179 protein-coding genes and 1 riboswitch (2 of these 180 cut by a window edge) are annotated in these 230,686 nt (G+C 40.4%); of the genes, 82 read left to right on the top strand and 97 right to left on the bottom strand.

What is annotated here, in order from left to right; genetic code table 11:
* From SLH46_RS13965 to SLH46_RS13950, 4 genes are all read left to right on the top strand, one after another.
* Window positions 1-1,318, top strand: the 3' portion of a protein-coding gene (locus SLH46_RS13965; RefSeq protein ID WP_320281821.1) for a LysM peptidoglycan-binding domain-containing protein. Its footprint begins 200 nt before the window's first position; 1,318 of the gene's 1,518 nt are visible here — the last part of the coding sequence; the start codon falls outside the window, past its left edge; its stop codon occupies window positions 1,316-1,318.
* Entirely contained in the window at window positions 1,315-2,781 is a 1,467-nt protein-coding gene (locus SLH46_RS13960; RefSeq protein ID WP_320281820.1) for a GDSL-type esterase/lipase family protein, read from the top strand. Before SLH46_RS13965 ends, SLH46_RS13960 begins: the two co-directional genes overlap by 4 nt.
* A 212-nt stretch (window positions 2,782-2,993) precedes the next feature.
* On the top strand, window positions 2,994-4,307 hold the full coding sequence (locus SLH46_RS13955; RefSeq protein WP_320281819.1) for a GDSL-type esterase/lipase family protein: 1,314 nt from the start codon (window positions 2,994-2,996) through the stop codon (window positions 4,305-4,307).
* 16 nt (window positions 4,308-4,323) lie between these two features.
* Window positions 4,324-6,012 carry an MBOAT family O-acyltransferase gene (locus SLH46_RS13950; protein WP_320281818.1) on the top strand — a complete coding sequence of 563 codons (1,689 nt, stop codon included), beginning with the start codon at window positions 4,324-4,326 and terminating at the stop codon, window positions 6,010-6,012.
* A gap of 24 nt (window positions 6,013-6,036) precedes the next feature.
* On the opposite strand, the gene SLH46_RS13945 is transcribed toward SLH46_RS13950, so the two are convergent.
* Window positions 6,037-7,881, bottom strand: a complete 1,845-nt coding sequence (locus SLH46_RS13945; RefSeq protein ID WP_320281817.1) for a hypothetical protein — start codon at window positions 7,879-7,881, stop codon at window positions 6,037-6,039.
* 477 nt (window positions 7,882-8,358) lie between these two features.
* Between SLH46_RS13945 and SLH46_RS13940 the strand changes: the two genes are divergently transcribed.
* The 3 genes from SLH46_RS13940 to SLH46_RS13930 are packed head-to-tail and all read left to right on the top strand — an operon-like array spanning window position 8,359 to window position 14,696.
* Window positions 8,359-9,585: an ROK family transcriptional regulator gene (locus SLH46_RS13940; protein ID WP_320281816.1), complete on the top strand. Its 1,227-nt coding sequence runs from the start codon at window positions 8,359-8,361 to the stop codon at window positions 9,583-9,585.
* Window positions 9,586-9,629: 44 nt separating this feature from the next.
* A complete protein-coding gene (locus SLH46_RS13935) occupies window positions 9,630-12,950 on the top strand; it encodes a SusC/RagA family TonB-linked outer membrane protein (protein ID WP_320281815.1) in 3,321 nt (1,106 codons plus the stop codon).
* A 24-nt stretch (window positions 12,951-12,974) separates the two neighbouring features.
* Window positions 12,975-14,696 carry a SusD/RagB family nutrient-binding outer membrane lipoprotein gene (locus tag SLH46_RS13930; protein WP_320281814.1) on the top strand — a complete coding sequence of 574 codons (1,722 nt, stop codon included), beginning with the start codon at window positions 12,975-12,977 and terminating at the stop codon, window positions 14,694-14,696.
* A 293-nt stretch (window positions 14,697-14,989) separates the two neighbouring features.
* Here the strand turns inward: SLH46_RS13930 and SLH46_RS13925 are convergent, their stop codons facing one another.
* Both SLH46_RS13925 and SLH46_RS13920 read right to left on the bottom strand, forming a co-directional pair.
* Complete coding sequence (locus tag SLH46_RS13925) at window positions 14,990-15,838, bottom strand: tetratricopeptide repeat protein (protein ID WP_320281813.1); 849 nt, start codon at window positions 15,836-15,838, stop codon at window positions 14,990-14,992.
* Window positions 15,839-15,939: 101 nt separating this feature from the next.
* Complete coding sequence (locus tag SLH46_RS13920) at window positions 15,940-17,997, bottom strand: T9SS type A sorting domain-containing protein (protein ID WP_320281812.1); 2,058 nt, start codon at window positions 17,995-17,997, stop codon at window positions 15,940-15,942.
* A 379-nt stretch (window positions 17,998-18,376) separates the two neighbouring features.
* Between SLH46_RS13920 and SLH46_RS13915 the strand changes: the two genes are divergently transcribed.
* The 12 genes from SLH46_RS13915 (at window position 18,377) to SLH46_RS13860 (ending at window position 37,611) form a co-directional block, all read left to right on the top strand.
* Window positions 18,377-18,940 (top strand): RNA polymerase sigma factor, encoded by a 564-nt coding sequence (locus SLH46_RS13915; RefSeq protein WP_320281811.1) that lies wholly within the window; start codon window positions 18,377-18,379, stop codon window positions 18,938-18,940.
* A 66-nt stretch (window positions 18,941-19,006) separates the two neighbouring features.
* Window positions 19,007-20,221: a FecR family protein gene (locus tag SLH46_RS13910; protein ID WP_320281810.1), complete on the top strand. Its 1,215-nt coding sequence runs from the start codon at window positions 19,007-19,009 to the stop codon at window positions 20,219-20,221.
* Window positions 20,222-20,311: 90 nt separating this feature from the next.
* Window positions 20,312-23,932 (top strand): SusC/RagA family TonB-linked outer membrane protein, encoded by a 3,621-nt coding sequence (locus SLH46_RS13905; RefSeq protein WP_320281809.1) that lies wholly within the window; start codon window positions 20,312-20,314, stop codon window positions 23,930-23,932.
* 9 nt (window positions 23,933-23,941) lie between these two features.
* A complete protein-coding gene (locus SLH46_RS13900; RefSeq protein ID WP_320281808.1) occupies window positions 23,942-25,381 on the top strand; it encodes a RagB/SusD family nutrient uptake outer membrane protein in 1,440 nt (479 codons plus the stop codon).
* 22 nt (window positions 25,382-25,403) lie between these two features.
* Entirely contained in the window at window positions 25,404-26,459 is a 1,056-nt protein-coding gene (locus SLH46_RS13895) for a hypothetical protein (RefSeq protein WP_320281807.1), read from the top strand.
* Window positions 26,460-26,471: 12 nt separating this feature from the next.
* The gene (locus SLH46_RS13890) at window positions 26,472-27,950 is read left to right on the top strand and encodes a hypothetical protein (RefSeq protein ID WP_320281806.1); all 1,479 of its coding nucleotides are present in this window, start codon (window positions 26,472-26,474) and stop codon (window positions 27,948-27,950) included.
* A gap of 59 nt (window positions 27,951-28,009) precedes the next feature.
* The gene (locus tag SLH46_RS13885) at window positions 28,010-29,467 is read left to right on the top strand and encodes a TlpA family protein disulfide reductase (RefSeq protein WP_320281805.1); all 1,458 of its coding nucleotides are present in this window, start codon (window positions 28,010-28,012) and stop codon (window positions 29,465-29,467) included.
* A gap of 617 nt (window positions 29,468-30,084) precedes the next feature.
* Entirely contained in the window at window positions 30,085-31,425 is a 1,341-nt protein-coding gene (locus SLH46_RS13880) for a thioredoxin family protein (RefSeq protein ID WP_320281804.1), read from the top strand.
* A 31-nt stretch (window positions 31,426-31,456) separates the two neighbouring features.
* The gene (locus SLH46_RS13875; RefSeq protein WP_320281803.1) at window positions 31,457-32,791 is read left to right on the top strand and encodes a thioredoxin family protein; all 1,335 of its coding nucleotides are present in this window, start codon (window positions 31,457-31,459) and stop codon (window positions 32,789-32,791) included.
* A 61-nt stretch (window positions 32,792-32,852) separates the two neighbouring features.
* A complete protein-coding gene (locus SLH46_RS13870) occupies window positions 32,853-34,217 on the top strand; it encodes a thioredoxin family protein (protein WP_320281802.1) in 1,365 nt (454 codons plus the stop codon).
* Window positions 34,218-34,264: 47 nt separating this feature from the next.
* A complete protein-coding gene (locus tag SLH46_RS13865) occupies window positions 34,265-37,087 on the top strand; it encodes a M16 family metallopeptidase (RefSeq protein ID WP_320281801.1) in 2,823 nt (940 codons plus the stop codon).
* Between the two features lie 71 nt (window positions 37,088-37,158).
* Window positions 37,159-37,611: a protein-disulfide reductase DsbD domain-containing protein gene (locus SLH46_RS13860; RefSeq protein ID WP_320281800.1), complete on the top strand. Its 453-nt coding sequence runs from the start codon at window positions 37,159-37,161 to the stop codon at window positions 37,609-37,611.
* Window positions 37,612-37,711: 100 nt separating this feature from the next.
* On the opposite strand, the gene SLH46_RS13855 is transcribed toward SLH46_RS13860, so the two are convergent.
* Window positions 37,712-37,957: a hypothetical protein gene (locus SLH46_RS13855; protein ID WP_320281799.1), complete on the bottom strand. Its 246-nt coding sequence runs from the start codon at window positions 37,955-37,957 to the stop codon at window positions 37,712-37,714.
* Window positions 37,958-38,076: 119 nt separating this feature from the next.
* Here SLH46_RS13855 and omp85 point away from each other — a divergent pair, with 119 nt between their 5' ends.
* The 4 genes from omp85 to SLH46_RS13835 all read left to right on the top strand — a co-directional run bounded on the left by omp85 (window position 38,077) and on the right by SLH46_RS13835 (window position 41,917).
* Complete coding sequence (gene omp85 / locus SLH46_RS13850) at window positions 38,077-39,414, top strand: Omp85 family outer membrane protein (RefSeq protein WP_320281798.1); 1,338 nt, start codon at window positions 38,077-38,079, stop codon at window positions 39,412-39,414.
* Between the two features lie 135 nt (window positions 39,415-39,549).
* Window positions 39,550-40,185: a hypothetical protein gene (locus SLH46_RS13845; RefSeq protein ID WP_320281797.1), complete on the top strand. Its 636-nt coding sequence runs from the start codon at window positions 39,550-39,552 to the stop codon at window positions 40,183-40,185.
* 89 nt (window positions 40,186-40,274) lie between these two features.
* Window positions 40,275-41,213 carry a sensor histidine kinase gene (locus SLH46_RS13840; protein ID WP_320281796.1) on the top strand — a complete coding sequence of 313 codons (939 nt, stop codon included), beginning with the start codon at window positions 40,275-40,277 and terminating at the stop codon, window positions 41,211-41,213.
* 8 nt (window positions 41,214-41,221) lie between these two features.
* Window positions 41,222-41,917: a LytR/AlgR family response regulator transcription factor gene (locus SLH46_RS13835; RefSeq protein WP_320281795.1), complete on the top strand. Its 696-nt coding sequence runs from the start codon at window positions 41,222-41,224 to the stop codon at window positions 41,915-41,917.
* Window positions 41,918-41,970: 53 nt separating this feature from the next.
* On the opposite strand, the gene SLH46_RS13830 is transcribed toward SLH46_RS13835, so the two are convergent.
* Window positions 41,971-43,524, bottom strand: a complete 1,554-nt coding sequence (locus SLH46_RS13830; RefSeq protein WP_320281794.1) for an OmpP1/FadL family transporter — start codon at window positions 43,522-43,524, stop codon at window positions 41,971-41,973.
* A 43-nt stretch (window positions 43,525-43,567) separates the two neighbouring features.
* Window positions 43,568-44,998 carry a hypothetical protein gene (locus SLH46_RS13825; protein ID WP_320281793.1) on the bottom strand — a complete coding sequence of 477 codons (1,431 nt, stop codon included), beginning with the start codon at window positions 44,996-44,998 and terminating at the stop codon, window positions 43,568-43,570.
* Window positions 44,999-45,095: 97 nt separating this feature from the next.
* On the opposite strand from SLH46_RS13825, the gene proS reads away from it, so the two are divergent.
* The 4 genes from proS to tilS all read left to right on the top strand — a co-directional run bounded on the left by proS (window position 45,096) and on the right by tilS (window position 50,079).
* Window positions 45,096-46,571 (top strand): proline--tRNA ligase, encoded by a 1,476-nt coding sequence (gene proS, locus SLH46_RS13820; RefSeq protein ID WP_320281792.1) that lies wholly within the window; start codon window positions 45,096-45,098, stop codon window positions 46,569-46,571.
* 132 nt (window positions 46,572-46,703) lie between these two features.
* Window positions 46,704-47,390, top strand: a complete 687-nt coding sequence (locus SLH46_RS13815; protein WP_320281791.1) for a hypothetical protein — start codon at window positions 46,704-46,706, stop codon at window positions 47,388-47,390.
* 86 nt (window positions 47,391-47,476) lie between these two features.
* Entirely contained in the window at window positions 47,477-48,703 is a 1,227-nt protein-coding gene (gene pepT / locus SLH46_RS13810; RefSeq protein WP_320281790.1) for a peptidase T, read from the top strand.
* A gap of 56 nt (window positions 48,704-48,759) precedes the next feature.
* Window positions 48,760-50,079: a tRNA lysidine(34) synthetase TilS gene (gene tilS, locus SLH46_RS13805; RefSeq protein ID WP_320281789.1), complete on the top strand. Its 1,320-nt coding sequence runs from the start codon at window positions 48,760-48,762 to the stop codon at window positions 50,077-50,079.
* A 29-nt stretch (window positions 50,080-50,108) separates the two neighbouring features.
* Here tilS and SLH46_RS13800 read toward each other — a convergent pair whose 3' ends face one another.
* From SLH46_RS13800 to SLH46_RS13785, 4 genes are all read right to left on the bottom strand, one after another.
* Window positions 50,109-50,492, bottom strand: coding sequence for a VOC family protein (locus SLH46_RS13800; protein WP_320281788.1), 384 nt, complete (start codon window positions 50,490-50,492; stop codon window positions 50,109-50,111).
* A 196-nt stretch (window positions 50,493-50,688) separates the two neighbouring features.
* A complete protein-coding gene (locus SLH46_RS13795) occupies window positions 50,689-52,233 on the bottom strand; it encodes a M61 family metallopeptidase (RefSeq protein ID WP_320281787.1) in 1,545 nt (514 codons plus the stop codon).
* Window positions 52,234-52,465: 232 nt separating this feature from the next.
* Window positions 52,466-54,766: a GH92 family glycosyl hydrolase gene (locus SLH46_RS13790; protein ID WP_320281786.1), complete on the bottom strand. Its 2,301-nt coding sequence runs from the start codon at window positions 54,764-54,766 to the stop codon at window positions 52,466-52,468.
* 74 nt (window positions 54,767-54,840) lie between these two features.
* Window positions 54,841-57,060, bottom strand: coding sequence for a GH92 family glycosyl hydrolase (locus SLH46_RS13785; protein WP_320281785.1), 2,220 nt, complete (start codon window positions 57,058-57,060; stop codon window positions 54,841-54,843).
* 360 nt (window positions 57,061-57,420) lie between these two features.
* On the opposite strand from SLH46_RS13785, the gene SLH46_RS13780 reads away from it, so the two are divergent.
* Entirely contained in the window at window positions 57,421-59,445 is a 2,025-nt protein-coding gene (locus tag SLH46_RS13780) for a DUF3857 domain-containing protein (protein WP_320281784.1), read from the top strand.
* 83 nt (window positions 59,446-59,528) lie between these two features.
* The gene (locus SLH46_RS13775) at window positions 59,529-61,436 is read left to right on the top strand and encodes a DUF3857 domain-containing protein (RefSeq protein ID WP_320281783.1); all 1,908 of its coding nucleotides are present in this window, start codon (window positions 59,529-59,531) and stop codon (window positions 61,434-61,436) included.
* Here SLH46_RS13775 and SLH46_RS13770 read toward each other — a convergent pair.
* Entirely contained in the window at window positions 61,431-63,842 is a 2,412-nt protein-coding gene (locus SLH46_RS13770) for an alpha-ketoacid dehydrogenase subunit alpha/beta (protein WP_320281782.1), read from the bottom strand. The two genes, SLH46_RS13775 and SLH46_RS13770, sit on opposite strands and share 6 nt — an antisense overlap.
* A gap of 466 nt (window positions 63,843-64,308) precedes the next feature.
* Here SLH46_RS13770 and SLH46_RS13765 point away from each other — a divergent pair, with 466 nt between their 5' ends.
* The 3 genes from SLH46_RS13765 (at window position 64,309) to SLH46_RS13755 (ending at window position 69,700) form a co-directional block, all read left to right on the top strand.
* Window positions 64,309-68,103 (top strand): glycoside hydrolase family 2 TIM barrel-domain containing protein, encoded by a 3,795-nt coding sequence (locus tag SLH46_RS13765; RefSeq protein ID WP_320281781.1) that lies wholly within the window; start codon window positions 64,309-64,311, stop codon window positions 68,101-68,103.
* 94 nt (window positions 68,104-68,197) lie between these two features.
* Window positions 68,198-68,680: a ribonuclease HI gene (locus tag SLH46_RS13760; RefSeq protein WP_320281780.1), complete on the top strand. Its 483-nt coding sequence runs from the start codon at window positions 68,198-68,200 to the stop codon at window positions 68,678-68,680.
* A 174-nt stretch (window positions 68,681-68,854) separates the two neighbouring features.
* Window positions 68,855-69,700, top strand: a complete 846-nt coding sequence (locus tag SLH46_RS13755) for a class I SAM-dependent methyltransferase (protein ID WP_320281779.1) — start codon at window positions 68,855-68,857, stop codon at window positions 69,698-69,700.
* Between the two features lie 48 nt (window positions 69,701-69,748).
* On the opposite strand, the gene SLH46_RS13750 is transcribed toward SLH46_RS13755, so the two are convergent.
* The gene (locus tag SLH46_RS13750) at window positions 69,749-72,055 is read right to left on the bottom strand and encodes a glycoside hydrolase family 20 protein (RefSeq protein ID WP_320281778.1); all 2,307 of its coding nucleotides are present in this window, start codon (window positions 72,053-72,055) and stop codon (window positions 69,749-69,751) included.
* Between the two features lie 29 nt (window positions 72,056-72,084).
* Window positions 72,085-75,267 (bottom strand): glycoside hydrolase family 2 TIM barrel-domain containing protein, encoded by a 3,183-nt coding sequence (locus SLH46_RS13745; protein WP_320281777.1) that lies wholly within the window; start codon window positions 75,265-75,267, stop codon window positions 72,085-72,087.
* Between the two features lie 323 nt (window positions 75,268-75,590).
* Here SLH46_RS13745 and SLH46_RS13740 point away from each other — a divergent pair, with 323 nt between their 5' ends.
* From SLH46_RS13740 to SLH46_RS13705, 8 genes are all read left to right on the top strand, one after another.
* Window positions 75,591-76,838 carry a tagaturonate epimerase family protein gene (locus SLH46_RS13740; RefSeq protein WP_320281776.1) on the top strand — a complete coding sequence of 416 codons (1,248 nt, stop codon included), beginning with the start codon at window positions 75,591-75,593 and terminating at the stop codon, window positions 76,836-76,838.
* 142 nt (window positions 76,839-76,980) lie between these two features.
* Window positions 76,981-78,381 carry a glucuronate isomerase gene (gene uxaC, locus SLH46_RS13735; protein WP_320281775.1) on the top strand — a complete coding sequence of 467 codons (1,401 nt, stop codon included), beginning with the start codon at window positions 76,981-76,983 and terminating at the stop codon, window positions 78,379-78,381.
* 90 nt (window positions 78,382-78,471) lie between these two features.
* Window positions 78,472-79,572 carry a sugar kinase gene (locus SLH46_RS13730; RefSeq protein WP_320281774.1) on the top strand — a complete coding sequence of 367 codons (1,101 nt, stop codon included), beginning with the start codon at window positions 78,472-78,474 and terminating at the stop codon, window positions 79,570-79,572.
* 398 nt (window positions 79,573-79,970) lie between these two features.
* Window positions 79,971-80,642: a bifunctional 4-hydroxy-2-oxoglutarate aldolase/2-dehydro-3-deoxy-phosphogluconate aldolase gene (locus SLH46_RS13725; RefSeq protein ID WP_320281773.1), complete on the top strand. Its 672-nt coding sequence runs from the start codon at window positions 79,971-79,973 to the stop codon at window positions 80,640-80,642.
* A 42-nt stretch (window positions 80,643-80,684) separates the two neighbouring features.
* A complete protein-coding gene (locus SLH46_RS13720; protein ID WP_320281772.1) occupies window positions 80,685-81,668 on the top strand; it encodes a TRAP transporter substrate-binding protein in 984 nt (327 codons plus the stop codon).
* A gap of 20 nt (window positions 81,669-81,688) precedes the next feature.
* Window positions 81,689-82,159 (top strand): TRAP transporter small permease, encoded by a 471-nt coding sequence (locus SLH46_RS13715; RefSeq protein WP_320281771.1) that lies wholly within the window; start codon window positions 81,689-81,691, stop codon window positions 82,157-82,159.
* A complete protein-coding gene (locus tag SLH46_RS13710) occupies window positions 82,159-83,622 on the top strand; it encodes a TRAP transporter large permease (protein WP_320281770.1) in 1,464 nt (487 codons plus the stop codon). Before SLH46_RS13715 ends, SLH46_RS13710 begins: the two co-directional genes overlap by 1 nt.
* An 82-nt stretch (window positions 83,623-83,704) precedes the next feature.
* Complete coding sequence (locus SLH46_RS13705) at window positions 83,705-84,163, top strand: magnesium-dependent phosphatase-1 (protein ID WP_320281769.1); 459 nt, start codon at window positions 83,705-83,707, stop codon at window positions 84,161-84,163.
* Window positions 84,164-84,459: 296 nt separating this feature from the next.
* On the opposite strand, the gene SLH46_RS13700 is transcribed toward SLH46_RS13705, so the two are convergent.
* Window positions 84,460-86,187, bottom strand: a complete 1,728-nt coding sequence (locus SLH46_RS13700) for a M14 family metallopeptidase (protein WP_320281768.1) — start codon at window positions 86,185-86,187, stop codon at window positions 84,460-84,462.
* A gap of 2 nt (window positions 86,188-86,189) precedes the next feature.
* Entirely contained in the window at window positions 86,190-88,031 is a 1,842-nt protein-coding gene (locus SLH46_RS13695) for a M14 family metallopeptidase (RefSeq protein WP_320281767.1), read from the bottom strand.
* A gap of 295 nt (window positions 88,032-88,326) precedes the next feature.
* Between SLH46_RS13695 and SLH46_RS13690 the strand changes: the two genes are divergently transcribed.
* From SLH46_RS13690 to SLH46_RS13665, 6 genes are all read left to right on the top strand, one after another.
* Window positions 88,327-91,053 carry a glycoside hydrolase family 78 protein gene (locus SLH46_RS13690; RefSeq protein ID WP_320281766.1) on the top strand — a complete coding sequence of 909 codons (2,727 nt, stop codon included), beginning with the start codon at window positions 88,327-88,329 and terminating at the stop codon, window positions 91,051-91,053.
* Between the two features lie 306 nt (window positions 91,054-91,359).
* On the top strand, window positions 91,360-91,767 hold the full coding sequence (locus tag SLH46_RS13685) for a Fur family transcriptional regulator (RefSeq protein ID WP_320281765.1): 408 nt from the start codon (window positions 91,360-91,362) through the stop codon (window positions 91,765-91,767).
* A 3-nt stretch (window positions 91,768-91,770) separates the two neighbouring features.
* Entirely contained in the window at window positions 91,771-92,124 is a 354-nt protein-coding gene (locus SLH46_RS13680) for a hypothetical protein (protein ID WP_320281764.1), read from the top strand.
* Window positions 92,125-92,175: 51 nt separating this feature from the next.
* Window positions 92,176-94,584 carry a TonB-dependent receptor gene (locus SLH46_RS13675; RefSeq protein ID WP_320281763.1) on the top strand — a complete coding sequence of 803 codons (2,409 nt, stop codon included), beginning with the start codon at window positions 92,176-92,178 and terminating at the stop codon, window positions 94,582-94,584.
* Between the two features lie 23 nt (window positions 94,585-94,607).
* Window positions 94,608-95,048, top strand: coding sequence for a DUF4625 domain-containing protein (locus SLH46_RS13670; RefSeq protein ID WP_320281762.1), 441 nt, complete (start codon window positions 94,608-94,610; stop codon window positions 95,046-95,048).
* Between the two features lie 54 nt (window positions 95,049-95,102).
* Window positions 95,103-95,594 carry a DUF4625 domain-containing protein gene (locus SLH46_RS13665; protein WP_320281761.1) on the top strand — a complete coding sequence of 164 codons (492 nt, stop codon included), beginning with the start codon at window positions 95,103-95,105 and terminating at the stop codon, window positions 95,592-95,594.
* Window positions 95,595-95,859: 265 nt separating this feature from the next.
* On the opposite strand, the gene SLH46_RS13660 is transcribed toward SLH46_RS13665, so the two are convergent.
* Entirely contained in the window at window positions 95,860-96,879 is a 1,020-nt protein-coding gene (locus SLH46_RS13660) for a pirin family protein (RefSeq protein ID WP_320281760.1), read from the bottom strand.
* A gap of 503 nt (window positions 96,880-97,382) precedes the next feature.
* On the opposite strand from SLH46_RS13660, the gene SLH46_RS13655 reads away from it, so the two are divergent.
* The 6 genes from SLH46_RS13655 (at window position 97,383) to SLH46_RS13630 (ending at window position 102,358) form a co-directional block, all read left to right on the top strand.
* Entirely contained in the window at window positions 97,383-98,315 is a 933-nt protein-coding gene (locus SLH46_RS13655; RefSeq protein WP_320281759.1) for an NAD(P)-dependent alcohol dehydrogenase, read from the top strand.
* A 34-nt stretch (window positions 98,316-98,349) separates the two neighbouring features.
* On the top strand, window positions 98,350-98,808 hold the full coding sequence (locus SLH46_RS13650; protein ID WP_320281758.1) for an MBOAT family O-acyltransferase: 459 nt from the start codon (window positions 98,350-98,352) through the stop codon (window positions 98,806-98,808).
* Window positions 98,809-98,885: 77 nt separating this feature from the next.
* Entirely contained in the window at window positions 98,886-99,743 is an 858-nt protein-coding gene (locus SLH46_RS13645; RefSeq protein ID WP_320281757.1) for a CPBP family intramembrane glutamic endopeptidase, read from the top strand.
* Between the two features lie 51 nt (window positions 99,744-99,794).
* Window positions 99,795-101,231 (top strand): serine hydrolase domain-containing protein, encoded by a 1,437-nt coding sequence (locus SLH46_RS13640; RefSeq protein WP_320281756.1) that lies wholly within the window; start codon window positions 99,795-99,797, stop codon window positions 101,229-101,231.
* Between the two features lie 9 nt (window positions 101,232-101,240).
* The gene (locus SLH46_RS13635; RefSeq protein WP_320281755.1) at window positions 101,241-101,744 is read left to right on the top strand and encodes a thioredoxin family protein; all 504 of its coding nucleotides are present in this window, start codon (window positions 101,241-101,243) and stop codon (window positions 101,742-101,744) included.
* A 20-nt stretch (window positions 101,745-101,764) separates the two neighbouring features.
* The gene (locus SLH46_RS13630) at window positions 101,765-102,358 is read left to right on the top strand and encodes a hypothetical protein (RefSeq protein ID WP_320281754.1); all 594 of its coding nucleotides are present in this window, start codon (window positions 101,765-101,767) and stop codon (window positions 102,356-102,358) included.
* Between the two features lie 20 nt (window positions 102,359-102,378).
* Here the strand turns inward: SLH46_RS13630 and SLH46_RS13625 are convergent, their stop codons facing one another.
* The 9 genes from SLH46_RS13625 to SLH46_RS13590 form a co-directional block, all read right to left on the bottom strand.
* A complete protein-coding gene (locus SLH46_RS13625; protein ID WP_320281753.1) occupies window positions 102,379-102,960 on the bottom strand; it encodes a Crp/Fnr family transcriptional regulator in 582 nt (193 codons plus the stop codon).
* Window positions 102,961-103,077: 117 nt separating this feature from the next.
* Complete coding sequence (locus tag SLH46_RS13620) at window positions 103,078-104,301, bottom strand: retropepsin-like aspartic protease (protein WP_320281752.1); 1,224 nt, start codon at window positions 104,299-104,301, stop codon at window positions 103,078-103,080.
* A complete protein-coding gene (locus SLH46_RS21705) occupies window positions 104,294-104,737 on the bottom strand; it encodes an RDD family protein (protein WP_442873566.1) in 444 nt (147 codons plus the stop codon). The genes SLH46_RS13620 and SLH46_RS21705 overlap by 8 nt, the downstream gene beginning before the upstream one ends.
* Window positions 104,738-104,804: 67 nt before the next feature.
* Window positions 104,805-105,707, bottom strand: coding sequence for an alpha/beta hydrolase (locus SLH46_RS13615; RefSeq protein WP_320281751.1), 903 nt, complete (start codon window positions 105,705-105,707; stop codon window positions 104,805-104,807).
* Between the two features lie 76 nt (window positions 105,708-105,783).
* Window positions 105,784-106,359: a Crp/Fnr family transcriptional regulator gene (locus tag SLH46_RS13610; protein ID WP_320281750.1), complete on the bottom strand. Its 576-nt coding sequence runs from the start codon at window positions 106,357-106,359 to the stop codon at window positions 105,784-105,786.
* Between the two features lie 193 nt (window positions 106,360-106,552).
* Window positions 106,553-107,704, bottom strand: a complete 1,152-nt coding sequence (locus tag SLH46_RS13605; protein WP_320281749.1) for a prolyl oligopeptidase family serine peptidase — start codon at window positions 107,702-107,704, stop codon at window positions 106,553-106,555.
* Window positions 107,705-107,841: 137 nt separating this feature from the next.
* Entirely contained in the window at window positions 107,842-108,912 is a 1,071-nt protein-coding gene (locus SLH46_RS13600; RefSeq protein WP_320281748.1) for a DUF2971 domain-containing protein, read from the bottom strand.
* Window positions 108,913-109,086: 174 nt separating this feature from the next.
* Window positions 109,087-113,973, bottom strand: coding sequence for an NACHT domain-containing protein (locus SLH46_RS13595; RefSeq protein WP_320281747.1), 4,887 nt, complete (start codon window positions 113,971-113,973; stop codon window positions 109,087-109,089).
* Between the two features lie 490 nt (window positions 113,974-114,463).
* Window positions 114,464-115,336, bottom strand: a complete 873-nt coding sequence (locus SLH46_RS13590) for a PIG-L deacetylase family protein (protein WP_320281746.1) — start codon at window positions 115,334-115,336, stop codon at window positions 114,464-114,466.
* 330 nt (window positions 115,337-115,666) lie between these two features.
* Between SLH46_RS13590 and SLH46_RS13585 the strand changes: the two genes are divergently transcribed.
* Window positions 115,667-116,803 carry a cellulase family glycosylhydrolase gene (locus tag SLH46_RS13585; RefSeq protein WP_320281745.1) on the top strand — a complete coding sequence of 379 codons (1,137 nt, stop codon included), beginning with the start codon at window positions 115,667-115,669 and terminating at the stop codon, window positions 116,801-116,803.
* A 231-nt stretch (window positions 116,804-117,034) separates the two neighbouring features.
* On the opposite strand, the gene SLH46_RS13580 is transcribed toward SLH46_RS13585, so the two are convergent.
* The 7 genes from SLH46_RS13580 to SLH46_RS13550 form a co-directional block, all read right to left on the bottom strand.
* Window positions 117,035-117,652, bottom strand: coding sequence for a hypothetical protein (locus SLH46_RS13580; protein ID WP_320281744.1), 618 nt, complete (start codon window positions 117,650-117,652; stop codon window positions 117,035-117,037).
* Between the two features lie 255 nt (window positions 117,653-117,907).
* Window positions 117,908-118,660, bottom strand: a complete 753-nt coding sequence (locus SLH46_RS13575; RefSeq protein WP_320281743.1) for a hypothetical protein — start codon at window positions 118,658-118,660, stop codon at window positions 117,908-117,910.
* Between the two features lie 180 nt (window positions 118,661-118,840).
* Window positions 118,841-120,526, bottom strand: coding sequence for an energy-dependent translational throttle protein EttA (gene ettA, locus SLH46_RS13570; protein ID WP_320281742.1), 1,686 nt, complete (start codon window positions 120,524-120,526; stop codon window positions 118,841-118,843).
* 175 nt (window positions 120,527-120,701) lie between these two features.
* Window positions 120,702-121,217: a DUF5362 family protein gene (locus SLH46_RS13565; RefSeq protein WP_320281741.1), complete on the bottom strand. Its 516-nt coding sequence runs from the start codon at window positions 121,215-121,217 to the stop codon at window positions 120,702-120,704.
* Window positions 121,218-121,320: 103 nt separating this feature from the next.
* Entirely contained in the window at window positions 121,321-122,247 is a 927-nt protein-coding gene (locus SLH46_RS13560; RefSeq protein ID WP_320281740.1) for a TolB family protein, read from the bottom strand.
* A gap of 75 nt (window positions 122,248-122,322) precedes the next feature.
* Window positions 122,323-123,603, bottom strand: a complete 1,281-nt coding sequence (locus SLH46_RS13555) for a cryptochrome/photolyase family protein (RefSeq protein ID WP_320281739.1) — start codon at window positions 123,601-123,603, stop codon at window positions 122,323-122,325.
* A gap of 27 nt (window positions 123,604-123,630) precedes the next feature.
* The gene (locus SLH46_RS13550; RefSeq protein WP_320281738.1) at window positions 123,631-124,101 is read right to left on the bottom strand and encodes a hypothetical protein; all 471 of its coding nucleotides are present in this window, start codon (window positions 124,099-124,101) and stop codon (window positions 123,631-123,633) included.
* A gap of 268 nt (window positions 124,102-124,369) precedes the next feature.
* On the opposite strand from SLH46_RS13550, the gene SLH46_RS13545 reads away from it, so the two are divergent.
* From SLH46_RS13545 to SLH46_RS13530, 4 genes are all read left to right on the top strand, one after another.
* Window positions 124,370-124,867: a hypothetical protein gene (locus SLH46_RS13545; protein ID WP_320281737.1), complete on the top strand. Its 498-nt coding sequence runs from the start codon at window positions 124,370-124,372 to the stop codon at window positions 124,865-124,867.
* A 364-nt stretch (window positions 124,868-125,231) separates the two neighbouring features.
* The gene (locus SLH46_RS13540) at window positions 125,232-126,251 is read left to right on the top strand and encodes a sensor histidine kinase (RefSeq protein ID WP_320281736.1); all 1,020 of its coding nucleotides are present in this window, start codon (window positions 125,232-125,234) and stop codon (window positions 126,249-126,251) included.
* Window positions 126,229-127,260 carry a histidine kinase gene (locus SLH46_RS13535; protein WP_320281735.1) on the top strand — a complete coding sequence of 344 codons (1,032 nt, stop codon included), beginning with the start codon at window positions 126,229-126,231 and terminating at the stop codon, window positions 127,258-127,260. Before SLH46_RS13540 ends, SLH46_RS13535 begins: the two co-directional genes overlap by 23 nt.
* A gap of 104 nt (window positions 127,261-127,364) precedes the next feature.
* Window positions 127,365-128,087 carry a LytR/AlgR family response regulator transcription factor gene (locus tag SLH46_RS13530; protein WP_320281734.1) on the top strand — a complete coding sequence of 241 codons (723 nt, stop codon included), beginning with the start codon at window positions 127,365-127,367 and terminating at the stop codon, window positions 128,085-128,087.
* Window positions 128,088-128,105: 18 nt separating this feature from the next.
* Here the strand turns inward: SLH46_RS13530 and SLH46_RS13525 are convergent, their stop codons facing one another.
* Window positions 128,106-128,678, bottom strand: coding sequence for a hypothetical protein (locus tag SLH46_RS13525; RefSeq protein WP_320281733.1), 573 nt, complete (start codon window positions 128,676-128,678; stop codon window positions 128,106-128,108).
* A gap of 47 nt (window positions 128,679-128,725) precedes the next feature.
* On the opposite strand from SLH46_RS13525, the gene SLH46_RS13520 reads away from it, so the two are divergent.
* Entirely contained in the window at window positions 128,726-129,541 is an 816-nt protein-coding gene (locus SLH46_RS13520) for an aminotransferase class IV (protein WP_320281732.1), read from the top strand.
* A 33-nt stretch (window positions 129,542-129,574) separates the two neighbouring features.
* Here SLH46_RS13520 and SLH46_RS13515 read toward each other — a convergent pair whose 3' ends face one another.
* Window positions 129,575-130,729 (bottom strand): iron-containing alcohol dehydrogenase, encoded by a 1,155-nt coding sequence (locus SLH46_RS13515; protein ID WP_320281731.1) that lies wholly within the window; start codon window positions 130,727-130,729, stop codon window positions 129,575-129,577.
* 72 nt (window positions 130,730-130,801) lie between these two features.
* On the opposite strand from SLH46_RS13515, the gene SLH46_RS13510 reads away from it, so the two are divergent.
* Together SLH46_RS13510 and SLH46_RS13505 are read left to right on the top strand one after the other, a co-directional pair.
* Window positions 130,802-131,389 (top strand): hypothetical protein, encoded by a 588-nt coding sequence (locus tag SLH46_RS13510; protein ID WP_320281730.1) that lies wholly within the window; start codon window positions 130,802-130,804, stop codon window positions 131,387-131,389.
* A gap of 131 nt (window positions 131,390-131,520) precedes the next feature.
* Window positions 131,521-132,213 (top strand): head GIN domain-containing protein, encoded by a 693-nt coding sequence (locus tag SLH46_RS13505; RefSeq protein ID WP_320281729.1) that lies wholly within the window; start codon window positions 131,521-131,523, stop codon window positions 132,211-132,213.
* A 160-nt stretch (window positions 132,214-132,373) separates the two neighbouring features.
* On the opposite strand, the gene SLH46_RS13500 is transcribed toward SLH46_RS13505, so the two are convergent.
* Window positions 132,374-133,792 (bottom strand): S41 family peptidase, encoded by a 1,419-nt coding sequence (locus SLH46_RS13500; RefSeq protein ID WP_320281728.1) that lies wholly within the window; start codon window positions 133,790-133,792, stop codon window positions 132,374-132,376.
* Window positions 133,793-133,874: 82 nt separating this feature from the next.
* Complete coding sequence (locus tag SLH46_RS13495) at window positions 133,875-135,953, bottom strand: HD family phosphohydrolase (RefSeq protein WP_320281727.1); 2,079 nt, start codon at window positions 135,951-135,953, stop codon at window positions 133,875-133,877.
* A 192-nt stretch (window positions 135,954-136,145) separates the two neighbouring features.
* Here SLH46_RS13495 and SLH46_RS13490 point away from each other — a divergent pair, with 192 nt between their 5' ends.
* The gene (locus SLH46_RS13490) at window positions 136,146-136,931 is read left to right on the top strand and encodes a C40 family peptidase (RefSeq protein ID WP_320281726.1); all 786 of its coding nucleotides are present in this window, start codon (window positions 136,146-136,148) and stop codon (window positions 136,929-136,931) included.
* A 203-nt stretch (window positions 136,932-137,134) separates the two neighbouring features.
* Window positions 137,135-137,557 (top strand): NUDIX hydrolase, encoded by a 423-nt coding sequence (locus SLH46_RS13485; RefSeq protein ID WP_320281725.1) that lies wholly within the window; start codon window positions 137,135-137,137, stop codon window positions 137,555-137,557.
* A 55-nt stretch (window positions 137,558-137,612) separates the two neighbouring features.
* Here SLH46_RS13485 and SLH46_RS13480 read toward each other — a convergent pair whose 3' ends face one another.
* From SLH46_RS13480 to SLH46_RS13455, 6 genes are all read right to left on the bottom strand, one after another.
* Window positions 137,613-139,223, bottom strand: a complete 1,611-nt coding sequence (locus tag SLH46_RS13480; RefSeq protein ID WP_320281724.1) for a dipeptidase — start codon at window positions 139,221-139,223, stop codon at window positions 137,613-137,615.
* A gap of 104 nt (window positions 139,224-139,327) precedes the next feature.
* Window positions 139,328-140,266 (bottom strand): molybdenum cofactor synthesis domain-containing protein, encoded by a 939-nt coding sequence (locus tag SLH46_RS13475; protein ID WP_320281723.1) that lies wholly within the window; start codon window positions 140,264-140,266, stop codon window positions 139,328-139,330.
* A gap of 8 nt (window positions 140,267-140,274) precedes the next feature.
* Window positions 140,275-140,721 (bottom strand): cyclic pyranopterin monophosphate synthase MoaC, encoded by a 447-nt coding sequence (moaC, locus tag SLH46_RS13470; protein WP_320281722.1) that lies wholly within the window; start codon window positions 140,719-140,721, stop codon window positions 140,275-140,277.
* 4 nt (window positions 140,722-140,725) lie between these two features.
* Window positions 140,726-141,526 carry a GTP 3',8-cyclase MoaA gene (locus SLH46_RS13465; RefSeq protein ID WP_320281721.1) on the bottom strand — a complete coding sequence of 267 codons (801 nt, stop codon included), beginning with the start codon at window positions 141,524-141,526 and terminating at the stop codon, window positions 140,726-140,728.
* The gene (locus tag SLH46_RS13460; protein WP_320281720.1) at window positions 141,510-142,685 is read right to left on the bottom strand and encodes a molybdopterin molybdotransferase MoeA; all 1,176 of its coding nucleotides are present in this window, start codon (window positions 142,683-142,685) and stop codon (window positions 141,510-141,512) included. Before SLH46_RS13460 ends, SLH46_RS13465 begins: the two co-directional genes overlap by 17 nt.
* Window positions 142,685-143,230, bottom strand: a complete 546-nt coding sequence (locus SLH46_RS13455; RefSeq protein ID WP_320281719.1) for a hypothetical protein — start codon at window positions 143,228-143,230, stop codon at window positions 142,685-142,687. The genes SLH46_RS13460 and SLH46_RS13455 overlap by 1 nt, the downstream gene beginning before the upstream one ends.
* 56 nt (window positions 143,231-143,286) lie before the next feature.
* Window positions 143,287-143,427: riboswitch (molybdenum cofactor riboswitch) on the bottom strand.
* A 154-nt stretch (window positions 143,428-143,581) separates the two neighbouring features.
* Between SLH46_RS13455 and SLH46_RS13450 the strand changes: the two genes are divergently transcribed.
* The gene (locus SLH46_RS13450; RefSeq protein ID WP_320281718.1) at window positions 143,582-145,075 is read left to right on the top strand and encodes a T9SS type A sorting domain-containing protein; all 1,494 of its coding nucleotides are present in this window, start codon (window positions 143,582-143,584) and stop codon (window positions 145,073-145,075) included.
* 16 nt (window positions 145,076-145,091) lie between these two features.
* Here SLH46_RS13450 and ccsA read toward each other — a convergent pair whose 3' ends face one another.
* The 20 genes from ccsA to hisG all read right to left on the bottom strand — a co-directional run bounded on the left by ccsA (window position 145,092) and on the right by hisG (window position 167,594).
* Window positions 145,092-148,181, bottom strand: coding sequence for a cytochrome c biogenesis protein CcsA (ccsA, locus tag SLH46_RS13445; RefSeq protein ID WP_320281717.1), 3,090 nt, complete (start codon window positions 148,179-148,181; stop codon window positions 145,092-145,094).
* 87 nt (window positions 148,182-148,268) lie between these two features.
* Complete coding sequence (locus tag SLH46_RS13440) at window positions 148,269-148,778, bottom strand: multiheme c-type cytochrome (RefSeq protein ID WP_320281716.1); 510 nt, start codon at window positions 148,776-148,778, stop codon at window positions 148,269-148,271.
* A 77-nt stretch (window positions 148,779-148,855) separates the two neighbouring features.
* A complete protein-coding gene (locus SLH46_RS13435; RefSeq protein WP_320281715.1) occupies window positions 148,856-150,358 on the bottom strand; it encodes a NapC/NirT family cytochrome c in 1,503 nt (500 codons plus the stop codon).
* Between the two features lie 253 nt (window positions 150,359-150,611).
* On the bottom strand, window positions 150,612-153,446 hold the full coding sequence (locus tag SLH46_RS13430) for a cytochrome c3 family protein (protein WP_320281714.1): 2,835 nt from the start codon (window positions 153,444-153,446) through the stop codon (window positions 150,612-150,614).
* A 141-nt stretch (window positions 153,447-153,587) separates the two neighbouring features.
* Window positions 153,588-154,205, bottom strand: coding sequence for a cytochrome b/b6 domain-containing protein (locus SLH46_RS13425; RefSeq protein WP_320281713.1), 618 nt, complete (start codon window positions 154,203-154,205; stop codon window positions 153,588-153,590).
* Between the two features lie 2 nt (window positions 154,206-154,207).
* On the bottom strand, window positions 154,208-155,146 hold the full coding sequence (locus tag SLH46_RS13420) for a cytochrome c3 family protein (RefSeq protein WP_320281712.1): 939 nt from the start codon (window positions 155,144-155,146) through the stop codon (window positions 154,208-154,210).
* Between the two features lie 112 nt (window positions 155,147-155,258).
* Window positions 155,259-156,152, bottom strand: a complete 894-nt coding sequence (locus SLH46_RS13415; protein ID WP_320281711.1) for a DUF5777 family beta-barrel protein — start codon at window positions 156,150-156,152, stop codon at window positions 155,259-155,261.
* A gap of 18 nt (window positions 156,153-156,170) precedes the next feature.
* The gene (locus tag SLH46_RS13410; protein WP_320281710.1) at window positions 156,171-156,548 is read right to left on the bottom strand and encodes a hypothetical protein; all 378 of its coding nucleotides are present in this window, start codon (window positions 156,546-156,548) and stop codon (window positions 156,171-156,173) included.
* Between the two features lie 62 nt (window positions 156,549-156,610).
* Complete coding sequence (locus tag SLH46_RS13405) at window positions 156,611-157,660, bottom strand: hypothetical protein (protein ID WP_320281709.1); 1,050 nt, start codon at window positions 157,658-157,660, stop codon at window positions 156,611-156,613.
* Between the two features lie 145 nt (window positions 157,661-157,805).
* A complete protein-coding gene (locus SLH46_RS13400; RefSeq protein ID WP_320281708.1) occupies window positions 157,806-158,537 on the bottom strand; it encodes a Crp/Fnr family transcriptional regulator in 732 nt (243 codons plus the stop codon).
* 309 nt (window positions 158,538-158,846) lie between these two features.
* A complete protein-coding gene (gene argB / locus SLH46_RS13395) occupies window positions 158,847-159,614 on the bottom strand; it encodes an acetylglutamate kinase (protein WP_320281707.1) in 768 nt (255 codons plus the stop codon).
* An 89-nt stretch (window positions 159,615-159,703) separates the two neighbouring features.
* On the bottom strand, window positions 159,704-160,303 hold the full coding sequence (hisH, locus tag SLH46_RS13390; RefSeq protein WP_320281706.1) for an imidazole glycerol phosphate synthase subunit HisH: 600 nt from the start codon (window positions 160,301-160,303) through the stop codon (window positions 159,704-159,706).
* A 9-nt stretch (window positions 160,304-160,312) separates the two neighbouring features.
* Complete coding sequence (locus tag SLH46_RS13385) at window positions 160,313-160,861, bottom strand: TlpA family protein disulfide reductase (protein ID WP_320281705.1); 549 nt, start codon at window positions 160,859-160,861, stop codon at window positions 160,313-160,315.
* A gap of 24 nt (window positions 160,862-160,885) precedes the next feature.
* The gene (gene purU, locus SLH46_RS13380; RefSeq protein ID WP_320281704.1) at window positions 160,886-161,770 is read right to left on the bottom strand and encodes a formyltetrahydrofolate deformylase; all 885 of its coding nucleotides are present in this window, start codon (window positions 161,768-161,770) and stop codon (window positions 160,886-160,888) included.
* Window positions 161,771-161,820: 50 nt separating this feature from the next.
* A complete protein-coding gene (locus tag SLH46_RS13375) occupies window positions 161,821-162,204 on the bottom strand; it encodes a GxxExxY protein (protein ID WP_320281703.1) in 384 nt (127 codons plus the stop codon).
* A 45-nt stretch (window positions 162,205-162,249) separates the two neighbouring features.
* Window positions 162,250-163,371 (bottom strand): bifunctional histidinol-phosphatase/imidazoleglycerol-phosphate dehydratase HisB, encoded by a 1,122-nt coding sequence (gene hisB / locus SLH46_RS13370; RefSeq protein WP_320281702.1) that lies wholly within the window; start codon window positions 163,369-163,371, stop codon window positions 162,250-162,252.
* A gap of 5 nt (window positions 163,372-163,376) precedes the next feature.
* Window positions 163,377-164,408, bottom strand: coding sequence for a histidinol-phosphate transaminase (hisC, locus tag SLH46_RS13365; RefSeq protein WP_320281701.1), 1,032 nt, complete (start codon window positions 164,406-164,408; stop codon window positions 163,377-163,379).
* Window positions 164,409-164,501: 93 nt separating this feature from the next.
* Window positions 164,502-165,788 carry a histidinol dehydrogenase gene (gene hisD / locus SLH46_RS13360; protein WP_320281700.1) on the bottom strand — a complete coding sequence of 429 codons (1,287 nt, stop codon included), beginning with the start codon at window positions 165,786-165,788 and terminating at the stop codon, window positions 164,502-164,504.
* On the bottom strand, window positions 165,785-166,678 hold the full coding sequence (locus tag SLH46_RS13355; RefSeq protein WP_320281699.1) for a DMT family transporter: 894 nt from the start codon (window positions 166,676-166,678) through the stop codon (window positions 165,785-165,787). The genes hisD and SLH46_RS13355 overlap by 4 nt, the downstream gene beginning before the upstream one ends.
* A gap of 58 nt (window positions 166,679-166,736) precedes the next feature.
* On the bottom strand, window positions 166,737-167,594 hold the full coding sequence (hisG, locus tag SLH46_RS13350) for an ATP phosphoribosyltransferase (RefSeq protein WP_320281698.1): 858 nt from the start codon (window positions 167,592-167,594) through the stop codon (window positions 166,737-166,739).
* A 442-nt stretch (window positions 167,595-168,036) separates the two neighbouring features.
* Between hisG and SLH46_RS13345 the strand changes: the two genes are divergently transcribed.
* The gene (locus tag SLH46_RS13345; RefSeq protein ID WP_320281697.1) at window positions 168,037-169,140 is read left to right on the top strand and encodes a glycoside hydrolase family 88/105 protein; all 1,104 of its coding nucleotides are present in this window, start codon (window positions 168,037-168,039) and stop codon (window positions 169,138-169,140) included.
* A gap of 74 nt (window positions 169,141-169,214) precedes the next feature.
* Here SLH46_RS13345 and SLH46_RS13340 read toward each other — a convergent pair whose 3' ends face one another.
* Window positions 169,215-169,586 carry a hypothetical protein gene (locus SLH46_RS13340; protein WP_320281696.1) on the bottom strand — a complete coding sequence of 124 codons (372 nt, stop codon included), beginning with the start codon at window positions 169,584-169,586 and terminating at the stop codon, window positions 169,215-169,217.
* 124 nt (window positions 169,587-169,710) lie between these two features.
* Window positions 169,711-170,523 (bottom strand): LytR/AlgR family response regulator transcription factor, encoded by an 813-nt coding sequence (locus tag SLH46_RS13335; protein WP_320281695.1) that lies wholly within the window; start codon window positions 170,521-170,523, stop codon window positions 169,711-169,713.
* A gap of 186 nt (window positions 170,524-170,709) precedes the next feature.
* Between SLH46_RS13335 and SLH46_RS13330 the strand changes: the two genes are divergently transcribed.
* Window positions 170,710-171,822, top strand: coding sequence for a 6-bladed beta-propeller (locus SLH46_RS13330; RefSeq protein WP_320281694.1), 1,113 nt, complete (start codon window positions 170,710-170,712; stop codon window positions 171,820-171,822).
* 230 nt (window positions 171,823-172,052) lie between these two features.
* On the opposite strand, the gene SLH46_RS13325 is transcribed toward SLH46_RS13330, so the two are convergent.
* Window positions 172,053-172,673, bottom strand: a complete 621-nt coding sequence (locus SLH46_RS13325) for an NUDIX hydrolase (RefSeq protein WP_320281693.1) — start codon at window positions 172,671-172,673, stop codon at window positions 172,053-172,055.
* A gap of 65 nt (window positions 172,674-172,738) precedes the next feature.
* Window positions 172,739-173,092 carry a hypothetical protein gene (locus SLH46_RS13320; RefSeq protein WP_320281692.1) on the bottom strand — a complete coding sequence of 118 codons (354 nt, stop codon included), beginning with the start codon at window positions 173,090-173,092 and terminating at the stop codon, window positions 172,739-172,741.
* Window positions 173,093-173,294: 202 nt separating this feature from the next.
* Here SLH46_RS13320 and SLH46_RS13315 point away from each other — a divergent pair, with 202 nt between their 5' ends.
* Complete coding sequence (locus tag SLH46_RS13315; RefSeq protein ID WP_320281691.1) at window positions 173,295-173,636, top strand: single-stranded DNA-binding protein; 342 nt, start codon at window positions 173,295-173,297, stop codon at window positions 173,634-173,636.
* Between the two features lie 81 nt (window positions 173,637-173,717).
* On the opposite strand, the gene SLH46_RS13310 is transcribed toward SLH46_RS13315, so the two are convergent.
* Complete coding sequence (locus SLH46_RS13310; protein WP_320281690.1) at window positions 173,718-174,104, bottom strand: group I truncated hemoglobin; 387 nt, start codon at window positions 174,102-174,104, stop codon at window positions 173,718-173,720.
* A gap of 344 nt (window positions 174,105-174,448) precedes the next feature.
* On the opposite strand from SLH46_RS13310, the gene SLH46_RS13305 reads away from it, so the two are divergent.
* The 3 genes from SLH46_RS13305 (at window position 174,449) to SLH46_RS13295 (ending at window position 176,550) form a co-directional block, all read left to right on the top strand.
* Complete coding sequence (locus SLH46_RS13305) at window positions 174,449-175,057, top strand: hypothetical protein (protein ID WP_320281689.1); 609 nt, start codon at window positions 174,449-174,451, stop codon at window positions 175,055-175,057.
* Window positions 175,058-175,292: 235 nt separating this feature from the next.
* Complete coding sequence (locus SLH46_RS13300) at window positions 175,293-175,736, top strand: hypothetical protein (RefSeq protein ID WP_320281688.1); 444 nt, start codon at window positions 175,293-175,295, stop codon at window positions 175,734-175,736.
* A 385-nt stretch (window positions 175,737-176,121) separates the two neighbouring features.
* Window positions 176,122-176,550, top strand: a complete 429-nt coding sequence (locus SLH46_RS13295) for a hypothetical protein (RefSeq protein ID WP_320281687.1) — start codon at window positions 176,122-176,124, stop codon at window positions 176,548-176,550.
* A gap of 83 nt (window positions 176,551-176,633) precedes the next feature.
* Here the strand turns inward: SLH46_RS13295 and SLH46_RS13290 are convergent, their stop codons facing one another.
* From SLH46_RS13290 to SLH46_RS13250, 9 genes are all read right to left on the bottom strand, one after another.
* Window positions 176,634-176,960, bottom strand: coding sequence for a hypothetical protein (locus tag SLH46_RS13290; RefSeq protein WP_320281686.1), 327 nt, complete (start codon window positions 176,958-176,960; stop codon window positions 176,634-176,636).
* Window positions 176,961-177,122: 162 nt separating this feature from the next.
* Complete coding sequence (locus SLH46_RS13285) at window positions 177,123-178,295, bottom strand: hypothetical protein (protein WP_320281685.1); 1,173 nt, start codon at window positions 178,293-178,295, stop codon at window positions 177,123-177,125.
* Between the two features lie 151 nt (window positions 178,296-178,446).
* Entirely contained in the window at window positions 178,447-179,109 is a 663-nt protein-coding gene (locus SLH46_RS13280) for a CAP domain-containing protein (protein WP_320281684.1), read from the bottom strand.
* 42 nt (window positions 179,110-179,151) lie between these two features.
* Window positions 179,152-179,835 (bottom strand): ABC transporter ATP-binding protein, encoded by a 684-nt coding sequence (locus SLH46_RS13275; RefSeq protein ID WP_320281683.1) that lies wholly within the window; start codon window positions 179,833-179,835, stop codon window positions 179,152-179,154.
* 55 nt (window positions 179,836-179,890) lie between these two features.
* The gene (locus SLH46_RS13270; RefSeq protein WP_320281682.1) at window positions 179,891-181,111 is read right to left on the bottom strand and encodes an ABC transporter permease; all 1,221 of its coding nucleotides are present in this window, start codon (window positions 181,109-181,111) and stop codon (window positions 179,891-179,893) included.
* A 36-nt stretch (window positions 181,112-181,147) separates the two neighbouring features.
* A complete protein-coding gene (locus SLH46_RS13265) occupies window positions 181,148-182,368 on the bottom strand; it encodes an ABC transporter permease (protein ID WP_320281681.1) in 1,221 nt (406 codons plus the stop codon).
* Window positions 182,369-182,437: 69 nt separating this feature from the next.
* The gene (locus SLH46_RS13260; RefSeq protein WP_320281680.1) at window positions 182,438-182,818 is read right to left on the bottom strand and encodes a four helix bundle protein; all 381 of its coding nucleotides are present in this window, start codon (window positions 182,816-182,818) and stop codon (window positions 182,438-182,440) included.
* A 62-nt stretch (window positions 182,819-182,880) separates the two neighbouring features.
* Complete coding sequence (locus SLH46_RS13255; RefSeq protein ID WP_320281679.1) at window positions 182,881-183,624, bottom strand: outer membrane lipoprotein-sorting protein; 744 nt, start codon at window positions 183,622-183,624, stop codon at window positions 182,881-182,883.
* Window positions 183,625-183,632: 8 nt separating this feature from the next.
* On the bottom strand, window positions 183,633-184,223 hold the full coding sequence (locus SLH46_RS13250; protein ID WP_320281678.1) for a TetR/AcrR family transcriptional regulator: 591 nt from the start codon (window positions 184,221-184,223) through the stop codon (window positions 183,633-183,635).
* 282 nt (window positions 184,224-184,505) lie between these two features.
* Here SLH46_RS13250 and SLH46_RS13245 point away from each other — a divergent pair, with 282 nt between their 5' ends.
* Window positions 184,506-186,278, top strand: coding sequence for a hypothetical protein (locus SLH46_RS13245; protein ID WP_320281677.1), 1,773 nt, complete (start codon window positions 184,506-184,508; stop codon window positions 186,276-186,278).
* A 215-nt stretch (window positions 186,279-186,493) separates the two neighbouring features.
* A complete protein-coding gene (locus SLH46_RS13240) occupies window positions 186,494-188,398 on the top strand; it encodes a CocE/NonD family hydrolase (protein ID WP_320281676.1) in 1,905 nt (634 codons plus the stop codon).
* Between the two features lie 25 nt (window positions 188,399-188,423).
* Here the strand turns inward: SLH46_RS13240 and SLH46_RS13235 are convergent, their stop codons facing one another.
* The 7 genes from SLH46_RS13235 to SLH46_RS13205 form a co-directional block, all read right to left on the bottom strand.
* Window positions 188,424-189,380 carry an L-threonylcarbamoyladenylate synthase gene (locus SLH46_RS13235; protein WP_320281675.1) on the bottom strand — a complete coding sequence of 319 codons (957 nt, stop codon included), beginning with the start codon at window positions 189,378-189,380 and terminating at the stop codon, window positions 188,424-188,426.
* Window positions 189,381-189,550: 170 nt separating this feature from the next.
* Window positions 189,551-190,024, bottom strand: a complete 474-nt coding sequence (locus tag SLH46_RS13230; protein WP_320281674.1) for an AIR carboxylase family protein — start codon at window positions 190,022-190,024, stop codon at window positions 189,551-189,553.
* Entirely contained in the window at window positions 189,993-191,954 is a 1,962-nt protein-coding gene (locus SLH46_RS13225; RefSeq protein ID WP_320281673.1) for a DUF4914 family protein, read from the bottom strand. Before SLH46_RS13225 ends, SLH46_RS13230 begins: the two co-directional genes overlap by 32 nt.
* 161 nt (window positions 191,955-192,115) lie before the next feature.
* Entirely contained in the window at window positions 192,116-192,667 is a 552-nt protein-coding gene (locus SLH46_RS13220; RefSeq protein WP_320281672.1) for a helix-turn-helix domain-containing protein, read from the bottom strand.
* A gap of 274 nt (window positions 192,668-192,941) precedes the next feature.
* Window positions 192,942-193,514 carry a DUF2179 domain-containing protein gene (locus SLH46_RS13215; RefSeq protein ID WP_320281671.1) on the bottom strand — a complete coding sequence of 191 codons (573 nt, stop codon included), beginning with the start codon at window positions 193,512-193,514 and terminating at the stop codon, window positions 192,942-192,944.
* Window positions 193,515-193,586: 72 nt separating this feature from the next.
* Window positions 193,587-195,161, bottom strand: a complete 1,575-nt coding sequence (locus tag SLH46_RS13210; RefSeq protein WP_320281670.1) for a peptide chain release factor 3 — start codon at window positions 195,159-195,161, stop codon at window positions 193,587-193,589.
* 148 nt (window positions 195,162-195,309) lie between these two features.
* Entirely contained in the window at window positions 195,310-196,428 is a 1,119-nt protein-coding gene (locus SLH46_RS13205; protein WP_320281669.1) for a gamma-glutamyl-gamma-aminobutyrate hydrolase family protein, read from the bottom strand.
* A 164-nt stretch (window positions 196,429-196,592) separates the two neighbouring features.
* On the opposite strand from SLH46_RS13205, the gene SLH46_RS13200 reads away from it, so the two are divergent.
* Together SLH46_RS13200 and SLH46_RS13195 are read left to right on the top strand one after the other, a co-directional pair.
* On the top strand, window positions 196,593-197,411 hold the full coding sequence (locus SLH46_RS13200; protein WP_320281668.1) for a prohibitin family protein: 819 nt from the start codon (window positions 196,593-196,595) through the stop codon (window positions 197,409-197,411).
* Between the two features lie 176 nt (window positions 197,412-197,587).
* Window positions 197,588-198,070 carry a PaaI family thioesterase gene (locus SLH46_RS13195; RefSeq protein ID WP_320281667.1) on the top strand — a complete coding sequence of 161 codons (483 nt, stop codon included), beginning with the start codon at window positions 197,588-197,590 and terminating at the stop codon, window positions 198,068-198,070.
* A gap of 50 nt (window positions 198,071-198,120) precedes the next feature.
* Here SLH46_RS13195 and SLH46_RS13190 read toward each other — a convergent pair whose 3' ends face one another.
* Window positions 198,121-198,300 carry a hypothetical protein gene (locus SLH46_RS13190; RefSeq protein WP_320281666.1) on the bottom strand — a complete coding sequence of 60 codons (180 nt, stop codon included), beginning with the start codon at window positions 198,298-198,300 and terminating at the stop codon, window positions 198,121-198,123.
* Window positions 198,301-198,452: 152 nt separating this feature from the next.
* Between SLH46_RS13190 and SLH46_RS13185 the strand changes: the two genes are divergently transcribed.
* Together SLH46_RS13185 and SLH46_RS13180 are read left to right on the top strand one after the other, a co-directional pair.
* Window positions 198,453-200,360 carry an OmpA family protein gene (locus SLH46_RS13185; protein ID WP_320281665.1) on the top strand — a complete coding sequence of 636 codons (1,908 nt, stop codon included), beginning with the start codon at window positions 198,453-198,455 and terminating at the stop codon, window positions 200,358-200,360.
* A gap of 73 nt (window positions 200,361-200,433) precedes the next feature.
* Window positions 200,434-201,783 (top strand): outer membrane protein assembly factor BamB family protein, encoded by a 1,350-nt coding sequence (locus SLH46_RS13180; protein WP_320281664.1) that lies wholly within the window; start codon window positions 200,434-200,436, stop codon window positions 201,781-201,783.
* Between the two features lie 24 nt (window positions 201,784-201,807).
* Here SLH46_RS13180 and SLH46_RS13175 read toward each other — a convergent pair whose 3' ends face one another.
* From SLH46_RS13175 to ilvD, 5 genes are all read right to left on the bottom strand, one after another.
* Window positions 201,808-203,892, bottom strand: a complete 2,085-nt coding sequence (locus tag SLH46_RS13175) for a TonB-dependent receptor domain-containing protein (RefSeq protein ID WP_320281663.1) — start codon at window positions 203,890-203,892, stop codon at window positions 201,808-201,810.
* A gap of 121 nt (window positions 203,893-204,013) precedes the next feature.
* On the bottom strand, window positions 204,014-205,123 hold the full coding sequence (locus SLH46_RS13170; protein WP_320281662.1) for a mandelate racemase/muconate lactonizing enzyme family protein: 1,110 nt from the start codon (window positions 205,121-205,123) through the stop codon (window positions 204,014-204,016).
* 777 nt (window positions 205,124-205,900) lie between these two features.
* A complete protein-coding gene (gene ilvN, locus SLH46_RS13165) occupies window positions 205,901-206,443 on the bottom strand; it encodes an acetolactate synthase small subunit (RefSeq protein ID WP_320281661.1) in 543 nt (180 codons plus the stop codon).
* 36 nt (window positions 206,444-206,479) lie between these two features.
* The gene (ilvB, locus tag SLH46_RS13160) at window positions 206,480-208,177 is read right to left on the bottom strand and encodes a biosynthetic-type acetolactate synthase large subunit (protein WP_320281660.1); all 1,698 of its coding nucleotides are present in this window, start codon (window positions 208,175-208,177) and stop codon (window positions 206,480-206,482) included.
* 82 nt (window positions 208,178-208,259) lie between these two features.
* A complete protein-coding gene (gene ilvD / locus SLH46_RS13155) occupies window positions 208,260-210,089 on the bottom strand; it encodes a dihydroxy-acid dehydratase (protein ID WP_320281659.1) in 1,830 nt (609 codons plus the stop codon).
* Window positions 210,090-210,430: 341 nt separating this feature from the next.
* On the opposite strand from ilvD, the gene SLH46_RS13150 reads away from it, so the two are divergent.
* Both SLH46_RS13150 and SLH46_RS13145 read left to right on the top strand, forming a co-directional pair.
* Complete coding sequence (locus SLH46_RS13150) at window positions 210,431-211,948, top strand: TolB family protein (protein ID WP_320281658.1); 1,518 nt, start codon at window positions 210,431-210,433, stop codon at window positions 211,946-211,948.
* Window positions 211,949-211,958: 10 nt separating this feature from the next.
* The gene (locus SLH46_RS13145) at window positions 211,959-213,719 is read left to right on the top strand and encodes a DUF6057 family protein (protein ID WP_320281657.1); all 1,761 of its coding nucleotides are present in this window, start codon (window positions 211,959-211,961) and stop codon (window positions 213,717-213,719) included.
* Window positions 213,720-213,728: 9 nt separating this feature from the next.
* On the opposite strand, the gene SLH46_RS13140 is transcribed toward SLH46_RS13145, so the two are convergent.
* From SLH46_RS13140 to SLH46_RS13115, 6 genes are all read right to left on the bottom strand, one after another.
* The gene (locus SLH46_RS13140) at window positions 213,729-214,925 is read right to left on the bottom strand and encodes an MFS transporter (RefSeq protein WP_320281656.1); all 1,197 of its coding nucleotides are present in this window, start codon (window positions 214,923-214,925) and stop codon (window positions 213,729-213,731) included.
* Window positions 214,926-215,174: 249 nt separating this feature from the next.
* Complete coding sequence (locus SLH46_RS13135) at window positions 215,175-217,037, bottom strand: RagB/SusD family nutrient uptake outer membrane protein (protein WP_320281655.1); 1,863 nt, start codon at window positions 217,035-217,037, stop codon at window positions 215,175-215,177.
* Between the two features lie 29 nt (window positions 217,038-217,066).
* Complete coding sequence (locus SLH46_RS13130) at window positions 217,067-220,498, bottom strand: TonB-dependent receptor (RefSeq protein ID WP_320281654.1); 3,432 nt, start codon at window positions 220,496-220,498, stop codon at window positions 217,067-217,069.
* A 114-nt stretch (window positions 220,499-220,612) separates the two neighbouring features.
* On the bottom strand, window positions 220,613-221,602 hold the full coding sequence (locus SLH46_RS13125) for a FecR family protein (RefSeq protein ID WP_320281653.1): 990 nt from the start codon (window positions 221,600-221,602) through the stop codon (window positions 220,613-220,615).
* A gap of 125 nt (window positions 221,603-221,727) precedes the next feature.
* Window positions 221,728-222,321 (bottom strand): RNA polymerase sigma factor, encoded by a 594-nt coding sequence (locus SLH46_RS13120; protein WP_320281652.1) that lies wholly within the window; start codon window positions 222,319-222,321, stop codon window positions 221,728-221,730.
* Between the two features lie 111 nt (window positions 222,322-222,432).
* The gene (locus SLH46_RS13115; RefSeq protein ID WP_320281651.1) at window positions 222,433-224,082 is read right to left on the bottom strand and encodes an alpha-L-fucosidase; all 1,650 of its coding nucleotides are present in this window, start codon (window positions 224,080-224,082) and stop codon (window positions 222,433-222,435) included.
* Window positions 224,083-224,319: 237 nt separating this feature from the next.
* Here SLH46_RS13115 and SLH46_RS13110 point away from each other — a divergent pair, with 237 nt between their 5' ends.
* The 4 genes from SLH46_RS13110 (at window position 224,320) to SLH46_RS13095 (ending at window position 228,801) form a co-directional block, all read left to right on the top strand.
* Window positions 224,320-225,045 (top strand): FadR/GntR family transcriptional regulator, encoded by a 726-nt coding sequence (locus SLH46_RS13110; protein ID WP_320281650.1) that lies wholly within the window; start codon window positions 224,320-224,322, stop codon window positions 225,043-225,045.
* A gap of 11 nt (window positions 225,046-225,056) precedes the next feature.
* The gene (locus SLH46_RS13105; protein WP_320281649.1) at window positions 225,057-226,484 is read left to right on the top strand and encodes a transglutaminase-like domain-containing protein; all 1,428 of its coding nucleotides are present in this window, start codon (window positions 225,057-225,059) and stop codon (window positions 226,482-226,484) included.
* A 101-nt stretch (window positions 226,485-226,585) separates the two neighbouring features.
* On the top strand, window positions 226,586-227,770 hold the full coding sequence (locus SLH46_RS13100; RefSeq protein ID WP_320281648.1) for a C40 family peptidase: 1,185 nt from the start codon (window positions 226,586-226,588) through the stop codon (window positions 227,768-227,770).
* Window positions 227,771-227,787: 17 nt separating this feature from the next.
* On the top strand, window positions 227,788-228,801 hold the full coding sequence (locus SLH46_RS13095; RefSeq protein WP_320281647.1) for a dipeptide epimerase: 1,014 nt from the start codon (window positions 227,788-227,790) through the stop codon (window positions 228,799-228,801).
* A 93-nt stretch (window positions 228,802-228,894) separates the two neighbouring features.
* Here the strand turns inward: SLH46_RS13095 and murQ are convergent, their stop codons facing one another.
* Entirely contained in the window at window positions 228,895-229,698 is an 804-nt protein-coding gene (gene murQ / locus SLH46_RS13090; protein ID WP_320281646.1) for an N-acetylmuramic acid 6-phosphate etherase, read from the bottom strand.
* A 4-nt stretch (window positions 229,699-229,702) separates the two neighbouring features.
* Window positions 229,703-230,539 (bottom strand): hypothetical protein, encoded by an 837-nt coding sequence (locus SLH46_RS13085; RefSeq protein ID WP_320281645.1) that lies wholly within the window; start codon window positions 230,537-230,539, stop codon window positions 229,703-229,705.
* 121 nt (window positions 230,540-230,660) lie between these two features.
* On the opposite strand from SLH46_RS13085, the gene SLH46_RS13080 reads away from it, so the two are divergent.
* On the top strand, window positions 230,661-230,686 hold the 5' end (the start) of the coding sequence (locus tag SLH46_RS13080; RefSeq protein WP_320281644.1) for a golvesin C-terminal-like domain-containing protein. It continues 2,947 nt past the right edge of the window; the window shows 26 of its 2,973 coding nt (coding positions 1-26); its start codon is at window positions 230,661-230,663; its stop codon lies beyond the right edge, outside the window.

The following is a 230,686-nucleotide window of genomic DNA, read 5'->3' as shown; positions in this document are numbered from 1 at the left end:
TGCAGATGGTGAACAAGAGTTGGATGAGGTGAAAGAATATGCACTCAATCAGCACCAGTTTGAAACCTGTTTCACTTCCCTGATGAACTTGAATTCAGCAGAAAAAGAGGTCTTTGTAAAATCATTTTATTATTACAATTCTTTTATAAAACAGGAATTAAAAAAGGCGGATTTGAGTGACGAATTACAATACCTGCCTGCAGTTCTTTCTGCGATGAATTTGCAATCAACAAGCAAGTACAAACGAGCAGGAGTGTGGCAGTTGTCGCATTTTCAGGGCGTGCTGAACGGCTTGACAGTGGATAAACTGGTGGATGAACGCCTTGATGTAGAAAAGGCAACTCATGCAGCGGTTCGGGAGTTTAAGAAGAATGAAAGATTATTCGATCACACTAAACTAGCGTTGCTGGCGTTTGTATTTGGAAAAACTGAGGTGAAGAATTTATGTCTTCGGGCCGGTGAAGATTTTTCGCTGAATGACTTTTTTGCAATCGCTCCGGATGAGATGGTAGATTTCATCTCGACTTATCAGGCGGTAGCCGGATTTTTGGAAGACAATAAATATGTAAGTTCATACGAACCGCAAAAAACAGCAGAGACCAAAGTTCGGTTTCAAACACATTTTGATCAGATAAGTGCAGTGCTGCCAATTTCGGTAGAGCATTTACGGTTTTTAAATCCGCAGTATCCTTATTCGATAATTCCGGAGCAGGCTTCGATTACTCTGCCTGAAAAAATAAAACAAGACTTTTTGTTTCTGCAGGACTCTATCTACAATGGCGTAGATTCAACCCTGTTTGAAGTGGTGGCGCAAAAGATTGAATATCCGCCGGCACCCAATCGTCAATATGTGGGTGAGCCGGTAAAAGATTTGCAGATTGAAGGAAAAACGAAAATCAAATACACCATTAAATCTGGAGATGTACTGGGTTTTATTGCAGAAGATTACGATGTTCGTGTAGCTGATTTAAAATACTGGAACAACATTTACAACGAACGCAAAATTCAGGCGGGTAAAACGCTTGATATTTTCGTAGACAATGAGAATGCGGACTATTATAGCGGACTTCAGCAACAGAAAGCTAAAAAAGAGGTGTCGAAAACGGCAGTTCCTTATTTTACTTCCGCGGCTTTACCCGGAATTTCAATTCCAGAGTCGGCCACAAAAGTGGAGCACGTTGTAAAAAGTGGCGAATCACCCTATGTTATCGCAAAAAAATACGATGGTGTAACGCCCGAGAAAATATTGGAATGGAACAGCATCAGCGATGCGCGTAAAATTCAAATTGGTCAGAAACTAATCATTTACGTACAATGAAGCCGCTACAAACATTAACATTTACATTGAGCGTAATTGCTTTGCTGGCCTGCGCCATGTGGCTGATGCCCAATGACGGGTTCGAGGTGGGGGAGATGACTTTTCATATGCCGACCTTCTCTGATATGATTGGAGCTGATGACGTGGAGTACGTTGATGTTTCAGAAATTATAGCACAGCAGTTTGAAATTGATTCGCTAGTGGATATTGAACGAGACACCATTGCCGGAGATACGGTGGTTGAAGTAATTCACCGTGCAGATTATGATACTTTGGTGCAATCGATCCATCGCATTGAAATGACACAATTGGGAAAAGAGAACCTTTACCGCTTTTTCGATCATCTGAACAACGATTCGCTGGTGCGCATTATGCATTACGGTGACAGTCAGATTGAAGGTGACCGTATCACTTCTTTCCTCCGAAACAAACTACAGGTGAAATTTGGCGGGACCGGAGTTGGTTTGCGCCCTGCGTTGCAACCTTACGATTATGTTTTTAGTGCCAATCAGCTGAACTCCGACAACTGGAAACGTTACCCGATCTACGGAAAGGTTGACTCAACGGTTGAGCACAGTCGTTATGGTGTTATGGGAGCTTTTTCGCGTTATGCACCTTTGGCCAGCGACACTATTCCGTTTAAAGATTCGATTATTTACGAGGCTGAAATGAATGTCTCGAAATCCAATATTTCATACAAACTTACCCGCGAATATGAAAATATGCGGCTGTTTTACGGGCACACCAAACGTCCGGTTGCCGTTCAGTTAATTGCGCGCGGCGATACCATTGTAAGCGACACACTTTTGCCTGATGTTGATTATGCAGTAATGGATTGCGAATTGCCTGATTCGACTTCAAGTGTCACGTTAAAATTCTCAGGCTACGATGGCCCTGATATTTATGGAATCGAACTGGCTTCGAAAAAAGGAGTGATTGTGGATAATATTGCTTTGCGTGGTAGCTCAGGAACGATCTTCACAAAAGCTGACTACGAGCACAGTATGAAAATGTACAAGGACCTTAATCCCAAATTTTTTATTCTGCAGTTTGGTGGTAATGTAATTCCATACATAAAAGATAAAAAAGCTATTGACCGTTACGGGCGCTGGTTTGCCAGTCAGATTAACCGAATATATTCAATGTGTCCTGATGCCGCCATTCTTGTTATCGGGCCAAGCGATATGTCGACAAAGAAAAAGGATAAGTACGTTACCTATAAACATTTGCCGGAAGTAGTTGAAATGCTAATGCAGGTGGCACTCGAAAATGACTGTGCTTATTGGGATATGTACCAGGCTATGGGCGGGCACAACAGTATGCCTTCGTGGGTGAATGCCCAGCCGGAACTGGCGCGCCCTGATTATGTGCATTTTTCGCCACGTGGAGCCCGGTTGGTGGCCAATATGTTCTACAATGCATTGATTCTGGAGTACAACAATTATTTGGAGGAGGAGATGTAATGGGGAAGAAAGTTAGGAGTAACCAGTTTCGAGTTTCGAGTTCCGAGTTTTCTGTCATCTCGATCCGTCAGCTGACGGAGAGAGATCTGTTACAGAAAAGCTTCAAGTTACAAGCTACAAGTTTCAAGAGCTTATTTGATTCCGTAATTCAATCTCTATTCAATCTAATTCAATCTCCATCAATCTTAGTGCAATCGGTAAAGGTTAGAGGCTTGTCTTTGCTGCTCCTTAGCTTCGTTATGCTGCTCTCTACTTCAGCTTCTGCTCAGCAAGACCGTTATTTCTACCATGTTAACCAGTACAATTTTGTACGTTACGATTTGAATGAAATGCATTATCCCGGAGACCGGACAAATGCCAATCGTTTTTATTCAAAACTGGAGCAACTGGTAACCACAGGCGAAGGAAGAGTAAATATAGTTCAAATTGGCGGTTCTCACATTCAGGCCGGTTCGTTTTCGGGGCAAATGCGCAACCGTTTTCAGCAACTTAACGGTGAAATGAATGCCGGTTGGGGCTATATGTTTCCTTATCGGATTTCGCGCACCAACTCGCCTTTTGGATACTACATTCGTTACAACGGTTACTGGCAAAGTTTCAGGAATGTGGAGCGCAAGAAAAGTGGAACGCTGGGAGTTGGAGGAATGTCGGCAACTACAAGTTCGCCAAAAGCTGAGCTGACGATTTTGCTGGAAGAAGAAAATGAACTGGATTACAGTTTTAACAAACTGAGGATCTGGTACGAAAATAAAGCAAAGAATTATTCGGTCGACATTGATTCAGCTTTGTTGAAAAACAAGGTGGTAACCGATGAATATGTCGATTTTGAACTCAATCAGTGGGTCGACAGCCTGAAAATTACGCTTGAAAAAGAATACAATTCGCAGGGTAATTTTACCTTGTTGGGAATGACCACCGAATCGAATCCAAACGGAGTGATGTATCACAGTATTGGCGTAAACGGGGCTCATGTTCCTGCATTTTTGCGTTGCCAGCTTTTTACTGAGCAATTAGCCGAGCTGAAACCTGATCTGGTAATTCTCGGATTGGGTATTAACGATGCCTATGGCCGTCGTTTCTCGCAAAGCCGTTTTGAAGATAATTACGGACAGCTTATCGATAATATTAAAGCAGCTGCTCCAAATGCGTTAATTGTTTTTACCACCAATAACGACAGTTATTTGTACCGCCGCTACGTGAACAAAAATGGTGAGAAGGTGCAAGACAGTATGTTCAGAATGGCCAAAAAATACAATGCCGGTGTTTGGGATATGTTTTCGGTAATGGGAGGATTGAATTCCATTGTGCTTTGGCAAAACAACGGACTGGCGCGAAGCGATAAAATTCATTTTACCCGCGAAGGATATTTAATGATCGCCGACCTGTTTTTCTCGGCAATGATTAAAGATTTTGAAACGTTTTTGACAGATAAAAAAGAGCTTACAACTAATAATAATTTTGAAGAAAATGACGTTGAAATAAGCCGGGATAGCCGTATTTCTCCGTCGTTTGATTCTTCGAAATAAAAGATATTGATATTACTTGGATTTACTAAAACAAATAGAACTTAACGACCTGCTAAGGAATATTTTCCTGTACGATAAAACAGCTCCACTAATTTTTACACGCTTCTTTTTCTGGGCGTTTTTTGCTTTTGTACTGGCAGGATATTCTTTGGTTTACAAAAACAAAAACCGAAGCGTTCGAGCCGGGTATTTGTTCCTGGTGAGTTTGTTTTTCTATTACAAATCCAGTGGTTTTTTCTTTTTTATTCTGTTGTTCAGTACACTTACCGACTTTTTTATTGGCAAAGGAATATACAAATCGAAGAGTGAGTTGATCCGGAAACTGTTGATTGCGGCAAGCGTGGTTGTTAACCTTACACTGCTGGCTTATTTTAAATATGCCTACTTTTTTGTGGACAGCATAAACCTGATGCTGGGAACCGACCTAAGCGTGATTAATCATTTGGCACTGTGGGCCAACGAAGCAACAGGAACACATTTCGAGGTGAATCAGATTTTGCTGCCGGTTGGTATTTCGTTCTTCACCTTTCAAACCATAAGTTACTCGGTTGATGTGTACCGAGGTGAAACAAAACCAGTAAATAACCTGGTGGATTTTGGTTTTTATGTATCGTTTTTTCCGCAGTTGGTAGCCGGACCGATTGTGCGTGCATCGGGATTTGTAAAACAGATATACGAAGATTACCGCCTTTCGAAGGAAGAATTTGGCTGGGCCATTTTTATCATTCTGAAAGGATTGATCAAGAAAATATTTATTGGCGATTATATTGCCGTAAACTTTGTAGACCGTGTTTTTTCCGATCCGGTTACACACTCGGGATTCGAAAACCTGATGGCGCTAATTGGCTACTCCTTGCAGGTTTATGTCGATTTTTCGGGGTACACCGATATTGCCATTGGAGTAGCGCTGTTGATGGGTTACCGTTTGCCGCAAAACTTTAATTCGCCCTATAAGGCAAAAAGTGTTGCCGAATTCTGGAAACGCTGGCATATGTCGCTTTCGTCGTGGTTAAAAGATTATTTGTATATCCCAATTGGCGGAAACCGCGAAGGTTCGGTGTTTAGTTACATCAGTCTTGGTATAATCCTGGCCATCATTGTTCTTCTGGCCGGGAAACTGATTCTGGTGCCAATATTTGCCGGAGCAGTGTTGGTTTTTGCATTGCTGGCACATTTCTTCCCGAATGTAAAACGCCATGTAAACACTAATATCAACCTGATGCTTACTATGTTGTTGGGGGGACTCTGGCACGGTGCATCGTGGCAGTTTATTATTTGGGGAGGATTGAATGGTGTTGGACTGGTGATCTATAAATTCTGGCGAAAAATTAGCCCGTGGGAGAAACGCAGCAACTGGTTGGTGAATATTTGGAAGATTGCTATCACTTTTAGTTTTATCACTTTTACGAGGGTTTTCTTCCGTTCGGAATCAATGGACGTGGTTCGCGGTATGCTGCACCAAATAGGTACCGACCTCAAACTTTCGATGATACCTGAAGTTTTAGTGGCATATAAATGGGTATTTCTTGTAATGTTATTTGGATTTATAACGCACTGGCTGAGTTACGATATTAAAGACCGTGCTAAAAACTGGTTTATTGAATCGCCAATGTGGGTGAAAGCCGGGATTTCTGCAATTGTTGTAATTATCGTTTACCAATCCGTATCGGCTGATATGCAACCGTTTATTTATTTCCAGTTCTAGACTTTCGGACGTAATATTTCAGAATTATTCGAAGCGCACAGGTTCCGGCCCGGTAGGTTGGAACGATATAAACTGTCGTTTCGACTGTTCGTCGAGTGCAAAGCCTATAAAACTCATATCGTCAGGATGGAATGGGTAGAAAGCCAAACGGAGGCGGAATGTTTCGAAAACAAGGTTCTCGTTGTGTAAACGAATACCAATGCCAACGCCACTGTAGTAGTCCTGCTTAAAAATAAGTTCCTGGTTGGTGCCAATAACACCAAAATCGGCAAAGCCAAAAATCGCCATATTAAACTTGTAGAATTGTGTGGGCAGAAATACAACGTGCTCCAGCTTTACGTTTAATCGTTGTTTTCCAATGGCAATGTCGCTGTCGAAACCCCGAATATGATCCCGTTCTCCAAGTGTCAGGTGTTCAATTTCAAAACGGCGTATGCCAAGTGTATAATTCATATCAACAAAGGTCCTAACCTGTTTTTTCCCGGCGGTATGCAGTTTCGAAATAAAGTTTAAGTCGGCATAAATCATACCTTCTTCAAAACGACCTTTTTTTAAATAACCGGCAATTCCTGCAGTGGTAAATAAATAGCCACTACGGCTAAGTAATAAATTACCGTTCGATGTAAAAAAATGCAGGTAGTGCCTGTCGCCAAACTCATTGGCATCGTAACCATAAATAAGCTCGTTTTTGAATCCTTCAGGAATATCCTCGGTAATTCCGTAACTGTATATCAATTGATCCTGGATATAACGACGTTGCGAAATGGTAAGTCCCGCCATATACAAGGTATGATTGGAAAAAAAGTGACTGTTTTCGGGAGCTACTACCGGATTTTCGAAATAGTTCCAGTTATTAATACCCGCAGATAATACCAGCTCGGTTATATTTTCATGTCGCGGGCTAATATTAAAACTGCGTCCTCCCCAAAGGTAATTTACAGAAAGATCAAGCGGTTCTTCCACTTTTACCGGATCGTTATTCGTAATTCGGTCGGTTCGGTACATACGGGCAGAATAACCACCGTAACCCCACTTAATATTTTGGGTTAAAAATGGTTTGTTCACCTCCGTTGCAAATCCCTCGCGCCGATAGGTATTTAAGTACCCCAGGCGAACGTCGAGAAAACTACCTGCAATGTTTTTTATATTGTAAAAGGTTTCAACTCCCAGATAGGGTTCCTTTTCAATGTGGCCAACAAACTTTACCGAAACCTCGTGTCCAACGCCAAAAATGTTGCGGTTGTATAACTCAATATCGCCTGAACTGGTGCCGTTAACCCCTCCCGAGACTCCAAACGAAAAACGATCTTTTGTTAAAACCAGCACATTAACCAAACCCGGATAGATTGGATCCAGTTCCACATAAATACGCACATCTTTAATATAGGGCAAATCCCTGATTATCCTTTCGTTCTCGTACATCAACTCCGGATCGAGCATGTCGCCTGTTTTAAAAAGTAATAGTTTGCGTATGGTTTTTAAATTCGATTTGGTGTGAATTGTATTCGCAGCCCGCTCGGCCCAATGATCGGCTTTTTTAGTCGTGTCGGTACAGGTAGGACCAAATACATCGAGCGCATTAATTTTTATTTCAGCAATTATTTTTCCTTCATATTCCCGGAAATAATCGAGTGCCAGTGCTTTTTTATCGACATAGGGGCGGGGAGGTGTTATAATTGCGTCGTAAAGCCAACCTGTTAATTTGCGTCGGTTAGCGCGGTTTTCAAGACTGTCGTAAAAATTGTCCTGCTTTTTATAAATATCATCCAATGCCGCAGCAGTATCAACTTGTGGTACCTGGGCACTTATCGATTGAACTCCCACAATTATCGATAGCGCAGCAATATATATTTTAAGCGCTTTTATCACAGCTATTTTCCCTTTTGCTTCTTTTCGTAAAGAATTCCTCTGTTTTTAAGCTTTCTGAATGTAACAATTTTATTATTTATTGTTTTTAAATCTTACTGTTAATTTACGTTAAACAGAAATGAGCATCAGTTATATCGGGTATTGTCTCCTTTTCTTTAATTGAAAGCTCTGGCAGAACAATACAATTAATAAGCACTAATCAATGTTATGTATATAATGCTGAATAAGATGAGGATGGCGATTTGGCTTAAGTTATTGTCAAGTAGAAATGTAGGTGAAAAATTGAATGCATTCTATTCGTTGCATTTTTATACCTTATTGTAAATAGTACTTGAATACTTAATTTATTGGTCCTTCTCGAGAAATTAATTAAGTAATATTAGCATACTTACTAAAAAAATTAACAAAGATTTGGTTTTGGTTTAAATATTTGCTTAAATTGCATGCGATTAATTAAACTAGACTGTTTCCAAAAATATGATTCTTCTTGAAAATATAAAGGGTCAGAAACTCACCGGCAATGCGCTAAAGAATTATCGAAGGAAGAAGAAGATCCTTAGTCTTTTGTATCAAAATGATACACTTTCAGCCACATTTTTATCCAAACAAATTGGTGTAAGTTTACCAACGGCCATTTCTTTGTTAAAAGAACTTGGTAACAGTAAGCTCGTTGAAGTCCGTGGAAGCGGTGAATCAAAAGGTGGGAGACGCCCAACATTATTTGGATTAAAACGCGACAGCATATTTGTTATCTCTTGCGAATTGGGTCGTTTCCGTGGCAAGATTGGTGTGTACAATACACATAACGAGCTGGTGGCACCGGTTACTATTGTGCAAACCTCAATCGATGATGACAACCTGGTTGATAAATTGTACGCAGAATCGCGTCAGATATTGACAGATAACTTTATTGATTACAGTAGTGTATTTGCGGTAGGAATTGCTATGCCCGGTTTGATCGACTCGAAACAGGGAGTAAACTATACCATTAAAAAGGAAGAATACCGAAATATTGCTGAACGTTTGAGTTCGAAATTCGACAAGATCGTTTATGTAAACAACGACGCCCGCATGGAAGCTTATGGCGAATTTATTTTTGGCGAAGCCAAAGGTTATAAAAATGCCATGATTATCAACTGGAACTGGGGTGTTGGTTTAGGAATGGTGCTTAATGGAAACCTGTACAATGGTGGAAGCGGTTTTGCAGGCGAATTGTCGCATATAAAATTTGTAGAAGACGGAGACTTGTGTATCTGTGGAAAACGGGGCTGTTTAGAAACCGAAATATCAGCATATGTGTTGATAAACAGAGCCCGCGAAGCAGTAGAAAATAATAGAATCTCGCAACTAACTGAAAAATTTAAAAACCATACAGAAGACATAACTGTACGGGATATAATATCAGCAGCAAAGTTAGGCGACGAGCTTTCTATATCTCTATTAAATAATGTTGGGCAGGCACTTGGAAAAGCGTTGTCCGACACAATTCAGCTACTAAATCCGGATGTTATCGTTTTAGGAGGATTGGTTTCTGAGGCCAATCAGTATGTGTTAAATCCTATTCAGCAATCGATAAATCAATACTGTTTGGAACAGATTTCCGGAAATACCAAAATCGTAATCTCAAATAACTGGCGACACTCCGGTTTATTGGGAATTACAGCCAAATTATTCCAAAAATTATTTAGCGATATGAATAAATAATCTAAGTATTAATCTATTTCTAGTTCATTTAAAATTCAAAATCTATGCGAAAGATTTTTTTGATTTTAGGGATGTGCTTTGCGCTACTAAGTAGTGCTTATGCGCAACAGAGGGTGACTGGTACAGTTACCGACGAAGAAGGACTTGGTATTCCGGGTGCTTCCGTTATTCAAAAAGGAACAAACAATGGAACAATTACCGACCTCGACGGTAATTACTCTATTTCGGTTCCTGAAGATGCTATTATTGTATACTCGTTTGTGGGAATGAAAACTGTTGAAGAACGGTTGAATTCACGTTCTGTTATTAATGTTGCTTTGGTGACTGATGCAGTGGGTATTGACGAGGTAGTTGTAACCGCTTTGGGTATCAAACGCGAGAAAAAAGCGCTTGGTTACTCAATGAGTTCGATTAAAGCCGACGACCTTGTAAAGAGTGGTAACCCAGTTAACCCGCTTACATCGCTTTACGGTAAAGCAGCAGGTGTACGCGTTTCGGGTACTGCCAACGGTCCAACCGGTGGTATGATCATCAACATTCGTAACTCAGTTTCGTTATCGTCTGAATCATCAACACGTCCACTGTTTGTTGTTGATGGTATTCCAATCTTTGACGAAAACTCGGGTACAGGAAGAGACACCAGAACAGGTGGTGATACCGGTACCGGTATTAACGATATTAACGCCGAAGATATCGAGTCGATCGAGATTCTGAAAGGTGCTAAAGCTTCTGTACTTTACGGTTATGCCGGTGCAAACGGTGTTGTACTGATCACAACTAAATCAGGAACAAAGAAAAAAGGACTTGGTGTTGAAGTAAACTCAAGTTATACCTGGGATCAGGTGGCTTTCTTCCCTGAATTGCAAAACGAATTCGGATCAGGTTCTAGTATTGGTGCAGCATTGCCAAATGCAGCCGATACTGATGCTGACGGTTTCAGATACCAGGACGTAAACGGTGTTAGAACTCCGGTTTATTACGGTAATGGTTCAGCTGGTTTCGGTCCAAAAATGGACGGACGTGAAATCCTTTGGTGGGATGGCGAAATGCGTCCTTACACTGCACAGGAAGATAACTTTAAAGAGTTATTCCAGACAGGACACTTACAAACCAACGGTTTCTCTATCTCCAATGCCGGCGATATGGGTAACGTTCGTGTGTCGTACACCAACAAAAAATTTACAAGTACTGCAGTTGGTGCTGATCAGGACAACCACATTTTCAGCTTCAACGGAAAGCTGGATATTTCGAAAAGAATTTCGATCAACTATATCAGTAACTACTACTACACTTTAAACCATAATGCACCATATCGTATGCAGGATGGTTTGGTAACTTACGGTATTAACCGTGATATGAAAACTGACTTGTGGGCGAATAACATTGTTGATGACACAGGTGTTTACTGGTATTTCAGAGACAAAGAACTTAGAGAAGCTGCCGGTGGTCTGACAGGCAAAATCAGTCAGGCTTACTACTGGCGTCAGAAACAAAACTCTTACGACGAAACAAGACATCACCTTATTCAGTCGTTAAACACCAATATCGACTTAACTGACTGGTTATCGATTACTTTACGTACTGGTTTCGATATGACCAGAAAGATGAATGAGAACAAAGAAAAAGTAATCAGACCATTAAGCGAAGATAATCAGCAGGGATGGTACTCGGTTGCAGAACGTAACATTTTCAACCTTTACAACAACGCTTACCTGAACTTCGATAAAGAAATTAACGAAGACTTCCGTATCAGCGGTTTAGTTGGTTTTGTTTACGAAAATTTCTCTGACCGTACTGTTTCAGCAAAAGCTTATAACTTCTTGGTTGAAAACTGGTTCTCGTTGGCTAACAGTAGTAACGACGTAAAAGCTGAAGGTGGTGGTTACCGTTCTTCAAGCGTTTTATACGGTGTGTTGGCATCTGCTCAGTTATCGTACAAAAATCAGTTATTTGTTGAAATCCAGGGAAGAAATGACTGGTCGTCAATTCTGCCTCCTGAAAACAACAGCTACTTCTATCCTGGTGCAAGTTTATCGTGGATTGCCAGCGAGACACTTGACTTACCTGAAGTTATTCAGTATGCAAAAGCCAGAGCTTCGTTTGCTGACGTAGGTCGTCCAGGTCCGATTTATTTTGGTAACCTTGCTTTCGATATTAACTCTTACGGTGGTATTGCTTATGCAACTGCATCAAGCGAAATGCCTCCTGCCGACTTTGAAGCAGGTATCGCAGAAGGAAAATTACCTCCTGAAAACCTGAAACCGGAAAGAAAAAGAGAATTGGAACTTGGTTTTGAATTGAACTTCTTCGAGCAAAACCGAATTGGAGTTGATTTCTCTTGGTTTACTGCAAATATCTACGACCAGATTCTTGCATTGGATGTACCTAAATCTTCAGGTGTAAACAAAATTCGTGTAAATACCGGTAACACTCAAAACTCGGGTGTTGAATTACAACTTACAGGTAAACCGGTTTTAACTCGCAATTTCCAGTGGAGCACAACTTTGAACTTAGCGCAGTATAACACTAAAATTAAAGAGTTATCTGACGGAGTTGAAGTTCTTCCATTGTGGGGTGTTACAGGTGCAAGCCGCGAAGCACACGTTGGTGGCGAATACGGTGAGTATTACATCAATCCTTGGTTGCGCGACGATAACGGTAACCTGGTTGTTGGATCGAATGGTGTTTACGCGTTCGACACCGAGCAACAAGTTAAAGTTGGTAAACAATTACCTGACCTTACCGGTGGTTTGAGCAACAGTTTCTCTTACAAGAATATTTATCTTGATTTTGACCTTGATTTCCAGTTTGGCGGAACTTTGATTTCGCAAACAAACATGTACCTGAAAGGTAACGGAACAGGAAAAGAATCATTAAAATATCGTGATGAAGAGCGTGGCGGTTTGGCTTACTACGTAAATACCGATAACCAAAAAATTCTTTTGGAATCGCACAGCGCAGCAACACCAGCCGATTCAAAATACGACTTTATCCTGCACGACGGTGTAATCCTTCCGGGTGTAAAATCTGACGGTTCTGAAAACGATATTCTTATTTCAGCACAGGAGTACTACGAAAATACTTACTGGCAAGGTTATATGGATATTACTGAAGATGCAATTTACAAGAGTGATTATATCTCATTCAGAAGAATCACACTTGGTTACGAGTTGCCTAAAAAGGTTATGGATAAAACATTTTTAACACGTGCGCGCATTTCGGTATTTGGTAACAACATTGCTTACCTGTACAAAGATGCTCCAAACGTTACTCCTGAGTCGTACGCAGGTACAAATGAATTCACTGAATACTCAGGTATGCCAGGCGTAAGAAGTTTTGGATGTGAAATTAAATTAGGATTTTAATACACGAAGATCATGAAGATTAAAATGAAAAATATAATAAACACCAGAAAAGCCCTTGTTGCTTTTGTCTCGATGTTTTTAGTCTTTTCGTCTTGTCAGGATACACTGGAAGATGAATTCTATAACCCGGAGAAACAAACCGAACCAAGTTTCGAGATGTTGTTTACCGGGGCACTTCAACCTACCGAGTTGTTCCGTCTGGAGTACGGTCCTGGCTACCACCAGTCGCGTGCTTTTAACCGCGTATTAGGTTTGGGAACTTTCCCTTATGCTTATTACAACACTGTACCTGATAACAGTGTAACAGCCTGGACTGGCTGGTCGGGTGCAACGCTTAGAAATACTCAGTTTAACAAAACTTATGTAGATTTTAACAAAAACATTCCTGTACTGAATTTGATGTTGAATGGTTTGTCGGAAGAAGAAAAACCAGACTACGAAATTTACGTGCACTGTATTAATGTGGTTAAAGCCTACATGTTTCAGCGTTTAACTGATATTTACGACGATGTACCGTATACAGAAGCTAACGGTGCTTACGAAAAGAAATTCTGGGCGAAATACGATACTCAGGAGTCTATTTATATGTCGTTGTTAGACGAATTGAAAACAATCGACGCAGCACTGGCTGCTACCGATCTTAATACTTCGTTGGCGCACGAAAAATTCCGTGTTCACGATATTTTGAATAACGGTGATGTTTTGAAGTGGCGTAAATTTGCCAACTCAATGCGTTTGCGTATGGCCATCCGAATTTCGGGTGTTGCACCTGAAAAATCGCAGGAAGTAATTGCTGACATTGTTGGTAACGATCTTCCTTTGGTTACTGAGGCTGCAGACTTTATCGGTATGGCCGAAAAAGATTACGCACACGTAATGGAGTGGTACTGGCCACGTGCTATGAAAGAAATGTGGTACAACTTCCACGCACCAAGATTTATGGTAAAAGATATCTTTGGTTACGATGGTCCTGATACTCCTGAAGATCAGATCGACCCACGTTTATACACTGTATTCCAGCCAAACCAGTGGGGCGATTACGTTGGTGTTGATGTTTGGGGCGACGATCAGTTCCCTGAAATCGAATCAGATATGCAGGCCTTGGGATATGACGAAGACCGTATTAACAATGCAAAAGATTGGGCATACGACGATCACCTGGAGCCATATTTCTCGTTCTATAATAAGGTAACTTATTATAACTTCGATATGAAATATCCTGCCTTCACACCAACAGAAACTCACTTGTTGTTGGCTGAGGCTGCAATTCGTTTCCCTGGTTCGGCAGGTAGTATCGATCCTGTTGAGGAATACAAAAAAGCGATTGCAGAATCAATCGACTGGTATTACCAGACCAACAAATCGAACACTTTTGATGTGACTTCGTCACCTGCAATTCCAGCTAACATTATGGATGGATCATACGCTGCACAACCAGCTCCTGACGCATTCCTGGAAGGTAAAGGTGATTCTTTCAGCCAGATGAGCGATGACGATAAAATTAAAGAGATTTTCTATCAGAAATTTGCTCACCTGAACATTCTTAACTATTGGGAGATTTGGAGCGAAACCAGACGTCTGCAAAAAGATTATGGTATTCTTGCACCAGTTTCTGATAAATGGGTTTGGATGGAAAGATTCTATTATCCTTCAAGCGAAGAAACCACTAACCCGGATAACTTCGCTGCAGTAGCAGGTAAAAACAACCACGATACACCAGTTTGGTGGACAGGTAGAACAAAATAGTGATCAATTTCATAGATTAATTTTGGTTAGGATTAACCGTCGTTCATTCATTTGAACGGCGGTTTTTTATTTCATAAAACCGTCAATCCGGGCTGATGAAGGATGGACATTATAACGACCATCTAATTGATGAAATTAGAGTGGGGGAAGAAGCTACGAAGAATATTAATACTTCTGTTTGCGGAAAGCTAATTGTTTGAATACAAGGTGTTCTTCCGTTCTGAACGGTATAAAGTGTGGGATTAACTTTATAGATAAAGTGTAAAAGGCTGGGGGCTTTAAATTGTAATGGACTATAAATTATTTAAATCCTCTATACGGCTTTTTGCTTCTTTAATAGCAGCTGTTACTGAGCTTTGGTTTTTTGCCGCATTATATTTTTCAAGCAAGGGCAAACACGCTTCGTAATACGGTTTTGCTTTCCCAATTTCTTTTTTGTAATCGTGGTATTCCTGGGCTGTTGGCGATTGCTTTTTCTCGTAGTTCTTATTCGCAGTGTCCCATAACGATCGTGCCTTGTTTAAGTTGATCATTCCGGCCTGAATATTCGCGTTCAGGTTGTCGGGAGAAATAGCAAGAACAGCCATAAAGTTTTCCAGTGCCTCTTCAGTATTTCCGTTGGCGTTTAATGCCAGTCCTTTATAGGTCATCGCATTTACATTGTCCGAATCAATACCTAAAATTTCATTTGCTGTTATCAGGGTTTCAGTATATTTTTTGTTTTTGTAATAAAAGTACATCAGTTTTAAACTGTATTTCTTGTACTTTCCATCCAGGTTTCTTGCAGCAAGTAGCACTTTTTCGGTAGTGTTTACGTCTTTAAATTTCTCTGCCAGTTCCAGTTGCTGGTCCATCATAAACACATCGTTCGATCCGTAATCAATTGCAATGTTATTGTATTTTAATACCAGCTGTTCATCGTTAAGGTGCGATGCACAAACACTTGCCAGCGAAGCAGTCCAACGCATTTTTGTACCGTCGTCGGTTTTAAGCGTTAAAGCTTTGTCGTAGAATTCGATTGCTTTTTCATAATTCTGAGCATCAACCTCCTTCTGAGCCATATCGCAAAGCGATTGAAATGATTCCTGAGATTGTGCCTGTATTGCCAGCGTCAGCATTAAAAATATGAACAGATTTTTCATCGTATAAAAATTGTAATTGAATTAAATCGCTGCAAATATAAAAAGGCCCGCTTAAATACAGGCGGGCCCTTTTCTGAGTGAAACTATTTATTAAACCTATTCTATTGTTTAATAACTTTAAATGTTTTCATTTCCGATTCGTTAGCAACACGAATCAGGTAAATTCCGGCTTTGTCAACATTTATTTTTGCACGTGACTCGTGGAATTCTTTATCTAATATCATTTGCCCTGTAAGGCTGAATACGCTAATTCTTGCTGTTTTGTTGCTTCCTAAATCAACATTAAAGTGTTGATTGGTTACCGTTGGGTAAACGTTAAACTGAGATTCAAAAACAGCATCAACCGCTGTAATTGTTTCAACAAAATTAATGGTGTAAACAATTTCAGTTGTTCCGTCTTCGGCTACAACAGTAACAGTTGCAGTTCCAGGAAGTGTGTCGGCCTGAACTACGGTAACTGTAGCATTCATATCGAAAGCAACACCCGAAATCTCAGGAATTTCCATTGAGTCGGAAGTGATTTTAATTTCGTAGCTGGTAACAGCAGGATCAAATCCGGCGATTAATGTATCTGCAACATTCAATTCAGCTAAAGTAGCATCAGTTGAAACTTCACGGAAATTAACCGAATAAGTAAGACTTGTTACTCCATCAGCAGCAACTACCTCGATGGTAGCAACGCCAGGAACCGCAGTTGCTTGTGTAACAGTAACAGTGGCTGCCGGATCGGCTGGTGTTCCTCCAATTGTAGCAGCAGTACCTCCAACAGGTAAAATTACTTCGTATGATCCGGTGAAAGTACTAAATCCGTCGATTGTTGTGTCGGCCAAAGTTAAGTCAGATAGGTATGGGTTAACGGCAGTTGTATTGTTTGGATCGTAAACCATCAATTCTGCACCTGTTTCAACAAAACCACCTTCTTCAGACTGAAGCATCATATTTCCTGAGAAATAGAGTTTACCATCATAAACAGTAAGGTTTTCAACATCGAAAACCAATGAATCTACAAGCTCTACACCTGAACCTTCGATTTTGTAAAGAAAAGATCTTGAATCTTTACTTCCGGCATAATAAATTACACCGTCAAGTTTCGCCATATCTTTCGGATAATGTCTTTCATCAGCATTGGCAGAAAGATGAGTCACTACACCTGACGAGGTATCGTAAGAGAAAAGTTGTCTGTGTGTACTCGATCCTCCAACAGAAGCATAAAAGTAAAGCATGTCGTCATCAGCAAAAAGGAGTTCTGCGCTCAAACTGTCGATTTGTGAATTGATTGCATCAACAGGAACTGTTCCTTCCGAAGTTCCGTTAGTTTCCCAGATGGTATAAGCTGTGCTACCACTGGCTGTTCCTTTATAGGTATAAACCCTAAAATAAACCTTTTCACCAGCATTTGTCAGGTATCTCACATTTGCATCATCGTACCTGCTTGAGCCAACATTTATGTCTGCTAACAAAACAACAGTGTCAGGTTGAGCCGGATCGTAAACATAAAGCTCGTTACCTGCGCTGGTTTTTTCATCCTCGCCTGAAACAATGAATTTATTGTTGAGCATTGTAAACTCGTAATTGTACACATCAATTAAGGTGTCCATTGCAGAAAAGGTTACCACGGAAGCTCCATCAAGATATCCAATTGGTGCATTTCCACCCTCACAAAAATACAAGGTGTCGTTATGAATTTGTGGAGAGTTAAACAGTGTATTAGTCACAGCAGTAGGAGCTCCTGATCCAGGTACATATTGAAACAATCGGGTTGTGTCATTAGTTTGAGCCTCAAAGTACAATACATTGTTGTAAACGATTGGATTGTCGAAATAAGAACTGGTGTATTTTGTATATGTTTCCCCCATTGCATCGGTTGCCTCAGAGGTTTCTGTATTAAGGTCGATAATTGAAATAGTATCGCTAGCGGCATTAAAAATAAACATCTCAGTATCGTAACCGGTTCTTGTAACAATCTCGCCAAAAAAAGTACTGTAGTAATCGTAGTAATTATACCTACCACTATAAACCAGTTCGTCTCCAACAGCGATTATATCAGCAGGGCTGGTGCTTAATTCGCCGTCGGCAGAATTAGCCACCAGATTTACATATTGGGCTTTAGCGCTTACTCCCAACAAGATTATTAAAACAAAAAGGTAAATTTTTCTCATAATATTTAATTTAAAATTAGAATTTACTTATAATTCTGTACGTATGAACGACGCATAGGAGTTGCATATCGGGTGACAAAAAATCTTAAAAAGATGATATTTCCTGTTGTTTTTTTTGTTAAGGATTCGATTGCCGAGAATTTAGTAAGCATTTGATCGTTTTGGGAAGACAGCCGGTCAACTGTTTATTAGTTACAGAATGTTAACTTAATCCACAATAAAAGAGCCATATAGCGTTCCTTGTTATTATAAAAGGCAAGTTTTATTATCTTAAATGACTTAATGATGTACTATTGGATAACCCGGTTCGTTATTAATATTCGTTATTAATAACAGCCATTTTTTATCCTATCTTTGTAGCAATTTAATTTAGCCGTAAATGATAATAGCCGGTAAGAAGGTATTATATAATAGTAAGGAGTTCAAAATCCTTTTTGATCAGCTATTCCCGTCGATGTGTGTGTTGGCTACCCGTATTTTAGATGATGAACACAAGGGGAAAGACATTGCACAAGAGGCTTTTATAAAACTTTGGCAAAATCCCGACGAAAATTTTGCTACCGAGAATTCGCTAAAAGCATACTTGTATGTACTGGTACGAAATGCCTGTTACAGCTTGCTGCGAAAAGAAAAGCGAATTACAAAAGATCCGCTTGAACAACACCTGCATTTGCCTTCCGAAAAACGAATACTCGAAGAAATTTTACGCGAAGAAACCTTCAGTTTGTTACACGAGGCCATTAAAGAATTATCGCCTCAGGCACGAAAAGTAATTAAACTTACCCTTCAGGGAATGACAAATGAAGAGACCGCACAAAAATTATCGGTGTCGATAAATACCGTAAAAACGGTTAAAAAAAGAGCTTATAAAGCTTTACGCGAAAAACTGGGCAGCCAGTTTATGTTTATCGTTTTTATACAATTGATTGATTTCTTCAATTAAATGCACAGATGTCACCCGCATTGTAAACACTTGCGTCCTACATACGATTATTAATGAAATATATTAATGAGATTGAGAGATAAAATATTGCGTCAGATTGCCTCGTCCAAATTGCTGGCAAAGTACTTCCTTGGTACATTAAACAAGGAAGAACAGGCCGAAATGCAGGATTGGATGGCAGATAACGGCAACAAAAAACTTCTGGATGAGCTTGGCGATGAGAAAAATCGTGCTGAGCGAAACCGGATTATTGACAGCATTAATTTAGACGAAGAATGGCGGCTTTTTATCAAAAGTATGGAGATAGAGAAAAGAGCCGCAACAAAAAATCTTCGTATAAAAATCTATTCTGCTGTTGCATCGGTTGCTGCCGTTTTTGTACTTGGTCTTATGATGGTTTTCGGACCGTGGGATAACCCGTTTTCGGATAATGAATTGCTTGCCGAAGAAATAAATATTAACCCGGGAAGAACAACCGCTGAACTGATTTTGCCTGACGGTGAGGTTATTAACCTCGAGGCGATTAAGAATACTGTTGTTGAAGATGATAACATTAAAATATCGAACAACGAAGGGATTTTGCTTTACGAACCGCAGAAAATAGTTCCGCTTGATACGGTTAAAAATATATTACGTGTACCGCGTGGAGGCGAGTATCAACTGGTATTGGAAGACAGTACCGTGGTTTGGTTAAATTCTGAATCGCAATTAACCTACCCCAGAATCTTTTCAGCCGATCAGCGTAAAGTTGAGTTGATAGGTGAAGCCTATTTCGATGTAAAACGCGACGAAAGAAGGCCATTTGTTGTAGTTTCTAAATCGCAGCAGGTAACTGTTCTTGGTACCGAGTTCGACATTTCGGCTTATGAGCAGGACGACCGCATTTTTACCACGCTGGTAGAAGGAAAAGTAAAGGTTGAAATCGAAGAAGGCGACGGACAGGTTCATACTGAATTTTTGGAACCCAACGAACAGGTTGTTTATGATATTAACAGCAACGATATGAAACGCGATCAGGTCGATCCGTATGAATACAGTTCATGGAAAGACGGTCGCTTCGTATTCAATAACGAACCTTTAAGCTCATTAATGAGTAAGATCAGTAGATGGTACGACATTGACTACCGTTTTGAGGAAGAAGGTGTTGGTGAGATACGGTTTACAGGCGATTTGAAACGCTACAGCAATCTTGCCGACTTCCTGAAAATTCTGGAGGTTGAAAAGTCGTTAAAGGTTGTTTTGGAAGAGGAGGAACAAACTCTGGTAATCAGCCAGCAGTAGTTTACCCTGTTTATTTTAGTCTTTTTTTAATTGTCGGTGTCGACATAATTTGCCGGGATCCAATTCCGGGCGCAGTAGAAAATAAGGAACATGAAAATATTAAGATTTATTTTTTTATTTGGAATTTTAACCTGGTCGGGGATTGTTCATGCGCAAACCGAAAAGATCAGTATCAGTGCTCAGAATGTTGATATCGACTATATTTTTAAAGAGATAAGAACGCAAACTTCTTATGGCTTCTTTTTTAATGATGATAAGGTGTCGGCAATCGACAATATCACCATTCAAAAAGAAAATGTCACCGTTAAGGAAGTGCTTGATGAAGTGCTGAAAAACTCAGGATATACCTACGAGCTGGTTGGCGATGTTATTACCATTAAAAAAGGTGCAGCGCCACAACGTCAAACCGTAAAACAAATTATGGGAACCGTGGTTGACGAGGATGGTGTGCCAATCCCCGGAGTTCATGTAAACGTAAAAAATTCTGGTTTGGGTACCATAACCGATATCGACGGAAATTTCCAGATTCGTATTCCGGACTCATTCAACGCCTTGTATTTTTCTTTTATCGGATACGAACAGCAGGAAGTTGAAATCGGTGATAAAAGAATATTAAACGTTCAAATGAAACCTCAGTTTGAAGAAATTGCCGAGGTGGTTGTAACCGGTTACCAGGTTATTGATAAAAGGGAAGTTACCAGTGCAATTTCTACTATCGAGGGTGATGACTTAGACGAAATTGGAGCCCTTTCAGTTGATGAAATGCTGGTTGGTAAAGCTACCGGATTAATGGTGTCGAATGTGAGTTCTACTCCCGGTGCAGCAGCAAAAGTAAGAGTAAGAGCCGGTAGTACCTTCACCGGAAACCAGTCGCCGCTTTGGGTAGTTGACGGGGTGATTTACGAAGATCCGGTTCCGCTGAGTGCAGCAGAAATTAACAGTTTCGATAATATTAATCTTATTGGCAACGCGCTTACCGGAGTTAATCCACAAGATATTGAATCGATAAATGTACTGAAAGATGCATCGGCAACTGCCATTTATGGTACCCGTGCAGCTAACGGTGTTATTGTAATTACCACCAAACGCGGGAAAGTTGGAAAACCAAGTATTTCGTACCAGGGAAGTTTTAGTTTTGTAGATCGACCACGGTATACCGATATGTACCTGATGAATTCAAAAGAACGTATCGACCTGTCGCGCGAGATGTACGAAAAAAACCTTGGAACAGTAAGCAGTTATGCCAATCTTGATTACCTGGGTTACGAAGGTGCTTTAAAACAATTGTGGAACGGTACCTATAATTTCGATCAGTTCCAGAATCAGGTTTCATACCTCGAAACTTTAAATGCGGATTGGTTCGATGCCCTGTATCAGCCATCGCTACAGCAGCAGCACTCTATTAGTGCGTCCGGTGGTTCAGATAATATGCGCTACTATTTCTCGGTTGGATACGACGATCAGCAAGGTCCGGAAATAGGTGTTGGACTGGATCGTATTACAGGCCGTTCAAACCTCGATTTGGATATTACCGACAATTTGTTGGTGTCGTTAAAGTTCAGCGGTTCGGTTCAGGAAGCCGAATACAACCACAATTCAATTAACGTATTTAACGAAGCTTATTATACCAGCCGCACAATTCCGGTTTACGAAGAGGATGGAGATTTATTCTACCAGAGCCAGGAGATTTACCGCCGACGGGATGGAACACGGATTTACGGTGGGTACAATGTATTAAACGAGATCGAAAATTCGCAGCGCAACATTACCAATAAAAGTTTTACCATTTCCGGTAATCTGCAATGGAAATTCCTGAACAACTTCCGCTTTCAAAGTCAGATCAGTTACAGGAACACGACCAACATGTCGGAAGAGTACATTACCGAAGAAACATTTTATATCTCGAAACTGCGAACCTATTTTGATTACAACGATTTCGACGAAACCAGTGTTGCCAACGATGCTATGGTTCCTTTTGGAGGAATTTATTCGGGCGGTATGGTCGATCAGAAATCCACTTCGATCACCAACCAGTTAAACTACAACAAGGTTTTCAATTCGAAACATGTACTGAATATTAACCTCGCGCAGGAAGCACGTTCAACCAAATTCTGGGGATCAACCGGCTGGTTGTCGCCGGGATATAACCACAGCCAGGGAAGAAGTTTTATTGTGTTGCCGGCTGTAAAATATACAACAGATCAGTCGATCGTTGGTCTCGATGTAAATTCGTACGAATATAAATACATGATCTCGTGGCTGACCAATGCCGGTGGTTTGGATGTTTATCCAAGTATTACGGACAAGGTACAAAACAGCATGTCGGTGTTTGGTATTTTCAACTATGTGTACGATAACCGTTATGTGTTGAACTTCAACCTACGTAGCGACGGATCGAATACTTTCGGTCAGTACGAAAGATACAAGTTTAAACCGGTTTGGTCGGTTTCAACACGTTGGAACATCCATAACGAAGCATTCTGGAATAACGACAATGTATTTGAACAATTGTCGCTGCGTTCGTCGTTTGGTTTCAGAGGATCGATGCCAAACGCAAGTCCTTATCTGATTATTAGCGACTACGGTAAAAACGATGCCAATTATTATTCCGAAAATATTGCTTCACTGTCGCAATTCCCTAATGCGACTTTACGCTGGGAAAGAACCGGTACGTTTAACCTCGGATTGAACTATTCGATGTACAACGGACGAATTAGTGGGGCATTCGATTACAGCTATTCGAAAAGTACCGATTTGTTGCAAACACGACCAATTTCGCTGGTTAACGGTAGTGCCGCCTATTTGTACAACTCCGGAAGTAAAGACGTGCAGAGTTACGAATTCAGTATTCGTACGGTAAACGTGAAAAGTAAAGACTTTAGCTGGAGTACCAACCTGAATTTCTCGCACGACAAAGACCGTGTACTCGAAGGATTTGAGGAAGCAACCAGTCAGAACCTGTCGGTTAGCGATTATCTGAACGGTACAGTTTATACAACCGGTTTCCCGTCGAACGGATTCTTTTCGTACCAGTTTGATGGTTTGGATGAAAGCGGTTTGCCAACATTTAAAAATCTGGTTGACGAAACGGGTGGCAGTATTGACGAGCACCTGAAAAGTGTATTAAAATACGAAGGAAGCAGGATCCCACTTTATTATGGTGGATTTGGTACAGAACTGAAATATAAGAGTTTTACTGTTTCTGCGAATTTTACCTATAAACTGGGGTATAAAACACGATTACTGAAATTATACAACGGTAATCAGAATATGCCATACCCCTACGAAAATGTTCGGGCAGAGTTTAACGACCGCTGGCGCAACCCGGGCGACGAACAATATACAAGTATCCCGGGCTTGAGCGATGAAACACTCCTGTTCTCAAACGATCCGACATCGGACAATTATGTGAGTAATTTGGGTTATGTGGTTCCGTCAGGGACTTCAGCCTGGTGGATGTACGATTACAGTGATGCACGAGTAGTAAAAGGCGATCACATTCGTTGGCAGTCGTTCTCATTATCGTACCAGGTACCTTCTACTATCAGCGAAAAAATTAATGTGAAGAACGCTCGCCTGAGTTTACGAATGAGTAACATAGCCGTGTGGTCGCTTGACAAAAAGTTAAAGGGACAAGACCCGGAACAGGTTATCGGACTGGGATTACCAACCCTTCCAAATTACGGATTTAGTGTAAATATGAGTTTCTAAAAAATGAACATGATGGGAAGAATAGATATTAGATATATGATGTTTTTGGTTCTGTTGATTATTGCTTCAGCATGTACCGATTTTTTAGATGAAGTGGATCAGGATAAGCTTGTTCCTGAGAAAACAGATCATTACGCCGCCCTTTTATTAAAAGAGTTCAATAAGGAATATCCGATTTTCAAGACGATTGATTACATGACGGATAATATGACCGAAGTGGACTATGCGCTAAGCGATACAAAAGTTTCGCGGAAAACGGTTTATACCTGGCAACGCGAGATTGAAATTGATGAAGAAGGGGATGAATTGTCGAGCATAAACAGAGCCTGGCGAGAAATATATGAAGACATTGCCATTACCAATTATGTAATTGAGCAAATTGATGATGCCGATGGTGAACAGGAAGAAAAGGATTACATTAAAGGTGAAGCGTATTTTGTAAGGGCACATTCCTATTTTAATTTGCTTAATTTATACGGACAACCCTTTAACGACGAAACTGCCGATGCCGACTTGGGCGTTCCCTTACGTACAAACATTGCAGTTGAGCAGGTGTATTACAGAAACACTGTTCGCGAATGCTACAATCAAATCGAGGAAGATTTAACGCTGGCTACAGAACTGATTTTTAATAGTGGAATCGAGAAAAGTAAGTGGCATCCCGATGTAAATACCTGCAACCTTTTAATGTCGCGTGTTAAATTGTATCAGAAAAACTGGGAAGAAGCAATCGACTTTGCAACAAAGGTAATCAGCAACGGAAGTCTGGCGCGAATGAATGCTGCCAACGTATTTGTAACTGAAGATAACACCGAAATCCTGTATTCGTTTTACACGCTGAGCCCCGTATTTACAAGCTCGTCGCAAACTGTAACAGGTTACAGTTCAAGCCCTGAATTGTACAACCTCTACCAGGATGAAGATGCACGTAAAGTGGCCTTTTTTGGGATTAATACTGTTGGAACAGCGGAGTATTATATTACCAAAAAATATTCGAGCGACTTTACCGAACTGGGATATGGAAATTACCGGGTAAGTGAAGCTTATCTGAACCGTGCCGAAGCCTACGCTCAGCTCGGACAAACCGGTGAAGCCATAAACGATGTATCAGACTTGTTACAACGCCGGTACAGCGATATGTCGGTTATCGAATTTCCGGAAGCCCAGGCCGAAGTGCTCGATTTTATATTAACTGAGCGTCGTAAGGAGTTGTGTTTCGAAGACCATCATCGTTGGTTCGATTTGCGAAGAATGGAAAACCGCCCGGAGATTAAACATGTTTTCACACTGGTGAACAGTTCAGCTCAAAAATACGGAGTAGAAACATACACGCTTTTATCCGACGATCCGAATTATACCTTGCCCATTCCTTTGCAGGAGCGGGAGAATAATCCGTTGATTCGTAACAACGAGCGTTTAGAGAAACTACCTGTTAAGGAAAATTTGTAAGGTTAACACGAAGAAAAACTGAATGATGAAGTACAAAAATATTATAGCTGGTATACTTATCGCATTAAGCATTTATTCCTGCGAGGAGGAATCTTCGTTAACACCATCGTTGGTGGATGAGGACAGAGTTGCTGCACAGGTCGATTTATCAAAATCGTTGGTAAAAGACATGTATGAAAACTACGGTTGTGGCATTTTATATGACTTCGACTTTACACTCGATTTTGCCTATACCGCATCAAGTAGGAGTGAAGCAGCCAAATGGGAAAAGGTGGATATAGAAATGCTGGATGCTGCCGATGTGGATTTTGCTCTCGACTTTCTGAGTGAAAATGTATTCCAGTATTTTAAAGAAAATATCAGCTTTAACGGAACCGATTACAACACAGCCTATATTCTTGATTACCTTCCGTATAAAGTATTGGTGTGTGACGAAATTAGTACACCAAGCGTTGGTTTAATGGATATGTTAGACTTATCCGACTCGCGTGCCACAGACACCGGCGAAGGAGTGTTGCACTCGCTTGGCAACGATCATTCTTTTGCTTTTGGTGTTAACCGCATGGTGGTAGAAAACAGTGCTCAACGCTACAGCGAGTACCGAAATGATAACTTTTTCCTGTTTCTAACCTACACCATGGACACGCACGATTTGTACAACGAGCTACCGCTTAGTTTCTACGATTACAGTTCGGCCTACTTGGATCGTAATATTGGTGAAGTGTATGAGGAAGAAGGAAACGTTGTGGATGAATACGGCCTGGTAGACAAAAGCTGGTTTTTTGAAAAAGGTTTTATTGATGCACGCTATTTTTATAACGCCCCCAACGGTTTAACCAATATTACTGTTGAAGGCCAAACCATTAATAAAGCAATAAAGTCGGGTTACGATTTTGTGCCCACTAAACGAATGTTTGCCTACAGTTACGTTAACGAATTGATTCACACCGACGCTGAGGCGCTCGCAAATTATCCCGAGTATATCAAAGAGAAATTTCAGATTCTGATTGAAACCTTTATGGAATGGGGAATCGACATCGTTTCGTATAATCCTGATCTGGCAACTTTATACAATTAAAATTTGAGCAGTATGACCGTTAATTCGATAATAAAAAATATAAAACCCCTACTATGGATCGCGATTCTTTTAATCGCCATTATGGCTTGTAACCAGGATATTACTTTTCCTGACCCGGGATTTGATTTACAAAGTGACCGCGAAGTAGATGTTCGTCGCGATACAGCCGATTACTACGATATTAATTTGCTGATGAATGTGCCAAACGGTGTGGCAAAAATTGAAGTATTGAACGGCCGCGATTATTCATTGATTGAAGAAATCACTGGTTATACTAATGAAACGGAGTTTGAATTTACCTACGAAATCGATCTTCGCGAAATTCTTGTCGACACCACACTTACTTACGTAATTAAGGTGGTTGATAACGATAACCGTAGTTTTAACCGAGGGTTTATTGTAAACGTTAAGAAGTTTTCATTCCCCGAGTTGTCGTTGGTCGGCGGAACAAATGTGGCATTAACCGCACCTTCATACGGTTTTAAAGGGACAATTACCACAGGAATGAACACCATCGATTCAATCATTTTTGTGTTTGAAGGAGAGGAACTGAGAACTATTGTGCCCGATAGCGCCATTTCGGAATATGAACTCGATGAAGTTTTTTCTTTTACCGGTTTGGAGGCTGATAAAGAATACAAATTCGAGATCATCGTTGTCGACAATATCGGTCAGAGAGGAATTACCGAAATTTTCATTTTAAGAGGATTTTTAGCAAAACCTGTTCGGATGAAATATGTGATGGAACGACTTGGTACAGAGGGAGGAATTGATTTCTATTACGATGAATTAACGGGCCGTCTGGATAGTTTCATGTTCAATATCAACAACCGGCATTATAGTAACTGGAATCTCGAGTATAATGAAGATGGAAATGTAACTTTCCTGAAGTATTCATATGAAGAGGACGGGGACGATCCATATGTGTACGAAAGAAACAACCGCTATTATTATACCAGTGGTACCAATCAACTCGAAAAAATTACGGTTCAAACGATAAGGTCTTACGGTAGCGGAGTGGTTGAAGATACAGGAGAAGAAATACAGGCCGAATCGTTTGTGTACAACGAAGATGGAACCATTGCAAGTTATATTGCCGAAAGACAGATAAAAGACATTAAATATGTTGATGGCTTTGAAGAAGGTGAAAAGATTTGCGCGGAATTTTGGGAAGGATATGGCTACTACGATATTTTGGATAAAAACAGAAGGTACCGAACCGGTTTTGATCCGATTTTGATGCCAACCTTTGTTGAAGGTTTACCACCTTTTATTGGCGTAAACGACGTGCGTACATCTTATCTGAACGACTTGTTATTCCATAAATATGTCTGGTCGGGAACAAGTTTCCTCTATCCTGAACTTGAGGGAGATATTGACCTCCCTCCTTATTCTTACGAACTGGATGCTGAGGGAAAAATGACCAAGTTAGTTAAAACAGAACATTGGTATGGTGTACCAAAACTGTTGACTTATTTCTTCGAGTATTAATTAACAGGAACTTAAATAGAACAATCAAGCAAACCATAGCAATACCTGTGTTCAATAAAATGAGAGGTAAAATTGCAAATACAATTTTTTTCAGGGGAGTACTTCCGGCCTTTGTACTGTTACTTTTTATTGGGTGCAGTAAAACAGAATCGGTTTCCGATAAAGTTACGGTTACCTTAACTTCTGCAAATCGCGAAGATAATAAGGTTAGTATAAAAGGCCTGTTTAATATTTGGGAACGATCGGAGTTAAATGCAAAAGACCGTGAAGGAGTTATTCATATCGAAAAAAGGACCAAAGTTCCTGAACTGCTTTACCTTTCAACGCCAACAAGTATCGAAAACTTATGGTGTTACCTCGAGCCGGGTGATTCTTTAAATATTCATGTTGGTGATGACGGTGCAGTTTTTACGGGCCATTCTATCGCTGTAGAGCAAAATATACTACTTCAGCAGATTAAGAAGGAACGGGCGAAAATATGGGAGAATCGAAACAATCAGGTTATAAATAATCGAAGCAAAAAGAGTGTGACGATAATCAAAAAACCGGTTGTGCCCACTTATAACGATATTGATGAGCGCACAGCTCAATTCATCGCTGATTTCAAAAAGAGGGTACCAAATCATTCGGCTGCTTTTATGCGTTTTGTTGAGATCGATCAAAAATATTACCGTATTCAGAATGAGATTGGTCTGAAAATTCGCCAAACGCAGACTTATGAAAAGTATTCGGAGAATGAGTTAAAACTGCTTGAGGAAACACTCGTCGATTCAAATATTGATGAAGCAATTTACTCCGGTTATTACCGACGGGTATTAAATGCTTACATCGATTATCTCCGTATACACGATCCGAAACAGCTACTCGGCAATGGAAAAGAATACATTTTGAACGAGATTCGTTTAGCGGATTATGTTGAAAATCAGTTCGTTAAAGATTATATTGTTACCGGTAATCTGTACTCGTTGGTTTTTCAGGAAGGTTCGAATCCTGAATATATTGAGGCGATTGAAAATTATGGTGGACAATGGAAAGAATTTTTACTTGAGCAAGTTCAATCTGCTGAGGGAAATGCTGAATATTCAGCGACCGAATGGAACGAATTTCCCGAATTTCAGGCTGTAAATGTTCATGGCGATTCAATTCGCTTAAGCGATTACCATGGCAAATGGATTTATCTGGAAATATGGACAACCTGGTCGGGACCTTCGAACCTGGAAGTTCCGTATTTTGATGAACTGGAAGACAGGTTGCAGGATTATCCGGTTGAATTTATTCGTGTTTCGGTAGATAACGTCGACGACCAACAAAAGTGGACCAATTACGTGCAGAAATATAAGCCAAAAGGAACACATCTGTTCTGTGCTAAAAAGCAAAAACTGTATTCTGAACTGGGAGTTACCGCGGTTCCGCATTTTTCCATTATCAATCCCGAAGGAAAATTGGTTTACAACAACGTGCTCCGGCCATCAAGTGGTATTCCCGAACGATTGCTGAAAGCGCTGGTCTCGGAGTAAAGATGGTTTCGTCCGCTTTACTTCCTCGCCATGACAATTGTGATGGGAGGCTCCGGCAGCGGACATCCACTGACAATTTCTTATAACGATTCACGTTGTCCGCTAACTCATTATCCTGTGATTCCGTGTCATTGCGATCCGTCAACGGACGGAGAAGCAATCTGAAGTCAACATGAGATTATTAATCCTTACAGGATTTTCCTAAGGGTGACACCAACACCAAAAAATACTTCCTTTTCCTGTTAATGATACGTTAATGTATGGCTAAAATAGGCTGGTGCATGCCGTTTAACAAAAGACTAAGTTCGACAGTTGTTTGTGTTCCCAGGCTGGTGTTTTTATATTTTTCTTTTAGTGTTGATGAATAGTGGGGGTTGTAAGTGGCATTATAACAGGTGTTTATGTTTTGCGATTGAGTTGTGCGACTAAAACTAGTTTTGCGAAGATCCCGGCTTGAAAGTTCTAAATGTATTGTTAATACTAATGAAAGCGAGAGTTTCTGGTTGGTGAGGGTGACAACACTTTGTCACCCGTGCATGCAAATTTTGGGGTCTCTATTATGAAACGTTCATTGTAACAAACAGCTACATTTTACGATATCATATAAACAGGTTAAAATGAAAGATTTGAAAAAGATTATTCTATTATTCACAGTACTCGTGTTTTTTGTTCAGGGGAAGAGCTTTGCACAGGGTATCGAATTCGAACACATTAGTTTGGAAGAAGCGCTTGAAAAAGCCAAAGCCGAAGATAAAATGGTATTTATCGATTTTTATACAGTTTGGTGCGCTCCGTGCAAGGGAATGACAAAAGGTGTTTTCCCGAATGAAAAAGTGGGAACCGTTTATAACCGCGACTTTATTAATGTAAAGCTCGATGCCGAAAAGGAAGGCCGTGAAGCAGCCCGCAAATACAATGTGCATGTTTATCCTACCCTTATGTTTTTAAACGGAGATGGCGAAATGGTATATAAGGCAACCGGCGCTAAAGGCATTTCGGGAACCCTGCAAATGGCCACCGACGCGGTGAATGCCCTGAGTAGTGGATACAGTCTTTCAGATTTGAAAAAACAATACGAAAGCGGGAATAACGACGAACGTTTTCTGAAAATGTACATCGAAAAAATGATCGGTTATAAGGAATATCCGGTTGCTGCAATTGATGACTGGCTGAAAATTCAGACAGAAATAAAAGAAGACGATGTGGACATGATGGAGTACCTGATGGAGCACTTTAAATACCTTATCGTGGGAGGAAAAGGAGAGGCCATTCTTTACGCCAATTTCGACGAATACATGGACATCGCAACAAAAGCGGAAGAAACAAAACTCGAGAACCTGAAGTACGCGATCGTTAAAAATACCAGGGAACAGGCTTACATGCAGAAAAGTCCTGAGTTGATGCGTTTGTACATCGATACATGGAAAAAATATCCTGACGACAAAAAGAATGTAAGCGACCTGAAGGACTACGAAATGGACTATCTGTTATTGGCTAAAGAATATGATGAGTATAGAAAAGTGGCCACGGTTTATCTAGACAGTGTGATGAACGCCAAATCGCTGGAGCAGATCAGACTGGATGATGCGGCCTACTACAAAGAATATAAGGAAACAAGATATCGGCCAAGTTTGATGGGAAATGCGAAGTTGAAAGAACTGGAAAAAGGCAGGGAAGCACTGGAGCAAACAAACATCATTAACCGCGTGGCGCGTTATTATTTGCGGTACTGTGCCGAGAAAAAGTCGGATTACAAACAGTTGTATAAATGGATCGATTACGGTTCTGAGTTAATCCCCGACGATTATAAAATGGATGAATTACGTTCGGATGCACTGAAAAAACAAGGCAAAATTGAAGAAGCCATCGAATACAAGGAAATCGCTTTAAACAAAATTCCTGAGAACAGCAGAGTACGCAGCAGGGTAGAAAAAGAACTGGAAGATTTAAAAAAGTAGTGCCTTGTCCTAAAAATTAAAATTTAAGCAGATGAAATTTATATACACAATACTGATTCTATTAGCAGTTACACTTTCAGCAGGAGCACAGGGAATTAATTTCGAGCATAGTAGTCTGGAAGAAGCAATTAAAAAAGCCAAAGACGAGAACAAAATTTTGTTTATCGACGGATACGCTGTTTGGTGTGGCCCTTGTAAGAAAATGGCTTCAACTGTTTTTAAGGATGAAGAAGTTGGTCAATTTTTCGACGAACATCTGATTGCTTTAAAAGTGGATGTTGAGCGTGGAGAAGGCCCGATGATCAAAAGCCGTTATGGTATCACTGCATTGCCCGGTTATGTTTTTATCGATGGCGATGGTTTGGTGGTTTACCGTTTTGGAGCCTATATGCAAAAGGATGCTTTTATGAAAGAGGTGAAACTGGCGCTTGAATATGCCAACGATAGTAACAGTGTTGGTCGTTATGCCGAGCGTTATGTTACCGAAAAGAACGACGAAAAATTCGTTAGGAAATACCTGGATATTCTGGCCAGAAGTCAATCGACAAATTATACCGAAGTGCTGGAGCACTACCTGTCAATCCAGACAACTATGAAAGAGACCGACAAGGAAATGGTTGAGTTTCTGGCACAACATTACCAGGAGATTGTTTTTGGTGGAATCGCCGATGAAATCGTTCAGCGAAATTTAGGTTCCGAAATCTGGAAACTTTATGTACGGAAAGATGTTCGTGCAAAGTTCCAGAAACTTCCGCGTTCGATGGTGGAAAAAACAACGGATTATGCCATCCTGAAAAAAGATACTACCATTCTTGACATCGCGCTCGATCGTGCAGTTGAAGCCGGAGTAAAACGTTCTGACGAGACGCGAAAACGCGCTTACACTTATTATTACCTGAATGCAGGAGAAGGAGAGAAGTACAAAGCAATGGTACACGACGATATTGTCAACTACATCAACTCGCTTAATATTGAGCAATTGAGAGAAGCTTACCTCGATAATTTAAAGCGGAGAGAAGAAGGCGATGTGCAGGCACTTGCAACAAGACCTTATGCATTTCGCGAGGCTCAAACCATTACCGGCCTGGTAAATAGTTATTCAAAATTTGTTGTAAGCGAAGAAGAAAAATCAGAAGTGGTGGCCTGGATGAAAACGGCTTATGATCTGCTCCCTGGCGATGCAACCACTATGAGCGACTATGCCAATATCCTTTACCTTTTTGGAAACGATAAGGCCAAAGCAATCGAAATAAAAGAGGAGGCATACGAAATCGCATTAAACGATACAAAAGACCACGGTAAGAGTACAGGAATTCTGGCCGACATCGAATTAATGAAATCGGGAGAAAAGATTACTGTATTTTAATTGATTTTGAAGTAAATCTGCGAGCGAGTTTATAATTTATTGAAAACGAAAAATAAATAGAATGAGAAAATCGGTTGTAATAATGATGGTGATGTTGGTGTTCAGTCAGTTTGGCTTTTCGCAGGGAATCGAATTTCAGCACATTACTTTCGAAGAGGCTGTTCAAAAAGCCAAACAACAGGATAAACTCATTTTTATCGATTTTTACACACAGTGGTGCGCTCCTTGTAAAACACTTGCTGCGGGACCGTTTAAGGAAAAAGCAGTTGGCGATTTTTATAACAGCCACTTTATCAATATTAAACTCGATGCGGAAAAAGAAGGATTCGATGCTGCTAAAAAATATGAAGTTAATGCTTACCCCACACTAATGTTTGTAGACGGCGAAGGGAATATGATATACCGGGGAACCGGAAGCAGCCATGGAAGAGATATGGTTGGATTTGGTAATAAGGCAATAGAATCGTTGGGTGCCGAATACAACCTCGAAACCTTGCAGGCCATGTTCCCGAACAAGCTGAACGACGAAGCTTTTCTGAAAATGTATTGTCGTAAAATGGTGGAGTTTGGCGTTAATCCAAATCATGGAATTGAAGCCTGGTTAAAGGTTCAAACCGAGATGAATGAGAATAGCGTAGAGATGATGCATTTTCTGCTCAAAAATCAACGTTTTTTGTTGTGTGGTGGTAAAGCGGAAGAGATATTGGATACCAACTATGATACTTTTATAAAAGCAGCAGACCAACAGGAAGAGAAGAGATTGTCGAGGTTGAAAAGCCTGATGATTCAATCGACACTAAAGGAAGCTTATAAAATTCAAAGTCCCGAACTGATGCGGTCTTTTATAAACGCAAGCCGTGAATTACAAAAGAAGAGCGGCCGCGTTAAAAAGCTGGGCTATTACGAAATGGAGTACAGTTTGCTTAAAAAAGATTATCCTGCATTTAGGCTACAGGCGACAGCCTATGTTGATAGTCTTATGAATGCAAAATCGCTGGAGGACATTAAACAGGAAGACCGTGACTTTTACGAAGGTTATCTGCGGGCCAATGAAGATAATGAAAATGTCCAGTACGAATTTTATGAAAAGAAGTACAAAGAAGGCAGTCAGGCAAATTCGCTTGTAAAAGAAATTGTTAAAACCGGGCATCTTTATCTGCAGTTTGCAGAAACTGATGCCGATTACAACCGGCTGACAAATTGGGTTGACTACTGTTATCAATTGATTCCCGGAAAATATACAGTTGAAAACTTACAGGCCAATTTACTTTATAGCCAGGGATACACCCAAAAAGCGATTGAACTCAAAAAATCTGCACTCGAAAAAACTCCAACTCACGAGAAAAAGCGAGTGAACGTTCAGTTCGAACTCGAACAAATGCAGCAGGGCAATGAACTCCTTGAAATAGCTGTTAACGGGAAATAGAAAGCAGAAATCTAATTCTGCACGTCTTTGATTCAAAAATTGAAATAATGAATAAATTTTTTCTGATACTTAGTGGGCTCATTCTTTTGAGCCTGAATTTATTTGCGCAACAATTTTCTGATTTGTCGCGCCCAATACCTTTCGATCCGGAAATTCGATCCGGTGTCTTACCAAATGGTTTGACCTACTACATCAAGCACAACGAAGTACCCGAAAAAAGGGCCAGCTTCTACATCTATCAAAATGTTGGAGCCATTTTAGAAACTGACGAACAAGACGGCCTTGCTCACTTTCTGGAGCACATGGCGTTTAACGGCACCGAGACTTTTCCGGCAAAAACCATGCTCGACATGCTTGAACGTAACGGTGTGAAATTCGGGAAAGATATAAATGCGTATACCACCACCGATGAAACCGTTTATAACATCAGTAAAGTTCCAACTGCCGTTGACGGATTAGTGGATTCGTGTTTGATTATTTTACGCGATTGGTGCGACGGGTTGGCGCTTACAGAAGAAGAACTGGATGCCGAGCGAGGTGTAATTACCGAGGAATGGCGCACCCGCCGAAACTCAGGTTTTAGGGTAAATGCGCAACTGGCACCAACGGTTTATAACGGTTCGAGATATGCCGAACGCGATGTGATCGGTGAGTTGGATGTGATCAAAAACTTCGATCCGAAAGAAATTCGCAGCTTTTACCACGACTGGTACCGCACCGATTTACAGGCGATTGCTATAGTTGGCGATATCGATGTTGATGCAATTGAAAAACAGGTGATCGAATTATTCTCTCCGATCGCTGCCATCGAAAATCCGGTATCGCGTAATTCAGCTGATACCATTCCTGATAATGACGAAGCGATGTATGCCGTGGCTACCGATCGCGATGTAAAAAATGTAACCGTTTCTCTGAATGTTCGCCATAAATATCAAACTGACGGTACAATGGCTCAACTCCGTGAAACCTATATTCTAAGCATCTTTAATAGCCTTATGCGGCAACGTTTTTCCGAACTTACGCAAAGTGCCGATGCACCGTTTTTAGGCGCAAAAGTTCAGGTTGCAAGTCTACTTCGCGATTATAAAATATTTAAAGTAAGTGCCACTGCCAGGGTAGGAGAAGAGGCAACGGCTTTCGAAGAAGTTTATTCGGTTTTCCAGCAAGTACTCAACGACGGATTTACCGAAAGTGAGCTGGAAAGAACCAAATTGAACCTGATTGCCGGTGCTGAAAATAACTACAATAAACGCGATCAGGTTTCATCCGACGGTTATGGAAAGGCGCTGAAAAATGTTTACCTGAAAGGTTCTTCGTTACCCGAGTCTTCATTCAATTATCAGTTTGTAAAAGAAGTGGTTCCGGGTATCACACTCGAAGAAGTTTCGGCAGTTGCTTCGAAGTATCTGGGTGATAAAAACAGGTATTACACCGTGGTAGGTCCGTCAAATGCCGAGGTGGATTTTATCACACAGGAAGAAATTGAAGAAATCATTTCAACTGTTGAATCAAGCGACTTAGCAGCCTACAATGATCATACTCCGGTAAATGCCGAATTGCTTCCGGTTAAGCCGCAGCCCGGTAAAATTGTAAACGAAAAGGAATTGAAAGAATTTGACGCGGTTGAATGGACGCTGTCGAATGGTGCCAAAGTGATCTATCGTTTTGCCGATTTTCAGAAAAATTCGGTGCGTCTTACTGCACAAAGTTATGGAGGAACCTCGATATACGAGGTGGAAGATTTGCCGTCGGCGGTTGCCGTTAACAGTTTTGTTAAGACCTTTGGAATTGGCGAACTGGATCCGATTTCCTATAAAAAAGTAATGGCGGGAAAAACCGCAAGCAGTTCGTTTAAAGTGGGACCTTACATCGACGTTGTTGCAGGTAGTTCAACTCCTGCCGACTTGGAAACGATGTTGCAACTGGTTTACATGCGTTTTGAAGAACCGCGTTTCGACGAAGAAAAGTTCGACAACCAAATGGCGCGGAATTACAAAACCCTGGAGAACAAAGTGAAATCGGTTGGTGAGATCGTAAAAGATACCTTGAATTCGATACTGGTTAATGGAAATCCAAGAGCACTTGATTTTAACAAATACTACCTCGATCAGATGAGTTTCGAACGCATGGAGCAAATTTATCGTGAGCGTTTTTCCAATGCCAGCGATTTCTATTTCTTTATCGTTGGCGACATTGATGCCGAAACTTTAAAACCGCTGGTAGAAGAATATATCGGATCGATCAGCAGTACCGGAGAAAAAGAGAAGTGGGTGGATCACGGACATTATTTTCCGAAAGGAAATAATACCTACAGAATAGGTATTCCTACACATAATAAATCGTCGGTGTACATGAAAATGAATGCCAAGGCGAAATACTCGCGAGAAAACGTTATTTACCATAGCATCTTAAAATCTGTTCTCGACCTCCGTTTTATGGAAAACATCAGGGAAAAAGAGGGTGGAACCTATGGAGTAGGAGTGAAAAGTTCTGCATCAACAATTCCACAAAGCAGGCTCGGAATGGAGATCCGGTTTGACTGTGATCCAACAAAAGCTGAATATCTGCGATCGCTGGTATTGGCGGAACTTGATGAGGTGCAGAAAAATGTTCGACAGTCGGACCTGGATAAAGTGGTATTGAATATGAAGAAAAATGCAGAACACCAGAACGAGAAAAACAGCTACTGGCTGAATGTACTGCAAACGTATTACGATACCGGCGAAAACATGTTGGATCCGGAATATTACGATGCAATTCTCGACCGTGTAACAACTAAGGATATTGAAAAAGCAGCCCGTTCGTTCCTGAAAAGTGCCGATATCGTAGACATTATTTTTGAACCACAGCGTTTTCAGGATCAGATGTAATTGACGTTTCGAAGAATCATTTGGATGAATTAAGCGTATAAGAAGTTTTCGAATCAATAAAATAGTTAGAAATGAAAAAATATTTGTTAGCAGCAGCATTTGTTTTGTTTGTGGTTTTTACACAGGCACAAATGGTGGTTCCGGTAAAATGGGATGTAAAAATCAAACCATTAAAAGGTGGAAATCAGTACGAAATTGTGGCAACAGCAAAAATCGATGCCGGTTTTAAATTATATGGTGTCGATTTGGACGAAGGTGGACCAATAAAAACTTCGTTCAACTTCGAGACCTTGGAAAACTGCAAGCAATTTGGAAAGGCTGTTGAAGTAACTCCATCAAAAAAAGCACACGATAAAACCTTTGACATGGAAGTGAGCTATTTTAAGGAAACGGCTACGATTTCGCATAAAATTTGGGTGACGGAAAAACCGGCTAAAGTTAGCGGTTACATTCAGTGGATGAGTTGTAACGATGATATGTGCACACCTCCAACCGACGAAGAATTTGAATTTGTGATTGAATAAAGAAATTCATTGCTGACCGATAATCGTTTAGCAAAGGAAATAATAGAGTTATTAATGAAGAAAGGGACGTAAGAACGTCCCTTTTTTTATTTCGATAGAATTAAATATCAAGCTGTCCTTCGGCGTTTACAGCCTTAAGATTTCTCACTTTGGTTGTGCCTCCGCCTTCCAGAGTCAGTTCAAGTGATTTATTGGTTTTCCAGGCGCCACGAGTGAAATCAGGCACTTCAATCGGTTTCGATCCGTTGGCAACCGACCACTCGCTTAACGGAGTTATCGAACTCCATGCCGCCGCATCATAGACGTTCATGTCAACAGGCAGTCCGTTCGGTAAACAATTTATCACAAAGCGAAATTGATTATAAAATCATCCTATTTTTAGTTATATTCGACCACGTATTTCAATACAGCTCATTCTAAATGTTATTACTTGTACTTTCTCAGTCTAACTAAAATCGAACAAAAATGAAACGTATTCTGCTTTTCGTTGCTTTACTTTCTTTGGTTATTGGTACTCATGCACAGGAAAGCCTTACAAAACAAGGCTGGAACTTTGGCGCACTACCTGCAGTTACTTTTGATACCGATCTCGGATTTCAGTATGGAGGTTTGATTAACCTGTTTAATTATGGCGACGGAAGCCGCTATCCGAAGTACAATCACAGTATTTATCTCGAAGTGTCGAGGTTTACAAAAGGTAGTGGGATTAATCGTTTTAACTACGATTCGGATCAACTTATTCCCGGACTGAAGACATCGCTCGATATTAGTTACTTAAGTGACCGTGCCTACGATTTTTACGGATTTAATGGCTACGATGCGGTTGTAAACAAAGACTGGTACGACGATGAAACGTCGGATTACAGAACGCGGATGTTTTATAAATACGACCGGAAGTTATTCCGTTTTAAAGTTGATTTACGTGGAGATCTTGCCGGAGAAAAATTTGACTGGGTTGGTGGTTTTAACCTGCTTAATTTTAAGTTGGATTATGTTGATATCGACAAGCTGAATAAAAATAAAGACGATGAAGATTTATTGCCTCCTCATAGCGAGGCACCTGGATTGTATGAAATATACCGTGAATGGGGGATTATTTCGGACGAAGATGCCAACGGTGGTTTTGTGCCAACATTAAAAGCCGGTATTGTTTACGATACCCGCGATAATGAACCTAATCCGATGAAAGGAATGTGGACTGAAGCCGTATTATTGGGGTCTCCCGAGTTTCTGGGTGGCGAACACAGTTTTACAAAATTGAGCCTTATTCATCGCCAGTATTTTACCATTGTACCAAACGATCTGTCGTTTGCCTATCGACTGGCTTACCAGACTACATTAACCGGTACAGCTCCTTTTTATTATCAAACACAATTGATTACCTCGGTAATGAAAAGTGCTACTTCCGAAGGTTTGGGAGGTGCCAATTCGTTGCGCGGAATATTACGAAACAGGGTAGTTGGCGATGGTGTATTTCTTGGTAATGTTGAAGCTCGCTGGAAATTCGCTCGTTTCCAGTTCATTAATAACAACTTTTATTTGGGACTGAATGCTTTTGCCGATTTCGGTCGTGTTACAAAAAAGTCTGAAGTGGATAAATCCAATATCATTGTTCCTGCAATTTACCCAAGTCCATTAGATAGTTATTTCGAAAACGACGCAGAAGCCATGCACTATTCGTTTGGTTTGGGCTTGCGTGTTGCAATGAACGAGAACTTTGTAATTCGTTGCGACTACGGTATGGCCGCCGATGAACGCGATGGCGATTCGGGTGTGTACATCGGATTACATTACCTGTTTTAATGGTTTAGACGGGTTTTCATTTTGCTGCTGAGCGGTGTTTTTATCTCAACGACAAAAAGCCACATCTCAACGAAAAAATTCTTTGAGGCAGTAAATCTCCTCTAAATTTGAGTAGAAATTAAAAAATTAAACAAAATGAAAACGCGTAATATTTTAGTAATCGCAATTATAACTTTGCTGCTCTCGGGGTGTGTAGTCTATTCTTTTTACCCTTTATATACCGACGACGATTTATTTGAAAACGATTTGCTGTTGGGCGAATGGTTCGAGGACGATAACCAGGATGTTGTTTTTGGTGATGGTGATGATTCGTGGAATTTCACCCATCCATTTCTTGGTGATAAAAAAGATGGAATTCGTGACAAAAAAAGATATGTACTCACCCTTACTTCAAACGAGAGTGGAGTAGTGAAAGAATCGAAATTTGAAGTGCATGTAATCAAACTGGCTGATGAGTATTTTCTGGATTTTTACATTGAAGAATACGGAGATGAAGACAATATTACCTTGTCTGACTTGCATCTGGTGCCGGTGCATACTTTTGCCAAATTAAAGGTTTATGAGGATAAACTCGAAATTCGATGGTTCGATCCGGAATGGTTGGAAGATCTGATAAAAGAAAACAAAATCAGGATTCATCATGAGGATAACGGCGATGTTATATTGCTTACTGCCAAGCCTAAAGAATTGCAAAAATTTGTTACGAAATACGTTGATTCGGAAGAAGCTTTTGAAGATGGATTAGACGTTGAGTTATATCGAAAAAAATGAACAGGCGCCTTAAAATAACATTTGGCCGGCTTCTAAAAGACAGGGTATTACAACATATCCTGTTTTGGTGTTTATCGTTTTTAATCTTGATGAACGTACTAAAAGTATCGGCCGAAGTAAAGCAAATCGACCTGATTTACGCGGCTGTTTTTCATCTGCCCATTGTTTGTGTGGTGTACCTGAATCTGAATTTACTTTTTCCGCTACTTTGGGAGCGTGGTAACTATTTTAGTTACGCTGGAGCAGTGCTTGTTTTAACTGCTTTGGGATCGGGCTTTTACCTGCTTTTATTCGATAATTTGATCGACTATATCTTTAAGGGCTATTATTTTATAGCCTATTACAGCTTTTGGGATATCTCACTGTTTTTTGCCATTTACCTGTTTATTTCCAGTTTATTACACCTCGCGCGGGGATGGTTCCGTGCCGAAGAACTTGAAAAGGAAAAATCGCAGGCGGAGCTAAAAGCTTTAAAATCGCAGATCAATCCGCATTTTCTGTTTAATTCGCTGAACAGCATTTACAGCATGGCACGAAAAGAATCAAAAGAAGTGCCTGATAAGATCGTTCAGCTTAGCGACCTGATGCGCCATATTATTTACGAGTCGGATGCCGATTTTATCGATTTGGAAAAGGAAGTGGAAATGCTGCAGAATTATATCGATATGCAGAATCTTCGCTCGGGCAAAAGCCAAATTGTATTCAATATTGTTGGCGAGATAAGAGAGAAAAAAATAGCTCCGTTGTTATTTCTTCCCTTTGTAGAGAACAGTTTTAAACACGGAATGAAAGGTGGAGCAGAAAATGCATTTGTGAAGATTAATGTCGAAGTATCGGGGAAAGTTTTGCATTTTGAGGTTGAAAATAGTAAGGGAAAAGCTAACGATCCGTTTTCGGCCAAATACCACGGTATTGGAGTTGAGAATGTGAGAAAGCGGCTGGAAATGATCTACCCCAATCAACACAAACTTAAAATCTCGGACAACAAAGACACATTTAAAGTACTTTTACAGGTGCAACTGAATTAGTTTTAAGCATGGCCAGAACAAAGACATTAAACTGTATTATTGTTGATGACGAACCTTTATCGCAAGACGTTATCCGCGATTTTATTGAAGCTTGTCCGGAGTTGGAGTTAAGCGGAGTTTGTAACGATGCGCTTGAAGCCGGTCAGTTATTAAAAGAGAAACACGTTGATTTACTTTTTCTGGATATAAACATGCCCAAATTAAGCGGAATTGGGTTTGTAAAAAGTTTAAAAGAACCGCCACTGTGTATTTTGGTCACTGCCTATCCCGAGTTTGCGCTCGAAGGTTTTGAGGTTGATGCGGTTGATTATTTGCTAAAACCCGTTTCGTTCGAACGATTCCGAACTGCAGTCAACAGGGCTATCGAACGTTCTTCTTCCAGAAACGAAAGCACCGGGCAGCACCTGATGGTTCGTGCCAATAAAAAAGATTACCGGCTTAATTTCGATGAAATTATCTACCTGGAAGCACAGGGCGATTATGTACGTTTTGTTACTGAAACCCAATCGTTAATGGTACACGGAAGGTTTAAAGATTTTATTGCACAGCTTCCTGAAGACCGTTTCGGACAGATTCATAAATCGTATGTGGTGTCGTTATCGAAAGTGGTTTATCTCGAAGGAAAACAGGTAAAACTGGGCGATGTAAAGCTACCGGTGAGTCTGAGTTTTAAAGACGCTTTTGTAGCCAAATTAAATGCATAAAAAAAGACACAACCCCGTAGGAATGTGTCTCTCTTAAAATATCGTTTTCTATCTTAGAATTTAAATCCTAAAGTAAATAGTACATCATGTGTCGATCCGTCAAACTTGGCTGCTTCCGGCACCGGGTAGTAACCTGATGAAGGAGCGCTGTATGGAAGTTCGTATTCCTGTTGTTGAGATAAACGGTATGCAAGATCGAAAGTAAAACTTCCAAAATGATAGCCAAATCCGGCCGAATAAATATTCAGTTTGTCGTCAGATTTAAACTGGTCGTTGCCTAACGAAGTTGAATTATATGCGGTTGGATAATACTCGTAACCGGCGCGTAAACTTAAATTGTTAGTTGCACGTAATTCTCCTCCAACACGAATGTTACCTACTGATTTATAAGCATCACTAATTTCCTGGTTCTCGCTGGTAAAGTTATAACCGTCACCACCTCTTCTCAGTTTTGCCGTTGAATAATCAACATATTCATAATCTACACTGATCAAACCTTTTTTAGCAATAACAAATGCACCACTAAAAGTGGCTCGCAATGGAGTTTGCAATTGATAGTCGTAATTATTTAGTGGTGAGAATCCCGAGTCATCGACTACACCTGTTCCATCAAAATCATTTCTTGAATACATAGCAGTATGGAAGAAATCGTGCATGTCGTAAAAAGTTGGCGTATGCAGTGCCACACCTAAACGAACTTCGTTAACAGGTTTGTAAATCATACCAAACTTAAAGTTATAACCTGTTCCGGTAGTTCTCAGGTAACTGTCGAATTGCATATCAACAAAATTCGGAATATTACCCTGTTGGTCCCACTCTTCGTAGGTGCTAGATTCGCGATAATAAATATCTGTTACCCCCAAGGTAGCACCAAGGTAAACTTTATGGTTAAAGTTTAATCCAACGGCAAAGCTGTACTCATCGATCGATCCGGAACGAGAGATACTTTTGCGTTGCGATACCGGGTAGTTTTCAATATTCTGATCGAACGGATTTTTTTGAATATCACTTCGCCAAAGTCCAGCCTCATCATCGTAATAAATTAAATCAGCTCCCGATTCAGTATTTGGATTATAATAGGCCAGTTCTTCATAAAAATCGCTCCAGCCTGCACCGTTAAGATCTTCTCCGTTTGCATTTTCAATCAGGTCGTCGAGAAACGAGCTTGTAACTCCCGAACCACCCATTAAAGCGTTGCTGTTAAAATCCTTCAGTCGGTTGTAACCAATTCCAAGGTTAATACTGATAAGGCCTGCTTCGCTGGTAGCCGCTGTTGGAATGGTAGTTACATAACTTAAATTGTTCAATGCAAAGTTGTATTTGGTATCTTCCATTGAGGTGTTCATGTAATTGCCTTCAGTTTTGCCGTACGTAAATTTTGGAGTAACGGTCAATTCCGACGAGCGGTAAACTCCCAAACCTGCAGGATTTATACTAATTGAAGTGAAATCACCACCTAAAGCCCCGAATGCATTACCCATTGCTCCGGCACGTGCTGTTCCCGATACCTGAATATTAGAATAGCGAAGTGCATCGAGCAAATCCTGTGCCTGCATAAAAAAGGGCACGAAAAGGGCAAGTAAAAGGATTGAAATATTCTTTTTCATGGCAAATAGTTTTTGTCGTTAATGTTCCGGAATGTTACTAAAGCTATCTTCTTCTTCCGCCTGATGAGCCACTAGAACTTCTTGAGCCGCTCGAGCTGCCCGAACTTCTTGAACCTCCCGACGATACGCTGCTACTTCTTCCGCTGCTGCTTCCACTACTTCTGTAACTGCTACTGCTACTGCTACTGCTACTTCTGCTAGGTGTACTGCTTCTGTAACTACTGCTCGATTTTGTTGATGAAGGAGCACGGTACGATCTTGAAGAAGCACCACTGCTTGAGCTGCGGTTGTAGGTAGAGCTTGAACGGTATGATCTGTTGTACGTTGAAGTCGATTTTGGAGCCGAGTAACTGTTAGATGAACGGTTACTGTTACTCGGAGTTACAACACGAGGTGTTGCAGAGCTTGTTGAACTACTCGGTCTTGTATAAGTTCTGCTTGTAGTTGCCGAACCTGGTCGTGTATAACTTTGAGTTCGTGTAGTTGTTGCCGATTTCGAAGAAGTTGACGGGCGGGTAGTAGTGCCTGAATCTCTTCTTCTTTCGGTAAGAACTTGTGCATTATTTGTAGCCGACCGGGTTGTTGTACCGGTTGTACGTCTTGCTGTTGAATTGGCAGTTCTGTCGTTGGCACTTGCTGATTTATTTACAGTGCTCGAACCTCTTCTGTTATTGTTTGCCGAAGCAGCTGCTGCTGAAGCAGACCTGCGGTTGGCATCGCCACGGTATACATTTGTTCCGGTTGATCTGCGTTGACCATAGGAATAACCTCTTCCGTAATCGTTGTAGTAACCGCCGCCGCCATAATAGCCGCCGCCGTACCAGCCGCCACCATACCAGCCTCCGCCGTACCAACCACCGTAATAGGGTGGGTAATATCCGTAGCCCCAGCCATAGTAGGGATAATTATAACCCCAGCCCCAGCCGGAATAGAATCCGCCCCAGCCAAGCGACCAGCTAAGTGACCATGAAGGGTAGTACATTGATGAATAATATGGGTCGTAATAAAACGGATCGTAATAACTCCAACTATCCCAATAAAATGGATCGTAGAAATACGGACGGTGGAAACGGCGGATACGGTAAGCGTAATCCAGTTCCTCGCCATCGTAATAGTTGTTTATTACGTATTTCATTTCATCATCGTTGTAGTAAACAGTTGTGTCGCTGGCTTCCATGTCCATTTGGTCCATGTTGTAGCGCAACACATCAGCATCTTCTTCCGAACCTTCAAATATGTAGTTGTTCATGGTGTTGGTACCATCATCATTTTTTTCAATATTGCTGATGATCATGGTGTTGGCCGATTTCTGAACCGGTTCCTGTGCAACAACCTCTTCAACTGCAATTGGAGGAGGAACTTCACCCGGATTAAAATAGATGTCGTCGGAATAAGTACCTGACACATATCCTCCCGTGGTACAGGCTCCCAGAATGACAGCCAGTAATCCTAATAATGTTAATCTTGATTTCATAAGGTATCCTCCGTTTATTTAATGTCAATAATAATTACTTTCTTTGTAAGCTCAAAATTAATAATGTAAAAACAAAATCTATACCAAATATTAGATTATGGCGAAAGAATTGACCTCGCGTAGCGAGAATTATTCACAATGGTACCAGGATTTGGTAATTAAAGCAGACCTCGCTGAGAACTCAGCAGTTAGAGGCTGTATGGTTATAAAGCCTTATGGCTATGCTATTTGGGAAAAAATGCAGGCCGAGCTCGACCGCATGTTTAAAGAAACCGGTCACGTTAATGCATACTTCCCGTTGTTTATCCCAAAATCTTTTTTTAGCAAGGAAGCCGATCACGTTGAAGGCTTTGCAAAAGAATGTGCAGTGGTAACACACTACCGTTTAAAAAATGATGAAGAAAATGGTGGAGTAGTGGTTGATCCCGATGCAAAATTGGAAGAGGAATTGATCGTTCGACCGACTTCGGAAACCATAATCTGGAACACGTATAAAAACTGGATTCAGTCGTACCGCGACCTGCCAATTTTGTGTAACCAGTGGGCAAATGTTGTACGTTGGGAAATGCGTACTCGTTTATTCCTTCGTACTGCCGAATTTTTGTGGCAGGAAGGTCACACCGCACACGCAACAAAAGCAGAAGCGATCGAGGAAACAGAAAAAATCATTAACGTTTACGCTAATTTTGCTGAGAATTTTATGGCCGTTCCGGTTGTAAAAGGATTAAAATCGGCCAACGAGCGTTTTGCCGGTGCTTTGGAAACTTATTCAATTGAAGCACTGATGCAGGATGGAAAGGCACTGCAATCGGGTACGTCGCACTTCCTTGGTCAGAATTTTGCCAAAGCTTTTGATGTAACTTTTGCAACTAAAGAAGGAAAAGAAGATTACGTGTGGGCAACATCGTGGGGTGTTTCAACCCGTTTGATGGGAGCTTTGATTATGGCACACTCTGACGATAACGGTTTGGTACTGCCTCCAAAATTAGCTCCATATCAGGTGGTGATTGTTCCGATTTACCGTAAAGAGGATCAGTTGGCTGCCATCACCGAAAAAGTGGATGAGATTATTGCCAAATTAAAAGCAAGAGGTATTTCAGTAAAATACGACGATCGCGATACGCGCAAACCGGGATGGAAATTTGCCGAGTACGAATTAAAAGGTGTTCCTGTGCGTTTGGCAATGGGACCACGCGATTTGGAAAATGGAACTGTGGAAGTTGCTCGTCGTGATACATTGACTAAAGAAGTGACTTCGATTGAAAATGTTGATCAGTACGTTGAAGACTTGCTTGATACAATTCAGAAAAATATTTTCCAGAAAGCTTACGATTTCAGAGCCGAAAATACGCGCAAGGTTGATACCTGGGAAGAGTTTAAAGAAGTGTTGAAAACAAAAGGTGGTTTTATCTCTGCACACTGGGATGGAACTCCGGAAACCGAGGACCTCATTAAAAACGAAACCAAGGCAACTATTCGTTGTATGCCTTTGGAATACGAAGAGGAAGAAGGCGTTTGTATCTATTCGGGCAAACCTTCAAAACGTAGGGTATTGTTTGCATTAGCATACTAATATATTTCGAAAGATGCCATCTGGCTGTGTTGAAAAAAACACAGATGGCATCTTTTTATAAAAGCAGCTCAATCGGGCTGCTTTCTTTTTTTTGTGTAATTGTGTACATTTAAAAGTTAATAATTGTACGCTATGACAGAAAAAGAGGTTCGGGCTTCGTTTCTTGAAGCACTGGTAATTAAATCAACGGTAAAACAACAGGTTTACGAGAATACGCTGCAGACTTTCACCATTCTTAAAAAAGTATTGGAGCAACTTGAAAAAGAGTATTTAAAGGCTGTAAAAGGCAAACTACCCGATGTGGCTTTGCCCGATTTCCGAGAAAGGGGACCTTTTGAAGCCGAGTTTAAAGTTGGCGGCGACATGCTTATTTTTAGTATGCACTCTAATGTGTTTGAGTTCGACGACAAACACCCGGTTTGGAAAACAAAATACATAGAGGAAGATCCCATGCGTTCGTATTGCGGTGTAATAAACATTTATAATTTTCTGGCCGACTCGTTTAAATACAACCGTGTAAACGATCTTGGTTACCTGGTTGCCCGGATTTTCGTCAACAAAGACAAACATTTTTTTGTTGAAGGAAAACGCCAGTCAGACGAAGTGGTAAAAGATTTTGCCATCGATACAATTTCTCCCGGAGTAATTCGGCAGATTGTTGAAACAGCTATTCAGTACAGTATCGAGTTTGATGCGTTGATGCCGGTTTACGATCAGGTAAAAATGGCTACCGTCGATCAGATGATGCAAAAAATAAGTCATTCGAAAATGGTTACGGGTAAACGTCTCGGATTTGCTTTCAATTCGGATGACGTTTAAAAGTTTTGTCAGTTTTTATCGTGCACAAAAAATATAAATTTGCACATCCTGTTAAATATTAAATTACAAAGTCAATAGAATAAACAATGGAAAAAGTAGTAGAACGATTTATCAGTTACGCGAAACAATACACCACTTCCGATCCTAAAAGTAAAACGTATCCAAGTACCGACCGGCAACTTGTTTTTATGAAAAAACTGGTTGAAGAGTTGAAAGAGATCGGTTTAAGCGAGGTTGAAATGGATGAGTATGGTTATGTAACCGCAACCATTCCTGCAAATGGTGATAGCGAAAGCCCGGTTGTTGGTTTTATTGCTCATGTTGATACCAGCCCTGATTTTTCGGGTGAAAATGTAGATCCGCAAATCATTGAAAATTACGATGGTTGTTCGGTTTACCTGAAAAACAATGTTTGTATCGATCCAAAACAATTTCCAGAAATTCTGAATTACAAAGGACAGGATATTATTACTGCCGACGGAACAACACTTTTGGGTGCCGACGATAAAGCTGGTGTTGCCGAAATTGTAACCGCAGCGGAGCAGTTATTAAATTCACCTGATTTAAAACACGGAAAAATCCGTATTGCCTTTACTCCTGATGAGGAGATTGGAAAGGGAACCGATCATTTCGATGTGAAGAAATTCGGTGCTGATTTTGCCTACACACTCGATGGTGGTGAAATTGGTGAGTTGGAGTACGAGAATTTTAATGCGGCCGGAGCCACAATCAAAATTAAAGGTCTGAGTGTACATCCCGGAGCTGCAAAAAATAAAATGATAAACGCCTTGCTGGTAGCACATAAAATTATTGCCATGCTGCCTCCAACACAGCGTCCGGAACATACAGAAAAATACGAAGGTTTTTATCACCTCTTATCGTTGAGCGGAGGAGTGGATGAAGCCGAGATGTTGTACTTTATTCGCGATCATGATAAAACTAAATTCGAAGAGAAAAAGCAGTTTTTAACCGAGGTGGTAAACCTGATCAACATCGAATATGGAAACGAGATTGTTGAGATGGAGCTTGCCGACCAGTACTACAACATGCGCGAAAAGGTTGAGCCGGTAAAATATATCATCGAAATTGCTCGCAAGGCAATGCTAAATGCAGGTGTTGAACCGAAGATTAAAGCCATTCGCGGCGGTACCGATGGTGCACGACTATCGTATGACGGGCTGCCTTGTCCAAATATTTTTGCCGGTGGTCATAACTTCCATGGTCCTTTTGAGTTTGTGCCAATCCCATCGATGCTAAAATCAGTTGAGGTGATTCTGAACATTGCACAGGCGGTAGGAAAACACAAAAAATAATTAATCGTCATCCTGAACTTGATTAGGAGTGACAATAATAGAAATGTTGCAGCAACATGTTCGATCAATTTATTACCAACATTAAGGAAAAGCAGCTGATTAAGCCGGAGCAAAAAGTGTTGCTGGCCGTCAGCGGTGGGATCGATAGCATGGTGCTGCTGCATTTATTCGAGCGCTCGGGATTTGACTATGGAATTGCCCATTGTAATTTCAGGTTACGTGGGACAGAATCGGAAGGCGACGAGGCTTTTGTACACGAGCAGGTTGAACAGCACGGCACACAGGCGCATTTCGAATCGTTTGATACAAAAGAGTACGCCTCGCTAAAAGGTATTTCAATTGAAATGGCAGCGCGCGAGTTGCGTTACACATTTTTTGAGCGCATCCGTAAAGAGTATGAATACGATTGTATTGTAACAGCACACCATCAGGACGATCTGATCGAGACTTTCTTTTTAAACCTGTCGCGGAAAACTGGGATAAAAGGCCTTACCGGAATAAAAGAGAAAAAGGGAAAACTAATTCGTCCGCTGTTATTTGCAAGTCGCGAAGACATTGAAAAGTACGCTGCTGAATATTATATTTCCTATCGTGAAGACTCATCGAATAACGAAGTGGTTTACCAACGAAACTTCTTACGTCATAAAATCCTGCCTTTGTTTTCGGAGCTGAATCCGGCATTTAAAAAGAATTTTATGGCCAGTGTCGATAATCTGAAAGTTGTGTACGAAGTGTACGATTACGCCATTGGAAATGAAATTCACGAAGTATTGACAGAGGAAAAAGATCAGTCGGTTATTTCAATTGCGGCGCTTCAGAATTCAGCACATCCCAAAACTGTGTTGTTGGAGGTTCTTTCACGTTTTGGATTTAATTCCAGCGTGGTGGATGCGGTTTTTCAAAGTCTGGAAACGCTTTCGGGGAAACAGTTTTTTTCGAAAACACACCGTTTGGTAAAAGACCGTGATGCTTTGTTTATCCAGGAACTGACAAACGATGAAGACCGCGTGTATTACATCGAAGCGGATGATATGGAATTATTTGCCCCTTTCGATATTTCGGTGGAACGATTGGATGCCAATGATTTTACGATCATAAAAGAGGCAAACATTGCGTGTGTCGATTTGGATGAGATACAATTTCCGCTGTTGATGCGCAAATGGCAGCAAGGTGATTATTTTCAACCACTGGGAATGACCGGATTTAAAAAAGTGAGCGATTTTTTTATCGACCAAAAAATTCCGCTACACGAAAAAGAAAATACCTGGCTGCTTTGTAGTGGAAAAAAGATCGTTTGGATTATGGGGCAACGATTGGATAACCGTTTTAAAGTAAGGCCTGAAACCAAACAAGTCCTCAAGATACAGATTGGATAAATTCTAAGGGATTTTAGTCAAATCTCATACTACGATCTCGAATGCAAAGCGATGCGGTTACCTTCGCTGTCGATTAGCAAGGCCATAAAACCATATTCGTCGGAGATTTTAGTTTTAGCTTGCAACACTTTTCCTCCGGCATCTGCAACGCGTGAAAGTTCGTTATTCAGGTCGCCCGAATGGGCGGTAAAATAAACAACCACTCCGTTGGTAGATGGTTTGTAAAATTCCGGATGACATACCAGCGAACCGGTAGATCCATAACTTTCATCCGTCATCGGGAACCACGCCATATCCAGCGGTCCCATTTTATTGCGACTTAGTTCCACACTCAAAACTGTTTCATAAAATTTTATCGCCCGATCCATGTCGGTAACCGGAATTTCAAACCAGCCTACAGCATTACTTTGCATCTCGTTTTGTTTATTGTTTCTATCAGTAAAACACAGAGGCGGGCACAAGGTTTTATCAGTACTTGTTTTTCAGTGATTTAATAAACGTTCGGGGCTGAATTTGTAACTTGTTCCTTATTGCAAAAGTGGAATTTACACGCTTGGATCGTTCCATTCTATTGCTGACGAGGTAGGTTTAATCATATCTACTTCAGTTTTACTCCCGAAGCCACGACTGCAGAATAGTTTGCTGCTCCTCACTTACGTCATCCAATCGTTCCAGTTTATAAGAAGTATTTCCTTTTTCATTTTTATGTTCGGCAAGTTTTAATCCTGCATAACCGAGATATTTTTTGTAGTCCAACGGGCGGGTGGTTGTAATGTATTCAAACACTTCATCGAGTTTTGCGCCGGCAGCAACTTCGCAAGCCTGCTGGACTTCAGCGTCGGTAAAACCACGTCCCAACTCTTTATAGAAATGATTGTAAAGATAACGCATCACATCGTCGAGGGACTGTTTGTTGTTGCTGTTGTGGCGAATGGCAAAGTCGAGCAGTAGACCTGCTACCGGTCCTTTTACGTAATACGAGATCGAGTGGTCTTCTCCTGCTGTAATTCCAAAAGGACCTTCATCCCAGGTGCGGAAACTCGATTCCGTTAACGACTGGTATTCTTTTCCCGGATCGTTTTCCGCAGCAGTAATTTCATTCGAATAAGCTTGCATAAACTCATCGCTGGTCAATAAACCGGCTTCTTTCAAAACAACATATTCGTAATAAACGGTCAGTCCTTCGCTTACCCAAAGTTGAGTAGTTCGGTTTTCGCGGTCGTAATCAAAAGGCCCCAACTCCACCGGTCGTATTCGTTTTACATTGTAATGATGAAAATATTCGTGCGTGATAAATGACAAAATCCGGTTTTCTGCTTCGTGCGAGCGCAGGTTATTTCCATCAAAACTGATGGTGGTACTGTTCAGGTGTTCGATGCCGCCCATTCCCGGACCAATGGCCAGAAAAGTGTAATGTTTGTATGGAATATCGCCCATAAGTTCCACCGCAGCTTCCACCGATTTTTGCAATTTCGCCATAAATCCAACTTTGTCGAATTCGCCAACTTTATACCCGATAAAACGATGCTCAATACCATGTACTTCGAACGCTGGCAGTTCTTCTAAGTTCCCGATCAGAATTGGACAGTCGTATAAAAAATCAAAGTTTTCAGCTTTGAATTTAGAGGAAGTGCCTTTTACCGGATGAAGTCCGGTGGCAACATCTTTCCATTGCGAAGGAAGTATTACATTCACTTCAGCAGGATTGTTCAACATCCCGTCGACGTACAAATACGTATTGCATGGCGCAATATAAGCATGTTCTTCATCAACTTTGCTTACAGCTACAAATGCGCGTTTGGCCTCCACTGTGTAGCTTACCTTAACTTGTTCAACCGAACCTGAAGCTACTTCCCATGTATTATCGTTTAACTGACTTACCGTTAGTGATTCTCCGTTTCCGTTTTTGGCAGTTAGGTCGCGCACATCTTTGGCGTAATCCATAATCTGGTAATAACCCGGCATCCATTTAGGCATTTTCAGTACCAGCGATTCACTATTTACATCACTGATCGTCATTTCAACCTGGTACGATTCCGATGATGGATCGGGTATTGAAATGGTATAGCTGAATTTGCTTTGAGCACCGGCTGACAACTGAATCAGCGTAAGTATTAACAAAAAGGAAATGGACAGTGCGCGCATATTTTTCATTTTCCGGAATATTGATTTTGAAAAAAGTGGCTTAAATGTAGGATTAATTTGAATTACCCTGGAAATATGCTGGCCTAAATGTCAGTGTATTATGATAAAAGTTATAATCTAAATGAATTTCATCATTCGTGTTAGAACTGATAGAAAACAAAAATTCCATCCTTTTTAAGTAAAACAAGGATGGAATTTTATGGCAGCCAAACCAATCGATTCGGCTTATTTCAGAAATTTCTTATTCTTCGTCAAAAGTCATCGAGTAGGGGAAACTACTTGTTTCCGTTCCACGAGTTTTGTTTGGCTGGCTGGCCATATCAAAAACAATCTCTCCACCATTTTGAATGGTAGCATGTTTCAGGAAGTTTTTATTGTACGATTCGCCATTCAGCACTACATCATTCACATAAACGTTTTCTTTTGAGTTGTTTGTGGCATCAATCACAAACTCATTTCCGTTTTCAAGCGTAACAGTGATTTTGTTGAACAGGGGTGAGCCCAAAACATACTCGTCGGTTCCCGGACAAACAGGATAGAATCCCATTGAACTGAAAACATACCATGCCGAAGTCTGGCCGTTATCTTCATCACCACAATATCCATCGGCCTGGTAAGAGTATAATTTTGTCAATACCTCGCGAACATGCGCTTGTGTTTTCCATGGTTGATCGGAATAATTGTACAGGTAGATCATGTGCTGAATTGGTTGATTACCGTGTGCGTAATTTCCCATCCCGGCAATTTGCATTTCACGAATTTCGTGGATGGTGCCACCATAATATGAATCGTCGAAAATAGGAGGAACAACAAATACCGAGTCGAGCATTGCTACAAACTCATCATTACCTCCCATTAGCTCTTTTAATCCTTCAATATCCTGGAAAACACTCCAGGTGTAATGCCAGCTGTTTCCTTCGGTAAACGCATCGCCCCATTTGTACGGACTAAATGGTGATTGGAAAGTACCATCTTCGTTTTTTCCGCGCATCAACTTGCTTTCTGCATCGTAAACATTATGGAAATTGCGGGCACGTTGTTTAAACAGGTCAATCTCTTCCTGAGGTTTTCCCAGTTCCTGCGCCAGTTTCCAGATACAATAGTCAGCATACGCATATTCAAGTGTACGGGCTGTATTTTCGTTAATTCCTACGTTGTAGGGAACATAACCCAGCTCGTTGTAATATTCGGCACCATAACGGCCAACAGAACTAATATCTTCCATGTGGCCTTTGGTGTTTTTAATCATGGCTTCATACAAAGTTTCAATATCGTAACCGCGGATTCCTTTTAAATATGAATCAGCAATCAGCGATGCCGAGTTTGAACCGATCATACATCCACGGTGACCCGGACTTGCCCATTCCGGCAGCCACCCACTTTCTTTGTAGGTATTTACAAGTCCTTCCATAATCTGGCTGTTTAGGTCAGGATACATCAGCGTAAAGAACGGGAATACAGCACGGAAAGTGTCCCAGAAACCATTATCGGTAAATAGGTACCCCGGCAAAACTTCACCGTTGTACGGACTGTAGTGTACAATCTTGTTGTCGGCATCAAACTCGTAAAATTTACGCGGGAAAAGTAAGGTGCGGTACAAACACGAGTAGAATGTTTTTTGTTCGGCTTCGCTGCCACCTTCTACTTTAATCCGTCCCAGTTCTTTTTCCCAGATTTGCTCACCTTCAGCTTTAATCGTTTCAAACGATTTATCACCAATTTCTCTGCTTAAGTTCAATTCGGCTTGCTCGGCACTGATAAACGATGAGGCAAGTTTTACATTTACTTCTTCACCTTTTTTGGTTTTAAATCCAACGATACCACCTACATGGAAACTTTGTGCTTCAGCGGATTCCTGCAGGTCTTCGTCTTTCCAGGTTTTTACCACCTCAAAATCTTTATCAAAAACGGCGACAAAGTAATTTTTGAAATTGGCAGGTACACCGCCGTGATTGTTCTGGCAGTAACCAATAATTTTACGTTCTTCAGGAATAATTTTTACCATCGATCCTCCGTCGAAAGCATCCAAAAGAATGTAAGATTCGTCGTTCTCCGGAAAAGTAAAACGGAACGACACCGCGCGGTCGGTTGGCGTAAACTCGGTGGTTACATCGTAATCGGCCAGGTACACTTTGTAATAGTGCGGTTGGGCCACTTCTGCTTTGTGCGAAAACCACGATGCACGGTCTGCTCCTTTGAATTTAAGTTCACCGGTAACCGGCATCAGCGAAAAAGCTGCGTAGTCGTTAATCCACGGACTTGGCTGATGTGTTTGTTTAAATCCCTGAATCTTGTACGAATCGTAGGTGTAACCCCATCCGTCGCCCATTCGGCCGGTTTGAGGTGTCCAGAAATTCATTCCCCACGGACGGGCAATGGCAGGGTAGGTGTTTCCGTTCGAAAGTTTATATTCCGAATCGGTACCCATTAATGGATTTACCAGTTCCACCAGCTTTGTGGGTGCGGTTGTAGGTTGAGTGCTGACTTTTGAAGTGCAGCTAAATAGAATTGCCCCAAGGCAAAACAATAAAAAATACTTCATGGTAGTGAGTTTATTAAGTTGTTGTATAGGTATAAATCAAGTGTAAATTAAAATAAAATTAGGCAATCCGGCTATTAGTAGCCCGATTTCGGGCGACTGTCTGCCGCTTGCCCAAATTGTTTATTTGGTACTGCTGCCATCGTAAATTCCAATACTCCTCCTTGTAACAGATCAGCATGGGTGATGAAGCTTTTGTTGTATGGTTCTCCGTTTAGTGTTACCGAGTCGATGTAAATATTTGTCTTACTCAGATTGGTTGCTTTAACCTGAAAGCTTTTTCCTTCCGGTAAGGCAATGGTAGCCGATTCAAACAGCGGGCTCCCAAAAACATAAACGCCATTGGCCGGATTAACCGGGTAAAATCCCAAAGATGAGAAAACATACCACGCCGACATCTGGCCGCAGTCTTCGTTTCCACAAAGTCCGTCGGGTTGGTCAGTGTACATTTCATTCAAGATAAAACTTACCCGTTCGGAAGTTTTCCATTGTTGACCGGCAAATGCAAACATGTATGGAATGTGGTGCCCGGGTTCGTTACCATGGGCGTACATTCCAATTAAACCCGAAATATCATTTGATGCGCCTTCGTTTAATTCTTCCTCGGTGTTAAACAGTTCGTCCAATTTCTCTGAAAAAGCCTTTTCACTTTCGAACAGACCGATCAAACCATTAATATCGTGTGGAACCAACCAGGTATATTGCCAGGCATTTCCTTCGCAAAAATCGTCAGCACGATGCTCTGAGTGCACCGGGTTAAAAGGAGTACGCCAGCTGCCATCGGCCATTCGTCCACGCATAAAACCGGTTTCTTTATTGAAATAGTTTTCGTAATATTTCGCCCGTTTTGCAAACAGTTCAAAGTCTTCTGTCTTCCCCAGTTTCTTTGCCATAGCTGCCACACACCAGTCGTCGATAGCATATTCAAGCGCCATCGCCACCGATTCAACAGTTGAATCAGCAGGAATGTAACCATTTGCTTTTATGAAATTCAAGCCACGCTCATCCATCAGCATGGTCGATTTAATGGCTTCAAAAGCTTTATCGGCATCAAAACCTGTAAAACCTTTCAGGTATGCATCAACAATTACCGGAATGGCGTGGTTGCCCACCATGGTATTGGTTTCGTTGCCGTGTAAGTGCCACACCGGAAGTTTGCCCTGCTGCTCGTAAATGCTAATCATGGTATTAACCATATCGTCAACACGTTCGGGTTGAACCAGGGTAAACAGCGGGTGTTCTGCCCGGTAAGTATCCCATAACGAAAAAGTGGTGTAGGTATCGTAACCCGGGTTGGTATAATTTTTACTATCTGAACCGCGGTAATCACCATTAACGTCGTTGAACAACGATGGTGCGATCATGGTGTGGTACAAAGCGGTGTAAAACGTAGTTTTATCCGATGGATTGGAAGTTTCAATTTTAATTTTGCCCAGTTCGGTATTCCATTTTTCGCGGGCTTGCTGTTTTGTTGCTTCAAAGTCCCAGTTGGCCAATTCGGTGTTCAGGTTGTTTTTTGCACCATCGGCACTAACAGGTGAGATCGCCGTTTTTACCAATAATTCACCGTTGCCTTCAAACTCAATTTGCACGGTGTTGATTCCATTTTCGTTTTCACGTAGTACCTTAATCGCCTTAATTGCTTTCGAGAATTGAGTGTGGAAATAAACTTTTTGGTCTTTTGCCCATCCTTTTGAGTATCGAAAACCACTTATGCTGTGGTCGCCATCTTGTTGCAGGTCGCCTTTTGTTAGCAGATCCCAGCCTGTTCCATAAACCAAGTCAATAATCAGTTTAGAATTGCCTTGAGCGCTAAAGTTGTATTTCTGAAAACCTACGCGCTCGGTGGCGGTAAGTTCTGCTTTAATGTTGTATTTGTTAATATTTATGGAGTAATAGCCTGGACTTACCAGTTCGTCGTTATGGGTGTAAAGTGCATGCCATTGGTAAGCTTCCTTTGATGCCTTATCATAGTTAAACTCGTCGGAAACGGGCATGAAAAGCAGATCGCCAAGATCGCCGATACCTGTTCCGCTTAAATGTGTGTGTGCGAAACCGATCAGTACTGAGTCGGAATAATGATAACCCGAGCACCAGTCCCAGCCTTGTTTGGCGTTGTTTGGTCCGAGCTGAACGGCACCAAATGGTACATTCGCCCCAACAAAAACATGCCCGTGATAATCGCTGCCGATATACGGATCTACATAAGTTGAAAAATCTTCGGTTTTTGGTGCCTGAGTGCACGAGAATAACAATAATGCAATAAATGCATTTACTGCAAGAATAATACGGTTCATATCGTTGAATTTAGGTCTGCAAGTATAATGAATATTGAGGGAAAAGCAAACCTGAAAAACCAAAAGCTGATGAGGATTTTAAACGATTTGCGTGTAACATTCAAACTAGTGGTTGCCGCAAGTTGTGAAAATACGGATTAGCATTTACTATCAACTAAAACACTGTTCGGAATTCAATAACTATTACAGAACAGAAACATTGCAGACGGTTGAACAACAATGTTTAGATTGTTCTATTTATTTATGTTTAACAACACTCCATGAGTAAAGGTAAAAAGGCAGTGGATTTTATGAAATTTTCTTTTTTTTGATAAACTTTGTTTGACGTTATACTAATCTTAAAAACCAAAACTGTTTCCTATGAAATCTTTACTATTGTTCCCCTTATTTCTTCTAATTGTATCATTCGCATATTGTAACGAGAAAAATATCAAGTTTGGAAAGGTCGACAAAGAGGATCTTGAAATGACCGTTTACGACAAAGATACTACTGCAGTTGCAGTGGTCTTGTATGAGTATGGCGACAGTGAAATTGAGTACATTCCTAACTCAGGATGGCGATTGTCTTTCTCTGTTCACCGGCGTATAAAGATCCTAAAAAAAGAGGGTGTTGAGTATGCTGATTTCCAGATCGGCCTGAGTAAGGACGGATCGTATGATGAAGAAGTAAATGGATTAAAAGCCATTACTTTTAACCTGGAAAACGGAAAAATTGAAAAAACAGAGTTAAGCAATAAAGATGTGCACCTGGATGATGTAAACAGATATTATCAACAGGAAACTTTCTCCATGCCAAATGTAAAGGTTGGTTCGGTGCTCGACATCAAATACTCTATCGATTGTAAAGCCTTTTTCAGAAATATGCGTCCCTGGATGTTTCAACACAGTATTCCAACTGTTTATAGTGAGTACCTGGTAACAATTCCTGAGTATTTTATGTTCAGAAAGTTCACATTAGGTTTCGAAAAATATGCTTCATATGAAGAAGGTAATATTCCTGTATCAAAAGTAATTGTTTCAAAAAGTAGAACAGAAACGCGAGGTTTAATAGATACGCAATATGACCAAAATAGAATTGCATTTAACTGTAAAAGCTATCACTGGGTGGCAAAAGATATGCCTGCTTTTAAAAAGGAAGCATATATTTCAACGGAAGACAACTATATTCAACAGGTTCAGTTTGAGTTACAGTCTGTTCAGTTTCCGGGAGATCAGCCGTATAACTATTCCGAGTCGTGGGAGTCGATTAATAAGAACTTGATAGAAGATGAAGATTTTGGAAAAATTGCTTTTGGAAATGCCCGGTTTTTGGAAGATGAAACCAATAGCTTATTGGCGGGAGTAACTGATGATGCGGAGAAACTGGCAATTTTGTACAGCCATGTACGTGCGAATTATAAATTTACCGGGCGAAACACGATTTATTCAAAAGGGCTTCGTAAAACTGTTTCGGATAAAAACGGTAACGTTGCCGATATTAATTTTCTTTTGGCAGCCCATTTAAAAAATGCAGGATTTACAGTAAAACCAATGGTGCTCAGCACCCGTTCAAACGGAATGTTTTTATATCCAACGGTTACCTCGTTTAATTATGTGGTTCTGATTGCTGAAATAAATGGGAAGTCGATATTGCTTGATGCAGCCGATAAAGATTGTACCATAAACGAATTGCCTTACGAATGCCTAAATGGTAACGGGTTAATTGTTGGAGGAACAAAACCGGAGTGGGTAAATCTCTATGGACTGGGTAACGCAAATTCTCAATTTGTTTCAAACATTCAAATACAGGAAGATGGCAAAATGTCGGGGGCGGTTTCGATAGCAAGAATGGGATATGCTGCCCAGGCATTCAGAACCGAAGTTGGAGAATTTGCAAATACCGACAAATACGTTGAAGATTTTGCCGACAGGAATCTGGATTGGGACATTGAAGAACATGAGCTAAAAGGAATAAACGAACTGAATAATAGAATAACCCAAAAACTTGAAGTTAGCCTTAATAACAAGAGTATTTTTGCAGGCGACCTCATTTATATTACTCCATTAATAGCTAATTCTACAGAAGAGAATCCATTTAAAATGGAAGAGCGAAAATATCCGGTTGATTTTGGATTTAAATTTAAAGAAAACGAAATGGTGATATTTAATTTGCCCGATGGATACGCGGTTGAAGAACTTCCTGAAACGTTTAATGCAATACTGCCCGAATCGAAAGCAACATATCTGTTTTCAGTTCAGAAAATTGGCGATAAACAGGTACAGGTTGTTTCCAATTTAGCTATAAATCAGCCGGTTTTTCAGGCCGAGGATTATGTAGCGCTGAAAGAATTGTTTAATCATATTATCGAAAAACAAAGTCAACAGATTATTTTGAAGAAGATATAACTAGGGCAATTAACGCTAAGGGCTGAGTTGAATCTTCAACTTGTTTGGGACGGAAATTGTTTTGTTACTTAATCCGAAAACGAATGATCTTAAAACACTACTTTTTAATTCTGATTTTTGTCTGCGTCGGTTTTGTGCTTGATGCAAAGGAAGCTTTTTATCCTGTTTCAGAAATAAATCCGTTGCTGTTGGTGAATGCAAACTCAGTGGTTCGCGACAGCAAAATTTTACTCGAAATACACTCTGAACGAAAAGTGAGTTATAAGGTTCGGGAGGTAATAACCGTGTTAACCGAAAACGGAGAAAGTGAAGGGGTTCTTTATATTCCATATGATTCGAACAGAACGATTGACATAAAAGAGGCGGTAGTTTATGATAAAAACGGATCGGAAATCAAGAAATTTAAAAACAGCGAAATATACGACCAGCGTTATTTCGATGGATTTTCGTTGTATAGTGATGCGCGATTTAAACGAATTACTCCCAATGTAAGTAATTATCCATATACGGTATTGTATGAATATACCATTGATTTGAATGGGATTATAGATTATTACGATTGGACTCCTATTGATAGCTATTATAAATCAATTGAGCAAGCCAGCTATTCAATACGTTTGCACAATGATATGAAGGTTCGGATTAGGGAGAATAATATCGATGATGTTGAGAAAAAGGATGCGGAAGATGACGACGTTCAACATTCGTGGGAATTGAAGGATCAGTTCGCTATTGAAAGAGAACCTTATGCAATTCCGATCTACGAGCATGTTCCAACTATTATGGTTGCACCAACCGAGTTCTCTTATTTTGGAACTGATGGTAATTTGTCGACCTGGCAAAGTTATGGACAGTGGATTTGGCAATTAATTGAGGACAAAACTACATTACCTGACGAACGAATCCAGTTTTTAAAAGAGCTGACTCAAGGACAGAAAGACGATCTTGGTAAAGTGAAGGCTATTTATAACTACCTTCAGCAGGAAACCCGTTATGTAAGTGTTCAGCTTGGAATTGGTGGTTTTGAACCCCTTTCGGCGCAGAAGGTTGATGAAGTAAAGTATGGCGATTGTAAGGCGCTCGTAAACTATATGCGTGCCATGCTCGATGCAGTTGGAATTAATTCGTATTACACCCTGATTAATGCAGGAAAGACTGCGGAGAAAATTATCCCTGACTTTCCGTCACAGGATTTTAACCACGTAATATTGTGTGTTCCTGTTGAGTCTGATACTGTTTTTCTGGAATGTACCAGCCAATTTTCTCCATTTGCCTTTTTAGGGAGTTTTACCGATGACCGCTTGGCACTTCTGATCAATAAAGACAAGAGTCATTTAATCCGAACACCAAAATACAATGGAAATAACAACCTTTGGAAATCGTCCGCCTCGGTTGTAGTGGATAATCAGGGAAATGCTGTTGTAAATGATACGGTTTTATATACCGGTTTACAGTATGAATTTATTGAAGATGAGCTGAGAAAAACGACCGAGGAGCAGATTGAAGACGAGTTAAAAGAGGGAGGCATTAATGGGGCAACCTACAAAAATATATCTTATACATCCGAGGAGTCGCAACTTCCAACAGCCACGCGAATCCGCGAAATTGAGGTTGCCAGATATGCGGCCAAAATGGGCGATCGTTTTTTCATGCCTGTAAATATTATCAATCAGTCATCAACCACGCCAAAGCGGGAGAAAAACAGAACTTATCCGTTTCGGATGAACCTATCGTACAGTGATGTGGATAATGTTCAGATGCAGCTGCCCGAAGGATATACAATAGAATATCTTCCGGAAGGCGCAACTATTACATCCGACTTTGGTAGCTTTCAGTATGCTTTAAAAGCTGATGGTAATACAATTTCCTACATGCGAAAAAATGCGGTGAATGCCGGAACTTATCAACCTGAAAAATATGCCGATTTTGTTGAGTATATGAAAAAGATATACGATGCCGACAACCAAAAAATTATCCTAAAAAAGTTATAATTCAGGGAATCGATCCGGTTCCACTTCGCGCATCATTTCGTAAACATTTCTGAATAACAACTCCACATTTGGTTTCGAGAAATATTCGCCGTCGATGCCATAGGCAGGGCGGTGTTCCTGTGCCGAAAGCGTTCGTGGTGCCGTGTCTAAATAATCAAATGCTTTTTGTTCTTCAATTACTTTTTGCATCATGTAAGCAGTTCCTCCACCGGGCACATCTTCGTCCATAAAAATTACTTTTCCCGTTTTTTTGATGGATTCCAGAATGATGTGATTTACATCAAAAGGCATTAATGTTTGTACGTCGATTACCTCGATGGAAATACCTTTAAAGTCTTTCAGAAGTTTGGCGGCTTTAAGCGCATGATGTACGTTCCAGGCGTAAGTAACAACAGTTACATCCGTTCCTTCCTGCATAATTTCAGGTACGCCAAGCGGCACTTTGTACTCGCCATGATTGGCCGGTAATTTTTCTTTTACGTTATAACCTTTTAACGGCTCGATAACCAACGCCGGATCGTTACCTTCCAGCAAAGTATTGTAAAAACCTGCTGCCTGAGTCAGGTTGCGGGGCACACACAAGTACATTCCGCGCAACGAGCCGAGTAGCATTTGCATGGGCGAACCGGCATGCCAGATTCCCTGCAACTGGTGACCTCGTGTACGCACAATTACCGGTGCTGCCTGTCGGCCTTTTGTACGGTATTGCAAAGTGGCTAAATCGTCGCTTAATTGCGACTGCGCATAAATGAGGTAATCGAGGTACTGAATTTCGGCAATGGGGCGGAAACCACGCATCGCCAAACCAATTCCCTGACCAATTATTGTTGCCTCACGAATACCTGCATCGTCAACACGAACTTTGCCGTATTTCTCCTGCATGCCTTTCATTCCCTGGTTTACGTCGCCCAGTTTCCCAGTATCTTCTCCAAAAGTTACCAGGTTCGGATATTTCTGAAATAAGGCGTCAAAGTTTTTATTTACTACCACCGATCCGTTTACATCGGTAGAGCCATTATCGTATTCTACTGCAACTTCTTTAACATTCAGCGCAGCATCCGGACCGGTCCGGTGTAATTCTCCATTGTAAAAACCTGCAGTACGTTCTTCAAAACGACTGATCCAGTCCTTTAGGTTTTCGCGTTCGTCTTCCAACTCCGGCATAATGTGGAGCTCAAGTTTTAGTCTTTTGGCAAAACTAACATGCGACCGCCGTGTTGGGAAAATTTTATTTGTAACCTTTTCGAAGCGGCGTAAACTTTGCAGTTCACTGCGTTTATCAATTCTTTTCAGAATTTTGATCAACTCATCGCGCTCATTTCCGTATCCTTCGGTATAATTTTTCCAGGCAGCTTTCCGTGCTTCCTTGGCACGTTTTTGTGCCGATTTTTCGATTTCAATCAGCATCTCTTCGTCGGCAATACCTGAGTCGAGCATCCACAAACGCATTTGGTTAATGCCGTCGTATTCCTTTTCCCAGGCCAGTCGTTCTTTTGTTTTGTAACGCTCGTGCGATCCCGAAGTAGAGTGACCCTGTGGTTGTGTTACTTCGTTAATGTGGAAAACAACCGGAGTGTGTGTCTTCCGGCAAGTGTCAATTCCTTTTTTGAATGTTTCAATCAAGTCAGGATAACTCCAGCCTTTACATTTATAAATGTTGACACCATTACTTTCTTTAGTTTTCTGAAATCCTTCGAGGGCTTCCGAAATACTTGATTTTGTCGTCTGCAATTCAATGGGCACACTAATTCCAAAACCATCATCGTAAACGGCAATGGCAAGCGGAACCTGCATTACTCCAGCTGCATTTATCGTTTCAAAGAAAATACCTTCGCTTGTACTGGCATCGCCAATACTGCCAAATGCTACTTCGTTGCCCGTAACATTGTTGTTCAGTTGTTTTATTAATTCGGGTTGTTCCCGAACCATTTTCGAGGCCTGTGCCAATCCAAGCAAACGTGGCATTTGTCCTGCCGTTGATGAAATGTCAGAAGCAGAATTGTACTGATCAGCAAGATCTTTTATTTCTCCCGTTTCAGAGATGTTGCGGGTGCTAAAGTGGTTGTTGAAATTACGTCCGCCGGTTGATGGATTGATTTCGTCGTCGGTATCGCCGTAAATCATGGCGAAAAACTCTTCAGGCTCCAGCAATCCCAATGCAAGCATAAAAGTTTGATCGCGGTAATAACCCGAGCGCCAGTCGCCTTTTTTGAAATTCTTGGCGTAAGCAATCTGGGCCACTTCTTTTCCGTCGCCAAAAATACCAAAGTGCGCACGGCCGTTATGCACCTCACGGCGCCCCATCATACTTAACTCGCGGCTCAATCGTGCAATGTAGTAATCTTGAAGTGCTTCTTTTGCAGAAATTTGGCTTTTTGAAACAGGTTTTTCCTTTTGTAAATACATAAACGATCTTTGTTAATCAGTCGCAAATAAAACGAATCTAAGTCAGAAATGTTTAGCTAAGGTGCTAATTTAGAATGCACTAAAAGGTGCATGAAATTTGGGATTTTTGTTTAAACAGTGGTGGGAACTACCTAATTGAAAATGAAATAAAGGCGTAAGTTGTTTTTTATGTGTTTTTTTATGAAAAGACTTATGAATCGGAATTCGAAATTTATTTTATTGTTGTTCAGTGCTTAACAAAACAAATTGAAAAATTCCCTTAGGTGTTTATTACAGACACTGGTCGTTATTCTCGTATTGTCGCAAATTATTCTCGCTTTTTGGGCTTCTGTTTTTTTTGCGACGGAAAAAGTTGGTAAGTTTTATTTCATTTTTTGAAAATAATACAAAAAACCTTGGATTGACTTAGGTTATATCAGTAATTGTGGTGTCTTAATAGTTAGAGAAATCAATTAAACCAACTATCATGTTAAAAAATTTCAGTTTACTAGTATTATTCGTATTAGTGTATTCGTCCGTGTTTTCTCAGGACGTAAAAGAATGGGAAGATCCCGCAGTTTTTAATATTAACCGAACCGATCCGCACGCCAGTTTTTTCCCTTTTGAAAGTGAACGAATGGCGCTGGATAATAACAAAGATGAGTCGGCTTATTTCCAGTCGTTAAATGGTATTTGGAAATTTAATATAGCCACAAATCCGGCTGGCCGACCGCTTAATTTTTACAAAACAGATTATGACGTAAGCAACTGGGCCGATATAAAAGTGCCCGCCAACTGGGAACGCCAGGGCTTTGATACGGCTATTTATGTAAATACAAGGTATCCGTTTTGGATGATTGCAAACGAGCGTCCAAATCCACCTCATATTCCATCGGGTTACAATCCGGTTGGTAGTTACCGACGTAATTTTACCATTCCCGAAAACTGGGATGGCCGCCAAATATCGATCCACTTTGGAGCTGTAAAATCGGCTTTTTACATTTGGGTAAATGGCAAAAAGGTGGGATACAGCGAGGGATCAAAAACTCCGGCCGAATTCGATTTGACTGAATTTGTAACTACCGGAGAAAATACGCTGGCATTGGAAGTATATCGCTGGAGCACCGGAAGTTATCTTGAATGCCAGGATTTCTGGAGAATAAGTGGAATTGAGCGCGACGTATATTTGCAGGCTACTCCAAAAGTTCATGTACGCGACTTTTTTGTGCATGCCGGCTTAGATGAGAATTATAAAAACGGAACATTTTCGCTGGAGGTAGAAGTGGAAAACCACACCGAAGCAAATGCCGGAGATTTCACTGTTGAAGCGAGTGTTTTAACCTTTGATCAAAATCAAAAAGTTATTGATTTATCCAAAACTTCAACTGTTACTGAAAAAGCTACAATGTTTGAATTTTCAACGACTCTTGATGATCCTAAAAAATGGTCGGCAGAACAACCTAATTTGTACAAACTGCTGGTTGTTTTGAAAAACGCGGAAGGGAATATTGTTGAAGCACTTTCGCACAACATTGGTTTCCGAACAGCTGAAATCAAAAACGGCCAGTTTATGGTGAATGGAAAAGCAGTATACGTAAAAGGTGTAAACCGCCATGAACATGACCCGGACGAAGGGCATGTGGTTAGCCGGGAAATGATGTTGAAAGATATTCAACTCATGAAGGAGTTTAATATCAACACGGTTCGTACATGCCATTACCCGAATGATCCGTTGTTTTATGAACTTTGTGATATCTATGGATTATATGTAATCGACGAAGCCAATATCGAATCGCACGGAATGGGCTATGGTGAAGAAAGTTTGGCCAAACACACAGAGTGGGGACCAATGCACCTGGACCGTACAATCCGAATGGTGGAACGCGATAAAAACCATGCATGTATTGTTACCTGGTCGTTAGGTAACGAAGCCGGCGACGGTATTAACTTTGTTGCCGATTACAAGTGGATTAAGGAACGCGATAAAAGTCGACCTGTACAGTACGAACGTGCAGGATTGGAAGATCATACCGATATATTTTGCCCGATGTACATGAGTATTCAGGGAATCATCGAATATGCAAAAGGAAATCCTGATCGTCCGTTAATTGAGTGTGAATATGCGCATGCTATGGGAAATAGTTGTGGCGGTTTGCAGGATTACTGGGATGCTATTGAAATGTACCCGGCTTTGCAGGGTGGTTGTATCTGGGATTGGGTTGACCAGGGATTACGCGAAGTGGATGAGAAAGGAAGAATGTATTACACGTATGGAGGTGATTACGGAACTAACAAGCCCAGCGACAATAGTTTTTGTATGAATGGCTTGGTAAATCCTGATCGTTTGCCAAATCCGCAATTGTGGGAAACTAAAAAAGTGTACCAGAATATTTCGATAACGGCAGATGACTTAGCTGCAGGAAAATTTATCATCCGAAACAAGTATTTTTTTACTAACCTGAGCGAATTTAGCTTGTTCTGGACGGTTAAAAATGCAGAGGGAATTGTTGCTCACGGAGCGGTTGCTGATTTAAATGTTGAGCCACTGGCTGAAAAAGCTTTTAGCATTTCGTTATCCGAATTAGTTCAAACCAAAGCCGGACAAAGTTACGTGCTGAAATTTTCGTTGGTAACCAAAAATCAAAAAGGATTGGTAAAAGCGGGGCACGAACAGGCATGGGAAGAATTTGTACTGCCAACCCAATCGGCTGCTTATGCAACGGTTGAGAACAAAGGTGAAATCACAGATCAGCAAAACGACTCTGAATATGTTGTTGTGGGTGAAAATTACCAGTTAAAAATAGATGCTGAATCAGGTATCATTTCATCGTACATTTTCAACGGGAAAGAAATGATGAAACAGGGGCCACGATTAAACTTTTTCCGCCCGCCGACAGAAAATGATATTCGCGATAGAAACGGATTCCGGGTTTGGAATAAGGCCGGTTTAGCAGAGTTGGAACAACTGGCACAAAAGGCAACAGTTAAAAATCAGCCCGACGGAAGTATTTTGCTGATATTCCCTGTTACTTTAAAAAGTACCTCATCTGAATTCACAGCCGTTATGCAGTACCATATTTTTGGCGACGGAACATTTAATATTTCCAGCGAAGTTAATTTGCCAACGTCTATCGCTGCAGTTGCAAAAGTTGGTTTGCAGATGAAAATGAAACGTTCGTATAACGAAGTGAGTTGGTATGGTTTGGGTAGTGTTTCAACATATCCCGACCGTAAAAGTGGTGGTAAATTCGATTTTTATTCAACTACTGCTGAAAAGTTGTACGACCATAACATTGTTATTCCGCAAGAAAATTGCAATCAATCGGGAGTACGTTGGGCTTCGGTTTCGAACATGGAAGGAGTTGGATTTTTGATGAGCGGTACAACTGAGATGAATTTTAGTGCTTATCCGTATGACGATGCTGAAATAACAAAGGCACGTCACCTGAATGAGTTGGATGAGGCCGATTTTGTGACCATAAATTACGATGCTTTGGTTACCGGTTTGGGAACGGCCACTTGCGGCCCCGGAATTTTACCTCAGTATGTTGCAACAAGCGGCATTTATCGTTTCGATGTTACTTATTCTCCTGTGCAATTTCAGCAAAAAAGCATATTTGAATATGCCGGCGAAAAATATCCTGTGGCAGAACTTTTATTGGCTCAGGCTCCGGTTTTGGAACAAAATGAAAACGGCGAAATTTCAATTAGCAGTGCTGAAAATGCTGATCTTTTTTATTCGGTAAAAGATGGGGGATTTAAAGCTTATAAAAAACCATTCGAACTAAAAAAGGGAGGAAAAGTTGCTGTTTATGCAGAATCAAAAGGGAAAATGAAAAGTAACCTCGTGATCCGGAATTTTGAAATGAGTAAAGAAAAGTGGACTGCAACAGCCGATTGCAGTTACGCAGGAAACGGACCCGAAATGGCTATTGATAATAATCCTGAAACGATTTGGCACTCCGATTGGAGCGATGAAAAACTGGTTCAACCACACTTTTTACAGGTAGATTTGGGAGAGACACTGGAGTTGAAAGGTTTTAGCTATTTGCCGCGCCAGGATTCATGGAATGGCCGCATTGCTTCGTATAATTTTGAGGTAAGCGTGGATGGTAAAACCTGGGAAGCAGCAGTTGAAAATGGTCGTTTTGGTTTTTCCGACGAAAGTCAGGAGAAATTGTTTGACAAAACATATAAAGTGCGCTATATCCGAATTACAACTTTGCGCGAAGTCGGTCGTAATTTTTATAGCTCGATTGCTGAACTGGGTGTGATTTTATAGTTTACTTGAACGATATTTTAGGTTATTGTTTTTTTGAAAATAGTTAAAGCCTGGTTCAATGCCAGGCTTTAACTATTTTTAGTAGTATTGAAAAATGGAAAAGCTGTATTTATTTACCGACGGAAGTGTAAATATGCAATCAAAAATTGGTTTTGGTTCCTGCCTTGTTCTCAATGAGAACGAATTAGATGCGGATAATTTAAAGCAGCGTGTTCAGTCGAAACGTTTTGAGAATACTTCATCAACCCGGCTCGAGCTGCAAACCTTACTTTGGGCCTTGGCTGGATTGCAGCCCGACGGTCAACAAATAGTTATTTATACCGATTCGCAGAATATTATGCAGCTTCTGGAGCGCCGCCGCCGATTGGAGGATAAAAATTTTTGTTCAAAAAGCGGGAAACCGCTGAAAAATGCCGACTTGTATAAACAGTTTTACAAAGTGTTTGACTCTTTAATCTGCGAGATTGTTAAAGTTCAGGGACACCAGCCAACGCGTTTAAAAAATGAAATTGAGCGCATCTTTACAGTTGTTGACAGGGCTTCCAGAAAAGCGTTGCGAAATGATATAAGCTGCTAAAGTTCTACGAATCTGCACTTAGTTTGAAATTAGTTTTTTAACTTTGCATCACTTCATTTATTGAGATTACATATCGAAAGCGCTCCGTTCGGAGCTAATTAGTGCACAGGCAAAACTTCTGCTTGTGGCATTTTTTATTATTCAAATCATTCAATCATTTTAAATTGTAAGAAAATGAAACTCAATAAATTATTAGCTAATACCCAAAAACCAAACCTCTACGAACCGGGAACCGCAGTTATGTGGACCGATGAACACATCTCGAAACAACTTTTACAAGTACATCTGAATGAAAATGTTGATTTGGCAAGTCGTAAGCCGGAAACCATAAAAAAAACGGTGGACTGGATTTTGGAAAAGTCAGGCGGTAAAAAACTAAATATCCTTGACTTAGGTTGTGGCCCTGGTTTATATTCAACAATGCTGGCAGAAAAGGGCCATAAGGTAACCGGTGTTGATTTCTCTAAAAACTCAATTGATTACGCGAAAAAGAAGGCGAAAGAAGATGGTTTAGAGATAAACTATATTCAAGCAAATTACCTGGAACTGGAACTACCAGTGCAAAGTTTTGATCTGGTTCTATTGATTTATACTGACCTGGGCGTTTTACTGCCCGAGGACAGAACGAAGTTACTTGGTTTTATTCATGGCGTTCTAAAACCAGGAGGCACTTTTATTTTCGATATTTTAAACGACAAGGAACTGCCTAAAAAAGTAGCACCTAAAAATTGGGAAGTAGCGGAATCAGGTTTTTGGAGACCGGAACCTTACCTCGCGCTTTCTGAATCTTTTTTATATGAAAAGGAGAAAGTAATTCTATATCAGCATCAGGTCGTAACTGAGGACAAAAAAGTGGAAGTTTATCGTTTCTGGACGCACTTTTTTGGGCACACAGATTTGAAAAAACTGCTGGCTGAAAATGAATGGGAAGACATTGAATTTTACGAAGATGTTTTACCGAGGGGAGACCTTTTTAGTGGAGAGTTTGTAACGTTTACGGTTGCCCATAAAAAGAAATAGTAATTAAAAAGAAAAAGGGCACGAACTTCGGTCGTGCCCTTCAATATTTTACTCTATAATAATTTCATCAACAAATAACCAGCCTGGATATCCCGCGCCGGCATGGTTTTTCGGACAACTTGTTAAATGCGCAGCTGTAACACGAACATAGCGTGCTTTCGCCTTTTTATTTAGCACGAGGTCCTGAATCTGAAGGTCGCCGTCATTTGCGCTTACCTTGTTTTTAACCGTTCCCAGCTTTTTGAAGTTTTCTCCGTCTTCCGAAACTTCTACCGTAACATGTGTCGGGTAAAAAATCCATGCGCCATTGTTTTGAAGTACTCCGGTACTCACTTTCGAGAACGACTGCGACTCACCTAAATCAATTGTAGCAACCAGGTCTTTTCCATTAAAACCTTTCCAGTTGCCGTCGTGGTGGTCTTTCGAACCTTTAATTCCGTTTACCAATGCATATTCACCGGTCGATTCGTAACTTTTGCTGTTCGGATATTTCTGGTCCACTTTACACGCAACAGCTTTATGAATAAAAAAGTCCGTGCCCAGTGACTGTGATTTTTGTTTTCCATCCTTGATAACCACTGCTTTTACCGATTGCGATTTACAGATGATAAACGGCTCAGTATATTTTTTCGATTGCGCAGTTGGTTCCGATCCGTCAGTGGTGTAGTAAATGTCAGGATTCCAGGCTTCTGTGCTCAAAGAAACTTTTATTGTTTTATTTTCAGGATTGAGTTCAGGTTTTGCTGTAACCTGGAAAGCACTGGTGGCATAATTCACGCCCAACTTGTCGAAACGTTTGTACTGGCTTTCCATTCGTTTTGAGAAATCTCCCCAGTCTTTGGCGTCTTTTGGCGACCATAAAACTTCCGAAAGTGCACTCATTCGTGGCATTATCATGTATTCCACATGACGGCCGTTTGGCATGTATTCCGTCCAGATGTTGGCTTGCGCACCAATAATATGTTTGGCTTCGTCAGCACTTAATTCTTCAGGAACGGGTTCGTAACTATATACTTTTTTCAAGGTGATGTTTCCTCCAAAAGCCTGTGGCTCCAGCGAAGGATTACCCTGGTAGTAATCGAAATAACAGTGCGATGCCGGTGACATTACCACATCGTGACCGGCTTGTGCCGCCTCTATTCCCGGTTTAGACCCACGCCACGACATAATAGTTGCTGTTGGATCAAGTCCGCCTTCCAGAATTTCGTCCCAGCCAATTAAATGACGACCGTTTTTATTTAGGAATTTCTCAATTCGTTTTATAAAATAGGCTTGCAATTCGTGCTCATCTTTCAGGCCTTCATCGGTCATTCGTTTCTGGCACAATTCACATTTTTCCCATTCGGTTTTTGTTGCTTCATCGCCTCCAATATGGATGTACGTCGATGGGAAAAGTCCCATAACTTCTGTTAACACATCTTCCAAAAAGTTAAACGTTTCATCTTTCCCTGCACAGAAAATATGGGTGTTGGGCCAAACTTTACCCGGAGGAACAGGTTTGTATTCTCCGGTGCACGAATACTCGGGATAAGCTGCCAGCGCCGACATAACGTGAGCAGGCATTTCAATTTCAGGAATTACCGTTACATGTTTTTTTCGGGCGTATTCCACAATGTCTTTTACCTCTTCCTGTGTATAAAAACCGCCGTATTTTGGTTCGTTTTCTTTTACCGGCTCATTTCTCGATTTCCAATCCAAATCTTCGCGGTCGGCACGCCAGGCACCAACTTCAGTCAATTTCGGATATTTCTTTATTTCAATTCGCCAGCCCTGATCATCTACCAAATGCCAGTGAAATACATTCATTTTGTGCAGCGCCAGGTAGTCGATGTATTTGTAAATAAACTCAACAGGCATAAAGTGCCGCGACACATCAAGATGTAAACCGCGCCAGCCAAAACGAGGATAATCGGTAACATCCATGCAGGGTAGGGTAGTGCCGTCGGTCGATGTTAACAATTGCCAAATGCTTTGAACTCCATAAAATAAACCGGCAGTTGTGTTGGCATTCAGAAATACACGGTCGTTTTGAATAGAAAGTGTATAACCTTCGTTGCCGATTTTTGTGTCGAGTGGATTGTTGAGCTGGATAAGTATGTTTCCTTCTTTTTGAGTTGTAGGAGCTACAAACTCAGGTGTGATGCCGGCAGCGCTTTTCAAAATGTCCTTTGCCAGTTCGGAGAACTCCTTTTCTGTTTCATTTGTGATTTTAAAAAGTACTTTGGTGTTATCTGATATTTTAAAAACTCCGTCTTTTTTGACAACAGAAACGGGGCTTGGCACGATGTCGGCAGTTTGGGCAAACATTCCCAAACTTATCAGCATCGCTGCAATAAAAATAGATAGTCGCTTCATTCTTAAATTTTATAATTGATTTCTATGAATTAATAAACAGGTTCAATGGTAAAACTGTACTGGTAATCTTTTGCCGGAATCTGGTATTTCTGCATCGGTTGCGCACCCCACGAATTATCGCCGGCAACTCCCATTTGTATCAGGTCGGTACAGATAAAAACTCCGTCTTTTTTTACAATGTCGTTGGTGTGGCGATAGTCGCTGCTGTCTTCCATATCAAAATCTTCAATCGGGTTGTGTAACGTAGAAAATCCGACTGCCGGATTACCTGATATTTTTAAACCCAGGCCGTTTTCGTTTCTCAACTCAAACCATTGCACATCGGTTTTGTACCCGTTTTCCTGCGGACGAACGTAGTTGAAATACTGATCGGCCACTTTACTTTCGTAAAGACCAACAAAAGCACTGTGGTTGCGGTCGATGTAGTTTTCGTGTGGCCCGCGACCAAAATATTTCAGGTTATCGAAATTTACAGGCATTTCCCAACGAATACCAATTCGAGGAATATTTGGAAGCTTGGAATTCGTGGTTTCAAAGGTACTTGTAACTTCGATTTTTCCTTTACCGTCAACAATTTGAACGATAGACTGTGTTGCGTCAATTTCCTCAAATTTATATTTAGTGGTGAGGTAAATTTTGCTGTCTTCAGTTTGAACAGCAGTAACACTCACCGGCTCTAAGTTTCTTGAAACCTCACGCCAGATTCCCAGTCGGCCAAGCATATTGCTGCCTTTATCGTTGTCGTTGGCAGGGCGCCAGAAATTCACTTGCGGACCTTTTTGAATTAATTCAGTGCCATTCATTTTGTACGACGAAATTGTACCTGTGGCTTTATCAAAATCAATAGTGAATTGTTGTCCTGTAATGGTGAATTCGTTGTTTGTTTCTTCCAGTTTTAACTTCGGAGAATTGTTCTCAGGTTCTTCCGAACCGGAGCGAACTACTGTAACATTTATTTGAGGCTGGAATTGTTCGTGAGCCACTTCAAATCCTGCTTTTCTGAACGGTTTATCAACTTTTAGTTTTACCGAAAAATCGGTGTAGTATTGATAACTCTGCGGATCATCAAAATTAATTTTGATATTAGAATCAATTTCAACAGTGGTTGATTCTCCCGGTTTGAGGTTGATATTTTCCAGAACACCGGAACTCCAGTATTTGCCATCGCGAGTGGTCGTCCAGCTGATTTCGTAATCGCTCAGATCAATAAAATCAAACATATTGGTAATTCGGTAGCCTCTATCTTGTTTTTCAATTTTTATATTCTGGTAAGCATATTTTACTTCCCACATAGCCGGATGAGGTGTGTAATCTGCCGAAATAATTCCGTTGCAAACAAAGTTGTAGTCGGTTGGCATGTTATCGCCATAATCGCCACCGTACGACCAGAATTCTGTTCCGTCGTCAGCTTTTTTTACCAGTGCCTGATCAATCCAGTCCCAGATGTACCCCCCCTGCAACTGGTCGTTTCTGTCGCGGTTAAACACTTCCCACAAATCAACCAGGTTACCGTTGCTGTTTCCCATGGCGTGCGAATATTCACTAGAAATATAAGGTTTGGTCTGGTGTTTCGATCCATAATTTTCCAATGCCTGAACACTTGGGTATTGCGGGCAGAAAATATCAGTGTTATCCCCCATAATCGCACGCTCGTAATGAACCGGACGTGACGGATCGCGTTCTTTTATCGCTTTGTAAACGGCTGTGAAAACTTCACCGTCGCCGGCTTCATTTCCCATCGACCAAACAATAACCGACGGATGGTTTTTGTCGCGCTCAACCATTCTCATGTTTCTGTCGATATGTGCCGCTGTCCATTCCTTATTTTTGGCCAAAGAGTATTTACCGTAATACATTCCGTGCGATTCAATATTTGCCTCGTTGGTAACGTATAAACCGTACTTGTCGCACAGTTCGTAAAAACGCTCGTCGTTAGGGTAGTGGCTAGTACGCACCGCATTAATGTTGAATTGTTTCATTAATGCAATTTCTTTAATCATCGCTTCTTCGCTCACCACATGGCCTTTGTACTGATCGTGTTCATGACGGTTAACACCTTTTATGGTTACCGGAACTCCATTGATGTGAAATACCTCGTTAATGATCTCGACTTTGCGAAAACCAATTTTCGAACTCACTGCTTCCACGGTTTCACCTTCACTGTTTTTCAAACTAATTACCAGTGTGTATAAATTTGGTGTTTCTGCAGTCCATTTATTTACATTTGGAATATTACCTCCTGTAAAATGCACTGAAGTATTTCCCTTTTTATTGATTTTTACTTCTTCTTCGCGGCTCGATAAGGCATAACCTCCTTCATCAAAAATGTCGTATTTAACGGTATAATCTCCTGATTTTAACTTTGAAGTATGATTGCTTAAATCAACATCCAAACTAAACAGTCCGTTTGAGTATTCGGCATCAAGATCGGGTTTGGCAAAAAAGTCGCGGATACGAACTTTTGGTGTTGAATAAAGATAAACATCGCGCTCAATTCCGCTGATGCGCCAAAAATCCTGTGCTTCGAGGTACGAACCATCCGACCAGCGATACACTTCAGCTGCAACAACATTTTCGCCTTCTTTTAAATATTTTGTGATATCCCATTCGGCGGGGGTTTTACTGCCCTGTGAGTAACCCACTTTTTCTCCGTTAATCCACAAATAGAAAGCAGACTTAACAGCTCCAAACTGGATAAAAACCTGACGGCCGTCCCAGCTCTCCGGTATGGTGAATGTTCTGCGATAAGATCCTACAGGATTATAATCGTTTGGTACTTTGCCCGGTTCTGCCGGATAGATATCTTCTACAAACTTCATTTCCGGAGAAACAGGTCGTTTATAATCGGAGAATTCGTATTGATGGTTTACGTATATCGGGACACCATAGCCTTCTAACTCCCAGTTGGACGGAACGGGAATGTCATTCCATTTGGAAACATCGTAATCAGGTTTGTAAAAATCCACAGGTCGGTCGGCCGGTTTTTTTACCCAGTTAAATTTCCAGGTACCGCTTAATGTTTGGTAATAAACAGATTGATGCGGCTTTTGTGTAAACGCATCTGTAACCGAGCCAAACGGCATTAGGCTGGCGTGTGGCTTTTCTTTATTAATATCGAATATAGCAGGATTCTCCCAATCGGGGATTTGATTCTGTGCAAACAGAAAAGTAGAAGTTATAAGTAGGGTAAAAAGAACGCTCAGTTGTTTCATGGTTTTTAAAAATATTTTAAAGTTAATCCTATTTACGTTAATAAATTTCAAAGATACACTTTTTTGATGGTATAAAAATGGAACGATTTTTTGAAAATACACCTCTGTTAACAATATGTATGCCGTTTTACAAAATTGAGGATACGGATTGTGTTTTTAATTTGAGTTTAATATGTTGTATAACAGTGGTGTATAGGGTGCGGTGGTTCGTGTGGAATGATTTTAAAAAACATTAAATATTTGTGAGATTTAAAATATAATTCTACTTTCGTGCACGTACACGGAACATTGATTTTCGAAACTTTTAAAACTAAACTTGTAGCATGAAATTTGGAAAATATAGTTTTGGAGTGGGCGACCGCTTCAATCACGAAGGAGAGGCACAATTAAGTGCTTTAATCAAAGCGAATCAAAAAGGTATTGCGGTAACTCCGGTCTGGAACAAGTCGAATCGCGAACACGACATTGTACATTCCGAACCAACTGGCACACGTATTGAAGCCGATGCCGCGGTAAAAGCTTTGGCCTGGGAAAATCCTTATTTTGTTGATGCCGACCATATCAATCTCGGAAATGTAGACCGTTTTATCGAGCCAAGTAACTTTTTTACACTTGATGTGGCCATGTATATTGGAAACGAATCTTCAGCTGAGGATGTTGCGGCATTTAAGGAATCGTGCAAAGCGTTTGGAGAAACCGTTAGTATAACGGGTATTGAAGAATCCATTCAAATTACAGATAAATTATTAGAAGAGGTTGCCACAAAATACCTGGCAGCCATTAAAGAAGCCGGTAAAATTTACCGTCATATTGAAGCTGTAAAAGGAAAAGGCAACTTTGTAACCGAAGTTTCGATGGACGAAGTGGAAGCGCCGCAAACGCCGGTTGATATGTTTTTTATCCTGAAAATGATTGCCAACGAAAGTATTCCGGCACAAACAATCGCTCCCAAATTTACAGGTCGTTTTAATAAAGGTGTGGATTATGTGGGCGATGTTGAACAGTTTTCGAAGGAATTTGAGCAGGATGTATTAGTAATTGATTATGCCGTACAAGCATTTGGATTACCTGCTGATTTGAAACTCAGTGTACACTCGGGATCTGATAAATTCACGATCTACCCGATAATGGCGGAGATCATTAAAAAATACGATAAGGGAATTCACGTAAAAACTGCCGGAACAACCTGGTTGGAAGAAGTGATAGGTTTGGCTATTTCAGGTGACGAAGGTTTGGCTGCTGCCAAAGAAATTTATACAAAAGCGCTGAGCAGAAAAGAAGAACTTTGTGGTCCTTATGCTGATGTAATCGATATTGACGACTCAAAACTTCCATCGGTAGAAGAAGTTGAAAGCTGGACAGGCGAAAAATTTGGAAATACCTTACGTCATATTCCCGGGCATGCCGATTACAACCCAAATTTTCGTCAGCTAATTCACGTAGGCTATAAAGTGGCTGCCGAAATGGGCGAACGCTACACCGGATTGCTCGAAAAATATGCCGATGTGGTTGGCGGATGTGTAGAAGAAAATATCTACGAAAGACATTTAAAAAGATTATTCGATTTATAATATAACAGTACCCTTTTGGCTGTCGTCATCCCGAACGTCGGGAAATTTCTGATCAAGCGAAATGCTTCGATTAGAAAGTTCTCCCCTCAAGAGGGGAGATGTCGAAGACAGAGGGGTGAAGAGACAATAAAAATAGAATTACATGAAACAATTTATGGACAAAGATTTCCTTCTGCAGACCGATGTGGCAAAGGAACTATATCACAATCATGCGGCAAAAATGCCGATTTTTGATTACCACTGTCATATTAATCCGCAGGAGATTGCCGAGGATAAAGAGTATGATAACATCACACAAATTTGGTTGTATGGCGACCATTACAAATGGCGCGGAATGCGTACCAACGGCGTTGATGAAAAGTACTGTACAGGAAATGCCAGCGATTGGGAAAAATTTGAAAAGTGGGCCGAAACAGTACCACACACTTTGCGAAATCCGCTTTTTCATTGGACACATCTGGAATTGAAGAAATTCTTCGGAATCGATAAGGTTTTGAGTCCGGCAACGGCAAGAGAGATTTGGGAAGAATGTAATGCCAAATTACAAACACCTGAATATTCGTGCCGTGGAATTATTAAAATGGCCAATGTACATACCATTTGTACCACTGATGATCCGGTTGATTCGCTGGAATATCACCGTGCCATAAAAGCTGATGGTTTCGAAACAGCTGTTCTTCCGGCATGGCGACCTGATAAAGCGATGGCGGTGGAAAATGCGGTATCGTATAACGACTATTTGAGCCAGTTGGAGGAAGCTGCCAATATCAACATTAAAAACTTTGGCGATTTAATGGATGCACTGGACGATCGTCACGAGTTTTTCCATCAGAATGGTTGTCGTTTGAGCGACCATGGTGTTGAAACAATTTTGGCAGAAGATTACACCGAAGCTGAAATTGAAAAGATATTCAGCAAAGTTCGTAAAGGCGGTACACTTACAAAAGAAGAAGTGCTTAAATTCCAGTCGTGCATGTTGTACGAGTTCGGAATTATGGATCACTCGCGTGGGTGGACGCAACAATTCCACATCGGCGCTTTACGCAACAACAATACTCGTTTGTTCAATAAACTTGGTCCTGATACAGGTTTTGATTCGATTGGCGATTTTGATATTGCACGTCCACTTTCAAGATTGCTGGATCGTTTGGACATGGAGAACAAATTATCGAAAACGATTTTATATAACCTGAATCCACGCGATAACGAGCTGATGGCAACTATGATCGGAAATTACCAGGATGGTTCTGTTCCCGGAAAAATGCAGTATGGTTCAGGCTGGTGGTTCCTCGATCAGAAAGACGGCATGGAAAAACAAATGCAGGCATTATCGAACCTTGGTTTGTTAAGTCGTTTTGTGGGGATGTTAACCGATTCGCGCAGTTATCTGTCGTACACACGTCATGAATATTTCCGTCGTACCTTGTGTAATTTGCTGGGTAACGATGTTGAAAATGGCGAAATTCCATATGATATGGAACTGTTGGGAAGCATGGTTGAAAATATCTGTTTCAATAACGCAAAAGCGTATTTTAATTTTTAGTAAAAACAATTTGATTTTAAGGCAATCATGTGGGATATTTAAGCAGAAATGTATCTTTGCAATCGATTGCATAAAATAATAAACTAAATCATGGCAAAATTGGATATTAAATCAAAATCTGAATGTACATACGACTGTATTTCTCTTGGTGAAGTTATGCTAAGACTCGATCCGGGAGAAGGCAGAATAAGAACAACCCGTCAGTTTCGTGCCTGGGAAGGTGGTGGCGAATATAACGTGTCGCGTGGTTTGAGAAGATGTTTTGGAAAGAAAACGGCTATTATTACCGCACTTGCCGACAATGAAGTTGGTGCCCTGATTGAAGACTTTATGCTTCAGGGCGGTTTGGATACGCAATTCGTAAAATGGGTAGACTACGACGGTTGTGGACGTACGGTTCGTAACGGATTAAATTTTACGGAAAGAGGATTTGGTATTCGTGGCGCAAAAGGTGTTTCCGACCGTGGAAATACAGCTGCATCGCAATTAAAACCCGGTGATATCGACTGGGAATATATCTTTGGAACATTGGGCGTTCGCTGGATGCATACCGGTGGAATTTTTGCAGCGCTTTCTGAAACGGCAGCAGAAACTGTTATCGAAGCAGTAAAAATTGCCAAAAAGTACGGTACCATTGTTTCGTACGATTTGAACTACCGTCCATCGCTTTGGAAAGCCATTGGAGGCGAAGCAAAAGCACAGGAAGTAAACCGTGAGATTGCCAAATATGTGGATGTAATGATCGGTAACGAAGAAGATTTTACGGCTTGTTTAGGATTGGAAATTGAAGGTAACGACGAAAATCTGAAAGAGCTGGATTTAACCGGGTATAAAAACATGATAAAATCAGCCGTATCCGAATTTCCAAACTTCAAAGTAATTGCCACTACATTACGTACAGTAAAAACTGCAACCGTAAATTCATGGGGAGCAATTTGTTATGCCGATGGTGTAATTCACGAAGCTCAACACCGCGAAGATCTTGAAATTATGGACCGTGTTGGTGGTGGCGACAGCTTTGCGTCAGGTTTAATTTATGGTTTCCTTGAGTTTAACGACGGTGCAAAAGCAGTAGAGTATGGTGCCGCACACGGCGCATTGGCAATGACAACTCCGGGAGATACAACCATGGCAACTTTATCGGAAGTAGAAAAAATAATTGGTGGCGGAAGCGCTCGTGTTGACCGCTAGATAAGGCAAAAGATAAAAGGACAAAGGCAAAAGTAGAACTTTGTCGGAGTTAAATATAAATAAATCCGTGCTTTAGCACGGGGGTAAAAGATTAACGTTCTTTAATCCCGTAGGGATTTGATTTTGGTAATCCCGTCCTTTAGGGCGGGGAACAAAAAGGAGTTTGCGGAAGACGGCGCATCCAAAAAAGCAGTTTGAAAATAAACTGTTGCATGCGCCGTAATTATAGAAAGTTGATTAAAACACCGTACTAAAATATTTTTTGGGTAAAAGAAAATTACCCCCTGATTTTTCAAGTAAATTGAAAAATCTTGTCCCCCTTTTTCGGGGGGGGACAAACGGAGTCTGGAAAAGCCGGACACCTAATGTAAGGAAATACTGAATCAAGAATAAAAGAAATGGCAAGATTTTCAAGAATAGAAGTAGCATTAACAATGAAAGAAACCGGTATGGTGCCGGTGTTCTATCATCAGGATATAGAAGTTTGTAAGGCAGTGGTAAAAGCGTGTTATGACGGTGGTGTACGTTTGTTCGAATTCACTAACCGCGGCGATTTTGCTATTGATGTATTTGCTGAACTGAATAAATGGACAATTAAAGAATGTCCTGAAATGATTATGGGAGTTGGCTCGATCGTTGATGAGGCAACAGCTGCCATGTACATTGCTATGGGAACCAACTTTGTGGTTGCGCCGCTAATCGACGAAGCTACTGCAAAAGTTTGCAACAAACGCAAAATTGCCTGGAGTCCGGGTTGCGGATCGGTAACAGAAATTGGCCGTGCACACGAACTGGGTGCCGAGGTGGTTAAAATCTTCCCGGGTTCGCAAGTTGGAGGACCAAGTTTTGTTAAAGCTGTGAAAGGACCGATGCCTTATGCCAGCATCATGCCAACCGGAGGTGTATCGCCTGATGAAGCCAACCTGAAACAATGGTTTGATGCCGGTGTAACTTGTGTGGGAATGGGCTCGCAGTTGTTCCCGAAAGAGGTGCTGGCCGAAAAGAATTATGATTATATTACCGAAAAATGTGCAGAGGCATTAAAGATTATCGGTGACTTAACGACATAAAAAGTAGCCCGAATGGGCGAAACACTAAATCAATTTTATCTAATGAGAACTAAAATTCTTAAAGCTTTTTCTTTGGTTTTTGTGGTGGTATTTCTTCTGGGATGCACCGAAACCAAACAACATAAAGTCTTAAAACTGGCTCACGGCCTCGACCCGACTCACCCGGTACACAAAGGGATGGAGTTTATGGCCGAGCGTCTGGCTGAAAAATCGGGTGGAAAACTCACTATCGATATTTATCCAAGCGGACAGTTGGGATCTGAGCAGCAATGTGTAGAATTATTGCAGATCGGAAGTTTGGCAATTACCAAAGTTTCGGCGGCAGTAATGGAAAGTTTTACACCAAAATTTAAAGCCTTGGGTCTGCCTTATGTTTTCCGCTCGAAAGAACATTCATTTAAAGTTTTTGACGGAGAAATAGGTAAAGAATTGTTGTTGGGAACTGAAGAATACTGGATTCGTGGTTTGTGTTTTTACGATGCCGGTTTTCGTAGTTTTTACACCATCGACAAGCCTATAAATACCCCTGACGATTTAAAAGGTTTAAAAATCAGGGTGATGAAAAGTCAGAGCGCCATGGAAATGGTACGTGCTTTGGGTGGTTCGCCAACACCGATTTCGTGGGGTGAATTGTACACCGCACTACAAAGTGGAGTAGTGGACGGCGCTGAAAACAACGAGCCGAGTTTATACACTTCGCACCATTACGAGGTTTGTAAACAATATTCATTAGATGAACATACTTGTGTCCCCGATGTGTTGATCATCAGTACAAAAGTGTGGAACAGTTTAACCGAGCAGGAACAAAAATGGTTGCAGGAAGCTGCCGACGAATCGGTTCCAGTGGAACGGAAATACTGGGCAGAATCGGTTGAAGAATCGTTGCGAATTGTTCAGGAGAATGGTGTTAAAATCAATTATCCCGACAAAGAACTATTTGCAAAGAAAGTTGCCCCGTTATTGGAGAAATACAGACAAGACGAAGTTTTGGGCGATATTCTGCGACGTATCGAAGCCGTTAAATAGAAACCGATAAGAATTAGATTATGACTATCAGAGAAAAAATAGATAAAGTAATCGAGATCATATTGGTTTCGATTATGAGCATATTGGTACTTGATGTACTGTGGCAGGTTTTTAGCCGCTATGTTTTGGCCGCACCAAGTTCGTTTACCGACGAACTGGCCGGGTTTCTTTTAATTTGGGTAGGAATGTTGGGGGCTGCTTATGTGGCCGGAAAAAACGAACACCTTGCCATCGACCTGATGTTGCAAAAAATGAAGGGTGCAAAAAAACGCCGTCTGCAAACGTTTATTAATGCGCTGGTTGGCCTTTTTGCGCTGTTTGTAATGGTTGGAGGCGGAACGTGGCTGGTTTACACTCGTTTTTACCTAAACGTAAAATCGGCTGCACTGGCCTTGCCGCTGGGGTATGTCTACCTCATTGTGCCGCTTAGCGGACTGCTTATAATTTATTATGCTATTGATAATTCACTGAACCAAAATATTGAAGAGTAATGGAATTTTTAGGAGTAATTGTACTTGTAGTAAGCTTTATAATTTTACTTGTAATTGGAGTTCCCATTGCTATCAGTATTGGAATTTCAGGGATTTTAACCATGTTGGTAACCATTATGCCGGTGGCTGCTGCAACAACCTTTGCGCAACGAATGGCAACGGGGCTTGACAGTTTTGCACTGCTGGCCATTCCGTTTTTTATATTGGCGGGGAATATAATGAACAAGGGTGGGATAGCCATCCGGCTCATTAATTTTGCTCGGGTTTTGGTTGGTCGCTGGCCTGCCGGACTGGCATTCGTGAATGTTTTTGCAAACATGCTTTTTGGTGCCATTTCAGGTTCGGCTGCTGCTTCGGCTTCGGCAATTGGCAGTATTATGATGCCCGAAATGAACAAAGAAGGTTACGACAAAAACTTTAGTGCTGCGGTAAACATTACGTCGGCAACAACAGGTTTGTCAATTCCGCCAAGTAATATCCTCATTGTATACTCGCTGGCAAGTGGTGGTGTTTCCATTACTGCGCTTTTCCTTGCCGGCTATGCTCCGGGTATTTTAACCGGATTGGCAATTATGGCCGTGGCAATGGGAATGTTTTCGTACAAACATTTTGGATTTAAAGGAATGGTGCGCAACCTAGGTAAATTCTTTGCCGTTATTGCATCGCTTGCCCTGGTTATTGTTGGATTGATTAAAGTAAACAGTGCTTTCTCTGCAGGAGTAGCTACAGCTATTTATGGCGGAATCGGCGCGTTGTTCCTGGGAGGAATTGTCTATTACGGCAGCAAACATAAAAGAGGGGCGCTAAATGCCTTAAAAACACTTTGGAGGGCATTCCCGAGTTTAATGATGCTTGTAATTGTAATCGGTGGTATTGTAGCCGGTTTCTTTACAGCAACCGAAGCTTCGGCAGTGGCAGTTTTATATGCGCTGATCCTTGCATTTATTTACCGCGAAATGACCTTAAAAGATCTTCCTGATGTTATTCTACGCTCGGTAAAGACCACAGCGTTTGTGTTGTTACTCGTTGCAACTTGTATCGGTCTGTCGTGGATTATGGCCTACGAAAATATTCCGCAAAACGTAAGTGAAGCTTTGTTGGCATTAAGCGATAACAAATTTGTGATTTTACTGATCATTAATATGATTCTGCTGTTTGTGGGGGTGTTTATGGACATGACTCCGGCAGTGTTGATCTTTACACCGATATTTTTACCTATCGTTACGAATTTAGGATTGGAACCTGTTCATTTCGGAATTATCATGGTACTGAACCTGAGTGTAGGTTTGGGAACGCCTCCGGTTGGATCGCTGTTATTTATCGGATGTAGCGTAAGCCAGGTAAAAATTGAAACGGTGATAAAACCACTTATCCCAATGTTTATAGCAATGATCGTTTGTTTATTGCTGGTAACTTACATTCCAGAAATTTCGATGTGGTTACCCAAAACGCTGGGATTCTAGAGACTTAAAATTTGTGTTTTATATTGGCTCCGAGGAGTTAATATAAAACACAAATCTCAATACTTTCCATATTTTCGCCTCCATGAAGTTATTCGTTTTTGATTTGGATTTTACCCTTTGGGATGCCGGAGGAACCTGGTGCGATGCCACAAATCCGCCGTATTACTGGAAAGACGGAGTTTTACTCGATCAGTCGAACAGCATTATAGAATTGTATCCCGATGTAATTCCGGTATTGGAGGAATTAAAAAGAAACAACCGAAAAATTGCTGCAGCCTCGCGTACTTTCGAACCTACGTGGGCGCAGGATCTGCTACACCTGTTTGATATTGATAAGTATTTCGATCTGAAAGAAATATATCCGAGTAGCAAAATTCAGCATTTCGCAAAAATCAAAAAGCATTTTGGATTTGATTACTCCGATATGGTTTTTTTCGACGACGAACACCGTAACATTCACGAAGTTGGTAAACTGGGTGTTGAAGCGGTATTGGTAAACGATGGAATCGACAAAAATAAGGTTCTCGACTACCTGAAGTAAACACCTTATGAATCTTTACCTCCGCTTCTCAGTATTTTGGCAGGTAAAAATCAGCAAATTGCCTGCGTTTATCAGCATCGGAAAAACGATTTAGTTGATCATCAAATGTATTTTTGTAAAATACAAACCCAATTTAGTTAGTAAATAAATGCGCAAGTTAAGTTACTTAACGAATTAAGTGAAAAAATCCCGGAGTGGACGCCGGGATTTTTTTGTTACTCAGGTAACTAAATTCTGTAAAAAAAAGAGTGCTCACGGACGCGAGCACTCTTTTAATTTTATATCGTAAATAGTTTTTACAAAGTCACCGAAGTACTTGTGTTACCAGCTTTTTGCGAGATGTATTCCAGTTTAACTTCGCCTTTTCCCTGAACAATAAATTCATACTCCGCACTGCTGTGTCCGGGTATTGCAAAGAATTGTACTTCAGGTTTATGTTCTTTGTAAGATACCTGATCGAGGCGATAATCGTTAATTTTTCCGCCGGCAATTACTTTGGCTCCGGTAACTTTCAGGTGGTCGATGGTATACAATTTATCGTTGACTGCCTGGGCGGTCATGGTAGATAAACCGTTTTTGTTTTCAAGCCTTACGCGAATTCGTTTCAGGTTATTATCCAGGTCTTTCACCTCGAAAACCTCCATTTCAACCTTTGGTGTTTCGTTGGCTGCCAGCAATACTACCGATGCATTACGGTGCACGAGATCGGGCAACATAAACGGATGAGGCAAACGCGAGCTCATTTTTACCCAACCACCAATTTCTATTTCACCGTATACCGGGTGGTTATACGGATGCCAGTCTTTGTACAGTTCGCCCTGAACAACATTGTCGTTAAACTTCATCTGTTCACGGTCGCGTTCAGCGCGGCTTGTATTGCCACCCGCTGCCGGTTTATCACTTTTCTCTTTATAAGTTTGCTGCTCTTCGCGCATAAAAAGTTCGCCAACAAAGGTATACGAACCGTGCACAAAGAACATCTGTCCGTCGGAATCGCCAAAAGTCGGATATAAATCGAACGAAGACATATAAACATATCCCGGAGTAATTTTTATGGCTTCTTTTCCGATTACATCGTAAGCAGTAATATCCGATGCCGGAAGTATAGTAGTATTGTCAGCAGGAACACGCAACCACATACCGCCCGAGTTGTGGAACGAAAAGTTTACAATGATGTTGGGATGTTTGGCTGCAAATGCATCAACCGCTTTAATTCCAACTCCTGAAAACGGGAAGTTACCTGCTCCGCGCTGTACATACGGTGGCTGCCAGTGGAAACCCCAGTTACGGTTCGGATCAAGATAACCTTCTGCATCTTCGTTAAATTTTCCGTCACCATCGTTATCAATTCCTTCCGAACCCAAAATGGTGTATTCACCTTTTTCTCCGGGTTTAACACGAACCATAATTCGCGGATCTTCCGGATCAGCTTTATAATTTCCGTTCGGATCTTTTATACGCATCTGGCAAATGCTGCCGTCGCCATCCAGATCATCCGGAGCATCTTCATCAAATAATCCGTCGCCATCGTCATCTTTTGGTACTCGAATACTCCGGCTTGAACTAGGGGTGTGCGCATCTTTAAAAAAGTGGTTGCGACCATCAACATTTACCACCGGAATAATGTAATGTACGTTGCTGTCGACAGCTTTGGTAACCTGCTCATTGGTACCGTATTTTGTCAACAACATATAGGCGTAATACAGACACACTTCACCAGCCTGAATTTCGTTTCCGTGAATGTTTCCATCTACCCAAACACCCGGTTTGTCATGTTCTGCACCGGTTTTTTTGTTATTGATGGTAAGTGCATAAATCTTTAAACCTTCTTCACTTTCACCAATCGATTCCAGTTTTGTCAGATCGGGGTAAGCTTCGTGAAGCACTTCCAATGCCTTTACCACATCATCATAATCGTAATAACGATCGAAACGAAGTGGCACTTCTATCTTTGGCTCAGTTCCGGCAAATACCGTTGCAGCCAATGAAAATATTGCTAATAATGAAAATATCTTGCGTATCATGATTAACCTCCAATTTTAATTTGTTCAACTACATCGGTAAATACAGCCGATTCAATTCCGGCAGTAATACTTTTGTTTTTGTTTGCTTTCAATAACCAGGTATATTTTTTCACCTGGTTAGCGCCAATCGCTCCAACGGGCGTGCGCAGTTTGCCTTCAAGTAATTCCATATCGCCCTCGAGTGTTACAATTACAGGAGCAGGCTGGCCGTTTCGTTGTCCCATTGAAATCGGGTACGGAAGTGCACCGTTGTTGGCTACATAAAGCTCTAGTTTGTAAATACCGCCACCCATATCGGTTACCTTTTTGTCGGCAATGGCAAAATCAGGAAGTTCGGTTGACAAATGCAGCAACCAAGGCAATTGTGTTGCAGCCAGCGATTCGATCTTTTCTGCTTTTGGAGTTGTTTCAATATAAGGTGCAAAACCTCCAACTTCCACTTCGTCAAAATCAGGATGATCTACTTTTGTCCAGGCCACAAATCCGGCTCCATCCAGTTCACTCTCAGAATAGGCCAGCAATGCTTTTTCTTTATCGCCTGATTCATCTTTTTTAGCCGGTGCAGCTTTCTTTTCTTTCTCTTTCGAATCGGCACTCTCGTCACTTTCCGCTTCTTTTACCTTTGGAACCGAGAACAAACGCATACTAAACGAAGGAACTCCCAAGTGGTAGTAGGCCCACAATTCAAACGAACCGTCTTTGGCCGGAGTCGGATCCAACGTTTCAGTACTAAAATCTTTGCCTTTCAAGTATTTTTTATAATCCTCGGCGTACTTTTTATAAAAAACAAGATCGTCCTCCAACGGATTTAAAGCAGGCCCCAGGCTCAGGTAACTTGCCACCAGCGAAGTGGTTACTTCCGTGCCTTCAGGAACAACAGTTTTAAACAATTCTTTGGCTTCGTCCATTGTGTAGGTTTTGCTGGCATCGGCATTTAACATGCTGGCATAACGTCGCGGAATTTTAATCCTGTCGAGGTTGGCATCACCTTTTCGTCCTCCTTTTGGCGGAACCAGGCAGAAGTTTGAATTACCCAGCGTGTACACCATTGCAATTTCAGGGCGGTCGTAGATAAAACGCAAAATACCATACACCTCAGGTGTTTGTCCGGCAAATAATCCGGCATCTTTATTCTCATATGGGAAAAGATGCGGAAAACCAATACCAACGTTAATTCCGCCTACGGCATCTTCGTTGTATTTTCCATCCTTGTCGTTATCGATACCTTCCGTAAGCACTTTATATGTTCCGCGCTCGCCTTTTTGTTTATCGGCTTTTTTCATTAGCCTCGCGTCGCTGTCCGAAACAATATAGCTGCCTTCAATACTTTTAATACGCATTTGAGTGATCAGTCCGTCGCCGTTCAAATCGTCGGGACCATCTTCTCCAATCGCTTCGTCTCCGTCGTTATTTATTTTGAATTGGTTGGTAGTCTGCCCGGTTTTTAAAGCTGAAAAATAAACAGCTGCAGCATCAGGATTGGGCTGTGGCATGATGTACCATTTTACATCTTTGGTATAAGCTGTTGAATCGAGCAGCATCTTTGCCAGAAACAACGCACCTTCCGATGCCAGTGGTGCATCACCTTCAAAGTTGGCACCAACAAAAATTGCCGGAACATCGCTGAGGTTTGCGCCAATCTCTAAAACGGTAATTGGTTCGCCTCCCGGACTTTCGGCAATGGTGTGCAGTTTTGCATTTCCCGAAGAAAATCCTTTTAACAGTTGCTGAATCTCCCGGTTGGTGTGGTATTTGCCAAACCCGGTGTCAGACTGTGCTTTAAGACCGGAGCTCATAAAAATAAGCATCCCGGAAAAGCACAAATAAAGTAGTTTTTTGACCATAATAAATGTGTTTTTCTTTAAATGTATTATGCAGTTAATTTATAAATTACCTATGGTTGTTATTTTTCCAGATTATTAGAAATCTGTTCTGAATCCGTGGAGTAAATTACACTTTTTTATTAAAAATGTTATGTTTTGCTGACAAAAACTGATAATGTGTTTCTCTAAGGTGACAATTGTCATGAACGAGCCTGACTATGGTTTATTCAGAAAGTATAAAATCTGTAGAACATGGTATTGTTATTCCTATTAATAAACATAACTTTACAGGTACTAAACCAATAAATCGAATAAAATGAAGCAGTCAGTTTCTCTACTACGATCATTCATCTTTATGTTTTTCTTTTTTGCATTTTCTGTAACCGTTTTTGGTAAAACAGAAATTACCAGGCTGGTTTGCGAGTATCACACCAATCCTGTAGGTATCGATGTCGTTCAACCACGTTTAAGCTGGCAACTGGTTTCCGATGCGCAGAATGTTACACAAACGGCTTACGAAATAAGGGTGGCCGAAACAGCCGCCGGTTTATCGAAAACGTCGCAACAGGTCTGGAATTCAGGAAAGGTAGAATCCGATCAGTCGGTGAATGTCGTTTATGGCGGACCTGAACCGGAATCGATGAAACGCCTTTACTGGCAAGTTCGGGTGTGGGATAACAGTGGAAAAGTCAGCAATTGGGGCGAGCCGGCCTATTGGGAAATGGGAATTCTGGAGCCGGAACTCTGGAAAGCTTCATGGATTACTTTGCCCAACGAACCTGAATCTGAAGACTCGAAACCGGCACAATACTACCGCAATGAATTTTCAATTGCCAAAACAATAAAATCAGCACGGGCTTATGTTACGTCTCATGGGCTGTATCAGCTGTTTTTGAACGACGAAAAAGTGGGCGACCAGTTATTTACACCGGGCTGGACCAGTTACAATAAACGTTTACAATACCAGACTTACGATGTAACTGAACTGTTGAAGAAAGAAAATGCTGTAGGCGTTGTTTTGGGAGATGGCTGGTATCGCGGAAATATTGGCTGGAGTAGTGCCGATGGGTATTATGGAAATAATCTGGCGCTGTTATTCCAGCTAAAAATTGATTATTCCGACGGAAGCAGCGAGTGGATAGTTAGCGACAAAAACTGGAAAGTGAAAAATGGCCCGATGCTGAAATCGGATATTTACAATGGTGAGTCGTACGATGCCCGCCTAGAATTAAACGGTTGGGCAGGCACAGGATATAACGAAAGCGGCTGGAAGAGTGTGGACGAAATTGATGCGCCAAAAGATATTTTGATTGCTCCGCAGGGCGTGCCTGTAAAAGCTGTTGAAGAGATCAAACCCATCGAGTTTATTACCACGCCAAAAGGTGAAATCGTGTACGACATGGGCCAGAATATGGTGGGCTGGGTGCGTATTAGAATGAAAGGCAAAGCGGGGCAAAAGGTGCAGCTAAAATTTGCCGAAGTGCTGGATAAAGAGGGGAATTTTTATACAGCCAATTTACGCTCGGCCGAATGTACTGATACTTATATTTTCGGAAAAGATGGCGAAGCGGTTTACGAGCCAAAATTTACGTTTCACGGATTTCGTTATTTGCAGTTGATCGGTTTTGATGAAGTTCCGTCGAAGGAAGACATTACCGGAGTGGTAATTTATTCGGATATGGAACCAACGGGAACATTTGCCTGTAACGATGAAATGATAAACCAGCTGCAGCACAATATTAAGTGGGGACAAAAAGGGAACTTTTTGGATGTGCCAACCGACTGCCCGCAGCGTGACGAGCGTTTGGGCTGGACAGGCGATGCACAGGTGTTTAGTATGACTGCCGGTTACAATTTTAACGTGGCTGCTTTTTATACCAAGTGGATGAAAGATGTGGCCACCGATCAATTAGAAAATGGTGTTATTCCGCATGTTATTCCCGATGTGTTAAAAGGGCAGGGTGGTGCCACCGGTTGGGCCGATGTAGTGGCTGTAATTCCGTGGTCGGTGTATAAAATTTATGGCGACACCCGTATTCTGGAAGAAAGTTATCCGGCCATTACCAAGTGGGTTGCTTATATGAACAAACGGGCCGGTGACGATTACTTGTGGACGGGAGATAGTCATTTTGGCGACTGGCTGGCTTTTGCAACTACAAATTCGGATTACCCGGGTGCTACTACCGAAAAAGACCTGCTGGCAACTGCCTACTTTTATTACACCACAACCTTGACTGCTAAAATCGCCCAGATAATTGGCAAACCACAGGATGCTGAAAAGTACAAGCAACTAGCCGCAAACATAAAACAAGCTTTTAACAAAGAATTTGTAACGCCGAACGGACGGCTTGTTTCACACACACAAACGGCTTATGTAATTGCGCTTGCATTTGGCATTTTACCTGATGATATTGTTGATGCAGCTGCTGATTACCTGGCAAAGGACGTGGAGAAATTCAAACACCTGACCACCGGATTTTTAGGTACGCCGATTTTATGCCCGACACTTTCGGCAATTGGTCACGACGATCTGGCTTACCTCCTGCTGAACCGCAAAGAATACCCGTCGTGGTTGTACCCGGTTACGCAGGGTGCCACAACAATTTGGGAGCGCTGGGACGGACAAAAGCCCGACGGATCTTTCCAGGATGTGGGAATGAACAGCTTTAATCATTACGCCTATGGTGCCATTGGCGAGTGGCTGTACGATCATGTGGCCGGTATAAAAGTGGATGAAAATAATCCGGGGTATAAAAAGTTTGTACTGGCTCCGCATCCGGGAGGTGGTTTAACAACTGTGGCTGCCTCGTTTAATTCGGTTTACGGAACGATAAAGTCGGATTGGAAGATCAGCGAAGGACAAATGACTTACACTGTTGAAGTTCCTGCAAACACTTCTGCCCAGGTAGTTCTGCCAAAAGCAAAAGTGGCCGATGTTACAATGACCGATGACCTGAAATCAGGGGTGAAACAGACAGGGACGGACGTAACGGTTGCGGTAGGATCGGGGACGTATTCGTTTACTTATCCGATGGGGGAATAGAATTGAATTGATTTTTTGTAGCCCTTACGGACTACGCTTTTACTTACCGGACCTTCAGTCCTAATATGTTGTAGGGGCAAAGCCCCGGCACATAATAACATCGTCAGTAAAGGCGATGACTTAATACCAAAAAAGCCCCATTCTGTATTCACGTATCATATACAGAACGGGGTTTTAGCATTTTTTCCATTGGAATTATCAATCGAATAGAATCACCATAAAAAATATTTATTAGTCTTTTTCTCGTCCATTCGATTTTTTCTTCTACTTTTGCAACATTGTTGCATTTGAGATGGTTTTGCATTTATGAAGTCAGTCGAAATATTAAATAGTCATAAGCTCAAACGAACCAGTTGTCGCGAAGGAATAATTGACGTTGTAATGGAAGCCGGTGAGGCGCTCTCTGAAAACGAGATCAGGGAACGACTTGCAGGGAACTACGACCGTACCACTTTTTACCGTTCGTTTAAAACGCTGGTGGAGCATCATATTATTCACAAAATCGTAATCGATAATCAACTGGTAAAGTATGCACTCGATGATCAGGTAACACATAAATATGCTCATGCACATTTCTATTGCAACACGTGTAATACCGTAAAGTGTTTGGACAATTTACCGGTACAACACTATAACCTGCCCGACGGTTACGCTGAAGAAGAAACCGAAGTTTTAATAAAAGGAACTTGTTCTGTCTGCAAAGATCAGGCTTAATCTGTGAGTAATTTAAAAATACATATAGCCCTTGTGTTCCTGGGAATTTTCGTTTTCCCAATCGCTTATCAGCCGTATCATATTGTCAGGCATCATTCCGAAAAGGCAGATTGTCATCATGAATGTTGTCATCTGGTACATGATGAACCTGATGGTGTAACTTTTAAAGACAACTCCGGAGAGGAAGAGAGTTGCCCAATTTGCGATTATCACTTTCCGGTTAAGGACTTACCAAAGCCTTTATTTTTTACGGCTGCCATTCCAATCGTACAGAATTCGCTTGTTGAAATCGAAATAAAACGGGCCTGCAAACAGGTCATTTCCACAAAAACACCGCGTGCACCTCCTGTGTGCTAACATACCAGTGTATTAGTTTTTTAGGTGAATTTTTAATCTCAATTATTTTATATGAGAAAGTTTGTCATGCTGGTAATTTGCATGATCTTTTTACATGGCCATATGTTTGGTCAATCCGGTTTTGTACTTAACGGGCTGGTTGTTGATGAAAACAACGATCCTTTACCCGGTGCATCGGTGTTGTTGTATCCGATTGAAAAAGGAACAGTTACCGATGCCAACGGGCAATTTGTTATGAACAAGTTGCCGGAGGGAAGCTACATGCTCGACATATCGTTTGTTGGTTATAAAAATTGTATAGACACCGTTTTAGTCAACAAAAATATTGCTTACAAAACGCAGCTGGAAGTTGCCAATTTAAGTTTGCAGGAAGTTGTTGTGACCGATAATTATGCGGAAAACCGGAAAAAGGAAGAAGCGCTTAATATTGAAGTTGTGAATGATACCTACTTGAAACAAAATTTGGGTGGCAGCCTGATGAGTTCCCTGGAAAGATTACCCGGAGTGACCACCATCGATATTGGATCAGGACAATCAAAACCGGTAATTCGTGGTCTTGGATTTAATCGTGTTGTTGTGGTGGAGAATAACATTAAACACGAAGCTCAGCAATGGGGAAGCGACCATGGTTTGGAAATCGACCAGTATGCAGTTGATAATGTGGAGGTGATCAAAGGTCCGGCGTCGTTAATGTACGGATCGGATGCCATTGGCGGAGTGATCGACATGAATAACAGAAAGCTGCCTGCCCCGAATTCGTTTGGTGGAAGTGTTGACCTGACCGGAAAAACGAATAATGCATTACTGGGAACTTCCATCTCGTTGTACGGACGGAAAGACTGGTTTTTTGCCAACCTGCGTGCTACTTATATCGATTATGGCGACTACAAAGTACCGACCGATAGTGTTGATATTTATTCCTATCGTGCAGCCTTACACAACAATTACCTGCGAAATACGGCGGGTAACGAAAAGAACCTGCACCTTACGCTTGGTATCATTCAAAATGGGTTTCAGAGTAAACTGTTTGTGAGTACGGTAAACAGCAAAAGTGGCTTTTTTGCCAATGCACACGGTTTAGAACCCCGTAATGTGGATACCGATTTGCACGACAGTTCAAACCGTGATATCAACTATCCGTACCAGAACGCCAGCCATTTTAAAGTGGTAAATACCACGCACTACAAATGGGATGCTTCAAAACTTGAAATGGATTTGGGTTTTCAGCGTAATTTCAGGCAGGAGTGGAGTGCGTATGTGAGCCACGGTTATATGCCGCCGGTTTTCCCTGATACCTTATCATTCAATCCGGATCTGGAGCGCGAGTTTGAAAAATATGTGTACTCGGGAAATCTTAGGTTTTCGCATCAGGTAAACGAGAAGAACCAGTTGGTAACAGGCATAAACAGCGAGTTTCAGGACAACCGGATCGACGGACGCGGATTTATTATTCCGGCCTACCAACAATTCAGCATAGGCGGATTTGTTTTTGCAAAACACAAGTTCTCGGAACAAAGTCGTCTGCAACTGGGCGTGCGTTACGATTACGGAACGATTGAGACTGACGAGTATTATGACTGGTTTCCATCGCCGGTGGGTGAAGACGAAAATTCCAATTTGGAGTACCTTCAGCGTGCCGGAAATATCGACCGCACTTTTTCGAATTTAACATGGTCGGTGGGCTACAATTACGATATGGAGCATTGGACATTAAAAACCAATGCCGGTAAAAGTTTTCGTATGCCCATTGCAAAAGAGCTGGCAGCAAATGGGGTAAATTATCATCGCTTTAGTTACGAAGTGGGCGATCCTGATCTTTCGCCTGAAATTTCATACCAGTTGGACCTGGGAGTGGAATACCATTCAAAACGATTGGCAGTCGGAGCCACGCCTTTTCTGAATTACTTCGATAATTACATTTACCTGAATCCGAGCTCCGAATTCGACAGGCTTTACGGAAACGGTAACCAGGTATTCTACTATACCCAAAGCAGGGTGCTGCGCTACGGTGCCGAGCTGCATGCCCATTACGAATTGCTGCCTGATTTACAATTGGGAGCGATGGTTGAATATGTGTATTCGGAACAGTTGTCGGGAGAGAAAAAAGGCTACACTTTGCCCTTTTCGCCACCGGCGTCGGCGATTATCAACCTAAAATATCAGAAGAAAAAGTTTGCGTTTGCCGAAAATGCCTATGCTTCTGTCGACCTAAGAATAACGGCGCCTCAAAACCGCATTGTTCCTCCTGAAGTAACTACCGACGGTTACCGGGTAGTTAACATCGGTGCCGGGGGCGAAGTGGAAATTTTTAATCAGAAAGTAAACGTTTCAATGCAGGTGCAAAACCTGTTCAATACCAACTATTTTAAACACACCAGCTTTTACAGGCTGATAAATGTACCCGAAGCGGGAAGAAACATTGTAATGAATGTTTCGGTGCCCTTTTCAGGGAAATTATAAGTTGAATACAAGAACAATTAATTATGAAAAAGAGAAATTTATTAGTTGCAATAACTTTAGTAATGGCGGTATTTTTTACTGCCTGCGATGATGATGACACAACAATTGCCAAACCGGAAATTACGATTGAGGAATTGGGTGAAGGCGACAGCCATGGAAACGACCACACCGGAGTAGTGGGCAGCGATTTACATGTTGAAGTTGAAATTGTTGCCGAGGGAAAGATAGATGTGGTGCAGGTTTTAATTCATCCCGAAGGAGAACATAAATCGGCTTTCGAAACGGAGTGGGAAGTAGATACGACCTACACCAAGTTTTCGGGATTAAAGAACACCACTTTCCACGAGCATATCGACATTGCAGACTGGGCAGAGCCGGGCGAATACCATTTCGATTTTATTGTTACCGATATGGAAGGCAACCAGTCGAGTGCTGAGGCCGAATTGCAGATTATTGAAGAATAAAAACATCAAAAGCCGACGGGTATTTCTACCTGTTGGCTTTTAACAATTACTGTTATGAAAAAAAAATATATACTACCACTTCTGGGCATTTTACTGCTTTTTGTGGTTGCCTGCAGCGACGATAACGAGGTGGATACCGAAAAACCGGTAATCGATATCAGTTTTGCCGACGCTTTCCCTACCAATTGCGATACCATTTATTTTGGCGAAACCTTTGTGCTGAAAATGAAATTTTCGGATAATGTGGAATTGGGAGCTTACAGCATCGATATTCACAACAATTTCGATCACCACTCGCACAGCACAGAAGTTTCAGCCTGCGAGCCCGATCCGGATAAAGATCCGGTGAATCCTTTTGTAAGTATCGACGACTTTACCATTCCCGAAGGTGCTGCAAGCTACGAAACAAATCTTACCATCTCCATTCCGGAAAATGATGGTACGGAATTATTTGATGAAGGGGATTACCATTTTTATATCGGCCTAACCGACAAAGAAGGCTGGTCGGCACAAAAAGGATTGACGATTAAAATGCTTTATCGGTAGGCACCAAGTCGATTATTTTTACCCTCGAAAAAGCCCCGTTCCGTATTGATTTTAAACATACGGAACGGGGCTTTACGGCGGTGAGGTGGTTGGTTCTATTATTGCACCGCGGCTTTAGCCCGGTGACCCGAATTCAGTACATATAAAAAGGCTTTAGCCATTAATTTTATTAATTAAACGCTAAAGCCTTTTATATTATCACAAATATCACCGCCCTGAAGGACGGTGCAAAACAGTATCCTTAATTGTTACTTTTTTGCTCTTATTATTTTTGTTCTTCAGTCCCATCTGCATAATGTGCAAACCGGCCTTTCGATCGGTCAAATACCTGTTCTTTCATTGGCCAGGGCCAGCCACCAAATTGTGTTCTTTGGTATTCAAGTATTGTTTCCCTGATCTCTTGTTCGGAATTCATCACAAACGGGCCATATTGCGCCACCGGTTCCTTAATTGGTTTTCCCTGCAGTAACAGCAGATAGGCATCTTCGCTGCCATTAGTAATGGTGGTTTTTACACTTGGGTTTAATGCAATTCTGTTATTCACAGTTATGCTTTGGTCATCAATTGTAATCGAATCTCCCTTGTAAAAATAGAGGTTTCTGTTTACGTCTTCTGCTGCATTCGGGAGCGTGTATGTTGCTCCGGCTTCCATTTTTATCGTATAAATGGCCACTTCATTTTGGGGATCAGCTGCCCACGAATCCGGATTAGGATCAGGAGCACTAGTCTCTTCCATTGTACCTGCAATAATATCGATTTTCGTTACTTTCCCATTTTCATCTTTTGATTTGATAACCGGAATCTTTTCCTTCCAAAGCATTTTATAATGCGGTTCAACCAACTTACTTTTTCGAGGTAGGTTGAGCCAAATTTGAAAAAGTTCCAGCGGATTGTCTTTGTCGGCATTTAGCAGCGGAAACATTTCTGAATGCTGAACACCTTTTCCGGCCGTTAGCCATTGTGCATCGCCATCTTTATAGCGTCCGGCGCCACCAAAGGAATCACAATGGTCAACTACCCCTTTCTTAACAACGGTAACCGTTTCGAAACCCCGGTGCGGATGGTAAGGAAAGCCCGGTACCACGCTTCCATGATACATGCTAAAGCCATCTTTACCCGCGAAATCCTGACCAATATTTCTGCCCTTTAACTGATCGGCGTCGGGTCCCATTTTTTCATTTCCTTTGGGGAATTCATCGTGATGATAGGCACAAAACAGAAATGGATCCTGTGCTTTCCACGGAGATCCTAATCGTTCTACCTGAAGTATTGAATTGTTATTCATAGCTATTATTTTATTGTTTATGCGAATCAAGTTTTGAATTAGCATATGGACAAAAATCCTTGATTTTACCTCAATTCCTAAAGGATGATCAAGGATTTTCTCACTTTCTTCCTTCAGGATAGAGGTAAAAAAGGGAGAAAATCAGTGCTGTACTATTTTCAAACCATGATTCGTATTGTTTATTTTAAATTGTTGTAGCCGGTTGTTTCATCCAGCCCAGTACCTAACACAAAAAGCGGGCGAAAATGTTCTGATTATTCCTGAAAATATTAGTGTTTTAACACTATTTAAAATTGCAGAGAAAAAGGGCGTTGCTATAATGAAGTGTGTATTGCGAGCAAGTGGGCAACACCTTCTTTTTATATCCATTGTCATCGGCTGCCGTTTCATTGATCACTTTTTTTCCAATCAATCCATAATTTCACTTCTTAACCCAAGTCAATGAAAACAAAATGTGCCCGATTTAATTTTGTTGTCATAATCATTCACTAAAAAGTAAGGTTATGAAAGCAATTGAATGTTTAAAATATGGGAGCCATGAGAACCTGGTTTTAACGGAAGTTGAAAAGCCAAAACCAAAAGAAAATGAAGTGCTGATTAAGATTAAAGCTACTTCAGTAACTGCGAGTGATGTGCTTATTCGAAAACTAAACGAGCCACTTATTCCAAGATTCATCCTACAACTTATTTTCGGTTTTGGCAGACCACGAAATTCGATTTTGGGAATGGTATCGTCGGGTGTTGTTGAAACTAAAGGGAAAAATGTAACCTCATTCAATATTGGAGATGAGGTATTTGCGTATGGATCTGTTTCGCCAACAAAGCGTCGTTTTGGTTCCTATGCCGAATATATTTGTCTGCCTGAAGACTGGAATATTGCGCTTAAGCCTTTGAATAGCAGTTTCGAGGAAGCCGCAGCCATTCCGTATGGAGGTTTACTTGCTTCGCATCTATTGAAAAAGACAAGAATAAACAGGGGCGACAAAGTTTTAATTTATGGAGCGTCGGGAAGTATTGGCACCATGACGATACAACTGGCGAAACTTGCCGGTGCTCATGTCACCGGTGTTTGCAGTAGCCGGAACTTCGAATTGGTTAAATCTTTGGGGTGCGACGAGGTGATTGATTACACAGCTGAAAATGCTGCATCACAATTGGAAACCTACAAATATGTGATTGACGCTGTTGGAAACGGCAAATCTTCAGCATTGAAAGAGAAAAGTAAAAAAGCACTCATTCCCGGTGGTAAATATATTTCCATCGATCACGGAACTCCTTTAACCCCAAAAAAAGCTTTTATGAATTTGAAAAATTTGGCAGAACAAGAGCTGATTAAACCTGTTATTGATAGTGTTTATCCGTTGGAAGAAATGGCCGAAGCGCATAAATATGTAGAGCAAGGCCATAAAATCGGAAATGTGATAATTACCGTATAGAACGCAGGCTGACGACTGTTATAAATCTGAAAATATGACTTTATCCGATTATGTACGAAGAAGAAACGGAGTGCCGCTGGGCGCCGGTGATTCACTCCGCAATATGCTGAGTCGTTCGCTGGGTGCCGGAACGTTTTCGGAATTTTGGCAGTACTGGAATCCCATTTGGGGCTATTACCTGGGAATGTATATTTTCAAACCGATAAAGTCGGTTTTACCCGCCTCGTTATCGTTACTACTCACTTTTGTTGCATGCGGGTTAATTCACGATCTGGCGGTGATGTTGCTCAAATGGAAATTTAGTCTGCTACTGACGCAATGGTTTCTTTTTATGGGGCTCTGCGTGATTTTTGGAAAAACTGCAAATATCAACTACTCAAAATTTCCATGGATCGTGCGGGCGGCAATTAACATACTGGTCATTTCAGGATGTTTTGTCATCGCTAATCAACTAAATAAAGTGGTGTTGACGATTTTCGTTGTCACTTCTTAACCCAAGTCAATGAAATTGAAATGCCTTATCTTCAACTTTGCTAAAGTAAGCTTTTAAAAAGAAACAAACATAAAAACATGATACTTGAAAATTCATCGGAACGAAAAGAAGCCTGGAAAACAATTTTTCTATTTCTCGCACTTGTGGTTGCTCTCACTTCTCCTTTCCATTATGCCTTAGTAAATTTATATCCATCAAGAATATATGTTGGGGCAATAATGTGGTGCCCTGCGATTGCTGCAATTATTACCTTAAAAATAAAAGGACGTAAAATTTCATCGCTAAATTGGAATTGGGGAAATTGGAAATATATCCGGCTTTCTTATTTTGTTCCTGCCCTGTATGGCATAATCACTTATCTGCTAATCTGGATTTTTGGATTTGGGCGTTTAGTAAATGCAGAAGTAATAACAGATTGGGCAAAAGAACTTGGTTTAATGGGAATCGGAACATTAAACCCAACCTCGATAATAATCATAGCGATTATTTTATTGGGTACTGTTGAAGTAATTCGGTCGGCAGCAACAACTTTAGGAGAAGAAATCGGATGGCGGGGTTTTTTCATTTACGAATTAAGAAAAGTACTCTCTTTTACCGGTGTTTCTGTTTTCAGTGGTGTTGTTTGGGCAACCTGGCACTGGCCGGTAATTGTGTATTATGGCAACAATGTAATTGTGGAAATGGCTTCGTTTTATGTGGTGATTATATCGATGTCGTTTATGATGACCTACTACACTTTTAAATCCAAAAGTTTATGGCCGGCAGTTATTTTTCACGCGGTGAGCAATGTGTATATTCAAAAAATACTGCCCGAATTAACCATTAAAAACGAAGGAACTGAATATTGGCTTGGCGAAAACGGAATTATGTTTGCCATTGTTACCTGTGTTTTTGGGATTTACTTTTGGAGAAAAGCAATGAAAGAAAAATTGTAATTAGATCATTTTGTTAGCATTTATTTGAAAATAACAAGTCTGAATTTTACTATGAACAAATTAATTCTTGCAAGTTTAATCCTTATTCTTTTTGCTTCTTGCAACTCAACTAAAGAACCAGATGATAAAAAAGCTGCACTGGAAAACGGAATTCGTGAGCAAGTGAAGTTTTTGGGAGAACCGGAAGTTTTCAGCTCCATAACAAATAGAATGTCAGAGTATAATATTCCGGCACTATCTCTTGCGGTAATAAAGCATGGTGAAATTGAATGGGCAGACATTTATCGAAATGCGAATTTCCCCGAAGAGCATCACCTGAATAGTTCCAGCATTTTCCAGGCAGCATCATTGTCTAAACCAGTGACTTTTCTTGCAGCATTACGCATGTATTCTGCAGGTAAAATCGACCTGGATAAAAATATACAGGAATACCTGAAGGATTTTGTAATCCCTCAAGGCAAACAAACGGCTGAGAATCCGGTTACGTTCCGCAATATTTTTTCCCATACTTCTGGAATCAGTCCCGGTGGATATCAGGGATACACCAGAAATCTCCCGATGCCCTCTGATCTGGATATTTTAAGAGGTAGTGAAGGAGTCAATACTCCGGCAATAGAGGTACTTACTCCACCTAAAAAAACACTGGCTTATTCCGGTGGTGGCTACACATTAGCCGAACTGGCTCTTCAAGACATATTCAATGATGAGTTCTCGAACATCATGCAAAAATGGATTCTTGAACCTGCCGGAATGAAACATTCTGAGTTCACACAACCTTTACCCGCTTCGGATTCGATTCGGGTAGCCAATGGTTACACTCAATCAGGAGAGGTAATCGAAGGTGGATGGAGAAACTATCCGCAGCAAGCTGCCGCGGGGCTTTGGAGCAACTCGATTGATTTGGCTAATTTTCTAATTGAAATTTATAAAGCGTATCAAGGCGCTAACTCGATATTTTCACAGTCTGATATTAAATCGATAATAAGCCAGGAACGAGACGGCAGTGTTTACGGATTCATATTAAACCGTTCTGGTGATGATATTTCAATCACTCACTTTGGAGGCAACGCTGGGTACCGTACGGGTATGACAATAAGCCTAACGAGCGGAAATGGATTGGCATATTTGATCAATTCGGACAATGGCGGGGCTCTGGGAAACGAATTACTTTTATCGGCCTCACAAATATATAATTGGCACCATTTTAAGCAAACAGAAGCTCAACGCACACATGTTAAATCAGATGTTTTAAAAGGTTTGTCGGGAAGCTATAAATGGAATAATCAAATAGATTTAACTGTTAGCTATGACGAAAACAAGGATCAAATTTCACTTTTCTTCCCGAATGGTGATGAGTACAAATTGGTTCCTGTTATTGGTGAAAATCTTGATTTCATTCACCCAAATACAGGAGTACAAATTTCTTTCACAATGAAGGATAACATACAATCATTCACATTATATGGACAAAATGCAATCAAATTATAAATCAAAACTATGAAGAAAACAGATAATCCAGCCACGAATTCATCGGGCAAGTCGCTCAAGCTGAAGAAAACGAAGTCTCCATTTTGGCGATGGTTCTGGCTCACCTTCCTTGTGCTTTCTCTTGCTTATGCGTGGTATTCATTTTATGCACCTTCCAATGATGTAGTTTGGGCTGACGATATTGAATCGGCCCGCGAACTTGCCAACAATTCCGACAAAAACATGCTACTGTTTTTCACAGGGGAGTGGTGCTCGCCATGCCGGATTATGAAGCGCGAAGTTTTTGCGGATGAGGAAGTGATGAAGGCCATCAATTCGCAGGTTGTACCAGTAATGATTGATATTGATGATCCCAAAGCACAGGAGGTAGTAAAGCTTTATAAAGTTGGTGGCACGCCAATAACAATTTTTACCAATCCTCAGGGAAAAGTACTTGATTACGCTGTTGGAAAGGTAGGAAAAACGAAATTCCTCGAAATGCTGGAGAAATTGGGTACGAAAGAGAAAAAATAACATTAAAAATATTTTTTGATATGAAAATTCAAGTTGTAATATTCTTAGCACTAATACTTTTAGGTGCTTGTGTTAGCCAAACAGAATCAGGTATAACCCAACAACCAACTCTGGCTGATTATCAGATTGGTGAAAAATGGGTCTGGAAATATAAAGGCGTAACAACGGAAGGAGAAGTACGCTCAGATGGAACTGACACAAGAGAAATCGTCAGTTTTGACGGAGTATTAGGTATAACCATCGGTAAGGATACCATTCCCGTAACCGAAATTGTTAAACCGGAAGAAAGCGAAACACCAAAGTACGACTGGCCACTCGTGGTGGGTAAAAAGTGGAAATTTGAAAACAACTGGACAAGTGAAGACGGTACAACAGGAAGTCAAAGTCAGGATGCCGAGGTATTATCGTACCAGGAAGAAACAGTGGAAGCTGGAACATTTATGGCTTATACAATCAAATACACCGGAAAAACGACCAATTCCAGAGGATATAGCGCAGATGAAACAGAAGTTTGGTTATATGCTCCTGCTGTAAAGAATTTCATAAAACTCACTCAAAATCAAGGCGATTTTCGATATGTGGAGGAATTAATCGAATATTCAAAGCCTGAATAAAATGCATTTTGAACTTCTTCTCAGTCCAACTCTGATGCAATACGTTTCCTAATTCGGCTCAAAGATTCCGGCTTAACGCCAATATAACTTGCCAGATGATATTGGGGAATTCGCTGGAACAAATCAGGTCTCGATTTCATGAGTTTCAGGTAACGTTGCTCAGGCGAATCGGTATAATAGGAAGTCAATGTTTCTTTTTGTTCTGCAAAAGCCGCTTCCATAATGGTTCTGGAGATTGTTTCAAACCGGGGAAAGCGCTTGAACAGTGCCTGACCTTGCTGCTCGTCGCCTTCAACAACCGTAGTATCTTCAACACAAATCCAATTATGCTTTGCTGCGTTTTCCGGAGTAAAGCTGTTTAACGAAATGGCCCATTGTTCTTCAGTAAAAAAATTGGTGGTTTTCTCTTCACCATCAGTTAGAATGTACTCTCTAACACAACCTTCCAAAATAAAATAGGTTTTGGTTGAAAATTGTCCTTCTTTTAACAGGAAATCTCCCTTCGCCAATTTCTTTGTTTGCATGCTTTCAGCAATGGCGTCGGCCTCTTCTTCTGAAAGTGGTGATATTCTGGAGAAATAATTTACAAATTTACTCTTCATCAAACATTCTTTTGGTGGTAATTACAATACATTCTAACACCATCCACTGCTTTAAGTTCGTTTTATATAGATTGCCGAAAGCGCTTAAACGTAAAAAACTTTGGCAGTAGTTTTATTTCAATATGTCTTATTAAAATAATAATCCAGCTTTTTCCCTTCTGAGTCGATTAATTGCATGAAAATCTCATCTTTCAGATCATATTCCACATAATCGCAAAAATCATTTCCATTTTCAAAATCAAGACTATCAATTTTTATCACTTTCATATTTGGTCTGATTCCACTTTTATAAGCATTTGATTCTTCTATTACAGACTGAACATAAATGCCTTTGTCGGTGGAGGAACCAAGTCTAAATCCGGCCAGACCAATTCTGTTTACCTCTTTTTCAGGCGTGGTAAGGTAAAGGTTTTTATTGTTCCAATCGATTGTAAGCTGAAATCTTGATAATAATTGATTCCCAACAGAGACAGTTTCTCCTGTTTGTATCAGCACGTTTTTAAGCGCCAGGTCATCTATCCGAACGGAATCAGAAAAAGTTAACTTCCTTTTTAGCTCAACGCTTTCTCCAATTATTCCACTTTGTTTGATTCCACTTTCTAAAAACTCAGTATCAATAATACTTTTATTGGTAAGTGTTGTAAATATTTCGTTGCTTAAAGCAACTGAGCCATTCGAACCATAATCTACCAATATATTCTTCACCCTGGCCTGACCGAAATTCATATCGATAAAAATATTGTATTGGTGATCCGTGTTAAATGGGATGGCAATACCGTTTTCATTCGTTTGTTCATCAACTGAACTGAGTAAAGACAAGGTGTTGTTTTCCTGATCAATCATCCAGTTACAATGTCTGATGAAGTTGGAACCGATAATCCCATCAATTTCCAGGCATTTCATTATTGGATTTGCTTCAAAGTCGCCAATAAATGCAGTTTGATTCAGAAATAATACATCACCAACAAATACAGAATCAACTTGTGCCCAATCAACCTGCTTTTTGTTTTTATCGCTATCAACAATTTTTCCTTTACTGATTATTTTGAAATTATTTTCTTCCTGAAGCTCACCGGATATACTGAATGGCGCACCTGTGTCGAATAAAAAACGATATTCTTTCCCATTTAAAGTAACCGGAAGAATGATAAGCCTTTTTTGAATATCAATATCTACTGTTTCTTTGATTTCATGCTGAGCGACACTCCCATATCGTATTGCTTCAGTCCATTTAACAGAGCACCCGGAAAGAAGCAACAATAAAATTCCTGCCAGAAGTAATGTTAACGATTTGGAGTGGATTCTAATGGTGTAGGTTCCGCAGTAAGTGCAGCTATTCATTGTTGGCATTTGTTTTTATTACTAAGGTTGTTGACAGCCTGTCGTGAAGGCCCTTTTTTGAAAACAAATAGTAAAAAATATCTATTGGGATTAATCTTGATATGGTCCTTTTAAAGATTGTTGAGAATGTAAGCTCATCCCCATCTCGGTGAACAACATTGGTTCGGGTTAAAAATTTTCCCAACGTTTTCTGAAAATAAAATTCCAGTACAGAATAGTAGGCTACATAGATGAGCAATCCTAAAGAAATGCTGTATAGGTAATTAACGAAATAGGAATTAAACCGGACAAAATAACGATCGAAAATATAAGCGATCGAGAAAAAAAGAATGATCCAGACAACTGTGTCAATAATAAAATTGACCAGTCGAAGCACTGAATGCACCGGACTTCCTGATAAATCATTTTGATTCTCTGGTTTATTACTGTGTGTCATCATTTTTGTAAGTTCATTGGTATTAATTTTTCCCAATAATTACAACACTTAATGTGGGAAAGATTGTTCATTCAGCTGGCTTTTCAATATTATAATAATTAACTAATATTTTCTGAAATTCAACATAATTGTGTTTCCACGGAATATGTCCACTTTTTTTAATGGACTTAATATTTGCAGTTGGAAATCTTTTTGGCAGCTCATCTTTACTCTCACCATAAATATCATTATCTCCATAGGTAATTAATATAGGAAATCGCGGATTTGTAAGTTCTACCAGCAATTTATATTTCCTTATTTCTTTTCGTGTTTTGTTGATTGGTTTGGAATGTATTTTTGAGTAAAACTCATCGTCAAGTTTTAAATCACAATAGCCTGTATAGTAATTTTTCAGAACTTGCTTAAATACTTTCCCGTAAGCTTTGTCGCTTCCCAGCATACCTAAAAAGGAGTTCCATCCCATATTTATCCATTCTTTGTTGGATGTCATTTTTCGATTAAAAGACAAAACTTCTTTTTCGGTTTTCTTCCAAAGCGTGTTAGTTCCCGAACTTGGGCTGCATAAGAACAAACTTTTTATTTTTTCAGGTCGTTCAATGGCGTAAATCTGCGCATATAAACCACCCCACGAATGTCCAAAAAGATGGACTTTCGAGATCTTATATTTCTCAAGTATTGCATCGATATCGGAAATATAGTCTTCCATTGTATACGAACAATTTTCACAGTAGGAAGCACCAACGCCCCTCTGTTCAAATGTAATTACCCGATAATTTTTTTTAAGAATATCGACAACTTCGAGCATTTCATCTGGTACACCGGGACCTCCATGAAGTAAGAGCACCGTTTCGGTTTTGTCATCCGAATAGACTGTAGTATTTAAATTAATATCCCCGTTTTTTACCATCGCTTTCTTTTGTGCGTGTGCCACGGTCGACGTTAATAGAAAAAGTAAAAACATTGCTTTCATAACTTTCTTGTTTTCTGATTATGAAGCAAAATTACGGGGTGATTATGTGACTTCCATTAACAATTGATAAAAGAACCTACTCCAACAAATCTTTTCTTAATCTGCTCAATGATATATTTGTAATCCCAAGATATGAAGCAATATCTGTATGTGGGATTAAATTCTCTAATCCTTTATACTTTTGTCGAAACGCAATTAGTCTTTCTTTTGCCGTAAATGATGCTAATCCTATTTCTTTTTCAACTTTTGATTGTAATTCCTTAAATAAAACAGCATTGCCGAAATCTCTGATTTCTAAATTATCAATCATCAACTTTTCAAACGCAACGGCATTTATCGAAGCCACTTCCAATTCTGTTAATGCTTTAAAATAATAACTTGATTTATTTTCTGAAACTCTTGTAGAATGCGGTGAAAGAATTGAGTTTTCTTCAAAGAATGAAATGGTTATTTCTTCTCCCTCCGGATTTATAAGAAAGCTTTTACAAATTCCATTTAATACAAAATATTCATTGTTGTTACGTTTGTTTTTTGAAATAAAGGTTTCTCCTTTTGCATAAGATTCGAATTCTAGTAATCTTTCAATTTCAAGAAATGATTTGTCTGAAATAGGGGAAATATTATGGATGATATTTTTTACTATGTCGTTCATTATTTTAAGCTTACAGGTAACGGTTGGTAAATGTTGTCGTTGCGGATTTCGGAGCTCGTTCCTGTTCGCCAGCTGGCGGACACGGAACTGCGAAACGAGAATTGGAGCGAAGCGGAAATCGGCCTAAAGCCAATCCGCTGTTGGCGTACCACCAAACCCCGCCCTGCAATAAGTACTTTGTTATAGCCCCTTATTATTTATTTCTTTTATCATATTTCAAAAACCAATCATACAATTCCTGCTCCGGATATACTAACCATTGAATCCAATGTCCAACCTCGGGCATTCTTGTATATCTTAAGTTTTTATTTTTTCCTTTTAGCTTTTCAATCATTCTATCCGTTTCTTCAACAGGAACGGTCTCATCAATCACTCCATGAAATGCCCAAATTGGTATATCAATCAAATTATCTGAATTCTTAGAAATAGATTCGATATGACTGGTAAAGCCGCTCATTGGAGCAATTGCTGCAAATTTTTCAGGATATTTTATTGCGAGATACCATGTTCCGGATCCTCCAAGGCTCATTCCTGTCAGGTAAACTCTATTTGTGTCTATCCGGTATTTTGATGTTATTTCAGCAAAAAAGTTCTCAAACCAATTATCGGTTGACCAACGTATTAAAACCGGACATTGTGGCGCTGCTATTACAAAGGGGAATTCTCTACCTCTATAGATTTGGTCAGGTATTCCGTAGCCATATAATTTTTTTAGATCGGTTCCTCTATGTGAACCTCCATGAAGATAAATTATAAGAGGGTATTCTTTTAACGAGTCAGGTTCATAATCAGAAGGAGTGTAAATCAGGTAATGATAATTCGTATCAATTGGATTCACTTTTAATCCGTGGTCGTAATCAAAATCATATAGTAATTCCCCATCTTTTGACCAACCTTTAAAATTACCTTGCCTCATTCCACGTGTATTTCCTTCGATATCATCCGGAATCCAATATCCTCTATCACTTATTTGTCCATTTGAATAAAATTCCTCGCAAATACCATTTTTTTTGCCGTCAAGATAATTGTATTTGCTTTCCGGATTTCCATTTTCATACCATGTCTGATAAAGTCCCTGTTTTGTGTTTGTTTTATAATTGCACCAATAATTTTCTTTTACGTTCTTATCAAACGATCTATATGTGCCTTTCATTTGAATCTGTCCGTTTTCAAAATAATCCTCTACATGATATAAGCTATCATCTTTGTCAAATCGAACAATACGTTTATAAATAATCGTATCATATTTTGAAATTGGTTGATGTAGTATGAAGGTGTCAATCTCTTGAGCATGTAGTCCGAAACAAGCTAAAACTAAGAGCAATATGTTAGTGAAATGCTTCATTTTTAATGCGCTATAACGGTGGTGGCGGTCAGACGAGAGTCTGAGTGTTCGACCGAAACTGAGGTTGGGACGAGATTCGACTTGTCGAATCCGCACAAACCCAGCCATGCCTTATACCACGTGTTAGCAGTAGATTTTTATTCTTCAATAAATTCCCATTCATAAAATTCTATATTATTGGTACCATTAAGTTTAGATTCGAAGAAACTAATATCATTTGATTTGTTTATAAACATCTTATAAATCCGATTCCGTATATGATTTGGAGTATTCACACCAAAATAAATTGCTGAAAGAGCCTCAATTGGATAATGTCTAATCCTATCTTCGGATTCTTTATTAGTTTCAAAATTAATTTCTATCAATCTCCACTCATTTTCGTATTCCCAACCATTTGTCTTTTGAGAGAATACATGTTCTAATTTATAGGCGTATTCATGTGTCCAACTTTTTGATAAGCCTATTAAGTCACAATCGTGTTCATTTCCCCAAACGGGCGAAAAATCAAAGAAATTAATGTAAGGTTGTTCTTTTACATACTCTACTTTTCTTAGTGTATCCCAATAAATAGAGGATTTGCTCTGCCATTCTGAAAATCTTTTCAAGTATTTTTCTTTATCAAAATCTCTTTTCCCTTTCATCTCAAATGGAAACATGCCCAGATTTTCGAGCTTAAATTCTACGCAAATTCCAGAGTGTTTACTTGAATAATGAGACCACATTAGAAAATCTGAATTCGTTTCGGAAAAGCAAGAAACAAAGCTATTTCGCAAGAATTTATCTGTTAACCTTTGTATCTCTTTTTCAAATTTGTCTTTATCAAAAGTTAAGTCAAGTTGTGCAGATTTTATTGATTCTTTTATTATGCTCGAAATTTCAAAAGTCCAGAGATTTTGCCCTTTTTTATCTTCAATTCTTTTGAAAATCTCGTTTTTCAATAATTCCTTTGAGTCTTTATCCTTTATGAATTTTAACCATTTTGTGTTAGATTCTTTATTTATTGCCTCATGTCTAAAGCAAAATTGAGATGTTAGAAGAAAGTGCAGAAATCCTGCGATAGCTTTTGAGTCATCTGTTGAAAAATCCATTCTTGCGCTCAAGTCTAACGGGTCATTAAGTTCAAGATAAGATGCAAAGTATAGTTCCTGATAGTATAATTCCTTAAAAAGGAAGTCATTTAATGGACGATATTTGTAGATTTTATTCAATTTCTTTCTTCATTTAAATTTACCGCTAACGGTAAATTGTATGAGTAGTGGCAGATTACGTGGCACTTTCCTGTCAAACCACTACGTAGTTTGAGCGAGTTACAATCCTGGATATTAAGTACTTTCCCTGCCATTACTTATACAAAATGTTAGCGGTTCGGTGTTTTCATTTGTTTAGTAATAAAAATCATATAAAATATCCTTTAAGCGCACTGTTTTATTTGAAACAATATCGTATCCAAAGTCATTTTTAAAATCAGTTATTTTATTTTTCCATAAAGTAACATCTTCATCTAGCATATTAACTTGTGAGAGTAAGTTGTAAAAAGATATTTTTTCGCTTAATGAATTGCTTGACAATAAAAGTTCCTTAATAGCTGAACTAAAATCTTTATCTCTTTTCAAGCGTTCAATCATTGGAATAAAGAAAAACCTGTGATATCTTTTAAATTCACCACTATTTGTAGATACTCCCTTAATAAATTCAGTCAAATTATTTACGTTTCTAAATAAAAACTTTAGATTGAAGCCTACATAATTATCTACTAAAATTTGATGTTCAACTATATCATCAAATATCTTTTTTAGAACTGGTTCTTCTTGCCACCCACTACATAAAGCCATAATCCTTCCTACATCATAAACATCCTTAACCTTACAAACTTCCTTATAAACTAAGGGGTCATTATTAAAATTTGCACCTAATAGTCTACCTGCAAGAATTACATTATAATTATTTCTATTGTTATCATTGGTAGTAATAAATCTTAATAAAATATCTTTTAAAATGGGACTTTTAGGTGTTGTTCTGTTAAGAAAACTGATTAACGAACTATTTTTAATTGTAGCGGAATTATTGGATATAAATTCCATTATATGGCTGTAAGTTGGAGATGATTTTACAGAGTGCCTTGCAAAGAATCCCCAAATATCCTCAGCATTTTTTTTGAACTTTAGATTATCGACAATAAGTTCAAAATCTTTTCCCGCAAAAGAAATCAGGTAATCAAAATTATCGATGATTGATTTAATCATTAGCCCACTTGAAGACTTTCTGTAATCTTGCTCACTAAAAATATCAAGCATTCTTGATTTGTCTTTGGGACTATCCTCACTTTCTATTGTAAAATATTCATCGAGTTTTCTTAAAATCAAATAACCTGCAAACGCAATGTTTCTCTTTACTTCATTGTCAAACCCCCTTGCAAAAATTATCGGTTTACTAAGCTCTAAGATACTATCTGCTTTAGTTTCTTTGATATGGTTGAATAAACAAATCGCCATATCGCCCATTATTTCTTCTTCTGCCTCTTCTTCAAAATTGCTTAAAACAGATTCAATTTTACTTGGTAGTATAGATAAATTTGCAAAAGACTCTATAATTAGTGACCTTAACTCTTTTGCCAAAGGAATTGATTTCTCAAGTAGCTTTTCTTCTTCTTTTATTAACTCTGGAAAATACTGAATAGCTAGGTTGTATAAACTATTATCATTTTCTATTCTCTCCAATATATATGATTGGACAATCGTGTTTGAAGGAAAGTTCTTTACAATTGTATCTAGTGCGGAATAATATTGACCAAAAAAGTCTTTAGGGAAGGACTCTAATTCATTAATTAGTGTTTTCAAAATATTTTTTTCAAAATATTCTTTATCTAGTTCAATGAGAGCAGAAATAGACCTTTCCCTAAAAGTTATTTTCTTATCAAAAAGGATTTGTTCTAGGATTTTTATAGCTTCTTCTTTTTCGCTACTATCAAAAACTTTTGATATAAAATGAGCGGATGCAGATGTTTTTTTTGTTTCAATTGTTCTAAAATACTCTTTGAGTTTTTCTTTGATAGACTCATCATCAGCCCAACCTTGCAATAGAGCCATTACATTCCAGTGAGAAACTCCTGAATTTGGTAAATCTTTAAGGAGTATCTCTTTTGCTTTTTCTGAATGAATAAAAATACTTGCAAATGCAACTTCAGGGTCAACAAAACTGTATTTTTCCAATCGCTTGTCCAACCATTTTTCAACAGAAGGAATCAACTCTTCCTTATTTTTAAAATAATGAAGTAAGTTTTGAAACATTTCGTGTTTATCAGCAGAATTGAAAGGAAATTCTTCATTCTCAAATTGTATTTTAATGAGATTAATTACATCTGTGTCCTCATTAAAGGAATGAAAAAGAACCTTCCAGGCAATTCCACTATCAATGGTAGTTTCTTCTTCATTATAAAATCCCTTACTATCAATCGATTTAATTAATATTTTTTTCAGATTACTACTTTGATTAAATCCATCTATCAATAGTTCAATTGACTCTTGTTTTAACTGGTAAGGCAATTGATTTACAATTGGGATTATCTGTTCTAAATCATCTTGAGTGTGTTTTTTTGTGAAAATTTTATACTTAAATAAGTAAAGCTGAACAATTGGGACATCAGCAACAACAGACTTAACAAGGTCATCTCTTTCTTGCTCTGTGATGTCATTTGTTATAATACTATTAATAGCGAAGGCTAAAATATCTGGATTTGAACAATTATGAATTAAATCTTTAATAAAATTAAAAACTTCTCCATTTTTTATGTGCTTCTTGAATGCATAAGAAGCATCATATCGTATCTCTATTGTCCCATTGATTAATGCTTTTTTTAGAAATTCAATTTGACTTGTGTTTAACTTATTAGAATATCTTAGAGCGTTAACTCGATAATCTCTATACTTATACTGGTAGGGGAAAAATTGAATTAAAAAATCCACAACCTTTTCTTTTAATCTTCCAGTTTGAAGAGCAATAATAATTAGTTTAAGTAAAGCTTCTTTATATGACGGGTCGGTTTCAAAGACGAATTCATTAATGATTGAATCAAAAGCTACATTCATAACTCCAGTCGGTGCATTGTCTAAGTCAATTGCAACCTCATATGAAATTAATTTAAGATAATCCTCTTGACATTTATCGTGAGTTGCCCCTTTTAATGCTTCAAAATGGTTATTGTACTTTTTAACCTGTTTTAATTGCATTAGACCAAATAAGCTTATAATTACTTGGTGAAAAGCTGGATTGGCTCCATACTGATTTATAAACTGGTTTACTGTTTCATCATCAGACTCATATAGATATTGAGCTGCTAAAAACTCCTGAAATTGTTTATGACCAAAAGAAATTTCATCATTTGATTTTTCAATTATTATTCCATAATTATTAGCACCAAGCTCAATCAACTCTTGACTACGAACTTTAGCTCTTGCTTCATCATAACCTGCATAAAAAACTAGATACTGCTTTATTATTTTATGAGCATCACATTTTAAGATTACACCGTCATTACTTTCTTTTTGAATGTAAATTGCTAGTTCGCAGAAAATATCTTTAAAATCTACTTCTATTATTCTTTCTTGAACAATCCCTGCGTCAGTTATACGTTTTACAGGATGCTTTTTTATTAAATATTGAGTTATTTCTTTAAGTGCCTCTAGCTTGTTTTTAGGTAATACCGAATCTTGCATTTTTTGTATTATCAAAATACTTAACAACAATGGTATTTCAGCTAGTTTTTTTAAATCTCCTGATTGTTCTAATTCTTTTATAAAATTATCAGTTAGTGTTTTTGAAAAATCGTCATTTTGAGTATCACCTTGCAATGAAGCCCATTTATTGTACCATTTCTCAACAAAATTCCTTTGTTGGTTTTTAGAAAAACCTGCTAAATTTAATGTGTTTAAATTTGTAAAAATATCCTTTAACATTCTAAAACCATAAGGTCTACTTGAATAAAGAATTTTACAATCATATAATCCCCTTATTGTTTCGATGCGTGATATAGCCTGTTGTGCAGATGAAAAACTGCTCCATTCATCAATCCCGTCAATAACTAAGAATAATCGTTCATCATCTAATGCTTCTTTTGCGATTTCGAATAAATGAGGTTTGCCAAAACCTTTAAACCAAAGGTATAGTATTTCAGAAATACTTAAAGAATCATCTTTACTGAGGTGTTTTGTTATAAAGGCAAAGGGCAACCAAACTGGTAAGGTTTTACCATATTTTTGAGAAATGTTTTCTAATTGAGGTTCTGAACTTAATATGTCAAGTGTTATATATCTAAGTAAACTACTTTTACCAGCTCCGGGGTCTCCAATAATTATATTTTTATTGTAAGTTATAAGCGCATCATCTGTTTTTATTCGAATATCAATGCTACTATCTTCTACATCATTTTGATTATTGAAATTTCTTCGTCGTAATTCATCCTCAACATATCCATAACCATAATCATCATAATAATACTCGTTTTGATTTGAGGTTGAAGAAGAAGTTTCACTATTGTTTTCAAAGCCTTCTTCTTTAACGCTTGAAAGAATGTCTGGAATAATAAATCTTTCTTGTAAAGTATATGGACTGTTTAGTTCTTTTATAGGAATACCAGGGTCTTGATTGTTAAAAATTGTAGAATAAAATTCGTATAATTCACTCCTGAATTCTATAATTTGTTTAGCATCGTACTTTTTTGCTTCTGAAATTTGTTGCACAGCGGGTTTGCCATTAAATTTTTTCACCCATTCTAAACCAAAAAAATCAAACACTATTTGAGGTTTGTCTTTAAGAAGTCTACACAGTTGAATTTTGTCCCATTTTACTAAAGTTATGTTCTCCTTACCAAGTTCAGTTTTTAATTCTTCAAATCTATCTTGAACTTGTGTTTTGTTCCATTCGCAAGAGGTGCATAAATATAGTTTATCACTTTTGTCAAAAAACTCCTTACTCTTAAAGTATTTAACAGCTTTATTTATATCATTTAACTCAAAATCTTGGTATCTTTTGCATTGATATGAACTATATCTTCCATTTGTTTGCCTAGCATAAATGTCTATCCCTTCTTGAGCTTGTCCCTTGATACCATAGATTTCACAGTCGTTTATTGTAAAATCAATTTGTACAACAGCTAAACATAGTTTTTCAAAGTCTTCCCAAGATAATTTCTCTAAAGGTAATTCCTGTTCTTTAGTATCTATAGGTGGGTCAACAATTGTTTGAATCGGTGTATATAAATAATTTAAATTCATTTTATATTAATGGTTTTCAATTGTGCAGTTGAGCTTTTTTTCACTGTCCGCTAACTAGTGTATAACATCACCAATGGATGTTATTTTCATTATCTCATTTAAAAAAGTAATGTTATCCGCCCAAAATGGAGGGATAACATACCTTATTATGTTATACTTATTTTCTGTTGTTATTTCAGGGTGCGTATTCAACGGTTTAAAGTTTTAGCACAATAAATGTAAACATAATATCGGAAAAGCAAAAGTCGGCTTAGAAAAACGGGTAGGTTTTCTTTTGAAGTTTGCTCATAGGCTCATTCAGTAGATAATTTATTTTTTACCCCTCTCCCTGTCGGGAGCTCCCCTTAAAAGGGGAGCGAGCGCCGAATAGCGGTCTGCTTTAACTCAGGGCCTCTGACATAACTTTTCAGATGATGGCTACAGCCAATCATGGTATTGCGAGCCACTTTCTGGTGGAGAAGTAATCTGCTAATAAGCTAATCGCTAAAAACTACTTTCCCAACATCGGAAATAAAATGCGTATCTCTTCATCAGAAGGATGCCGGCCAAACTCGCAAATTTCAAAAGCTTCAACGGCGCTTGCTTTTTCTGCGGTTTCGGCATCGTACCATTTTTCCAGCGATTTACGCATGGCAGGAGAGGGAGTATTTAAACGCATTTTGCCCAACCATTCCAGGCGGTCCTTCTCGTTATCGGGTACGTCTTCCAGCTGTCCGTTTAACCACGGTAGCCACTCAAAGAACTGCGATTCGTGGGCTGCCATTCCATACACTTTTTTATCGTACACGGCCGAAATATCAACAGCAATATCGGGTTGAAAAGGATTCGGTTTCTGGAAATTGTCGTGCGAATACAAAAATACCGGATTCGTTTTCAGTGCCGGAACATCGGGAGCAACATTGGGTACTGTTACCAGGAAAGCAGCATCCTGAACCGCAGTGGCTGTATTTCTATGGTCGGGATGATAATCGTACGGACGGTGTGTAATTACCACATCGGCATTCCAGTTTCGGATGATACGAATGATATCGTGGCGTAATTTAAGTGTTGGCATCAACTCTGCGTCGTGGTTATCGAGGACTTTGTAGCTTACACCAATTCGTTTACCCGCTTCCTGAGCTTCATTGATCCGTATTTTGGCCAGCGCACCGCCGCCTTTGCTATAATGGCCTGCATCGCCGTTCGTCAGCGAAACAAACAATACATTGTGTCCCAATTGTGCAAACTGGTAGGCGGTACCACCAACATCCACGTCGGCATCGTCGGGGTGGGCGCCAATTACAACAACATTTATTTTTGAATTCTGTGCGTGTGTGGTAAAAGCCAAAAAGCAGCTTAAAATGAAGATAAATGTGATTTTCATAATCAGGTAGTTTAGTTCTGTTTAGGTTTCTAAGTTATGTTTTTTTTGGGTAATCTGATGTATTTACAGTGACTGATTTGATTGGGAAAAATTGGACCACCTCCCATCCGCCAACCGGCGGATGTACTCCTCCTCAAAGGAGGAGAAATAATCGCAATCCAAACAATGTTTGAAGTATAAAGTATGTTTCATATACTAAATTTCTCCTCCTGACAGGAGGAGGGGACCGCGTTTACAGCGGTGAGGTGGTGAACGGATTTAACAAAACCGAACAACAATGGATTTAACAAAATCTGATATATTTGAGAGTAAAACCAATTTAAACCAACTATGCAACGACGAAATTTTATAAAAACTACCGGGCTGGTAACTGCCGGAGTTGGTATGGCGGGTACGATGTCGGCTTGCCAACCTCAAACAACAAATGCCTTACCACATTGGCGCGGATTTAACCTTCTCGATTATTTTTCGCCTGCCAAAGGAAATAATTCCAACGGATCAACCGAAGAGGATTTTAAATGGATGGCCGACTGGGGATTTAACTTTGTACGCATCCCGATGGCGTATCCGCGTTATATAAAATTCGATCCGTCTGCACCGATTACACCCGATGATGTACTGAATTTCGATGAGAAAGAGGTGGACAACATTCAGCACTTGGTTGATACCGCCAATAAACACGGATTGCATGTAAGTCTGAACTTACACCGTGCACCGGGATTTTGCGTGAATGCCGGTTTTAACGAGCCCTACAACCTGTGGCAGGATGAAAAGGCGCAGGAAGCTTTTTACACGCATTGGGGGATGTGGGCAAAACGTTTTGCTTCGTATTCCGATAAGCAGATCAGTTTCGATTTGGTGAACGAACCCTGTACCCGCGAAGATATGAATGACCAGTTTTCGCAGCGCGGACCGATTCCCGGGGAGTTGTACCGCAAAGTGGCTAAAACAGCATTGGAAACCATTCGCGAATACAATCCAAACCACTTGGTAGTAGCCGACGGAAACAATGTGGGTGCCGACGTGATCCCTGAGATTTTTGATTTGGAAATCGGTCAGAGTTGCCGCGGTTATTATCCGCATTATGTATCGCATTACCGCGCCCCGTGGGTGTGGGAAAACCCGGATGATGCACCAATGCCTGTGTGGCCCGGTGAGATTGATGGTAACAATTTCAGTCGTGAAACCATTGAGGATTTTTATAAACCGTGGATCGATGCAGTGAAAAACGGGGTAGGCGTACATTGCGGCGAATGCGGGTGCTGGCGCGAAACACCTCACGATGTTTTTCTGAGTTGGTTTGGGGATGTGCTCAGCGTACTAGCTGAAAATAAAATTGGTTTTGCCTTATGGAATTTCAGAGGCGATTTTGGATTGCTCGATTCCGGAAGAAAAGACATTGAATACGAAGACTGGCACGGCCACAAACTCGACCGGAAGTTGCTGGAATTGCTGCAGAAGTATTAGAGGAAAGTTACTAGTCGCTAGCTTCGAGTTGCTAGTTTTGTTCTAAGAAATGAATGATCATTTTTTTTAGTCAATCCCCCTTGAATCCCCCTTCGCCAAGCCTGCCTGGCGGTAGGCAGGGGGGACGACCTCCTCCTTTTTTGAAAAGGAGGTGTCCCGATAAAATCGGGACGGAGGATTAGAAAGCCATAAGCGAGTTAAGAGTCTGATCTTTTATTGCCGTAACCGATCTTAAAACTTATAGCCAAAATTCAGACTGGGCTCAAAAATATTATTGGGAGCTCCTTTTTCAACTTCTGCAAAATCTGCAGGGAAATTGGTATCCACAGGCCAGTATTTGAGTGCAATGGCAGGTTCTACGTAAAACCGCTTTTTAAACATTTCAAAACGGTAACCGGCTACAAACTGCAGGTATAATTGAAATCCCTTTTGGATTTTTTCATCTTCGGTGTCGTAATATTGTTTTATAAAAGGAGTGGCTTGTACGGTTGTAAATAAACCTTTCCAAAAAAAATGCTGGTAACCGGCACCAATTCCAAAGGCGCGTACAAATCCGGGATATAGTTCGTCAGAATCGCCATAAGTACCAATTGGTTCCTCGTATTTCCAGGTGTTAAATTCCACAAAAATTCTGTTTTTCTCATCAATCTGGTAGCCATAGGTTAACAAATAATAGTCGGCCGCATCAGGAAAAAAATTATAAAGCATAAAAAGAGAAGCTCCAATCGAATGTTTGTACAGAACATCATCATTCCCGGAAAATGTAGAATTTGTATTCGGCGAATTCTGACCAAATACAGCAGTAGTGGTCAGCGCAAAAGCGATAAGAAGGTTTAATTTAAAAGTCATAGTTAGTTGTTTTGAGTTTTTAATCGGTATTCAAAGATAGTCAATCTAACAGAAAAGTTAAACTTGGTTAAGGGGTTATTCATTCAATATCATTTAGTTATGAGTGTTTTGTCGCCGATTGAAGTTTTAAAGGATATTTATTCGGAGAGACTTCAGTTTTTCCGGTAAGTGAAGAGTTTGAGGTTGTAGCATAAAAAGGGCTCCATAACTTTCTTATGGAGCCTTTTCAATTCAGTTTTATCTTTTCCTGAAAATTTAGTTTTTACTATAACTCAAGTCCCGTAAATACCACGAATCATATCTTTTTACTGTTCTCAGAATTTTCAGAAAATCCTTATTCAAATCCTCAAAGAAGTCCTCGTATTTCTCCGAAAATATTTTGTCGTATTCCAGGTAATCCAGCTGGTTCTTGCCATACGACCATCCAACATAAACAGGCCCGTTATAGCCCAAATCTCCTGATGCAACCCGCCACATATCGTTATGTCCTTCCGATTCGAAATAGTCAACAGCTTTTTTCATTATTTTCCTGAATTCCTGTTGTTTCCCCGGAATGATATAAAATTCCTGAAATTCCATGTAGTTTACGCTGTCCATTGGGATGCGGTTAACTTCCGGCATTATACTCAATTCATCATATTCGGTAATCGTTTTCGAATAGTTTGATTTAATGGTTTTTACCCATTTTGCGGTTTTCTCTTCACCAAACTTCTCCATAATTTTACTCCAACCTTTTTCCAGGTCCTCAATATCAGCTAATGAACTGATCGGATGCCAATACTGATACTTAAAATCACCTGTGGTCCACGCATAAAACTCGTAGTTATAATTTTCATCTTTGCACAATTGGGCCAGTTCTTTACTGAAAGCCCAGTAATCGTTTATATGCTCGGGATGAACTTCTTCTTCCCAGCAATACCAAATTTGTTTACCATTTTCCTGTGCTTGTGTGGTGTGAATGGTACAAACCAAAAGGATTACAATGAATCCTAACGCAATTCTTTTCATCTTATTAATTTTTAGTTACTTAAGTAAGTTAGAGCAAATCAATAAGAAAACAAAATAAAAATACAAATAGGTATTCTATTTGGGCGCAATAAAAAAAGACCCGTTCTGTATGAATTCAAAAAATACAGAACGGGTCTTTAACTTCGGTCTTCCGTCTCCGGTCTTCCAACCTCAAGCTTCCTAAGCCATCAGCTTTTTATATTTAAAACGTTTTGGTGTTTCGTTGCCCATACGTTTTTTACGGTTCTCTTCGTATTCCGAGAACGAACCTTCGAAGAAATGCACATGACCATCGCCTTCAAAAGCAAGGATATGTGTGGCAATACGGTCGAGGAACCAGCGGTCGTGCGAAATTACAACAGCACAACCGGCAAAATTGTCCAGACCTTCTTCCAGCGCACGAAGTGTATTTACATCGATATCGTTGGTTGGCTCATCGAGCAACAAGAGGTTACCTTCCGATTTTAATGCCAGTGCCAGGTGCAAACGGTTACGTTCACCACCCGAAAGTACACCGCATTTCTTTTCCTGATCGGCTCCGTTAAAATTAAATCGGCCGACATAAGCGCGGGCGTTTGCTTGTTTGTTGCCCAGCATAATGGTTTCTGTTCCGCCTGAGATCACTTCGTAAACAGTTTTCTCCGGATCGATAGCTTCGTGGGTTTGATCCACGTAACTCACTTTTACCGTTTCGCCAATATCAATACTTCCGTTATCGGCTTCCAATTGTTTCATAATGAGTTTGAACAGTGTGGTTTTACCGGCACCGTTCGGACCAATTACGCCGATAATTCCTGCAGGAGGCAATTTGAAACTCAGGTCTTCGAACAATAGTTTTTCTCCAAAACCTTTTTTCACACCTTCCATTTCAACCACTTTGTCGCCCAGTCGTGGACCGTTTGGAATAAAGATTTCCAGTTTTTCTTCTTTCTGTCTGGCGTCTTCATTCAGCATTTTATCGTAAGCACTTAAACGGGCTTTGCTTTTTGCATGACGCGCTTTTGGCGCCATTCGTACCCATTCCAGCTCACGTTCCAGAGTCTTTTTGCGTTTCTGACTGCCTTTCTCTTCCTGCTCCAAACGTTTTGATTTTTGCTCCAACCACGAGGTGTAGTTTCCTTTCCACGGAATACCTTGTCCACGGTCGAGCTCAAGGATCCAGCCGGCAACATTATCCAGAAAATAACGGTCGTGCGTGATGCAGATAACCGTTCCTTTGTACTGATCGAGGTGGGCTTCCAACCACAAAATACTCTCGGCATCCAGGTGGTTGGTAGGCTCGTCGAGCAACAGCACGTCGGGTTCCTGCAGCAACAAACGACACAGTGCCACACGGCGGCGCTCACCACCCGAAAGTTCGCTTATAGGCTGATCGTTTGGCGGACATTGTAATGCATCCATTGCACGCTCGAGTTTGCTGTCGAGGTTCCAGGCATCCAGAGCATCCATTTTTTCCTGCAGTTCCGCCTGTTCTTTCAGCAGCTCGTCCATTTTGTCCGGGTTCTCGTAAACTTCGGGCAATCCGAACAGCTGGTTGATTTCTTCGTAGCGGTTTAGCACGTCAACAGTTTCCTGCGTGCCTTCTTTTACCACGTCGATAACGGTTTTGCTTTCATCGAGTTGTGGCTCCTGGTCGAGTAAACCAACCGAATAACCCGGTGCAAAAACCAGTTCGCCATTGTAGGCCTGATCCTGTCCGGCAATAATTTTCAGCAGGGTAGATTTTCCCGATCCGTTTAAACCGATGATACCAATTTTGGCACCGAGGAAAAACGAAAGCGAAATATCTTTGATTACTGTTTTACTGGGTGGGTAAGTTTTACTCACCTTATACATCGAAAAAATTATTTTCTTGTCGTCGCTCATCTTGTTTGTTTTAATTCTGATGCAAAAGTAAGAAATTGCGGAGAGATGATAAGCCAGCGTTAGGCTTAAATGGACTACTTATTAGCGAAATGGTGAATTTCATCCAACCCGTACCGGGTTGTACTTTTCTACCATTCTATTTACTTACTAAAATCAAATCCGTACCGGATTTTCGTTACATCGGAATTCCTTCTAATGCGCTCCCAAAGCCGGAAAACAAACCGAATAAAACGAAACCAATAATTATGACTGGATAAAGGCACATAAAGACGATTACGATAATGCCAAAGGTTTTGTAATGCGCACGCAAATTGTTGAATGCGGTGGACAACTGATCTTGTTTTTTTAAGGCGATGGCTTGTTTTATACTGTTTGAAAATCGGAATAGATAGAAGATTGGCAGGAAATAGATCCCTGCAAAAATTATATAAATAAAACCAACCAGAAACATTGGGAAAGGAAAAATATCCGCTTCTGACGGAATGAATGCTGTTACAATGCTCATTGTAATTCCGGCCAGTATCATAAATCCTGTTGAAATAAATCCAAGGATAGCTAAAAACTGACTCCATTTTCCGGCACTATGCAGGTTTCGGTTAATTTCTTCAGTAAGCTCCAATGTTTCCGGTTTAACTTGCGGTTGGTTCTCTGTAGGAAGTGTTTCTTCGTTAAAGGTATTTTCTGTATTCATATTTTTTGGTGTTTAGTTCTAATAAAAGGACCGGGCATAAATCAGTTGTGAAAGATGCTAAGCCTAATCAGGAGTTCAATACTTATAAAAATTTTTATTGCGTTTATTTAAAATACTCGTAGGTCACAAATGCAAAACGTTTGCCATCGGGCGACCACGAAGGAACATTGATAGTACCCTGGCCGCCGGTAAACGAACACAATGTTTTTATCGATCCGTCGGTAAGGTTCATCAAACGCAGCGAAACTTCTTTCATTGCAGGATGACCGCTTCCCTGATCTTCGTGGTAACTGATGTACACAAAACTTTTCCCGTCGGGAGATGGATGTGCAAACCAGTTGGAGTAGGCATCGTTGGTCAATTGTTTTTTATTCGAGCCGTCAACATCCATTTGCCAGATTTCCATTTTCCCCGAGGCCATCGAGTTGTAATAAATGATTTTTCCATCGGGAGAATATTCGGGACCATCATCCAAACCGGTTGCTGTGGTTAAGCGGGTTTCTTCACCGCCATCAACAGAAATGGTATATACGTCGTATTCGCCATTGCGCTCGGCACAATAAGCCAGTTGTTTCCCGTCGGGCGACCAGCCATGCCAGTACGATGGTGTATTTGGTGTAACAGCTTTGGGAGTTCCTCCTTCAATCGGCACCACATAAATTCTCGAACCACCGTAGTAAGTTTCTCCTTCGGGAGCACCCGACTGATCGAAATGACTAATGGCCAAATATTTTCCGTCGAATGAAATGCCGTGGTCGTTGTTGCAACGATCGGCGAAGTCGGTATTTATCAGTGTTTTTTTATTCGTTTTCAAATCAACTTTATACAATTTTCCATCTTGATTGATCACCAGAAAATTGCCGTCGCGGCTCCAGTTTGGTGCTTCAAAATGAGCTTCCTCGCTACGCACTATTTCGCGCTTGTTGGTTTCGATATTATAAATTTCGAGTGTTGATTTTACATTCTCCAATTGGGCAAAAGTTGCAAGGGGAAGGATGAATAAGCTAAGCAGATAAAGTTTTTTGATCATAGCAGATTTATTTAGTTGGTTGCTAAAGGTAATAATTTGTTCCAATTTTTATGTTCGGTGAACAATGATGAACAATTAATCTGCAATACCTTTTTTGTAGGTTTCCAAAGCTCGGTTTCGGGCCATTTTATGGTCGACCATTGGAGCAGGGTAGGTGAGTTCCCTGAATTCGGGCACCCATTTTTGTATGTAACGAAAATCCTTATCGAACTTTTTTACCTGTTCGGTTGGATTAAAAACACGGAAGTAAGGTGCCGCATCACAACCCGTACCGGCCGCCCATTGCCAGTTGCCGTTGTTCGATGAAAGCTCAAAATCAAGCAGCTTTTTGGCAAAATAAGCTTCTCCCCAACGCCAGTCGATTAACAGGTGTTTACACAAAAAACTTGCTGTTATCATTCGAACGCGGTTGTGCATGTAGCCGGTTTTATTCAGTTCGCGCATTCCTGCATCTACAATCGGATAACCGGTTTCTCCTGCGCACCAACGCTCGAATTCTTTTTCGTTATTGCGCCACTGTATGCCGTTGTATTTCGCCCTGAAATTTTCGTTCACCACACGAGGGAAGTGAAAGAGAATCTGCATGAAAAACTCTCTCCAAATCAGTTCGCTCAGAAAAACCGGAGAGACTTTATAAACCTGATTTACAATTTTCCGGATACTTACCGTACCAAAACGTAAATGTACACTTAGGTTGCTGGTTCCGTTAAGCGAAGGAATATCACGTGTTTGCGAATAGTCGCTTAGCACCGAAAGATCGTAGTCTTTCACGGCAATCGATGATTTCTGAAAACCGATCTCTTCCAGTGTTGGAAGTGACGCGTCAATGGCTGCGAACCTGTCCGTTTTTAGGTTTTCTTCAGCTTTTAGTTGTTTGGGATTAAAATGTTCGAGCCATTTGTTTTTGTAGGGCGTGTAAACCGTGTAAGGTGTATTGTCAGCCTTTAATACTTCGTGGGGCTCAAAAATAACCTGGTCTTTGTGCGGGAATGTTGAAATATTGTTTTGCTGCAGAAGTTGTTTTACCTGATCATCACGTTTTGTTGCATAAGGTTCGTAATCGCGGTTAAAGTGTACTTCGCTAATTTTAAAGTTGCTGATCAGTTCCTGCCAGATTTTTATTGGATCACCGGATTTTACCACAAGTCCGGAATTCACTTCGTGAAGTTGCTGATCCAGGCCGGTAAGTCGTTGGTGGATAAAAGTTATCCGTGCATCGTCTTCGTCCAGTTCATCTAAAATATTGGTGTCGAAAATAAAAAGCACCAACACCTTGTTATCGCTACGCAGCGCGTGGTTCAGCGCGGTGTTATCTGTTAAACGTAAATCTCTTCTCAGCCAGGTAATGTTTATCATCGTAATCCGCTTTCAGAGAACAACAATTTACAAGGCTTCAAGTTCTTCGCGGTAGTCGTATTGTAAATCTTCGTGAAGCATGGAAATGACTTGCTGAATACGTTTTACCTGGTTCAGATACATGTTAAACACCACGCGGCTGCGTTTGTAATTTAAGCCCGAGTCTTTTAGCTTTTTGCAGAAATACAAGAGCAATTCAATCTCGGTTTCCTTTTGTCCCGAGAAACGGATGTGCTTATTGGTGGTTTTTAAAACCTTACGAAGTGTTTTTTTTGCCAGGTAAAAACTGCTTCGGTTAAGGCCCAGAAATTCAAGATCAATTTCTTCTTTCACCTGTCGTATATATTCTGTTTCGTTGTGGGCCTCGAACAAAAGGTAACTTAACAGCTCTTTGTTGTCCTTTTTATACTTTGCCAATCGCACAACAACATCCTGCAAAACTTCCGGCGGAAGATTCTTTAATTCCTTTTTTATATGGCTCAGCGAAGCAATGTCCATAGCCTGCAAAATAAGCGAAATCTTTCTGTTTTAGCTTAATCCGGAACCTAAAAATTGGCAGTATACCTGCTGTTTACAGAATTTGAATATCTGCCAAATACACATTTTTTAGGGTAACTGTAAAAATATAGTGGTGAAAAGCTTTCAACGAATTTTGCAGAAAGAAACCAGCTGTTTGTTGATTGGTTTTTACTGAATGCTGAATTAAAAAGCATGACATCAGTCTGTTACGTAAATTTGAATCAGAAAACATTTAAAAACGATTACGATGAAAACAAAACTAGTTCTTTTCAGTATTTGCATTGCGATTTTAAGCATGGGAGCCACCGCAAAAATTAAAGACGGCAAGGCTATGACAGGAAATTCACTTACCGAATTTGGTAAATATACAATTGTGAATTCGGATGCACCAATGCTTTATGAAGACCAGGTATTACCAACTTACGAGTTGACTTACGAAAATGTAACCACTCCGGTACGCATTGGCGTTTTGTGCGAAGAAGAAAATAAATGTACCACATTTATTGTACGTACCGAAGAATTTGAAATTGAGTATGCCTGCCGGAACAAAGTGTTTGGTGTAAAGAAAATTGAACCACGTTTCCAGGAGCTTCCGAAAGAGGAAATGGAATTGAAGTTGGATAAGGTAGCCTATTATGCACAGCGGGTAATTTGCCAGAACAAAAAATCGGAAGACGACTTGCTGGGTTTGATTGCTTGTTATTTCCCCGACCTGGTTAAAGACGAGTACCAAGCCAGCTTTTAAAACGAACTTTAAGTAACAGCGCAATTTTTTTCATAGAAGTATGAAAATGAATCCCCGCCAGTGGGCGGGGGTTTTTATTTTGAATTGACAGGGTAATTACGAATAATGTGGTGTGAGTACCACGGCAAGAAACCCTGCGCTGAAAGGCGCAGGGTTTTTCAATGAATGGTATCGTATCGACGATAAAATGTGTTTTTTTGTCAGTAAACGTACCGATTTAGACGCTGAAGAAGCTGTAAATTAAAAGCAGCTTTTTTTAATGTTGCTACCTTTATATTAAGGATGCTGTTAAATGAACAAGTTGTTGTACAATAACAATTGGGTGTATAGGGGGACAAGACACTTAATATTCTTTGTTATAACCGTGTTACTATTCACCGCTATTCTGTTTGCACAAACAGAAAATGATACCCTTTTGCACATTTTGTGGGTGACTTTAGGAAATGCATTTTTCTTTTTCGGTTATGCCTATATCACCATTTTCCTACTCATTCCGGAGTTGTTGTTAAAAGCCAAACCGTTTTGGTTTGTTATCGTGTTTTTGTTGGTTGGAATAGGCCTGTCGGCATTGAAATTATTGTTTTCCGATTATATTTTTTACACATCGATTGCGCCCGAGAATATGTCCGCAAACGGAGCCTTTAATCTTCGTCTTATTTTGATGAACACAAAAGACATGACTTTTATTGTGGCCCTGTTTTGTATTGCCAAATATGTAAAAGATTACATCCTTACCGAAAACCTTCGCAAAAAGCTGGAGCAGCAGCACCGAAAAGCACAAAGTACCTTGTTGCAGTCGCAGTTCGATCCGCATTTCATGTTCAATACCATCAATAATTTGTATGCGCTCTCGTTGCTTAATCCTACAAAAACCAACGAAGTAATCAGCCGCATGAAAATTGTGCTGAAATACATTATTGATGAGAGTATGAAAGATTTTGTGCGGCTTGAAGATGAGGTGGCGCTGGTTGAAAATTATCTTCAGCTAGAGAAGTTGCGTTATGGAAAACGTTTGCAGGTTAGCTATAAAACCGAAGGTAATTTACACGGAGCCATGATACCGCCAATGATACTTTTTATGTTGGTTGAAAACAGTTTTAAACACGGCAGCAGCTTGGATGCGGGAACACCGTGGATAAAAATACTGGTGAAGGTTGAATACGATACGATTGCGATTGAAATTGAAAATAGCAAACCGGAAAATCTGACGAAAAAAACAAAAGAAATTGAGAAGGGGAGCGGTTATGCCGGCTTAAAAAAACGCTTAAATATTATTTACGAAAAACAGGGTTATACATTAAAAGTGAAAGATTTGGGCGATCAGTTTACGGTGAGCCTGCTTTTACAGAATACAGATGAAGATGCGTATATCACATATCACTAGACGGACGTATATTTTGCATGTCATCTTCTGGTTGGCATGGGTGATATCGTTTACTTTCATACAAACATTGAATGAAGGAGTGGATTCCTTGTTTATTTGGCTGATGTATTACCTGATTACCTTGCCTGTATTTGTTGTTCATACTTATTTGATTGCCTACTGGTTGCTCCCCATAACATTCTTTAAAAACCGTTATTTATGGTTTGCCATCGGAATTTTTGCCTTGTTGGTGGTATTTTCTGTAATTGAATTGCTGGTAAGTAATTACCTCGTTTATATGCTCTTTGATGAAAGCAGGATGTTCGATTCCGGATTTCTGAACTTTAAAAATATCGTTATAAGCGGAGTCGGAAATCATTATATAATTCTGGTATTTCTGGCTATAAAAGCAGGAAGTTCCTGGTACCGCGCCGAAAACCAGAAAGAGGAATTGTTACGCTCCACCCTTGAAACCGAGCTTGAAATATTCCGGTATCAGTTACAACCTAAAATTGTACTGGTGCTGATTAATGAACTTGAGTTGCTGACACAAAAAGGGGCGGAACATGCTCCCGAAATGATCATTAATATTTCAAATTTCCTCAACCGCTTCCTTTTCGAAGGTAAAGAAGAATTGATTCCATTAGAACAGGATGTAAAACTATTGGAAGAGTTTATGGCTATACATAATCATGCTTTGGACCACCGGCTAACAAATAATTTTATTGTAAGCGGAAACCTCAAATCGTATGTAGTACCGCCACTTTTGCTGCTTCCGTTTATAAATTCTGCAATAAAAATTGCCTACGAGTGTAACGAAAACTACGAAAGTACAGTCATTATAAAAGCAGAGCGAAAGTATTTGTTGTTTTCGTTTACCTTTTGGAGCGAAAACAATTTTACCATTGCCAACGATGAAGACAATAAAATTACATACCGGCGTTTACACTATAATTTCCCCGGAAAACATAGGCTGGTGGAGAACATTGACGACAATTTCAGAGAATTTAGTATAGAAATTTACCCTTGAGTGTAACTCTATACGATTTTCTCGTACTATTTAGGAAACAGATTAAACAGACTGGAGCGAAAGCTCCCGTAGAAAACAGAAAACAATAGCTAATCCGTATTATCATGAAAACTAAGTGTCTCATTATCGATGATGAGCCTTTGGCGCGTGATTTGATGCGCTCTCATATCGAAAAACTTGATAATTTTGAGATTTGTGCCGAGTGCGGCGATGCCATGAAAGCCTTGCAGGAATTGCACAATCATAAAATCGATTTAATGTTTATGGATATTCAGATGCCCCAGATAACCGGCATCGAATTTTTGCGAACGTTAAAAAATCCACCCAAAGTAATAATCACCACAGCTTATCGCGAATACGCACTCGAAGGTTTTGAGCTCGATGTAGTCGACTTTTTACTAAAGCCCATCACTTTCGAACGATTCTTAAAGTCGGTAAACAAGTATTATCAGTCGGTTCAGGAAGAAGCCCCGGCGGTGCGTCAGGTTGTTCCTTCGAACGGTCATGCTGATGAGGCTTTTATTTACGTGAAGGAGAATAAAAAGGTGCTGAAAGTACATTTAAGTGATATTCTTTACGTTGAGGGCCTGAGTGAATATGTACAGATTTATACCACAGACAAAAAGATTATTACCAAAACCAGCATGACGCACATGGCTGAAAAACTGCCTGATAACGGTTTTATGCGTATTCATAAATCGTATATTGTTTCGCTCACTAAAATTGAAGCGTTTACATCGAGCAGTATCGAAGTGCCCGGAAAAGAATTACCAATCGGACGTAGTTATAAAAATTCAGTACTGGAAGTGTTGCAACTTCAGGGGTAGTGGATTTTTATTAGCTGGTTATTTAGATTGTGCATCTGCAAAAAGTTGCCAGAGTTTTAAGATCCCTGAATCCGGATCGTCCAATGAATTTATAGGTGATAAATTCAGAACAGAATTTCTTAATCGGTTAACTTTTTGAAGATTTTCTGCAGCATCGTTACTAATTGGTATTTTATAAATACATAAAACCAAGACGGTTTTTAAAGTGGCAGCACGCACCCGGATGGTATGTTTTGAATATTTTGCAGGGTGAATGTGAATATAGCGTTCTTCCAGATTGCCTCTTTTTATCAGCCATTCCGATTCGTCGGGTAATTGTATTTTTTTCCAATCCCGTTGACCCATCCACGTGTTAAATGATTGTAGATTATTAATGTTTCTGTTGTTGAAATACTCGTTGCACAAAACGGCAATCTTTTCGGATGATAGCAGACCAAGATAAAAGTCAAACAAATTGTTGCCGATCAAAAATATTTTCGGTCGCCATTCTTCTGGCTTGTCAGGATACCAATTTTCAAGTTCGCTTAGCAGAAAACGAAAATGATGTTTGTAGGGATTAAACTGGATTGGCAAAGGAATTTCAACCGGCATTTGATTTGCTTTTGAAACATTTCAATAAATTTACCAAAAAGACGTAAATGGCACTTTTACCAATTCATAAATATTTTGTGTTTAACGAACAGCTTCAACCTGTTTCAACATTTATCCCTGCAGAAAATGAAGGGGGAATTTACGAAGTTCTGCGCGTGGTTAATGGCGTTCCGCTTTTTCTTGATGAACACCTTAGACGGTTTCAGCATTCGGCTGAACTTGCAGGAAAGGAGATTCGCTACAGTGGTGCACAAATTGAGGCTTTTTTAAACCAGCTGATTGTTCGGAATGAGGTTGATAGAGGGAACATTTTAATCTCGTGTAAAACCAACCTAAAGGCATTTTTTATCGCACACAATTACCCCAGCGATGAGCAATACGAAAGGGGAGTGAGCTGTGGATTGTTGAATGCCGAACGAATGAATCCCAATGCAAAGGTGTTTCAAACCGAAGTGCGAAAGCTGGCCAATAAAATGATGGAAACCAAAGGTTTTTATGAAGTGTTGCTTGTTAACCACGAACACCGGATTACAGAAGGTAGCCGCAGTAATGTATTTTTTATTAAGGGAAACGAGCTGATTACTCCGCCAGGGAAACAGGTTTTATTAGGGATTACCCGGCAGAAAACAATTGCATGCGCTGAACAATTAAGTTTCAAAATATCAGAAGCTGATATAAGTACAGAACAGCTGAAATCGTTTGATGCAGCTTTTATTACTGGTACATCGCCTAAAATACTTCCGTTGTCAGAAGTGGGCGAGAAATTGTTTGATGTAAAAAATAAGGTGTTAAGGGCATTAATGAAAGAATTCGACACCCGAATTGAGGAAGACATAAAAAAAAGGTTGTCGGGAGAAAAGTAGAATCTTCCTCACCCAACAACCTTTCCCAAAATTCTATAATCTGTTTTTTAAGATCTGTTCAATTTCCAGGTAATTCATATCTCCCTTTTCGCCAATTTGTGCTTCGCTTTGTTTAAAACGATCTACAATCTTATCGATTGAACTTTCAGGCACACCATATTCCGGTAGTGTACAAGGAACACCCAGCGACTCAAAAAACTTAACGGTACGTGCAATAATCGCATCAATTTTTTCATCGGCGCTACCTTCGGTAATCCCCCAAATACGCTCGCCATATTGTAAGATCTTGTCTTTTTTGTTCTCGCGTTTTATGTGCATTACACCCGGCAACACAATGGCTAGTGTCCGTCCGTGATCGATGCCGTGGAAAGCAGTCAATTCGTGGCCGATAAGGTGTGTCGACCAGTCTTGCGGAACACCAACGGCAATCATTCCGTTAAGTGCCATTGTTGCACACCACATAAAATTGGCGGCAGCATCGTAATCTTTTCGGTCGGCTAAAACTTTCGGTCCTTCTTCAACCAAAGTGGTTAAAATACTTTCGGCTAATCTGTCCTGAAGCGGTGAATTTACATTGTAAGTCAGGTATTGTTCCATTACGTGTACAAACGCATCGACAACACCGTTTGCCACCTGTTTGTCGGGTAAAGTGAATACACACTCCGGATCGAGCACCGAAAATTGCGGCATTACCAACGAAGAACCAAAAGCCTTTTTCTCCTGTCTTTCAGCACGTGTAATTACCGAGTTCCCATTCATTTCCGATCCGGTGGCCGGTAAAGTTAAAACAGCTCCCAGCGGAATCGCTTTTTCAACTGGCGCACCTGCTGCCAGAATATCCCACGGATCACCGTTCTCGTACAATACAGCAGCGGCAATAAATTTTGTGGCATCCAGAACAGAACCACCTCCAACTGCCAGAAGAAAATCCACTTCTTTTTCTTTTACCACCTCAACCGCTTTCATGCAAGTTTCGTAATGAGGATTGGCTTCAATACCCCCAAATTCTGTGATGTTACAACCTTTCAGCGCTTCCATTACCTGGTCGTAAACTCCGGTGTTTTTTATACTGCCACCGCCATAAGTCATCAGGATGGTTGCATTCTCTGGAATCTCACCGGCGAGTTTCGAAATCGATTCTTTTCCGAAAAGAATTTTAACCGGATTTTTGTATTCAAAATTGTACATGAAATTTATTTTTGGTTATTTCAACTTTCATCATAAATAAGGAAATTCCTTATTTTCTTTCAAAGTTAGGAAATGTGGAGGAAAAGAGAGAAGAAAGAAAATACTGATTTTAGAAAAGCTATTCCGGAGTATTCGGACAAGGAAATTATTGCGATTTTAAAGTTGCGGGATCATTATCAGCCGGAAGCTGCAAAATTGGCTGTTGATGAGGCCATAAAGCGGGGCATTATCCACACGGAGCAGGATTTGTTGGCCGAAGAATTCCGTTGTGAACCCATTAAATTTTCATTGTTCCCCGACATAAAAAGAGAAAAGAACCGCACAAAGATCCGAAAAAGTATTGCCCGCAGTCTGGTGCTTTGCAGTTTGTTTCCTGTTGTTTTTGGTCTGATAGAATTAAATCGAAACAATAACCTGGAAGGTTCTGTATTATTGCTGTTTGGTTTCTTCTGGTTATTCTCTGCTTCGCAATTAATCAGGGCCTTTCATCTTTTATTTATTAGGATTCTATTCATTCAAACTATGTTGGCAGCGTTATTTGCAGGGTATAAAATCTTTAACAAAACAACTTTCGTTTTCCTCGATAGTTTTATTCTAATCGTGCTGTGCGCTTTCACTTTCTACGGTTTGCTGTTTATGCTCAAGAATTTGAAAGAATAATTGCGGAACAGCTCGTGGTGGAATATTCCCATATGCCTACACTTATCTACTAAAAACCAGCATTCATCGAAATTTATCGACGCATTGAACGTTTATATTCTACATTTGATGTGTTACAAAATTCAAAAAACATGAAAACAGCACTTCTCTTTACTTTATCCATTTTATTGTCGGTTCAACTTTTTGCTCAGGACGATGACGACTGGGACGTAAAAAAATATGACATTGATGATTTTTCGTCGATCTATCTTGAAGGAGGTTACAAAGTCCTTTTATCGCAGGGAGATCATTGTGCATTAACCATTAAAACGACTGATGAAGATGTGCTGGATCATTTAGAAGTAGAGAACTGGGGCGACGAATTGCGATTGGTGATGGACAGGGATTTTTTGAGTTATGAACGTATACGTTTGTACATCACCTTTAAAAATCTAGATGAAATTACCGCGCAGGGAGGTCTGAAACTGGATACCGATGGTTATCTTGATTTAAACGATCTTTTTATTCATGTTGAAGGAGGTGCAAAAATAGAAATGAACCTGAAAGCTGAAGATATTGAGATTGTTGGAGAAGGCGGTGTTTTGGTAGAGTTGGATGGCGTTGCCGACCGGTTGGATGTGAAACTTTCGGGCGCTGGACACGTTGATGCAGGTGATATAAAAGTGAATGATGCCAGCTTTAAAATTGAAGGAGTTGGAACAGGCTCAGTGCATGCGATAGAAACATTGTATGCAAAAATTGAAGGAGTCGGTAAAGTTCGTTACACCGGAAATCCGAAAGTTACCCGCGATATTGAAGGGCTTGGAAGTGTAAAAAGAGATTAATAAAAAGACATACTACTCGTACCTTAATACTACAAAAGGTACATTTTTTCTTAGGTTTGGTTTAGGTTTATTAAAGGCTATCGTTGGATAGCCTTTTTCTTTGGCACAAAAAAAGGTACTTCATTTGAAATACCTTTTCTTATTTATTTGTCTTTGTTGTTTATTCCATTTCTGGTATTTCAATGCCACCATCCAGTAACATTTCACGTTTGTTCACGTCGAAACGAGAGAAACCGCGGTCTAACAATTTGTATCGGAATTGAGGTTTCGGAGCACTTTTCATGGCTACCACCGGCGAACCGGTAATGTCTTCGATAGCTGCTTTAAAAAGCGGATCGTTTTTGTCGCCAAGCGGGTAAGCTGCAAACAGATCATCCTCAACAGGAATGTCGGGTGCAAAACCGTCTTCAAAATCAGTTACACCGGCAGCATTTGCATAACGTAAAACGATGGGCTGCAATCCCCAGTTTGCTATCTCTTCGTAATACGATTCATTGTAATAGTCTTCCGGTTTTATGGTGATCGAAGCAGTGTATTTTCCGTAAGTAGTGTCGCCCACGGTAACCACCTGGTCCATATACGCTCTTAATCCCGTAATCGTAAGTTCCGATGCAGAAGCTGTGCCCGAACCTGTTAAGAAATAAACACGGTCTAATCCCATTTTTGTTGATACTTGGTTGTCGAAATAAATTTCTATCTGACTCATTATCTGACGGTCGACAAAATAATCCTGGTATTTATCGTTCCAGTGGAAAGTAACCAGCGTACTGTTTTGGTTTACAACATCTAAAGGTGCAATACACGAGCATAAATGTTGCGCTGCCGAAATACCTCCTCCCGGATTATAACGAAGATCCACAACAAGGTCGGTAGCTCCCTGACTGATCAGACTTTGGAAAGCAGCATCCAGATTGTCGTCGTAGTTGGCAATAAACTGAGCATAAAAAATGTAACCTATTCTTCTTCCATCGTGTTCAACAACTTTTGTTGTCAAAACAGGATTTAACGAAAGCTCGTCTGCCAGAAGACTGATTGTAGTATCCGCAACAATATCATCCTCAGTTGCAACACCAATTGTAATATCGGCCTGATCGCTGTACAATAAATTCGTATAATTGGATTGCGAGAGATCGTTTCCGTCTATTTCAATTAATATGTCGCCGCGTTTAAATCCTGCTGCCGAAGCAGGTGTTTCCGGGTAAACATATTCAACAACAGCCACGATTTTTTCGATATCTACCAGGTTGTAAAATGCCAGCGACCAACCGTACGATTTTTCATTTCCTTCGAAACTGGCTTCCAAAGCGTCAACGTCATCAGTAATGTACGACCATTTATCATCCTCGTACAAAAGTTTATAGAAATATTCTTTTGAATCGGTTTCGTAGTTAAGGTCAATATCAGGCAATTCATCGTACCACAGGTAAATGTCGTCCATGGCTTTGTAAATGAACCTGTTTACTTTTTTTGTAAGGTCAGATGCTTCCGGACTATCGGGAGTCGGATCGTTTTTTGAGCAGGCTATAAATGTTACAACCGCTACAAAAAACAACAGTGATGTTTTTGCTAAATTTTTCATTAATCCATTCTTGTTACGTCCACTTTTTTCAAATCTCACTCTTTACTAACGTAATACGTTTATTTTTCGTTTAACCCTACCGCTATTTTTTATTTTTTTCTTCCGGGTATTCAATTCTGATGTGGTAAATGTTGATCAGTTTTTCCAGTAAGGTCTTTTTGATTGTGTCAATATCTCTGAACGTAAGATCAGAATCTACCAACTGCTTGTCCTCAATTTTTTTATCGATCATACTGTCGATAAGTGCTTTCAGGTTCTCGTGTGTTTTTTCTTTCATACTACGCGATGCAGCCTCAATTCCATCCACCAGCATAACAACTGCAGCCTCCTTAGAGCGTGGTAGCGGACCGGGATAGATAAAAGCTTTTTCATCTACATCCTGATCCGGATTTTGTTCCTGGTGTTTCAGGTAGAAATATTTGGCTTTCGTTGTACCGTGGTGTGTGGCTATAAACTCAATAATTGGTGCGGGAAGTTTGTGTTTTTGAGCCATTTTCACGCCATTTCGCACATGGTCGATGATCACTTCTGCACTTTTTAAATGACTGATACGGTCGTGTGGATTCATTCCCAACGCCTGGTTCTCGATAAAAAAGTTAGGTCTTCCGATTTTTCCGATATCATGATAAAGTGCACCGGCACGAACCAAAAACGGATTTCCTCCAATGCGCAGAATCACCTCCTCGGCTAAATTGGCAATCTGCATCGAGTGCTGGAAAGTTCCCGGTGCCTGTTCTGCCAGCTTTCGTAGTAAAGGCTGGTTACTGTCCGAAATTTCAATTAAAGTAACGTCGGAAACAAAACCAAACAGCTTTTCGAAAATATATACCAGCGGGTAAACCAACAGAATGAGTACACTGCTTATGGCAAACCATTTTAAATCGGCATAATCGGATGGTATAAATGTTCCTTCGTGGATAAGATTTAAAGCCGCAAATACTACCGCGTAAGTTAGGAATACCCATAACGACGCCAAAACCAGATGAACCCGGCGGTGCATTTTATTCAGGCTAAAAACGGCAATCATACCTGCCGACACCTGTAGCAAAATAAATTCGTAGTTATTTGGGGCATAAAAGCCAATTAAAAGTGTGGTTATTATCAGGGTGAAAATTGCTGTTCGCGAATCGAAAAATGTACGGATCATGATGGGGAAAACCGCCAGAGGAACCATGTAAATGTGCAAATTAGGGAAGGTATTGATAAAATTGGAGAGCAAAATTATACCGGCCATTAGCAGTAGCATAAAGCTCAGTTTGTTCAGGTGCTCCAGAATGTCGCGTCGGTATAATAACAGAAAAACAAACAGAAGACTTAGGAGAACGGAAATAAGCAAAATTTTACCTCCGGAAACCATATAGCGGTTTACATCGTTGCCTCTTTCCTGTTCGTAACTTGCTTTTAACGATTCCAATACCTGAAATTTTGCCGCGTCAACAATTTCACCTTCAAGAACTATACGTTCTCCCAATTTAACCATTCCGCGGGCTGCTGAAATATTCTGCGTAAGTTCATCTATTTCTTTTTGGCTGGTTTCGCTGTCGTACGAGAGGTTTGCAGTAATGTAACGGTCGAGGATTAAATCGTTGAGCCAGGGTGCATTGTGACCGGAATTTTCAAGTTCTTGCCGCGTAACCAGCAGTGTATTGTAAGCCGATTTTTCGGAGTATAATTTATCCGTTGCTACTTTTTGTACGCTATTTCCGGTTCGTTTATTCAGTTCTTCTTTTCCTTGCAACTCGCTGTAGGTATCAATCGAGAACTGTAAAATGCCGTTACTGTAAAGCTCGGCGAGTTTATCGGCCAAAACACCGTAAACTTCTTTTTTCGCAGTGTTTGTGCTGTCCGTCAACAATTCAAGGTCTTGTTGTAAACGGGTCAGACTTTCTGTTTTTATAGTCGTGTCGTTCGTAAAATACGGGATGAGAGAACTGATCTGTTCTGCTTTTTCGTCCTCCAGTTCATTGGCACTTTTCAGAATAGCAAAATCGAAAGGTGCAACCAGGTTTTCGTGGCGCCACGGAAATCCTTTTTGGTATTCGTATTTAAATTTCGGCTCACCCGGTAAAATAAAATACAAAGCCACTGCTGTTAGTACAAACAGTGCAATTTGCAAAAACAGTTTTGTGTAGCTTTTTAACTTTCTCAATAATTTGTTCATACACCGAATATCTGAATTTTGATTCAATAAACAATCGTTCTCACAGTCATCTTTTTAAACAAACTCTTAATATCTAATTGACAAATTAGGTTTGTTGGAAAGCTTGTATCGCCCATTTTTTCTTAGTTTTGTGTTAACACGCTTCAAACAGGCAGTGTGCCTGTTTTACAAAATAAAATTAAGAAAATATTGATGAACTACGGCATTTCTAATTTAAGTATTATTCCGGTTCGACACGAGCCCTCGGAAAAAAGTGAAATGGTGACGCAGATTCTTTTTGGCGAACACTTTGAAATGCGCGAACAAATGGTTGGTTGGACGAACGTAAAACTCGCTTACGACGGTGTTGAAGGATGGGTTGATACTAAGATGATTACTCCGATTAACAACCGTACTTTAAATAAAATTGAAAACAGTCCAACTGCCGTAACATCAGATATAATAACCATCGTTCCGGTAAATGAAGAGCAAAATCTTATGTTGGTTGCTGGTAGTACGCTTCCTGTTTGGCGCCCGTATTTGAAACAGTTTTCTGTAACTCAGGACACCTATTTAGCGACCGGCGAAATAATTTATGGTGAGTTAAAAAATGCACGTGAAATTGCAATAAAACAGGCATTAAAATATTTTAATGCGCCTTATCTTTGGGGAGGACGAACACCTTTTGGTGTTGATTGCAGCGGTTTAACGCAGATGATCTATAAAATGATCGGAATTAAATTACCACGCGATGCCAGCGAACAGGTAAAAGTAGGAACTGCAATGAGTTTTGTTGATGAAGCAGAACCCGGCGACCTGGCATTTTTCGACGATGAGGAAGGAAATATTGTTCATGTTGGGATAATGTGGAAACGTAATAAAATCATTCATGCTTCGGGGCAGGTGCGTGTTGACAATGTCGATCAGTTTGGAATTTTTAACATCGATACGCAACGTTATACCCACAAAATGCGTGTAATGAAAAAAATAATCGAATAAAATGGAACACATCGAACTCATAATTTATGTAGCCCTTTTTGTTGCCGCAATTTACCTGGTTGTAAAACATTGGAAGACCGGCAGAAAAGACTAATTTATAAATTAGAGATTGATGTTGATTCGATTGAATCTTAAGACTTATATTTTAACGTTCAATCAACCGGTAACTTTTGCCATTTTACTTTTAACTTTTTCCTTGAATAATGTACACCTATAAATATCCACGAGCGGCCTTAACAGTTGATGCGATTGTTATGGTAAAAACCGAAGCCACAACTTTTGTTTTGCTGATCGAGCGGGGCAGGGAGCCTTTTAAAAACAAGTGGGCCTTGCCCGGAGGTTTTATCGATATGGATGAAACACTGGAGCAAGCATGTATTCGCGAGTTGGAAGAAGAAACGGGTCTGCAGGTTGCAAAGATGCAACAGTTTCGTACATACGATGCGATCAACCGTGATCCACGGCATCGGACTATTTCAGTGGTGTATTCAGTGGAGTTGGCGGAACAAAAGCCGGTAAAGGGCAGCGATGATGCTGCACAGGCAAAGTGGTTTTCAATTGAAGATTTGCCCGAACTTGCTTTTGACCATGCGGATATTTTAGCTGATTTTTTCAAAATAAAATAGCGGTAAAATATTCGAGACTTTACCGCTATTTTGTATCTATACTAGTAGAAAACGATTAGAACTTCCAACGCATTTCTACCCAAAGTTTATCGCCAAGTTCCCACCAACGGTCTACAGCCGATCGTAACGAAGCATTACTGTAACCGGTCAGGTATTCACGGCATAGCTGTGTAGGATTTCCGTTTGCTGCATTTTCTTTGTCTTTTTTCAACAATTCCATAGCACGGTTTTCAACAAATTCAGTCTCGTCCAGTACCTGGTTTTCAAATGCAGTAACTTCAGGTTCAACAATTTTTTTTCCGGTGCCCCAGTTTACCAAAGCCAAACGGTTTGCACGTGTAAATGCCCACATGGCCGACTGACGACTGAAATGTTTGTGGCCACAGTAGTTGTAGGCATCGGGCAAACTCAGGTTGCCGCAATAAACCGGTACACGAGGTGTTAAACGTGGAATGTCGAGGCTAAGCCATACTTTTCCTCCAATTTCATCGGGTAAGTCATCGCGCAATTGAGCGATCCAGGAGTAGGAACAATATTGCACCGAAATCGGTCGGTGACGATAAACAGAATTCTCTTCCAACGCATTCATCAAGTCGCGTTTATCTTTTGCCAGCCATGGGTGTGCTGCCGGACTGATGATCGAATCGATTACTTCTTCACCATCGTCATTCTTTGTTTTGTGAGCTACTTTCAGGTTGCGGATCATTTCATATTCTGTACCGTCGTATGTTTGTTTGTACAAAGCAATCACTTCACTGATATTTACTTTCTTCTCCACTTTTACAGAGAAAGGCAGTTCGTCTGCATCAAACTTCAGGTTTAAACCCGGAGCCATTGTACTTAATACAAAATACTCGCGAATATCAAATGGCTTTTCACCGCTGTAAGCTTTCCAGAACTTAAATGTCTCTTTTCCATTCCAGTAACCCAGGGCTTTAGCCACATCGAAAACATTGTCGGAGGCCATATAATAATCCGGATTATCAAGATCGAGTACGCCAATTCGTGGAATATTAGCCGAAATTCCCACATGGTCATCCGGAATACGCTGAGCAGCCCAGACACCACCAATTTTATCCGGTCCTTCGCCAAAAATCTCCAGCTGCCAAACTTCCTTGGTATCGGCAATGGTTATACATTCTCCCATGTCCGCAAAGCCGTATTCTTCGATCAGTTCACCAATAAGTTTTATGGCATCGCGTGCTTTTGTACAACGCTGAAGGGCAATACGCTCCAGTTCTTCAATTAGAAAAAGACCGTTTTTGTTTTGTAATTCTTTTCGGCCAACGATGGTGGTTTCGCCAATCGCCAGTTGCTTTTCGTTGATACACGGATAAGCAGTGTTTAAATACGCGTAAGTCTCGCGTGCTTCGGGAATTTCGCCCTTTAATTCCATGCCGTCCATACTCCATGCGGTGTGCGTGTGCATGGTTCCCCAATACACTTTGTGGGTGGTATCGCGGTCGAATTTTTGTGCAGGAATAAAATTTATCCAGGTGCGGTAATAGGCATCGCAGGTGTGGGCCGTAATCACCGAACCATCGTCGGTGGCATCTTTCCCAAACATAATGCTGGTGCAGCTTTCATTCCTGTTTTCATCGGGTTGGGCTAACAAAAATGATGCTGATGACAGAACCAGCATCACGAGTAAAGATATTCGTAACATAGTGCAAAGTTTTGCTCAAATTTAATAGAAATGGCAGGCAGAGCAAATTAATTTAACATTATGTGAAGAATATTGTCAAAATGTTGACAAATGTATTGCGGCTTTTAATGTCCGTCAATTCCGTGAAGCATCAGAAACGAGTGCATTAGAATTTTATGAATCTCGGTTAAATATTCGTTTACAGCTTTGGTACTGCCCGGAAGAGAGAATACCAGTGTTTTGTCTTTAACTCCTGCAATCGAACGACTGAGTAGTGCATTGGGTTTTTCTGCACCATATTTCAAGCGGATATGATCCATAATTCCCGGAATTTCCAAATCAATAAAATTTGAAATAATTGAAGGAGCAATATCCCGTGGACCGATTCCGGTACTTCCCGTTGTATAAATAATATCGTATCCGTCGTTAACAGCATTTTGAAGTTCGGTTTCCAACAATTCCTTTTCGTCAGGAATTACGGTGCGCGATGTTTCGCATAAGTATGTTTTAGAAGTGAACCAATCTTTGCTCAGTTTCTCGAGTAGTGGTCCGCTTTTATCCTTGTAAATACCTTGAAAAGCACGATCACTTAAGGTAATAACTTTTATTCGGAAAGTTTTTGGAATATATTCCAATTCGTCGTTCTCGGTAAGAGTTCCCGGTTTTATTACCCGGCAGAAGATCCCTTCTTTTGGCATCACACATTTTCCTGCCAGTTGAAAAATCTCGCAGTTATCGCCGTGACATTTTTTACCGATTTGTGTTACTTCCAATTCCACATCACCTGCTCTGAACCGATCGAATGGCATGGCTTTATGCACCGCGATTCCTTCTGTGGTAATGTTTTCGGCAAACTCTCCAAAGTTGATTTCCCTGCCCAGTTCTCCTTCAAAACTTTTAATACTTTCAGCGGCCAGCAAACTTATCTGGCGGTGCCATTTTCCGGCATGTGCATCGCCTTCAATGCCGTCAAGATTTAGTTTTAATTCTTTGCGTGGCGTTTTTATCGTGCCTTTCTTTTCCGAAATATTCAGTGATTTTATTTTGCAGGTTTGTGCTTCCATTTCTGTATTTAGATTTTCTCCTTAAAGTCTAGTTTTACATCTCCCATTACCATGTTTTTGTCAACGGCTTTGCACATGTCGTAAATGGTTAACAGCGTCACATTTACGGCTGTTAATGCTTCCATTTCAACGCCGGTTTGCCCGATGCATTTGGTTAAACTTTTTACCAAAACACCATTTTCCTGTACTTCTGCTTTTACCTCAACTTTGGTAAGCTGTAGCGGGTGACACAGCGGAATCAGTCGCGATGTTTCTTTGGCTGCCTGAATTCCCGCAATTTCTGCAATAGTTATTACGTCGCCTTTTTTTATAAGGCTTTCGTTGATCAGCCTAATCGTTTCATGTTGCAGGGCGATAAACCCGGATGCTTTGGCGGTTCGTACCTGTTGTGGTTTGTGCCCCACATCCACCATGTTTGCTTTTCCTTCGTCGTTGATATGTGATAATTGGCTCATATTTTTATCCTCCAATATTTGAAAAATCATGTGATTCGGTTCCTACTCCTTTTTCAGGTTTGTTTTCCAAAGCCTGGTTGTAAGCTTCTTCAATACCCAATTCTCGGATGTTGTAACGCAACCCTGAATGTAAGCACGGAACGATAAACCCGTCGGCAGTTAAACGCAGACGGTTGCATATTTTACAAATACCGCCTAATCCTCCGTCAACCGCATAAAACTCACCGGTGCGTAAATCCATCTGCCGAATGAAACGTAGCTTCAAACCTTTCTTTTGGCAGTATTCCCGGACAGCCTGTTCATCCACTTCGTTTTCGCCCGGAATACGAACAAAGTTGATTTTGACAGGCTGAAGTTCGGCTTCAAGTGCAGCATCAATACCACGTAAAACATCATTCAATTCTCCAACACGAGTGATTTTTTTGAATTTTTCAGGATTCATGGTATCCAGACTAATGTTCACCCGTTTTAACCCGGCAGCCTTTAAAGCTTTTGCATAACGCGGCAAGAGAACGCCGTTTGTAGTTATTCCGATATCCTCTATTTCAGGAATAGATGTCAGCATTTGTATCAATTCAGGCAGATCTTTGCGTACCAACGGTTCACCACCTGTTATTCTAAGTTTGCGAATGCCTAGTTTTACACCTGCTTTAACGATGTCGGTAATTTCGTCAAACGAAAGAATATCCTCATGCTTTTTTAGTGGCAAACCTTCGGCCGGCATACAGTATTCGCAACGGAAATTGCAGCGATCGGTAACCGAAATACGCAGGTAGTTGATATGTCTGTTAAAGCGGTCGTACATATGCTAATTCACCTTTTTGAATTGTTGAGACTTCAAGCGGCACTTCCAACAATGCATTTGCAAAAGCCAGCGCATTGATATGTGCCGACCCATGAAACGGGATTTCTGTAATGGCACCGTTATTATCGATAATAACAGGAATAATTGCCAGACGATTGGCTTTTTTCCGTTGATAGTTAAATCCCATTGGGGCTTTAATGCGCAAAGGGGAGTAGTTAGTGCCCATCAAATTATAAATGGCCGGTTTGGCAATCAATTCAAATTGTACCAGTGAGGACACAGGATTTCCCGAAAGCCCAAACACAAACTTCCCATCCCGTTCTGAAAAAGTCATTGGATTGCCCGGTTTAATCCCGGTATGATCCCAGTATATTTTGAATCCCTGTTCTTTTAATATCTCCGGAATAAAATCAAAATCGCCAACCGAAGCACCACCTGTAAAAACAATAAAGTCGCTTGATTGCAATGCTTTGTTAAAACTTTCGGTGAGTAATTCGTAGTCGTCAACCAGCATTAGTTCTGCTACAATCTCAATGTTCATCTTTCGCAGCTGCGAGATCACCTGGCTGGAATTACTGTTACGTATTTGTCCTGGTTTTGGTGTTTCTGATGGTGGAACCAACTCACTTCCGGTAGCAATTACTGTTACTTTTGGGCGTTTTGATACCAGAACCTCAGCGTAACCTGCACCGGCCAAAACCGCCATGTGAGGTACATTTATCAGCGTTCCTTTTTGTAACAATACATCTCCGGTTTTGTAATCTTCGCCCAGGTAGCAGATATTCTTTTTCGTTTTCGGATTTGTGCAACGTACTTTATTTTCAGGAAGCTCCTCGGAATCTTCAACCATAAACACACAATCGCATTCGGGCGGAACAGCAGCACCTGTCATGATCTTTACGCACTGATTTTTGCCAATTTTAACGGAAGCTATTTTTCCGGCATTGATCACTTCAAGTACCTCCAGCTCGTTGGCAATATCTTCAATCCGACATGCATATCCGTCCATCGCAGATTTGTTGAAGGGTGGCATGTTTAAATCTGCAACCACATCTTCCTGTAATACCCGGTTAAATGCATCTTCAAGCAGTACTTTCTCGGTTGAAATAACCGCTTGTAGGTTGCCGATCAGCTGTTGTATTTCTTCAAATTGGTTCATTAGGCAAGTGAAAAGTTATTGTTGTTAAGCTGAATTTTAGTGTAATCAAAATTAAGCTTTTCTCCGTCATTAATCACAATTATCGGCTTGTGTTTTAGGTGGTGTTGTTTGGTTATAGGAGTGCCGGCAAACTGTACAAAAAAGAACAGTCCCGGGTTAACAATTTCATGTAAACCTCCCGACTCGCAGACAATTGGCGTTTCAGGTAAATAGGTCGCCAGTTTTTCGAAAGCTTCGGGCAAAAATTCCGGTTCGGCCATTACGAAAAATACCTGTTTGGCACCTGCCTGTAACATCAGCGAACTGTCTTTGTCTGTTAGCTGCTTTTCCTGTAAAATAACGTAGTTCTTCTGTTTTATCAACACATCATCGTTGTTGTGTTCGTGTATGTGCGAGGTGATTTTTAAGCCGGTTATCGGCGAAGATTCTGACAGCATTTCGATGACACGACAGGCGAAGTAGGTTTTTCCCACATTTCGGCCATTACCTGCAATTAAAAGCAAGTTCGGATAATCGATCTTGGTATCTTTTTGTACTTGTGTCATTTAATAACTCAGGTTAAAATGTTTCAGGGAAGGGAAGGAGCTTCAGTTCGCCCAATGCAGAATGTGCTCTTTCTCCTTTCCAATTTACCCCTACCTGTCGTAGGGATGCGGGAGGACCACCTGTTTCCGGGTAATCCCATCGGCCGAAATCCCCTGGTTTTCACTTTAGGCAGATCGGCTCGGAGCCGGTACAAATATAGTAAAGAATCTAGATGTGTGGATATGAAAGCCTGAAAAGTGCTGAAAAGCATTTTATCTATAATGAATTAATATAACAGTTTCCATTTGGGATTTTTTGAGCAAAAAGAATAACACTGTTTTCGCTATATTTAAACCGGATAAAATTGAAGTATGACGCAAAAAATTATAATATTCCTGGTTTTGATTCTATCGGTATTTAAGATGTCGGCAACAGAAAATCATGCAGCTATTGAAGCAGCTGATACGGCCAAAATATATGAATATCGTCTGTCCAGCGATAAAATTACCAGCCCTGTTCAAAACAAAGCGGCATTACTTCGAAGTAACGATCATTTCTCCAAATCGAATTTTCTGAATGGTTTTAAAACGGAGGTCAAAAGTGGTTTTTCCACTTCTTCAGCATTGTGGACATTAGACAGCATTGTAGTGCGCGAGTTGAATGAAACTACGCAGCTGGTTGAAAATACATTACGCCAAACTTTAGCAGCTCAAAATGACGGGCAAAATATACTTGTTAAGAATTATAATTGGTTGACAGATGAAAACCACTGGTTGATCAGCGATGCTAACTATTATTTTTTTAGCGAGGCCGGACGATTGGATTCGGCTGAATTTCAGGAATATATTACTATCAACTATCGGGTGTTTACCAAAACTTACTATGCTTATGAAGATGGACTTCTTAAAACTGAGTGGAGTAAGGAGAAGTTTGACGAGTACGACGATTGGGAGATGGTTGAGCGGTTGGAATATAATTACGATTCAATTAGCCGGCTAACGCAGGTTAATACCCGGGAGTGGGACGTTTTTGATGATCGCTGGTCGACTTATGAAATAGTTGAATATGAATACGATTCAGTGGGAAACATAGTAGCCGAAATCGATTATGATTACGATAGTTACGAAATGCTTCGAACCAAAATATATGAAATTAACTATTCGTATAACGCACAAAATCTTTTGACTGAAGTAGCTGAATATGTTGAGGGGTGGGAAGACGGTACTTTTATCCCCGATCGTAAAATCAGTTACGATTATGATGAATCGTTTAATTTAGAAGTTGAAACCTTGTACAGTTGGGATTACGATCTTGATGGTTGGTTGGAGGATACCCGTAAAGAACATTTTAATGAGAGGAGTGGAGCCCAAATTCATGAAACGCTGGTGCAAACCTGGGATGACCAATGGAATGATACTACCACTATAAAATACTTCGCGCAGAATTCGGTTTTTGCAGATGTAGTTGAAAACAAGAAATTTGTTTTTTCCTTTTTGCCAATGCAGGTTTTTGATAACCATGTGGTAGATAAAATAGAAAACTATTCGTATTCGGCAGGGGAGTGGGAAGTAAGTGGAACTACCACCTACCATTTTACTCAAAATCCTCCCGTTGGTATCATTTCTGAAAATCTCGGCGACGTAAAAATATTTCCTAATCCGGCAACGGATTATATTCAAGTTCAAACCAATGCTCTACAAGAATTCGAATGTGTAATTTACGATCTGTCGGGGAAAATCATGTTACAGGAACGCAGTAATGAGAATCTGCGACTGAATGTTTCCGGATTAGAATCAGGTTATTACTTGATTGAGGTTCGGGAAGATGGGAAAAAGTTAAAAAAGGGCAAGTTTATAAAATATTAACCTGCCCCTGATTTATTTAATCTTCGTTTACTTCTTCTTCAATTATCGGGCTCGTCCGTTCTGAGAAATAAGCTGCAACAATTACAATCGCCACAACTATCACCGCAATATAAACGCCCGAAGGAATTGGTGCTGCTTCGCCTTGAGCGTACGAGTGTAATCCTGAGAGGTAATAATTCACCCCGAAATAAGTCATCAAAACCGAACTGATACCCAAAACTGCCGCCACACTCATAGCAAAACTACCGCGCATTCCCGGAATTCGGTGCATGTGCGTAATAAAAGTATACACCAAAATAGTTACCAGCGCCCAGGTTTCTTTCGGGTCCCAGCCCCAGTAACGTCCCCAGCTTTCGTTGGCCCAAACACCGCCAAGAAATGAACCAAGCGTAACCATTAATAAGCCAATTATCAGGGCAATTTGAATAATGTTAACCAGTTCTTTTATGGTGTGATTAATTCTGTCAGTATTTCGTTTACTCCTGAAAACCATTAAAATTAGATTCAGGAAGCCAAGTAAAGCACTAATTCCAAGGAAACCATAGCTGGCTGTAATAACCGCCACATGAACAATTAACCAGTACGATTTTAGCACCGGTACAAGGTTGGTGATTTCCGGGCTCATCCAACTCATTCCGGCCACCATTAGTGTTAAACCGGCCAAAACGGATGTCAGTGATAACGTAATTTCCGATCGTTTGGCAAAAATTAAACCTCCCAAAGCTGTTGCCCAACTGATAAATACCATCGACTCGTAACCGTTACTCCATGGCGCATGGTTTGAAATGTACCAACGGATTGCAAGACCGGCAGTTTCGGCAAGGAACAGTAGCAGGATAAAATAGAAGGCAAAACTTTTCAGGAAACTTAGTTTTATGTTCGGATTAAAAAGTGAAACCAACTGCAACATAAGCAGAATTAAACCGGTGAACATAAATATCTTGGACAGTTTGCCAAAGATATTCAGGTTATTGTAGAGCACCTCCATCTTTACCTTTGTTGCCGATGGAATAATTTTAGCTCCAATGGTTTCCTGGTTTTGTTTCAGGTTGTTAAGCAACTGGTTTGCTGTTGCCCAATGGCGGATTTGCACCGATTGAAGATAAGACGAAACCGTTTGCCTGGCGAAATCAGCACTCTGGGCTGGAAGTTCCTTTGCTTCGTTAATCGACACCCATTTGTGGTTGTCGTCGTTGGGAACAGGGAAAATAGTCAGAAAATCGCCTGTAAATATTGACATGAGAATATTAACACGCTCGTCAACATTCATTATTTCTTTATCAAACTTATTTCGGGTATTACTTTCTTTGTTGTAAGCTGCCTGAACCGCGGAGCTCAATATGTAACCGCCCATTTCGCGCGGTTTTACGATTGAGTTGAATGAGGCATATTTACCGGTGATACCGATCATTCGGCGTAACTCCGGATTACCGACTTTTATAATGGCAATATTTTTCCATTTCTCCGGATTTGCCTGCATTTCCAGAAATACTTCACTTGGCGTGAGGCCTTCCCAACTGGTCTTTTTGGCTATTTTTCGGAGTATTTCTGATGACAGGGTAGAAACGGGTTCCACACGTCCTTTTCGGTCCTGGATAAGTAGACTTTCAAATGATTTGCTGTGGTCGCTGTCAGGTGGCGTTAACGAAGTATTTTGCGCCTGAGCACTGATACTTAGCAGAACACCCGTTACAAGAACTGTAAATAATTTTTTGCGTTTGTCGCGCAATTGCGCCGATACTTTTAATAGGCTTTTAAAACGGCTGCTTTTGTTAAACAAGGTGAGTACCATGCCGATAGCCATTAAAAGGTATCCAAAATATGTAACAGAAGTTCCCATTGAATCGTGGTTAACCGACAGGATCGTACCTCGCTCGTCGGTGTCGTACGACGATTGGAAAAAACGATAACCTTTGTATTTCAGTATGTTATTCATAAAAATACGGAAAGGCATTTCTGTGGCACCGTCTTTTAAAACTACTTCGCTGGCGTACGATGATGGACTCATCGAACCCGGATAACGCTCCAGTTGGAAATCGTTAAGATGAATGGAAAAAGGTAATTTTATAATTCGTGAACCATAAGACACAGATACATTCATTCCCTCGATGGATGTGGTGTGGAAATCTCCAACTTCTCCAGTACTTCCGTAAACAATCAATTCTTTGCTGGCTCCGGTGGTTGAAATTTCGGCTTTAAAAGCATCGGCCGGTCTTGAGCCCTGAGTTGGTTTTTGATAAGCCAACTGAACAGCTGCGTTTGGAAGAAATTGTTTTACGGCAAAAGTCAGGTTCTTATAGGTGTATGCTTTTTGGGTATCAACAAGTGTTTTAGTGTTAGGCGCAATTTTTTCGCTGTTTTCACTCATCATTCCTGCAACTTCAATCGAATCGTTGGCAGAAATATATAGTTTCCCATCCGTTAAACTCAACTGGATATCGGTATCGATATTGTTGCCAAAGCCAAGAGTTAAACCATTTAAATTCTTTGTGTTGTCGTTTCGGAGGATAAAATCTTTACGTGAAGAACCATTAACAACCGTAATTAACGACACAATTGGTTCTCCATTTGGATCGAGAATAATGTTTTCTACCGCCGAGGGCATAAATTGTTTATTGGAAATGTGAATTGTTTTTCCGTTGAAATGAATCTTCTTTGAAAATCGGTTTGCGGTATAAGGTGAGAATTTTACTTCGGTTGATTCTTCAACTGTTTCATTCCCATCGGTAACTTTAACGGTTACAAACGAAGCTTCGGAAACGATAAAATCCGACGAGTTGTTTTCGCGAATATGCATACTTCCCTCGTAACCGAAATAACGTGTTATCATTGCACCAACTGCAACAATTATAAAGGCTTTATGAAAAAGCAGAACTGTCCATTTTTTTCGAGCCACCAATTTGTATTTGAAAATACTGCCTATAAGGTTGATACAGAGTATAAACAGTAAGATTTCGAACCACCGGGAATTATAGATAAGAATTTTTGCTGTGGTGGTGCCATAATCGTTTTCGATAAAGGTGGCATAACCAATTGCGATGGCAAAAATTACTACCAGAATTCCGGTAAAAAACATAGAAAAAAGGAATGAACTTAGTTTCTTCATAATTAGTAGTTGTCTGAATAAAACACTAAAAAAATTCCTTTGTTTGCAAACAAAGGAATTTTTTACATTACAAAACTTTATTTATAATTAGTTTGTCGTTGTTGGATCGTCGTGAGCAATCACTTTTACAAATTCGTCAAAATTCCAGGCTTTTTTAGCAGCAACGTGTCCTTCCGGTTTTTCCCCAAGGTGACAGGCTTTACAGGTTTCTTCTGTTGGATCAGTCATACCTTTTGAAAGGGCCATTTTTTTGTTCTTCATAATAGCTGCCGACTTGTAATGGCTACCCGGCCCGTGACAAGATTCGCAAGAAACACCTTCTGCTGGTTTAATACCGGCAAGTAATCCACTATCAACAGAACCTGCAGTTGAGTGACATTTTAAACAAGTTGGATTTGTTTTATCATCACCTTCCAGTGCATCCATCGCTTTGGCGTGTGGACCGGCTTCCCAAACTTTAAATTGTTCGCCTTTGTCAGGTTTGTTGTGACACATTTTACATTTAGCTGCGCCAATGTATTTGTACGTTTGAGCAGTTGCTGCGGTACTGAAAATGATCGCAAGACCTAATAGGAAAATTAATTTTTTGTAGTTCATAATCGTTGTATTAAAATTTGTGTTATTTAAATCTAATCAATAGTATACTGTAAAAATAATAAATATTGTGCCAAAAATTAATATAGTGCTGTATGACACATCGAACACATCTCTTCTTTCCACGCTTCTGCAACATCAACCGGGTGTTGAAAATCGAGTGCTTCGAAGGCTGTTGAATATTGCATACTGTCTGCAGTTCCCTGAGCAATAATGTTGTGGCACAGCGAACAGTCTTTTGAAATAGTCCGGCTTTCGCTGGTGGCATGTCGGTCGTTGTGGCAACGGTAACATCCATCCGATTCCATATGGCCAATATTATTTGGATATTCTTTCCAGCTGGCTTTCATATACGGGAAAATATTATTTGCGTAATCGTCCTGAATGGTTGCTATGGCCTGATCAATTTCTGCTTTTTTTGTTTCAAAGGCATCCGGATAACCACTTTCGAACCAGTCTGTAATCTGATTTTTTATGGCAATCATTGCTGTATCCTTATTCGGATAATCCTGGTAAAGTGCCATCATTGCCGCCAGTTTTATGGCAGGCAGTTCGGTTGAAATTTTACCTTCCGCCATCGACTGATCGATAAAATTCTGTGGAGCGTTGTAGTTGTGCGACGGCCTGTTATGGCAATCCAAACAGTCCATTACCCGTGTTTCCAACGAATCGAGTTCGGCTTCAGAAACCATGTTGAACTCATCAGTATAAATGTATTCTTCCCCCGTTTTCGTATTGGTATATCTTACCCAGGGGATGATCTGACGCTTTTCATCCAGGGCTTTGTATTCAATTTTTACCTCAGGACTAATGTGTTGATGTATTCCTTTAACAATCCCTTTCGATGTTACCTGTGTACTCGTTTTTACCTTTAAATGAAGGATATGTTCGGTATTCTCTTCATCTGTTAAAAACGAATGTTTCACACGCATTTTGTTATCGTAGAATTTCTCCGGCCAGTGACATTCTTCGCAGGTTTCTTGTGCCGGGCGCAGGTTGGCAATCGGGGTGGGGATAGGTTGCGGGTATTTATTCGCCAGAACCGAATATACCTGGTATAAACCCGAAAGTTTACTTTTTACATACCAGCTTGCTCCCGAGCCTACGTGGCACTCTACACAAGCAACACGCTCGTGCGACGAACCGTGATATGTTACATATTCGGGTTCCATCACCTCGTGACATAATTTTCCGCAAAATTCAACCGACTCGGTAAAATGAAATGCTTCGTAACTTCCTACAGAAGAAATAATAAGCAGGAAAATTGTTCCAATAATAAAAATTGTACTGGCGTTACGGGTAGCCTGATTATTAAAATCAAGGATTGGCCAGTTTAAACGTTTGCCTTCCTTTTCTGCCAAACGTGCTCGTTTGCGATAGATACGCATTCCTATCGGTATCATTATCAACCCGACGATCATAAATACCGGAAGAATGATGAAGATGAACAAACCAATGTATTGTCCGCCAAAACCAAAGGCAATGTTCAATAGAAACAAGGCGAGGATGCTGGCCAGGTTGAAAACAGCCAAAACCGCTCCCGTAATCGAAATCCAATTTCTTATAGAGGATGGTAATTTCATAGTTTCTTGTTTATCGGTTTATAGTCAAAATCTTAATTTTCAAGATTATAAATTTCTTTTAATTATTCAAGATCAGGCACTTATTTATAAATTGTCTATATACGTAAGGTCATTCTGAAACTATGTTCTGAACGTGAGGTTTTCATATTTCTATAGATTTATATAGTTGTCATATTTACTGTTTGTTATACTACTAATATACTAGGTTAACGTATTCAAAATTGTATTTTCTTTTATTTCGTTTTTTCTCCATTTAATGGAAAATTAAAGAGTAAATTATCAGTAATACCATGATTACACCGGCGAAAAGTGCCGTAAATCCAAATATTTTTATCATTCTCATTCGTTCTTTGGTGAACTCTTTTTCTACACGAACGTCGTTTATTTTTCCAGATTTAACCAATTGCTCGTATTCATGCGGACGGTCCTTTTTATATTCTTCTTCCAGCACATAACCGGTGAAAATAACTGTATCCATCGGGAAGGATTCCGGTCGCAGGTGTGTATTAAAGAAGTGGATCGTGAATATAAATCCAACGGCCAGTAAAGCTTCGTCGCTGTGAATGATTTGCGCAACATTAATTAGCCAGCCGGGCAATAATCGGGTGAAAAACTCGGGAAACCATAACATTAAACCGGTTGATCCGATGACCAAAACTCCCCAAAATACGGCGAAGTAGTCGAATTTTTCCCAGTAAGTCCATCTTCCGTAGTCGGGGCGAGGGCCAACTCCTATAAACCATTTTATCGATGCCCAAAAGTCTCGAATATCTTTCCGGTTAAACATCAGTGAGTTACTGCTGAATATAAATTTGCTGACTTTCACACCATGTTTGAACTTAACTTTTAAAAGTGCTACCACATGGAAAATAAAGTAGCCAAAAGTTACAAGCGCTGCTGTTCGGTGAATAAAACCTGCAATGTGTGCACCACCGATAGCTTCTGCCAGAAACTTCGCCCAATCCATGTAAGCAAATTTTAAAATCATACCGGTAAGCGCCAGCAGGATAAAACTTACAATTACAAAAATATGGGTGATTCTGTTTTTTCGTTGGAAGCGTCGGATATACATTTGTTTGCCAACTGGTTTAGGCTCTTTGCGTTTCTTGATCATAGCACCTAGCGAACGCGGTATCCATAACAAAGTATGCAGACCAAAGAAGGCAAATACACTTAGAAGCAAGCCTGTCATTGCCCAGAAGGTGTAGTACAACCACGGGAAGTTACTTTTGTCGTAGTGTGTGGCATGTGTCAGGTAACCTGTAAATTTCATGTTGGCATCGGTGTGACACTTCGAGCAGGTTGCAACAATATTCCGAGGACTGATCGTTGATTTTGGATTGTCCATTCGGTAAATGTTGTGTGCACCATGACAATCGGAGCAACGTGCTGCCTCGAGATAACCCAGTTGATACACTTTCCCGTGATAGGTTTCAAGGTAAGTTTCGGCCAGTTCCTGGTGGCATTGCCCGCACTGCGAGCTAATTTCCGACATAAACTTACTCTCGTGCACTTCTGAAATATTGTGGGCCGAGTGACACGTTTCGCAAGTTGGGAATTTTAAGTCTACGGTGTTGTCATGTATTCCGTGTTCACTTTCAATGTACTGGTCGTAAATTCCTTTGTGGCAGTTTCCGCAGGTTTTTGCCAGGTTTGCGGGATTCACCGACGAACGTTCGTCTTCCTCTTTTAACATGAAGTGAGGGGTGTGACAATCGGTGCAAATTGCAGCCGAAAGGAGCCCTTTCTCTTCAAGACTTCGTCCGTGAACACTGGAAGAATAGTCGTAGTAAGCATCAGTTTCTTTTAAGTCTGTTCCGTTTGTGGCCTGACCATTTTTTATATGACATTCGCCGCAAAGTTTTGGCACCGCAGAGCGGAAAGTTGGCGATTCCTCGTTGTCGGAAGGAATAACATGGTGCGATCCGTGGCAATCGGTGCAATAAGGTGCGTTTTCGTGTTTGGCAAAATAGGCTTTTCCATGTCCGCTCTGAAAATAAATATCCGATTCTTCAGCATGGCAACTCGAGCAGTCTACCTTGTCGGATGTTTCGCATGGCCGGGCAATATTGGCAGTAACATCCGAGTGGCATTTTACACAAGTAATATTATTGTGCGACGAATTAACAAATTCATTTACATCAACATGAAGTGAAATCTGCTCATCGTCCACTATTTTATGAATATCGGGCTGCTCATGACATTTTAAACAGGTTTTATCCGAAATATTTTCGATAATATTTTTTAGCTCCACTTTGTGTGGAGGATGACAGTCGGTACAGGCAGGAATGGCTCCCGGGCTTTTCTCCCAAAGTTCTTTGTCTATAATTTTAATGTGCACATCTTCAATACGCGCATGGCACTGCATACAGGTAGCCGCAATATTTTTCTCCGAAATGCTGGAATTCATGTTTGTGTGGGGGAGGATAAGGTGGTTGCCATGGCAGTTGTTACAGGTGGCAGTTACCACCAAGCCGCTGCTAAACAGCCCTTTTCCGTGAATGCCCTGTGTGTAATTTTCTACAATGTTGTGTTCGCCAATATTGTAGGCACGGGCAACCGGAGCACCTTCGCGGTGACAAGTTCCGCATAAAACCGGAATGTTCATTTTATAGGTACGCGATTGGGGATCGGCCGAACTCAATATTTGGTGGGTACCGTGACATTCGGCACAATCGGGCGAATTTTTGTCGCCTTCTTCAAATGCCATTCCATGAACGCCATCCAGAAACTTGGTCATGGCTTCATCATGACATTCGCCACAATTTACCGGCTGTAGTTTTTCAGGATGCGGAAATTCTTCAACTTCAGCATCGGTGTGGCACGAAATGCATTCCAGATAACTGTGTACTGAATGTTCGAGAATATCAGCAGGAATATACCTGGAAACCTCTCGGCCATTAACGATGGTAATCAGCTCGGGATCGTCGTGACACATAGCACAATCATCGTTTGATTGCGCATAAACGCCCGATAACGTAGTAACAAGGAAAACAACTAACAAAACAAATTTTACAGCTCCTGATAAATTACTGGAGTTGTGGTGTAACAGAACATTTTCAACAAGCCTGTTGAACAAGTTTTTCATACTGCGCCCCTCCATATTAAATGACTAAATAATCCTTCTTTTCTCAGAGCGAGCTAACAATTTATCTATTGTGTGTTATGTCTTAAATCCTGTATCCTGTTTTTGTTTTCGAACTATAAATAAGAATTCCTAAAATTAATTTTATACGTGGTGCCACCCGTTTACAATACTTCTGAAGTTATCGAGCGGTGATTTACCAATCGATGCAATATATAGGTGGATAATAAGGAATATCGAAATAAAGAATCCCATAGCCGAGTGGGTAACGGCAGTAATAAGTACACCGCTGATGTTGTAAATTTTATTAAAGATCAGTTCCGGGAACATAAGTCCGATACCAGATATGATTACCAGCGGAACAACCAGGTACATCACAGCGATGTAGGTATATTTTTGCAGCGGATTAAATTTTCGTTTTTCAGAAAGCGGGTAAGGAGCTTTCATTCCGTGAAACATTCCCCAGGCGTAATAGTAGGCTTGTTTCATCGGCCTTTTCAGGAAGTTTCGTGGTTTTACAATGTAGAATTTTTTGTTGCTGGTAAAAAAGTTTCCGAACACAAACAGAAAGTAATTTAGTGTTACAATTACGCCGGCATAGTTGTGCACGGTAATAATCAGTTTAAAACTAATCAGCGACTCTTCAAAACCCGAATTCATACTTATTCCGGTAATGATAAGCAGAATAATGCCCAGGGCGTTTATTCCATGCCAAACACGCAACCAAAGCGGGTAGAAATATATTTTGTTTTCTGAGCTCATTGTTATTTCTTTTTGATGATGATTCTAAATATCACGTGGATGATAACTCCTGCCATTGCTGCAAAGAAGATAATCAGGCTGATCGTTTTTAATATTGGGATTTGATGCGATCCGATTACGTAATTTTCATTCGAGAGCACTCCCAATGCAGTTCCGTCTTCAGCTCTTTCCTGAAGGTTCTGGTATTTGTACAATGATGCTTTAAGCAACGAATTTGCAGAGTGACATTCGGCACAACGGCGCACTGCCTGATCTTTCGAAAGAATGTTATGCGATACCATTAAATCGTCTTCAACTGCAGTGTGACACTCGATACAACGAACATGTTTAAAGTGAAGTTCCTGGTTTGGTAACCAGTCGTGAATATCAACAACTGCAGCTTTATCGCTTTCAGAAACCAAACTGAACTTTTTCATATCGTTATGACACGACAAACACATTTCGTTGCTTATTTCAACAATTTCAACAATGCTGCTGCTTGTACGGGCAGTTGCTGAGTAGTAGTGTTGATCGTGGCATTTCGAGCAGGTGAAGTTCTCTCCAAAACTTTGATAGTGAATACTTTTTTTAACCTCTTCATCAATCCTTTCGAACTCGTATTTAGCAAACGATTCATCGCCGCCATGACAGTCTAAACAAGTCATCATTGGCTCCAGTTTCAACGTAGCCAGGTGAGGATAGGTCGTGTAGTCGAACGAGTGACAATCTGTGCAGTCGAAACTTTGATGAACACCGGTGCGCAACTGAGTGGTGTCGATAATCAGGTATGGATTCATCAGACGTTTTTCTTCTGTATCCATCATCTCGTTATGAAACGAATATGTTTGCTGAGAATGACACTGTAAACAGTCGTGATTTTTGGGATCATCGTAAAACTGCCCAAAGCTTTGATAAGAAAGTGCTAACAGCAAAATAAGCTGTAATGATGCGAAATATTTCATGGGTTAATTCGTATAAATATGTCTCAAAATTCTGCTATACCTAAACCGAATGAAAAATGGTAATATCGTTTTTACTGATATTACCATCTTTATCATTATTCATTTTTATTTTTTAGAACATCCAGATACGGGTGATGGTGAAACCAATAGCCAGTCCTTTGTTTGTCCAGTCTTTTTGATTATACATCATCATATCCTGTGGGAGTATTCCTTGCGCTGTTCCAACATAAATCTGAAATGCGTGGGTGAACGTAAAGAATTCTACACCAACAGCCAGGTTTTCTTTGGCGTGTGTGTCCCAGTTTGTTTGTTCCGAAATGTCGTCGATTTTAAGCGGCTTGTCGTAGTTGAAAATAAACGAACCCTGTGGAGAGAACTTAACTTTTCCACTAAGGTGAATACCAACTACATCGTGGTTGTAATCCCAGCCTACCATGTTGTAATGGGTAAAACTGGCACCCGCCTGTAACGAGAATCCTTCACAAAACTTACGGGTAATCATTGCCTGAGAGAAATAAGAAAGACGGTCGTTAAAATCGATATAATTTGGAAAGGTTTCGCCTTTGGTATCTACTGTTTGACCAGTTCCAATCGATTCAGAATTTCTTCCATCAATTCCTACATTTCCGAAAAGCGTTAATGATATCGGCATTCCGCTTGTTTTTTGCTGCAATACCTTCCATTTTGCATTAAAATCGGAATACATATATTTTTTAGTAATACCTGCCCCGATTTGAACATTTTTTAATGGTACATAATTTAGCCCTAATCGAACATTCGAGCCCGGAGCATAAATTCCCCACAAGTCGGATTTGCCATTTTCAAGCGTTCCGAATTTGTGCTGGATAACAAATTCCAATGTACGTGCATCAGGAATAAAAGAAGTTTGTGCATCAATCAGAATACCACTGTTAAAAGCGTATACCGGATCAGCTTCCTCTTCCTGAGCAAATGAATTGGAAAAAGTAACTCCTAAAATAATCAGAATCAATATGTATTTTTTCATCATTATCAGTTTAGGTTTTTAATTATTTTGAGCTCCTTGAGTGATCCATGTCAGTACCAAAGCTGCCTCGGCTTCAGAATATTTTACGTGGCTTCCTGTTGGGCTTGGTTTGGTATAAATCAAGCTCGATGCAGGATCTGAAGTGTTTACATAACGGCTGCTGTTAATCGAACTATAAGCATTCTCAGGAGAGAGGTCTGGCATTTGATTTCCGGCATAATGGCATGCTACACATTTTGAAGAGAATATCGGAACGATTTCAGTTGAAAACGATACATCTGGTGCATCGGGATCGCTCGGATCGATCACTTCTTCTTCGGTGATGAAATTGTATGCACAGCCACCAAAAATCAATCCCATAACAACTATTGATAATATAATTTTTAGTGCTTTCATAATATTGAAGTTTGTGAAAAAAAGACTTCCCTTGAGAAGTCTTTTCACTCTATTTCTACTAATTAATGACTTGCTGTTTCTCCTTCGAGTGCATCGATAGAGTTGCGAAGAAGTGCTTTCACATATTTAGGGTTGTGAACTCCCATACTGCGATCTTCTTCCAAACCAACCCAGTTAAAGAAGGCTTGTACCTGAACTAAAGGATAAGTTCCAACATGTGGATGGTAACCATCTTCGTCGTTGCCTTCAACAACACCTAATGCAATCAGGTCGTCTCTTAGCTCGATCAACATTTCTTCAACTTCAGTTTGAACACCACCGTAGTTGTAATCATCTAAATCGGCGTCGTGACATTCGTTACAAGCAGCAACACTTGGAATAAATGAGTGACCACCTTGTTCGTCAGTGAATGTTGCCATGTGACAACCTGTACACGAAGCCTGGTCGAGGTGGAATGAACTTGTTGGATATTCAACCGAACCTTCGATTTCTGCAAAACCCATTCCGGCAACAACGTTAGCTTGTGCACCATGGTGTGGTCCGTAGTGTGTACTTGTAATTGCAAATGAATCTGGTAATTCTTCTACTCCGTAACCAGGAGCTTCTCTTCTTGACTGGTGACAGTTTGCACATAAGTTGCTGTTACCATTCAAATCCATTGTTACTTCGTCATCAAAGATTGGATTGATTGGATCGTACAAACGTAGTGCATAGTCTTGTCCTTCGAATGTTTCGTGAAGACCGTGGCAGGTATTACATTCCCAGGCTGATGGATTAGTGATATCACCAACCACTTCGCCTAAAGTTGCATACTGAACAAAACCTTCGTGAGAGTGACACTGTGCACATGACTGGCGTCCACCAGCATAATCAACTGCAATTGCACCAACAGCGTGTGCCGACATCCAGAATTGTCCTTGTTTTGCTTCCATGTTGGTTCCCGAGTGGCAAACTAAACAAGTAACTTGTCCGTCTACACCATCAGTTCCATCAGTTCCGTCAGCACCATCAGTACCTGAAGGTCCCATCGGTCCTTCTTTTGTACAAGAAGAAAATATAAACGCGAAAATAAATCCTAGTAGGAATAATTTTGAGATAGATTTGTAGTTCATAACGTAGTATATTAGGTTATTATATTTTATAATTCACTTTAGGTAATAAAAGTAATAGGATAACTATTATGAACTATAGGGCGAGAAATGATATAACAGCACGAGTGAAATGATATTGGGCAACATTGAAGTTGATATATATCAACTATCCGTTTTCACTAATTGAAACAAGTGAACTTTCGTCTAAAATACTGATTGTGTTTCCCTTGGTATCGATGTAATTAGAATCTTTAAATTGATGAAGTATCCGTACAAAGCTTTCTTTTGTCATGTTCGACATCTCCGCTAATTCCTGACGCGTGAGTGGTACCACGAAGCTGTCGGAATTGAAAATATCACGTTTTAAATACAGTAAAGTATCAGCTACTCTTCCGGGCATATATTTTTGTGTGTGGTCAACCAGTTTTTTTAGCAGATAATTATTTTGTTTGGTGTGATTGCGTAATAATTTAACGGCAAAATCACTGTTTTTTTCCAAAATACTGGTCAGGTTAGCCGAATCAATCATACAACATTTTACCTTGGTTATTGCCGATACGCTAAAATGCTGAACGTTTCCGTTAAACAATCCACCGCCGGTAATAAAATCGCCTGCTTTGGCAATGCGGATAATAACGTTCTTTCCATTGGTGCTTTCAACATAAAATTTGGCCAATCCTTCGTTGATACAAATTACCGAAGTTGATGCTGTATTTTGTTTGGCAATTGTTTCTCCAACATTATATACAATTTGCCTTTTTTTGTCCACGAGAAAGTCAATCTCCTCTTCACTTAAAGGTGAGAATACGTTGTTTTTATAATGTTCAATACACGATTTGCATCCTCCTCCTTGAAGCTTACCTTTACCGCCGCAATCTCCTGTATTAATAGTAGCCATTTTAATGATTTGGTATTTAGTTAGTTATCTTAGTACGTTTTGTTCCCGCAATTTTCCTTGCAGGATTTCATTTTAGTACTTCAACATAGTAAAATATTTCAATATTTAAAAATGTTAATAAACACCAATTGGGTAATGAACGAATGTAAATTTTAGCCTTTAAGATTATGAATTGAATGAATATATATCGGTGAAAAATCACTCAGAAAAAATTTATTCACTCAAATCCTATCAGTTTTATTACATATATATAATAAGGTATAACAAGGAGTGCGTGTCAACTAAAAATGGGGAGAAAGGATTAAACTTTTAAATTAACCGGGTGCCTCGTCCGGTAGAAACATTTTCAGGATTAGTAATCAAAATTTCCTGCACACCTTTTGCTTTTGCCCTAAAACCATTGTCCAGCTTCGGAATCATTCCCTCACTAATCACTCCTTCATTTTTGTACTGATCAAATAGTTTGTAGTTGAGATCGTAGATTACCGACGTTTCATCGTTCGGATCGGTTAGTACACCGGGTTTCTCGAAACAGTAGAAAAGATACACCTTAAAACGGTTCGATAGTTCGATGGCTAATTCGGAAGCAATTGTATCGGCATTGGTATTTAGCAACTGTCCTTTTCCATCGTGAGTTAGCGGGGCTACTACCGGAATGACATTTTCGTTAATCAGCATCCGAAGTTCAGAGGCGTTTACATCGTCAACATCGCCAACAAAACCATAATCCACTTCCTGAACAGGTCGTTTGTGGGCTTTAATCAGACCAAGGTCGGCTCCGGTAAGTCCAATTGCATTCATTCCCCTCGATTGCAAACCGGCAACAATTTTTTTATTCACCAAACCACCATAAACCATTGTAACAACCTCAAGCATATCGGCATCGGTAATACGGCGGCCATCAACCATTTTGGTTTCAATTCCGAGGCGTTTTGCTATTTCTGTGGCTGTACGACCTCCTCCGTGAACCAGTAATTTGTTTCCTGATATTTTGCTAAACTGGTCGAGCAGCGCATTTAACGATTCCGTTTCTTCAACTACTTTTCCGCCTACTTTTATAATTGTTAACCTATCCATGATTATGCTGATTGTGCTATTTTAATTAATTCAGATTGAAGAACGTGTAATCCTATTTAAAATTGTTGTACAAAGTTACGTCAGAGTGCTTATAATTTCAGAAAGTTCTCCAATATTTTTGCGCCGATTGTTCCGCTTTTCTCGGGGTGAAACTGTGTGGCATAAAAATTATCGCGGTGCAAAGCAGCACTAAACGGAAGAATATAGTTGCAGGTGGCGATGGTATGTTCGCTTTTTTCGGCGTAATACGAGTGCACAAAATAAACGTATTCATTTTCCAGTTCGGCTGTAAAAAGATCGCTTTTCAGGTCTTTTATGGCGTTCCAGCCCATATGCGGAACTTTGGTAATGTATTCTTCTCCCGGATTTGGAATAAAACGTTTTACCTTCTCATCGAAAATACCCAGACACGGGGTGTCGTTTTCTTCCGAATGCGAACACATCAACTGCAGGCCCAGGCAAATACCCAAAACCGGTTGTTTTAACGAAACGATCAGTTCATCAAGCTTGTTTTCGCGCAGGTAGGCCATGGTAGTGCTGGCTTCGCCAACTCCCGGAAAGATCACTTTATCGGCATTTCTGATTTTGTCGTGATCGGCCGTTATCTCTGCATTTACACCAAGTCGGTTAAGCGCGTTGTTAACCGACTCGATGTTTCCTGCATTGTATTTTATAATAACGATATTCATTTTCTCATTTTATCCTTTCAGTAAAAGATCAATAACTTCTACCATCTCGTTAAATTCGTCTTCTTTAAAAAGGCGTGTCATATAAACGATCTTTCCGGTTTTGTCAACAATTACGTTTCGGGTAACACCGGCCCCTTTTGCAGCAAAAGTGTAAAAGATGTCGGCACCCGGATCCAATGCCAAAGGATACGTTGTTTTCATTGTTTCCTTAAAATCTTTCACTTTATCGAGCGGCTCGTCCATATCCACACCGATCAGCACAAAATCGTCGTTATCCTTGTGCTTAAGCCAGATGTCTTTTTCAATGTGTGGCATTTCTTTGCGGCACACCGAACACCAGCTGGCTGTAAATTGCAGCATGGTAACTTTTCCTTTTAAATCGGCAGTGGTAATTTTTGTACCGTCTGTTAATTCCATTTCAATCTCCGGCATTGGCTGGCCAATTTTTACGATGTAACCGTAATCTTCCGGGATTTCCTTTTCAGGAACTGTACTGAGTTGTGCAAATGCTGACATGGTTAACAAGGTTATACTTAGAACGGATAATAGTTTTTTCATTTGTTTTTAAATTTTATGAGCTTTCTAATTAAATACGACAGTTCGGTTTTTGTATACCAATACTTTGCGCTGAAGGTGTTTATATACAGCCTGCGAAAGCACGATCTTTTCCAGGTCGCGACCTTTGCGAATTAGTTTTTGAACGGTATCAACGTGGCTGCAACGTGTAACGTCTTGTTCAATTATTGGGCCGGCATCCAACTCTGAAGTTACATAATGACTTGTTGCACCAATAATTTTAACACCACGCTCGTGTGCAGCATGATAAGGTTTTGCCCCTGCAAATGCTGGCAGGAACGAATGGTGAATATTTATGACTTTGTTGGGGAAGTTTTTTACAAAATCTTCCGACAAGATTTGCATGTAACGTGCCAATACCACAAAATCAATTTTGTTGTCTTTTAATAACTTTAACTCAGCTGCTTCCTGTTCAGCCTTGTTTTCTTTGGTTATCGGGAAATAGTGAAAATCAATATCAAAACGTTCGGCAACCGGGCGAAGTGTTTCGTGGTTACTGATTATCATTGGTATTTCAACATCCCATTCTCCTGCGGTGTAACGCGCCAGAATATCAAACAAACAGTGTGGCATTTTCGATACAAACAGCGCCATTCGAGGAACAGAGTTCGAGAAATAGATTTTCCAGTTCATTTGCAGCGGGCTGCCAATTAAGGTGTCGAAATACTCACCGATCTTATCGGCAGGAATTGCAAAATTTTCCAATTCCCATTCCACACGCATATAAAATATCTTCTCCTGACGATCAACGTGCTGATCGAGGTAGATAATGTTCCCTTTGTTTTGATTCAGAAATTCAGTTACAGTAGCCAGAATTCCTTGTCTGTCAGGACAATGAATCAGTAAGATTGCAGTGTCCTTTTTGTCATTTAATACTTTTATTGTTTTCATCTTCTTTTACCGCAGAGCGCACAGAGTTTTGCTCAGAGAAACGCGGAGTTTTATTTTTTGTATTTATTGATAACTCTTTTTACTCCTTTTATTAGTTGGAGTACATTAAAGTTTATTAAAAGTCCAATTTTACTATTATTCAGTTTTAAATAAGTGAGAACCTGCGCTAAATGAATGTCATTTAACGTTTCCACCGATTTAACTTCTACAATTATCTTGTCTTCAACTAATAAGTCCAATCTGTAGCCACATTCAAGCTTAACGTCTTCGTAAACAAGAGGTAATGGTTTTTCTTTTTGAACTTTCAGACCTGCCTTTTTTAGTTCGTAAAACAGACATTCCTGATAAGCAGATTCGAGTAGCCCAGGCCCCAAATTTCGATGCACTTTAATCGCACAACCAATAATTTGTTCAGTTATTTGATTTTCAATCATATTCTGAGTTCTCTGAGTTTTCTCTCTATCTCTGCGGTGAATTCTTTACAATGTTCCTTTAGTTGATGGTAATTCAAAGTTGAATACATCGCGGCGAATCGCCATTTTTATTGATTTCGCCAAGGCTTTAAAAATGGCTTCTATTTTATGGTGTTCGTTGGCTCCTTCAGCTTTAATGTTCAGATTGCACAAGGCAGCATCGGAGAACGATTTGAAAAAATGCATAAACATTTCGGTAGGCATGTCGCCAACCATTTCGCGTTTAAAATCGGCCTCCCAAACCAACCACGGACGTCCGCCAAAATCGATGGCTGCCATAATCAGACACTCGTCCATTGGCAGGCAAAAACCGTAGCGTTCCATGCCTAATTTATTACCAACAGCCTTTTTAAACGCTTCGCCCAGTGCCAATGCGGTATCTTCAATGGTGTGGTGTTCATCAACCTGCAAATCGCCATTAACCTTAATGTCGAGGTCAACACCACTGTGTCGTCCAATTTGTTCCAGCATGTGATCGAAAAATCCCAAACCTGTTGAAATATTGCATACGCCTGATCCATCCAGATTCAACGCAATAGAAATATCAGTTTCTTTTGTCGTGCGAACTACTTTTGCAGTTCGTTGAGGAGCGGCAACACAAGCGTAAATATCGTCCCAGTCATCGGAAATTAGCGCACAAGTATCTGCCAGCCCTTCTTTTTCCAACTCTTCAACGAGGTCGCCATTATTTATAAATATTCCTTTTGCACCAAGATTTTTGGCCAGCATTATATCGGTCATTCTGTCTCCGATAACAAAACTGTTTGCCAGATCGTAATCGCCTTCCAGATACTTTGTAAGCATTCCGGTTGCCGGTTTACGGGTTGTAGAGTTATCTTCCGGAAAGTGGCGGTCGATACAAATGTCGTCGAAAACAACCCCTTCGTTTTCAAAAGCTTTTAAAATGAAGTTATGTACCGGCCAAAAAGTGTCTTCCGGAAACGAATCGGTTCCTAAACCGTCCTGATTGGTAACCATCACGAGTTCGTAATCCAGGTTTTTGCTGATGTAGTGCATATTGCGAAAAACCTTTGGCAGAAACTCCAGTTTTTCAAACGCATCGATCTGCTCATCGGCAGTTTCAAAATTCAGGGTACCGTCGCGGTCAATGAATAATACTTTCTTCATCTTCTTTAAATTAGGTTTTTAAGGGTACTCAGTAAGTTTTCATTCTCTTCAGAATTGCCGATCGTTATTCGCAAACTTTCGTCGCACAAATGTACTTTCGAGCGGTCGCGGACGATAATTCCTTCATCAACCAGGTAGTTGTAAATTCCGCGCGCATCGTGCATTTTAACTAACAGGAAGTTGGCGTCGGATGGATAAACTTTAACCACAAACGGAAACTCCGCGAGCAGTTTTTCCATTTTTTCGCGCTCGGCAATCAATAGTTTTACCCATTTCTGAACGGTAACTTTTTTATCAAGTAATTCGAGTGCTTTATCCTGCGTAAGAATATTCAGATTATAAGGGTACTTTATTTTATTGAGTATACTAATCAGTTCCTGACTTCCAAAAGCCATTCCCAAACGAATTCCGGCCATTCCCCAGGCTTTGGAGAAAGTTTGCAGAATAACCAGGTTAGGGTAGTGTTCCAGCTCGCCCATCAGCGTTTGACCGGGAGCAAAATCGATGTAAGCTTCATCAACAATAACCAGCCCTTCAAATTGATTGGCCAGCTCCAGCATGGCCTCTTTTTTCAGGCTGTTACCGGTTGGATTGTTTGGCGAGCATAAAAATATCAACTTGGTATTTTTGTCGGTTTCACCAAGAATGTCGTTGATGTTCAGCTGAAAATCTTCCGTTAATGAAACTTTTCGGAGTTCAACACCGGAAATATCGGCAGCCACCTGGTACATGCCGTAGGTTGGATCGATGGTTACGATATTGTCTTTCCCCGGTTCACAAAAGGCGCGGATCAACAAATCGATTGGTTCATCGCTGCCGTTGCCCAGAAAAATATGTTCAGACCCTACTTTTTTTATTACCGCAATTTTCTCCTTAACGATTCGCTGCAGCGGATCGGGATAGCGGTTGTAAGGCTCGTTAAACGGATTTTCGTTGGCATCGAGAAAAACCATTGCGTCGCCGGTATATTCATCGCGTGCCGATGAGTAGGGTTTTAGGTTTTTTATATTTTCCCTCAATAAATTATTCAGTTCCATAACATGTTGTGTACGTCATGCCGAACTTGTTTCGGCATCTGTTTTTTATATTATTTCATAATTGAGAACCTGAAACAAGTTCAGGTTGACGTTTTAGTCAGCTAAATATTTCAGTCGTAAAGTTACTGCATTTTTGTGCGCTTCAAGTTGTTCGGTAGCTGCCATTTTTTCAATGGCCGGTCCGATTGTCAAAAGACCTTCTTTACTAATCTCCTGGAAGGTTATCTTTTTCAGGAAACTATCCAGGTTAACGCCACTGTAAGAGCGTGCCCATCCATTTGTTGGCAACGTATGATTCGTTCCTGAAGCATAATCGCCGGCACTTTCCGGTGTAAATTCACCCAGGAATACCGATCCTGCGTTTGTGATTTTCTCCGCCAGTTCCATATAACTTTTTGTGCTGATAATTAAGTGTTCCGGTGCATACTCATTGATCAGATCAACACGTTCAGCATCTTCTGAAACAACAATCAGCACACTGTTTGAAAGTGCTTTTTCTGCCAGTTCTTTTCTTGGCAGTTGAGCAACCTGTGTTTCCACTTCTACTACAACTTCTTTTAAAGTTGTTTCGTTGTTGGTAACTAAAACCACCTGACTGTCGGCGCCGTGCTCTGCCTGCGACAAAAGATCTGACGCAACAAAAGCCGGATTCGATGTTTCATCGGCAACTACCAGTACTTCCGACGGACCAGCCGGCATATCGATAGAAACTTCGTTCATGCTTACCAACTGTTTGGCAGCCGTTACGTATTGGTTTCCCGGACCAAAAATTTTGTAGGTTTTCGGTACTGTTTCCGTACCGTAAGCCATTGCACCGATTGCCTGCACACCGCCCAGTTTGTATATCTGAGTAACGCCGGCAATTTTTGCTGCATACAATATTGCCGGATGAATTTCTCCATTTTTGTTGGGTGGCGAACAAAGTACAATTTGTTTACAGCCCGCAATCTTTGCAGGAAGTGCCAACATCAATACTGTTGAAAACAGTGGTGCTGTTCCTCCCGGGATATATAAGCCAACTTTTTCGATAGCTACCGGTTTCTGCCAGCAGATAACGCCGGGTTTGGTTTCCATTTTCCTTACTTCCGGCATTTGAGCGCTATGGAATGCTTTAATGTTTTCTGCGGCTAAAGAAATTGCTTCTTTCAAATCCTGGCTGATAGAAGCTTCTGCTTTGGCAATTTCTTCCGCTGAAACTTCAAAATTATCAAGTTTTACTCCGTCAAAACGTTCAGTGTATTCACGAAGTTTTTCATCACCCTGTTCACGAATTTCAGTAAGTATATTTTGGACACGACCGTATAACTCTGAAACATCGAAAAGCGGGCGTTTTAAAATTTCGTTCCAGGTATTTCTATCCGGATTTATATAAGTCTTCATGAAACTGTTTTTTTTGTTTTAAATCGTAAAGCCAGAATGTTGCCCGAAAATAGCAAAAGTATTCCCAACACGGCGAATACATCCCATCGGTAACCTTCAAAAAAAGTAGAAATTAACAAAGCGATGGCCGGTGTAATCAATGTGACGTATATCGAACGATCGGGACCAATTTCTCCCAGTAGTTTTAAATAGGTTGAAAATGCCACGATCGACCCAAAAATTGTGAGGTACAACAGCGACACAGAATAATTCAGCGAAGTTTCAAAATTCAACGGTTTTCCTGTTATTAGTACAACTGTAAACATGGCCAGTCCACCGTACAACATTCCATAAGCGTTGGCCTGCAAAACAGGTACGTTTTTCTTTTGTTTGTACGCCGAAATAATGTTTCCCAACGATGCAAATGTCAAACCGCCCAAACAAAGCAAGAACACAATCCAATCGCTACTGCTATTCTGAATCGTTTTTAACTCGTTCTTAAATAACAATGCAGTTCCGCCGACTCCTAAAACGGCGGCCAGAATAACATCGGGTTTTACTTTCCCTTTTAACAGAACCGCATTAAAAAATATATTAAAGAATATTATCAGCGAAAAAATGACAGCCACCACACCACTGGTCAAAATGGTTTCAGCTTCGTACACAAACCAGTAATTTATACCAAAAAGACAAAGCCCCAAAAGTAACATCATCAAGTGTTCGTGCAGGCTGAATTTCATTTTACGTCCTGTTGCCAGACAAAATAAAATGAGCAGAATACCTGCCGCCAAAAACCGATAGGCAACCGATAACAGCGGATCAACCGTACCAAGCTGAAACTTTATGGCATACCAGGTCGATCCCCAAATCAGTGATGGAATGGCAAATAATATGTACTGTCTTGTGGTCATTTAGTCAGGAAATATTTTTGTGAAAGCTTCAATTTGGTTGAGCTTTCCGTATTTGTAATTAGAAAATCATTTTCTCAATAGGGACAACCAAAATTCCTTCGGCACCGGCTTTTTTCAATTTGCCAATTACTTCCCAAAAATCATCTTCTTCAATTACCGAGTGCATCGAGCTCCACCCTTCTTTAGCCAGCGGAACCAGCGTTGGTGATTTCATCCCCGGCAGAAGCGCAATTATTTCGTCGATTTTTTCGTTCGGAACATTTAAAAGAATGTATTTCTTTCCCTCGGCACGTTGTACCGACTCAATTCTGAAAATGAGTTCGTCAAGAATTTCCTGTTTTTCAGCCGAAAGATTTGGGTTGGCAATCAACACTGCTTCCGATTTCATTACAACCTCAACTTCTTTCAGGCGGTTGCTCACCAGGGTCGATCCCGAACTTACAATGTCGAAAATAGCATCGGCCAAACCAATTCCCGGAGCAATTTCTACCGATCCTGTAATTACGTGAATGTCAGCATTAATGTTGTTTTCGTCCAGAAACTTTTTCAGAATTACAGGGTAGGAGGTGGCAATTTTTTTACCATTGAAAAATTCAACTCCCGGATAGTCGATCGACTTTGGAATGGCCAGCGATAAACGGCATTTCGAGAACCCAAGACGTTTCGCAATAACTACGTTTTCATCTTTCTCGGCCATTTCGTTTTCGCCAACAACACCAATATCAGCAACACCGTCGGCAACGGTTTGCGGAATATCATCGTCGCGCAGAAACAAGGCATCCATTGGGAAGTTCTTCGCTTCCGATACCAGTTTACGTTTGCCAACACTTAATCCGATTCCGGCTTCGTTAATCAGCCCCATTGAATCTTCGTTTAACCTTCCTTTTGTCTGAATAGCAATTTTGAGTTTTTCCATGTCTGTTTATATAAAAAAAGGCCTGCCGTTAATGGCAAGCCTTTATAAATTAATATCGTTGAGTTTTGAACAAAACAATTACAGCCTACCCGATGGTTGGTTTTTCCAATGATGGCCGTGATGTAGTGCTCTTACTGTCATTTCTGTAATTTTGATACAAGTATAATTATAAAATTGTATTGAACAATGTGTATTGGTGTTAATTTAAAATTAAAGTTAAGTCGGAGATAATGTTTGTTCAGAATGCGTGTCAAGCGGTGAAGATATTAGAGTGAAAAATGATTTTCTCCTTTTTTTACCTCGTTCCTGAAGGACGAAAGCACGAAAATCCTTGATCATCCTTTAGGAGCTGAGGTAAAATCAAGGATTTTTGCCGAAGAAATATTGATTTATTTTGGCGAATACAATCGATTGCATAGATTTGCATCAAACTTAAATCAGCATGTATAAAACGACTCTAATTCTACTTGCCACTGTTCTGCTATGCGGAAATGTGATGGCACAAAAAGCGGGTAACGAAAAGCTTTTTAAAGACAGTTACATCAAAAAAACGATGACAAAGGCGCTGGACTGGCAGTTGAAGCATCCAAAACATGCCTTGTACGATTGGACAAACGGTGCTTTTTATGCGGGAGTGTTTGCAGCCTACGAAACAACCGGTTCGAAAAAAATCTGGAAAGCCATGTACGAAATGGGAGAGGCCAACGAGTGGAAACCGGGGCCACGTCTGCACCATGCCGACGATCATGTAATTTGCCAAACCTACATTGATATGTACCGGGTTTCGGGCGAAAAGAAATTGATTGAAGGTTTTACAGAAACCATGGAGAAATTTATGGTAACACCTTACGAAGCTGAAGGTATTTACGAAAAAACATGGTGGTGGTGCGATGCCTTGTTTATGGCTCCACCTGCTTTTGTAAAGCTTGGAATTACTTTAGGCGAAGATAAATACCTGGAACTTTCGGATAAACTCTGGAAAGAAACGTACGATTTGCTTTGGGATACAGAATACGATTTGTATGCCCGCGATATGAGCTACAAATGGAACGAACCCGGAATTGAAGAAAAACACGAAGCCAATGGTAAAAAGATTTTCTGGTCGCGTGGAAATGGCTGGGTAATGGGAGGTTTGGTTCGTGTGCTCAGCGAATTACCGGAAGATTATCCGAACCGCGATTTTTATATTGAGAACTACAAAGAAATGGCTGCAAAAATTGTGGAGCTGCAACAGGAAGATGGTTTGTGGCGTGCAAGTTTGCTCGATCCCGAATCGTTTCCGGGTGGAGAAGCTAGTGGCTCAGGATTCTATTGTTATGCTTTGGCATGGGGAATCAATAACGGAATTTTAGATAAAGACACTTATTTGCCTGCCGTTGAAAAAGCGTGGGTAGGATTAAATGGTCTGATTCAGCCCGACGGTCATGTGGGTTGGTGTCAACCAATCGGACAAGATCCGAGAAAGAACTTTAATCCCGATAGCTGGGAAGTGTACGGAACAGGTGCCTTTTTGCTGGCCGGCAGCGAGGTGATCAAACTCGATTAATCAATCAATTTCGACATAAAAAAAGGCCGCTGCATGTAATTACATGCAGCGGCCTTTCTATTTTTAGGTGTTTGTTACTTCACCTTCTTAGCTGTAATTGGCATCGCGCCATCAGGGCTATTAACGGTGCCTTTCATATTTTCTCCTTCAATGGTAACTTTCAGCGTGACGTAGTTATAGTCGACATAAAGACCAAATTTTAATACGCCTTCTTCGTAAGTAACATCTTTCAGGTCGATCTTGTAACCATCATCCAGTTTTGTGTGACCGGTAAGTTTACCTTCTTTTTCTTCAATAACAATAGTTCCGGCATTGTAGCCGTATGGTGCACTTGGAACTTCGTATTTCCATTCGCCAATAACTTCTTTATTCTTCGAAGAATTGCTTGCATTAACCGTAACTGTTGCAGCAATGAGGACAAAAACAAAAAACATTAATTTTTTCATCGTAATATAATTTAGGTGTGAATTTAAATTCCACTTGTTTAGTGTGTTACAAAGATTGGTAGCAACATTTGTTTTTGCAAATTAAAGGGACGAAATCCGCTATTTAGGGATGAAATTTCGGGAGTTAGGATAAAACGGTTAAAAGCAGGGGCGAATATTTTTCGGATACAGGAATAGTAGCTTCCGAAGAATTGAGATGAAGACTGAGTTTTTTGTTTTCTTTCTCCACAAAGTCGACATTTTGTGTATTAACCATAAACGAACGATGGCAACGTAGAATGAATTCCGATCCCAACTGGCTCTCCATATTTTTCATGGTATTGCGCAAAAGTTTCCGTTGTAATTTACCTTCCAGCATAAAGTTAACGGTAACATAGTTGTCGGTTGATTCAATGTAAAGAAAGTCCTTGCTACGAACCGAAAACCGGGGATTCCCTTTTTCATCGGTAAAAGTTAAAAGCTGGTTTTTGTCGGTAACCGAAAGTTTGTTTTTTAGCTGTTCAATTTCTTCGCTGTGCTTTTTATAATAAATCAACAGAAGCGCAAACGTGTAAGGAATCATAATCCCTAGCACGGTGTATTTCAGTGAAAAAAGGAAATCGTTGATAAAGTTGCCAATCGGGTTACCATAAAGAAATATATATACGAGGCTGATTAACACAATCTCAATGAGAATCCATAACAAGTAGTTTTTAAGTTTGAAAGTTTGTTGATGCAGGAATTTTCGAAGTGGAAACTGCGTGAACAAAAGTACCAGCGACGAAATAAAACCATAACTCGAAAGCCTGAGAAATTGAATGATTGGTGAGTCGGAATACCAACGGCCAATGTTCCATGGTTTAAATACATTGATAAAGAAAATGCTGAAAACCGCAACGATAAAAACAAGCAGGTACCTGTCTTTTTTACGGTCGAGTAAACTGAAACTATTATTCAAAAACTGTAGGTTCAAAGTGTAGCTGTTTATTTGTCAATATTAAATGTTTGCTTCATAATTTCAAAAAAACATTTTAATTATTCTCGCCCGGCCAATTCCCGAATATTATTTCTTGCTTTGTGTACTCAAAGGCATGGTATTTGTCGAAACCGAACACATTTACTCATTTACAGAAAGATTAAAGTCGTGAAACATACAATTATTGGTCTCTTATTCGTATCACTGTTTTTTACTTCATGCACCGAAAAACCGGTTGAAGAAAGTGGTTTGCCTGAAATCCTGCTGAAAAAATCGAAAGACATTTTACCCATTTCAAGTTTTATTAAAAAACTCGATTACCTCGAATTAAAGGTTCATGAGGCAGGAATGGAGTTGGGCGATATCACTTACATAAAAGAATTAAACGGCGATTTAATCGTTCTTCAGCGACGCGCCAGGGAAATTAGTTTTATTCGGTTTTCGAAAAAGGGCGATTTCCTGAATACCGTGGTGAGTAACAAAGAGGGGACCGGTAAGATTAAAGTTCCGCTGGATATTATTTCCTATAAAAATGATTTTGCCGTGTTGGCTGACGATGGGATTTACATTGTGGGTAAAGACGGGGAATACAAAAGCAGATTGATTGCCACCGAAATGCCGGGAACAAAATTCTTCGAATCGAACAATCGTTTTTTTGTGGTGAACGATGTGCCTGATTACGGTTTGTATACGGTTTACACTTCAAACGGAGAAGTAAAAAATATGAGCTTTCCTGAGGCGCGATTAAAAGACTTGGGACGCTCTAATCTGGCTATGTCGGGTGCTGCAAACATTGTGATGGTTTCGTCGTACAGCGACACGGTTTTTGCATATCAGAAGACGGCTTTTAAACCGGAATACCTGATTGAAAGTGACGGTTACCCGTCGTTTGCCGAAACATGGCGGAACAAGGAGACGAAAGATGATATGGAAACGCTGAAATACATGCACAACAACCAGCACTCGAAAATTAAAAGTTACTTCGAAAACAAAAATTATATTTTTCTTACCTATTGGCTGGGATCGTATCAAACAACGGCACTCATTAAAAAGAGGGGATGGGAAACCACCTATTTTACTGAAGCTGTTAATAATATAGACGGTGGAATTTGGGACAATCCAACTTTTCTTTCTCCGAATAATGAGTTGTATATTCCGATTACGGCTTACAAAGTTGGCGGTCATAAAATTTCGGATAAACGCCACAAAGAATTTGAGAAAGTACAGTTGCATATTGCAGCTACAGGGAACCCGGTATTAATGCGTTGCCAGCTGAAATAATGTGAGTTTGACGTAAGGCAACAATTTCAGAGAACAGAATTTTTACACCGTCTTTTAAGGCGGTGAGAACCGATTTCTCGAATCATACTGATTTTTTTAGGATTTTTGTAAAATAGAAGCTACAAAAATCCTAAAAAAATCAAGTCAACTATCGCTGTTTCTTCACACCGCTCTAAAGAACGGTGCAAAAAAGATCGATTCGGCGTTTATTTCAAATCAAGTTAAATCACTTAATCAAAATAGGGATCCGTTCGTTCTCCGCGTTTGTATTCGTACATCATTTTTATTTGCGCCTCGTTGTTTCGCGGAAGCGAAAGTGCCGGTAGTTTGTTTTCGTTAAACCAGCCCACATCGCAGGTTTCTGAACCCACAGAAATGGTACTGCCCACTTTTTCGCAAAGCAGAAAAATCTTGTAAACGTATTCAAAAGCCGGTGGCATTTGTTGCTTTTGTTTGTCCATAATGGCCAGTAACCGCACTGCTTTTACCGCTAAACCGGCTTCTTCCATACATTCCTTTTCGGCCACTTCTCCGGGGCTGTAAGCAATATCTGTCCAGCCACCGGGCAGTGCCCACAATTGGTCAACCTTTTCCTGAACCAGCAATATTTCATCGTTTTCGTTAAAAACAACTGCTCTTACATCCACCTTGGGCGTGCGGTAACCATTGCGCTCTTCAATAACCGGAACAATTTCTTCAACCGGAATGCGGGTGAGTTCTTCCAGCATTTCGAGGCAAATATCTCTTATCTCCTGGTAACGTTCAATGTCGTAGGGAATAGTATTGTACTCGAGCCCGATTTCTGCAAGAGCATGCAGGCGTTTAATTTTTTCAAAATAGTAGCTACTCATAGTTCTAAATGAAATGTTTTTGTGTGAGTGAGTTTAATTCTCCAGTTGGTTTGTCATCAAAATTATTACGCTTCTTTTTTTACCAGCATCAGTTTGTTGCCTTCCAGTTCAGAATATGCCTGGTCGTAGACAAAGTAATAAATACGGCCTGTTTTAGTGGTGTAAGTATTGGTAAAATAACCGAAGTTAAAACCCTGTTTGTCGAGTGTGCTTTTGTAAGTAGTGGTTTTTTCTTCCGGGTTCAGCGCCTCCAAAATCGAGTGATTGTTTTTCAGAATACGGTTGATCTTGCGCATAAAATTGGTCGACACGCTGGCCTTTTTATTGTTGTAGGCATTGCGGCAACTGTCGTTACAAAATTTCTGGTCGGCTCGTCCTTTTAACGGTTCACCACATTCGAGACAGGTTCTTTTTTTCATCTTTATTGATTTTGTTTGAGATGCTAAGATACTAATATACAAAAATATATCCGTTTGTAAACGTTTGCAAACGTTTATTGTCGACTACAAACGTTTAAAAACCGAATAAGCTTTTGCGGCCACTCTACCTTTGTTTCAACAATTGCGTTACAGGACTCGCATAAGACACAGTCCTACAGTATTAACTAAAAAAAGAAATATCATGAATGCATTAAGAAACAGCGTACGATTGTTAGGTCACCTGGGAGAAGATCCAAAAGTAAGAAGGTTGGAGAGTGGAAAAGTTGTTGCCAATTTTAATATTGCAACCAACGAAATTTACCGCGACAGCAACGGAAATAAACAAACCGAAACTACCTGGCACCGTTTGGTAGCCTGGGGTAAAAATGCCGAAGTTGCTGAAAAGTACCTGAAAAAAGGAAAAGAAATTGCCATTGAAGGAAAACTGACAAACCGCCAGTGGGAAGATAAAAACGGCGAAAAACAGTACATGACCGAGGTTGTAATTAACTCGCTGTTGATGTTGGATAAAGCGTCGAATTAACCAGCGCTAACGTTAATCCACAAAAAAAGCAGTAGTGAGATATTATTTCGCTACTGCTTTTTTGCGTTTGGTACGGGTAGTTCAAACCCCTGCAATTTCGCCTTTTAAAGAATAGGCAATCGCCAGCACATCTTTTTGAGTTTGCTCGTCGATATTATTTTTTGCCAATGCTTTCATAATATCGTCGATAACATGCATGTATTCTCCCTGACCAATGTTCATGCCTTTGTGCGACGAAAGCATGTCTTTTCCGGTGTATTGTTCCGGTCCACCGCTTCCGGCTGCCAAAAAATTAATGAGGTGTTGCCGCACTTCCGCAAAATGTGCCGGATCGTCCTTCAATGGTAAAAACCGCGCCTTTACTGCCGGGTTACTCATGTGGTTTACTACAATGTCGTCAACAATCGACGTAATTCCTTCGATGCCTCCAAGTCGTTCATAAAGGCTTTGTTCTGTTGGTGTTCCCATGTCGTTTTTGATTAAATATTCTATACAAGTTAAGGATTTGAAGAATAAAAGACAAATGGGTATTATTATGGAAAATGTGTATTTTACTTTAGAAAATATATATAGAATCTATTGTATCAGACTATATCAATTATTATATTCACTAAAAATTACAAACCCGATACAGTTTCATGGACGAAAGCTGTTTTTTTAGCATTTACCCCATCCGCAACGAATTGTACGATCGCCAGATGATCAGTACAGGTAAATTTCATAACCTCAATAAAGCCCTAATTTTTCAAAAACAATAATTACCAAACGGTAATTTAATTTACAAAATCCATTAAATCATTAAATTAAAAATTATGAGAAAAATGTTTATGCTGGCAGTGTTGTTCGCTTTTGTTGCGGCCTGCCAAACTTCGGTAGACGAACCGGTTGAAGAAATGATGCTGAAAAGTGCAAAGAAAGGTTGCACTACTATTAAAAGTGGTGAATTACTAACTAGTTCGGGTGACGTAATTACTACCGGTTTTATGGACAACGGGTATAACTACCAGGCGCACATGTACAACGGAGAATATTCACCGGGGTGGAAATTGGTAATGAAATGGAACGATGCGTGGCTTTCGAACATGGATTGCGACGGCGATGGTTTGTTAGACCGACCAAGGGATGAAAACGGAAATCAGTATTATTTTGGTTCGGGTGCGTGGTGTACCAACCACTGGACCACTACTTACATTAACGATTTTGGCGAAGAGTGTACTTATGATGAGTTTACAAAGATTGTTGCGGTTCCGGTTGATGCTGTGTTAACTGACGGATTCTGGTATACAGCCGAAGGAGAAGAAATTGGCGAAAACATTTGGGGCCAGTTTGCCATTATTCAGTCTATTATTAACGATCCATGCAGTGGCGTTGAAGGCGTACAATATAAAAGTCCGGATCATCCGGGGCTTGGTAACTGGTAGAATTATTTTATCGGAAATAGAATACCAATCACTTCAGGTGGTTGGTTTTTTTATGCCTTCTCGCGAATGACGGGAAGAATTTTCATTGATTATGCAACATTGGATGCCTGTTTTCTAACCTTGCTTTAAAATTGTAATAAATGCTTCAAAACTACAATCTCATGCAACACCATTGATAATTTGAAAATCCACTAATTACGGAACTTGCAGAAGTAAAACTTTAAAATCAATTACCATGAAAAACTTAAAATTTTTAACCGTATTTATTTTTGTATTTGCTTTTGCTGCAACAATTTATGCGCAGGGAAATAAGTTCACAGTTCCTTTTGTTATGACTTGGGATGAAAATCTGGCTCCAATTGAATGTATCGGACAATATTCAGGTTTAGTTACGATGAATATGACATTTTTTGCCACCGGAAAAGTTCTGAATAAGGCAAGTGGAACAATTACCGATTCGGAGGGTAACGAATACACCATCGAAAGTTCGTTTAACTGTCATCTTTTTGTGCGAAATATTTCCGCTTCAGGAAATAGTAATCAGTCCTGGACTTATAAGGTTCGTTCGGCTGAAAACGGGAAATTAGTCGCAACTGTTCATATGACATTTCATTATGAAAATTTTAACGGGGAAACCGAAGGAGCTTCAGTTGTGAACGTAAAATCGGTATGTCATTAAAAAAAAACTTAAAAATAAATCTCCATCATACGAGGTTTTAAAGTTGGGAGAAGGTTTTCATTTGCGGAAACCTTCTTTCTCGTTTTTATCGAATATGTTGTGCTTTTTTCTTTTTTATAACTCGTTTTTTAACCCTTGAATTTTCTATTTCAAATACTTTTTACAGTTTGCTAATGGTCGTAAATTGCGAATGGGAAAAATTTCTGCTAATCCCGTCATTACTGGCTTTCATGCGCATTGGTAAACTTGTTTGAAAACATATGTTTTCATTACAGAATTAAAAAATTGTGTCTTAAATTTATCATGGCTGTACAGTTAGTGATAGAATAATCAACAGAAATTTAGCTGAGTTTACAGTCGTATTTTAACTAATAAACCAGAGTTTATGGCTATTCAACAAAAAGATAGAATTTACCTCGACGGAGAGTTGTTTGAGCTGTTATCAACTCCCTTAAATGTGTTTTTCGAGGCACATCCTGAAATTCCAAGATTCAGAGGAAAAATGTCGGAATGCCGGAAAGGTTATATGGCTTCATGGCGAATCCGTAATAATGTGCTTTACCTGACGGGTTTTCAGCAGGTGAGCCCAACCACTGTTATTAATCCGCGAGAGGTTCTTTCCGGTCCTAAAATGGTAGCTGATTGGTACGATGGAACATTACGCATTCCTATCGAATCTGCTATTCCCAATCCGGATGACCCACACGAAACTGAACTTCATATTACTGTGCAGGGGGGTGTTGTATACAATCATGAGATTGTGCAGAAGACACATGTCCCGTTGAATAGCTCAAAAAAGAATAACGTTTTATAAACGATCAATCTTTGGTTTTACGAATTCAGTTTAGTGAAACGAATCCATAAGATTTCCATTTGCGGGGATTACATACGAACATGCTAAATCATTTTTACCGGAGCCGGTCCTGGAGGTGGTGCTGATATGTCCATATCATGAAACTCCATTACCTTTTCTTTAAAACTGTTTTCAAAAGCTCCGTCTGTTGAAGCCACACTTTGCAAAAAATTGTCGGCTCCCGGTCCTTCGTGCAAAGCAACCACAACCGGTCCATCCGGTGTTTCAGCCAACCATGCATCATGGCGTGTTAGTCCGTGTTTTTTGTTGAACGCATTAAAAGCGTCGTTTTGCTCTCCACTTAGCGATTTTGCCCAATCTTTCCAGGCATCAAGTTTATCCTTTTTTAAAGGAGCAAGAATTATTCCCATAACTTAAATGTTTAATAATAAATAATTTGAATAACTATTAAAATTAAGACAATTAAGTATTTTAACAAAAATCGGAAGGTGCTAATATTAATTTGCGGTGTTAATAATTCTTAATCAGTTGTCTATTAGGCTATGTGAAGATGAGAGGGCCTTTTTCTCGAATTAGAAGGCCCATTTTACACGTGCATAAACCGCCTGTCCGTAATCTCCGTATTCTGTTCCTTTATGTCCAAAGAACAACTGGCCATTCAACATCAATTCCCAGTTATCGCCTAACGAGTAGGTTAAGGCCGGACCAATAAATGATGAGCCGTCGCAGGGATTTAGCATTGTCGACATGTTGGCGGAGAGCAGGGGAGTAAATGGATAACTGATTTGCCCAAACAGTTGGTATTTCCCCAACGAAAGCATTTTAGCTGAGATATCGGGGGCAAAAAAACTACGACCGCCCGCATTGCCGGTAGTTCCGTAGCTGTTGAATAGGGTGCCGAAATGCATGTAAAAGCTGTTCGGGAATGTATAATCAGCCGAAACCGATGCTACAAATGTTTCGAAGTTTTCCGTGTCTTCTTTGTCGCGCGGACGGAACCAGGTTGCTTCACCCCGGAATCCGGCACCTTTAATATCGCCGGCCCAACCACCGCCTAAAACGTAATCTTTACCAACCCAACCACCTAAAAACTGGATATCGTAATTAAATTTCGAAAACCGGTACATTCCTGCAATGGCAGTTTCATCGTTGTTGTGCCCGATTTTGTATACCAGTTCTGCTGATGAAGTTACACTTGTGTAGTATTGTATACGAATTCCATCAGTTCCGGGACGTTCTTCGTAATCAAAATCAAAGTAGGAGAAGGTGTTGAATACATCGTTAGGATTCCAAACCAGGTTGGTGCCCCAGTTGACTCGTTGTCGCCCCAGTCTTACTTGCAATTTTCCACTGGTATAATCAATCCACGCGCGGTCGAGCATCGTGTGTAAAAACCAGCTGTCGGCCGAAAGTAATACGGTTCCCATATCAAGATAACCGTTGTCTGCATCAACAAAATCTTCGTAATTCGGAAATTCCCGAATCATTTGCCCCATATAAATACGATTACGTGCTTCCAATGCAAAAGTCAGTTTTTCCGATGCATACCACCTGAAATTTAATCGGTTGTGTATTTCATTCAGAAAAAGGTAATCAAGCGACTTATCCATTGAAATAGGAATGGGCTCCACGGGATGATAATACATGCCCAAATCCTTTATGTAGCCGTAAAACGACAGGTTAGATTGTGCACGAAGCCCTAAACTGAAAAGTATTAATGAAAGTATGAGTAAAGTTTTTTTCATATTTGAATACTGGTTGATCAGGTAATATTTTTCCAAATTATATGAATGTCGAATGATGATTAACGAATTGTGAATGAAGAAGTGCGTTTAAACATAGCTGCTTGTTTTTTGGATCGTACATCTAAAATCGTTAATCGATATTCGTAATTCATCATTTACTCTCCATACCACCGGCGAAATCCATCACGCACATGGTATTGTAACGCGGATGAGAGCCGCATGCTACTCCAACTTTTTTAAAATCAGTTTGAAGAAGGTTTGTACGGTGACCACGATTTTTAACACCGTCGTCGATCAAAAGAAAAATGACGATCTGCTGTGCCGAGGTATTTCCATAGGCAATATTCTCCGCAATGCGAACCTGCCATTTTCCGTAACGTTCTATCCTTTGTTTTAAGTTCGAACGATCTCTTCCGGTGTGACCGGTTTGTCCGGTTTTTGCCTGGTCGTTTTGGTGATCATTGGCCGCTTTTGTCAATAATTTATCCGGATAAAGAATCGGAACCGGAGTTGCATTTTTCAGCGAGCGCACACATTCACGCAAAGCACTTACTCCTTCTTGTGTCATTATCGATTTATCGCCCGGATAGTGCAATATCTTTTTGTCGTAATATTGGGCGAGGGGAGCAATATATTTCTCCGCGTAAGCCGACGGATTAGAACGAAACAAATTAACCTCGTAAATCACTTCTTTCTCCAACTCCGACAAATAGTTGACATCGGCTGCAGTGTTCAATGATCTGTCTTTTGTTGCCTCTTTTGCTGAAACTGTCAGACTCAATGCTATTAAAAATATTGCTAATCGGATTTTCACGTTTATACTTGTTTTACTGACATCTTTTGAAACAACATGCTGTTACTTACTGATGTCGCTGATTATTTTTCCATCCTCGATGGTAATTACACGTCGGGCTTTGTTTACTACCCGCTGATCGTGCGTTGAAAATATAAACGTTATATTTTCCTCTTTATTAAGTTGCTCCATAATATCGAGCAGATTTTCCGTGGAGTGCGAATCGAGATTGGCAGTAGGCTCATCGGCCAGTACGAATTTGGGTTTCGATGCCAAAGCCCGAGCTACAGCCACCCGCTGCTGTTGTCCGCCCGACAATTTTGATGGCCGGCGATCCATCATTTCTCCTAATCCAACGGCTTTTAAAAGTTCGCTGGTTCGTGCATCGCGGTCAGCTTTTTTACTTCCCTGTAAGTGCATAATAAATTCCACATTTTCTTTGGCTGTCAGCACCGGTATGAGGTTGTATGCCTGAAAGACAAAACCAATATTTTTCATCCTGAAATCAGTGAGTTTTCGTGATGATAATTCGTTGATTTTTACACCATCAATTTCAACCGATCCTTCCGTGGCATCATCCAGTCCGCCGATGATATTGAGCAAGGTTGTTTTTCCCGATCCGGATGGACCAACAATGGCGGTAAATTCACCTTCTTCAATCGACATATTTATTCCGTTAACTGCATGAACAGATACAGAACTGCCATTGTAAACTTTGTGCAGGTTTTTTATTTCTATGATATTCATTGCTGTAGTTATTAATTCATTCTAATATTCTAGTTCTCAAATATTCTAATCTTTATTAATCAGTTCTAGTGGCTTCTGCGGGGTTCAATTTTAATGCTTTTCGTGCCGGGTAAATAGCAGATATCAATCCGGTTAAAACTACCAGCGTAATTAAAATTCCTAATGAGTGCGAAGGAAATACGGTGGCTATTTCGGTTGACATACCGTATTGTTGTAATCCCTGGGCGAACGCAGAAAGGTTGATCGGATGTTGTTCGAAAATTCGGGAAATTCCGATTCCCAACAGGATCCCGACTACGCCACCTGTGAGGGTCAGCATAATCGATTCGAGGATGATCATGTTAAAGATTTTTCGTTTGTTCATTCCTACCGCCATCAGCATTCCAATTTCTTTTACACGTTCCAGTACCGCCATCAGCATGGTGTTTATAATGCCGAAACACAAGGCGATGAGGATAATCAAAATAAAAATGTACATGTACTGGTCCATCGAATCGGTAATAAGTGACATTTCCGGACTTAATTCTTTCCAGGTTTGCACATCCATACCGATAGCAGTTCTTTGAACTGCCGGTTTTACAGACGACGCATAACTATTGTCTTTTAGCAGGATGGCAATTTCGTGTACAGCATCGGGCTGAATGCCAATTTGTGATCTCAGGTCGTTGATATTCACAAACAAATGCATCTCATCGAAACCTGTGTTTACCGTTTTGTAAATACCTGCTACGCGGTAACCTTTCGACGATAAATCACCATTAAAATCAACCAACTGTACATTTATTTTGGTTCCTATTTTTAGACGAAGTTTATCTGCCATTTTTTGCCCTACCAGAACCGGAGGCATTCGGCTGGTTTTTTCAAGGTAAGTGCCATCAACCAGGTGTTCCCAAATATCGGTAACTTGCTTTTCTTTTTCAGGATCGATTCCCAACATTTTGCCGCCGCCAGTTCCGTGGGCAGCCATTATAAAAGGCTCGGCAATCAGTCGGGGAGAGGCCGCCTCCACTGAATCGAGTGCTGCAATTTTTTCGGCCAACGCAAAACCATTTGGAATAAATAGTTCCGATTCGGTGTTATCCAGAAAATGAGGAGCGTGCACCTGTATGTGCGACAGTTCAGATTTAGTGGCCGATTCAATTCGCGAATTGTACATGCCATTCATAAAGGCCATCATGAATATGCCTGCAAAAAGGCCCAGCGCAATGGCCGCAATCATTACTAAACTGCGGGTTTTGCTTCGCCAAACGTTTCGCCATGCTATTGAAAGTATCATCGTTTTAGTTTTTTTCGTGATTAATTGTTTTAAGGCTTAACTGCGCATTGCTTTCGTGATTTTTAACCGACTAACATTCGTTATCGGGAAAATCGCTATAAAAAGACTGATGAGGAAAACCACAATAATCTGGTTGTAAAAGAGCGAAGCTTTCATCGAAACGAACATGTATGGTTCCATACCATAAATTTCTGTGGCTTTGGCCATGTCGCCGGTAAGCGGAATTGGATTGTAGAAAAAATACAGGCAGAAAAAGTAACTGATTATCAATCCTACTGCACAACCAATAAATCCGATAAAAAGTGTTTCGATAAAAACCAGCGAAGCTAATTTTCGTTTTTGCATACCAACAGCGTGTGTTACTCCAAATTCGCGCTGACGTTCTTTTACCATCATAATTACCACGCTGAACATTCCAAATGCGATAACCAGGTAGAGAATGCCTAACATGATAATTCCACCGCCACGGTCGCTTTGAATTATTTGCACTAACTCAGGAGTCATTTCTGTCCATGTCATAATTGTTTTCTGTTCAGGCAGAATTTGCTCAATCTCTTTTTTAATATGATTGACGCTATAGTGATCATCGGTCATTACCACCAGCGATGTGGATAATCCGTACGCTGAATAAAATTCCCGGGCAGTTTCAATGTCCATGTATACGAGCCGTTTGTTAAACTCGGCATTCGGGTGTTTAATGATACCTTTAATCGGGAATAAACCACTTGCACTAATCCCGTGATAACCTTGTGAGATCATCACCAGTGTATCGCCAACATCCAGTTCCAGGTATTTGGCCAGTCCTCCGCTGATCACCACTTCTTTATCACCTGATTTGATAAATTCTCCCGACTGCATTTTTTTCGAAAGGTTGGTAATCTGATCCTCGGCTTCGGGCTCAATTCCCATCACCATGGCCGGTTTACTTTTCATGTGGTCGGCAGCCAGCGAAAAGGATTCCAGACGGTTGGAAACCAGTGAAACGTCCTTTATGTTTTTGATCTGGTCTTGTAAATCAAGATCTACTTCAAAACTGTTGTCAAGCGTACGTTCGTCCCAGTAAGCAGTATCCTGCACCTGTAAATATCCGGTGTAGAATTTAACCGAATTATCGATCATGCTGTCGTACGAACCTTCCTGCATCGACCGCATCCACGAAGCCAGCAGAACGCTGAACACTATAGATGAAATGGCAATGATAGTCCGGCGTTTGTTCCGCCAAAGGTTGCGCCATGCGAGTTTTATGTTTGTTTTCATCTTCAATGCTTTAATGTTTTAGTGCATAAATGCTTAAATGTTGTTGTAACTCCTGATTTATGATTGCAACTATCTGCCATTGACGCTTTTGTATGTGGTATCTTTCGCTTTTGTCATGATTTTTGAAATCTCAATAGCCTCTCTTGTTAATCGTTCAAGTTCTTTTGAATCATTAGATAAGTTCGCATCTTCAATAACTTCAAGCCAGTATATTGATTCGTCAGATTCTTCGACAACAATGCATATTTTGCTAAAGAATTCTGATTTGGAACGTTCACGGCATGCGGCCCGGTAGTTCGCTCCAGTTGATGTGGCAGATTTGATTAGTTGATAGGTTATCACGGAAGTTGCTTTACAATTCTTTAAGGTTTCACAGAAAAGAATAACATCAACAGCAAACTTTTTCGTACGTTGTTTTAGTTCTTCAATAAATTTATCTTTTGTGTTCATGGTATAGTTTTATTGGTTGACTTAAAATTAAAGCATTCACGCATTCACGCATTTTCGCATTGTCACCTGATCCTTTTCATATTCTGCTGCGAGAAAAAGCTCTCCTTCAAGTCCACATTGAACTCGATCTCATCAAATATCATTACTGTTTTGTTGCCTTCTTCATCGGCTGGAATCATTTCAAGACGTGTTGGCATTTCGCGGTCGTCCATCATTTTTACATCCGTTAGAATTTCTGTGTTTACCAGGTAGCCGTCTTCATCGTAAAACTCGGCTTTCAGCCAGTGCAGTTCTTCTTTCGAAATCCACATAATCACTTTTCCCCAAACAACGGGTGCATCGTCGTGCGGTATCAGTTCAATTTTATAGCAGGCATAACCATCAACTTCTTCTTCGCCAAGTAGTTTGTTCGAATAATCCTTTGACATTTCTGATTCTTTAACCAAATCGTCGTTGGTAAAATCCGATCCCATCCACGACTGCATCATCATCGATGGCGGAATTTTTATCATGCGTTCGATGTTGGGCACCCAGTTCCACATTTCCTTGTCACGTTTCAGAAAAACCTGGCCTTTTTCTTTAGCCGGTGCGGTTATATAAATCAGCGAGTAGTCGTTACCCAAGGTCCAGTTTTTCATCGAAACGGTTCGGCTCCATCCCGGACGTTCAATAATCATGGTCATTTCTCCACGACTGGATTCGCCTCTGAATTTTTCGTCGGCTTGTTTTATAATGGCTGTCATATCCTGGGCGAATACAACGAGGCCCAAAAGCATAAAAGTTAGTGTAAGTTGTATGCGTTTCATTTTGGTAATTATTGATTGTTAACGATTTTAAATGATGCAGAAATTACAGCCTCTTCCAATTTTTCCATGGGGAAAACGTCGGGGGCAGCAACACAATACAAAAAGGCGCCTTCTATTAATGAGGCAATCGCCATCAGGTCGCTTTCCGGATCTTTGCTTCCTTGTTCTACAATGAAGCCGTAAAATAAATTGAAAATAGGGGCGGCTTTTTCTTCATAGGTTTCTGCAAAAGTTTGTGAGATTTGCGGTTGCAACAAGAGTGAAAAAAACAGCTTCCAGTGCTGCATGTTTTCGCGAAGTAACTTGAAATTTTGCCGGATAAAATAGATAAACTCCTCTTTGGTGAGTATTCCGTCATGGTTCAAATCAAGGTTGTCGTAAATCTCGTTAAAACCATGCTCCATCAGTTCGTCAAGAATTTCTTTTTTGCTGTTGAAGTAGTTGTAAGTTAGTCCTTTGGATATTTTTGCTTTGGTGGCGATCTGACTTATCGAAGTTGCGTGATAGCCATTTTCGGCAAATAATTCCAGAGCAGTTTCCATGATTAACTGCTTTTTCTGTTTTCTGATATCGTCGAATTGTTCCGGACTTCTTGGCATCTTTTTGGTTTTTGATTGAACGGTCGGTCAAAGTTAAAAGGTGTATTTTAAAATTCCAAGAAAAAATTTGATTAATTGACCGATTGGTCATTCTAAATATGGAATTATGGACGAAAAAGTTCAAATTTAAAGTGAGTGCCTGAAAATAAAAGGAAATTTGTTGGACAATTCTGCCAATGCACCAATAGTTGCAAGCAAATGTAAAATAACTTGCTTTCTTTGCGCCCAATTGTTTTAACACAACCGGGGCGTAATTAACCCCGTCATATATAATTTACGTAAATGAAAATATTTGAAGGACATTCTTTCCATATACCCGTTCTGGGTGTTGGATATTCAATGGACACACCTGTAAATGTCGCACCCTTCGGAATTTCATCGGTGATTTCGCTTGTTGATGATTCGCTGATGGAAACGATTCGTGAATTCTACTGTAAAAAGTTTGATTTGCCGTTTACTGCCATCTCCAAAAAAGTGGACGATCACAGGGCAAAACGTATAACATCGTACCTGAATACGATGGAAGAAGTGGTGAATCAAAAGGTTGAAAGCTTAAAAGCTTCGTTCTCGAATGTTGGAGGCGAATTGGAAAAATATTACGATATGCTTCCTGAGGCGTCGGAGTTGAAAGCAAAATTCAGCAACCTTGGATTTAAAAAATCGGTTACCGAAGAGCTGAAAAAATGGGTGAACGAAAAGTTACCGGTGGGATCGATTGATGTAAACATTATGACCAAGCTCGACCAGGTAAACAAAAAAGATGGCGAAGAACTTCCCATCGAGTATAACGATGCACATGCGGCACTGCGTGGTTTTGCCAACAGTAACCTGAGTTCTTCGTTGGTACTTTCTGCAGGAATGAGCCCGCGTTTGTATAGCTACATCGAGAATTTCAAAGACTTCTTTCCTGATATTACAGGTAAGATCAAAAAGAATATTATTCTGAAAGTTAGCGATTTTCGATCGGCACTGGTGCAGGGCAAAATGTTGGCTGCAAAAGGACTGTGGGTATCGGAATACCGCATTGAGTCGGGGGTAAACTGTGGCGGACACGCTTTCCCAACTAACGGCGTTTTGTTCGGGCCAATTCTTGACGAATTCCGACTGAATCGCAAGCAGTTATTTGATACTTGTGTTGAAGTTTATAAAACTGCGCTACAGAAGAAAGAACTTTCTCAACCTGCCGGGGAACCGGAAATGAAAATCACTGCACAAGGTGGTGTTGGTAATGTTGAGGAACACAACCTGCTGCTCGAGCATTACAACATGGACAGCGTTGGCTGGGGATCGCCTTTTATGCTGGTTCCTGAAGTTATCAGTATCGATACTGAAACCATGAACTTGTTGGCCGAAGGAAAAGAAAAGGATTATTATTTCAGTGGTCTTTCGCCGCTAGGCGTTCCGTTTAACAGCATTAAAGGGGCTTCGATGAGCAACCTGCGTTTGGCAATGGCTGCTGATGGAAAAGCCGGTATGCCATGTACAAAAGGATTTTTGAGGTACAATACCGAATACACCGAAAAACCAATTTGTACTTCGTCGCGCCAGTACCAAAGCAAAAAGTTACAGGAACTGGAGGCACTGAATTTACCGGAAGCAGAATACAAAAAAGCTTTCGATAAAATAACCGAGCCGGAATGTTTGTGTATCGGTCTTGGAATTTCGATGTTACAATCGAAAGGAATCGACGTGAAGGAAAACGAAAAAGTAACCGTTTGTCCGGGACCAAACCTGGCGTATTTTTCAAAGATTTCATCGCTGAAAGAAATGGTTGATCATATTTATGGTCGAATCAATTTGTTGGATAAAGGTTATCGTCCGCATATGTTCTTGAAGGAGCTGCATATGTATCTCGATATTTTTAAAGAGCGCATGGAAGCTTTTCAGAAAAATATTGATGATGTGAAGGAAAAACGTAACCTCGTGAAATTCAAAAGCAACCTGTTGGAGGGAATCGAGTATTACAAGAACCTTTTTGGTGAAAAGAAAAAGGATGTGGTTCTCGAGTTGGAGAAACTTGTTCAGAAATATTCAGTGCTGAACGCCGAATTGTAATTGTTTCATAAAACCATATAAAAGCGGGATTCATTCATTTGGGTTCCGCTTTTTATTGCTGCAAATTGTTGATAGTTGAATTCAAAATGAAACAATTTGGCTGGTCTAATTGTAATTATGACAGAAAATTAATCGGTGTGATGATAAACTGCTTATATTTGGCCCCATTAAAAAATCTGGTTGTCATTCGATACCACAAATTATTAATTCACTTTATGAAACGTTGTTATTTGTTTTTTCTGGTAATATCCTTGATTTTTATTAGTGCTAACGTAAAGGCAAAAGGTGCCGATTCGCTTTATGTTGCCACGCACTATAACGAGGCTGAGTACTTTATTGAAATGCGTGACGGTGTAAAATTATTTACCGTTGTTTACACGCCAAAAGACGAATCGAAAACCTATCCGATACTGATGAACCGCACGTGTTACAACGTAGACGGGACTCGTGATAACAAACTCCGGGCTCCATCTGACTACCTTATTGAAGGTGGTTATATTTTGGTTTACCAGGATGTGCGTGGTCGATACATGTCGGGCGGAACTTTCGATAATATGCGCCCAAATATTCCGGGTAACGATGTAAAAAACAAAAAGGATATTGATGAAAGTTCGGATACATACGACACCATCGACTGGTTGATTAAAAACATAAAAGGTAACAACGGCAAAGTGGGGATTTACGGCATTTCGTACCCCGGACATTACAGTGCAGCGGCTTTACTTGATGCCCACCCGGCTTTAAAAGCTGCTTCGCCACAGGCACCGATTTCTGATTTCTTTTTCGACGACTTTCACCACCAGGGAGCATTTCTGCAATCGTACATGGCGGCATTCGCTGTGTTTGGTTACCAGAAAGATTCGTTAACCAATAAACCATGGTACAGCGATAAAATGATGCGTTTGTTTAAAGATCAGTCTGCAAACGGTTATGAGTTTAATCTGGATTTAGGACCGCTTAAGAACATCACAAAAAAGTACCATTACGATAACTTTTTCTGGAACCAGATAGTAGATCATCCAAACTACGATGAGTTTTGGCAAAAGCGTTCGATTCTTCCGCATTTAAAAGATATTAAACCTGCGGTAATGTTGGTAGGAGGTTGGTACGATGCTGAAGATTTGTTCGGGCCGATAAATATTTATAAGACCATTCAGCAGAACGATCCCGACGCAAAAAATACCATTGTTATGGGGCCGTGGACTCACGGTGGCTGGGCACGCGAGCAAGGAAAACATACCGTAAACGATATTTATTACGGCGATAGTATTTCTACTTTCTTTCAGCTTTCGATGGAAAAATCTTTTTTTGATTATTACCTGAAGGATGAAGGAGAAATGACCTTGCCTGAAGCTTATATGTTCGATACAGGAATAAAAGAATGGAAAAAATATGATGAGTGGCCGCCAAAAGATGTGAAGCCGATTACTTTTTCGTTTGGCGAGAAAGGTAAATTGTTAATGGACGAAAAAACTGATGAGAGCGCTGAATATAGTTATATCAGTGATCCGGACAAACCGGTTCCTTACCGTTCGGTTACTGAAGGTTTGACTTTCACACCGCGTTATTTTATGACGGATGATCAGCGCCATGCTTCTTACCGTCCTGACGTGTTGACTTTCAAAACCGATGTTTTGGACAAAGACGTTACTATCGCCGGTGAAATCCTGGCGCAACTGGTGGTTTCAATGACTGGTACCGATGCTGATTTTGTGGTAAAACTGATCGATGTTTATCCCGAAGATCAACCAAATTACGAGCACAATCCTAAAAATATTGTAATGGCCGGCTATCAGCAGTTGGTGCGTCACGAAGTATTCCGTGGCCGTTTCCGCGACAGTTATTCGGAGCCGAAACCATTTGAGCCGGGAGTGCCAACCAATGTAACAGTTCCGTTACAGGATGTACTGCATACTTTTAAAGCAGGCCATCGTATTATGATTCAGGTTCACAGCACGTGGTTCCCTTATATCGACCGCAATCCGCAAAAATATGTCGATAATATTTACAAGGCGAATGAGGAAGATTTTATCAAGTCGGAAATTACCATTCACGGCATGTCAACCGTAAAAGCAGGTGGTGATTTGCCAACGATTGAATTATTGGAAAAGGTGGATTAATGAGAAGCGATTAAATCGCTTCAGCTTATTTATCCCGATACTGATAAACGGCTTTTTTTAGCCTGTCCATAATTGCAATACCGATACCGACTTCAGGTATCGGTTCTGCAATTATCAGGTCAACATCCGAATCTTCCAAACGATGCAGTGCTTCAAAGAATTTTGCTGCAGCTTCGCCTAAATCTTTGTTGTCTGATAAACGCTCGATCAGATGATACTTCTCCGGCTCTTTTACTTTAGAGAAAGCCAGAAAACCATATTTTTTATTTTCCAGATATTCAGGCTCGTTGCCCAACAGGTACATCGGTTTTCGGGGACTGTAATGCGATTTTAACTGACCCGGCGATTTTATGGGGGAATTTGCTTCCTTGGTCTTACTTTGAGGAAGAACCTTTAATAAATCCTGTTCGGTAATAAAACCGGGGCGTAGTATTTTAAATTCTCCGTTGCTTAGCTCTATAACCGTCGACTCGATACCAACTTTTGGGAGTTCGCCGTTAAGTATGCAATTGAGCTGTGGAAGTTGTTTTTGAACGTGCTCAGGCGTAGTAGGACTTAACATCCCAAACCGGTTGGCACTGGGTGCAGCAATACACTTCCCCGAAAGTTTTAACAGTTCGCGTGCCGTTTGATTGGCCGGCATCCGAACGGCTACTGTATCCAATCCTGCTGAAACGATATCAGGTACCGATTTCTGTTTTTTTGCAACAATAGTTAAAGGGCCCGGCCAGAAATGTTCGGCCAGTTTTAATAGCGCATCATCAATTTCAACAAAAAGTTTCTCCAGTTCCGAAATCTCGTGAATATGTACAATAAGCGGATTAAACGTTGGCCGTTCTTTTGTTGCAAAAATTTTTGCAACAGCTTCCGGGTTAAATGCATCTGCTCCTAAACCGTATACTGTTTCAGTTGGAAAAGCCACCAGCTCGCCATTTTGGATAATGCTGGCTGCCAATTTTGTATCGTTGATAATCGAATTCATTCGTTGCTTCTAATTGTTGGGCGCAAATTTCTAAAAATAAGGGGAAATTGCCAACGCAAATTCCCCTTTGTGATTAAAGTTTTCCTGAACTGCCGATAAGTTATTAAGTTAATTATTAAGTAGATTCCGAAAAAAAACTACCTGCCTCCAGGAAATAGACCAATTGTTATCTAATTATTCTGAATTGAATTGTTGTCATCAATTAACTTTTGACGTTGCGCATCCTGAAATTTTAATACCTCAGAACGAACTTGCTCGTTGGTTAATCCAATAATTTTTGCCGCTGCCAATGCTGCGTTTTTTGGATTTAGAATTACCATTGGAGCAACACCCGACGGCATTCGCACACTCGAATAAATGTCGGCACCTGCAAATGAGTCGCCAACCGGAGGACATGCAATAACCGGACAAGTGGTTTGCGCATCTGAGAAACCGCTCAAAGCATTACTCATTCCTGCAATGGTGATAAACACCGGATTGTGCTTTTCCTGCTCTTTAATAATGTTGTAACACTCTAACGGTACTTTGTGCGCCGAAGCAATATAACATTCCGAAGCGATGTTAAAACCGTTTAAAGAGTCAACAATTTTATTGGCCCAGTCCAGATCGGCTTTAGAGCCCATTATTATAACTACTTTGCTCATAGTCTTCTATATTATTAAATGAATATTTGTAATCCATAGGAATTATTTCGTTGTATTCCTCGATCGACGCGTTCGACAAACAAGCGTCAATAATTTTTCTTCCGGTGTGGAACAGGTCTTTATGCATGAACTTTTTCAGCTCTTTGTTAAAGAATTCCTGTAATACTTCTGCTCCTGCATCGTATCCTGCGGTACCCACTTCAACCTGGTTGTATACTTTCAGGAATCGGCTTGGGATTTTAGAACTTTCAATTGTCAGGTAATTCAACTCGTAACCCAATAGCGGACAACGTGCAGCCTGAATTTGGTCGTCTTTTAGTTTGGCGCCACCTCTTCGGGTTAAGTATTCGCGCATTAAAAGCTGTGGTTTAAATCCAACCTCCCAAACACCAATATTTTGGTTTGGTACCAGTGAAAAAATGGTACGTGGTGTTTCAATTATTTGTTTTAGCAACAGGTTGGCATGAATAATACGGTCTCCTGTGGCAAAAGGCCAGTATGAACCTACACCTTCGCTTTCCATTGCTCCCGTTCCAACAATGCTTGGATTTTTGTGTCCGCGTGGTGCAACCAAACGCCACAACCAGGCCAAAGCCGGCGGCAATACGTGGAACAGACCAACAATTCCGTAGGTTGGATCTTCTATCGAACACTTTGGTGTACGAATACCAAAACTGCGCACATCAACCGAAACCGATCCGTTAATGGTGTTGTCAACACTTTCGCGTGGAAGAACAACACGTGGGTTTGGACAACGTTTACCCGGTTCATCTTCAATATGATTCCAGATCAGTGCTGTTGATTCCGGCTTGGTATCGATATTTAAAAACAACAAAGGTTTTTTCGGGTTAATGGTTGTTTTCTCCAAAACCGGATCATCGCCATACTGGTTAACACTGTCAACACGAACAAACCATGCATTCTCTGCATCCATAATTCCCAATTTTCCATTGTTCTTTTGGAACGATGGGTGACAGAAAGCCATATCGTCGGCAATTGGAAGAAAGTTGCAGGTTCGCGGAATAGTAATGTAACGGCTTTCTCCGGTAACAGAATTTTTACCGAGTAGAACTCTACCATCAGTTTCTCTTACAATATGTTGGTGTAATTCCGATTTTCCACCACCACTGGCACCTTCGTGCATAAAGGTTGTAACAATATCGTAGGGGCTAATAGATTGAACTGCAGAACAGTGGGCAGTTACCCATTCTTCTTTTTCTCCCTGAGTTAATAATACTCCGTATAATCCTTTTTTTGCACTTGGCCCCGGATATAGGTTGTATGAATACAATTCGTGAATATCGTCAAGGCGGTTGTGTACCACCACTTGTTTTCCATCAAAGTGAGTGTGTCTGAAAACCGGTGCTACATAAATTACCGATTTTAACTCACTGTTTTCTGCCAGCTCGTCAAATGCTACAATTTCCTGTAACATGGATAAGCCCATGGCAAAAAATCCTGCATTGGCAGGTGCAATTGCTATTCCTAAAGAACCAATGCCCTGGCGGCCTGCAAAGTAGAAAAACACGGCCAGATCGTTGTCTTTTAACCAATCAAAGGTTTCTTTCTGAATGTCAGAAAACGGATAGTTATACTTTTCTGAAAATCGTTTTTTACCGGTAGGTTTATCGTCTCCAATAACCATGGTACCCGGATCGCGTCGGCGCATGTAGGCTTCGGTGTAGTTTACCGAAATACCGTTTTGCACACGATGTACAATTGCTTCTGTGTATGTTCCTTTGCCTTCAATATCGTACGATACGGCAAATTCGTTGTTTTCTTTTCCATTAGTAGCAGCATCGGCAAGCTCTTCAGTTGTATTGTAGCATGTAAAAGACTTACATGAACTCAATACGTTTTGAATGTTTGCAGGCAATGTTATGCCCTTTTTATCAAGGTTAGTTTTAAAATCTGAAAAAGCTATATTCATTTTTGTTAATTTTTGTGGTTCTTCAACCAATCGGTATAAAATCGTAATCGGCCACAAATCTATAAATACTTTAGTATGATTTAATAAAATAAAGTATAGCTTAACAAAATTTATAAATTTTTTAATAATTTAAGTATAACTTAAAATCAGGGGTGTGGTAATTAAATATTCGGAGGGGTTACTACCCATACAACGCGGGTGGTTCCTTCAATAATATTTTGCGCGTTATGCGTAATATTTGAGTTAAAATAGAAACTGTCGCCTGCCTCGAGTATGTAAGGTTTGTCTTCGAGAATAATTGCCAGTTTTCCTTCTGTAACGTGGCAAAACTCTTGTCCCGGGTGGGTTGTCATTATGCCTTTGCTGTCCGATCCTGAAGAAAATTCCATCAGATAAGTTTCCATTTGTTTGTGAGGATCGTGGTGAGAAATCAGGTATAATTTTGTGCCGGATTCATTTTCCTGGACAAACTTTTTTTGATCGTCTTTTATTAGCGGTTGATTAAGCAGTGTTTCATTTTCGCCAATTAATTCTCCCACAGTAGTGTTTAAGCTGTCGGCAATATTTTTAAGCGTTAAGATGGAAGGAAAAGCTTTGGCTTTTTCAATCTGTGAAAGCGCACTTGAACTGATACCGACTTTTTTAGATAAGTCGTTGAGCTTTAGATGTAAGTCTTCTCTTTTTCTTCTTATTCTTTCGCCAAGTCGTTTCATCTTTAAGATCGGTTTTTGCCAAATATTCAGGCTTCCGGCAGTTAAATTTTGTGGTAGAAATCGTTTTGTGCTGTAAAAGTATAAGAAAAATGCAGATGTTAAAATATATTTAAAAAATTAAGTGAGGGTTAAGAATGTCTGTCAGGTTTTATCCAAAGGAAATTAAAAAATTGCAATGTTAAACAGATGCACTGAATTCCGCTGAAATGTGGAGAGTTATTTACTTAAAATGTGTATTTACGTTTTATACGAAATAAATGCGCAAAAAGCAGATTTATTTCCCTTTGCGCATACGGAATCGGGCCGGATGAATAGGGAAGACACCTTCGTTTACAAATTTGATATCTTCAACCGAATAGAATGCTTTCGGGTTCGTAGTTTTTACAATCGCCTCTACTTTCTTAATTTCCGAACGCTTGATGATACTGTGAATAATACTAACTTTTTCGTTCGCCCCCTGTGCATTGTGATGGGTAATACCATATCCCGCTGCTTTCAGATTTTCAATAAGTTTACTGGCTTCTTTTTTTGTGATAATCTGGAGTTTAACTATTCCCAGCGCCAGTTTTTCTTCAATTAGCAGACCGATGTAATTTCCGGCAGCAAAACCCAAACCATAAGCGATGTAACAAAGCCAGTTATCGAGGTTTTCTATAATTTTCGTAATGGCAATCAACCAGATTAACACTTCGAAAAATCCGAGGATTGGAGCCCAAAGTTTGTGACCTTTTGATACCATTACAATACGAATGGTTCCGATGGTTACATCCGCAATTCGCGAAATAAAAATTAATCCCGGAAGCAGTAAATATATGAATAGGTTACTGTCGTAAAAGCTTGTATCCATAAAAATAAAATATCGATTCTGTTGTTATCTCAAAGTTAGAGATTAATTACTTTGCGGGAACAGACAGGAGCATTAAAACTCTGATGTAAAATGAAATTTAATATCCTTAAATTCGTCTTGTGCCATTTGTAAAATAAACGAGGAATCGGCCATAAAAACGTCGCGTCCCAGTTTATCTTTTGCCATTTTCTGGTGCTTGCGTTTTTTGAATTCGGTCAGTACTTTTTCATCGTCGCACTCAATCCAGCAGGCTTTGTGCATCGAAAGCGGCTCGAAACGACATTTGGCTCCATACTCGTGTTCCAAACGATATTGAATAACTTCAAACTGAAGCTGACCAACGGTTCCGATAATTTTTCGTCCGTTAAAAGCGCTGGTGAAAAGCTGTGCAACACCTTCGTCCATTAACTGGTCAACACCTTTTGCCAGCTGTTTCGATTTCATTGGATCGGCATTTTCAACAAAACGGAACATCTCGGGCGAGAAGCTCGGCAGTCCTTTGAAATGGATATCTTCGCCATCGGTAACTGTGTCACCAATAATGTAATTTCCGGTATCGGGTACACCAATAATATCACCAGGGAAAGCCTCTTCTACAATCTCTTTTTGCGAAGCCATAAAAGCTGTCGGACTTGAGATTCGGAATGATTTACCCAAACGGATATTCTTGTACATTTTATTTCGCTCGAATTTACCGGAGCAGATCTTTACAAAAGCAATTCGGCTACGGTGATTCGGATCGATGTTGGCATGAATTTTAAAAACAAAACCTGTAAATCCTTTTTCTTCGGGATTAATAACACGTTCTTCAGTTTCGCTTGGTTGAGGTATCGGTGCAATTTTTACAAATGAATCGAGTAATTCCTGCACGCCGAAATTATACAAGGCACTACCAAAAAATACCGGTGCCAGTTCGCCCGACAGGTAATCTTCGTTATTGAATTCCGGGTAAATACCTTCAACCAGTTCCAATTCTTCACGCAACACATCGGCATCTTCGCCAATGTAGTCTTCCAGCGTTGGGTCCGAAACATCTTCAAATTTTATACGCTCTTCAATTTCCTGAATATCAGGTGTAAAAAGTTTCAGGCTGCGATTGAAAATATTGTAAACACCTTTAAAGTCGGGGCCGTTGTTTATTGGCCAACTTAACGGGCGCACTTTAATTTTTAATTGGTCCTCGATTTCATCCATCAAGGTAAACGGATCTCCGGCAGGGCGGTCCATTTTATTTACAAAAACGATAACTGGCGTCTTACGCATCCGGCAAACATTCATCAGTTTTTCAGTTTGCGGCTCAACCCCTTTAGCTGCATCAATAACAATAATTACGCTGTCGACCGCGGTAAGCGTACGGAAAGTATCTTCCTGGAAGTCCTGGTGACCCGGGGTGTCAAGAATGTTAACTTTGTAACCGTTGTATTCGAAACCCATTACCGAAGTTGCAACAGAAATACCACGCTGGCGCTCGATTTCCATAAAGTCGGAAGTGGCACCTTTTTTAATTTTGTTGCTTTTTACAGCACCTGCCACACGAATTGCTCCACCAAAAAGAAGCAGTTTCTCGGTTAAGGTGGTTTTTCCGGCATCCGGGTGACTCACAATTCCAAAAGTGCGACGACGTTGTATTTCTTGTAAAAAACTCATTTGCTATCGATTCTATAATGCGGGCGCAAAAATAGAAAAGATATTTTAAATCAATCTTATAAAACAGAAAGAGCTGTCTGGTGTTAAATATGTTCGCAAAAATGTAAGGTTTTCTTCAAAGAAGCTATCGGTGCACTCTGGTCCGGCATTAATGCTTTTTCGGCTTTTTCGTTTTATTAAATGCTTCAGAAATGTGGTTCCAGTAACTTTCGTGAAAACGAAGATCTGATTTGCTCAAAATATCATGATAGCTTTTCGGCTCATCATCCGGGTGAAAGATTTTTAAGCCCATGTCTTCATACAAAGCCATAACTTCGGGATGAAACTGAACGGAAAATACATGTGGATAAGTGTCGTGTTTTACTCCTTCAATTATTTTGTTGTCGGGCGACAAGCAGGTTACCAAAAGTCCTTTTCCCAGTTTCTCGATTGCCTGGTGGTGGCTGCTGTAAATACGCGGAGTAGAATTTTTGGCCACTTTTACATCTTTTCCCCAAAACAAATTATCGGTTAATTGAATGGTGTGCATACTGTTTCCCATAAAAAGCTTATCCTCTTCAATCAGCTGCCAGTAGTTGCGATGCATGTTAGTACGACCAACGGCGACTGTTGCCTCCGGAGTATCAGCAGCGTAAATTTCAGAAGGAATATCCTGAATTAATGTACCGCCGGTTCCCACGTTCATCGTTTGCATTCCCAGACAAAAACCGGTTACGGTGTAATCGGGGCGTTCATCCAAAAACGGTTCAAACGAATCGTTTTGCGAACCTCCAAGCAGGTGGAACATAAAAGAACATTCGTACAGGTGGCGTCCCGGATCGGTAACTACCGACTCGGTATTTTCTTCGCCATAAAGTTCAGGTTGAATGTCAGGGCCTCCAAAAAAGATCACACCAATCGAATTCGCGAAGACTTTTTGCAGGTCGTCGGTTATATCATTCTCAGTATAAATATTTTCGGGAGTTAGTTCACCATCAATTTCGTGCAGAAAAAAGTTATCCAAGTTATTCTCATCAATGTATTTTTGCGTTTCCGAAAAATCGTATTTCTGGCCTTTGTAATACACGCCAACAAAATTTACCTTGTTCTTTTTTACCGAAAGTAAGTTGGCATTTGTAAGGTACTGTATGGTTTTTATGCGATAAACAGTAGGATCGCAGAGGATAATATATTTTTTGCGGGTGTTAAAGTCGGTATCAAAAAAATGTTGTGCAAACGAAGTACTAACCAGCAGAAAAGCAATAAAGAGTAGCAATAGTTTTTTCATCAGATTTTAATTTGTTGTTGTTGTGACCAGAATTTTACCCTCAAAATTAAAAGATTGACCAACAAAACAATGCTTTCAAACGTGTTTTTAAATAAAACATAATTTACACGGCACACATTCTGTAAACTTTGTACATTTGTCTAATCATTTAAAGAAAAAAGGTTATGAAATTCAATTTTAAATCATCTTACCTGGTACTTGGTGCCGTTGTATTAATTGTTTTGCTGCTTTTTGGTGGCCGTATGTTTAAGATCTTAAAACCTGGTGAAAAGGCAGTCATCTTTAAGCCGTATACCACCGGTTTGGATAAGGAAAATATTTTTGGTGAAGGATTTCATATCATTGCGCCATGGAACGAGTTGGAGGTGTATAATGTCAGGGAACAGCAGCGCGACGAAACAATGGATGTGCTCGACAAAAACGGACTTTCGGTAAATGTTGATGTTACCGTTCGTTTTAATCCTTCGTACAATAAAATTGGATTTTTGCACGAGCAGTTTGGTGTAAACTATATTAATGTGCTGGTTATTCCAGAGGTTCGATCTTCAGTTCGTCAGGTAGCGGGACGTTACACTGCTGAAGAAATCTATTCAACAAGAAGAGCAGAAGTGGAACAGACAATAATTACAGAAACAAAAAAAGTATTGAGCGAGAACTTTATTGACATGCGTGCTTTGTTAATCCGTTCAATTAATTTACCTGCTCAGATTAAAGGTGCAATCGAGAATAAATTGCAACAGGAGCAGGAAGCACTGGCTTATGAATTCCGTTTAAAACGTGAAGAGTCGGAAGCTGAACGTAGAAGAATTGAGGCGGAAGGTATTGCCAATTACAACCGTATTATCAATGCCAGTTTGACAGACAAAATTTTAACTCAACGTGGTATTGAGGCAACAACATCGTTGGCCGAATCGCCCAATTCGAAAGTAGTTGTTATTGGTAGCGGAAAAGACGGACTGCCAATTATCCTTGGAAATAATTAGAAGTGTTAAATTAACATAAGAGCGAGCCGGTTTTTACTGGCTCGTTTTGGTTAAAGCAATATTAAAAGCCAACTTACTAATCCCGATCGTAACTTCGTTCCGATTGTCCCCTTTTGGGGGACAGGAGCGCCGAAGAAGCGACAGGGGGTGAGGTTACAAAGGTTAATATATTAAGCATGAAAAAAATCAAAAATCCCTGGAAAGATCCTAAAAACATTGGCGAATACAACTGTTTTGCCTGTTCGCCATATAACAGTGGTGGTTTGCACCTCGAGTTCTGGGAAGATGGCGACGAAATTATTACCAAATGGAAACCCGAGAGAAGTTACGAAGGCTGGATTGGTGTTTTGCACGGTGGAATTCAGGCTACTTTGCTCGACGAAATCGGTGGCTGGGTAGTGATGCTAAAACTTGAAACTTCGGGGGTAACCAGCGATATGCAGGTGAGTTATTTAAAACCGGTGAAAGTTTCGAAAGGAGAGCTAACCATAAAAGGGAAACTGGAATCGTACGAAGGGAGGACCGCAAAAATCAGTGCATCGCTGTACGATGGTGCCGGTGAAGAGTGTGCCAAGGCCGACCTTGCGTATTTTGTTTTTCCTGAAAAAATAGCCAAAGCACGTTACCAATACCCCGGTATTGAGGCATTTTACGATTAACTTTCTGCTGCCTCTGCTAAACAGAAATTACGAACTGATATGGTGTTGATTTATTCTTCCTCGTCGTCGAATTCGGAAGTATAGTCAGGCATTTCGTCCTCTTCATCGAACTCGTCGTAGATAGAAAATTTTTGTTTTGAACTTTTTTCACGAGAACTCCCGTGTCTTTTTTGTTTTCGGTCAAATTTGTCCAGTTCGGGGTGGCGGATTTTGTTCACTTTCTTTTTCATCACGTCAGCAAACCAATGTAATTAGAATTTAAATCGTTAGAATAAATAAATTTACGCAGGCAAAATAGAAAAAAAATAAATAAAACAAATCAATCGTTTATTATTTTTACCAAATTGAGAATTTATACGAAAGAGTTCATAATATGTTATCGATGAATAAATTAAAAAATATTGTTCTGATAGTTGTCTGTACAATTTTTTGGATTAATGTGCAGGCACAGGATTCTAAACGTTCGGATAAGTTATTTGAAGAGGCCCGAAAATATTATTCCGACGATAATTATCCGGCGGCAATCGAAACATCGCATAAGCTTTTGGATAAAGATCCGGAATACGCCAATGCTCATCTTTTATTGGCCGAAATTTATAAAGACATGGATTCAACCCGCCTGGAAATAAAACACCTGACCAAAGCCGTTGAGTTTGATGATAATCCACTGATTGATTTTAGGCTAGGAGAGTCGTTTTACAAATTGGGAATGTATTCCGAGGCACTCAGTTTTTACGAGAAATACAAGGAAAACAAAAATATACCGGAGAAACGACAGTTTTTGTTAGCATGTAAAATTGCCAGTTGCCGTTTTGCCATAAACAGCATCGAGAATCCGGTGGGGTTTGAACCAACCAACCTTGGCGGAGAGATAAATACGGCTAACGATGAATATTGGCCAACTCCTTCGTTGGATGGAAAACATTTGGTTTTTACGCGTTTAATGAAAGATGGAGGCAGACCACAGGAAGACTTTTTTATGGCAGAAATCGACTCTTTTAACTGGGACAATGCCCGTCCAATGAGCGAAGTGAATACTCCTGAAAACGAAGGAGCACAGACTTTATCGGCTGATGCAAAAATATTATTTTTTACGGCTTGTAACCGCGAAGATGGTTTGGGAAGCTGTGATATTTATTTTTCGCGATTGGTAGAAGGAAAATGGACCGAACCAAAAAATGCCGGGGCACCGCTTAATACTTCATCGTGGGAAGGACAACCTTCGCTGTCGTCGGACAATCGCTATCTCTATTTTTCGAGTAACCGCAGTGGTGGAAAAGGAAAAAAAGATATCTGGCGAATCGCCTTTAATGGTTTTGCCGAAAGCGGAAAACCACAATGGGGAAAACCGGAAAACATGGAAGCGTTAAATACATCGGGCGACGAAATTTCGCCATTTATCCATGCTAACAATCACAACTTTTACTTTGCCTCTGATACGCATGTTGGTATGGGCGGACTCGATCTGTTTACGGCTGAAATCAATGAAAATGGAGAGGTTGAAAACCTTAAAAATATGGGTTACCCAATAAATACCTATAACGACGATATGGGGTTGACAATCAGTTCTATCGGTGATATTGCGTATTTCTCATCCGCAAGAGAGTCGGAAAATGGTCTTGATATTTTTTCATTTAATCTCGACCGTGGTTTGCAGCCGCGTCCGGTTACATACATTAAGGCAAAAGTTACTAACAAGACTACAGCAGAGCCGGTTATGGCGGATATAGAGTTAGTAAATCTTAATTCGGCGGTTATTGAGCCACGTATTGAAAAAGCCGATGAAAATGGACAGATAATGCTCGCATTGCCTGTTGGACGCAACTATGCATTTAATGTTTCGGAAGACGGGTTTATGTTCTATTCGCAATCAATGCGTTTGGCTGATGAGAATTCACTAACCGATCCGTTTATTCTTAACATTGAACTGGAGCCGATAGAAGTTGGCGCCGAAATGGATTTGCACAATATTTATTACGAAACCGACTCATTTGCCATTCTTGCAGAATCAGAACCTGAGCTTCAGAAACTGGTCGATTTTCTTAAAAATAACGGTGGTTTAAAAGTCGAGATTCAGGGACATACAGATAGCTCCGGTAATCCTGAAAATAACCTCGAGCTTTCTAAACTAAGGGCAAAATCGGTGGTCGATTATTTGGTGGAAAATGGTATTTCAAATGGCAGATTACAATCGGAAGGATACGGCGATACAAAACCTGTTGCAACAAACGAAACTGTTGAAGGACGCCGCTTAAATCGTAGAACTACGATTAAAATCATCGCCAAATAAAGATTTTTGCAAACATAACTTTGTCAGTTGTTTCATTTGTCTATTTTTATGGTTTGTACCAAAAATCAAGTAAATGAAACAACTGCTTTTTACCGCATTTTTATTGGTGTGTATTGTTTTTAGCGCATCTTCCCAGGAAAATTACCTTAATCAGTGGCCATCGTTTCGCGGACCTTTTGCCTTGGGTTTTGTCGAAAACTCAAAAACCATAAGTCAATGGGATGTTGAAACAGATAAAAATGTACTGTGGAAAACATCGATTCCCGGCCTCGGACATTCCAGTCCCGTAATTTGGAACGATAAAATGTTTATATCGACCGCCATTAGCAGTTCGGGCGACAATGAAGTGAAAATCGGATTGTATGGTGATGGTGATGCTGTGGAGGATGAATCCATTCACGAATTTAAGTTGTACTGCCTCGATAAAAATTCGGGTGAAATTTTGTGGGAAAAACTGGCCACTAAAAATGTTCCGAAAGTAAAGCGCCATACAAAAGCATCGCATGCCGATGGTACCCCGGCTACCAATGGAAAATATGTGGTTGTATTTTTTGGTTCGAATGGTCTTTTCTGTTACAACATGGATGGTGATTTGGTTTGGAAAAAAGACTTTGATAAAATGAATGCCGGACCATACAACGCTCCTGAACTGGAGTGGGGATTTTCAAGCTCACCGATCATTCACGAAGACAAATTGATTATTCAGTGCGATTATCTGGGGAATTGTTTTCTGGCTGCCTATGATATAAATACTGGTAAAGAAATTTGGCAAACACCGCGTGAAGAGGTGTCGACCTGGAGTTCGCCTACGGTTTTTGAGAAAGACGGGAAAACACAAATTGTGGTGAATGGATGGAAACACATGGGAGGTTACGATTTTGAAACCGGAGCAGAAATTTGGAAAATGAGTGGAGGAGGAGATATTCCAACGCCAACGCCGGTTATTGTCGACGATCTGATTTTTATAAATAATGCACACGGTAGGTATTCGCCAATTTATGCCGTGAAAACAGACGCCAAAGGAGATATAACGCTGGATAAAGATGAAACCGAAAATGAAAGTATTGTTTGGAGTGTAAAACGTGGTGGAGCCTACATGCAAACTCCGCTTATTTACGATGGCTATTTATACAATCTTCAGGGAAATGGTTCGCTGAGTGTGTTTAATGCAACTAGCGGCGAGTTGATGTACAAAGAGAGTCTTGGATCGGTTGGTGGTTTTACCGCATCGGGTGTAGCTGCCGACGGGAAGGTGTACTTGTGTTCCGAACAAGGAGATGTTTTTGTTGTTAAAGCAGGCCCTGAATTCCAAATTATCGAGCACAATAAAATGAATGATGTTTTAATGGCTTCACCGGCAATAAACGGCAATGTTTTGTATTTCAGAACACAAAAATCTGTGGTTGCAGTTGGAGCTAAATAGACTGAAATTTTATTTACGCGATAACTAAGGATTGGGCTTTTCGCTTAAACCGATTAAAATGCTGAAATAGAAGTTTCTCGGATTTCCGGGATAATAATATCGTGGAGGATTGCCACCGAATGACGGAGCATTAACGGCTAGCATGGAGGTGTAATTTATATCAAAAATATTCTGCACGCCACTACGTAAATCAAACTTTATAGCACCTGCTTTGGCCTTATAACGAATCTCGGTATTGGTCAGGCCAAAAGCATCTGAAAAAGCAGAGTTGGCATCGTCAACGGGCATTTCGCCGTTATAACGGTACCAGGCATTTAAAGAGAGGTTTTTTAGCGGAGATAAATTGGCACCGAGACTAAACGTTTCTTTGGCAGTGCCCGGTAAAAGTTTGCCGGAATAATCGGTTCCAAGATTCACAAAATCATTAAAATGATAGTTGGCCAATGTGGTGCTTCCGTAAATCGTTAGCAAATGATTTTTATTGTGCGTTATGGTTACCCAGGTAAATTCGGCTTCAAAACCGGGGTGAACCGATTGGCCGGCATTAACACCAATGTACGCATCTTCGCCGGTGCGGTGTGCAACCAGCAAGTTGTCGATATAAATACGATAATAACTTGCCGACAGTTTAAACCGATTAGTAAACTGTGCCCTGAATCCCGTCTCAAAACTCCAGCCCGATTCCGGTTTTATATCTTCGTTTATTGTGCCTTCGGGCATCAGCGTTTCTTCAAAAGTAGGGGTAGAAAAACCATGGCTGACGTTACTGAAAAGAGAATATTCTTCGGCCAGTAAAACGTTCAAACCAAGGCGTGGCGATAACACCGGTTTGTAATTTTTCTTGCCAGACTGGTCGCCGTTATCAAGATAATGATCAGTGTATTTAAAGCGGGTAAGGTTTCCGTTTAGTCCGGTCGAAATAAACAGCCGGTCTTTGATATTTGATTCAACCTGAACAAACAGATTTTCGTATTGTCGCTTTTCGTTATTATCCGAAAGTAACTCATCATCGTCGTTGTCAAAGGTTTGCCAGTCGTAAGTTTCACGGAACATTTCTATTCCTGTGGTCATAACTAAACGAAATTCATCGCTTGTAACAACCTTTTGCATGTAGGCCCGCCAACCAATATAATCCGACGATTCTTTCAGTCGGTTAAAAGGCCGCAATTCATCCAGTTTGCGGGTGCTTCCAAACACGCCGGCTGATATTTTGCCTTCGTTAAGCGTAAAACGATTGAACGAAACACCCAGCTGAGAATTGGTATATTCCTCGTATCCGTGAACGCCGGCCCAGTTTAAAGCTGCGCTTTGCGGATCATTCTGATAAGTTTCCAGATCAAGCGAACTGGGAATATAGGCTTTCATTTTGGTGGCTTTTGCCAGAAACTGCAGATTCGATTTATCCGAAAAATTATAGGTTGAATTCAGAAGAATATTGCCACGTGTAGTAGAATTATTTTCGCGAAAACCATCACTCGAAAGTAAAGCTCCCAGTGTATAAATCTGCAATCTGTCGGTACTAACTCCGGCACTTAATGTGTTTTTATACGTGCCAAACGAAGCCACGGTAGTTTCGTTCTGAACAAAATCTTTTTCCACCGATTTTGGATGAAAAAGCAGCACGCCGGCCAGTCCTGCGCCGTACAAACTTGATGATGGACCTTTTATAATTTCTAAACGTTGTATGGACGTGTTTTCAAGATCCTCTAAAACGGTTTCACCATCGCCGGTAGTTAGCGGAATTTCACCAAAATAGGCTTTTATTTTGTTGGTGCCGTATGGCGTTCTCGAGCCAATACCACGAATGGTTAAACGGTTGGTGTTTAGTGTTCCGTGGTGCATTAAAATTCCCGGGACCCGATTTAAGGCATCAATGGGAGTCAGCGCATCTCCCGATTCAAATTCCAGCGGAAGAATCAGGTTTACCGGGGCAGGAGTGTTAAAAATATTGTAGGGCGAGCGAAAAGCAGTAATAGTGATTTCTTCAATTTCGTCGCGTAAAATCGTAGTGTCTTGTTTTGAAAATGGTAATTGGGCGCGTATAATACCGGATGGTAAAAGTACCGTGAAAAATAGTAGAAATGTGATTGTTCTCCACGTTGTTTTCATTGCAGGCTGTTTTCAGTTCTCCTATCAAAGTTAACGAAAAGTGGGGAATAATGTTAAACATTAAAAGTGCCGGGTCAACGAAAAGAATATTTGGGGGTTAATATTTCTTTTCTGCAGAAAATTAAACCGTAATCTTCTTCAATTCTGATAGAAATTCCGGTTTAATAGTGGCTCCTAATCCCGGGGTTTCAGGAATTGTTACCACTCCATTCTTGCTGTATTTTATTCCTCCTTCTACCGGATCTTCCTCCATCATCAGCGGAGTGTCGAAATCGTAATACACAATGTTATCCGACGACAATGAGAAATGAGCCGAAGCGGTGAAGCCAAGACGAGTCTCAAGGAAACCTCCAACCTGAATCTTCATTTTTGCCGCTTTTGCATGTTTAACAATTTTCAATGCTTTGAAAATACCGCCCGATTTGCTCAACTTTATATTGATCAGATCGCAGGCATTCAACGCTATTAAACGTTTGGCATCATGATGATCGCAACAGGTTTCGTCAGCCATTATCGGAATTGGGCTGAATCGCCTAATCTCCGCTAATTCCATGTAATCCCAGCGCGGAATTGGCTCTTCGCAATGTTGTATTTTATATGGAGTTAAAGCCTTTAAAATGTCAAGTGCTTCATCGGTTTTCCATCCCTGGTTAGCATCCAGGCGAATTGGAATTTTTGGACCTATTGCTTCCCTGATTTTTTTGATGCTTTCTACATCCTGATCTTTTGAATGTCCCAATTTTACTTTTACAATTTCAAAACCATTATCGACAATGGTTTTTGCATCGGCAGCCATTTTTTCAGGATTGGTCAAACTTACGGTATAATCAATTTGCATTTCTTTTTGATTATGACCTCCGAGAAACTTATAAAGTGGTAGGCCGGCCTTTTGTGAAGATATGTCATACAACGCCATATCGAAAGCACTTTTAATGCTCGAATTACCGTAAATGGTTTTGTCCATTGCTTGCGTGCATGCTTCAATATCCTCCGGATTTTTTCCTTTTAATACCTGGGCAAGATATTGTGCTACAACAAAGCAGGTTTCCATACTTTCACCATTGATCGTCATAAACGGACTGCATTCGCCAAAGCCTGTAATACCCTGGTTTGTATGAATGGCAATAATAACATTCTGGGCATAGTGCATTGGGCCCAGAGAAATAATAAACGGTTCTTTTAATTTGATGGGAGATTGGTAAATATCAATCTTTTCGATTATAAGGTTCATTGTAATAGTGCAGTTTTTTACAAAGTTGATAAATCTTTTAAAGAATTGGTATGACAAATGATAAAAATGTGAGCGATTAACAAAAGAATTAAGATTGAAGATGATCAAAGATCATCTGTAATATGAGGTGAGTAGGACGAAAATTAAGTTCCAAATTTCAGTACTGGATCAAGTTAACAGAAAAAGATATGTTCTTGATGCCTTATCAGGCGGATTCTACGCTGCCGGCTTAGCCCAAAGAGTAGACAGAAAACCCAAGGCTGCGCCCGCTTCCCTCGGAAAAGCCCTGCCTACCGGCAGGCAGGTACGCGGTAACGGCTAAAATTCCTGAAACTCGTCGTACCTCCTCAGACATCAGTAATTTTTGAACGCCGTTACCGCTTGTTTTCCGGCTCACCGGTCGAGGCCACACTTCGATCTAGCTGACGTTACAATCGGGAACGGCCTCTTTTGGTTTTAGCCCGGAGTCGAAATAAAACCTTAATGAGAGCGGGAAGCTCCGAAGAATTGAGGAGATCACCCGTCCGAATTTGGGTTTTATGAGAATGGAGGGTTAAGAACAAAAGGAGCCTTGATCTTTGTGCATACTATTTGGATTAAGCCAAATAGTTTGGCCGCCGGCAGGCAGAAAACAATCAATTTGTTGTCATTTTAAAATGATAACCTTCAGGATATTACAGGTGCTGTTTGGTTGGCGTGTTGAAAGAGCGACGTATTGGAAAATAAAAATGCCCGTCAGAATTACTGACGGGCAGGTAGTTTTGGACTATAGATTTTTTAATCTAAACTTGTTAAATAGGCGTCTCGTTCTTTTAGGAATTCAGATAAACGCTCAATCGGATCGCGTGTAATCGCAACTCTACCCGAGCGAATAAACTGCATCACTTTAAATTGATTTAATTCTTCGAACAGCGCCTGGGTATCTTCCTTGTGACCGGTTTTTTCAATTACCACATAATCCTTGGTAATTTCAAGGATACGTGCTCCGGCTTTACGAACGATCTTTTCAATGGTATCGCTTTCATAAATCGGGTCGATCGGTACTTTATACAAAGCAATTTCCTGGAAGATCATTTCAGCGTTGGTGTGGTAGAATGCCTTTAATACATCAATTTGCTTTTCAATCTGGCTAGCCAGTTTTATCGCCATTGCGGTAGTGCAGTGCACAACAATGGTAAATTTATAAATGTTTTGTAGCGCCGATTCCGACACGGTAAGGCTATCGATATTTGTTTTTCTTCGCGTGAAAACGTTAGTGATTCTGGTTAACAAACCAATATGGTTTTCAGAGTAAACTGTTATGATATATTCTTGTTTCATTTTGTTAACTTTTTCGTTATTCGATTCGTGAATAGATTAAGGTTCTAAAATTACATCCGATACTGATGCTCCCGTTGGTACCATTGGGAACACGTTATCTTCTTTTTCAATTTTAACCTCAAGCAAATAAGGACCGTCGTGGTCGACCATTTTCTGGATACTCTCCTCCAGGTTATCACGCGTGTCAACCGTATGTCCGTCGATTCCAAAACCTTTTGCAATCATAATGAAATCAGGATTGTGTAATTCGGTAAATGAATAACGTTTATCGAAAAATAACTGTTGCCACTGTCGTACCATTCCAAGGAAGTTATTATTCAGCAGCATTATTTTTACCGGCAATTTGTTTTGTGCAATGGTTCCCAGTTCCTGAATGGTCATTTGGAATCCACCGTCGCCAATCATGGCAACAACGGTACGGTCGGGAGCACCAAGTTGTGCACCCATTGCTGCAGGCAAACCAAATCCCATGGTTCCTAAACCTCCTGAAGTAACATTGCTTCGCGAGTTTTTAAATTTAAAGTAGCGCTGAGCTATCATTTGGTGTTGACCTACATCGGTAACCAAAACCGCTTCGTGGTTTGTTTTTTCAGAAGCAATCCTTACAGCTTCTCCCATGGTTAATCCGGGTTTTGTAGGAAATAAGTCTTTCTGAATAACTTTTTCGTTTTCAATAACATCGCACTTTTTAAACTCTTCGAGCCAGGCTGTGTGACTGTTTTCTTTTACATTATTTGTAAGCATTTTTAACGCTTTTTTAGCATCGCCCAAAACGCTTACATCGGTTTTTATGATCTTATCAACTTCAGCCGGGTCAATTTCAAGATGAACGATCTTTGCCTTTTTCGCATATTCGCTTACTTTTCCGGTAACACGGTCGTCAAAACGCATTCCAACCGCAATAATCAGATCTGCTTCGTTGGTCAGTTTATTTGGCCCGTAGTTTCCGTGCATACCCAACATGCCAACATTTAACGGATGTTCGGTTGGAAGTGCCGAAAGTCCCAAAAGTGTCCATGCGGCTGGAATCCCGGTTTTCTCCACAAAAGCTTTAAGTTCTTCTTCTGCACGACCGATAATGATACCATGACCGAACAAGATCAATGGTTTTTTTGCGGCATCGATCAATTCAGCGGCTGCTTTCACCTGGTGCGGGTCAACCTGCATTTCGGGAACGTAGCTTCTGATTTTTGTGCATTTTTCGTATTCAAAATCCAGTTCGCCAAATTGAGCATCCTTAGTTACATCGATTAAAACCGGACCTGGTCGGCCTGTAGTTGCGATGTAAAATGCCTGTGCAATTGCAGTTGGAATTTCTTCGGGCGTAGTTACCTGGTAGTTCCATTTTGTAACAGGGATTGACATACCAACGATATCCGATTCCTGAAATGCATCTGTTCCCAGCAGAGGTTCAGCTACTTGTCCGGTAATGCAGACCAGAGGTGTAGAATCAATCATTGCATCTGCTATACCGGTCATCAGGTTGGTTGCACCCGGACCGGAAGTAGCAAAACAAATTCCTGGTTTTCCACTGACGCGAGCATATCCCTGGGCTCCGTGAATCGCCCCTTGTTCGTGTCGTGTTAATACGTGTTTTACCTCTTTGTCAAAATCATACAACGCATCGTAAACGGGCATAATTGCACCGCCAGGATAACCGAAAATGGTATCCACCCCTTCTTCCATAAGCGACAGGATCAATGCTTGTGAACCGGTAACTCTTTTTGCTGTCATATCTGTTCGTTTTTGTTGCCGGCGTCTGCTCACCGGCTTTTTGTTTATTCTTTGTCTTAGTTTGTGCTATCTGTTAAAAATCTTAGTCGATCAATCTTACGGCTCCCATATCTGCCGAAGATACCAGGCTCGCATAAGCTTTTAGTGCTTTCGAAACATTACGTTCTCGCGAAGCCGGTTTCCAGGCTTTTGCTCCTTTGGCATCTTCTTCGTCGCGGCGTTTTTGTAATTCTTCGTCAGAAATTACCAGGTTAATTGAACGCTCGGTAATATCGATTGCTATTTTATCGTTATTGCGAATTAACCCAATTGCGCCTCCGCCTGCCGCTTCCGGAGAAACGTGTCCGATCGACAATCCGGATGTTCCACCCGAGAAACGTCCGTCGGTAATCAGTGCGCAGTGTTTATCCAGTTGCATCGATTTCAGGTACGAAGTAGGGTAGAGCATTTCCTGCATTCCCGGTCCTCCTTTTGGCCCTTCAAAACGAATTACAATTACATCACCTTTTTGAACTTCATCGCCAAGAATTCCGTTAACCGCATCTTCCTGCGAATCGAAAACTTTTGCCGTTCCCGTAAATTTAAAGATCGATGAATCAACACCTGCAGTTTTTACAATACATCCTTTTTCTGCGATATTACCGAAGAGAACAGCCAGACCGCCGTCTTTGTTGTAAGCATTTTCAAAATCGCGGATACATCCTTTTGCACGGTCGTCATCCAGTTCTTTGTAAACACTTTGCTGCGATCCCATAACCAGGTTTCGTCCACCGCCCGGAGCCGATTTGAATCGGTTTATTGCATCTTCGGTTACAGTTTCACGTTTGATATCGTATTCGGCAATGGCTTCTGCCAATGTTCTCCCGTCGATACGCGAAACATTGGTTTCCATTAAACCGCCTTTTTCCAATTCACCCAAAATTCCAAGAATTCCACCGGCACGGTTTACATCCTGAATGTGATAATGACCGTTTGGCGCAACTTTACACAAGTTTGGTGTAATGCGCGAAAGCTGGTCTATATCCTGCATGGTGAAGCTAACTTCGGCTTCGTGCGCAATAGCCAGCAGGTGAAGAACCGTGTTGGTTGATCCACCCATTGCAATGTCGAGTTTCATTGCATTTAAAAAGGCATCGCGTGTACCAATACTTCTTGGTAGTACCGAATCATCACCCTCGAAATAATATGCTTTTGTTGCTGCAATAATGCGTTGTGCAGCTTCTTCAAATAATTTCTTTCTGTTGGCGTGTGTGGCTACAATCGTTCCGTTTCCGGGAAGTGCCAAACCAATCGCTTCGGCCAGACAGTTCATCGAGTTTGCGGTGAACATTCCCGAGCACGATCCGCAGGTAGGACAAGCGTTTTCTTCCACCTTTTGTACATACGAATCATCGATTTTTGTGTCGGCAGCCATAACCATGGCATCAACAAGGTCAAGGAATTTGTCGTCAACCTCGCCGGCTTCCATCGGACCACCCGAAACAAAAACCGCAGGAATATTCAGGCGCATAGCCGCCATCATCATTCCCGGAGTAATTTTATCACAGTTCGAAATACAAACCATCGCATCCACTTTGTGGGCATTGCACATGTATTCCACACTGTCGGCAATTACATCGCGCGAAGGCAGCGAATATAACATTCCATCGTGGCCCATTGCAATACCATCATCAATGGCAATGGTGTTAAATTCAGCAGCAAAATAGCCTTCTTTTTCGATCAAACTTTTTACGTACTGTCCAATTTCGTGAAGGTGAACATGACCCGGAACAAACTGGGTGAATGAGTTTACAATAGCGATCACCGGTCTTCCGAAGTGTTCTTCTTTCATTCCGTTTGCTCTCCAAAGGCTCCTCGCACCAGCCATTCGTCGGCCCTGGGTTGTTGTGTTACTTCGCAATGTATTTTGCATACTTCTTTGTCTTTTACTGTCTGTTATAACATTAAAAAAGCCTTTCTCTGTTTTGAGAAAGGCTTATAAATATCTTTAGTATCTATACAAATTAATGGCCTTTCTCAGTAATTCTAAGAATGACAACGAGTAGGACAATAATATTGATAGATAAAATTTTCATAATCTTTTGTAAAGCTGAAGCAAATGTAAAAATTATAATTTATTCTCAAAACGAATTGAAATTAAAATCTCGGAATTTGAATGAATTTTAAACATATTTGAAGATTTACTTCGGGATTGTAAATGTTTTGGCTGTAAATCTGTCAATTTTTACTGCCTGTTAAAAGAGGCTGTTTTGAATGAATTTATTAATTTCAGGCTTTGCAATAAACGGAATATTTAAACTATTTATGAACCTAGGGAACCATTCCATATATCTTATCTGTTTGCTCTTTATATGTTCTTGTGTATCAGAGCCGGACGGGGAAGTTCAAACAGTTCCGGAGGCGGTTACGATATATCCGGACTACACCGAAGTGACAATTCCGATCAATATTGCTCCCTTAAATTTTATGGTTGAAGAAGAAGGAGATGCTTATTATCTAAAGGTGTCGGGAGAAAAGAGTGGCAGTTTAGCCGTTTCATCACGCGACGGTAAGTTTCGTTTTTCAGAAAAGAAATGGAAAAATCTTCTGGCTGAAAACGCCGGAGTTAAACTCAGCTATCAAATTTCAGTAGAAAAAGACGGTAGTTGGAATCAATATCCATCGTTTAGTAATACTGTTTCTACTGAAAAAGTTGATCCGTTTTTGTATTACCGTTTGTTATATCCGGGATACGAAAGCTGGACCGAAATAAGTATTGTTAAGCGTAGCCTCGAAAGTTTTAAGGAAAAGGCGGTGATTGAAAATAATGTTGTGGGGCAAAATTGTGTGAACTGTCATGCTTTTAATAATCAGAATGCCGAAAATTTTATGTTCCACATGCGTGGTAATTTGGGCGGAACTTATTTTGTTGAAAATGGTGAGTTGAAAAAAGTGAACCTGAAAACCAAAGAAATGCAAAATGGTGCTGTTTATCCGCGCTGGCATCCGTCGGGAAAATATGTGGCTTTTTCGTCCAATAAAGTGGTTCAGCAGTTTCATTCCATGGAAAACAAAAAGATTGAGGTTTCTGATTTGAACTCTTCGTTGGTACTATACGATCTCGACAAAAATGAAATGATGCCGGTGCCTGTTGATCCGGAAAAACAATTTATGGATACTTACCCGGAATGGTCGCCTGATGGACAGTTTTTGTATTTCTGTCGTGCTGCCCAAATTGAAGAGAATTACGATTACCGCGATATTAAATATGATTTGTACCGTGTTGCGTTTGATACGGAGCAGCGAAAATTCTCAGAACCTGAGTTAGTATTTGATGCTGTTGCTATTGGAAAAAGCGTTTCTTTTCCCCGGATTTCGCCGGCCGGAAATGTGCTGATCTTTACCTTGCATAACTATGGTAACTTTTCGATATGGCATAAAGAAGCCGATCTGTACTCTATTGATTTGAAAAATTTGGAGGTGGAAAAATGTGGTAACAACAGCGATTTTACTGAAAGTTACCACAGTTGGTCGTCGAATAGTAAATGGTTGGTATTTAGCAGTAAACGCGGTGACGGTTTAACGGCCCGCCCGTACATTTCGCTTATTGATGAAAACGGTGCTGCAAGTAAACCTTTTGTTTTGCCACAGGAAGATCCCGGATTTTACAGGGATTTTGTAAAAACATTTAATATCCCCGAATTTGCCCAAACGGATATAAACCTCACTCCGGGCGAAATTCGGGAAGCTGCCGGTAAAAAGGCCATACAAGCCCAGTGGGCAACGAACTAAATCTATTGAAATGAATTCTGTTTCAGATAAAACCAAAATAATAACCCGCTTATTTCCAGTTTCCTTGCTGTTTCTGTTCAGCACTTTTTTTCTGTACAGTTTTACCAACTATATTTTCTTTTATCAGGAGAAATCTTCTTTGTTTCAGGTGTCTTTTGCGTTCCTGAAACAGCACTTGGATCAACCGGGAGGTTTACTTGAATACCTTGGGAAGTTGCAAATGGCATTCTATTATAATCCATTGCTTGGTGCCCTAGTTGTGAGTGCTCAAATATTGCTTCTTGTTTGGTTGATGGGACGAATCGGGAAACAGTTAGGAGCCGAAAATATTCTGTTTGTACCATTTCTGGCGGGAGCCTTACTTTTTTACCTGCAAACTAATTATCAATATCAGGCTATAAATAACCTTGGGATTTTATTTCAACTACTACTCTTTGGGGGGCTGATAATAAGCAAACCCAATTATCAGTGGTTAGCGGTAATACTTATTCCCGTAGCTTATTTTTTGTTTGGTAGTTTTTCTTTTCTATTACTCGGATTATCAACCATATATTTCCTGTTCCAAAAAAGCTGGTTAAAGTTGGTGTTGAGTTGGATAAGTCTTGGCATGTTCTTTTGGATTGGAAAAGAATTTTTGTTTTTCTATACCACAGATTCGCTTCTGGTTTTTCCGTTTTCGTCAACTGCAATCGGCGGGCAAGTTATTTTGTTTGGTCTGACGGCTTTGCTATTGTTGTTTATCCCGGTATTTGCAAAAATCAGAATTAAAGTAATCGAGCGGATAGCGATCAGGAAGATAAAGCTGGCAGGACTGTCGCCATACCTGATTTTGGGATTGATGATTATCGCTGCATTTCAGAATATTGATGAAAGGAGTAAACACTATTTTCACGCGGAGAAATTGTTTTACGAGCAAAAATATGACGAGCTGATTCGTTATAATTTTAACGAACCGACCAACAACAAACTAACGCTGTTTTTAAATAATGTGGCATTGGCCGAAACCGGACGTTTGGGCGATTCGTTTTTTAAATTCCGGCAGAGCGACGACGGGAGCACCTTGTTTTTAAAATGGCAAAATATTGGTCAGTATTTACAGTTTGGCGGGTATTATTATTACGCCATTGGTGTTATAAACGAGGCACAGCGTTGGGCTTACGAATACATGGTTATTTATGGAGCCACACCCGAAACACTAAAAATGCTGATTAAAACCGAGCTGATTAAAGGAAATTACCGAACAGCGGAAAAATACATTTCAATGCTTGATCGATCGTTGTTTTATAAGGATGACGCAATCTATTTCAGGAAGTTTATGAACAACGATGCTGCGGTGTTGAGTGATAAAGAATTAGGACGAAAAAAGCAGCAGGATACAAAACTCGATTTTTTTGTAAAAACCGATACGCCGTGGTTGAATTTGCTGCCTGTTTTAGATGCTGATCCGAATAATTCGGTTGCATTACAATACGAGCTGTCGTGGTTGATGCTTCAAAAAGATATGAAAGGTATTGTTGAATTGTTGCCGGCTTTGGAAAATGCAGGATTAAAAAAGATTCCCAAAAATATTGAAGAAGCAGTGGTGACCTACAAACTGTTGCGGGTAGGAGAGATGCCAGAACTAAAACAGCTGAAAATTGATCCTAAAACCGAACAGCGTTTTCAACAGTATTACCAGATATATCAGCAAAACCAGGCGGACAAGCGCAAAGCACAAGTTGCGCTGCGTGATTTTGCCGATACGTACTGGTACTATGTCTTTTTCAATTAACGGTTTGTTTTATTCCGATTTTAAGAGGTCGTCGTTGTTTTTAAATAGCAACATAAAAGCTATCACTAAAACAACAGAACTTAGTGTGGTTACTCCCCAAATGGCATTCCAGTTATAACCTGCATCACTTTTAAAATTGTCAATTAATTCGCTGCAAATAAAATTTCCAATCAAAAGGCCGGCACCAAATGTTACAAGGAAAATAAATCCTTGTGCCTGCGACCGTAATTCGGCTGGTGCTTTTTTATCGATGTAAATCTGACCCCCAACATAAAAGAATCCAAATATCAATCCGTGAATCAGAATTCCGATGTAATACATCCAGCTTTGACTGATAACACCACCCGCATAAAACGAAAGGTAGCGCACGGTTAAAGCAATCAGACCAAAAATCATCACCTTTCGTAAACCAAACTTTTTAATGGCCGGCGGAACTAGTAGTAAAAATCCCATTTCAGCCAACACGCCCCAGTTCATGGTAACTGAAATGTATTTGGTATTGATGTTTAGCAGAAACTCGGAAAAGAACGAGTAATACATCGCAAATGGAAGAAGCGACAAGAACGAGAAGATGATAAAAATGGCAAAGTTTTTATCGCGCATTAATTCAACAGTTCGTAAGCCAAAAGCATCAATCAGCGAACCTTTTTTTCCTTTGGCGGGGGGTGGTGTATTTGGTAAGGTAAGGTTTACAAATACGGCAATAATACTTACTGCAGCTCCGCAATAGAAGGGAATGTTTGTTCCGTCGAAATCGAGGCCCAAAATGCTAATGAAAATCACACTGAAAATACCGGATGTTACCCAGCCAATGGAGCCAAACACCCTTATTTTGGGGAATTGCTCGGACGGAATATGCGCCATGGCAATAGAACTTGTTAAACTCCAACTTGGCATATAACCCAACATGGCAATAAGCAGAAAGATAAAAAGTAAGTCGGGTTGATTTGTTGTTCCGGCCATAAGTAGCATTATCGCGTTCAAAAGGTTTAGCGAAGCCAGTACTTTTTGACCCGGAAAAAAGCGATCGGCCAGCATTCCAATAACCGGCGAACCGAGGCAGCCAATCGCCATCGAACTTAATATCATCGATTTTTCGAAACTGCTAACATCAAGGTTGGTTAAATAAGCAGCGAGAGGAACCCACCAAACAGCGTACATCATGTATTGGAGGAGCATCATCAGGGACAGTTTTATTCTAATCATGACAATAGGAATTTAGGCAATGGGCAAATGCCAATGCATAGGTTTAGCAAAAAAAATGATTTGAAGAACCGGAACCTCTTCAGGTTCAGCAATGGTTGTTGAATGTTGGATGAAATTCAGATCGTATTTTCCAGAAGTTCAGTCAAAAAAAAATAGTCGTTCTTATTGTGAAAAGTACTAAATGAATTGGTCGATATAAAAAGACCGGCTCAGTTGCCGGTCTTTTTTATAACTAACTAAACTAAACGACTAGTTGTAACCGGGATTTTGGTCCAACTGCGGAGCCTTGTTTATTTCCGTACGTGAAATAGGTAACCAGTAGTTTGCTTCATTCCACGATCTTGCATCAGCATCTGATGAAGTGTCGTAGAACCATTCGTGGCTACCATCTTCGTAATGATAGATTTTAATTGGGTGAACCGTTTTAATAACGTCACCTGCAATCATCCATTTACGAATCATATACCAGCGGTCGCCTTCACCAAAGAATTCTACCATTCGTTCGTGGCGGTACCATTCTCTGGCTTCTGCCTGGCTGGTTGTCATTTTATCGGGTAATCCTGCACGGTTACGAATCATATTCAGTGCATCCATACCTTTTTCAACTTCATTTAATTCGATACAAGCTTCGGCATAGTCTAAAACAACTTCTGCGTATCTCATTTCAATCCATGCATTTTCGTTGTTAAAGTATTGTCCAACAGTTGCCGGATCCTGGTATTTTTTGATGTAATAACCGTTTTTAGTACCGTTCCATGCTTCGATTGGTCCCTGGCGGGTATCCAATCCTGCGGTTTGTGAACCGTCGCTTGCAACATAATAGCCGGTTTGAACACGTCCTTCAGGGTCTAAAGCTGCACCATCGGTTGGGCGGTCGATCCATTTTGCACCATCAAAAAGAACAGTTGCATAAAAGCGAGGTTCTCTTCCAACGTATGGGTTCATTTCAGGATCGGCTTCCAGTTCAGCAGCAGTAGCTTTTCTTACTTCAATATCGCCAGGAGTGTATTTATCCCAAACAAATGAGCTACCATCGGCCATTTCGAATTCGCGAACTGCAAGTTCGTTAGGACCATTGTTTCCCCAGTTGTGGTAACCGTTCGGTCCCCACCATCTGTTTTGTGTGGTTCTGTTACCTTGTGCCTGCAGGTGTTGCACACCCCAGATAGCTTCATCATTCCATTCGCCTTTTTGCGTAAAAATGCTAGAGAAGTTTTCTGAATAGGCATCAACATCGGCATCAGTTAATGGAGAAGGAGGATCGTCTGTTCCACCTGTAAGCGAGTAATCTCCATAGTTTCCGTCCATGATTGCTTTGGCAACTGTTTGCGCCTGCGCAAGTAATGATTCTCTGCTGTGCGACTGGAATGAAACCAGCGGGTCAGTAGAATAACTACCATGCATCAGTTCACCGGTACTCCAGCTTAAAATACGCGATTTTAATGCTGCGGCAGCACCTTTTGTTGCACGTCCCTGTTCCATTTCATCTTTTGTTCCAAGTCCGGCAATCGCTTTATCAAGATCGGCAAGAATAAAATCGAGTGTGGCATCCAAAGACGATCTGTTGATCGATAAGAAATCTTCACCCAGTTCGAATGGCTGGTCAACCAATACTAATCCACCATACGAGCGCATTAGATTTACATAATCGAAAGCTCTGATATAATATGCTTCTGCAATATAAGTTGCCAGATCGTCTTCTTCATTTGCATTCTCGGTAGGCACGTTTTCAGCATTTGCTAGAAATACGTTAACGTTTTTAATATTGCTGTATAAACTCCACGAAATCCAGTTGAAACGCCAGTTTCCAAAGTGTCCCAATTCATCAGGGCTCATATTTCCCTTTAGGAACGGATAACCACTCGGACGGTGTATACACAATAATTCGTCGGTAGCTCCTGATAGAAGGTCTTCCCTTAAACCCAATAACATATTGTTGTCAACGCCAATAAAGTCGTAACATCTGCCCAAATATGCTTTTGTTAGGTTTAAGTCTTCAAAAACAGATTCCTCGTTAAAAGCGTCAACCGCCTTTTGGTCGAGAATATCGTCGCATGATGTTGTTGCAATAATAAGCGTCAACACCAGTATCGAACCTAATATATTTTTCATATTCTTCATTTTTCAATATTCATTAATTACTAAAATGTAACTTTCACACCAAGAGCCAGCGTTCTTACAGCCGGATAGTTCATTGGAGCTCCAATTTCAGGATCGAAATTTTTCTGAGCAGCATAAATCAGGAACAAGTTGTTTCCTGCAAAATATACCTGAGCTCTTGAGATTCCCAAATCGCCAAATACAGTATTTGGAATGGTATAGGTAAGAACGGCATTTTTCAAACGGCAGTAAGCCATATTATCCAGGTGGTAAGTACTCATATGGTTGTCAAACGACCAATATAAGTCATCGCGGTTGTAAGCTCTTGCTACATCAGTGTTGGTATTTTCAGGCGTCCAACGGTCGTCGAAACTCCATTGGAAATAGTTACCTGCTTCACCACGACGTCCGTCAGCAATATTCATGCGGTAGTATTTACCCTGACCTTGTGCCAGTAATGATAAGTGCCAGTTTTTGTAGTCTAAATCAATAGACAAACCGTAACTAACTTCAGGCATATCGGTTTGGTCGATAAGAATCTGGTCGTCGCTGGTAATTGTTCCGTCACCGTCCACATCGCGGAAAATAACGTCACCAGGTTTTGCACCATCCCAGTGTGGATATCCATCAACAGCTGCCTGATCGGCAAAAATACCAATGGCATCGTACATTAACCAGGCTCCGTATGGATGTCCGGTACGTTGCTGCCATGCCTCTGCTCTTTCGGGCTCGTCCATAAATACCACTTCGTTGTGGTTGTACGAGAACTGACCGCTAAGATCAAGTCGAAGGTCGGAAGTAATATTTTTATGATATCCGGCTTCCAGCTCGAAACCACGGTTGTCAACTTCAGCAATATTTTCGTCAGGTAATGCCAGTCCGGTAAATCCCGGAACAGAAGCATCACGTGAAGCTAAAATATCAGAACGTTTGCTGTAGAAGAAATCAGCGTCGAATGAGAATAAGTTATCAATAAATTGCGATTCGAAACCAAAGTTATAAGTAGTTTGCTTTTCCCAGGTAATATTTGGGTTAGCAACTCCTGATTGTTGAACAACAGTTTCAACCTGTTTTCCTGATCCCATAGTTAAACCTGTTCCCAGTACATATTTGTTCATGTATTGGAACGGATCACCCGGGTCCATACCCATTTTACCATACGATGCTTTCATTTTGAAGTAGTTGATGGCAGATAAATTGTTTTGCCAGAAATCTTCTTCCGAAGCTCTCCATCCCAACATTAAACCAGGGAAGTTACCCCAACGGCTATCAGGTGGGAATTTTAACGAACCGTCGCGACGGAACAGTGCTTCAACTAAGTATTTGCCAGCGTAGCTATAGTTGGCACGACCAATAATAGATTTACGAGCGTAAATTTCCATTGATCCCCAGTTGTCTTTATCTGTATCAGAACCGGCATCGATAGTTTGTACAACATCAGAAATGTAGTACTTACGGAAGGCTCCAAAATAGTTACTGTTTTGTTCAATTTGCTCGTATGCACCGAAAATTGAGAATGAATGTTCGCCAATGTCGCGGGCATAGTTGAAATTAAAGTTAGCCAGTTTGCGAATATTGCGGCTGTAGTCTTCTGCTAATTCAGGAGCTGAATAACCACGTAACGAAGGAGTAAGTTCCATATCGATTACGTAACCTTCTGAGTCGTAAGTTGCAGTATCCCAGTTTTCAGTATAAAGTGTCCATGGTTTGCGGAATCTTTTTCTGTACCAGTTCGATACATCGTAAGAATAGTAGCCGCTAAGGGTTAAACCTTTAACCATGTCAGGTGTAATTGTTGCTTTAAATGTAACCTGGTTGATATAGTCTTTCTGATCGTCGTAACCACCTTCGAAAGTTGAAGTTACTACAGGGTTATCACCGTATTCAATATCCGGGCCCGGTAATCCGTTTGGCCAGAACGACCAACGGGTAGGAAGCAGACGGGTTGATTGACCGTAAATAGCACTTGCACCTTTGGTTGGGTACTTTTTGTTATTTAAGAACCCTGCATAATCAATCGATGTGGTTAACCAATCGGTAATAGGAAGTTCCAGTTTTGCACGCAAATTATATTGCTTGTAATTGGTTGATTCCTGCTTGTAAATAGCTTCTTCGTTTTTGTAACCTAACGATACGTAGTAATACATTCCGTTACTACCACCATCGATACTAAAGTTGTGTTTGCTGGTTGATGTCCAGTCGTCTACTAAGTCGCCAACCCAGTCACTGTTAGGGTGAACCCAAGGATCGCGGCCACTGTAGAACAATGCGATATCTTCATCAGAATAAGTACGCTCTTTGTTTTCGTAATCCTGATATTCACTTAACATGGTGGCATAGTCGCCGGCGTTAGTTACTTCAGGAAGAATAGTTGGAGTCATAAAACCCTGGTAGAACTGGTAGTTCATTCTTGGTTTTCCTGATTTACCTCTTTTTGTGGTTACCAGGATAACACCGTTTGCTGCTGATGAACCGTAAATTGCAGCCGATGCATCTTTCAGTACCGATACGCTTTCAATGTCAACCGGGTCAACATCGCCCAGCGAACGACCTGGAATACCATCGATGACAACAAGCGGTGCTGTAAGCTCAGGATTGTTATTACGGTCTCCTAAAGTGGTACGACCACGAACAAGAATTGTAGCGTTACTCTGTCCAGGCTCACCTGTAGTTTGAATACCTGTAACACCGGTCATACGACCTGAAAGTGTGTTGGTAACGTCGGCAGCAGGAATCGCTTCAATTTGCTCTCCGCTAACTGATGATACAGAACCCACCACATTGGCTTTTTTCTGCGAAGCATAACCTACGGCAATAACTTCATCAAGACCGATTGCTTCAGCTTCAAGGGTAATGTCGATTACAGCTTTGCTGCCAATGTTTACTTCCTGTCTTTTCATCCCTACGAATGAAAAAACAAGTACTTTGCCATCTTCAGGAATTCCGGTTAAATTGTATTTACCGTCAATATTGGTAACAATCCCAACTGTTGTTCCTTTAACGATAACAGACACACCCGGAAGAGGCATACCTTCTTCGTCGACAACAGTACCCGAAATCGATTTTTCCTGAGGACTGGTTGAGCTGGCAGCTGATTGACCTTCGTTTGCCGCCGGATAAACAATGATTTGTCGGTCGATAACCTGATACTCAAGCTGGTGTTGTGGTAAAATTTCGTCTAAAATTTCTTCAACACGCGCATCTTCGGTAGTTACCGACACTTTTTGATTGTCGTTTACAACGTCGTTGTTGTAAACAAACTTAAACTCACTTTGATTAGTGATAGTTTGAAATACTTCTTTCAGGCTGGCCTTTTTCATTTTTAAATCGAATGTAACCGATTCAGAATAAGTGCTGGCCTGCACGCTAACAACAATCGCCAGTAACAATGCCATGGTGACACCAGTTACGCGACGAAATTTTGTTAGCCATCCCGATGAACAGGAAAGCTTAGCATTAATGCATTTTTCCATACAATAATAGTTTAGTTTGTTAAACAATAAAATTTAGTTCATTTAAATCTTCCCGGTAAAGAGTTGATCAGACTCACAGAAAGATTTTTCCGTTTTTTCTTAATTCATCATGTTTTAATCTTGTCTTGTTTTTGTTGATTCGATAATTATTCCGTTATTATTTATTTTGTATTCAAATGTTTTTGCAACGCTTAGTAGTTCGAGTATTCGTTCCAGCGATTCTTCTTCAAATTCTCCCGAATATTTCAGATTACCGGTAACAGAATCGGAGACAAAAATCCGTGTTTCAAAATGGCGTTCCAGTTTTTTAGAGATGCTAAACAGATCTTCATCGTAAAAACGTAGTATTCCATCGCGCCACTGGGCAGGTTTTCCGAGATCGGTATGCAATAACCTCATTTTGCCGGTGTTGGTGTTGTAATAAGCACGGTCGCCCGGATACAGAATGGCAGTGTCGTTATTGATGTTCGGATTTAGCTGCACCTTTCCTTCGTATAACGAAATCTCGTGAATGTCGTCGGTAGGGTAGGCCACTACATTAAAATGGGTTCCCAAAACCTTTGTTTTCAGGTTCGAGGTTTCTATGGTAAAAGGCTTCTCGGCATCCGGAGCAACTTCAAAATAGGCTTCTCCAAAAAGGGTAACTTCTCTTTTGTCGCCAATAAAAGGTTCGCTTGCAATTAACAACGACGAAGAGTTTAACCACACCTTTGTTCCATCGCTTAAAGTGATAGTTTTAATTTCTTTGGCTTTGCAACGGTATTGATTTAATGTTGGTGCCTGCCTTTTTTCTATTATGTAGTTTACCGAAAATGTCATTGATACTATAAATAATATCGAAGCGGCAATGCCGATCCATTTCCAATTTTTGGTTTTAGGACTTTGGTGATATGTGAATCCGAGCTTTTTTTCAGTTTGCTGTATTATCGAGTGTTTTTTTGCTTTTGGGAAATATTTTCTCCAAAACGTATTGAGCACGGAATAACTACGTGCTGTGGATTTATGTTTTTCGAGCTCATTGTTGAGAATTTCATTTTCCTCCTCACTGATCGATTCTGTGAACTTCTTAACAATAAGCTCGTAGGTATTATCTTTCTTCGTCATCTTTTGTCTTTCTACCTAAAAGACGTTCGAAGCCGATTCTATACCTAATTCAACAATGAAAAAATGAACAATTATTAAAGGATTATGAAAAATAAAAGGGAGTGAAGCTTTTTGCGAACGGATTTCTACCAGGCAAAAGAGAATAAACTGGCTTGTTTTAGCCGCGATGGTTTCTTTTTCTTTTCGATGCCAAGTGCGTCGGTAATTTTTTTCAGAGCAGTTACCAGGTGGTTGTTTACCGTTTTTTCCGAAATGCTCATTATTGCCGCAATTTCGCGGTGTTTAAAGCCATTGATTTTTGCAAGAGAAAAAGCTTCCCTGCATTTTGGAGGGAGTTCCCCCATGGCTTTGTAAATTTTATTTAGTAATTCTTTTTCTATCGTCTCATCATCCTTACTTTCTAACATTGGGAATAAAAAATCGTTGTATTCGTCGATAAATACAATTTTTTCGTTTTTCATTTTTCTGAGATGTGACAGACAGTTGTTTTTTACTGCTATAAAAAGGTAGGATCTGATATTTTGAATATTGGGAAGTTCTGATCTTTTATGCCATATTTTAACATAAACGTCGCTTACAAGTTCTTCTGCAATTTCCTGATGGCGTACAAAACTTAACGCGTATTGAAGTAATTCGTCAGATGTAACTTCCATGAGTAATTGAAAGCGTCTGGTATTTCCTTCAGCAATTAACAGTTTAGTTCTTTGGTCGTTTAGCATCTAGTTTTAGCAAGTTGTGCACCTCAATTTTCATTAAGATACACTTTAGTTTATGAAAAATAAAGGTAGTAAACCTGATTGTAAAAAAAAATTTATTTACAATAAATGATTTTACTGTTTTATGGTTGTTGTCTTGTATCCCCCGTAAATATTGGCTTTTGGGTGTTGTAATAGTGTTTGGTACTGGTAGGTAATTTCTTTACCTAATAGTCGTAACTTGAACATAAACACATTATCCTTGATTTCTACCGATTCTGTCTGGTGCCATGGTGCTGAATTCGAATCTTCTGCGAGGTTGGTGTAGGGGCGGTAGCGGAAGCAGGCTTTCAGATTTTCAGTATCGCCGGATTTTGTTAGTTCTCCTTTAAATTGAATATAGGTAACGCTTCCTGAACGAATTATTTCGGCATCGAGGGTTTTTACAAGTGGAGGATCAAACGCCGGCTCGGCATTGGTAATTTTTATTACCAGCGGATTGTTCCATTTGTGGTTATTATAAATACGTTGTGCACGCACACATGAAATCTGCAGACCATCTTCCTGTTGCTCAAAATAGGTTTGCGCATCCGTTTCAGGCTGGTATTCTACCAACTCGTCCGATTGTCCCAAAACAGAAACGGAAGTATTTGCTGTGCTGTTTACCGAGCGTAACAGAAAATCGCGTCTTTCGCCACGCGTCCATTCAGGTTGTTTGGTAAGAATGGCATAAAGTGTTTTTTCTTCCGGTTTCCAGGTGAACCAGATATCTCTTTCGTTTGGAATTATCCACGGTGATGTCGCTTCGATTGCTTCTCCGTTTATAAAGTTCCAGGCAGCAATTTCTCTTAAGCGGGCTTCCTGTTCTTCCGAAATTTCTCCATTAGGTTTTGGCCCGATATTTAGCAATTGGTTTCCACCTTTTGCCCGGGTTTCAATTAATATCTCCAACAAGCGGCTTGCCGATTTATACTCTTCGTTGGTTGGTTTATAGGCCCATTGTGTACCCATAGTCAGATTTGCTTCCCATGGATCGGTATTTTGCATTCCCGGTACAGTTTGTTCGGGTGTTTCCATTGCTCCCCGGGTGATCACCAAATCGGGGTGAAGTTCCCAGGCAATCTGTTTGCATTTTTCAAGTAGCGGCCCATCGCCACCGTCGTAAAACAAAATGTCGATATCGCCGTATTTCGCCATTAACTCGATGGTCTGTAACTCGTTTAGTTCAATGTAACGGTTCATTACCGATTGCGGGATTGAATTGATATTTGATCTGCGTACCTGCTGACCATTTTCGTGCAGGAAATTAAAATCTTCGGGCGAAAAATAGAATCCAACGGCCAAACCTGCTTCTCGAGTGGCTTCAACATACTCAGCAACCAGGTCTTTCCCGTAAGGTGTATTCATGATATTAAAATCGGTTGTTTCAGTGTCCCACATACAAAAGCCGGAGTGATGTTTTGCGGTGAACACGATGTATTTCATACCGGCCAGTTTGGCCAGCGAAGCAATTGCTGTTGCATCAAAATCTTTCGGATTAAAGGTTTTTGGCAGCTCGTTAAAGTAGCGATCCAAATAGTCGTCGGATGCGCCAACCATCGAATGACTGATTACAATTCCCAGCTGGCTGTCGAAACTGAAATGAATGAACATTCCGAAGCCAAGGTTACGAAACCATTCAACACGTTCCGCCTTATTTAAATTTAAACGCTGAGTGTTTGGAGTCTGAGCCATCAACAAAACAGAAAAAGTTAGTAGTAAAAATGTAATACCTGTTTTTCGCATACGAAAAGATTGAGAAATTAATGCCCGTTAAATTACGAAAAATAAGCTGGGATCGGCCGTAAAACGACGCTTGTTTTACCTTTTAGTTGCAATGGTTTATTAATCAGTCAACTAAAGTTTGTTAATATTTCTATCCAAGTCTTAATTAGCATAACAATGTAAATTCTTCTTTAAAATATTACATTTGTAATACGTAGGACATTTAAACGAATTACCACTTGACCAAAATTTAAGATAATGGATGAAGTCTTTAGAAAAATCGGGAGCAAGCTTACGCTAAGTCAAAAGATTGAGCGAAGAATTGAAGCTGCTATTCGGGAAAAGAAATTGCCCGTGGGATCAAAACTTCCAACCGAGCGAGAGCTGTGTGAATCGTTTGGCGTAAGCCGCACTGCTCTGCGAGAGGCGCTGCGTCGTTTAAGTGCACGCGGACTGATTGAAATTACCAAAGGAAGTGGTATGACGGTTACCGGTTTGAAAATTGATGATGCGATTCAAAACCTGAATTTGTACTACGATATGCAGTTCGATCATAACCTGATTGCGCAAATTATTGAGGTGCGCAGGTTGTTTGAACCCGAGATTGCAAGTCTTGCTGCCAAGCAACGAACACAAAACGATTTAAGCGATATTCAGGATAATATTGAGGCTTTTAAGGCATGTAATCCCGACAATATTCAAATGGAGGCCGATCTTGATAACAAATTTCACCTCCTTATTGCCAAAGCTACACACAATCCGATCGTACAGATTTCGATGGAACCGATTTATTCGCTTTTACCACGTATGCGAAATCTGATTTATGCCAACGTGGAGGGCGAAAAAGATATCACGCTTGAATATCATTTGAAGATTTTTGATGTTATAAACAAACAAAAAAGTGACGAGGCTGCCGAGCTCATGAAAGTTCATTTGCACCGTACCATGGATATCTATCAGAAATACCTGCACAACTCTTATTAGGCCTGGTTTGTATGAAGTTTTTACATCGATTATTATTAACCGGCTGGGTACTGTTTTTATGTTCCTGCCAGAATCAAAATGAGAAGTTGTTCGATTTTCAAAAATATTTGGACGAAGGAAAATTCAGTGAAGCTGAAGTAGTCTTAAAAGAAAAGATTCAGAAAAATCCTGATAATTCAGAATACCAAATTCAATTGGAGACAATCGATCGATTGCGAAAAGAATTTCCTTATACACGTACTGAAGTTAAAGCTCGCCTGAGTGAATATTTTCCCGATTTAACTGACGAAGAATTAAATAAATGGGAGGAGGCAAGGCAACTGGAAATGCGTGTTATCGACGGAGAGAAACGCTATTTTTCGAGAGCGGTAAGTAATTTCTTTCGTTTGAATGAAGCAGCCGGACAAATCAAAATAGAAAAAGATGGTAAGGCGTATGATGGTGTTGATGATTTTCAGCTGACGGTTATTCCGCAGTGGTTTGAAAACGGGATTACTCCGCGGGAACCATTTAATCCGCAACGAATAAAAGTGAATTATACCATAACTTTGGATGCAAATGTTGTGCCTGATGGCGAGATGGTGAAATGTTGGTTGCCTTATCCGCGAACAGGATCGGAACGTTTGCCTCGTGTTGAGTTTTTAGAGGCCAGTCAGGATGACTATATCATTGCGCCAAACGAAACGATGCAGCGAACGGTTTATATGGAGAAAAAAGCTGTTCAGGATGAGGAAACAGTTTTTCAAATCTCCTACATTTTTGAAACAGCAGCACAATGGTTTGATATAAAACCTGAAGACACGCAAGCTTACGATAAAAACTCGGAACTCTATAAAAAATATACCGCCGAACGATTGCCGCATATTGTGTTTACCGACCAGATAAAATCATTGGCAAAAAGCATCGTAGGCGACGAAAAGAATCCGGTAAAACAAGTGGAACTGCTGTATTATTGGATAAACGATAATATCCCATGGGCAGGGGCGCTCGAGTATTCAGTTATGCCTTGTATTCCGTGTTATGTGCTCGAAAATATGCATGGCGATTGCGGTATGCAAACTTTCTTGTTTTTAAGCATGGCTCGTAGCCTCGGGATTCCATGTAAATGGCAGAGTGGCTGGTATTTGTTGCCACAAACTACCAATCTGCACGACTGGGCTGAAGTGTATTACGAAGGTGTTGGTTGGGTGCCGGTTGATCCTTCTTTTAAATTGATCGATTCGGAGGATAAACGTGTTAAAGAGTTTTACCTGAACGGTTTGGATAGTTACCGTTTGGTGGTAAATGACGATTTTGCACGCGAATTGGTTCCGGCAAAAAAATACTACCGAAGCGAACCATTTGACTTTCAACGCGGAGAACTGGAATGGAAGGATGGTAACCTGTATTTCGATACATGGAGCTACGATCTTGATTTCGAATATTTACCTAATTCGTGAACTAAGTTTATGTGTTAAGAATGGTAATTTCCTGGGGGCAATTTTAGGAAATACCCCTTTAAAATTTATATTTGTAATATGTAATACAAATCTTGAGCGTAATGAAATTTCCACAAATTATTTTTCTATTTTTTTTGATTATGGCATCGTGTACACAGCAACAATCTCCCGAAATTAAACAGCAAGTTGATGAGCTGATTCGTCAGCAAATTAATGATAAACGTGTTGCATATTGTTATGTAAATGTTTCAGTTGAAAATGGTCAGACTTCGATAAGCGGAGCTACTGTTTCCGAAGCTGCATTTGAAGCTTTAAAAACTTTTGCTGCAGAAAAAGGTTGCGACTTTAAAGTCGATCTGTTACCCGACGAGACCTATAAAGAAAATATATGGGGTGTTGTTACGCTTTCGGTTTGTAATATCAGAAGCAGCGCACAGCACTCGGCCGAAATGTTGACGCAAGCCATTATGGGAACTCCGGTTAAAGTTTACCAGAAAGATGATGGTTGGTATTTGGTTCAAACTCCCGACCGCTATTTTGGCTGGGTTGACGGTGCCGGAATTGCTACAAAAACCAACGAGGAAATGACGGAATGGAAAGCGTTAAAGAAAGTGCTTTATAAAGAACAATACGGTTTTGCTTATTCAAAACCAGATGCTAAATCCGGTATTGAAACAGACCTGGCACTCGACAATTTACTAAGTGTTGTGAGCGAAGAAGGTGGCTTTTATAAAACAGTTTTAGCCGATGGCCGCGAGGCATTTGTAAAAAAAGATGAATGTATCGGTCTTGATATCTGGTACAATAAAAGTGTTGCAGCAAAAGATGTTTTGGCAACTGCCGAAAAATTTATGGGTGTTCCTTATTTGTGGGGTGGTACCTCGGCCAAAATGGTTGATTGCAGCGGATTTGTGAAATCAGCTTATTATTATCATGGAATTATTCTTCAGCGCGATGCTTCTCAACAAACACTTTATGGAGAGTTGGTTGATACTCAAAACGGATATGAAACTTTGGAGCCGGGCGACCTGGTGTTTTTTGGCCGAAAAGCTACTGAGGACAAAAAAGAACGAGTTACACATGTTGGTATGTGTTTGGGCGATCAGGAGTTTATTCATGCGTCTGGAAAGGTGCGTGTTAACAGCCTGAATCGTGAAAGTGAAAAATACACCGAGCATTACGAAAAAGGATTTGTAAGAAGTCGCCGTGTACTAAATAATATCGATGGAGACGGAATAGAGTGGGTGGTTGACAATGCCTTTTTCAAACAGGTTTTACCGGAATAATATCAAGAAATTTACAGATGAAATTAAGTTTTTATCCCTTTGAACTTCAGTTAAAACATACTTTTACGCTGGCTACCAGTTCGCGAACAACCACGCCGGTTATGCTGGTCGAACTCGAGCACGAAGGAATAATTGGATATGGTGAAGCTTCGATGCCGCCGTATTTGGGCGAATCGCACGAATCGGTTGCCCGCTTTCTGAATAAGGTTGATCTGGCAGGTTTTAAGGATCCGTTTCGTATGGATGAAATCCTTGGTTATGTAGATCAGATTGAAACGGGAAACAGAGCAGCTAAAGCTTGTATTGATATTGCTTTGCACGATTTAGTCGGTAAAATGCTGGGACAGCCCTGGCATAAAATCTGGGGGCTAAAAGTTGAAGATACGCCTTACACGACCTATACAATTGGCATTGATACGCGTGAGGTTGTTATTGAAAAAACAAAAGAAGCTGCCGAGTTCAAAATGCTGAAAGTTAAAATGGGTCGCGATAACGATAAAGAGCTGATTGAAACCATTCGTTCGGTTACCGATGTGCCCTTGTGTGTTGATGTAAACCAAGGCTGGACCGATAAACACAGAGCGCTGGATATGATCCACTGGATGGATGAAAAAGGGATTGTATTTGTGGAGCAGCCAATGCCAAAAGAGCAGGTTGACGACATGGCCTGGTTAACAGCTCATAGTCCGCTGCCAACTATTGCCGACGAAGCTTTTCAGCGTATTCACGATATTCCAAAATTCAAAGATGTTTATTCGGGTATAAACATCAAACTGATGAAAAGTACCGGAATGCGCGAAGCCAAAAAAATGGTGGATGTGGCGCGTGCGCTCGATATGAATGTTATGATCGGCTGTATGACTGAGACCTCGTGTGCCATATCTGCAGCCTCGCAATTGTCGCCGCTTTGCGACTGGGCCGATCTTGATGGAGCATTGCTAATTACCAACGATATTTTTGAAGGAATGAAAGTAATTGACGGTAAAGTTACTTTAAATGATCTGCCGGGAATTGGGGTAAGAAAAATCTGATTTTAAGAAATAGAGATAATAAAAAGAGAACCGTTTGTTTTTTGATTGCAAACGGTTCTTTTTTTATGCTGATTAGTCAAGACAGTTGTTGTCTTACTTCTTATAATTGTCCAATACGGCACGAACCGATCCGTGTAAAAGCAAAAGTCGTTCGGCTTCTTCAAACTCGATACCCAGTTCATCAACAATCATTTTCGATCCACGTTCAACCAGCTTTTTATTGGTAAGTTGCATGTCAACCATTTTATTGCCTTTTACACGGCCAAGCTTAATCATCAACGATGTTGTAATCATGTTCAGCACCATTTTCTGAGCGGTCCCTGCTTTCATCCTGGTGCTACCGGTAACAAATTCAGGCCCTACAATTGGTTCGATGGCAATGTTGGCCACCTTGGCTATTTCGGAGTTGGGATTACATGTTATAGAAGCCGTCAGTAAACCGTTGCTGTTACCGTCTTTTAATGCTCCTATTACGTATGGTGTACCTCCTGATGCGGCGATTCCTACAATGGTGTCGCGCTCGTTAATGTGGAACTTCTGCAGGTCTTCCCAGCCTCCGTGAATGTTGTCTTCAGCTGCTTCAACAGCCTTTCGAATGGCGCGGTCGCCACCCGCAATCAGGCCAATAACAACGCCATCGGGCATGCCGTAAGTTGGAGGAATCTCCGATGCGTCGAGAATGCCCAAACGCCCGCTTGTTCCTGCACCCAGATAAAATAACCGGCCTCCGGCCTTTATGCGGTCAACAAGCAGGGTAACCAGTTTTTCAATTTGAGGGATTTCTTTTTGTACGGCAACATGAATTTTTGCATCCTCGTTGTTAATCCCGGTCAGGAGCTCCTTAACCGACATTTGGTCGAGGTTGTCGTATAATGATGATGATTCTGTGATCCTCATTTTCTTATAAATTGGAATGAAACTTTTTAAGTCCGTTAATTGGTTTTTCAATAATATTTCCGATCTCTATCTGTCTGTTAAATGCGACTTCTTTTAGTAAATCTGAATAGTGGTACGCAATGGAACCCACAAAATTTACACTGTGGTTTTTATAGTTGTCATAGCGTTCAATATTTTTGAAAAAGAAATCGGTAAAACTTCTCTTGATGAGATTTTGTACGTAAATGTGGTTTTTGTTTTGCCCAAGAAATGCTGAAAATTTCGCGAGGTAACGACTTGGATATTCCTGCCGATAAACCGAGTTTAAAACATCTGCCAGTTCAAGGTGGAGTTCGCTTTCCATTTTTTGTTTCAAGTCGACCGGAATGGCGCGTTTGAAATAGTCGTTTATAAAAAGTTTCCCCAGATAGGCACCACTGCCTTCGTCTCCTAAAATAAAACCAAGTGTAGGCACTTTGTCAATAATCTCAGTTCCGTTGTATAAACACGAATTTGCCCCGGTTCCCAAAATGCAGGTAATTCCGGTTGAGTTCCCGAGTACCGCACGTGCTGCTCCAAGCATATCGTCTTCAACAAAAACCGAAGCTTGGGTAAAAAGCTTTTGCAAAGCATCCGATACAACATGATCGTTTTTACCTTTTATGCATCCGGCACCGTAGAAAAATACTTCGGAAACAGTTTCTTTATTGATGTTGTTAAATGTGCTTGAAAGCGTTGCAAAAATTTCGTCGCTTTGCTGAAAAAAAGGATTGATTCCCGGTGAGTTTATGCTAAATTCTTTTTCAGGACTAATAAATAACCAATCGGTTTTCGACGAGCCACTGTCTGCAATTACAATCATTCTGAGCGTGTTGGTTTATTTTCAGAAATTTTCAATCGCAAATGTACAAAATCTTTTTGGATTTGTAATATGTAATACAAATTATGCCTACATTTGTTTCCTTAATCTAGTCGGAAAAACTATGAGAAATTTAAACCTGGCTAAATC

Source organism: Draconibacterium sp. IB214405, from assembly GCF_033963885.1.
GTDB lineage: Bacteria > Bacteroidota > Bacteroidia > Bacteroidales > Prolixibacteraceae > Draconibacterium.
This window is presented reverse-complemented; position numbering and strand designations above follow the sequence as displayed.

Coding starts and splice junctions, on each gene's coding strand:
- SLH46_RS13205 (WP_320281669.1), bottom strand. CDS start 196,428: ATGAAAAAACTATTGCTACTCTTTATTGCTTTTCTGCTGGTTAGTACT.
- ilvD (WP_320281659.1), bottom strand. CDS start 210,089: ATGCAAAATACATTGCGAAGTAACACAACAACCCAGGGCCGACGAATG.
- SLH46_RS13815 (WP_320281791.1), top strand. CDS start 46,704: ATGACAGAAAAAGAGGTTCGGGCTTCGTTTCTTGAAGCACTGGTAATT.
- omp85 (WP_320281798.1), top strand. CDS start 38,077: ATGAAACGTATTCTGCTTTTCGTTGCTTTACTTTCTTTGGTTATTGGT.
- SLH46_RS13355 (WP_320281699.1), bottom strand. CDS start 166,678: ATGACCACAAGACAGTACATATTATTTGCCATTCCATCACTGATTTGG.
- SLH46_RS13210 (WP_320281670.1), bottom strand. CDS start 195,161: ATGAGTTTTTTACAAGAAATACAACGTCGTCGCACTTTTGGAATTGTG.
- SLH46_RS13405 (WP_320281709.1), bottom strand. CDS start 157,660: ATGAACTACAAATCTATCTCAAAATTATTCCTACTAGGATTTATTTTC.
- SLH46_RS13225 (WP_320281673.1), bottom strand. CDS start 191,954: ATGAATATAGCTTTTTCAGATTTTAAAACTAACCTTGATAAAAAGGGC.
- SLH46_RS13495 (WP_320281727.1), bottom strand. CDS start 135,953: ATGAACAAATTATTGAGAAAGTTAAAAAGCTACACAAAACTGTTTTTG.
- SLH46_RS13300 (WP_320281688.1), top strand. CDS start 175,293: ATGAAAAACTTAAAATTTTTAACCGTATTTATTTTTGTATTTGCTTTT.
- uxaC (WP_320281775.1), top strand. CDS start 76,981: ATGAAACAATTTATGGACAAAGATTTCCTTCTGCAGACCGATGTGGCA.
- SLH46_RS13215 (WP_320281671.1), bottom strand. CDS start 193,514: ATGGATACAAGCTTTTACGACAGTAACCTATTCATATATTTACTGCTT.
- SLH46_RS13485 (WP_320281725.1), top strand. CDS start 137,135: ATGTACACCTATAAATATCCACGAGCGGCCTTAACAGTTGATGCGATT.
- SLH46_RS13545 (WP_320281737.1), top strand. CDS start 124,370: ATGAAAACAAAACTAGTTCTTTTCAGTATTTGCATTGCGATTTTAAGC.
- SLH46_RS13655 (WP_320281759.1), top strand. CDS start 97,383: ATGAAAGCAATTGAATGTTTAAAATATGGGAGCCATGAGAACCTGGTT.
- SLH46_RS13730 (WP_320281774.1), top strand. CDS start 78,472: ATGGCAAAATTGGATATTAAATCAAAATCTGAATGTACATACGACTGT.
- SLH46_RS13410 (WP_320281710.1), bottom strand. CDS start 156,548: ATGAAAGCACTAAAAATTATATTATCAATAGTTGTTATGGGATTGATT.
- SLH46_RS13650 (WP_320281758.1), top strand. CDS start 98,350: ATGACTTTATCCGATTATGTACGAAGAAGAAACGGAGTGCCGCTGGGC.
- SLH46_RS13535 (WP_320281735.1), top strand. CDS start 126,229: ATGCGTATATCACATATCACTAGACGGACGTATATTTTGCATGTCATC.
- SLH46_RS13110 (WP_320281650.1), top strand. CDS start 224,320: ATGGATGAAGTCTTTAGAAAAATCGGGAGCAAGCTTACGCTAAGTCAA.
- SLH46_RS13520 (WP_320281732.1), top strand. CDS start 128,726: ATGGCACTTTTACCAATTCATAAATATTTTGTGTTTAACGAACAGCTT.
- SLH46_RS13325 (WP_320281693.1), bottom strand. CDS start 172,673: ATGAGTAGCTACTATTTTGAAAAAATTAAACGCCTGCATGCTCTTGCA.
- SLH46_RS13895 (WP_320281807.1), top strand. CDS start 25,404: ATGATGAAGTACAAAAATATTATAGCTGGTATACTTATCGCATTAAGC.
- SLH46_RS13340 (WP_320281696.1), bottom strand. CDS start 169,586: ATGAAAAAATTAATGTTTTTTGTTTTTGTCCTCATTGCTGCAACAGTT.
- SLH46_RS13565 (WP_320281741.1), bottom strand. CDS start 121,217: ATGAATACAGAAAATACCTTTAACGAAGAAACACTTCCTACAGAGAAC.
- SLH46_RS13270 (WP_320281682.1), bottom strand. CDS start 181,111: ATGATACTTTCAATAGCATGGCGAAACGTTTGGCGAAGCAAAACCCGC.
- SLH46_RS13175 (WP_320281663.1), bottom strand. CDS start 203,892: ATGAAAACAACGTGGAGAACAATCACATTTCTACTATTTTTCACGGTA.
- SLH46_RS13645 (WP_320281757.1), top strand. CDS start 98,886: ATGATACTTGAAAATTCATCGGAACGAAAAGAAGCCTGGAAAACAATT.
- SLH46_RS13490 (WP_320281726.1), top strand. CDS start 136,146: ATGAACTACGGCATTTCTAATTTAAGTATTATTCCGGTTCGACACGAG.
- SLH46_RS13420 (WP_320281712.1), bottom strand. CDS start 155,146: ATGAAATATTTCGCATCATTACAGCTTATTTTGCTGTTAGCACTTTCT.
- SLH46_RS13285 (WP_320281685.1), bottom strand. CDS start 178,295: ATGAAAAAAACTTTACTCATACTTTCATTAATACTTTTCAGTTTAGGG.
- SLH46_RS13525 (WP_320281733.1), bottom strand. CDS start 128,678: ATGCCGGTTGAAATTCCTTTGCCAATCCAGTTTAATCCCTACAAACAT.
- SLH46_RS13415 (WP_320281711.1), bottom strand. CDS start 156,152: ATGAAAAAATACATATTGATTCTGATTATTTTAGGAGTTACTTTTTCC.
- SLH46_RS13725 (WP_320281773.1), top strand. CDS start 79,971: ATGGCAAGATTTTCAAGAATAGAAGTAGCATTAACAATGAAAGAAACC.
- SLH46_RS13560 (WP_320281740.1), bottom strand. CDS start 122,247: ATGATCAAAAAACTTTATCTGCTTAGCTTATTCATCCTTCCCCTTGCA.
- SLH46_RS13105 (WP_320281649.1), top strand. CDS start 225,057: ATGAAGTTTTTACATCGATTATTATTAACCGGCTGGGTACTGTTTTTA.
- purU (WP_320281704.1), bottom strand. CDS start 161,770: ATGAAAACAATAAAAGTATTAAATGACAAAAAGGACACTGCAATCTTA.
- SLH46_RS13825 (WP_320281793.1), bottom strand. CDS start 44,998: ATGAAATCAAGATTAACATTATTAGGATTACTGGCTGTCATTCTGGGA.
- murQ (WP_320281646.1), bottom strand. CDS start 229,698: ATGAGGATCACAGAATCATCATCATTATACGACAACCTCGACCAAATG.
- SLH46_RS13595 (WP_320281747.1), bottom strand. CDS start 113,973: ATGAATTTAAATTATTTATATACACCGATTCAAACAATTGTTGACCCA.
- SLH46_RS13255 (WP_320281679.1), bottom strand. CDS start 183,624: ATGAAACGCATACAACTTACACTAACTTTTATGCTTTTGGGCCTCGTT.
- SLH46_RS13125 (WP_320281653.1), bottom strand. CDS start 221,602: ATGACGAAGAAAGATAATACCTACGAGCTTATTGTTAAGAAGTTCACA.
- SLH46_RS13840 (WP_320281796.1), top strand. CDS start 40,275: ATGAACGTACTAAAAGTATCGGCCGAAGTAAAGCAAATCGACCTGATT.
- ccsA (WP_320281717.1), bottom strand. CDS start 148,181: ATGAAGAAACTAAGTTCATTCCTTTTTTCTATGTTTTTTACCGGAATT.
- SLH46_RS13835 (WP_320281795.1), top strand. CDS start 41,222: ATGGCCAGAACAAAGACATTAAACTGTATTATTGTTGATGACGAACCT.
- SLH46_RS13640 (WP_320281756.1), top strand. CDS start 99,795: ATGAACAAATTAATTCTTGCAAGTTTAATCCTTATTCTTTTTGCTTCT.
- hisG (WP_320281698.1), bottom strand. CDS start 167,594: ATGGAAAAACTCAAAATTGCTATTCAGACAAAAGGAAGGTTAAACGAA.
- SLH46_RS13620 (WP_320281752.1), bottom strand. CDS start 104,301: ATGAATAGCTGCACTTACTGCGGAACCTACACCATTAGAATCCACTCC.
- SLH46_RS13665 (WP_320281761.1), top strand. CDS start 95,103: ATGAAAAAAAAATATATACTACCACTTCTGGGCATTTTACTGCTTTTT.
- SLH46_RS13240 (WP_320281676.1), top strand. CDS start 186,494: ATGAAACGTTGTTATTTGTTTTTTCTGGTAATATCCTTGATTTTTATT.
- SLH46_RS13460 (WP_320281720.1), bottom strand. CDS start 142,685: ATGAACCAATTTGAAGAAATACAACAGCTGATCGGCAACCTACAAGCG.
- SLH46_RS13780 (WP_320281784.1), top strand. CDS start 57,421: ATGAAATCTTTACTATTGTTCCCCTTATTTCTTCTAATTGTATCATTC.
- SLH46_RS13480 (WP_320281724.1), bottom strand. CDS start 139,223: ATGTTACGAATATCTTTACTCGTGATGCTGGTTCTGTCATCAGCATCA.
- SLH46_RS13745 (WP_320281777.1), bottom strand. CDS start 75,267: ATGAAACAACTGAGCGTTCTTTTTACCCTACTTATAACTTCTACTTTT.
- hisD (WP_320281700.1), bottom strand. CDS start 165,788: ATGAAGACTTATATAAATCCGGATAGAAATACCTGGAACGAAATTTTA.
- SLH46_RS13700 (WP_320281768.1), bottom strand. CDS start 86,187: ATGATACGCAAGATATTTTCATTATTAGCAATATTTTCATTGGCTGCA.
- SLH46_RS13925 (WP_320281813.1), bottom strand. CDS start 15,838: ATGAAAAATCTGTTCATATTTTTAATGCTGACGCTGGCAATACAGGCA.
- SLH46_RS13250 (WP_320281678.1), bottom strand. CDS start 184,223: ATGCCAAGAAGTCCGGAACAATTCGACGATATCAGAAAACAGAAAAAG.
- SLH46_RS13315 (WP_320281691.1), top strand. CDS start 173,295: ATGAATGCATTAAGAAACAGCGTACGATTGTTAGGTCACCTGGGAGAA.
- SLH46_RS13095 (WP_320281647.1), top strand. CDS start 227,788: ATGAAATTAAGTTTTTATCCCTTTGAACTTCAGTTAAAACATACTTTT.
- SLH46_RS13145 (WP_320281657.1), top strand. CDS start 211,959: ATGAATTCTGTTTCAGATAAAACCAAAATAATAACCCGCTTATTTCCA.
- SLH46_RS13440 (WP_320281716.1), bottom strand. CDS start 148,778: ATGAACTACAAAAAATTAATTTTCCTATTAGGTCTTGCGATCATTTTC.
- SLH46_RS13550 (WP_320281738.1), bottom strand. CDS start 124,101: ATGGACATTGCTTCGCTGAGCCATATAAAAAAGGAATTAAAGAATCTT.
- SLH46_RS13765 (WP_320281781.1), top strand. CDS start 64,309: ATGTTAAAAAATTTCAGTTTACTAGTATTATTCGTATTAGTGTATTCG.
- SLH46_RS13190 (WP_320281666.1), bottom strand. CDS start 198,300: ATGAAAAAGAAAGTGAACAAAATCCGCCACCCCGAACTGGACAAATTT.
- SLH46_RS13615 (WP_320281751.1), bottom strand. CDS start 105,707: ATGAAAGCAATGTTTTTACTTTTTCTATTAACGTCGACCGTGGCACAC.
- SLH46_RS13475 (WP_320281723.1), bottom strand. CDS start 140,266: ATGGAAGCACAAACCTGCAAAATAAAATCACTGAATATTTCGGAAAAG.
- SLH46_RS13500 (WP_320281728.1), bottom strand. CDS start 133,792: ATGAAAAATTTAGCAAAAACATCACTGTTGTTTTTTGTAGCGGTTGTA.
- SLH46_RS13400 (WP_320281708.1), bottom strand. CDS start 158,537: ATGGCTACTATTAATACAGGAGATTGCGGCGGTAAAGGTAAGCTTCAA.
- SLH46_RS13235 (WP_320281675.1), bottom strand. CDS start 189,380: ATGAATTCGATTATCAACGATACAAAATTGGCAGCCAGCATTATCCAA.
- SLH46_RS13740 (WP_320281776.1), top strand. CDS start 75,591: ATGAAATTTGGAAAATATAGTTTTGGAGTGGGCGACCGCTTCAATCAC.
- SLH46_RS13310 (WP_320281690.1), bottom strand. CDS start 174,104: ATGGGAACACCAACAGAACAAAGCCTTTATGAACGACTTGGAGGCATC.
- SLH46_RS13115 (WP_320281651.1), bottom strand. CDS start 224,082: ATGCGAAAAACAGGTATTACATTTTTACTACTAACTTTTTCTGTTTTG.
- SLH46_RS13705 (WP_320281769.1), top strand. CDS start 83,705: ATGAAGTTATTCGTTTTTGATTTGGATTTTACCCTTTGGGATGCCGGA.
- hisH (WP_320281706.1), bottom strand. CDS start 160,303: ATGAATATCGTTATTATAAAATACAATGCAGGAAACATCGAGTCGGTT.
- SLH46_RS13845 (WP_320281797.1), top strand. CDS start 39,550: ATGAAAACGCGTAATATTTTAGTAATCGCAATTATAACTTTGCTGCTC.
- SLH46_RS13135 (WP_320281655.1), bottom strand. CDS start 217,037: ATGAAAAATATATTAGGTTCGATACTGGTGTTGACGCTTATTATTGCA.
- SLH46_RS13625 (WP_320281753.1), bottom strand. CDS start 102,960: ATGAAGAGTAAATTTGTAAATTATTTCTCCAGAATATCACCACTTTCA.
- SLH46_RS13085 (WP_320281645.1), bottom strand. CDS start 230,539: ATGATTGTAATTGCAGACAGTGGCTCGTCGAAAACCGATTGGTTATTT.
- SLH46_RS13690 (WP_320281766.1), top strand. CDS start 88,327: ATGAAGCAGTCAGTTTCTCTACTACGATCATTCATCTTTATGTTTTTC.
- SLH46_RS13910 (WP_320281810.1), top strand. CDS start 19,007: ATGAGATTGAGAGATAAAATATTGCGTCAGATTGCCTCGTCCAAATTG.
- SLH46_RS13900 (WP_320281808.1), top strand. CDS start 23,942: ATGATGGGAAGAATAGATATTAGATATATGATGTTTTTGGTTCTGTTG.
- SLH46_RS13860 (WP_320281800.1), top strand. CDS start 37,159: ATGAAAAAATATTTGTTAGCAGCAGCATTTGTTTTGTTTGTGGTTTTT.
- SLH46_RS13435 (WP_320281715.1), bottom strand. CDS start 150,358: ATGAAATTACCATCCTCTATAAGAAATTGGATTTCGATTACGGGAGCG.
- SLH46_RS13750 (WP_320281778.1), bottom strand. CDS start 72,055: ATGAAGCGACTATCTATTTTTATTGCAGCGATGCTGATAAGTTTGGGA.
- SLH46_RS21705 (WP_442873566.1), bottom strand. CDS start 104,737: ATGACACACAGTAATAAACCAGAGAATCAAAATGATTTATCAGGAAGT.
- SLH46_RS13555 (WP_320281739.1), bottom strand. CDS start 123,603: ATGATAAACATTACCTGGCTGAGAAGAGATTTACGTTTAACAGATAAC.
- SLH46_RS13790 (WP_320281786.1), bottom strand. CDS start 54,766: ATGAAGTATTTTTTATTGTTTTGCCTTGGGGCAATTCTATTTAGCTGC.
- SLH46_RS13770 (WP_320281782.1), bottom strand. CDS start 63,842: ATGTATTTACAAAAGGAAAAACCTGTTTCAAAAAGCCAAATTTCTGCA.
- SLH46_RS13100 (WP_320281648.1), top strand. CDS start 226,586: ATGAAATTTCCACAAATTATTTTTCTATTTTTTTTGATTATGGCATCG.
- SLH46_RS13510 (WP_320281730.1), top strand. CDS start 130,802: ATGTGGAGGAAAAGAGAGAAGAAAGAAAATACTGATTTTAGAAAAGCT.
- SLH46_RS13890 (WP_320281806.1), top strand. CDS start 26,472: ATGACCGTTAATTCGATAATAAAAAATATAAAACCCCTACTATGGATC.
- SLH46_RS13660 (WP_320281760.1), bottom strand. CDS start 96,879: ATGAATAACAATTCAATACTTCAGGTAGAACGATTAGGATCTCCGTGG.
- SLH46_RS13930 (WP_320281814.1), top strand. CDS start 12,975: ATGAAAAATATAATAAACACCAGAAAAGCCCTTGTTGCTTTTGTCTCG.
- SLH46_RS13305 (WP_320281689.1), top strand. CDS start 174,449: ATGAGAAAAATGTTTATGCTGGCAGTGTTGTTCGCTTTTGTTGCGGCC.
- hisC (WP_320281701.1), bottom strand. CDS start 164,408: ATGGAACTGAATAATTTATTGAGGGAAAATATAAAAAACCTAAAACCC.
- moaC (WP_320281722.1), bottom strand. CDS start 140,721: ATGAGCCAATTATCACATATCAACGACGAAGGAAAAGCAAACATGGTG.
- SLH46_RS13455 (WP_320281719.1), bottom strand. CDS start 143,230: ATGACACAAGTACAAAAAGATACCAAGATCGATTATCCGAACTTGCTT.
- SLH46_RS13345 (WP_320281697.1), top strand. CDS start 168,037: ATGTATAAAACGACTCTAATTCTACTTGCCACTGTTCTGCTATGCGGA.
- SLH46_RS13630 (WP_320281754.1), top strand. CDS start 101,765: ATGAAAATTCAAGTTGTAATATTCTTAGCACTAATACTTTTAGGTGCT.
- SLH46_RS13960 (WP_320281820.1), top strand. CDS start 1,315: ATGAAGCCGCTACAAACATTAACATTTACATTGAGCGTAATTGCTTTG.
- proS (WP_320281792.1), top strand. CDS start 45,096: ATGGCGAAAGAATTGACCTCGCGTAGCGAGAATTATTCACAATGGTAC.
- SLH46_RS13575 (WP_320281743.1), bottom strand. CDS start 118,660: ATGAAAAGAATTGCGTTAGGATTCATTGTAATCCTTTTGGTTTGTACC.
- SLH46_RS13150 (WP_320281658.1), top strand. CDS start 210,431: ATGAATTTATTAATTTCAGGCTTTGCAATAAACGGAATATTTAAACTA.
- SLH46_RS13935 (WP_320281815.1), top strand. CDS start 9,630: ATGCGAAAGATTTTTTTGATTTTAGGGATGTGCTTTGCGCTACTAAGT.
- SLH46_RS13940 (WP_320281816.1), top strand. CDS start 8,359: ATGATTCTTCTTGAAAATATAAAGGGTCAGAAACTCACCGGCAATGCG.
- SLH46_RS13185 (WP_320281665.1), top strand. CDS start 198,453: ATGAATAAATTAAAAAATATTGTTCTGATAGTTGTCTGTACAATTTTT.
- SLH46_RS13430 (WP_320281714.1), bottom strand. CDS start 153,446: ATGAAAAACTTGTTCAACAGGCTTGTTGAAAATGTTCTGTTACACCAC.
- SLH46_RS13710 (WP_320281770.1), top strand. CDS start 82,159: ATGGAATTTTTAGGAGTAATTGTACTTGTAGTAAGCTTTATAATTTTA.
- SLH46_RS13760 (WP_320281780.1), top strand. CDS start 68,198: ATGGAAAAGCTGTATTTATTTACCGACGGAAGTGTAAATATGCAATCA.
- SLH46_RS13610 (WP_320281750.1), bottom strand. CDS start 106,359: ATGAACGACATAGTAAAAAATATCATCCATAATATTTCCCCTATTTCA.
- SLH46_RS13200 (WP_320281668.1), top strand. CDS start 196,593: ATGAAATTCAATTTTAAATCATCTTACCTGGTACTTGGTGCCGTTGTA.
- SLH46_RS13635 (WP_320281755.1), top strand. CDS start 101,241: ATGAAGAAAACAGATAATCCAGCCACGAATTCATCGGGCAAGTCGCTC.
- SLH46_RS13755 (WP_320281779.1), top strand. CDS start 68,855: ATGAAACTCAATAAATTATTAGCTAATACCCAAAAACCAAACCTCTAC.
- ettA (WP_320281742.1), bottom strand. CDS start 120,526: ATGAGCGACGACAAGAAAATAATTTTTTCGATGTATAAGGTGAGTAAA.
- SLH46_RS13800 (WP_320281788.1), bottom strand. CDS start 50,492: ATGCAAAGTAATGCTGTAGGCTGGTTTGAAATTCCGGTTACCGACATG.
- SLH46_RS13275 (WP_320281683.1), bottom strand. CDS start 179,835: ATGAATATCATAGAAATAAAAAACCTGCACAAAGTTTACAATGGCAGT.
- SLH46_RS13580 (WP_320281744.1), bottom strand. CDS start 117,652: ATGACTTTTAAATTAAACCTTCTTATCGCTTTTGCGCTGACCACTACT.
- SLH46_RS13320 (WP_320281692.1), bottom strand. CDS start 173,092: ATGAAAAAAAGAACCTGTCTCGAATGTGGTGAACCGTTAAAAGGACGA.
- SLH46_RS13695 (WP_320281767.1), bottom strand. CDS start 88,031: ATGGTCAAAAAACTACTTTATTTGTGCTTTTCCGGGATGCTTATTTTT.
- SLH46_RS13140 (WP_320281656.1), bottom strand. CDS start 214,925: ATGATTAGAATAAAACTGTCCCTGATGATGCTCCTCCAATACATGATG.
- SLH46_RS13670 (WP_320281762.1), top strand. CDS start 94,608: ATGAAAAAGAGAAATTTATTAGTTGCAATAACTTTAGTAATGGCGGTA.
- SLH46_RS13585 (WP_320281745.1), top strand. CDS start 115,667: ATGCAACGACGAAATTTTATAAAAACTACCGGGCTGGTAACTGCCGGA.
- SLH46_RS13385 (WP_320281705.1), bottom strand. CDS start 160,861: ATGAAAAAACTATTATCCGTTCTAAGTATAACCTTGTTAACCATGTCA.
- SLH46_RS13915 (WP_320281811.1), top strand. CDS start 18,377: ATGATAATAGCCGGTAAGAAGGTATTATATAATAGTAAGGAGTTCAAA.
- SLH46_RS13785 (WP_320281785.1), bottom strand. CDS start 57,060: ATGAACCGTATTATTCTTGCAGTAAATGCATTTATTGCATTATTGTTA.
- SLH46_RS13865 (WP_320281801.1), top strand. CDS start 34,265: ATGAATAAATTTTTTCTGATACTTAGTGGGCTCATTCTTTTGAGCCTG.
- SLH46_RS13170 (WP_320281662.1), bottom strand. CDS start 205,123: ATGAACCTTATAATCGAAAAGATTGATATTTACCAATCTCCCATCAAA.
- SLH46_RS13505 (WP_320281729.1), top strand. CDS start 131,521: ATGAAAACAGCACTTCTCTTTACTTTATCCATTTTATTGTCGGTTCAA.
- SLH46_RS13875 (WP_320281803.1), top strand. CDS start 31,457: ATGAAATTTATATACACAATACTGATTCTATTAGCAGTTACACTTTCA.
- SLH46_RS13450 (WP_320281718.1), top strand. CDS start 143,582: ATGACGCAAAAAATTATAATATTCCTGGTTTTGATTCTATCGGTATTT.
- SLH46_RS13675 (WP_320281763.1), top strand. CDS start 92,176: ATGAGAAAGTTTGTCATGCTGGTAATTTGCATGATCTTTTTACATGGC.
- SLH46_RS13265 (WP_320281681.1), bottom strand. CDS start 182,368: ATGAAAACAAACATAAAACTCGCATGGCGCAACCTTTGGCGGAACAAA.
- SLH46_RS13230 (WP_320281674.1), bottom strand. CDS start 190,024: ATGAGCAAAGTAGTTATAATAATGGGCTCTAAAGCCGATCTGGACTGG.
- tilS (WP_320281789.1), top strand. CDS start 48,760: ATGTTCGATCAATTTATTACCAACATTAAGGAAAAGCAGCTGATTAAG.
- SLH46_RS13195 (WP_320281667.1), top strand. CDS start 197,588: ATGAAAAAAATCAAAAATCCCTGGAAAGATCCTAAAAACATTGGCGAA.
- ilvB (WP_320281660.1), bottom strand. CDS start 208,177: ATGACAGCAAAAAGAGTTACCGGTTCACAAGCATTGATCCTGTCGCTT.
- SLH46_RS13605 (WP_320281749.1), bottom strand. CDS start 107,704: ATGAAGCATTTCACTAACATATTGCTCTTAGTTTTAGCTTGTTTCGGA.
- SLH46_RS13920 (WP_320281812.1), bottom strand. CDS start 17,997: ATGAGAAAAATTTACCTTTTTGTTTTAATAATCTTGTTGGGAGTAAGC.
- SLH46_RS13885 (WP_320281805.1), top strand. CDS start 28,010: ATGAGAGGTAAAATTGCAAATACAATTTTTTTCAGGGGAGTACTTCCG.
- argB (WP_320281707.1), bottom strand. CDS start 159,614: ATGGATAGGTTAACAATTATAAAAGTAGGCGGAAAAGTAGTTGAAGAA.
- SLH46_RS13425 (WP_320281713.1), bottom strand. CDS start 154,205: ATGAGCTCAGAAAACAAAATATATTTCTACCCGCTTTGGTTGCGTGTT.
- SLH46_RS13795 (WP_320281787.1), bottom strand. CDS start 52,233: ATGAAAAATATGCGCGCACTGTCCATTTCCTTTTTGTTAATACTTACG.
- SLH46_RS13130 (WP_320281654.1), bottom strand. CDS start 220,498: ATGGAAAAATGCATTAATGCTAAGCTTTCCTGTTCATCGGGATGGCTA.
- SLH46_RS13180 (WP_320281664.1), top strand. CDS start 200,434: ATGAAACAACTGCTTTTTACCGCATTTTTATTGGTGTGTATTGTTTTT.
- SLH46_RS13290 (WP_320281686.1), bottom strand. CDS start 176,960: ATGGGAATAATTCTTGCTCCTTTAAAAAAGGATAAACTTGATGCCTGG.
- SLH46_RS13375 (WP_320281703.1), bottom strand. CDS start 162,204: ATGATTGAAAATCAAATAACTGAACAAATTATTGGTTGTGCGATTAAA.
- SLH46_RS13685 (WP_320281765.1), top strand. CDS start 91,360: ATGAAGTCAGTCGAAATATTAAATAGTCATAAGCTCAAACGAACCAGT.
- SLH46_RS13905 (WP_320281809.1), top strand. CDS start 20,312: ATGAAAATATTAAGATTTATTTTTTTATTTGGAATTTTAACCTGGTCG.
- SLH46_RS13245 (WP_320281677.1), top strand. CDS start 184,506: ATGAAAATATTTGAAGGACATTCTTTCCATATACCCGTTCTGGGTGTT.
- SLH46_RS13220 (WP_320281672.1), bottom strand. CDS start 192,667: ATGAAACGACTTGGCGAAAGAATAAGAAGAAAAAGAGAAGACTTACAT.
- SLH46_RS13590 (WP_320281746.1), bottom strand. CDS start 115,336: ATGAAAATCACATTTATCTTCATTTTAAGCTGCTTTTTGGCTTTTACC.
- SLH46_RS13260 (WP_320281680.1), bottom strand. CDS start 182,818: ATGAACACAAAAGATAAATTTATTGAAGAACTAAAACAACGTACGAAA.
- SLH46_RS13515 (WP_320281731.1), bottom strand. CDS start 130,729: ATGTACAATTTTGAATACAAAAATCCGGTTAAAATTCTTTTCGGAAAA.
- SLH46_RS13880 (WP_320281804.1), top strand. CDS start 30,085: ATGAAAGATTTGAAAAAGATTATTCTATTATTCACAGTACTCGTGTTT.
- ilvN (WP_320281661.1), bottom strand. CDS start 206,443: ATGAAACAAGAATATATCATAACAGTTTACTCTGAAAACCATATTGGT.
- SLH46_RS13775 (WP_320281783.1), top strand. CDS start 59,529: ATGATCTTAAAACACTACTTTTTAATTCTGATTTTTGTCTGCGTCGGT.
- SLH46_RS13530 (WP_320281734.1), top strand. CDS start 127,365: ATGAAAACTAAGTGTCTCATTATCGATGATGAGCCTTTGGCGCGTGAT.
- SLH46_RS13830 (WP_320281794.1), bottom strand. CDS start 43,524: ATGAAAAAGAATATTTCAATCCTTTTACTTGCCCTTTTCGTGCCCTTT.
- SLH46_RS13295 (WP_320281687.1), top strand. CDS start 176,122: ATGGCTATTCAACAAAAAGATAGAATTTACCTCGACGGAGAGTTGTTT.
- hisB (WP_320281702.1), bottom strand. CDS start 163,371: ATGAAGAAAGTATTATTCATTGACCGCGACGGTACCCTGAATTTTGAA.
- SLH46_RS13120 (WP_320281652.1), bottom strand. CDS start 222,321: ATGCTAAACGACCAAAGAACTAAACTGTTAATTGCTGAAGGAAATACC.
- SLH46_RS13715 (WP_320281771.1), top strand. CDS start 81,689: ATGACTATCAGAGAAAAAATAGATAAAGTAATCGAGATCATATTGGTT.
- SLH46_RS13870 (WP_320281802.1), top strand. CDS start 32,853: ATGAGAAAATCGGTTGTAATAATGATGGTGATGTTGGTGTTCAGTCAG.
- pepT (WP_320281790.1), top strand. CDS start 47,477: ATGGAAAAAGTAGTAGAACGATTTATCAGTTACGCGAAACAATACACC.
- SLH46_RS13720 (WP_320281772.1), top strand. CDS start 80,685: ATGAGAACTAAAATTCTTAAAGCTTTTTCTTTGGTTTTTGTGGTGGTA.
- SLH46_RS13465 (WP_320281721.1), bottom strand. CDS start 141,526: ATGTACGACCGCTTTAACAGACATATCAACTACCTGCGTATTTCGGTT.